The organism is Hymenobacter sp. PAMC 26628, assembly GCF_001562275.1.
Lineage (GTDB): Bacteria > Bacteroidota > Bacteroidia > Cytophagales > Hymenobacteraceae > Hymenobacter.
This window is the reverse complement of the sequence record NZ_CP014304.1, coordinates 3,242,739-3,470,066: the sequence shown is the minus strand read 5'-3', so window position 1 is coordinate 3,470,066 and position 227,328 is coordinate 3,242,739. Positions and strand designations below refer to the sequence as shown.

Sequence of the window (227,328 nt, the reverse complement as noted above, 5' to 3'; positions counted from 1 at the left end):
GGCCCCGGCCGGCCCGGCTCGATGCAGCGGCCCGCGCCTTTTTCATCCAGCGCTTCACGGCGGGCGCCGTGGCGGCAGACGTGCGGGCCGGCATGACGTATTTCTATACCAAGAGCCTGGCCGACAAGCTCATCGCCGCCTACGCGGCCGATACCGTGCACCGCCGCCGCCTGGCTGGCCTCTACGCCCAGGCGCTGCGGCGGCGCGAAGTAGCCACGCCTTTCCGGCTCCGGTTTGATAGCCTGGGGGCGCCGGGGCCCCGGGCGGCGTTTGCCACCGCCCCGGTGCGCGTGGATTTTGCCAAGAAAATGGCCGGCCGGGTGCGCGCCGAATTCGCCGACCCCAACCGGGCCTACCTGGCCCGCATCAAGTGGGTGCTGCTGGGGTCGGTGGGGCTGATTGGCGTGGTGGTATTTTGCTTCGCCTACACCGTGCGCGCCCTGCTCAGCCAGGAGCGGCTGGCGGCCCTGAAGGACGACTTCGTGAACAACATGACCCACGAGCTGAAAACGCCGGTGGCCACCATCGGCGTGGCGGCCGAAGCGCTCGAGCAATTCGCGCTGGGCCCCGAAGCCACGGCCGAGTACCTGGGCATCATCCGGCAGCAGGCCGCCCGCCTGGGGGCCCTGGCCGACAAGATTTTGCAGAGCGTGGTGGCTGAGCACGCCGGCCTGGCCCTGGCCCGCCAGCCCCTCGATTTGGGGGCCCTGCTGGCGCCCGTGCTGCACGAGGCCCAGCCCCGGCTAGCGCAGGTTGATAGCCGCCTGGCCTACGCCGCGCCCGCCGGCCCCGTGCCCATCGTGGGCGACGCCGTGCACCTGACCAACGTGCTGGCCACCCTGCTCGACAACGCCCTGAAGTACGGCCAACCGGGCGGCGAAATTGCCCTCTGGTGCGGCGCGGAAAACGGCCAGGCCGTGCTGCGCATCACCAACGAGGGCCCCGGCATCCCGGCCGAGTACCAGGCGCGGGTGTTCGAGAAGTTCTTCCGCGTGCCCACCGGCAACCGCCACGACGTGCCCGGCTCGGGCCTGGGCCTGCACTACGCCCGCGCCCTGGTGCAGCGCCACGGCGGCACCCTGGCCCTGCACAGCCAGGCCGGGCGCACCACTTTCACCATCCGCCTGCCCCTCGCCGCTCCTTATGATAACGACGCCGCCCTTGCTCCACCTGCTGCTGCTCGAAGATGAACTGCCCCTGGCCCGCATTGTGCGCGAAAGCCTGGAGCGCCAGGGCTTCCGGGTGACGCACGCGGCCGACGGGGCCCTGGGGCTGGCCGCGTTCCGCCGCGAGCCGTTCGACCTGTGCCTCGTGGACATCATGCTGCCGCAGCTCGACGGGCTGGCGTTTGTGGCGGAAATCCGGCGCACCAACCAGCAGGTGCCGGTGCTCTTCCTCACGGCCAAGTCGCAGCCCGCCGACGTGGTGCAGGGCTTCGGGGTGGGCGGCAACGACTACCTGCGCAAGCCCTTCAGCCTCGACGAGCTGGTGGTGCGCCTGCGCGAGCTGCTGCGCCGGGCCCCGGCCGCCGCGCCCGCGCTGCCCGCCGCCGTGCCGCTGGGCCGCTACACGTTCGTGCCCCTGCGCCAGGAGCTGTGGCTCGACGGCCAGCTCAGCGCCACCCTCTCGCACCGCGAAACCGAGCTGCTGGAGCTACTCGCCCGCCACCAGCCCCGCCCGCTCGACCGCAAGGCGGCCCTGCTGCAACTCTGGGGCGACGACTCGTTTTTCCACGCCCGCTCGATGGACGTGTTCATCTCCCGCCTGCGCAAATACCTCCGCCACGACCCCGCCGTGGCCATCCTCAACCTGCGCGGCGTGGGCTACCGCCTGGTGGCGTAGCGCCTGTAGCGTGGACGCTGCGAGTCCGCGCGGTTGAACGGTCGCCCAACGATTATCGGCAGGACAAAGCGAAACGCGCGGACTCGCAGCGTCCACGCTACGGCCACAAAAAAGCCCGGCGCGGGGCCAGGCTTTTCGTCAAAAACACACAAGAAAAAAAGCTTACTTCACCGGCGCCAGCAGCTGGGCCAGCTTGGTTTGCAGCTCCTCGCCGCGCAGGTTGGTGGCCACGATTTTGCCGGCGGGGTCGAGCAGGAAGTTCTGGGGAATGCCCTGCACGCTGTACTGCTGGGCCACGGCGTTCTGCCAGAACTTGAGGTCCGATACTTGGTGCCAGACCAGGCCGTCGGCGGCGATGGCCTTCACCCAGGCGCCCTGGCCGGTTTCCTTGTCCAGCGACACGCCCAGGATGGTGAAGCCCTTGTCTTTGTAGGTGTTGTAGGCCGCCACCACGTTGGGGTTTTCCTGGCGGCAGGGGCCGCACCAGCTGGCCCAAAAGTCAATCAGCACGTACTTGCCGCGTAGCGACGAGAGCGTGAGCGGCTGGCCCTCGGGCGTGTTCTGGGTGAAGTCGGGCGCCAGGGCCCCCACGGCCACCGACTGCAATTTGGTGATTTGAGCGGCGATTTTCTGGCCATCGGGCGTGGCCCGCAGCTTGGGCGAAAGCTTCTGGAACAGCACGTCGTACTCGGCTGGCTTAGGAGCATAGCCCACGGCTTGCTTGATGGCAAACAGGCTGAACCGGTCGTTGGGGTGAGCCACCACAAAGTCGGTGGCTACCTTCTTTTCGGCCTCGGCAAGGGCGTCGAATTTGGCCTCAAGCGCGTCCATGGTAGGCTTGTCCTGCTTGGCGCGGGCGGCCATGTACTCCTTGCCCAAGGCTTTGTCTTGCGCGTTCAACTGCTTGAGCTGGGCATCTAGCTGGTCCTGCAATTTGTTGAGCGGGGTGCCCGTGACGGTAGCCTTGGCAGCCGAGTCGCGGGTGGCCACTTTCACGGTGCCTTGCTCAAGATATAAGATGTTCATATCGCGCGTTTTGTTCAGCCGCGCGCCTTGATGCGCAAACAAGAGGGTGCCCCGCGTGGGGCCCGGTACGGTGCCCTTAAACGTAAACGCGCCGTTCTTCAACACCGTCGAATCCGTCACGATTTTGCCGGCCACAGAGTAGCCGAGGTAGACTTTATCAACCGCTTTGGGGTTGGCGACTTTGCCGGTCAGTACGAAGTTTTCGGCCTGGGCCTGGGCCAGCAGGGGGAGGGCCCCGAGGGCCGCGGCGAAGAGGAGTTTCATGAGGAAAGGAGAATGGTGCGGACGGCTAAGGTAGCGCCCAATAGCGCGTTAGGAAAGTGCCACGTCCAGGGCCCTACTTCTGGGCGGCGGCCCAGGCGTCCATCTTCTTTTCCAGCACGGCCAGCGGCATCGAGCCGTCCTTCAGAATCTCGTCGTGGAAGGCGCTCAGCGAGAACTTGGGGCCCAGCTGCTGCTCGTACCGGGTGCGCAGGGCCCTGATTTTCAGGGCCCCAATCTTGTAGCCCAGCGCCTGGCCGGGGATGGCCATGTAGCGCTCGATGGCCGAGGTGGCGTCCTGGGTGCTCAGGGGCAGGTTGTCGAGCATGTAGGCGATGGCCTGCTCGCGGGTCAGGTTGCGCGAGTGCAGGCCGGTGTCCACCACCAGGCGCACGGCGCGCAGCATCTCGTCGCCCAGGGCCCCGGCGTACTGGTAGGGGTCGGTGTAGAGGCCCAGCTCCTTGCCCAGGCTTTCGCAGTACAGGGCCCAGCCCTCCACGTAGGCGTTCTGGCTGCCAAAGCGCCGGAACTTGGGCAGGGCGGTGTTTTCCTGCTGCAACGAAATCTGGTAGTGGTGCCCGGGAATGGCCTCGTGCAGAAACAGCGACTCCATGCCCGAGGTGGTCGTGAACTGGGTGGCGTCGAGGATGGGCACGTAGAAAATGCCCGGCCGCGAGCCGTCCGGGGCCCCCTGGTTGTACTCGGCCGAGGCCGAGGCAGCACGGAAGGCCTCGGTCTGGCGGATCTCGAACGGCGTTTTGGGCACGTGGCCGAACATCTTGGTCAGGTTTGGCGCCATGCGCTGGTGGATGGCCTCGAAGGCGGCCAAAATCTGGGCCGGCGTTTTGTAGGGCCGGAAGCGCTGGTCGGTCTTCAGGTACTCGAAAAACGCCCGCAAGTCGCCCTTAAAGCCCACGCTGGCCTTCACGCGCTCCATCTCGGCGCGGATGCGCTTCACCTCGCCCAGGCCCACCTGGTAAATTTCGGCCGGCGTCAGCTCGGTCGTCGTCGAGTTGGCCACCAGGTACTTGTACATGGCCGGGCCGCCGGGCAGGGCCCCCAGGCCGCTGGTGGCGCGGGCCTTGGGCAGGTACTCGGTTTGCAGGAAGTCGCCCAATTTTTTGTACGTCGGCACCAGCTCGGTGCTGATGGCCTTCTTATAATCGGCCGTCAGCCGGGCCTTATCGGCCGCCGAGAAGCTGGCGGGAAACTTGTTGATGGGGCTGTAAAACAGGCTCTTGGTGGGGTCGGCCACCACCAGGGCCCGCATCTGGGGCACCATTTGCACTACCAGGGCCCGGGGCAGCACCACGCCGGCCCGTGCGCCGGTGCGGAAGTTGGCCACGGCCGTATCGGCCCACGTGGCAAAGCCCCGCACGCGGCCCAGCCAGTTGTCGTAGTCCTTCACCGTTTTGAACGGCTGAATGCCCTCGCCCGAGCCCATCTGGCCCATCGTCAGGGGCAGGGCGTAGAACTGGTTGAAGGGCATCATCCAGGTATTCAGGCGCAAGCCGGCCAGGTTTTGCTGCAGCTGGTACCGGAAGATGTCGTAGCTCAGCTGGTCGTTGGGCCCCAGCTTGGCCCGGTCGAAGCGCTCCAGCCGCGTGAGGTAGGTTTGGTAAAACGTGCGCAGCGAGTCGCGGTAGGCGCGGGTGCCGTCGTTGGGCAGCTGGTCGTTGAAGCGGTTGTCGCCCTGGCTGGTGGCCGAGAGCGGGTCGAGGCGCGACTGCCGTTCCCAGTACGCGTCGAACAGGGCCCCCAGGGCCTTGGGGTCGGCGGCGGTGGGGGCCCCGGCGGCGGTTTCGGCGGGGCGGTTTTGGTTGCAAGCGGTGGCCAGGGCGGCGGCCAGCCCGGCGAGGAGAAGTTTTTTCATGAACGAACGAAACGAATGCGGCAGCCAAACTACGGCCCCCGCCGGGTACGCCGCGTGAAGAGTGGGGCGGCCACCGCCCGGCCAATTATCTTTGATGCTTTCCCGATCCGTTAGCTTCGTTATGCAAGAAATTATTCCCGCCGGTGCCGTTGCGCTGCCCCGGCTGCCCAAGGCCCCGACCGGCATCGACGGCCTCGACGAAATCACCGAGGGCGGCCTGCCGCTGGGCCGGCCCACGCTGGTCTGCGGCAGCGCCGGCTGCGGCAAAACCCTGCTGGGCATCGAGTTCCTGGTGCGCGGCATCCAGAACTACGGCGAGCCCGGCGTGCTGATGACCTTCGAGGAAACCGCCGAAGAGCTGGCGGCCAACGTGGCCTCGCTGGGCTTTGACTTGGGGGCCCTGCAAGCCGCCAAGCTGCTGCGCGTGGACCACGTGCACGTGGACCGCTCGGAGATGGAGGAAAACGGCGAGTACGACCTCGAAGGCCTGTTCATCCGCCTCGGCTACGCCATTGACGCCATCGGGGCCAAGCGCGTGGTGCTCGACACCATCGAAACGCTGTTTGCGGGCTTCACCAACGAATCGGTGCTGCGCTCGGAAATCCGCCGGCTGTTTCGCTGGCTGAAGGACAAGGGCGTGACCACCGTCATCACCGCCGAGCGCGGCGACGGCACCCTTACCCGGCAAGGATTGGAGGAGTACGTGTCGGACTGCGTGATTTTGCTCGATAACCGGGTGATTGACCAGATTACGACCCGCCGGCTGCGCGTGGTGAAGTACCGCGGCAGCACCCACGGCACCAACGAGTACCCCTACCTCATCACCGAGGACGGCATTTCGGTGCTGCCCGTCACCTCCCTCAAGCTCGAGCACACGGTGTCGAACGAAATCGTGTCGTCGGGTGTGCCCGGCCTCGACGCCATGTTCGAGCGCGGCGGCTGGTACCGGGGCAGCAGCACGCTGCTGACGGGCACGGCCGGCACGGCCAAAACCACGCTGGCCGCCTCCTTCGCGCTGGCCGCCTGCCAGCGCGGCGAGCGGTGCCTGTACTTCGCCTTCGAAGAATCGCCGGCCCAGCTCGTGCGCAACATGCAGTCGGTGGGCATCGACCTGGCGCCCTGCCTCGCCCAGGGTTTGCTGCGCATCGATGCCTCGCGCCCCACCCTCAACGGCCTGGAGCGCCACCTCGTGACGCTGCACCGGCTCGTGAGCGAGTTCCGGCCCAGCACGGTCATCATCGACCCCATCAGCAACCTGATTTCGGTGGGCAGCACGAGCGAGGTGCGCAGCATGCTCACCCGCCTGATCGACTACCTGAAAGTGCACGGCATCTCGGCCCTGTTCACGGCCCTCATCAGCGGGCGCGACGGGCGAATGGAAATGACCGAGGAAGGCGTCTCGTCGCTGGTCGACACCTGGATTTCGGTGCGCGACCTGGAGGGCATCGGCGAGCGCAACCGCGGCCTGAGTATCTTCAAGGCGCGCGGCCTGGCCCACTCCAACCAAGTGCGCGAATTCGAAGTAACCCCGCGCGGCGTGGAGCTGCTCGACGTGGTGGTGGGCCCCACCGGCATCATCACCGGGGCGGGGCGCCTGGCCCAGCGTGCCCAGGCCCTGGCCGCTGCCGAAGCCGAGCGCCACGAGCTGGACCGCAACGGCCGCGAGCTGGAGCGCAAGCGCCGGGTGCTGGAGGCCACCATCGGCAACCTGCGTACCGAATTCGAATCGGTGGAGGAAGCGCTGCGCCGGGCGCGGGCGGCGCAGCAGGAGCTCCCGGCCGAAGACGATAGCGCGACCAACGGCGGAGGGGCCCCGGGGCCCCAACGTTCGGTTTAGCATTCTCGTATAGACGAGGCAATATGGAAACGAGGGAAGATTTGGCGCCGCCCGCCGACAACAAAAAATGGGAGTTGCGCTTGTACGTAGCTGGCCAAACCGCGAAGTCGGCGGCCGCGCTGGCCAACCTGCGCCGCTACTGCGCAGAATACATGGAAGGCAGCTACTCGCTGGAGGTGATTGACCTGCTGCTGCACCCGCAGCTGGCCGAGGGCGACCAGATTCTGGCCATTCCGACGCTGGTGCGCAAGGTGCCCGCGCCGCTGCGCCGCATCATCGGCGACCTCTCAAACGAGGAGCGGGTGCTGGTAGGGCTCGACATCCGCCCGCGGGATTCCCACTAGGCCGTGGAACCAACCGCCGCCCCGCCCGTCGAGTACGCCTTCAACCTGTATGTGACCGGCGCCACGCCGAATTCGACGCGGGCCGTGCGCAACATCAAGGAAATCTGCGAGCGGTACCTGCCCGGCCGCTACGCGCTGCGCATCATCGACTTGTACCAAGATCCCGAACTGGCCCAGCAACAGCAAGTTGTGGCCGCCCCCACGCTGGTGCGGGTGCGCCCGCTGCCCCAGCGGCGGCTCGTGGGCGACCTCTCTAACCGGGCCGCGGTGCTGGCCGCCCTGGGCCTGCCCGCCGCCCCCGCCGCCACATGACGCCGCCGCCCGCCCCGCTCGATGCCGCCGCCCTGGCCCTCGAAAACAAGGAGCTGCACCACCGCCTGCGTGAGGCCGAGGAGCTGATTGCCGCCGTGCGCACCGGCGCCGTGGACGCGCTGGCCATCCAGGGCCCCGAGGGGCCCCGCATCTTCACCCTGCAAAGCGCCGACCAGGGCTACCGCGCCCTCATCGAGCAGATGAACGAGGGGGCTCTGCTGCTCAGCCCCGAGGGCACGGTGCTGTACTGCAACGCGGCGCTGGCCGGGCTATTGGGCCGCGCGCCGGCCGCGCTGCTGGGGCACGCCTTCGATGCCTGCGTGCCGGCCGACTTTCAGGGCTATTGGGCCGGGCTGGTGGCGCGGGGCTGGGCCGGCAAGGCCCGCGGCGAGCTGCCCCTGCGGGGCCCCGCAGGGGCCCTGTGGCCGTGCGCCGTGTCGATGAACGGGCTGGCCTTCGGCGGGGCCCAGGCGCTGGCCGTGCTGGTAACCGACGTGTCGGCGGCGCAGGAAATCGACGGCATCCGGGCCCTGGTGGTGGAGCAGAACGCGCTGATTGATCGGGCCCACGACGAGCTGCTGCGCCAGCAAGCCGCCCGCCGCGCCGTGGAGCAGGTAGCCGCCGAGGTGGGCCGCGTGCTGGAAGGCATTCCCCAAATTGCCTGGACCTCGACCCCCACAGGCCTCAATTCCTACCTCAACCGCCGCTGGTTCGATTTCGCCGGCGAGGGCCCCCAGGCCGAGCCCGGGCCTATCACCGGCCGTATCCACCCCGACGATTTTGTGCCCGCCACGGCGCGCTGGCACCACAGCCTGGTCACCGGCGAGCCCCTCGACGTGGAGTGCCGCATCCGCAACGCGGCCGGCCACTACCGCTGGATGCTGGGCCGGGCCCTGCCCTCGCGCGACGAGGCTGGCCACATCCGGGAGTGGATTGGCACCTTCACCGACATCCACGAGCAGAAGCTGGCCCTGGAGCGCGTGGCCCAGGCCCAGGCCCAGCTGCGCGCCAACAACGAGCAGCTCGTCCGCGCGAACGAGGACCTCGATAACTTCGTGTACACCGCCTCGCACGACCTCAAGGGGCCCATCACCAACATCGAAGGCTTGCTCCAGGCCCTGGTGGCGGAGCTGCCGCCTGCCAGCCGCGACGCCGCTCAGGTGCCGGCCATTCTCGACATGATGCAGGACTCGGTGGACCGCTTCCGACGCACCATCGAGCACCTGACGACCGTGATTGAGGTGCAAAAAGCGGAGCCCCAGGTCCCCGCGCCGGCCGACGTATTGGCCGTTATTGCCGACGTGCGCCTCGACTTGGCCCCCGAGCTCCAGGCCGCCGGCGGCCGCCTCGAAGCGAACATTGCCGATTGCCCGCCGCTGCCCTTCGCCGAGAAGAACCTGCGCAGCGTGGTGTACAACCTGCTCAGCAACGCCATCAAGTACCGGGCCCCCGGCCGGCCGCTGCGCGTGCGCCTGAGCTGCCACACCGCGGGCGAGGAGCTGATTTTGGCTGTGCAGGACAACGGCCTGGGCCTGGACCTGGCCGACGAGCCCCGGCTGTTTGCCATGTTTCAGCGCCTGCACGACCACGTGGAGGGCTCGGGCATTGGCCTGTACATGGTGAAGAAGCTGGTGGAAAACGCCGGCGGCCGCATCGCCGTGCAAAGCCAGGTGGGCGTGGGCTCGACCTTTACCGTGCACTTGCGCCGGTAGACGGAACGACTCCGGGAACGGCGCTGAACTTCGCCGCGCCTGACCAACTTTCGCGCATTGGCCCCGCGCCCCGTTGAAGCAAGTCGGCTGCGCATGCCCCGCGAAGCAGCGGCGTGTTTTACCATGCCGGTTCTGCGGCTCGGCAAAATACGCAGCTGCTAAAACACGGCGATGCGCTTGACTACGGGCCCCCGGGCCGTCCGAATAACGGCGAGGTACAAACCCCGGCCGCTGTTCGCCAAAGAAAAGGTTGCCGTTGGTGAGGCCGCGCTGCCAACGTCTTCGTGGGCCACGAGCCGGCCCAAGGCGTCGTAGATGCTGATTTCCTGCACTAGGAAATCGGCCCGCTGCCAATCCACGGTCACTTGCCCACGCGTGGGGTTGGGGTACACGGCGAGGGCTTCCGCAGGCGTGAGGTCGAGGACTAAAAAGTTGCTTCCGCTGCGGGCCCGCCCGCCGGCCCCGGCCACGGAAACGGGACCGGTGTGCACGCCCCGCGGCACCCGAATCGTGGCCTGCGTGGCGCTGGTGCTGAGCACGGGGGCCGCCACGCCGTTCACGTAAAGGGTGTCCGGCTGGTTGTCGGCGTTGAAATAACGGCCCGTAACGGTTAGCACCGTGCCCACACTGCCCTCCCGGGGCTCGAAACCGGCAATGACCGGGGCGGGGACGAAAATGAAATTCGCCGCGGCCACCGCCTGGCCGCCGGGGGTGTGCACCACGAGCGCGCCGGATTGGGCCGCCGCCGGCACCAGCACCCGCAGCTCGGTGGCCGAGGCCTGCACCACCTGCGCCGGGGCCGCGCCCACCGCCACCACGTTGCGGGCGGCCGTTTCGGCGAAGTTGGTGCCGGTGATGGTCAGCACCGTGCCCGCCCGGCCCTTGCCCGGGGCAAAGCCGGCGATGGCCGGTGGGTACCACACTCGAAACGGCTGCGTGCTTTCGGCCCGGCCGCCCGGGGCTCGGACGCTCACGGGGCCCAGCAGGGCCCCAGCCGGCACTTCAACCGCCAGCTCGGTGGCCGAGGCGCTCCGAACCACGGCGGCCACGCCGTTGAACGCCACCGAGTCCAGGCGATTATCCGGCGAAAACCCGGTGCCGGTGAGCGTAACCGTCGCGCCGGGCACGCCTTCGTTGGGGGCCACTGCCGCTAGGGTAGGCGGCAAAAAAGCGGCGAAATCGGCGCGGCTGCGGGCGGCCCCGTCGGGCGTGGCCACCTGGATTTTTCCGGGCGTGGCCCCCGCCGGCACCCGCACCGTCAGCGCTGTGGCCGTTGCGCTCAGCACGGGCGCGGCTACGCCGTTGAAGGCCACCCGGTTCAGGGCCGGCGTGCCGGCAAACCGCTGGCCCCGTACCGTCACCAGCGTGCCGGCCCGGCCCTCGGCGGGCGCGAAGCCGTCGACGCTGGGCGACGCGGCCACGGCTTCGTAGGCCAGGGGGGGGGCCACTTGGTCGGGGGCGTCGTAGAGCCGGTTCACGGTGGTGTTGGTGCGCACCGGGGCGTTGTAGTCGAAAACGATGTCGGCGTAGTTCTCCACCCGGGCTTGCGGGGCCCGGCCCGGCTTGGGGCAGATGCTGAATTGCACGTACCCCTGGCTGCCCGCCGCATCGCGCGTGCTTGGCGGCAGCGCAAGGCCGCCGAAAGTAACCGTGAGCACGGGCCGCTGCTTGCCCGATACGGTGAGCCGGTACGGGTGCGACGCCGCGCCCAGGCGCAAGGTGCTCAGGTCCAGGTCCGCCGACAGCGTGTCAATGACCGTGACGTAGTAGGCGTCGTCGGTCCCCGTGTTCTGGAAGCGTACCTGGTAGTGCAGGGCCCCTTGGGTGGGCGTGTAGTGCTGGGCGGTGGTGCCGGTGGGGAACACTTGCTTGTAGTTGGGGTCGAACGAGTCGACCACCGGCTGGCAGTCTTCGGCGGTTTCGGGGCCGGTGGCGTCGGGCGGCAGGGCCGTCATGGCGGCGCTCGGGGCCGTGCTGGTGCGCTGGGCCGGCACTTCCACGGTGGCGCTGGTGCGGGCTTGCAGGGGGTGGCCGGCGGGCTGGTCGGCTTCGAGGCGCACCACCGGCCGGGTGGCCGGGATGCGCAGCACCAGGCTGTCGCCCGCGGCCAGCGCGTACCGGTGCGTGAGGGCCAACTGGGCGTCCTGGTACACCCGGAACGTGAGGCTGTCGGTGGTGGGGCCCCGGCCCCGGTTGCGCAGCGCGAAGCGCACCTGGCCGTTGGGCTCCAAGGCGCTGCGGATGTCCATCGAGGCCTTGTTCCACTGCGCCGGCTCGGGGTAAGTATTGGCGGGCGTAATCCATGCTTTGGTGCACAGCGTCAGGCCGCGGATGGCCGTGTTGCCGCACACCACCGAATCCTGGATGGTGATGCGGCCCCGTTGGTAAGGAGCCACGTCGCCGACGGCAAATACGTAGCGGCCCTGAGCGTCGCGGGTGTACGCCGCGTCGGCGTCCACCAGGACCACGTAGGGCGGCAGGGCCACCACTACCTGGGCCCCCCGGGCCGGCGCGAAGCCCGTGTTGGCGTACGCCACGGTGGTCACGCCGCGGGCGCAGCGCCGCCGCCGGTTCGCGCCCACGCTCACGCTCAGGTAGGGCGCGGTGCTCACCGAATTGCCAAAGTCGGGCCCGCGCAGGGTGCTGCCGTAGGAAACAAACGACAGGGGCGGGGCGGCCGGCGTGCAGGCGGGCGCAATGGTGCGGCCCACCTCCTGCGTGGGCAGCACCTGCCGGACGGTGTAGGCCCCGGTGTCCACGGCAATCACGTAGTTGCCGTTTTCGTCCGAAAGCCCGTAGTAGTCGCCGGGCTGCGCCACCACGGCGATGCCGGGCAAGCCTGGCTCCACTGCGTCGCGAACGCAGTTGCCGTCGCGGTCGTCGAACACGGTGCCCGTGAGCAAGTTCTCCCGGTGCACATTATCGGCAGCATAAAAGCGGAGCACGTCGCCGCTCACCGAGATGAGGCGGGTAGCCCGCCGGTTGATAACGCCTTTCAGCGGGAGCAGCGTCTGGCCCCGGCCGCCGGGGTCGAATACCTGCGTGCCCGCGTCCAGGCTATTCACGTACATGTTGCCCGATTCGTCCACGGCCAGGCTCACCGTGCACACCGGTACCGAGGTGTTCATCGTCGTGCGGGCCCCAAACTCGCGCACCAGCTGGCCGCCGGGCGTGAAGCGTTGCACCCGCCGGCCCACGTTGTCGGCCACGTACACGAAGCCGCGGGCATCCACGGCCACGGCTTGCGGCAGCCAAAGCTGGCCCGCCCCGGTGCCCCAGGTGCCGATGGCTGGCAATACCTGGCCTTGCGGCCCGATTCTGCGCACGCAGCCTCCGTAATAGTCGGTTACGTACATGCTGCCGGCCGCGTCCACGGCCAGCCCAATGCCGGACGAAGAATAGGTAATGTTGCCCCCAAAATCGGTGTAGCGGGCCAGAAAGCGCCCATCGGGGCCGAGCTTAAGAATGCTGGATTTGGTGAAGCCTGCAGTCAGCGCGTACAGGTTGCCCGCTTCGTCCAGGGTGAGGGCAAACACGTTGTCACTGGCCGAAAATTGGCCGTCGGCCGAACCGTAGCCGGCGAACTGGGCCAGCAGCTGGTGCGCGGCGTTGTACTTGCACACCTTGCCCAGGCGCTGGTCGAAGTAGTAGTAATTGCCGGCCTCGTCCTGGGCCAGCGGGTAAAACGTGTTGAGGTTGCCCCACTTGTTGAGCACCTGGCCGCTGGGGTCGAACTTGAACAGCTTGCTGTTGCCGTGGTGGTCGCGGTTGGTGGCGTAAAGGTTGCCCGCGGCGTCGAGCGCGAGGGGCGTGTGCGTGCCGTCAAAAAAGTTGTAGGCGCTGCCGGTGTTCACCCGCACCCCGTCTTTGGTAAACTTTTGAATGGACCGGCCGCGAAAAGTGGTGACGTAGAAGTCGCCCGCCGGGCCCACCGCAATGGCGGTGGCTTCGTCGTAATAAACCTGCGCCGCTTCCAGCGGAATGGTCTGCAAGAGCACGCCGGCCGCCGAGAGCTTGGTGACGTTGAAACTGTTGTCGAATACATACACGGAGCCGCCTGCGTCCACGGCCACGTCCATGGGGCGGTTCAACCGGGCGGCCCCAGTGGCGCCGTATTCAAACAGCAGCCGGCCGTTGGTGTCAAACTTTTGCACGCGGTTGTTGCCGGTGTCCGCCACGTACACGTTGCCGGCGGCGTCCACGGCCAGGCTGTTCATCTCCCGGAACTGCCCCGGGCCGCTGCCCGCCGCGCCAATCTGGAGCAGCAGCTTGCCGGTGGGGTCGTATTTGCCAACGCTGCCGTAGGTGTAATTGCAGACGTACAGGTTGCCCGCGCCGTCCACCCCCAGGCCAAAGCCGCCGCTGACGTACTGCTCCAGCGTAATGCTCTGGGCCACCTCGCCGCTGGGGGCCAGCTTGGTAACGCCGCCCCCGTCCAGCAGGTACATGAAACCCGCCCGGTCCACGGCCACGTCTTCGGGAAAAAGGACGGGCGTGCCAATGGTTTTGGTGAGACGGAAAGCAGGCAGCTGGCCAAAACACGCCAGCGTACTGCCCCAGAACACCAATAGGAATAAATATTTATTCATAAGCCAACTAAAATGCTGCCGAAGGAAAAAGAGGGTAATAAGAGGGCCCCGGATAAGTTGCATCTTGGTTATTATTAGATAAGTAACAGGGCTTCACGGCGCTAAGTCTAAGGTATTGAAAGCAACGAAATGCGGTCTGGGTGCGGCCCGCCCAGGGCATCCGCCGGCCCCGGCGCCAGGGGGGCCCCGGGTAGCTGCCCATTGGGCATCCCCAGCGTACAGGCCCAAGGCATGCTGGGGGCAGCGCTTTATCTTAGCAAGAAAAACCCGCTCCGCCCTTGGTTTCCTCGCTTGCCCACCGCCTGCTGGTGCTGCTGCTACTGGCGGCCCCGCTGCTGGCCCCCGCCCAGCGCCGCCCGGCCCCCCGGCCCACGCACCGCGCCACCCGCCCCAAAACCATTGCCCGGGGCCCCAAAGTGCCGGCCGCCGTCGCGCCCGCCTTCACGCAGTACCTGCACTCGCCCTGGGTCGATTCGCTGATGCGGGTGCTCACGCCCGACCAGCGGGCGGCGCAGCTGTTCATGGTGGCCGCCTACTCGAACCGCCAGCGGATTGACGAAGATTCGGTGTCGGCGCTGGTGCAGCAGTACGGCATCGGGGGGCTGATTTTTTTCCAGGGGGGCCCCGTGCGGCAGTCCAAGCTGCTGAACCGCTACCAGGGCCAGGCCCGGGTGCCGCTGCTGGTGGCCCTGGATGGCGAGTGGGGCGTGGGCATGCGGCTGGATAGCATCGAGAAATTCCCGTACCAGATGAGCCTGGGCGCGGTGGCGGGGGCCGACACGGCCCTGCTCTACGGCATGGGCACGGAGGTGGCCCGGCAGTTCCGGCGCCTGGGCATGCACGTCAACTTCGCCCCGGTGGTGGATGTGAACAACAACGCCGCCAACCCCGTCATCGGCTTCCGCAGCTGGGGCGAAAACCCGGCCGCCGTGGCCCGCGCCAGCCGCCAGTACATGCGCGGCATGCAGGACGCGGGCGTGCTGGCCGTGGCCAAGCACTTCCCCGGCCACGGCGACGTGGACGTGGACTCGCACCTGGCCTTGCCCACGGTGCGCGTGGACCGCCGCCGCCTCGATTCGCTGGAGCTGCCGCCCTTCCGTAATTTGATTGCCAACGGCTTGGGCGGCATGATGGTGGCCCACCTCAACGTGCCGGCCCTCGACACCACGGGCACGCCCACCACGCTCTCGCGCCCGGTGATTACCGGGATGCTGCGCGGCCAGTTGGGCTTCAACGGCCTGATTTTTACTGACGCCATGAACATGAAGGGCGTCACGAGCAAGTACCCGCCCGGCGAGGCCGACGTGCGGGCCCTGCAAGCCGGCAACGACATCCTGGAGTTCAGCCGCAACGTGCCGCTGGCCCTGCAAATGGTGCGCGCCGCCGTGGACAGCGGCCGCATTTCGCAGCGGGAAATTGACCAGCACTGCCGCCGCGTGCTGGCCCTCAAGCAATGGTCCGGCCTGAACCACTACCGGCCCATCGACCTCAATAACCTGGTGGCCGACCTCAACCCGCCGCACGCCCGCTACCTCAGCCACCGCCTCACCGAGCTGAGCCTTACGCTGCTGCGCAACCAAAAGAGCCTGCTGCCCCTGCGCCGCCTCGACACGCTGCGGGTGGCCACGCTGGTGCTCGGCGGGGCCCCGCGCGACACCACGGCCTTCCAACGAGCGGTGGCTGACTACGTGCCCACGGCCCACTTCCACGCCACCGCCAACCCCACCCTCGACGAGCTGGTGCGCCTGCGCGCGGCCCTGAAGCCCTACAACCTGGTGCTGGTGAGCCTGCAAGGCCTGGGCCGCCTGCCGGCCACCAACTTCGGCATCACGCCCGAAGACAACCTGCTGCTGCGTGAGCTGGCGGGCCAGCGGCAAACGCTGGTGCTCAGTGTGTTCGGTTCGGCCTACGCCGTGGCCAAGGTGCGCGACCTCGACCGGGCCGCCGCCGTGGTGCTGGCCTACCAGGAAAGCCCCGACGCCCAGAGCTTGGCCGCCCAGCTCATTTTTGGCGGCGTAGGGGCCCAGGGCACGCTGCCCGTCACGGTGGCCAACAACCTGCCGCGCGGCTTCGGCCTGAAAACCGAAGGCGGCCTGCGCCTGCGCTACGCCAACGCCGAAGACGTGGGCCTCGACGGCCGCCTCGAAGCGCGCATCGACAGCCTCGTGGGCCGGGCCCTGGCGGCGCAGGCCGTGCCCGGCTGCCAGGTGGTGGTGGCCCGCAACGGCACCGTGGTGCTGCGCAAAAGCTACGGCAACCAAACCTACGCCGGCGAAATAAATGTGGAGAATGTGGGAAATGAGAGGAATAAATTGATGGGTAAAAACTCATCTCCTACATTTTCACATTCAGGCACATCTCCCACATTAACCACGCCCCGCCCGGTGGCCGACGACGACCTCTACGACCTGGCCTCGCTCACCAAGTTGCTGGCCTCCACGCCGGCGCTGCTGCGGTTGCAGCAAGAAGGTAAGTTTAGTCCCGATAGCACGTTGGGCAACTACTTCCCGTTTCTGCGCGGCACCAATAAGGCGGGCCTGAACATGCGCGAGGTGCTGGCCCACCAGGCCCGCCTCAAGGCCTGGATTCCGTTCTGGAAAGAGCTGACCAACCGCCGGGGCACGCTGCGCCGCCGCTACTTCCGCGCCGATTCGTCGGCCCGGTTCCCGCTGCTGGCGGCCCGGGGCCTGTGGGCCAGCCGCAAGCTGCCGGCGCGCATTAACCAGGAAATTGGGGCCTCGCCGCTCAACGTAAAGCCCGGCTACGTGTATTCCGACCTGTCGTTCATCCTGTACCCGCAGCTGGTGCGGGCGCGGTCGGGGCTGGCGTTTGAGGACTTTTTGCGGCGCGACGTGTACCGGCCGCTGGGGGCCACCACGCTGGGCTTCCGGCCGGCGCGGCGCTTTCCGCTGGCCCGCATCGTGCCCACCGAGTACGACTCCACCTTCCGCCGGCAGCTGCTGCACGGCACCGTCGACGACGAGGGCGCGGCCCTGCTGGGCGGCTTCTCGGGCCACGCCGGCCTGTTCGGCAACGCCAACGACGTGGCCAAGCTCGTGCAGACCTACGCCTGGGGCGGCCAGTACGGCGGCCAGCAGCTCTTCGATAAAAAGATCCTGGCCGACTGGACGAGCTGCCAGTTTTGCCCCGACAACCGCCGGGCCCTGGCCTTCGACCGGCCCGCGGCCAACCCCAGCCTGAACTTCGCCAAAAGCTCGTCGCCGGCGGCTTACGGCCACACTGGCTTCACGGGTACCTCGTTCTACGTCGAGCCCAAGTACGGCCTCGTGGTCGTGTTCCTCTCCAACCGCGTGCACCCCACCCGGCGCAACGGCAAAATCTCGGAAGTGGGCGTGCGCACCGGCCTTATGCAAGTGGCCATCGAGAGCGTGCGGTGAGCTGTCACGCAGGGTTGCGCAGTGTTAAACCGCAGTGTTTCGCGGTGTTGTTCTAAAGGCCGTTCACTACGCGGTGCATATGGTCTTTTAGGCTCACAACATTGAAGTTGATGAGTTGGCCCAGCTTTAAGCCGGATAATTTCAGGTACGTTAGCAGCTGCTTAAAATGTACTTCTTGCAAAGTCTCTACCGACTTTATTTCAACGATTACTTTTCCGGCCACTACTACATCGAGGCGGAAACCCACTTCCATTTGTATACCCGCGTACACCATGGGCAGAGGCACCTGAGTGGTGACCAGCAGGTCACGCTGGCGCAACTCGTAAGCCAATGCTACTTCATACACCGATTCCAACAGCCCGGGGCCCAACTCCGTGTGTAGCTTAAACGCCGCTCGCCGCACCTCAAAAGAAATTTCATTCTCCGTCATTCCCAAATAAACGCCGAAAGAACAACACCGCGAAACACTGCGGTTTAACACTGCGCAACCCTGCGTGAAATTTTTCAGGCGCGTTGCTCGGCTTGGAGCCAGGCTACGGCGTCGGTTTCGGTAATGGTTTGGTTCATGCGGAAGGGCCGGCCGTCGTAGGTGTACGGCTCGGGCACCACATCGTCCTGCATAAATTCTTCGCGCAGGCCGGGCGCCGTGAAGTACACCATGCACACCGGGGGCCCCAGCGTGCGCACCAGCTGGTCGTAGTAAGTGCCCAGCAGCCAGGCAAGCGTGGCCGGTGCGCTGCGGTGCCGCCGCCGGATGTCGAGCAGCCAGTAGCGGGCGTGGTGCAGCTGGGCAGCGGCCAGCAAGTCGTCTGTCCTTGCCGGGCCTCGGCTTCCGTAACGGGCCGCAGCCAGCGGCCCACCAGGATGTCGTTGTGGGGTTGGTAGCTAATTTCCAGAAAATCGGCCGAAGGTTGGGGGAGCTACATTTAGAAAAACGATGGGCTGGGCCCCCCGCTTCAACGAAAGGCCCACAACAAGATTGGCGAAGGGGCACAAACGTGCGGCGCGTGTCTATCTTCCGGGCCTGTTCCCACCCCACCCGCTTTTGCTTATGTTAGGCCTCATGATGCACGCGCCGCTGCGCGTGGCCGCCCTGCTCGAACACGCGGCCAAGTGGCACGCCGACACCGAAATCGTGTCGCGCCTGCCCGAGGGCGGTATTCACCGCTATACCTACGCCGCTGCCGATGCCCGCGCCCGCCGCCTGGCCGGGGCCCTGCAGCGCCTCGGCGTGGGGCCCGGCGACCGGGTGGGCACGCTGGCCTGGAACACCCACCGCCACTTCGAGCTGTACTTCGGCGTGGCCGGCATCGGGGCCGTGTGCCACACCATCAACCCGCGGCTCTTTGCCGAGCAACTGGTCTACATCGTCAACCACGCCCGCGACCGGGTAATTTTCTTTGACTTAACGTTCCTGCCGCTCGCCGAAAAGCTGGCCCCGCACTGCCCGCACGTCGAAGAGTGGGTGCTGCTGGCGGGCCCCGAGCACTTGCCGGCCACCTCCTCGCTGCCCGGCCTGCGCAGCTACGAGGCCCTGTTGGCCCCCGAAACGGCAGACTACGCATGGCCGATGTTCGACGAGAATACGGCCTGTTCGCTGTGCTACACCTCCGGCACCACCGACCAGCCCAAGGGCGTGCTCTACTCGCACCGCTCCACGGTGCTGCACGCGCTGGCCATTTCGCTGCCCGACGCCCTGGGCTGCTCGGCCCTCGACGTGGTGCTGCCCGTGGTGCCCATGTTCCACGTCAACGCCTGGGGCTTCCCCTACATGGCGCCCCTCAACGGGGCCAAGCTGGTGCTGCCGGGCCCCGGCCTGGACGGGGCCAGCCTATTTGAACTGTTTGAAAGCGAGCAAGTCACGTTCTCGGCTGGAGTGCCCACCATCTGGCTGGGGCTGTTGCAGTTCATGCGCCAAAGCGGCCACCGCTTCAGCACCCTGAAGCGCACCGTAGTGGGCGGCTCGGCCTGCCCGCCGGCCCTAATGGAGGCCTTTGAAAATGAGCTGGGCGTAACCATCCGCCACGCCTGGGGCATGACGGAAACCAGCCCGCTCGGTACGGCCGGTGTGCTCAAAGCCAGCCAGTTGGCGCTGCCGCTGGCCGACCAAAAGGCGGTGCTGCAAAAGCAGGGCCGCGTACTGTTCGGGGTGGACATGAAGATTGTGGACGACGCCGGCCGGGCCCTGCCCCACGACGGCGCGGCCTTCGGCGACCTGCTAGTGCGGGGCCCCTGGGTGGTGGGCGACTACTACGGCGAGCTCGACCCCGGCCGCCTCACCGCCGACGGCTGGTTCCGCACCGGCGACGTGGCCACCATCGATGCGGCCGGCTTCATGCAAATCACCGACCGCTCGAAGGACGTCATCAAGTCGGGCGGCGAGTGGATTTCCAGCATCGAGCTCGAAAACCTGGCCGTGGCCCACCCCGCCGTGGCCGAGGCCGCCGTCATCGGCGTGGCCAGCGCCAAGTGGGCCGAGCGGCCGCTGTTGGTAGTGGTGCGCCGCCCGGGCCATGAGGTATCGGCCGAAGAATTACTGGTTTTTTTCAAAGGCAAAGTGGCCCGGTTCTGGGAGCCCGACGCGGTAGAATTTGTGGACCAGCTGCCCCACACCGCCACCGGCAAGCTCCTCAAAACCCAGCTCCGCAAAGACTTTGCGGGCTACGAAGTGGCGTAGAAACTGGCTGGCCTACAGCGTGTCGCAGTAGGCCAGCAGCCGCACCACGTCGGCCTCCCGGCTTAGCTCCAGCCGGTGCTGGCGGGCGTAGGCAGCCAGGGCGGGGGTACGCCCGGGGCCCAGGGCCCCCAGCAGCGGCTCGGCGTCAAGCTTCACGGGCAGGATGCGGTTGTCAGGCGTTTTTACGAAGTACTCAAGTACATCGGCCCGGTTCGGAAAATTCGTGCGCTGGCAGAGCAAGGCCGTGCGCCCGGCGTCGTAGTGCACCTCAAAAAAAGCCGTGCGCAGAGCCGGCTTGGCCACCCGCGCCTGGAGGTAGCGCCGGTACACAACCCGCAGGCTCTGGGCCGAATCGCCTATCGTAAATTCGCGCAGCGTGTCCATGTTCACCACATGCTCGACGGACAGTTCGCCAGCAGTTGTGCGGGTGATGAGCTGGCGGTCCATCAGGTTATACTTCACCCAGGCGTGTCGCGTGGCCCCTGTGTAGGAGCGCAACACGCCTTTTGTCCAATAGGAGAAGAGGTAAGTGGTGCCGCCGCCCAGCATTTTGGCGGGCTGGTTGCCGGCCGGGGTGGCCTTGCCGCTTAGGGGAGGGTTCCGCCCCTGTGCAAGATTTTCACGCTGCCTGGAGTCCGCAACGCCCCGAATGCCGTCGTTCGGGTCTGTAATTCCTTGGGCGTGCGCGCTAACCAGCGGGCTGCTCAACAAGGCTAGTAGCGGGAGGAGTAGGCGCATGTGGAAAGGCGGAAAGTAGTAGCGGTTAGGCAAGACGCAACCCTAACCGCTGTCCTACGGCGCAACGTGAAGTAGTGGCCATCGCACCGCTCAAGTTGGGGCCCCGCACGCAGGCTACCGGCCCAGCTCCTCGGCCCGGTCCCGCGCGGCGCCGGCGCCGGCCATCAGGCCCTCGCGCACCTGGCCCGTGCCGAAGGCGCGCATGGCCGCCTCGGTGGTGCCGCCCTTGGACGAGACCTTGGCAATCCAGTCGGCGCAGCTTAGGCCGGCTTGCGAGTACAGCTCCACGGCGCCGCGGAAGGTCTGGCTCACCAGCAGCTCGGCCTCGGCGGGGGCGAAGCCCATTTGGGCGGCCGCCGCCATCAGCGCGTCCATGCAGTAGTACACGTAGGCCGGGCCGCTGCCCGAAATGGCCGTGCTGGCGTCGATGGCGGCCTCGTTTTCTACGTAAATGGTTTTGCCGGTGGTGCTGAGCAGGTTTTGCACCTGCACCAGCTCGGCGCGGCTCACCTCGTCGGTGCTGGTGAAGGCCGTCATACCCATCCCGATTTGGGCGGGCAGGTTGGGCATGGCCCGGATGATTTTGGGCGTGCCCAGCGCCTCGCGCAGCGTGGCCACCGTCACGCCCGCCATGATGCTGAGCACCACCTGCTCGGGCCGCACCAGCCCAGCCAGCCGCGCAAACAGGGCCCCCGAGTCCTGCGGCTTCACGGCCAGGATGATGATGCCGGCGCCCGGCACGCACTCCTCGGGCGTGCCCCACACCGTGCCGATTTCGTGGGCCGCCAGGGCCCCCACCCGCTCGGGCGAGCGGGCCAGCAGGCGCAGGTCGAGCCGCGAGGTGATGTGGGCGCGCACGAAGCTGCGGGCGTAGGTCAGGCCCATGTTGCCGCCGCCGATGATGAGGATTTTCAAGTTTATAAAAGTAAATTATTGAAGATAAAGCTGTTGGCCCGGCATTTTGGGCGTGGCCTTTTGGATGTCACTCCATTTATGCTGGGCCTGCATCAGGCGTTGCATCTCGGGCATCAGGGCTAAGGTGCGGCGCTGGGCAGCCGCTGCTACCAGGCGGAAGGCTTCGGGCTGTTTGCGAAGCAGCATTTGCCCCGTATCGGAGCGGTAGAAGGCCGCGAGGCGGTGCAGTTCGTCGGCGCTAAAGGTGCTGCCGTAGGCTTGCACCATGTTTTCCTTCACCGCATCCCAACCCACGGACTTCTGGTAAAATTCGCGCATATTGGCCTGCATGTCTGCCTGCTGGGCCTTGCGCTCCGGGGTTTGCAGCTTCGGCGATTGAGCCAGGAGTTGCGCCTGCGCCGCTTCATGCGACCTAAGCATTAGGTCCATCTGGCCGGCTAGCTGCTGCTCAGTTTGCATGGCCGTCAGCAAGTCGAGCGCGGCCATGCGCTGCGCCGCCGGCAGCGGCACCGAAGCCGGGGCGGCAGCGGGCACGGCCGTTGATGTGGTTTGGGCCTGGGCCGCCGCGCCGGCAAAGCCCAGGGCGCCGAATAGGAAGAGGAATTTGCGCATTGCGAGGGAAAGAAGGGGAGGGCGCAAATAACGGTTTCGCCCGGCATTACCCCGCCACGCTGGGGCCCTACACCTTCACAATCACGCCCCGCTTGCGCATCAAGTGCAGGATGCCCCACCAAATAACGACCAGCGTGAGGGCCCCGGCGAGCGAGGCGTTGCGCGGGTCCTGGAACAGCGGCGCGATGCCCCAGCGGTACAGCCACTCGCTGAAGCCCAGTGCGTTGCCCTCGGGCCCCGTGAGCTGGAACAGCCCGAACGTGCGCGAAAGGATGGCCGACAGGAAGAACACCGTGATGGCGTTCACGCCGTAGTCCAGGGCCGGGCCGGTGTAGCGGCGGTAGCCCTGCACGTCGCACAGCCAGTACAGGGCCGCCAGCGTGGCCAGGGCCAGGCCCCCGGCGTACAGCACGTAGGAGCTGGTCCACAGCGCTTTGTTGATGGGAAACCAGCCGTTCCAGACGAGGCCCAGCACGATGGCCGCGCCCGCCGCCACGAACAGCCAGGCCACTTTGGCCGCCGGCTCGGGGCCCGGGCGGCGCAGCCACTGGCCAGCCAGGGCCCCCAGCAGGCCCGTGCCCAGGGCGGGCAGCGTGCCGAGCAGGCCCTCAGGGTCCCAGGTGCGCGACGATTTCCAGAGGTGCGGGACGGTGATGACGAGGCGGTCGAGCCAGGCGCCCAGGTTGGCCTCGGGCTCCAGGCTGGCGGGTCCCACGCCGGGCACGGGCACCACTTGCAGCAGCACCGCGTAGCCCACCAGCAGGGCCCCCAGAATGGCCAGCTGGGCACGCCAGCCGGTGGTCAGAAATACCACGCTGCACCCAAAAAATACCAGCCCCGTGCGCTGCAGCACGCCCAGGATGCGCACCGTCGAAAAATCGAAATGCGGGTAAAGCGACGTGAGCACGCCCAGCCCGAACAGCAGCGCCGCCCGCCGCGCCACCCGCGCCACCAGGGGCCCCCGCGGGTCGCCGCGGCGCTTGGCCCCGTCGAGGGCGTACACCAGGCTCACGCCCACGATAAACAGGAAAAACGGGAAAATGAGGTCCGTGGGCGTGCAGCCGTTCCACTCGGCGTGCTCCAGCGGCGGGTAGATGTGGCCCCAGTCGCCGGGGTTATTCACCAGCGTCATGGCCATCACGGTGAGGCCCCGGAACACGTCGAGGCTGATGAGGCGGCCGGGCTGGGAAGTTTCGACCAGGGGCAGGGCCCCGGTGGTATCGAGGGCGGCTTGGGTGGTGGCGCGCATGGAGGAGGGAAAGGCAGGGTTGGCCCGGGCGGGCGGGTGGACTGGGTAGGTTTGGGAGCTAGTCGAGAGATATCTAGGCGGTCATGCTCACCTGGCGCCCGCGTAGTCGGGGCATCTCTCCCGCAGCAGTAATCAATGGTTAGTAAGCGGTAGAGATACTTCGGCTGCGCGGACGCCAGGTGAGCATGACTGTCTAAATCCAAAAAAATCACTGGTAAAAGGCAAACTATTTCCAGTAAAAACCGGAGAAATATTGAACAATTTCAATTCACCGAAATCACATTCCCCGAATGTTTTGCAATCTTAGCGCTTCCAGTATAAATAAAAACATTTGCGCCGGGGCCCGGCGCGTAATTCTTGCCCGGCATTGCGAGCCCCCGCGGCCGGAAATAGCGCCGCCGGCCCGCGCCGGGAGTCCAATCTTCGCCCTTATTCTTTCATTCCCAACCCTCAAGCTGCTGCTATGAAACGACTTTACTTAGCGGGATTCCTGCTGGCGGCGGAGGCCGCGCTGGCCCCCGGCGCCCGGGCCCAAACCACGGCCCCCGCCGGCCGCACCGTGGCCGGCACGGTGGTGGGCTCCGTGGACCGGCTGCCCATTCCCGGCGTCAACGTGCTCGTGAAGGGCACCAACGTGGGCACCGCCACCAACGCCGACGGCCGCTACTCGCTGCCCAACGTGCCCGAGGGCGCCACGCTGGTGTTCAGCTTCATTGGCTACAAATCGGTGGAGCGGCCGGCCACCGGGGCCACCCTCGACGTGGCCCTCGACGCCGACGCCAAGGGCCTCGACGAGGTGGTGGTGACGGCCTACAACATCAAGCAGGACAAGCGTACGCTGGTGACGGCCGTGCAGGAAGTGACGAGCAAGGACATCATCGACTCGCGCCAAACCAACGTGGTGAACGCCCTGCAAGGCAAGGTGGCCGGCGTGAACATCACCTCCTCGGGCGGGGCCCCGGGCGAGGGCGCGGCCATCGTCATCCGGGGCGGCACCTCGCTGGATGGCGACAACCAGCCGCTGTTCGTGATTGACGGCATGATCATGGACAACAGCTCGTTCCAGGAAAGCACGGCCCCCGGCGGGGGCTCCGCCTTCAACGGGCTGCTGGGCCGCTCGGTGGGGGCCTCGAACCGCGCCGGCGACCTCAACCCCGAGGACATCGCCAGCATGACCGTGCTGAAGGGCCCCGCCGCCGCCGCCCTCTACGGCCTGCGCGCGGCCAACGGCGCGGTGGTGATTACGACCAAGAAAGGCTCGGCCGGCCGTACCACGCTCAACTACCGCACTCAGGTATCGGTGGACCAGGTGAACCGCCTGCCCAAAACGCAGGACCAGTACGGGCAGGGCTCGGCCGGCATTTTTGACGGCACCACCCGGCAGTCGTGGGGGGCCCGCTTCGCGCCCGGCCAGCCGGTGTACGACAACGTGGGCAACTTCTTCCAGAAGAGCACCACCTACCAGAACTTCCTGACCATGTCGGGCGGGTCGGACAAGGCCTCGTTCTTCGCCTCAGCCTCCAACCTGCACCAGAACGGCGTGGTGCCCAGCAGCTCCTACGACAAAACCACGGTGCGCCTCTCGGGCTCGGCCGCCATTTCGCCCAAGCTAAGCGTCACGGGCTCGGCCCAGTACCTGAGCACGGCCAGCCAGCGGCCCTTGCAGGGCCCCGGGCTGTTCGGCTCGTCGGGCGGGTTTTTGCTGAGCTTGCTAAACTGGCCGCGCGGCGACGATACCCGCAACTACCTTAACCCCGACGGCAGCCGCCGCCGCCTGCTAGCCCTGGGCAACGGCACCGACGCCGACGCCGACAACCCGTACTGGACGGTGGCCAAAAACCCCCAGACCGAGGGCACCAACCGCTTCATCGGCAACGTGCAGTTGAGCTTTTCGCCCACCAAGTGGCTCACGCTGAGCCACAACATCGGCACCGATTTCTACACCACCAGCTCGTCGTCGGTGCGGGCGGTGGGCACCTCGCAGGTGGGCAACCAGAACGGCGGCATCGCCCAGACCGTGGACCAGTTCCGGCTGCTGACGGCCACCACGCTGGCCACGCTCTCGCACAATTTCGGCGAGAACATCGGCGGCTCGCTGCTGTTCGGCAACACGATTGAGGAAAACAAGGACCAGGCGGTGGACTACATCGGCCTGATTTTCCAGAACCCCGACTTCACGGGCCTCAACAACACGGTGAACCGGGGCAACCTGCAGCGCGACTCGAAACGCCACCTCATCGGCAACTTCGCCCGCCTGAGCACCACGTTTTTCAACCAGGTGTTCCTGGAAGTACAGGCCCGCTACGACCAGTCGTCCACGCTGCCCCGGCCCAACGAGGGCAAAATCTTCGGCAAGGGCTTCCTCTACGGCTCGGCCGGGCTGGGCTACGAATTCACCAAGGCCCTGGGCCTGGAGCAGAACGACATCCTGAACTACGGCAAAATCCGGGCGTCGGTGGCCGAGGTGGGCAAGGACACGGGGCCCTACCGCGTGCTGTCGAGCCTGACGCAGAATACCTACATCGGCAGCGGCTTCCGCAACGACTTCTACGGCTCCAACCCCAACCTCAAGCCCGAGCGCACCCGCACCTACGAGGTGGGGGCCAACTTCCAGTTCCTCAAAAACCGCCTGGGCCTGGACCTCAACTACTACTATTCGCGCACGACGGACCAGCTCATCGCGCCGCGCGTGAGCCAGGCGTCGGGCTTCATCTTGCAGTACATCAACGGCGGGGTGGTGACGAACAAAGGCCAGGAAATCAGCCTCACCGGCTCGCCCATCCGCAACGCCAACGGCTTCAGCTGGGACCTCATCGCCAACTTCTACCACAACACGAACAACACCGAGTCGCTGCCCGCGCCGCTCACCGTGGTGTACCAGTCCGACACGTTCGTGACCGACGTGCACGAGGGCGGGGCTTTCCCGGGCAAGGCCATTTCGGGCCTGGCCGCCACGGATTTCGTGCGCGTGAACGACCCCACCAGCCCCTACAACGGCCAGGTAATCATCGGGGCCAACGGCCTGCCCACGGCGGGCACGGCCTTCATCTACGCTGGCAACCGGGCCCCGCGCTTCACCACCCAGCTCACCAACACCTTCACTTACAAGGCCCTGAGCTTGACCGGGCTGCTCGACTTCCGGGTGGGCGGCGTGGTGGTGAACGGCAACGACTGGTACCAGACCAACGTGGGCACCTCGGCGCGCACCACCGAGCGCTACAAGAGCGCCGTGTTCGGCGGCGTGCGGGGCACCACCGTGACAAACCCCGACGGCAGCAAAACCACCACCTACGCGCCCAACACCCAGGCTGCCGAGCTGACCCAAGCCTACTACCAGAACGTGCTCGACCGGGTGGGCACGGCCTTCGTGGAGGACGGCTCATGGGCCCGCCTGCGCTACGTGGCCCTGAGCTACGCGCTGCCCAGCCGCTGGCTGGGGGGCACCTCGTCGTTTCTGAAAGGCGTGGACGTGAGCGTGACCGGCCGCAACCTGGTGCTGCTGACCAAGTACAGCGGGGCCGACCCGGAAACGGCGTCGGCCGGGGCCGGGGTGCGCGGCGGCGGCTCGGGCGGCGTGGACTACGGCAACGTGCCCGCCACCCGCGGCGTGGACATGTCGGTGCGCGCAACTTTTTAGGTGGCCGTTCGGCAACAAACAAGTAACTGATAACCGAAATAAAGTATGAAACACTACCTATTGGGGCTGGGCTTGCTGCTGGGGGCCGGGGCCCTCGGCGGGTGCGAGAAATACCTCGACGTGAACAACAACCCCAACAACCCGACCACCTCGACGCCGAACTTCATCCTGCCGGGCATCATTTCCAACGGCATCCAGACGCAGATGTTCACGGCCCTGCGCACGCCCTACATCACGCAGTACGTGGCGAGCCGCACCGCTAATAGCATCGGTATCGACCAGTATTACCTGACCAACGCGCAGAGCACCAACACGTTCAACTACTCGTACTTCCAGTCGGGCGGCAACATCCCGGGCATGGAGGCCACGGCCCAGGCCGAGGGTTCGCCGTACTACGTGGGGGCCGGTGAAATTATGCAGGCCCTGATTCTGGCCCACGCCACCGACATGCTCGGCGACGTGCCCTTCACCGAGGCCTACCAGGGCGGGGCCAATTTCACGCCCAGGTACGACGCCCAGCAGGACGTGTACGCCAGCGTGACCAAGCTGCTCGACGACGGCATCGTGCAGATGAGCAAGGACCCCGGCCAGAACAAGCGCCCGCTCTATAGCACCACGCCCAGCGAAAGCGGCGACATCCTCTACAAAGGCGACCAAACCAAGTGGGTGCGCCTGGCCTACGCCCTGAAGGCCCGCGAGGCCCAGCACCTCACCAAGAAGCAGAGCTACGACCCCAACGCCGTGCTGGCCCTGTGCGACAAGGCGTTTCTAACGTCGGCCGACGACGCGCAGATTCAGTTCGTGCCGGCGGTGTCGCCGGTGGTGAACTCGACCAACATCTTCGGGGTGACGCGGGCCAACTTCGGCACGGCCACGTTCTCGACTAATATCGTCAAGTACCTCAACGGCACCACGTTTCCGGGCGTGGCAGACCCGCGGTTTGGGGTGCTGGTGCCTACGTTCAGCCTGGGCGTGGACCCCGGCGTGGGCACCGGCACCACGGCCAACGTGATACCCGGCACCGCCAACATCACCGATTTCTACGCCAGCTGGTACGCCCGCGACCTGGGCTATTTCGAGGTGATAACCTACCACGAATTGAAGTTCATCGAGGCCGAAGCCGCCTACCGGGCCGGCAACAAAACCCGGGCCCTGGCGGCCCTCAAGGCCGGCATTGCGGCCCACATGCGCAAGGTGGGCGGGGGCGGCACCTTCGCCCCGCCGACCGTCACGTTCCCCATCATTTCCGAAACCCAGATTGCGGCCTACCTGGCCAGCGCCGCCGTGCCCCAAACCGAGGCCGCGCTCACCTCGCTGCGCCCCATCATGGAGCAGAAGTACATTGCGATGTTCCTGAACCCGGACTCGTGGTCGGACCTGCGGCGGCTGGATTTTGACCCGGCCATCTACGTCAACTTTGCCTACCCGGTGGGGGCCAACCCCATACTAGCCGCCAAAACCGACCCCAAGCTGCGCTACCCGCGCCGCCTGCTGCCCGGGGCCACCGAGGTGCTCTACAACCCCGCCGAAATTGCCCGCATCGGCGGCAACGACCCCGATTACGTGACGCGCCCGATGTGGTTCGACATGCCCTGAGGGCCCCCGCCTATTTTCTGGACTTAGCATTTTCCTTCTATGAAACACTTATCAACCCGGGGCCTGGCCCTGGCGCTGCCTTTACTGGCGGCGCTGGCCGGCGGCTGCAAAAAGGAGCTTGACACGTACTACACTGCCGCCGGGGCCCCGGGCTTCGCGTCCATCGCCCTGCCCGGCCTGGGCGTGGCGGCCCGGTACGCGGTGGGCGAAACCATCCCGATTACCCTGGGCTACAACGCCGCCGACCAGCTCCAAAGCGTCCGCGTGTACCAAGTGGTGAACAAGGCCGACTCGGCGACGGTGGGCACGTACCCCGCAATGGCCGGCACCTACAACGCCGCCACCGCCACCACGGTGCAGCCCGTGCCCTACGTGGTGCCGAACGTGGCCAACGGCCTGCCCGTGCGCGTGGACGTGATTTCGACCTTCGCCAACGGCGGCACCCAGCTGCGGCGCTTCACCTACACCGTGGCCCAGGCGGCCACGTTCAAGTTCGGGGCCACGCCGGCCACGTACCGCAACGGCCTGGCCGCCCCGGCGCAGAGCGGGGGCGACGTGGTGGGCTATTCCGTCGTCCTCAACGAAGGGGGCCTGGGGGCCGTGCCCGTGGCCCCGGCCACCGGGCAACTGTTCAAGGCCGTGGACAGCCTCACCACGTTCTACCGCCTCGGCAGCGGGACCCCGGTGCGCGTGGCGGTGATTCGCAACCCTTCGAACGGCGCGGCCAACGCCCGCACCATCGACGTGACCCTCCCGCGCAACGCCGCTGGCCAGGCCATTACTTACTCGTTCGTGGCCTACGCCGCCGTGCAGGCCCTGACCATCACCGCCCCGCCCATTGCCCTCGCCAACCCCACGCCGCTGGCCACGGTGCGCACCGGCCGCCTCAGCGGGGGCCCCAGCGCTACGCCCGACTCACTGGCGTTCAACCTCCGCACGGGGGCCCTCGAACCGGCTACCAACCCACCCACTGCCAAAGACTTGTACGTGAGCGGCGTGAGCGGCAGCGTGTTGCTATCGGCAGCCAACACCACCCGCTACTACAAAGCCACCGCGGCGCAGGTAGCCGCCGGGTTCTATACCAACCCCACGGCCAACAATGCCGGCACCACCTTCTACCTTAATACCGCCGCCACTTCGGCCAACCTCGGGGCCGTGACGGCGGGCGACGTGTTCGCGGTGAAAGTGCGCGGCGCGGAACTGATGCTGCTGCGCATCCTGGCCGTGCGGCCCAGCACGGCCGGTTCCACCGCCCGCGTCAGCTTCGAGTACCGGTCGTTATAAATACGCCCTTGGCAAACGATAAGCGGCCTGCCCAATTATGGGCAGGCCGCTTATCGTTTTTGACCACTTCGATAGTCCCGTGCTTACCTGCCGCCAAACAGGCGGCCGAAGAAACCGCGCTTCTTGGTTTTCGTTTTGACTTTGAACTTATTGCCGGCGGCCTCTGCGTCTTGGTCCAGGGCCCCCAGCTTGGGAAATTTCAAGTTGGACGCGTCGGGTGCGGCGGCGGGCACCACGGCCGGGGCGGGCGCGGCGGCCAGGCCGGGCATCGAGGCCATTACGATTTCGGTGGGCAGCTGGCCGTTGGTGCGCAGGTTCACGGGGCGGCTTTCGTTGTGGAGGCGGTCGACGGCGGTAAGGTAGTAGGCATAGGAGAGGCCCTCCTTGGCCGTGGTGTCGATGAACGTGGCGCCGCGGCCGGCGCCGGCGCGGGGCAGGGCAATGATGTGGCGGGGGTCGTCGGGCGTGGGGTATTCGCCGGGCCCGAAGCGGTAGAGCACGTAGTAGGCGGCCACGTCGCCGTCGGCCGCTGGGGCCCCAGGCTGCCAGCTCAGCGTGGCGATGCGGCCGGCGCGCGTGAGGGCGAAGCCCGCCACCGGGCGCGGCGGCACGGCGTCCAGCCAGGGCATGGTGGGCACCAGGGCGGGGGCCCTAAACAGGTTCAGGCGCAGCGAATCGGTGGTGTGGAGCGGGTTTTCGCGCAGCGACTTGGCCGAGAAGAACACGCTGCCGCTGACTTCGCCGTCGTAGCTGCGGTTCAGGCGCACCTGCCGGGGCAGCTCGCGCGGGTTGCGCCAAGCGGTGTCGGAGCGGGTGCTTTCGAGCATCCGGTAGGTGCCGTGGCCGATGTAGAGGTGGCGCCCGTAGCGGTTGCGCGTCCACCAGTCGAGCAGGGTGCCGTAGGGCACGAGCCGGAAATTGGTGCTCCAGTACAGCTGCGGCACCACGTAGTCGATCCAGCCTTTTTGCAGCCACAGGCGCGTATCGGCGTACAGGGCCGAGTAGCTGGGCTGCCCGGCGCGGGTATCGGAGCCGTCGGGGTGGGCCGATTTATTCATCCACACGCCGAAGGGCGAGATGCCGAACTTCACCCACCGCTTGGCCGTGCGGATGCTGTCGTGCAGGTCCCGGATTAGGACATTGACGTTGTTGCGTCGCCAGTCGTCGAGCCGGGCAATGTCTTGCTCGGGCCGCTGGGCAAACGTGGCTTCGTCGTGAAACACCAGCCCGGGCTCCTGGTACGGGTAGAAATAATCGTCGAAGTGCACCGCGTCGATGTCGTAGCGCTTCACCACGTCCATGATAACGCGGGTGATGTGGGCGCGCACTGCGGGCAGGCCAGGGTTGTAGAGCAGCGTTTTGCCATACCAGATAAACCACTCAGGGTGCGTGCGGTACGGGTGCAGGGCCCCCAGGCGGCGCGTCACGGTATCGAGGCTGGCGCGATACGGGTTGAACCAGGCGTGGAACTCCATGCCGCGCTTGTGGGCCTCGCTGATGAGGTAGGGGAGGGGGTCGGCGTCGCCAACGGGGCCCCGGCCCTGCTGGCCGGTGAGCCACTTGCTCCAGGGCTCCAGCTCCGATTTATAGAGGGCATCCGACGCGGGCCGGATTTGCACAAATACGGCATTCAGGCCCGCCCGCTGGCCGGCGTCGAGCAGGCGGCGGTACTCGGCGCGGTACTGCACCGGGGTTTCGCCGCGGGTAGTGGGCCAGTCGATGTTCTCGACGCTGGCAATCCAGAAGCCGCGCAGCTCGCGCTTGGGCGGCGGAGTGGCCAGCGAATCGGGGCCCTGGGCCCGGGCCCCGAGCCAACCCAACAATAGAAAAACCAACAATACGGGGCGTCGCAGCACTACAGCCATTCCAGCAGAAAAAATGAAAGGCTGCAAATTACGACGCTCCGCGGGCCTTTCCCGAAGGCAGGCCATTCTCCAAGGGCTAGAGGGAAACTCAGCCGAAAGCCAACTGACCCTCATCCTGAACAACGGGAAGCATCGCTGCGGCGGAACCAACCCGATTGAGTTAATTCCGCCGCAGCGATGCTTCCCGTTGTTCAGGATGACCGAAGCGGTTAGCAGCTACTCCCTTGCTCAAGAACCCGTCAGCTCGGTGTCGGTTTTGGGTTGGTCGGGGCCCCCTTCGAGGCCGTTGGTCTGGCTGGCGTCGCCGTAGTCGCCGCGGATGCCCGCGCCGTCGCCCATGTTTTCCTGGGTGCTGCTGGGGATGGCGCCATCTTGGGCCGTGCCGGCTTCGGGGTTGCCGCTGGCGTTTTGGTCCTGGTCGGTGCCTTGGTTAGTGGTGGCCCCCCCGGTGGTGGCGGTATCGGGGCGGGGGTCGGTGGGGTTGTTCTCGGGAGCGGGCATGGGAGGGAAAAGAAAAAGTGAGGCATCAAAAGCCGTACGGCCGGTGGCCGTCCGCCCTAGGCTTACGGCACCGCGCGGTCGCGGTTTGGACGCGGCGCGCGAACTTGGGGCGGCGTTGCTGCGCTGGGGCCCCCGGTGGTCGGCGCGGCGCATCCGTTTCAGTTCTATTGCTTCATCCTAACCTTGTTTCCGTGGCCGCTGCTGCTTCCGATTTCTATTCGCAAAAAACCGACGCCGAACTGCTGTTTTTCGTCCAGAGCCCCGGTCAGTACGCCCCCGAGTTGGTGGCGGGGGCCACGGCTGAGTTGCACCGCCGCGGCGTGGAGCTGCCCGGGGCCCTCACTGCCGGCGATAACGACGCGCCCCGCGCTTGGCTCACGCCCGTGGCCCTGGGTCTGGGCCTGCTGGTGCTGGGCGGCGGCACCTACTGGCTGAAGCAAAACAGCGACGCCGATGCGGCCGCCACCCAGGCCCGCCTCGAAGCCAAGCGGCGCCTGCCCCCGCCTCAGCTCGTAGAGGCCCCCACCCACGCCATCCCCAATTACGACGGGGCCGTGGCCCGCACCATTGCCCAGCAACTGCGCCCGGTGCCCGCCGCCGAGCAGGCCGATGCCCAGCAGATGCGTCAGTTTCGCGAGTTGGCCAAGCGCTTCTGGACCGCCGAAACCCAAACCGAGTACCTCACCGGCCTGGCTGAAACGGGCAAGGCCGGGCCCGAATTTGCTAACCAGGCCCGGCTGGCGCGCGAAACGTGGCAGGCCTGGAACCGCGCTACCATGTATGGCTTCCGCTTCGGCCCCACGCTGCAAGCCCAGGTGAAGCGCATGACGGAAGCCGCCAGCGGCCAGCAGCACATCCTCACCAACCTGCCCGCCCTGCTGCCCGAAAACCGCTTCCGCACCGACAAGGAAATCGTGGCCCGCACCGTGGATGTGCAGGACGCGGTGGGGGGCCTCGTGCCGGTATCGCCGGTGTCGGGCCAGCCCTACAAGCGCGTTGTGCTCAAGGTAATGTAGCCGCTGGCCCGATGGAAGATACCCCCGCCACTCCCGACGCCGGCACTGCCCGCGCCCTGGCCCACTTCGCCGAGCGGCCCGACGCCGAGCTGTTTTACCTGGCCCAAAACGCCGCCCGCTACCCGCCCGCCGTGGGGGCCGCGGCCGTGGCCGAGCTGCAGCGCCGGGCCTTGGTGCCGACGCCCGCCGTGCCCGCTGGGGCCCCGGCTGCCCCGCCAGCGCCCACTGGCTGGGGCCCCACGCTCCGGGGGCTGCTGCCTTCGCGCCGGTTCTGGGCCACGCCGCTGCTGCTCGCGCTCAACCTGTTGGTGTGGGCGGCCATGACGGCCAGCGGCGTGTCGGCCACCGACCCCACCGGCCACGACCTGGCCCGCTGGGGCTCCAATGTGAGCCGCCTCACGCTGCCCAGCCAACCCTGGCGCCTGCTCACGAGCGTATTTGTGCACGGCGGCGCAACCCACTTGCTGCTCAACGCCCTCAGCCTGTGGTTGCTGGGGGTGCTACTGGAAGCGCGGGTGGGCGCGGCCCGCCTGCTGGCCGTGTACCTGGCCAGCGGCGTGGCCGGCAGCTTGGCCACGCTTTGGTACCACCGCGGCGGCATCAATTCGGTGGGGGCCAGCGGGGCCATTTTTGGGCTCTATGGGCTGCTGCTGGCCTTGCTAATTAGCAAAAAGCTTGTGCTCGACAAATTCGACCGCCGGGCCATGCTCGGGCTAGTCTTATATCTAGTGCTTAGCAACTTGATTAGTGGCTTATCGGGCAACATCGACAACGCCGCCCACCTCGGCGGCCTGCTGCTGGGGGCCCTGGTGGCCGGCCCGCTCGCCCTGGTGGGGCTGCGCCCGGCGGCGGAATAAACGGTGGCTTCTTGGGTAGTAACCGGCTACCAGGTTTGCCCGCGGCATACCTGCTTGGGAACCGCCCTAGCCGCCCAAAAGCATTTTTTGCAACCGGGTGCCCGCCTCGGTGGTGAAGTACAGGATATACATGCCGGTGGCCAAGTTGGGCCGCACCTGCTGTGCCGCGCCATTGCGCAGCTCAATGCGCTGCCGGTACATGCGGCGGCCGGTGATGTCCTGTAATTCCAGCACGCCCGATTGGATGGATGACGGCTGGACTTTGATGAAAAAATTGCCGTTGTTGGGCACCGGGTACACGCTCATCACGTACGGCACGGGCACAATTTCTACCGTCTTGATGGGCGAGTACACGGGCGGCCGGTCGCTGCGGAGCTGCTGCAAGCGGTAAAAATTCAAGCCGTTGGCTGGGTTTGGATCCACCGCCGCATAGTTCTGGGGCCCCGGCGCCGCGCCGGGCTGGCGCAGCAACTCTGTGAACACCACGCCGTCCGCCGATCTTTGTACGACGAAGGCGGTGCTGTTTTCCTCGGCCGCGGTGGCCCAACTCAGTTCCACTTGCTGGTTATTGGCCACCGCCTCAAACTGCGTGAGCACTGGCCGGATAGGCCCCTGGGGCTGGGCGTAGAGCACACCGTTGGGCACCAGCTGCTTCGGCATGCCCGGCCCGTCGTACTGCAACACCAAGCCCTGGCTGCCGCCGTGCTCGCCATATAGCACCCGTACGGTGTGCAGTCCGGCCGCCAAGGTGCGGCTGCCCGACGTTTCGCGGAACGGAAACGTATCGCCCTGGTTGGCCGCTACCGGCTGCGGGTCGCCGTCGAGGAACAGATACGCCGCGTCGTCCGAACCCAGGTAAAACGTGTGGGGCCCCGCCGCCGTCACGTATAGCTGCCCCTGGAAGCGCCCGCTGAATTCGTCGGGGTTGCCCGGACTATAATACGTGCCCACCGGCCCCACGCCGAAGTTGTCAGTTTCGGCTTCCGCAAAGTTCAACTGTTCCACCCGGCGGTTGCTGATGTCGGGGCGGTTGGTAGTGAAAAAGCCCAGCGCGTCGTAGAAATAGCCGCGGTAATATTCTGCCGTCAGGCCCGGCGTTCCCACTGGGGGAGTGGCCGGCTGGGCCTGAGCGGCCGCGGCCAGCCAAAACAGGCCAAAACAAAGAAGCCCGGTGCGTCCTCGTCCCCCCCCAGCAGCGCCAAATCCGAGCCGTTTAGCCGTCGCAAACCGCAACATGGGAATAAATATGTGCATATAATTTGGATAGAGCAAAAAGATAAATTTCGCTGTACGTGGAAATGTAATTGGTGCCACCTCGTCAAGGATTAGCACTATTTTCAAAAAAGAATCTTGCGTTGGCCTCGCGCAGGTGCAAAAGGACACCCAAAACGAGCCGCTAAAAGGTTAGCGCACGCTGATATTACGTTGGGATAAGTTAGTTGAAACACGAAATTACAATTTGGCAGGGACACAGGGTAGACTTATTCATTGCTTAAGGTTTACTTAACGTATTCTAAATAATATAGTAAATAGTTAATTATGATTGTTAGTTCAAATGGAAATAATCTTAATTTTTCCCTTTTTAAAACTAGTTATGTCCTTTGCATTTAAACACTTTGATAGGAAATATTTCAATTATAAATATTGAGTTTTAAAGGTAAAATTAGGAGGTTCAAAGAAGGTGCCACATACTTCAAAAAACAGTTAAGCTATGGTAATTTATTTTTGTCTTTTTCTAATGTGTTGTCCGGGCGGCTGATTAACCACGGTGGTTTGCGGCCCGGGCAACCACGCGCGCCGCTTGTGCCGTAGAAGCCTCGCCGAAGCCCCCGCAGGCAAAGACGGTGCCGCCAGGGCCGCTCACAATTCTTCACCGTACGCCCAACTCCCATGCCGCCTTTTGTGCACACCGAAAACCACCTGACCAGCTCAGCCATGCTACAGGACATCGTCATTGGCTTGTCCGATGGCCTGACGGTACCCTTTGCCTTGGCCGCCGGCCTGAGCGGGGCCGTGCAGTCGTCGGGGCTCGTCATTACGGCCGGACTGGCGGAGATTGTGGCCGGCTCCATCGCCATGGGCCTGGGCGGCTACTTGGCCGGCCGCACCGAGGTGGACCATTACGCCGCTGAGGTAGCCCGCGAGCACGAGGAGGTGCGCACCGTGCCCGACGTGGAGCGCCGCGAAGTGCAAGAGCTGCTGGCCAATATGGGCCTGAGCGCCGTCACTGCCGCCAAAGCCACCGACGAGCTGACCCAGGACCCCGAGCAATGGGTCAAATTCATGATGAAGTACGAGTTGGGCCTGGAGGAGCCTGATTCCAAGCAGGCCCCCAAAAGTGCCGCCACCATCGCCGGGGCCTACGCCGTAGGCGGCTTGATTCCGCTTAGCGCCTATTTTTTCACGGCTACGCCCAGCGAGGGGCTGCTCTGGTCGGGCGTCATCACGCTGGTGTGCCTGTTGGTGTTTGGGTACTTCAAGAGTCGCCTCACCGGCCAGGCCCCCGTGGCGGGCGCCATAAAGATGGCCGCCACCGGCGCGGCGGCAGCCGGCGCGGCTTACTTCGTGGCCCACCTCGTGAACAGCGCGGGGCATTAGCGGCACCGGGCAGATTGTCTTCAGAATGCCGGGCTATTCTTGGGCCGCTGTGCGGCTTGTTTTTCGGTCGGGGCCCTATTTTCTATGCATCGTCCGTCGTTGCTGCGTTTTTTGTTACGGCTCCTAGGCCAGCACCGGCAGTTGGGACTGCTGCTGCTGCTCGGCGTGGCGATGCCCTGGGGCATTTTCCTCAAAGCCGCTTCCGAAATACAAGAGGGCGAAGGCTTTCCTGGCGACCGCTCGTTGCTGCGCTGGCTGCACGCCCACGCCACCCCAGCCCTGGACACCGTGAACCTGGCGCTGACCCGCGTGGGCGGCCCCTTGCCCATGGCCGGGCTGGCGGGGCTAATTTTTTGGTATTTGTGGCGCGGCCGGCAGCACCGGCGTGCCTGGTTTTTCGGCGCGTCGCTGGGCGGGGCTATGGCCCTCAACCTAGTGGCCAAAACGGTGCTGGGCCGGGTGCGCCCCGCACTGTGGCTGTCGCTGGCTCCGGAAACGACGCCCAGCTTTCCCAGCGGGCACGCCATGGGCTCGGCGGCGCTGGTGCTGGCCGTGGGCCTGCTGCTGGCCCGCTCGCACTGGCGCTGGCTTGCCTGGACGCTGGGGCCCCTGTTTGCCCTCGGGGTAGGCGTTTCGCGGATGTACTTGGGCGTGCACTACCCCAGCGATGTAGTGGCTGGCTGGGTGGCCTCGGTAGGCTGGGTGTCGGGCGTGTACTTGTTGTTTTCTCCCTACCTGCGCCAACTGGAGCGGGCCTGGGTAACTGTGCGGCAGCGGCGGCCTGTCGCGGGCCAGGCCCGGTAGCCGCGGCCCGCAACTCAATTTTGTGGGCCCCACGTTAGTTAAAACGGAGGCGTTCGTGTTTAACCTTGCGCCGCCAAACGCAGGCCGGCGGCCAGTTCATTGTTTCCCATCCCAATTTTTCCCATGCAAGCCATTCAACTCGATGCCGTGCACCAGCCCGTGGTGCTGCGCAACGTGCCCACGCCCGTGCCCGGCCCTGGCGAAATCCTCGTCAAACTCCACGCCGCCGCCCTTAACCACCGCGACGTCTGGATTCAGCGAGGCCAGTACGCCGGCATTGCGCTGCCCTGCACGTTCGGGGCCGACGGCGCCGGCGAGGTAGCTGCCTGGGGCCCCGGCGTGCCCGCGGGGGCCCCAGGCGTGGGCAGCCGCGTAGTAATTTACCCGGGCCTGCGCTGGGGCAACGAGCAGCGCGCCCAGGCCAAAGATTTTGTGGTGCGCGGCATGCCCGACCCTGGCACGTTTGCCGAATACACCGTGGCCGCGGCCGAGTACGTGCGGCCGCTGCCCGCGCACCTCAGCGCGGCCCAGGGCGCGGCGTTGCCGCTGGCGGGCCTCACGGCCTACCGGGCGGCCTTCTGCCGGGCGCAGGCCCAGCCCGGCGAGCGGGTGCTCGTGACGGGCATTGGCGGGGGCGTAGCCATCGTGGCGGCCCAGCTGTGCGTGGCGCGCGGCTGCGAAGTGTGGGGCACCTCGGGCAGCGACGACAAGCTGGCCCGCCTGCCCGCCCTGGGCCTACGCGGCGGCATCAACTACAACGCCGCCAACTGGGTGAAGGACCTGGTGAAGCAAGCCGGGGGCCCCTTCGACGTCATCATCGACAGCGCCGCCGGGGCCCCATTTGGGGCCCTGCTCGACGCCGCCGCGCCCGGCGGCCGCATCGTATTCTACGGCGGCACGCTGGGCAACATCCCGCAAATTCCCCCGGGTAAGGTGTTCTGGAAGCAGCTCAGCATCCTGGGCTCGTCGATGGGCTCGGCGCAGGATTTCGCTAACCTGCTGGCCTTGGTAGAGGAGAAGCAAATCGTGCCCGTAGTGGACGAAATATTTCCCCTCGCTGAAGCCGAAGCTGCTCTGCGCCGCATGGAAGCCGGCCACCAATTCGGCAAAATCGTGTTGCAAATAGCGTAGCTAAACGTGGGCCTTAACTGAGCTAAGAATTTGTATTTATGGCGCTGATATACAGCGACTATAATTTAGTTTTGGGGTCACTAAACGGGAATGAAAAACCGGTCTTTTTGGTTAATAAGACAACCAGAAACTCTTGCCAAAACCTCCTTGCTGCCGCCATGAAAGCACCTGCCGAATACCTCGCTCCACACGTATTTGAAGCCCGCCGCCCGCGCCGTGACTTACAACCCGTGGTGGCTTACTCCGATGCCCTACAAGCGCTGGAGCAGGCCTTGGCCGACGCCGAAAAATATAAGTACCTGCTCATGCGCGCCCTGCGCCGCCACGCCGACGATACGTCCCCGCGCTCGGCCGCCCCGGCCTTCACCGAGGCTCCCGTGCGGCCCATGTACCCCGCCGCCGACCAGCGCGTGGCCGCTTAGCGCCAACCAACCAGTCAACAAAAAACTGCCGGCTTCCTAGCCGGCGGTTTTTTTATTGTTCTGCCGTCACTCAAAGACGCCAGTGCCTGGGGGCTTCGTTGCGGCGAGCTAGTAGTATATGTCCGGCAGCAAGTACTGCTGCACGTAGTCGCGGATGCCGTCCTCCAGCGACGCGAAAGCGTTGGGATAGCCAATGCTGTGCAGCTTGCGCATGTCGGCCTGGGTGTAGTACTGGTACTTGTCGCGGATGTCCTCCGGCGTGTCGCGGAAGCGAATGTCCACCGGAGCCCCCAGCGCCGTGAACGTATTCAGCGCCAGGTCCATGAACGTGCGAGCCGTGCCGCTGCCCAAATTGTAGAGGCCCGAGTCTTTGCGGTGGTGCAGCAGGAAATAGCATACCTCCACCACATCCTTCACGTACACGAAGTCGCGCATTTGGCCGCCGTCCACGTAGTCGGGGTTGTGCGATTTGAAGAGCGTCATCGAGCCGTTTTGCTGAATCTGCTGGAAGGCGTGGAAAATGACCGACGCCATGCGGCCCTTGTGGTATTCGTTGGGCCCGTACACGTTGAAAAACTTCAGCCCGGCCCAGAAATACGGCTTCTCCGCCTGCGCCACGGCCCAGTTGTCAAAGTCGTTCTTTGAATCGCCGTACGGGTTCAGCGGGCGGTAGAGGGGCAGCAGTGCATCGTCGGCATCGGAGTAGCCCAGGGCCCCATCGCCGTAGGTAGCCGCCGACGAGGCGTACACCAGCGGTAACTGGTACTGGCAGCAGGCCAGCCACATCTGCTTTGAGTAATTCAGGTTCAGCAGGTCGAACACGGCCGGGTCCATCTCGGTGGTATCGGTGCGGGCCCCTAGGTGAAACACGAACTCGACCTGCGCGTGGTGCTCGTCGAGCCACGCAAAAAACTCCTCGCGGTCCACGTACTTGCGCAGTTTTTTGCCTGCGAGGTTGCGCAGCTTTTTCTCCACTGAGAAGTTATCAACGACCACCACGTCGTTGAAATTGGCCGCGTTGAGGCGGGAAACGAGGGCGCTGGCAATAAAGCCCGCCGCACCGGTGACGACTATCATAAGCGAGAAAAGATGGGGCCCCAAAGGTAGGGCCCGCCCGCCTGTGGGGCCCCACCGGGGGGGCGGCGGCGTATATTTGCACCGAAAATACGGGAAGCGGCGGGCCGGCGCGTTTCCCCCGCCCGCCCCATGATTTACGTTAGCCGCCACGAGCATTTCAATGCTGCCCACAAGCTGCACAACCCCAAGTGGAGCGACGAGCGCAACCGCGAGGTTTTTGGGCCCTGTGCCAACGCCAACTGGCACGGCCACAACTACGACCTGGTGGTAACGGTGAAGGGCACGCCCGACCCGGACACCGGTTTCGTGGTCGACCTCAAGGCCTTGTCTGACCTCATCAAAGAACACGTCACCGACCAGGTTGACCACAAAAACCTTAACCTCGACGTGCCGTTCCTGGCCGGCCAAATGGCCAGCACCGAAAATTTGGCCGTGGCTTTTTGGCAAATCCTGGCCCGCGAGTTGCCCGCCATCACGCCCGCCCAGCTCCACTGCGTCAAGCTCTACGAAACGCCTCGCAACTTCGTGGAATACTACGGCAACTGATCAATTATGAATTATGAATTAAAAATTATGAATTGGCAGCGTCAAATCGGTTATAAAATCGGTTGGCCTCAGTTCGAAATTCATAATTCATAATTTTTAATTCATAATTCAAGAATGAAATACTACCTCATTGTCGGCGAACGGTCGGGCGATTTCCACGCCGCCGACCTCATGCGGGCCCTGCGCACGGAAGACGCCGCCGCCGAGTTTCGCTTCTGGGGCGGCGACCTGATGCAGGCCGTCGGCGGCGAGCTGGTGCACCACTACCAGGACCTGTCCATCATGGGCTTTCTGGAGGCGGCCACCAGCGTGCTCAAGTTCCGCGGCTACCTCAAGGAGTGCGAAAAGGACCTGCTGGCCTACAAGCCCGATGTGCTCATCCTGGTTGACTACGCGGGCTTCAACCTGCGGGTGGCCAAGTTTGCCAAAGCCCAGGGCCTCAAAGTGTTCTACTACATCTCGCCCAAGCTCTGGGCCTGGAACGAAGGCCGCGTCGAGCAGGTGAAGGCCCGCGTCGACAAGATGTTTGTCATCCTGCCCTTCGAGGAAGAATTTTACCAGCGTTTCAACTACCCCGTCGATTACGCCGGCAACCCCACGGCCGACGCAGTGGCCGAATTCGTGCCCACGGCCGACTTTTTCACGCGCAATCAGCTTGACGAGGCCCGGCCCATCATCGCCGTGCTGCCGGGCTCGCGCAAGCAGGAAATCGAGGAAATGCTGCACGTGATGCTCGCCATCCTGCCGCCGTTCATGGATTATCAGTTCGTAGTGGCCGGCGTCGACAACCTCGACCGTACCTACTACCAGCACTTTGAGCGCAACGGTATCCGCCTGCTGTTCGACCAAACATTCGACCTGCTGAGCCACGCCACGGCGGCGCTTGTCACCAGTGGCACTGCCACGCTCGAAACGGCCCTATTCGGCGTGCCCCAAATCGTGTGTTACCGCACCAGCGTCCTAAGTTACACCATCGGCAAAATGCTCATCAAGGTGCCCTATATTTCACTGGTAAACCTGATTGCCGGCCGCGCCGTGGTGAAAGAGATGATTCAAAACGATTTCACAGCCCGCAACCTGCTTGATGAGCTCAAAAAGCTTCTCACCGACGACAACTACCGCGCGCAGATTCAAACCGGCTACGCCGAGCTGCGCGCCAAGCTCGGCCAGCAGCAAGCCGCCAAAAAAACCGCCGCCCTAATGGTGAAATACCTGAAAGCGTAAGTTTCGCACCGAGGAAAAACGAGGAAGGGAAGTTTCACAGAGTTGGATAATCTCTGTGAAACTTCCCTTCCTCGTTTTTCCTCGGTGCGAAACCTTGCTACGGGGCCCCTAGGCAGCCCGCATGTGGCGCAGCGGTGATTTTTCGAACTTACTGCGGGCGTAACCCAAGTTGATAATCAACTCGTTAGCACCCACTTCGTCGGGCATTTCAAACATGGCGTCAGTCATAATGCTCTCGCAAATGGAGCGCAGGCCCCGGGCCCCTAGGCGGTACTCGTCGGCCTTGTCCACAATGTATTCCAGGGCCTCTTCGGTAAAATCAAGGTCAATTTTCTCCATGCCGAACAACCGCTTGTACTGCTTCACAAGCGAATTCTTGGGCTCGGTCAGGATCTGGCGAAGCGTGGTTTTGTCCAGCGGGTTGAGGAAGGTGAGCACCGGCAGGCGGCCAATTAGCTCCGGAATCAAGCCAAAAGACTTCATGTCTTGGGCCGACACGTAGCGCAGGAAGTTCTGCGTGTCCACCTGCTCCTCCAAGTTCGTCTTAGCGAAGCCCATTGGCTTGGTATTCAAGCGGCTCTTGATGATGCGGTCAATGCCCGAGAAGGCCCCACCGCAGATAAAGAGGATGTTCTCGGTGTTCACCGAAATCATCTTTTGCTCGGGGTGCTTGCGCCCGCCCTGCGGCGGCACGTTGATGGCCGTGCCTTCAAGCAACTTCAGCAAGGCTTGCTGTACGCCCTCGCCGCTCACGTCGCGCGTGATGCTGGGGTTGTCGCTCTTGCGGGCAATCTTATCGATTTCGTCGATGTAAACGATGCCTCGCTCCGCGGCCTCCAAGTCATAATCGGCCGCTTGCAGCAAGCGGGTGAGGATGCTCTCCACGTCCTCGCCCACGTAGCCGGCTTCCGTTAGCACGGTGGCGTCGGCGATGCAGAAAGGCACTTGCAGGATCTTGGCCAGCATGCGCGCCAGGAAGGTTTTGCCGGTGCCGGTTTCGCCCACCATGATGATGTTGGACTTTTCGATCTGCACTTCGTCTTCCTGCGGCTTCTGCATCAGGCGCTTGTAGTGGTTGTACACGGCCACCGACATTACGCGTTTGGCTTCATCCTGGCCAATTACGTACTGGTCAAGGTGTTCCTTGATGGCGCGGGGTTTGATGAGGTTAAATTTCGGCTGTTTGCCGGCCTCCTGGGCCTTGGCTTCCTCGTCGAGGATATGTTGGGCCTGGCCCACGCATTTTTCGCAGATGTGGGCGTTGATGCCCGAGATCATAACAGCGACTTCGCGCTTGCTGCGGTTGCAAAAAGAACAGGATATTTCGGCCACGGAGAAAGATAGTGCGGTAGGGAGTGATAAGGAGCCCGCTTTTCCAGCAAAACGGACACAAAGGTACAAGGCTTGCGGCCGTCAACGCCAAGCAAGGCCCATTTGGTGCCATGGCAAGCCAATAAGCAGGGCCCCGGATTGGCAAAAGCCAGTGTTTACGCAACGAATAAAACCCAAAGACTGGGCGTAAAAACGGGTAGTTTTACCTGTATCTTAAGTACTTCACGGCTTATACATTTGCGCAGCTTTCCTCGGGTGTGCAGCCCCCGGTCCTCCACTACACTTAGGGAGGAGTAGGGCCCCAGGCTCTGCTACCTTTCCTGTTTTTTCACCACCATGCCACTGTCAGCTAAACACCTGCAATTGGTTTTTATGGCTTCTACCGTCACGTCCGCTTCGGGAGCGGCCTGGATTTTTACTACCACACCGGTACCTCAGCCGCTACCGCCTGGCTCGGTACGCGCGCCGTTGGCCATCCGCCTGGCCGTGGTCGGCCACTGAACGCCGTGCCGCACCTGGAGCCCCAAAAGCTCGCCTTGCGAAACTTTCCTTTTCCACCACCTATCCCAAATAAACCTGCTCGTTGCCAAGCCAATGGCTTCGGCCATCGGCAGCCAATCTATAAGGGCCTCGGAGCCCCAACAAAAAACCCCTGCTGGGTAGCAGGGGTTTTTTTATCTCCGAAACGTGTAGCAAGCCAAGGTAAGTAAGCTGCCACGCTTTCTCCCAATGGGTGGAGGGTTAGCTGGCTTTCTTTTCCAGCACTTCGTCAATCAAGCCGTATTCTTTGGCTTCGTCGGCGCGCATCCAGTAATCACGGTCCGAGTTGTCGTGGATTTCCTGATACGTTTTACCGGTGTGCTGGGCCAAAATGTCATACAGCTCTTTCTTGAGCTTCAGGATTTCGCGGGCCGTAATCTCAATGTCCGACGACTGGCCCTGGGCCCCGCCCGACGGCTGGTGAATCATGACGCGTGCGTGCGGCAGGGCCGAGCGCTTGTTGGCGGCGCCACCGGCGAGCAGCACCGCGCCCATCGAAGCGGCGAGGCCAGTGCAGATCGTGGCCACGTCGGGGTTCACGTACTGCATCGTGTCGTAGATGCCCAGGCCGGCGTACACCGACCCGCCGGGCGAGTTGATGTAAAGCAGGATGTCTTTCTTAGCATCCGCCGACTCCAAAAACAGCATTTGGGCCGTCAGAATGTTGGCCACGTAGTCGTCCACGGCCGTGCCGAGGAATACGATGCGGTCCATGATGAGGCGCGAAAACACGTCGATTTCGGCGAAGCGCGTGGGGCGCTCCTCGATGACCGAGCGGGTCATGCCCGTGGGCATGATCAGGCCGCCACGGGTCTGGCCTTCCACGTGTTGGATGTACTGGTCCACGCCCAGGCCGCTCAGACCCTGGTGCTTCACGGCAAACTTGCGGAATTCTTGTTTATTCAGCATTAGAAGGAAAAATAAAGGGGGTAAGCAGTCGCTGGCCCGGTGGCAAAACAAAAGACGGTTCCGGGGCCCTAATGTTGTAAACAAACGGACAACAAAAAAGCCCTTACCGTTAAAGTAAGGGCTTTTCCGAATCAAGGCCTGCGCAGCTTAGCTGTGCAAGTTCCGGAATTCTTCGGCCGTTACGGGCTTGTCCGTAACAACAACTTTGCCGCGCAGGTTTTCGAGTACTTTCTCTGCCAGAATGGCCTCGTACTCGGCTACGTACTGCTTGCCGTTATCCTGCTTGAGGTAGCTGTCGGCGTAGCCGCGCATCGATTCGCGCATGTCATCAGGCATATTAGGCATGCTGAACTGGCCCATGATTTTGTCGAGCGTGCGGTTCACAATCTCGTCGTTGCTCACTTTCAAGTCGGCCTTTTCCACCACCTTGTTGCGGATCAGGCTCCACTTCAGCTCCTTCTCGTAGTCGCTGTAGTGCTCCTCCACCTGCTCGGCGGTGAGCTTGCCGGCATTGGCACGCACCAGCCACTTTTTGAAGAACTCGGCGGGCAGCTTGATGTCCAGCCCGGTCACCAGCTTCTCCACGATGGCGTTGTTTAGGGCCCCATCGCTCTCGCGGTCGTAGTTCTGCTGCATCGTTTCGCGCACCTTGGCGTCGAACTCCTCCTGGCTCGATACGGCCTCGGGGCCGAATACTTTGTCGAACAGCTCCTGGTTCATCTCCGGGGCGGCTGTGCGGTTAATTTTCTCCACGTTCAGCACGTAGTCGCCGCTGGCGGCTTCTGTCTCGGCCTTGTTCAGGCCCGAGAAGCCAGCAATGGCCGCCGCGTCGTTATCGAACGCGTTCTTCAGGTCAAACGTCAGCACGTCGCCAGCCTTCACGCCGATGAACTGCTCCGCACCATTCTTTACCTTGTTAATTGGTAGCAGCACCGTGCGGCCTTCGCCTTCCTCGTCGGCCTTTTTCAGCTTGCCGAACAAGTAGTCGTTGGCTTCCGAAGCGTCGGGGTTGGTGGTTTCGCCGTACTGGCGGGCAATTTGCTCGTTGGTCTGCTGGATGGTGTCGTCGTCAAGGCTCACCTGGTGGCGCTCCACTTCCACGGTGCCATCGGCGGGCAGCTCCACCTCGGGCAACAGGCCCAGCTCAAACTGGAAAGCAAACTCCTTGGCCGTGTCAAAGTCCACGTCGCTGGCCACCGGCAGGGCCTCGCCCAGCAGGCGCAGGTTTTGCTCCTTTACGTAGCCGTCCACGGCCTTACCCAGGGTTTTGTTGATTTCGTCGGCTAGGATGCCTTTGCCGTACATCTTTTTCACCATGCCCACGGGCACTTTGCCGGGGCGGAAGCCCTTCACCTGGGCCCGCTTGGTGTAGTCCTTGATTTGCGCGTCCACGGTGGCGGCGTAGTCGGCTTCGGTCAGATGCACGGTCAGCAGCCCGGTCAGCTGCTCGTCGTTGCGGTCCAGCGTAATGTTCATTAGCGGCAAAAGAGGGCCCCCGCCGCGCGGGCGCCCATCGGGTTAGTGGTAAAAAGAAACCCCCAACCGCAAAGCTGAGGGCCAGAAAAACGTTGTAAAAAGTGCGGATAGAGGGACTCGAACCCACACGCCTTGCGGCACCAGATCCTAAGTCTGGCACGTCTACCAATTTCGCCATATCCGCGGCAATTCCCCGGGCCAATTGCTTCGGGCCCGCAAAGGTACGGATTGTTCGTTAGGTTCGCAAAATCCAGCCGCTTATCTGCTGGGGCCCCCGGCGCAGGGCCCCAACACTTTTTTCGCCCCGCGCTTGTTATTTTACCACTATGTCCCCCGTCATCGATATCGAAGCCGAGCGCCAGGAAATCCTGCGCCAGTACCGCCGCCTGCTGCGCACTGCCAAGCCTTATCTGCACGGCGACGACGCCAAGCTCATCAAAAAGGCCTTCAACACCAGCCTGGAGGCCCATAAAGACATGCGCCGCAAGTCCGGCGAGCCCTACATCCTGCACCCGCTGGCCGTGGCCCAAATTGCGGTAGAGGAAATCGGGCTCGGCACCACCAGCATCGTGTCGGCCCTGCTGCACGACGTGGTGGAGGACACGGCTTGGGAAATTTCCGACGTCGAGCGCGAATTTGGCCCCAAGGTGGCCCGCATCATCGACGGACTGACCAAGATTTCGGGCGTATTCGACTACGGCACCAGCGAGCAAGCCGAAAACTTCCGCAAAATGCTGCTCACGCTGAGCGAAGACGTGCGCGTCATCCTCATCAAGCTCGCCGACCGCCTGCACAACATGCGCACGCTCGACTCGATGCCGCGCCACAAGCAGCTCAAAATCGCGTCCGAAACACTCTACCTCTATGCCCCGCTGGCTCACCGCCTGGGCCTCTACGTTATCAAAAGCGAGTTGGAGGACCTGTACCTGAAGTACACAGATACGGAGGTATACGCCGACATTAAGGACCGCATTAAGCAGAGCCAAAGCGCCCGCAACCGCTTTATTAAGGAGTTTGTGCACCCAATTGACGAGGAGTTGAAAACCCAGAGCTTCCAGTTTGAAATTAAAGGCCGGCCGAAAAGCGTCTACTCCATCCTTAAAAAGATAAAGAAGCAGAATATTCCCTTCGAGGAAGTGTACGACCTGTTCGCCATCCGCGTGATTCTGGACGTACCGCCGGAGCAGGAAAAGGCGGCCTGCTGGCAGGTGTACAGCATCGTGACGGACTTCTACCAGCCCAACCCCGACCGGCTGCGCGACTGGGTGAGCACACCCAAGGCCAACGGCTACGAAAGCCTGCACACCACCGTAATGTCGCGCTCGGGCCAGTGGGTAGAGGTACAGATCCGCTCGCGCCGCATGGACGACATTGCTGAAAAAGGCTACGCCGCCCACTGGAAATACAAAACCGCCGACCCCACCCACGCCGAATCCAGCCTGGAAACGTGGGTCAATAAGGTGCGTGAGTCGCTGGAAACCAACAACTCCAGCGCGCTGGAATTCATGGACGAGTTCCGCCAGAACCTGTTCATGAAGGAGGTGTACGTGTTTACACCCAAGGGCAAGCTCGTCATCCTGCCCGACAAGGCCACGGCCCTGGACTTTGCCTTCGACATCCACACCCAAATCGGGATGCACTGCCTGGGGGCCAAAGTGAACCAGAAGCTGGAGCCCCTGAGCTACCAGCTGCACAACGGCGACCAAGTGGAAATCCTGACCTCGCACAAGCAGCGCCCCACCGAGGAGTGGCTGACCTACGTTACCACGTCCAAGGCCCGCTCCAAAATCAAGGAATTCCTGCGCGACGATAAGCGCGCCAAGGCCGAGGACGGCAAGTTCATCCTCGAAAAGCGGTTGGAGTTGATTGGCGTGGCTTTCACCCAAGAAAACTTCAATCGGGTGCTCATTTATTTCAACGCGCCCACGGCCCAGGATTTTTACTATCGCTTAGCTGTAGGCCAGCTCGACGGCCGCGAAATCCGCGAATCGCTTTTCACCGAGGTTATCCCCACGCCGCGGCCGCCAGCGCTCCAGCCTAAGTCGTTCGATACGGAGGTGCAAAAAATCCGGGGCGTGCGGCCCGATATGCTGGTGGTGGGCGAGCGCACGGCCAAGTTCAACCACAGCCTGGCCCGCTGCTGCAACCCCATTCCTGGCGACGACGTGTTTGGCTTTGAAACCGACCAGGGCCTAATCATCCACCGCACCAGTTGCCCCCGCGCCGTCGATTTGATGTCGAACTACGGCAACCGCATCGTGCGCGCCAAGTGGACGGAGCAATCGGAGCTGGCCTTCCTGGCCGGCATTCGCCTCAAGGGCTCCGACCGGGTGGGTATCGTGAACGACATTACCCGCATCATTTCCACCAGTCTGAAGGTGAATATGCGCTCCATCACCGTCGATTCGAACGACGGATTTTTTGAAGGCCAGATTATGGTATTCGTCAACGATACTGACCACCTCACCAAGCTCATTCAGCGGCTGAACAAGGTGAACGGCGTGCTACAAGTAGAACGCTTTGACTCCTAAGCCAACTGGTGTGGGGCCCCCCGTACCCATCGTCTGCCACGGTGTTGGCGTGAACGAGCGCACCCAGTGTGCTCACTACCACTCTGATCGTGACCTCATCGCCATCAAATTCAAGTGCTGTAATGCTTTTTATGCCTGCATCCAGTGCCACAATGAAACGGTTGCCCACGCCCCGGTTGTTTGGGGAAAAGCCGAGCGAGCCGTCGAAGCCATTCTCTGCGGCAATTGCCACTACACCCTGAGCATCGCAGAATACTTCGCCTGCGGTAACACGTGCCCCCGGTGCCAAGCCGCCTTCAATCCCGGCTGCGCCAATCATTACGACCTTTACTTTGAAATGTAAAAAGCTAACGTCTGGTTAGGTTTTTACTTTTACCCGTTACGCCCTATCCTGTGAATTCTCCCAAAATATCTTCTCCTACTAGCGCAACAGTTGCTAAGGGCCCCGTCAAAGCGGCAGGGCAGGAGGTGGGCGGCTCTTCCGAAACTGGCTATGCCGCCAAGCACACCCTCAGCGTGGCCTCGCAGGCCCCGCTGAATGTGGACAAGTTAGAGGAAGTCAAAAAAATCTTTACGGCGCACCTCGAAAATAAAGGCTTGCGCAAAACGGCCGAACGCTACGCTATTCTCGAGGAGATTTACGCCCGCTCGGGCCACTTCGACGTCGAGGAACTATATGCCGGCATGAAGGCCCGTAACTTGCAAGTGAGCCGCGCTACGGTGTACAACACCCTGGACCTATTGGTAGAACAGGGCCTCGTCAGCAAGCACCAGTTCGGCCGTAACCTCGCCCAGTACGAGAAGAGTTACGGCTACCGCCAGCACGACCACGTCATCTGCACGGAATGCCATAAAGTGGTGGAATTTTGCGACCCGCGCATCCACGGCATCCAAACGATGGTGGGCGACCTGCTGAACTTCCATATCTTGCACCACTCTTTGAACCTCTACGGCATCTGCGGCGACTGCCGCGCGAAGGCCGCCCGCTCCCAAGAGCCCGCATGACCACCACCAGCACCCTGCGCGACGGTATTCTTTTCGTAAGCCTTGCCGGCGACTTAGTGGGATCTCCTGATACCGCGGCGCTCGTGCAGGCCGCCAACGACCATTTAGGCGCTGACGGAATCAGCTGCGCCGTCGATTTGTCCGAAATTCGCTACATAAATAGTACGGGCATCGGAGTGCTGGTGTCGCTGCTCGCCAAGTTTCGTACCCGCGGCGGCGAGATGGTCCTTATCAATCCTGCCGACCACCCGCGCAAGCTGCTGGCTCTTACTAAACTCAACAACATCTTTGCAGTGGCCCCCACCGAAGCTGCTGCTCGCCAACAACTTCTCACAGCCGCCTCCTCCTAGGCGGCTGTTTTTTTGCCTTAATTTTTTCAATGCCGGCCGGTAACGCACCATGTTAGCGCGGGGTCCGGTCGGCCAAGCTTCCCAAATTTCAAGTAAGATGCCCGTAGATGTATTAGTAGGCCTCCAGTGGGGCGATGAAGGCAAAGGCAAGATCGTGGACGTACTCGCGCCCAGCTACGACGTCGTTGCCCGCTTCCAAGGGGGGCCCAACGCTGGCCACACCCTCACCTTCGACGGCCGTAAGCATGTGCTACGCCAAGTGCCAAGCGGAATTTTTCACCCCCATATCCTCAACGTGGTGGGCAACGGCGTCGTGCTCGACCCCGTTGTGTTCCGCGAAGAACTACAAAAACTCACCGAAAGGGGCGTTGATTGGAGCAAAAACCTTTACATCTCCAAAAAAGCGCAGCTCATCTTGCCCTCGCACCGGGCCCTCGACCGCATCAGCGAAGAAGCGCGCGGCAACACCAAAATCGGTAGCACCCTCAAAGGCATCGGCCCCACATATTCCGATAAAATTGGCCGCGTTGGCCTGCGCGTTGGCCACATCCTGCTGCCCGATTTTCAGGAGCGTTATAAGGAAGCCGTGGCGCACCACGCCAGTATCGCCGCTCCTTATAATAAGGAGTTGGAAATTGAAGCGCTTGAAGATGAATTTTTCTCCGCCGTCGAGTTCCTGCGTACCCTGCAACTCACCGACACCGAATACCTCCTCAACGACCTCCTCACCCAAGGCAAGCGCATTCTGGCCGAAGGTGCCCAAGGTTCGTTGCTAGACATCGACTTTGGTACGTACCCTTACGTCACTTCGTCCAGCACTATTTCAGCTGGCGCTTGTACCGGCCTCGGCATTGCTCCGCGTCACATAGATAAGGTATATGGAATTACCAAAGCTTACTGCACCCGTGTTGGTAGTGGCCCTTTCCCTACCGAATTGGAAGATGCCATAGGGGAGGAGATCCGCCAAGCCGGCCGCGAGTTCGGAGCCGTCACCGGCCGCCCCCGGCGTTGCGGCTGGATTGATCTGCCCGCGTTACGCTACGCCATCATGCTCAACGGGGTCACCGAACTCCACCTCATGAAGGCAGACGTACTCGATGGTTTTGCTGAAATCCAAGCCTGTACCCACTACCGCACTGCCACGGGCGAAGCTACTCCCAAGTTGCCCGATCCCGGCGAACTGAACACCATCACGCCCGAATATCTCACCCTGCCCGGTTGGAACACCGACCTGACGAACATAACGGATGCCGCCCAACTCCCCGAAAACTTACAAGCTTACTTAGCTTTTCTCGAGCGCGAGCTACAAGTACCCATTCGCATCGTCAGCGTTGGCCCGGATAGAGTAAGCACCCTATTTCGGTAGCTAAAAGTCGACATTAGCAGCATGGGGGCCTCATCAGAACCGAGTAGAGGTTGTGATGAGGACCCCATTTTTAGTGTATTCCAGAGCGTAATCTTCTCAACTGCTTTCCTATGCATACGTTATCGCAATGAGTGCAACAAGCTCTTTTAGCGAACCAAGATGACACTCATTCCGAATTTTTCTATCATAACGCCAACCAGTTAGGATGGCACGCGCAATAAATCTTTCATTCACTGCCGTCACAGCAAAAAGCTCTTCTTATCTTTGCAGTCCCAAAACGTCAAACGGACACTGGGGCGTGCAATTGAAATGATAAGAAACCACGGTAGTAGTTCGCTACTTACTTATTAGGTTAGGGATAACAGGACTCGAAATTTATTTTTCGAAGACACCACAAACCCAAAAAATATTGTCTTATCTTTGCACCCCGCTTCAAGAGGAGGCGACAAAAGATGTAGTTTGAGTAATGAAAAAATTCTAATTTTTTTGCTCAAAAATTGGAAAGTTGAAAAAATAGTTTACCTTTGCACTCCCAATTGAAAAGCGGGGGGAGGGGTTGGAATAAAAGGGCTGCGTAGGCGGCCCGCACGGTTGCTTCAACAGGAAGCGGCGTACGTTCTTTGAATGACGGAAATAGACAAATAGTAAGGGAGCCGCCGGGGCAACCCGGCGGCTCAGCCACGAAACGCGTCGAGCGGCCTTGTCCTTGTAACGGGGCGAGGCGAGCACAAGACAGCAGCCTGCTTACGAGTGGGTGAAGGACATTATACAATGGAGAGTTTGATCCTGGCTCAGGATGAACGCTAGCGGCAGGCCTAATACATGCAAGTCGAACGGTGGCAGCAATGCCATAGTGGCGCACGGGTGCGTAACGCGTAGCCAACCTACCCGAATCTGGGGGATAGCCCGCCGAAAGGCGGATTAATACCGCATAAGACTTTGGTCCGGCATCGGGCAGAAGTTAAAGATTTATTGGATTCGGATGGGGCTGCGTGCCATTAGCTAGTTGGGGGGGTAACGGCCCACCAAGGCGACGATGGCTAGGGGAGCTGAGAGGCTGGTCCCCCACACGGGCACTGAGATACGGGCCCGACTCCTACGGGAGGCAGCAGTAGGGAATATTGGGCAATGGAGGAGACTCTGACCCAGCCATGCCGCGTGCCGGATGAAGGCCTTCTGGGTCGTAAACGGCTTTTTTCCGGGAAGAACCGGTCCTGTGCGCAGGGCCCTGACGGTACCGGGAGAATAAGCACCGGCTAACTCCGTGCCAGCAGCCGCGGTAATACGGAGGGTGCGAGCGTTGTCCGGATTTATTGGGTTTAAAGGGTGCGTAGGCGGCCGCGTAAGTCTGGGGTGAAAGCCCGTTGCTCAACAACGGAACTGCCCTGGAAACTGCGCGGCTTGAGTCCAGACGAGGTTGGCGGAATGGGCGGTGTAGCGGTGAAATGCATAGATACCGTCCAGAACCCCGATTGCGAAGGCAGCTGACTAGGCTGGTACTGACGCTGAGGCACGAAAGCGTGGGGAGCGAACAGGATTAGATACCCTGGTAGTCCACGCCGTAAACGATGGATACTCGCTGGTGGCGATAGACGGTCACTGGCTTAGCGAAAGCGTTAAGTATCCCACCTGGGGAGTACGCCCGCAAGGGTGAAACTCAAAGGAATTGACGGGGGCCCGCACAAGTGGTGGAGCATGTGGTTTAATTCGATGATACGCGAGGAACCTTACCTAGGCTAGAATGCGCGTGACCGGTTCGGAGACGAACCTTTCCTTCGGGACACAAAGCAAGGTGCTGCATGGCCGTCGTCAGCTCGTGCCGTGAGGTGTTGGGTTAAGTCCCGCAACGAGCGCAACCCCTACATTTAGTTGCCAGCGGGTCGTGCCGGGGACTCTAGATGGACTGCCTGCGCAAGCAGTGAGGAAGGCGGGGACGACGTCAGGTCATCATGGCCCTTACGCCTAGGGCTACACACGTGCTACAATGGACGGTACAGCGGGTTGCCAACCAGCGATGGTGCGCCAATCCCGAAAAGCCGTTCTCAGTTCGGATCGGAGTCTGCAACTCGACTCCGTGAAGCTGGAATCACTAGTAATCGCGCATCAGCAATGGCGCGGTGAATACGTTCCCGGGCCTTGTACACACCGCCCGTCAAGCCATGGAAGTTTGGTAGACCTGAAGCCGGTGCTCCGCAACGAAGCCGGTTAGGGTAGAACAGGTAACTAGGGCTAAGTCGTAACAAGGTAGCCGTACCGGAAGGTGCGGCTGGATCACCTCCTTTCTGGAGCCGCTTCGCCCCCGACGGGGCCAATCAACCCGTTTCGTAAGCACTTTACCCATTGTCTATTTCCTCATTCAAATAATTTTAAATCGAATTCTATTGTAATCACAATAGAAACTCGGGCTTGTAGCTCAGGTGGTTAGAGCGCTACACTGATAATGTAGAGGTCCCTGGTTCGAGTCCAGGCAGGCCCACTGATTGCAGCGGGATTCTGTTGGAGTCAAACATGGGGGATTAGCTCAGCTGGCTAGAGCACCTGCTTTGCACGCAGGGGGTCAACGGTTCGACTCCGTTATTCTCCACTTTAATATGTCAATTGGGCATATTATTATTTATGAGATGAATGCAATAGGCAATCATCCCACACTATCACTGATTCATTTAGTGGTAATCGTTCTTTGACGTAAGGGGTAACAAAAACGAAGCGCAGCGCGCCGGGTCTTTTCGGAGGCCGGCGGGTTTTCTTAAGGAAACACGTTGCGAAAGCGAAGTAAGCAAGAGCACACGGGGGATGCCTAGGGTCTCAGAGGCGACGAAGGACGCGATAAGCTGCGATAAGCCCGGGGGAGGGGCACATGCCCGGTGATCCCGGGGTTTCCGAATGGGGCAACCCCGCGACTGGAAGAGTCGTGAACTGACCCGCTTGCCGGGCAGTGGCAAACGCAGGGAACTGAAACATCTAAGTACCTGCAGGAAAAGAAAATAACAATGATTCCCCAAGTAGTGGCGAGCGAACGGGGAGGAGCCCAAACCGCGGCGGTTACGGCCGCTGCGGGGTTGTAGGACCACAACATCTGATTAAATCGAGTTAGCTGAACTGCGTGGGAAAGCAGGCCAGAGACGGTGAGAGCCCGGTAAGCGACAATTCTGGTTTACGGTAGTGGGATCCTGAGTAGGGCGGGGCCGGAGAAACCCCGTCTGAAGCGAGCGGCACCATCCGCTAAGGCTACATACTCCTGAGACACCGATAGTGAACTAGTACCGTGAGGGAAAGGTGAAAAGAACCGGGAATACCGGAGTGAAAAGAACCTGAAACCGTGTGCTTACAAGCAGTCAGAGGGCTTTGGTGGCCTGATGGCGTGCCTTTTGCATAATGAGCCTACGAGTTACTCCTCCCCGGCAAGGTTAAGCGCTTTTAGGCGCGGAGCCGCAGCGAAAGCGAGTCTGAACAGGGCGCGTAGTCGGGGGGGTAGACGCGAAACTTGGTGAGCTACCCATGACCAGGATGAAGGTGCGGTAACACGCACTGGAGGTCCGAACCAGTTTCCGTTGAAAAGGATTTGGATGAGTTGTGGGTAGGGGTGAAAGGCCAATCAAACTGAGAAATAGCTCGTACTCCCCGAAATGTATTGAGGTACAGCGTCGGCGCGGAGCGTGCTGGAGGTAGAGCTACCGATAGGACTAGGGGGTGTCAGAGCCTACCGAATCCTGACGAACTCCGAATGCCAGCACGTATCGCCGGCAGTGAGGCCTGGGGTGCTAAGGTCCCCGGCCGAGAGGGAAAGAACCCAGACCAACGGCTAAGGTCCCTAAATCCAGGTTAAGTTGAACAAAGGAGGTCCGATTGCTTTGACAGCCAGGAGGTTGGCTTGGAAGCAGCCATTCCTTTAAAGAGTGCGTAACAGCTCACTGGTCGAGCGATCGGGCGTCGATAATACGCGGGCATCAAACCTGGTACCGAAGCTTTGGATGCAACCTGCAAGATGGTTGCGTGGTAGGGGAGCATTCTTCTTGCGGAGAAGCCGTCTCGTCAGGGGCGGTGGAGCGTGGAGAAACGCATATGTAGGCATGAGTAACGATAATGGGGGTGCGAAACCCCCACGCCGATAGACCAAGGTTTCCAGCTCAACGCTAATCGGAGCTGGGTTAGTCGGGACCTAAGGAAAAGCCGAGGGGCGTATTCGATGGCCAGCTGGTTAATAGTCCAGCACCGATGAATCGAAGTGATGCAGTGACGCAGAAGTGAAAGCACCGCGGGCGGACGGAAGTGCCCGTTGAAGGGCGTAGATATAGGAAGGGTAGTTAAGTACGCCCATCTTGTCGAAACCTGATAGTACCGCACGGCCTTCGGGCCACGCGGATAGCGTGCCTAATCCGACTGCCAAGAAAACCTGCTAAGCGTTTTAATCGATTCATCGCCCGTACCGCAAACCGACACAGGTGGTCAAGGAGAGTATCCTGAGGCGCTCGAGTGAATCACGGCCAAGGAACTCGGCAAAATGGACCTGTAACTTCGGGAGAAGGGTCGCTTCCTCTGGCGCAAGCCAGAGAAGCCGCAGTGAAAAGGCCCAGGCGACTGTTTAACAAAAACACATGGCTATGCCAACGCGCAAGCGGACGTATATGGCCTGACACCTGCCCGGTGCCGGAAGGTTAAGAGGGGAACTTAGTCCGCAAGGGCGAAGGTTTGAATCGAAGCCCCGGTAAACGGCGGCCGTAACTATAACGGTCCTAAGGTAGCGAAATTCCTTGTCGGGTAAGTTCCGACCTGCACGAATGGTGTAACGATCTGGGCGCTGTCTCAGCCGTGAGCTCGGTGAAATTGTAGTCTCGGTGAAGATGCCGAGTACCCGCCACGGGACGGAAAGACCCCGTGCACCTTTACTATAGGTTGCCATTGGTGTTGGGTTCGGCATGTGTAGCATAGGCGGGAGGCGCTGAACCGGGGCCGCTAGGTCTCGGGGAGCCGACGTTGAAATACCGCCCTTGCCGTGCCTGATGCCTAATCCGCCGCGCGGAGACAGTGGCTGCTGGGTAGTTTGACTGGGGTGGTCGCCTCCAAAAGAGTATCGGAGGCTTTCAAAGGTCCGCTCAGTCCGCTTGGTAACCGGACGCAGAGCGCAATAGCAGAAGCGGGCTTGACTGCGAGGCCCACAAGCCGAACAGGGTCGAAAGACGGATATAGTGATCCGGCGGTTCCGCATGGAAGGGCCGTCGCTCAAAGGATAAAAGGTACGCCGGGGATAACAGGCTGATCTCCCCCAAGAGCTCATATCGACGGGGAGGTTTGGCACCTCGATGTCGGCTCGTCACGTCCTGGGGCTGGAGAAGGTCCCAAGGGTTCGGCTGTTCGCCGATTAAAGTGGCACGCGAGCTGGGTTCAGAACGTCGTGAGACAGTTCGGTCCCTATCTGTGGTGGGCGTTGGATATTTGACAGGACCTGTCCTTAGTACGAGAGGACCGGGATGGACCAGCCGCTGGTGCGCCGGTTGTACCGCCAGGTGCAGCGCCGGGTAGCTACGCTGGGAGGAGATAAGCGCTGAAAGCATCTAAGTGCGAAACTCACCTGGAGATGAGATATCCCAATTGGAAGGGCCGTGGGAGACGACCACGTGGATAGGCGGCAGGTGAAAAACCAGAAATGGAACAGCCGAGCCGTACTAATGGCCCGAGGGCTTCGCAGATTTTCGGTGGCGCGCCACGCGTTTCGTTTTTGTCCCCTTGCGTCGAGTTATTGCGGAGTGCGTGCCCGGGCGACCGGGTTTGACAGAACACGCGCACTCCCCGCCAGCAATGGTGGCTTTAGCCCGGGTGTTCACCTCTTCCCATTCCGAACAGAGCCGTTAAGCCCCGGTGCGCCTATGGTACTGCCTTCACCGGTGGGAGAGTCGGTCGCCGCCAACTTTATTTTATTCCCCAACGTTTATTCCCCAACGCCTGCCGCTTTCATCAGCGGCAGGCGTTTTGTGTTTACACACTGCCCAATACAAGGGAAGGTGGGCCGTTGTGCGACGAGCTAAGATGGAATTGACAACAAGCCTCATCGTTTGATATATTTCCTGACAAGAGCAGGGGCCGTAACTTCGGGTATTATCAGGCCATTTCTCTATGCGTTTAGAATATTCGCGATTTTTGCTGGGATTGGGATCGGTGGCAATACCCATTCTGATTCACTTGTTGCACTTGCGTCGACCGCAACGGGTATTGTTTACTAATATTGGGTTTATCCGGGAAGTAGATTTAACCACAACAAGGCAGCGTAAGATACAGCACTTGTTGCTACTGCTTAATAGAATATCATTTTTGGTGTTTTTAGTAGTTGCCTTTTGCCAGCCATTTATTCCAGCCGAAAAACACGAGATTGGGGGAGCGACTGGTGCGATTGATGTAATAGTTGACGCATCCCCCAGTATGCGAAGGACTGCGAAGGGAGAGGATGCCTTGTTTAATACGGCTATCAAGCAAGCTGACGGATTGAGCAAAGTGTACCCTACTTCGCAATTTCGATTGATGAATAGCGGAATTACTGCTGTGTCGCAAGCATTATACAAGGCTAAACTGCTTGTCTTACAACCAAATAGTAAACCGGCTTTAGTGGAGGAAAAGATTAAGTCATTAGAAATTAGCGGCGAAAATAACGACCCGTTATATCTGTTTTCGGATTTTCAGCAGTCCAGCTTCAAACCTGATTTTTTTAAAGGGTTCGGTTCGACGCGCCCGGTGGTGTTAGTGCCTGAGGTAGGAGCTAGGACTGGTAACGTTTTCGTGGATAGCGTTTGGTTTGAAGAGGCATTTCTGCGTGAGCGGACCAACTTAGGGCTGCACATTCGGTTGAAAAATGGAGGCAGCGAAGCGGTAGCTGATTGCCCAGTAAAAGTATTTCTGGGGCCCCAGCAGGTGGCGGCATTTCGCGTAACGGTGAATAGCGGGCAAATGGTGGTTTCGGTGGTGCAGGTGCAACTGCCTAACCAGAGCTTGGTGCGGGGACGGGTGATAGTGGAAGACGCACCAGTCGTGTTTGATAATGCTTACTACTTCACCGTACAAGCTGCGAAAAATATTCGCGTATTGGAAGTGGGAGCGGTGCCGGCTACCCAGAGTGTGTACCGGAACGAGCCACTGTTTGACTATGCTTTTACCCGGCCGGAAAGTATTAATTACGATGCTCTGCGCAAGGCCAATTTGGTATTAATTCAGGCAATACCGACCATAGGCAGTAAGCTACGGGATGCTCTGCACGCATTAGTGGTGGGGGGCGGGAGTGTGGTAATTGTGCCAGCCGGACCAGCAACTAGCCACCCGTCGTACCAGCAATTGTTTCGCGACTTGGGCTTAGGTGCGGTGAAGTGGGAGTTGCCAGGGACGCCGCCGGAACTACGGGAGGTGGCCGTGCCCAGTGCGCAGGAGCCGTTTTTTAGGGATGTGCTGGGGGCCCCCACGCGCGCCGTGGCCATGCCCCGGGCGGCGCCAGTATTGCGCTGGGCCCGTACGGGTGCGGATATTTTGCGGCTGCGCGATGGCGAAAGCTACTTATCCGAATTTGGGAGCGGAACTGGTAAGGTGTACGTCTTTTCGGCGCCGTTGACAACTGCGTATTCTGACTTTGCCGGGCATGTGCTTTTCGTGCCGGTGCTATACAAGCTGGCGATGCGCAGCTTCCGCGACGAACAGCAACCGGCGTACCGTTTGACGCAGGCGACAATCAGCCTAACGGTGCCGACCGTGGCGGGCCCCGGTCAGGGAGCTGACCAAACGCAGTTTCGCTTGGTGCGCGACAGTGCCACTTGGCTGCCCGTGCAACGGATGCAGGGCAACGCATTGCGGCTGGAAGTGCCGGCTAGCCTGGAAGATCCTGGGTTTTACCAAGTGCAACGAGCTGGGCAATCGGTAGCTACGGTGGCATTCAATCTGAGCCCTAAGGAATCGGAGTTAGCATCTTATTCGGCCGAACAACTGCGGGCGATGGTGGGCCCCAGCCAACGCAACATTCGGGTGCTCGACGGCGGAGCGGATGAAGCCGTAGTGGCCCAGTTGCAGGCTGAGCGCAGCGGGCAGCCGCTGTGGCGCTACTTCCTAGCCTTAGCGCTGGCGTGCTTGCTGGCCGAAGCGCTACTGATTCGGTTTGGGAAGCCAAAAGTTGGGGCCCCACGGGCAGCGGTAGCGGCGTAGCCCACTGTAGGGGCAGCACAAAACGGGCCGTGGCCGTATCTTGCCGCCCTACTTTTGACGCATTGCATGACTGATACCCTTACCGGCCCGGCGGCGCTGGCCACCGATGCTTGGAAGCCCGTGCGGCGGTTGGCCCTGCGGTTTGGTGGCGGCGTGGGCTTGGTGTGCGGCCTTTGGATTGTGGGCCTGCACCTAACCGGCAACAACGCCTTTGGCCCCAAGCAGTTGCTGGCTGAGCTACTTGTGCCCTTTGCCGTGCTGGCCAGCCAGTGGGCGCTGCGGCGGCAGCTGCGGCCGGCCAAGTCGGGGCTGGGACGAGCCCTGGGCGTGGGGGGCCTCACGACTGTGGTGGCGGCTGGGCTGTGTGCGGGCAGCGTGTGGGGCCTGGGGCAGGTAGCGGGCGAACCGGCCCTGGCCCGGCATCGCGCGGAAATCGCTGAAATTATGCAGACCCAATTGCCGAACGCAACCAAAAAAAGCGGGCCGCTGCAACTCACGCCCAAGCAGCGTGCCGTTATTGCGGGCATCACGGTGAATGACTTGGCGCTGGCCAACTTTCAAACCGTCCTGCTGCTGGGCTTGGTATTTAGCTTGCCAGGGGGTATTTTCTTTCGCGAATAATTTCTCTTTCTATTCATGGAAACTTCTACTACTGTTCCAGTAACGACTACTGCCACGGGGCTTCGCTACGGCTTACTCACGGGGTTGGTGAGCATCATTTTTACGTTTATCTTACTAGCCACCGGCAAGGAAGGCAACGGCGGCCTGGCCTCGATAGCATTTGTAATCATAATTGCTGGGATTGTATTTGCGCACAGGGCATTCAAAGCCGCCAACGAGGGGTACATGTCGTACGGTCAGGGCCTGGGTATTGGGGTGCTAGTGGGCGGAATAAGTGGCGCACTGTCGGCCGTGTTCAACTACGCTTACCGCACTTTCATCGACCCCGACATGACCGCGCGCGTGATGGACCAAATGCGGGCCAAGTTTGAGGAAGCTGGCACCATGAGCAGTGCGCAAATTGAGCAAGCCATTGGCATGAGCATGAAGTTCTCGACGGGCCCCATTGGGTTGGCCATTGGCATTGTGAGCGGCTTTCTGCTGGGCTTGGTGTTTTCGCTGGTCATCGCCGCCATCACTAAAAATGCTAAACCTGAGTTTGAATAAGCCCCTTGCGTCTTTTCCGGTGGAGCTGTCCATCGTTATACCCCTGCTGAACGAGGCCGAATCGTTGCCGGAACTCACGCGCTGGATTGCGCGGGTGCTGACGGCGCAGGGCCTGAGCTACGAAGTATTGCTGATTGACGACGGTTCGACGGACGACTCGTGGGCGGTGATTGAAGAACTGGCGGCCCGCGATGCGGCTCTGCGCGGTATCCGCTTCAACCGCAACTACGGCAAGTCGGCGGCCCTGAATGTGGGCTTTCAGGCGGTGCGGGGACGCGTGGTGTGCACCATGGACGCCGATTTGCAAGACTCGCCCGAGGAGCTGCCCGAGCTGTACCGCATGATTACGGAGGACAAGTTTGACCTGGTGAGTGGCTGGAAGCAGAAACGCTACGACCCGCTGTCTAAAACGATTCCCACCAAGCTCTTCAACGGCGCCACGCGCTGGATTTCGGGCATCCCGCTGCACGATTTCAACTGCGGCCTGAAGGCCTACGACCAGCGGGTGGTGAAAAGCATTGAGGTGTACGGCGAAATGCACCGCTACATCCCCGTCATCGCCAAATGGAACGGCTTCCGCAAGATTGGCGAGAAGGTGGTGCAGCACCAGGAGCGAAAGTACGGCGTGACCAAATTTGGTCTGGAGCGGTTCGTGTACGGCTTCCTGGACTTGGCCAGCATCACGTTTGTGAGCCGGTTTCGGCGGCGGCCGATGCACTTTTTTGGCACGCTGGGGGCTCTGTCGTTCTTCCTTGGCATGGTGATGACGCTGTGGCTGACGGGCGAAAAAGTGTACCTGTCGCTGCACAACCTGCGGGCGCGCAACGTGACCGACCAGCCGCTGTTCTTCTTGTCGCTCACGGCGGTTATCATCGGCGTGATGCTGTTTCTATCGGGCTTCCTGGCCGAGATGGTGCAACTCAACGGCTCGCACCGCAACGACTACCTGGTGCGCGACACCATCAAATAACCTTCGGTATGCGCGTGGTCATCATCGGGCCGGCCTACCCGCTGCGCGGCGGGCTGGCCACCTACAACGAGCGGCTGGCCCGGGCGTTTCGCGCGGCGGGCGACGAGGTGCGAATCGTCACGTTTTCGCTGCAATACCCGAATTTTTTGTTTCCGGGCCAAACGCAGTTCAGCACCGAGCCGGGGCCCCCGGATTTAGACATTGAGGTGAGCCTGAATTCGGTGAACCCGCTGTCGTGGTGGGCGGTGGGGCGGCGGCTGCGCCGCGAGCGGCCCGATTTGGTAGTGTTTCGGTTCTGGCTGCCGTTTATGGGGCCCTCGCTGGGCACGGTGGCGCGGCTGGCGCGCGGCAACAGGCGCACCCGCGTGGTGGCCATCACCGACAATGTGATTCCGCACGAGAAAAGGCCCGGCGACGGGCCCCTGACGCGCTATTTTCTCAGCGCCTGCGACGGTTTCGTGACCATGAGCCGCGCTGTGCTAGCCGATTTGCAGCGGCTGGGCTTCGGCCGCAAGCCGGCGCTGTACCGGCCGCACCCGCTCTACGACAACTTTGGGGCCCCCAAACCCAAGGCCGCGGCGCTGGCCGCACTGGGCCTGCCAGCCGACGTGGGGTACCTATTGTTTTTTGGATTTATCCGCGCCTACAAAGGGCTCGATATTTTGCTTGAAGCCTGGGCCGACCCGCGCTTGGAGGCCCTGCCGGTGAAGCTAATTATTGCCGGTGAGTTCTACGAAGACGCTGTGCCTTACGAGGCCTTGGTTAATAAATATCAGTTGGAAAGCCGCATGGTGCGCGCCACCGATTTCATTCCCAACGAGCAGGTAGCCAATTATTTCTGCGCGGCCGATATGGTGGTGCAGCCCTACAAGCACGCCACGCAGAGCGGCGTCTCGCAGGTGGCTTACCACTTTGGGCGGCCCATGCTGGTGACTGACGTGGGCGGCCTGGCCGAGCTGATTCCGGACGGCGTGGTGGGCTACGTAGTGCCACCCACCCCCGGGGCCCTGGCCGACGCGCTGGTGGATTTTTACGCGAATAAGCGGGAAGAAGCCTTCGCCGCCGGCGTGCGGCAGGAAGCCCGCAAGTTTTCGTGGGACGTGATGGTGGGGGCCCTAAAGGAAGTGGCCGGATTGTAGCGTGGACTTTGCAAGCCGCGGCTTCGAATGGTTGCCCACCGGTAATCGGTGGGACGAAGCGAGCGTCGCGGACTCACAGAGTCCACGCTACATTACAGCGGTACGCTTTCGCGCACGGCTTGCAGCACTTTTTCGGCGGGTAAGGCTTCCATGCAGCTGGTGCCGAGCTTGCAGGTGCCACGGTAGAAGCACACGCACTGGCGGTTGGGCCCCACGAGCTGACCGCGGCCGTAGAGGTCGAATTCGTGGGGGTTGAAGATGTTGTTCATGAGGATGGTGGGCTTGCGCAGGGCGATGCTGATGTGCATACCCATCGTGACCTGGGTGACAACGCCCTGCATCTGGTTCATCAGGTTGATAAACTGGGGCAGGGGGAAGGTGCCGGGGTAGGCGGCGCCGGTGGCCGCTTGCAGCTCCAGGTTGCGCGGGTGCTCGGCCTCGCCGCCGAGTAGCACGGGGGCGTAGCCGGCGGCTTGCAGGCCGTGGATGAGCCCGATCCACTTCTCGGTGCTCCAGAGGCGGGTGGTCCACCGGTCGCCGCAGCCGGTGTTCAGGCCGATGCGGGGGCCCTGGGCGGCGAGCGGCAGGGCCCCCCAGTCGTAGCCGCGGTCGTCGTGGGCATCGAACACGTACTCTTCGCCCCGGAAATCGAAGCCGCACAGCTCGAAGATTTCCTGCACGTAGGGCTGGGTGTTGGCCAGGCTAAGCTGGTCGAACACGCCAGTGAGAAATTTGTGGTCGGCCAGCGCGTTTACGGGCCAGGGCACGCCGTCGTATTCGCGCAGGGTGTAGCCAAACTTGGCCTCGGCGCGCACATTTAGCAGCAGGGCGCAAGCTTCCTTTTCCTTGTCGAGGTTGATGGCGACGTCGAACCGGCGGGCCTGGAGCTGCAAGGCGCTGGCGTAGTCAAACTTCAGAATCTCGTCGACTTCGCGCTGCGGCAAAATGGCCGGCGTGAGCGTGAGCCAGGTGATGAAGCAGCCCGGGTGCTCGTGCCGCAGCCGCCGCAGCAGCGGTGTGGTCCGAATCACGTCGCCGATGGCCCCGAGCTTGATCAGTAGAATGCGCTTGCCGACGGGGGCGTACACCGGGCAATCGGCGCAGGTGTAGCCGTGCTCTTTGTTGGGGCGGCAGGGCAAGTCGCCGCGAAAGTGGCGGCAATCGGGGCGAACGGGAACGTCGTGGAGGAATTCGGACACGCAGGGGGCAGAAGGGACGAGCGGTAAAAGTAGGGCCCCAGCCAGGGTTTGCGCATCGGCAGCAGGCGCGCGTCAAGGGCGCGGCGCTCCCGGAGTGGCGGGCTAAATCAAATCGAACGCCCGGGCGTACTGGCCCAACTCGAACGCCGACTCGACTTGCAGCTTGCGACGCAAGTTGCGGCGGTGGGTTTCAGTGGTTTGGGGCGAGATGAACAGGTGGCCGGCGCTTTCCTGGGCCGTTTGGCCCAAGGCCACGCCGCGCAGAATCTCGCGCTCGCGGCGGGTGAGGGTGGCAAAGCGGGTGTGGTGGCTGCGCAGGAAGTTGTTCTCCTCGAGCAGCCGCTGCACTTTGCGCGTGACGTGGCTGGCGGGCTCGATGGCGTGGGCCATGGTAATGGTCAGCAGCGGCCGGCCGTCGGTGCCGCGCAGCAGCAGGCGCGTGGCGCTGAGGTACCAGGCAAACGGGGCCCCGGGGCCAGAGCGCACCTGTTGGAAAAATGAAATGCTCTGGTCCAGGTCGTTCTGTTCCAGCAAGGCAAATATCTTCGGTACATAATCCTGGGCTTCCTGCACGTTGAAGTAGTGCGGAAAATAATCGGGGCCCAGGGCACGCAACTCGGCTAGCGTGGTGTGCAGCTCACGCAAGCCGTTGGCCGACATGTACTCTACCGTGGTGGTGCGGGTGTTGTGCACGATGGTTACCCCAGGGTAAATTCCGTCGGTCGCCGCCACCTCGCGGATTTTGGCTTCGATTAAGTCAACGTCGGTCATACTTAGCGGGAGCTAACCTGCCGAGCCCCCAATGACCCAGTGCGTTAGTGCGCGCTAAAATAATGAACTATGAATGAATATTTCATTGCCCCACGTAGGTGGCTGGCGTGAGGGCCCTAAGCTCGGCTTTCACGCCGTCGGCCACGTTCAGCTCGTCTACGAAGCGGGCGATGGTGGCGGCCGAAATGGCCTCGCCGGTGCGTGTGAGCTGTTTGAGGGCGTTGTAGGGGTCGGGGTAGTTCTCGCGGCGCAGGATGGTTTGGATGCCCTCGGCCACCACGGCCCAGTTGGCTTCCAGGTCGCGGGCCAGGGCGGCTTCGTCGAGGGCCAGCTTGCCCAGGCCGCGCAGCAGCGAGTTCAGCGCGATGAGCGTGTGGCCCAGCGGCACGCCCAGGTTGCGCAGCACCGTCGAGTCGGTGAGGTCGCGCTGCAAACGGGAAATCGGCAGCTTGGCCGCGAAGTGCTCCAGCAGGGCGTTGGCCACGCCCAGGTTGCCCTCGGCGTTCTCGAAATCGATGGGGTTCACCTTGTGCGGCATCGCCGACGAGCCCACTTCGCCGGCCTTCACCGTCTGGCGGAAGTAGCCCATGGCGATGTACTGCCACACGTCGCGGCATAGGTCAATTAAGATGGTATTGAGGCGCTTGACACCGTCGCAGAAGGCCGCCAGGTTGTCGTAGGGCTCGATCTGGGTAGTGGGGAAGGTGCGGGTCAGGCCTAGGGTTTCCTCCACAAACTGCCGGGCGAAGCCGTGCCAGTCGGAATCCGGGTAGGCCACGAAGTGGGCGTTGAAGCCGCCCGTGGCCCCGCCGAACTTGGCCGCGTAGGGCACCTGGGCCAGCAGCGCCAGCTGGCCTTCGAGCCGGGCCACGAATACCTCAATTTCCTTGCCCAACCGGGTGGGCGAGGCGGGCTGGCCGTGGGTGCGGGCCAGCATGGGGATGGGGCCCCAGGCAATGGCCAGCGCCGTCAGGCGGCCCGTGACGGCGGCAAACTGGGGCCCCAGCGCGTCGGCCCAGGCCTCTTTGAGGCTGAGCGGGATGGCCGTATTATTAACATCTTGCGAGGTGAGGCCGAAGTGAATGAACTCCAGCGCATTGCCCAGCCCCAGCTTTGTAAACTCGTCGCGTAGGAAGTATTCCACCGCTTTCACGTCGTGGTTCGTCACGGCCTCGTGGGCCTTGATGGCCTGGGCCTGGGCCTCGCCAAACTCGGCGTAGAGCCGGCGCAGGGCCGGAAAAACGGCGGGCGACACGCCGTGCAACTGGGGCAGCGGCAGCTGGGCCAGGGCAATGAAGTACTCCACTTCGACCCGCACGCGGTAGCGCATCAGGGCCAGCTCGGAGAAGTAGGGGGCCAGGGCGGCCGTGGTGCGGTGGTAGCGCCCGTCGAGGGGCGAGAGGGCGGTGAGGGGCGAAAGCATGGCGCAAAAGTAGGGCCCCCGGCCGGCGGGGCCCCCCGGGCGGCGCCCGAACCCGGGCCGGGGCCCCTGCGTTCTTCCTACCTTTGGCCTCGACTACCCGAACCCTTTTTTCTGCTCTGTGCGCATTTCCCCTTCCACCAAACGGATTATTATCGGCGTGGCGGGCGCTTTCGCGGTGCTGCTGCTGCTGGCGTTCGGCCTTTTTCAGTGGAAGCGCCAGCAGCTGCTGGCTTACGCCTTGCGCGAGGTGAAGGCTCGCGTGGAGCGCAAATACCCGGTGACGCTGGCCCTGGGCCCCGCCCAGTTTACCGATTTCAACACGGTCGAAATCAGGGGCATGAGCGTGGTGCCCACTGCTCGCCCCGCCGATACGCTGCTCACCGCCCGCCGCCTGCAAGCCAGCCTGAGCGTACGGTCGCTGTTTGCGGGCCGGCCGGTGTTTTCGGATTTGCAAATCCAGCACGCCCGCCTCACCGCCCACAAAACGGCCACCACCGACAACTTCGGCTTTTTGCTGAACAAGAAAAAACAGCCGGCGGTGGCCCCGCGCGATGCGGCCCAGGGCCGCAACTACGGCCTGCTGCTGAACCAAGTGCTCGAAGCCGGCTTCGGCAACGTGCCCGGCCAAGCCGACTTTCAGGATTTTGTGGTGCGCTACGACGGGCCCCGCCACCAGGCGCTGCTCACCATGCCGCGCCTGAAAATTGAGGACGGCGACATCAGCGGCCGCCTCACGGCCAACGTCGATTCGGTGGTGAACGAGCTGGGCATCAACGGCCACGTCGAGGCCGGCGACTACGCCCTCACGGCGCGCGTGTTTGGCGTGGGCAGCTCGGTGCAGCTGCCCTACGTGCCGCGCCGCTTCGGGGCCCTGGTGAGCTTCGACACGGTGCTGGTGCGCATGACGGGCAAGGACTTTGCCGACGACGACACCGGCGGCAAGCTCACGGTGCGCGGCTCGCTGGCGGCCCGCAACTTCAGCCTCTACCAGCCCCGCCTGGGCGCGGAGGACATCGTGGTGCACCGCGGGCAGCTCGATTTTGTGGCCTCGCTGGGCCGCGCCACCGTGGCCCTGGAGGAAGGCTCGCGCGTGGTGCTCAATCAGTTGGTGTTCCACCCCGAAATTTCGGTGCGCCTCAAGCCCAAGCTGGCCGTGCGCCTGCGCATCGACTCCGACGCGGTCCCCACCAACGCCTTTTTCGCTTCGCTGCCCGAGGGCATGTTCGACGTGGTGGCCGGCACCCAGGGCACGGGCACGCTGGCCTACCACCTGCGCGCCGACGTGGACCTGGCCCAGGTCGACAGCCTGCACCTCAAATCGTCGCTGCAAGCCAGCAAGGATTTCCGCCTCACCCGCTTCGGGGCCGAAGACCTGGGCAAGCTCAACGGCGACTTCGCCTACACCGCTTACAACGACAAGGGCGACTCGCTGCGCACCTTCCCCGTGGGGCCCTCCAACCCTGATTTCACGCGCTACGACGACGTGGCCGGCTACCTCAAGTCGGCCATCATGACGGCCGAAGACCCGCGCTTCCTCACCCACCGCGGCTTCATGGAAAAAGCGTTTGTGAACGCTGCCATCCAAGACATCAAGGAGAAGCGCTTCGCCCGCGGCGGCAGCACGCTCAGCATGCAGCTGGTGAAAAACGTGTTCCTGAACCGCCAAAAAACCGTGGGCCGCAAGGCCGAGGAGATGCTGATTGTGTGGCTCATCGAAAACACGCGCCTCGTGAGCAAGCAGCGCATGTTCGAGGTCTACCTCAACATCATCGAGTGGGGCCCCAGCAAGTACCGCTGGCCCAGCGGCAAGCGCGGCGTGTACGGCGTGAAAGAGGCCGCCCTGTTCTACTACGGCAAGCGCCCGAGCGAGCTGAACCTACCCGAGAGCCTGTACCTGGCCAGCATCATCCCCAAGCCCAAGTACTACCGCTACTCCTTCAACAGCTACGGCAACCTGCGCTCCAGCACGCGCTACTTCTTCAAGCTGATTGCCGACATCATGGTGAACAAGGGCTTGATTTCGGAAAACGACCGCGACAACCTCACCTACGGCGTGAACCTCAACGGCCCGGCCCGCGGCTACATCGTCACGGCCCGCGACACCACCCGCACCGTGTCGCCAGCCGACAGCAGCCAGTTTGAATCCATTAACCTGATTGACCTGCTGAACACCGCCAAGGCCGCCGATGCCACGCCCGCGGCGCCGGCCGCACCCGGCACGCCCCCCGCCGAGGCCCCCAAATAGGGCCCCGGGGTAAAAAAACAAAAAGGTCCGCTCGGCTAATACTGAGCGGACCTTTCCTTTTAGTAGGGCTTTTGGATAAGAAACTTCACAAAGTAGGCGGTCATGCAGAGCGCAGCGAAGCATGACCGCCTACTTTTTCTATTCAAATTGCTTCTAAGCCGCTCTTGTCCGCCGCCAGCTGGGGCCCCACGGGCTTAGGCGCCTTGTGTAGCCAACTGCTGATTTTCATTTGCAGCACGCCGAAAAAGGCTTCCTTCACGATGCCCTTCGACATTTTGGAAGTGCCCTGGGTGCGGTCGGTGAAGATGATGGGCACCTCTTTGATTTTAAACCCGAGCTGGTAGGCGCGCCACTTCATCTCAATCTGGAAGGCGTAGCCCACGAACCGGATGCGGTCGAAATCGATGGCGCGCAGCACCCGCGCCGTGTAGCACTTAAAGCCCGCCGTGGCGTCGCGGATGGGCATACCGGTCACGAAGCGCACGTACCACGAGGCGTAGTACGACATGAGCACGCGCTCCATGGGCCAGTTCACCACGTTGACGCCCTGGATGTAGCGCGAGCCGATGGCCACGTCGTAGCCCTCCGTGGCGCAGGCGTTGTAGAGGCGCACGAGGTCTTTGGGGTTGTGCGAAAAGTCGGCGTCCATCTCGAATACGTAGCCGTAGCCGCGAGCCAGGGCCCACCGAAACCCGTGGATGTAAGCCGTGCCCAGGCCTTGCTTGCCGGGGCGCTCTTCCAGAAACAGGCGGCCCGGAAACTCGGCCTGCAAACCGCGTATAATGGCCGCCGTGCCGTCGGGCGAGCCGTCGTCGATGACCAGCACATCGAACGCCCGCGGCAAGCCCATGACCTTACGCACGATTTGCTCGGCGTTCTCGCGCTCGTTGAAAGTGGGAATCAGGACGAGGCCGTCGTTCATAAAGGGCAAATATAGCGGCCAGGGCAGGGTGGAAAGTAAAGTGCTGCGTCAGGCATTGGCAGCCAAGGTATTGGCCATGGCGCGGGCATGGCGCACCACGTCGGGCACGCCCACGCCGGCCTGCCAGTTGGCCACGGCCACGATGTTGTCGGCTCCTAGTGCTTCTACCGACGCACGGGCTGGCCCAATGGCTGCATCGAACTGCGGAATACTGCGCGGCCAGTAGTAGCGCCCCTGCCAGGTGGGGGCCCCGGCAATGCCGTAGAAACGGGCCAGCTCGGTGTGCACAGCGGCTTTCTGATCAGCCTCGGGCTGCTGGGCGGCGTCCTCGTACTGGGTGCCGCCCACGAAGGTGGTGAACAGCACTTGCCCCGTCGGCACCCGGCCGGGGTAGAGGCTGCTGGTCCAGAGCGAGCCAGCCGCGTAGGCACCCTCCGCCTTGGGGTGCAGGGCCCCGAAGCCCTCCAGCGGGTGCGCTACGGCGGCCCGGGCGTAGGCCGAGTACACCACGGCCATAGGCGGGTAGTGCACCGCCGCCAGCGCCGCCCCGGCCTTGGGGAACAGCCCCGCCAGCAAAGGCGCGGCCGCATAGGCCGGCAGCGCCAGCACGAGGTGCGTGTAAGGCCCCCGCGCCGCGCCATCCGCCTGAAACGAGTAGGTGCCATCGGCGGCCCGCGCCAAAGCCGTGGCGGGGGCCCCGGGGTGGTAGTGGGTGAGGCGGGCGGCCAGCGCATCGGTGAGGGCCTGCACGCCGCCCCGCAGCGTGATGACGCGCCGCCGGCCCACGCCCTTGCCGGCCTTGGCCAGGCCGCGCAGCACCGAGCCGTGCGCCTGCTCCAGCGCCGCCAGCTGCGGAAACGTGTGGCGCAGCAGTAACCGGGCGGGGTCGCCGGCGTAGATGCCAGCCACGAACGGATTCACGGCGTAATCCACGATTTCCGAACCGAAGCGCCGGGTGAAAAACTGGGCCACGGTTTCGTCGGGGTCCGGGGCCCCGGTGGGCTTCAGGAATTCGCGCAGCAGCCGCCACTTGCCTTTCAGGCTGAAAAAACTGCTGCGGAGCAGCGCCGGCGGCGAGCCGGGCAGCTCGCGGTAGCTGCCGCCGCGCAACACGTAGCGGCGCTGGCCCACGGCGGCCGTGTCCTGCACCTGGTCGGTGAGGCCCAGCTCGTCAAACAAATCGGCCAGCTCGGGGCTGAGCTGGAGCGAGTTGGGGCCCGCTTCGAGCAGGTAGCCTTCGGGCGGGTGGAGGCTGAGCAGGTTGCCGCCGGGCCGCGCGTCGGCCTCAAACAAATCGTAGGCGACGCCGGCTTGCTGCAAGTACCAGGCGCAGGTGAGGCCGGCGAGGCCGCCGCCGAGGAGGGCGATTTTCATTCCGCAAAGGTCGGGCCCCGCCCGTAGCTTTGCCCCATGACGGGCCTCCACAAAGCAATTTTCCTCGACCGCGACGGCGTACTGAACAACGAAACCGGCGAATACGTGTGGCAGGCCGCGCAGTTCGTGGTCAGCCCCGGCGTGCCCGGGGCCCTGGCGCGCCTCAAAGCCGCGGGCTACCTTCTTATTGTCGTCACCAACCAGGCCGGCATCGCCAAGGGCCTCTACACCGGGGCCGACGTGCAGGCCCGCCACGCCCAGCTGCAAGCCGCCTGCGGCAACGTGCTGGACGCGCTGTATTTCAGCGACAACCACCCCAGCGTGAGCGAATCCATCTTCCGCAAGCCCGACTCGGGAATGCTGGAAAAAGCCGTGGCCCGCTTTGCCCTCGACCCCGCCCAGTGCTGGATTGTGGGCGACCGGGTGCGCGACATGCAGGCCGGCGCCCGCCTGGGTATCCGCGGCATCCTGGTAGGCCACACCGAAATAGGGGCCCACACGCGGTACGCCGTCGATTTGGCCGCCGCTACCGATATCATTCTGGGCGATGTAGCGCGGACTTTGTAGTCCGCGGCTCTCGTTTCGTCCTGCCGATAATCGTCTGGCTGTAGCGTGGACTCTGCGAGTCCGCGCGGTTGAACGGTCGCTGAACGGTGAACGGCAGGACGAAGCGAAACGCGCGGACTCGCAGAATCCGCGCTACAAACTGAAAAAGGCCAGTCCCCCACGTGGGAACCAGCCTCTCTACTTTTTCAACCCGAAAAATTACTGGCGGGCCGAGGGGGCGGCGGCGCTGGCCATCACGGGCGAGGATACGCGGTTGGCGGCCTTGGTGCTGGTGTAGGCGGGGCACTTGCCGCCGCTGCACGAGCCGAGGCCCAAAGTAGCCGCGCCAGCAGCCAGGAGAATAAGCTTTTTCATAAAATAATGCTAAATGGGTGAATGCTAAGTGGGGGTTGGGCCAAAGATAGTACGCCCATCGCAACAGCCGTACCCCCATCGAACGGAAAAATGCAAATTTTCGTGCAAAGCCCCTTTACGAAGTGTAGCCCAAGATACGCATCATGCTGGCCGCTTCTTGTTTAGGCGCAAAAACGGTGTCGGTGAGCACGCCGTCGGGGCCCCGGTCGAGGATGATGTGCTGGGGCGCGGGGATGAGGCAGTGCTTGATGCCGCCGTAGCCGCTCAGGCTTTCCTGGTAAGCGCCGGTGTGGAAAAATCCAATGTAGAGCGGCTCCGCGTCGGTGGGCTTGCGCTCGGGCAAAAACACCTGGTACAAGTGCTGCTCGGCGTTGTAGTAGTCCTGCGAGTCGCAGGTGAGGCCCCCGAGCTGGATGCGCTGGTACCGCTTCTGCCAGCCGTTGAGGGCCAGCAGGATGAAACGCTGGTTCAGGGCCCAGGTGTCGGGCAGGTTGGTGATGAACGAGCCGTCAATCATGTACCACAGCTCCTTGTCGTTCTGGAGCTTCTCGTCCAGAATCGAGTAAATCATGGCCCCGCTCTCGCCCACCGTGAAGATGCCGAACTCGGTGAAGATGTGGGGCTCGGGTACGCCTTCCTCCCGGCAGATGCGCTGGACGGTGCGCAGGATTTCGGCCACCATGTAGGGGTAGTCGTACTCGGGCTGGATGCTGGTTTGGATGGGCAGGCCCCCGCCGATGTCGATGGTGGTGAGCGTGGGGCAGATTTTGCGCAGCTCGCAGTACTTGTGGATGAAGCGGCTCAGCTCGGACCAGTAATAGGAAGTGTCCTTGATGCCGGTGCTGATGAAGTAGTGCAGCATCGTCAGCTCGAAGCGCGGGTCGTCCTTGAGGCGCTGCTCGTAGAGCGGGATGGCGTCGGCGTAGCGGATGCCCAGGCGCGAGGTGTAGAACTGGAAGCGCGGCTCCTCATCCGAAGCCAGGCGCATCCCGATTTTGCACTGCTCGGTGACGTGCTGCGCGTAGTAGTCTATCTCGTTGGGCGCGTCGAGGATGGGCATGCAGTTCACGAAGCCCTCGTTGATGAGGGCCGTGATTTCGCGCTTGTACTCGTCGGGCTTGAAGCCGTTGCAAATGATGTGGTGCTGCTTGTCGACCTTGCCCTCGGCGTGGAGGTGGCGGATGATGCTGATGTCGAACCACGACGAGGTTTCGAGGTGCACATCGTTTTTCAGGGCCTCTTCTAGCACGAAGCGGAAGTGCGACGACTTGGTGCAGTAGGCGTAGGAGTAGGTGCCCTGGTAGCCGGTGGCGGCGATGCCGTCGGCAAACCACTTCTTGGCCCGCTGAATCTGGGAGCTGATTTTGGGCAGGTAGGTGAGGCGCAGCGGTGTGCCGTACTTCTCGACCAGGGCCATCAGGTCGATGCCGTGGAACTGGAGCTCGTCGTTGTGAACCGTGAAGTCGGCGGTGGGAAAATCGAAGGTTTGGGAAATCAGGTCGTGGTACTTGTCCATCGAGTAGGGGCGGGAGGAAAACGGCGCGGAATGCCGACCTTTGCGGCGGCGGCTCAAAACTACCGCCCGGGGAAAGAAATGTTCCCCGCGCATCGGCAACGATGGAATCAGCGACTTGGCTACGGCGGGGCTTGCCCCGCCGCAAGGCAGCGCCCGCAAGGGGCCCCCGGGGCCCTGGGCGGACCGGTGCGGCCCTTTTGCTTTCTTAAATTACCGATTGATGAAACGCATTAAGTTATTGGAAGTGCACTCCGAGCTGGGCGCCGGCACCCGCGGGGCCGGCATGGGCATCGACGCCCTGCGCGTGGCCTGCCTCAACAAGGGCTCCGACTACTTCCGCCGCTACAACGCCGTGGTGGTGCCCGACCTGAACCACGTGCTGTTCGAGAAAACGCCGTTTCGGTGGGCCAAGCACATCGACGCCATCTACACCGTGCAGAAGGGCATTGCCAGCGCTGTGGAGCAGACGCTGCGCTTCGGCGAGTTTCCGCTGGTGTTGGCCGGCGACCACTCCAGCGCCAACGCCACCATTGCCGGCATCAAGGCCGCGTACCCACACAAAACGCTGGGCGTCATCTGGATTGATGCCCACGCCGACCTGCACTCGCCCTACACCACGCCCAGCGGCAACGTGCACGGCATGCCCCTGGCCGCCGCCCTGGGCCAGGACAACCGCCAGCACCAGCGCAACCAGCCCGACGCCGACACCGAGTTTTTCTGGCGCCGCCTCCAGAACCTGGCCGAGCCGGGCCCCAAGCTGCGCCCCGAGCACCTGGTGTACGTGGTGGTGCGCGACACCGAGGCCCAGGAAGACGCCTTAATAGAGGAGCTGGGCATCAAGTGGATCAAGCTGCCCGAAATCAAGGAGAAGGGCTCCCGCCAGCTGGCCCGCGAGATTTACGAGCACCTGCGCGCCTGCGACATGGTGTACATCTCCTTCGACGTGGACAGCCTCGATTCGAGCTTCAGCATCGGCACCGGCACGCCCGTGGAGGACGGCCTCTACCTTTCCGAAGCCGAAAACCTGTGCCAGGACCTGCTGGAAAACGAACGGGTGGTGTGCTTCGAGATGGTCGAAATCAATCCCACCCTGGACAACGGCAACACCATGGCCAAGAACGCCTTCAACATCCTCGAAAAAGCCACCGAGTCCATTGAACGGCGGCTGAAACTGGAGGACGAGGCGCGGCGGTAAGGAAAATGTGAAAATGAGCGGCAATGCGACGGATGTGAAGATTGACGCTTTAGCCACGCAGGTGCTTAAAAAGCAATTTTCACATCCTCCACATCCCCGTTCATTTTCACATTTTTTCAATATTGGCTGATAAAGGCGTAGGCCCCCAGGGTGTAGGTGGTGGCCGACGAGAAGTGGTTGCCGCCCTGGATGGGGCGCAGCTGCACTTGGGTGGCGCCGCGCTTCTGCATGGCGTCGTAGGCGTCTTGCGAGTTGAAGAAGGGCACGTAGTCGTCGGCGGTGCCGTGGAAGAGGGCCAGCGGGGCCCGGGGCTTCCAGTCGTAGATGTCGTTGTCGGCCACGGCGGCGGTGAGGGCGGCGTCCGAATTAGTCAGCACGGCCTGGCGGAAACCATCGGCGAAGAGCTGGCTTTGCTGGGTGGGCACGTCGGCAGACGGGTTGGCTTGCAACTGGGTGGCGTAGGGCTCCTGGTAGTAGAAGGCGAAGGGCCGGTTCAGGGCGTAGATGCGGTCGTAGGTGCGCAGCACCCACACGTAGGTGCTCAGGAAGCTCAGCGGCTGCTGGGCCCCCAGCACGTAGCGGGCAAAGGCCGACTTGTGGTAGGCCCCGGCGCCGGGCGCGCTGGCCGTGACGGGCAGTTCGGTGGCGTATTTTTCTTCCAGCAGCTTGTGCAGGGCCATCGTGGCGTAGCCGCCCTCGGAGTAGCCGAGCAGGAAGTTTTTCTGGTTGATGGCCACGGCTTGCTGCTGGCAAAACTCGCGGGTGGCGCGCAGCATGTCGGCCGAGGCCGAGGCCAGCGAGGCGGCGTGCTCGTAGGGGTGGGGCAGGGCCTTGGAGGCCCCGTAGCCAATGTAGTCGGGCGCCGACACCACGTAGCCCGTGGAGGCCAGCACCGACACCGCCGACCACACGTCGCTGCCCGTGGCGTAGTAGGAGGGGGCCTGGCCCTCGCCGGCCGGCGTGATGGTGCCGTGCTGGTAGCTGAGCACCGGTAGCTCGCCCGCGCCCACCGGCACCAGCGCCGCCCCGGAGGCGGTAATCTCCTGGCCGTCGGGCGCGTGGGTGCGGTAGGTGAGGCGGTAGGCGCGGATGGGGTAGCGCGCCAGGGCCCCCACCAGCGGCACGGCCTGAACGCGCCCGGCCAGCGTGGCCACGCTGTACTCGCCGATGAGCGTGCTGCCCGTCAGCACGGTAGTGGCGGCGGGCGCCGTGGCGGTGGGCTCGGGCTCGCTGCTTTTGCAGCTGGGCGCAACCACTAGGCCGGCCAGCAGCCACACGAAACCATACTTGGCAACCGGCCGCGCCAGGGCCCCTAAACGAAATATCGACACGATAGGAAAACTGTAAAGAGGATGAAAAGCTATCCTCTTAACACCCAGCAGCGGCGGCTGTGTTCCCAGGCGAGGCACAATAGGGTCCCCGGGGCCCCCAGCCCGCCGCCCCCGCCGCTGAAGAAACGGAAAGCCCCGCCAGTAGCTTGGCGGGGCTTTCCGTTTCTTAATAAACGTAAAAGCACTATTAAAATGACATAAGGAAAAGTTTCCCGTTGTCATCTTTATCATTCAGCTCTAATATGATCTCATTCTTCGACAAATTAAAATCATTTGCGTTGGGTAAATCATCTTGAATAGCAGTAAAAATATACTGTATATTATATTTTAGACACAATCTTTTGATTGTAGCCATAAGTCTAACTTTTAGCCGATTGTCTTCATTACCAAAAGCATCGTCGTGATAGACAAATCTAAAATATGATTGATTAGAATAATTAATAAGAATTGCTAAATCAAAGGCTACGCATAATAATTTGTTGTATGTATAACCTCTTTGTTGAGCTGTATTCTCAATACTGTAAGCAAAATCGATATTATCACTATTATTTTTAGAAATAGAAATAATTGCAGGTACCTGCAAAATGTCATAAATAATCTCGCTAAACGAGCTTCTTATAGAAGAGTATTTAGTATTTGAAAGAGTATTGCTTAATTCAGTCTCAATTTCAAATTTCGTTTCTTTTAATTCGTGTTCCTTCAATGAAGCAATTTCTTTGCTCTTTTCCTCTATAAAGTCAAAAGCAATAAGTTTAGCTTTCAAATACATCAATTCAGATTCTGCTCTTAGCATATCTTGTTGATATAATTTATACTTCTTGAAAATAGAAGTGTCGTGAATTAATTGTGTATAATTACTCTTCTTCTCATTTAGTATTTGAAGTTGGCTTATAATGCTGCTTTGCTCCAGTTCCTTTTCATTTAAGGTCTTTTTTATCTCCTTGTTACGCTCTGTAGTTATTTTCTTATTAAATTCACTCAATTCTTCATAGCTCCTAAAGAATTCAGCTGGGAGTAATAATTTAACTTCATCAAATAGTTCTTTTACCTTGTTGATATCAAAAGAAAAATCCTCACGTATAGACTTGTTTAATTTATTGATATCAAATTCAATTCTATAAAGCTTATTATTAAAAATACTTATTTCAGTTTCGATTTCTTCAACAAGGGTTGAAATAGTTTCTTGATCTTTAATAAAGAAATTAAAATCATCCAAATCATTAGATAATTTATTTACTTCTTGCGCCTTCAGTTGTATCTGCCCAACGATTTTATCCTTATCATTAGAGTTGATATTTAGATCTTTTTCTTTGTCTTTAATAGCTTTTGCTTGTTCCTTTATAGCATCCTCTAATTCATATTTGCGTAAAAGTACGTGTCCTTGGAATCCAAGAAGACTAAACATGAACGGTTTCCAATCCTTGTCTTTGCTACGAGAAAATTTCTTCAACTGAAAAATATTATCGTAATCACCTTGGCTACGTAGACAATAGCTGATTGATTTTCTATAAGGGTACCCAGTCGATTTAGAAAAGTCAAAATCTAAAAAATCATTTAAAAGAGTTTGAGCCTTTTCTATTGGAATTTCTAGATAATCCCAGTTTTCAATTAATGGAAAACCATCTGCTCTGATTTGGTAGCGTTTGAAAAATATTTTAGTCGGAGCGTTAACAGCTCGCTTTATTATTAAAAATTCCCCCGAATTCAATAGTATTTCGAGATAAAATTCATAATCGATAAAAAGTAAACTTTCGCCTCTTTTTGTATTTAATAACCAGTGTGATTTATCTATATTTTTAAGAAGTAAAAAATCAATAAGATCAACAAGTGTGCTCTTTCCTAAGTTATGGGTGTCCCTTTGCTCATGTCTTGCCTTGACATTAGCTAAAATTAAATTGATTTCGCCCCTTTTAAGGTTGAATTCAATATTTTTAAACGGCTTGTTGCAATAGAGCTTGCTGAGTTTCATTTATTTCAAACGCGTCTAAAGTGCCTCCGTAATAGTGAAGCTTTCTAAGTAAATATAAGAAATTTAAAGCATAAGGAAAAGTTTCGCTTATATCGCTTCGTGTTTTGTTAGTGATTCTTTCTTGAAGTTCATTGTATGTTAGGATTTTATTTTTTTTGAGTTCATTAAGTATCATGTAGGCAATATTGACTACTGAACTGTCTAAATCGAGGTATCTATGTGGGAAAATCATTGTTTTCGTCCGATGTGGCAGTTGTAATAAAGATGATGTAAAACCACCCAAATTAATGCTCTGTGTTTTGATAATTCTGATTCATTATCATTAAAAATTTTATCGTATAAAAATCCGAATACTTCTTTGAAATTATTAAAATCATCTCTTCGTATTTCAACTTTATTTCCAAGCTCTGCTGCAAAATTTTCATAAGCAAGTGCATATTGGATATTAATAGGGTCGCCTAAAAAATCGTCAATTTGCGCGAAATACTCTAAAGAGTTTCGACGAATTATCTCGTAATAATATTTATCAAGATTATTAATTTTATTTTTCTCTGCTTTTTCAGCAAAAAGAATGGATTCTCCAGTGGGTATAGTCGGATTTGTGATTTTCTTAATACTTCCAGTAAGTACTACTATCAAATCCTTGATGTCTCTATCATAAAAATCTAGAGGAAGAATAAATTTATCTAATCTAAACTGCTTTAGAATTTCCTTGTGAGATTTGAGATACTCGGTAATAGTTTCAATCCCGATAATAGATATATTTAGTAAACTGGTCTCCTGACGTATATGGTTTCTTATAGACTGTTCCGTTCCACCAGTCAATTTTCTATTGGTAAATAATATATAATTATCTATTTCGTTAGCGTCGATTAGTGTTTTAATTTTTTTAATTTCTTCATTTATAGTACTTGTCTGATTACCGTGAAAGGCATTCTCAGAGCAGCTTGCTTCGATGGCCGTAGTATGTTTGGCTTGAATAACAAATTTCCCTTTCCACAAAGACGACTTTGAAGGAAAATTGTTGGCTGTGCCTTCGAAACGACCATCCTTGCCTCCATCACGTCCTTTAGAGAAGCTGACCACTCCAGTACCCAACACCTCACGGCAAAGAGAATTCACTAGTCTTTCAAAATCGTCTTCCGACAGTAAGTCTAGTCTGTAGTCCATAAGCCCGTAGAAAAGTTGTACACAAAGAAACAGACTTCTTAGGTGTAGCTAATGATTCAGGCCAAAGGAAACTGATATGATTGTTTAAAATATCAGAAAGTCCCGCAAGCAACTACAAGGGCCCTCAGTTGCTCAAGTTTCGCTCGACCAGCGCAGGGGCCCCGGGCCGCTTTGGCTGCGGGTCGCGACGTGGGCGGCCGTTGCGGGCAAGCTGGGGCCCCGGTGGTTTAAAGAGGGGAGGGGGTTACGGCCAGCCCGTACCTTTGCCCCGTGCAACAGCTAGAACAAGACCTCAAAACCGCGCTGCAAACCGCTGCCCGGGCCGTTTTCGGCGTCGAAATCCCCCTCGCCAGCCTCCCCTTGCAGCCCACGCGCAAGGAGTTTGCCGGCAGCTTCACCCTCGTCACGTTTCCGCTCACCAAGGCGCTGGGCCAGGGGCCCGAACCCATCGGCCGCGCCCTGGGCGAGTGGCTGCAAGCCAACGAGCCCCGCGTGAGCGGCTTCAACGTGGTGAAGGGCTTCCTCAACCTCGAAATCGCCGACGCCGAGTGGCTGCGGCTCTTTGCCCAGCTGCAAGCGCAGCCGGCCGGGGCCCCGGTCCCCACCGGAGGGCCCCGGCGCGTGGTGGTCGAGTACTCGTCGCCCAACACCAACAAGCCCTTGCACCTGGGGCACTTGCGCAACAACTTCCTGGGCTACTCGGTGGCCGAAATCCTGAAAGCCACCGGTGCCACCGTCACCAAAGCCAACCTGGTGAACGACCGCGGCATCCACATCTGCAAGTCGATGATTGCCTACCAGCGCTTCGGGCAGGGCGAAACGCCGGCCAGCGCCGGCCTCAAGGGCGACCACCTGGCGGGCAAATACTACGTGCTGTTCGAGAAGCACTACCGCGAGGAAATCCGGCAGCTCGAAGCCGAAGGCGTGACCAACGAAGTGGCCAAAAAGCAGGCCCCCCTGATGGCCGAGGCCCAGCAGATGCTGCAAGCCTGGGAAGCCGGCGACGCGGCCGTGCTGGCCCTCTGGCGCCAGATGAACGGCTGGGTGTACGAGGGCTTCACCGAAACCTACGCCACCATCGGCGTCGATTTCGACAAGTTCTACTACGAGTCGGGCACCTACCTGCTGGGCAAGGAGCGGGTGGAGGAAGGCCTGCAAAAAGGCGTGTTCTTCACCAAAGAGAACGGCTCGGTCTGGGTCGATTTGCAAGCCGAGGGCCTCGACGAGAAGCTGTTGCTGCGCGCCGACGGCACCAGCGTCTACATCACCCAGGACCTGGGCACGGCCGAGCTCAAGTACCAGGACTTCGGCTACGACAGCAGCATCTACGTCATCGCCGACGAGCAGAACTACCACATGCAGGTGCTGCAAGCCACGCTGGCCAAGCTGGGCAAGCCCTACGCCGCGGCCATCCACCACCTCAGCTACGGCATGGTGGACCTGCCCTCGGGCAAGATGAAGTCGCGCGAAGGCACTGTGGTGGACGCCGACGAGCTGGTGCGCGACGTAGTGGCCGCCGCCAAAGCCGCCACCCTCGAAAAAGGCAAAACCGAAGGCCTGTCCGACGCCGAGCTGGAGGAGCTCTACCACCTGCTCGGCCTGGGGGCCCTAAAGTATTACCTGCTGAAGGTGGACCCCAAGAAGCGCATGCTCTTCAACCCCGAAGAATCGGTGAGCCTGGAGGGGCACACAGGGCCCTTCATTCAGTACAGCTACGCCCGCATCGCCGCCATCCGCCGCAAGGCCGCCGAGCTGGGCATTACCGAAACCGCCGACTTCGCGGCCCTGGGGGCCCTGGCGCCCACCGAGCGCGAGCTGGTGCAGGAGCTGGCCCGCTACCCCGCCGTGGTGGCCGACGCCGCCCGCACCCTCTCGCCCGCCGTGGTGGCCCAGTACGCCTACGACCTGGCCAAGGCCTACAACCGCTTCTACGCCGAAGTGTCCATCTTCCAGGAAACCGACACGCTGAAGCGCAGCCTGCGCGTGGCGCTGTCGGCCCGCGTGGGTGCGCAAATCAAAGTGGCCCTGGGCCTGTTGGGCATCCAGGTGCCCGAGCGCATGTAGGTTTTAAAAAAAATGCTAATACTTCTATGGCCTTTTTTCGCATTGAATCAGAAAATCATTTACAGCCTATAGCTGCTACCACTTTTTCCGATTTAGGAATGAAGGAGCGCCAAGATTTGCAGGCTTTATTACGTGATAATCCTAAAACAATTGGAACAGATTTGTTAGTCTTTGCTGAAGAATTCAGTAACTGGCAAGACAGCAGTAGAAGAGTCGATTTACTAGCTCTGGACAGAAATTCCAACCTTGTTGTTATCGAGTTGAAGCGCATAGAAGAAGGAGGTCATATGGAACTGCAGGCCCTCCGCTATGCAGCAATGCTTTCAACTGTAGACTTTCCTCAAGTCAGAGAGGCGTATGAAAAATTATTAGCCAATCCTGCCGTAGCTGCTAAAAGAGGTATTACTGCTCACGATGCTGAGCAACAACTACTCGATTTTTTGGGTGCTGTAACAGCAAGTGAAGTAAACATTTCTAGTACTCCTCGCATCATTTTAATGGCTCCAAGCTTCTCAAAAGAAATGACAACTACTGTTCTATGGCTTAATGAACGAGAAGTTGATATTAGATGCGTATCTGTTCAGCCATATGAAATTGATGGTAAGCGTTTTTTGGAAGTAGAGCAAGTTATCCCTCTGCCATCTTCTGCTGACTACATGGTGCAGAAAAAGGCAAAGGAGGCAAAAGCCGAAAAACAAGCTGTTGACCAAAAACGTCGTTCACGGTCACTGCCGACATTGGTAGAAGCCAAAGTGCTAAATCCGGGTGATGTATTGGAATTGATAAGACTGCCACGAGGCATTTTGAAAGATGTCCCTCAGGATGCACGATATGCGGATTTAATAGATGAAACGCGAGTTAAATGGCATTTCAACGGAAAAGAATACTCCCTTACCTCACTTTGTGCAGCTATCTGTGCACAATTTGCTCCGGAAGTTTTACCTGTAACTTATGCATTTGCAGGACCAGACAACTGGGCTATGGCAGGAGAAAAAATATGGCTTTCTGAATTAGCACGTTCCTTGGAGCTGTCGCCATTGGAATTGCCAAACTTAGGTTGAAATATCAAAGTCCCTTTCGCATAATTTGATAATCAGTATTATGTCAAATCCCTAATTATTGGTCAGATACAAATAATGAAAAGCGTCGCCGTTTACTGCGGTTCCAGTGCTGGAACCAACCCTGCCTTCGTGGCCCAAGCGCAGGCCCTGGGGGCCGCCCTGGTGGCCCAGGGCCTCACGCTGGTGTACGGCGGCGGGCGCGTGGGCCTGATGGGCGCCATCGCCGACGCGGTGCTGGCCGCCGGGGGCCGGGTGATTGGCGTAATTCCGGGTTTTCTGGATGATAAGGAGCTGGCCCACAAGGGCTGCACCGAGCTGCACGTGGTGCGCACCATGCACGAGCGCAAGCTGCTGATGGCTGACCGCGCCGACGCCTTCATCGCCATGCCCGGCGGCTACGGCACCCTGGAGGAGCTGTTCGAAGTCCTCACCTGGGGCCAGCTGGGCCTGCACCAGAAGCCCGTGGGCCTGCTGAACGTAGACGGTTACTACGACCAACTGCTGCTGGCCCTCGACCGCATGCGCGACGATCAGCTGCTGCGCGCCGAAAACCGGGCGCAGTTGTTGCAAGACGCCAGCCCCGCCGGCCTGCTGGCCCAACTGGCCGCCTACCGCCCGGCGCAGGTCGAGAAATGGCTAAATCCGAGCACTACGTAGGCCCGTAAGCACCGGGCTGGAAACCTTGCGGCGGCCGCGCCGGTTCAAGCGGCAGATTTTACCCCAACACCTTCAAAATCATCCCAATGAAAAACTCCCTGTTGCGCCTGCTGGGCCTGGGTACGCTGGCCGTGGCCGGCCTCTCGGCCATGAACTTCGCCACCGCTCCCGTCCCCAAAATGGAAACTGCCGCCGCCCCCACCGTGTACGATTTCACTGTCAAAACCATCGACGGCAAAGAAGTGAAGCTGAGCAAGTACAAAGGCAAGAAAATCCTCATCGTGAACACCGCCTCCAAGTGCGGCTTCACCCCGCAGTACAAGGAGCTGGAAGAGCTGTCGAAGAAGTACGGCAAGGACGTGACCGTGCTCGGCTTCCCGTCCAATAGCTTCAACCAGGAGCTGTCGTCGGATTCGGAAGTGGCCTCGTTCTGCGAGAAGAACTTCGGCGTGACGTTCCCCCTGTTCCAGACCGTGGCCGTGAAGGGCGCCGACGCCACCCCGCTCTACAAGTTCCTGGCCGACAAGACCAAGAACGGCGCCGTGAGCGACGCCCCGAGCTGGAATTTCTGCAAGTACCTGGTCGATGCCCAGGGCCACGTAATGAAATTCTACCCCTCGAAAGTGACACCCCTAAGCCCCGAGCTAGTGGCCGACATCACGGCCAAGTAAGCTTTGCCGCTGGCAGGATGTTAAAGAACGTCATGCTGAGCGCAGCCGAAGCATCTCTCCCGCGCAAGTATTTATTTACTGCTGCGGGAGAGATGCTTCGGCTGCGCTCAGCATGACGTTCTTTTGCTTTTTGCGTCTTCCCATTTCCACATTTCGCACATCTTTTCATTTAAAAAATGTCCCCCTGGATTTCCGCGTTTCGCCCGCGCACCTTGCCTTTGGCCCTGGCCAGCATCCTCACCGGCGGCTTTTTGGCGAAAGCAGCCGGCCTGTTCGACGGCCCGGTGGTGGCCCTGGCGGCCCTCACCACTGTGCTGCTGCAAATCCTCAGCAACCTGGCCAACGACTACGGCGATTCGCAAAACGGGGCCGACAGCGTGCACCGCGAGGGGCCCCAGCGCGCCGTGCAGAGCGGCGCCATCACCCCCGCCCAAATGAAGCGCGGCATGTACGTCTGCGGGGCCCTGGCGCTGGCCAGCGGCTTGCTGCTGCTGTGGGTGGCCTTCGGGCGAACACTGGGCGCGGCGGGCCTGGGCCTGTTTGTGGGCTTCCTGGCGCTGGGCCTAGCCGCCATTTGGGCGGCGGTGAACTACACCGCGGGCAGCCGGCCCTACGGCTACGCGGGCCTGGGCGATATTTCGGTGTTCCTGTTTTTTGGCATCGTGGGCGTGTGCGGCACCTACTTTCTGCAAGCCGGGGCCCTGCCGCTGGCCGTGCTGCTGCCCGCCGCCGCGCTGGGCTGCTTCGCCACGGCGGTGCTGAACGTCAACAACATCCGCGACATCAAGTCCGATGTGCTGGCCGGCAAAATCACGATTCCCGTGCGGCTGGGGCCCCGGCACGCCCGGCGCTACCACTGGCTGCTGGTGCTGTTCGGGCTGGGCTGCGCCACGGTGTTCGTGGCCCTCACCTACCACTCGCCCTGGCAGTGGCTGTTTGTGCTGGCCGCGCCGCTGCTGCTCTTCAACGCCCTGCAAGTGTGGCAGCGCCAGGAGTCGCTGCAAATCGACCCGCTGCTCAAGCAAATGGCCCTGAGCACGCTGGTGTTCACGGTGCTATTCGGGGTGGGGCAGGTGGTGTAGGGTGAAAAAGCAAGCCCTAACCATTGTCCCAACCGAAACAACTAAATTGGTATACTTAAGCCCGAATTAACAGCTGCTATCCGCATGGAAACGACTTTTCACCTCAATGCCAACGATCTGGATGCCAATTTTTTGGAGGCGCTGAAGAAGCTGTTCGTCGGTAAAGATATTGTCATCAGCGTGGCCAACGAGGTTGATGCGACAGAGTATTTATTGAGCGATGCCAACCGCAAGGCCGCGCTGTTTAAGTCGATGCAAGAAGCAGAAAGTGGGCCCCTGATTTCGGTGAACCTGAACGACTACCGGGCGCAGTGAGAAACCTGCAATACACCCACCGCATTCGAACAATTTACTGATTGGGCGACGGTGGATAAAAAGCTGTTCCAACGCTTGGTGCGCTTGCTAGATGAGGTGTGCTGAACACCCTTTGCCGGAATCGGCAAACCGGAGCCGCTGAAAGGTGACTTGGCCGGCTTTTGGTCGCGCCGCTTGAATGATGAGCACCGTCTTGTGTACAAGGTGACGAGTGAAACCATTGTAGTCATTGCCTGCTGTGACCATTACTAACCGCGGCTTTGCACATTGAACAAGGATTTTTATAGCCATGCTTTCCGAAAAAGAAACCATCCGTGCCAGCAAATTGCTGAGCTTGGTTTTGCGCCACGAGCCCGCGCAAATTGGTATTGCGTTGGACGAACAAGGATGGACCGATGTAGCGGTGGGGGGCCCACGGCCAGCCGCTCAGCTTCGAGCAGTTGGAGCACACTGTTGAAACCAGTCCTAAGCAGCGGTTCAAGTTCAACAACGACCGCACTCAGGTTCGCGCCAGCCAGGGCCACTCGGTAGCCGTGGAGCTGTGCTATGTGCCGGCACCGCCACCCGAAATACTTTACCACGGCACGTCGGTTCGTTACCAAGCCATTATCCAAGCCGAAGGACTACGGAAAATGGCCCGCCACCACGTGCATTTAAGTACCGACGTGGCGACGGCCCGCGCCGTGGGCAGCCGGCACGGCCAACCGGTGGTATTTGCCGTGGCGGCTGGCGAGATGCACCGCGCCAGGGCCCTATTTTACCAAGCCGATAACGGAGTTTGGCTGACCGATGAAGTACCGGCGGCTTATTTGCAGGCAACCACTGAGCCGGCCTGAGGCTGTAAGTCTTCGCAGCGCAAGAAAATATTCGCCCCCGCCGCACGTCTGGCAACCAGCCGGGCCCCGCTGGCCCGGTGTGTAAATTCCTTCCCATTATGCCCCAAACCGTTTTCATCACCGGTACTTCCACCGGCATTGGCGCGGCCACCGTGCGCCTGTTTGCCCGGCACGGCTGGCAGGTGGCCGCCACCATGCGCAATCCCGCCGACGCCAAGTTCGGCGACTTGCCCAACGTGCGCGTCTACGCCCTCGACGTGACCGATGCCGCCGCGGCGCCGCGCGCCATCGCGCAGGCCCACGCCGACTTTGGCGGGCTCGACGTGCTCATCAACAACGCGGGCTACGGCTTGGTGGGGCCCTTTGAGGCCGCCACCGACGAGCAGATTCAGCAGCAGTTCGCCACCAATGTGTTCGGGGTATTCGCCGTGACGCGGGCGGCGCTGCCCTTGCTGCGGGCCCAGCAATCGGGCGTTATCGTCAACATCACGTCGGTGGGCGGGCGCACGGCTTTTCCCATGAACTCGCTTTACCACGCCACTAAGTTTGGGCTCGATGGCTTTTCCGAGTCGCTGTGGTACGAGCTGGCCCCGTTTGGCATCCGCGTGAAAGTGGTGGCCCCGGGCGGCGTCGCCACCGATTTTGGGACCCGTTCCCTCCAAATGACCATCGACCCCGCCGATGACCAAGCCCCTTACGTCGGCCAGGTTCGCAACGTGCTGAAAGCCTTTGGCGAGCGCAGAGGCGCGGCTTCCACCGCCGAGCAGATTGCCGACGTCATCTACGCCGCTGCTACCGACGGCACGGCGCAGCTGCGCTACATCGCCGGGGCCGACGCGCAGGGCCTGTTGTCGACCAAAGCGCAAATGCCCGAAGGTGACTTTATGGCGATGATTCAGAAGAGTTTCAGCGGTGAATAGTATGCTGGGGCCCGGCGGGCAGTGGACCTGCCCCGCCGCGTAGGCCCGCAAAAAAGCCCCGCCAAGTGGAGGGGCTTTTTTGCGTTGCGCCCCAATCGGCGCGCTTTGCTGGCGCAACCCGTCCGCTAACGTTTAATCAAATGCTGAACAATTTTCAGGTTGCCGTGGCGGATGACGACTACGTAGGAGCCGCTGGCGAGGGCGTCCAGCGAGAGGGTGTGGACCAGGCCCCCGGCCAGCTCCTCGGACTGCACGGTGCGGCCGGTTATGTCAATTATGCCCACTTGGTAGGTGGCGGCGGGCAGGTTGGTCAGGTCCAGCGTGGCGTACGCATCGGCCGGGTTGGGGTAGAGCGTCACGCTAGGGGCCTGGGCCTGGGCTTGGGCAAACGCGACGGTCCGAACGGGGCTACTGCTGGCTTTGCCGAAGCGGTCGAGCTGCTGCAAGCGGTAGTAGACCGTGCCCGGGTGCTGCCGGCCCACGCCGGCGTCGACGAAGGCGTAGCCGCTGGGCTGGGAGCTGGTACCCGCCCCGGCCACGAAGCCAAGGGGCTCGAAGCGGGCGCCGTCGAAGGAGCGCTCGACTTGGAAGCCAGCGTTGTCTTGCTCCTGGGCCGTGGCCCACTTTAGCTGCGCGTCGGGGCCCGTGGCGTTGGCCGTGAAGCTGGTCAGCACAACCGGCAAGGGGTTCGCACCGATTTGCACCGGCACCACCTGGGTAGTTATGCCGCCGTTGGCATCAACGGTGGTGATGGTAACCGGGTAGGTGCCGGCCATCAGCAGGGTGCGGTCGAGCACGCTGATCTGGCCGGTGACGGGGTTCATCTGGAGGCCCGCGGGCAGCGCGCCGCTGCTCACGCTGCTGGTGCGCAGCCCGTTGTCGGCCACGGCGGCCGCGGCGGTGTAGGTTCCGCCGTTGGCGTCAAACGCGTTGGCAATGATGTCGCCGTTCTGGTACTGGTTGGCAGTGCCGCCTTTCACGGGCGTACCAGTGAACACGGAGGCGTTGTCCTGCCCAATGGCGATGGTGTATATGCCCGGTGCGGAAACCGCACCCTGATTATCGGTGGTGAGGTAGTTGAAGGAGGCGTTGCCGACGAAGGTAGCCGCGGGGGCAAAAGTTAGGTTAGCGACGTCGGCGAGCGAGACCACCTGGTTGGTACCCACGGGCGTACCGTTCAGCGAAAGCACGCCGGCCGCCGCCGCTGGCAAAGACGTGATGGTGAACGACCCTGGGGACCCGTCTGGGTCAAACCCAATCAGCGACGAGATGCTTGTGGCAGCGGCCGTGTTGCCCATCGGGCTTTGCAGGGTGTTCACCCGGGTGTTGGCCAGCGGCACCAGGTTGGCGAGCGTTGTGGCCTGGCTCGAGGTGTTGTTGTTCGCGCCGTTGGCAATTTCCGTGGTGGTGGTGCTCACGGTGCCCACCACCGTGTAGGTAGTAGTGGGAAAGGTGAAGGACACCGAGTTCGTTACCTCGCCCGCGGCGCCCACTACCTGCGTGGCAATGGTCGGAAACGTTACCTTGCCCGAAGCCGGGTCGTACGTACCGCCGCCCGTTACGGCAACCCCGGTCAGGCTGGTTGGCAGCTGCACGGTTTGCACCACGGTGCTGGCCGGCGAGGGGCCGTTGTTGATGGTTACCACCTGGTAGGTGGCCCGGGCCCCGGGCAGCATGGTGGCCGGCCCGCTCACATTCGTGGCCACGTCCACTGCCGGCACAATGGTCACGTTGACGGTCTGCTGGTTGTTGGCCGGTGCCGGGTCGCTGTACGGGCCGTTTACGTAGGCCGTGGCCACCAGCGGGTCGTTGCCGGGGTCGGCCACCACAATGCTGTAGATGTTGCTGGTGCCCGGCGCTTGGCTGGCCACCGGTGGAAAGGTCACCATGCCGCTCGCCGGGTTGTAGCCCAGATACAGGCCGGTGTTGGGATCCCGCCCGTTCGGAATGGCCGTGCCGTCGGGGTTATAAGCCGTGACACTGCTCAGCCCGGCCGGTAGAATTACCCGTTGCCGCATGGCCGAAGCGACGGTACCTACGTTGCTCGCCGTCACCGTTAGCGTAACCGGCTTATTGGCCTGCTGCGAAGCTACACTTGATGTGATGACCGTGGTTAAGTCCACTTGCGTGGCCGTAATGGCACTTACGGGGATGACGATTGTGGCTGCGTTGTTGCCCAGGAGGAAGTCGTTGGTCGTCGTCGATACGTCGGCGACGGCCCCCACCCCGATGATGGGGCGGTCGGGCGTTGGCAAGGAGATGACGTTGGTCACGGTGCCGCTCACGCCCACGGCTTGGTTTGAGATGGTGGGGAAGGTGACGATGCCCGTCGAGGCGTCGTAGGTACCCCCGCCCGACGCCACCACGCCGCTCAGGCCCGTAGCAATGCGCACGCTGGGCACAACGGTAGCGGCCGGTGCCGGGCCGTTGTTCGTAAACGCCACTGAGAAGACGACTAGGTTGCCCACCACCGCTGCGGTGGGCCCATCCACTGCCACGGATACATCCGAGTTCCACTTCACCGCCGTGGCCACCGAAGCCGTGTTGTTGGCCGTGAGGCCGTCAGGGGTCGAGGTAGTAACCACGGCTTGGTTGATGATGGTTTTTGGTGCGCTGCTGTCCGTCGATTTAAACGCGGGCGCGGTGTAGGCATACGTGTAGGTCCTGACCTCGCCCACGCCCAGGCTGGCCACGGCGGGGAACGTAATGAGGCCCGTGGCGGGGTCGTAAACGCCCGCTGGCACCGTCACATCCGCCGGCGCCAAGCCGGCCGGGATGGCCACGGTCTGCACCACATTGGTCGCGGGCACGGGGCCGTTGTTGATCGTGTTGACGAAGAAATTCATCACCTCCGTGGCCGAGGCAGCCGCGGGGCCCACCAGCGTCGTCGCCACGTCGGCCACTTGGGTGAGGTCCACCACGCGGGTAATCCGGTTGTCGGCCGGCACGGGGTCCGAAGTGTCCGAACTCACCGTGGCCGAGGCCACCACCGGGCCCGTAGCCGGCACATTGAAGGTGACCGTATTGACCACCGAGGTGCCGCTCGTTAGGCTGGCCAAGGCCGGAAAAGTAACCACGCCGGTTACCGAGTTGTACGAGCCACTGTTCGACGCCACCACGCCGCTAAGGCCGGTGGGCAGCTGCAGTTGCTGCACCACATTGGTAGCCGCCTGGGGCCCGTTGTTGCCCGTGCCAACGGTGAAAGTTTCCGGGGCGCCCGGTGCCACGTTTCGGGCCGAACTCGATAAGGTGCTGAACAAGTTGGCCAAGTTGGCAGTGGCCGGGGCGACGACCGTAGCGGCCGCGGCCGCGGTGTTATTCGCCGTTGTGCCGCTGGCTTCGGCCGTAGTGGTGGCCACCGCGGCCGAAACCGTGAAATTGGCGGCCGGCGCCACGAAACTGACGGTGTTGACGAGCACGGCCCCGTTGGAAAGCACGGCCGCGGCTGGGAACGTGACGACCCCGCTGGCGGCGTCGTACAGGCCGCCCTTGGAGGCGAACACACCCGCCAGCTGGGCCGGAAGCTGCACGGTTTGCACCACGCCGGCCGCGCCCGAGGGCCCGTTGTTGCTCGTCGTGACGGAGAAAGTAGCCAAGTTGCCTGCCACAACCGAAACGGGGCCCGTGACCCCGGTGGCCACATCGGCCACCGGGGTCACGTCGACGCGGGCAGTGGCGGCGTTGTTGCCGAAGATGCCCGAAGAGACGCCCGAACCAGGGCCCCCCGTCGTGGTGATGCTGGCGTTGATTACCACGGGGCCCACGGCCGGGGCCAGGAACGTGATGGTGGAAGGCGCCGTAGCGCCGGCGGTCAGCGACGGTACCACGGCGTACGTCACCAGGCCCGTTCCGCTGTCGTAAGTCCCTCCGTTGGAAACCGTAACGCCTTGCAGGCCGGCGTTCAACTGAACGAATCGAACGGCGTTGACGGCATCGCCCGGGCCGTTGTTGAGAAAGTTGGCGGTGAAAGAAACCTGCTGGCCCGGTGTGGCGGTGGTGGCCGACAGCGTGATGCCGTTGGTCGCCACGTCGGCGGCGGAATTGTTCGCCACCGCCAGCGTGAACACGTCGGGGGCTACGCCCTTGGTGCCGCTCGCATCCTGGGCCGTGGTCGTGGTAACGGTGCTCACAATTGATTCATTGCCACCCGCATCAGGGGCCGTGTAACTGAATTGGAATATGCTAGCGCCCCGGGTATTAAGCGTGGCCAACGTGCCGAAATCAAGCACGTTGGTGCTGCTGTTGTACGTGCCGCCCTGGTCGGTGACGACCTTCAGCTGGGCTGCCGTTAGGCTCACGCCGCTGGGCAGCTGCACGGTGCGCGTCACGTTGGCCGCGGCCGCTGGCCCGTTGTTGGCAAATGCAACCGAGTACGTGCCCGTGGGGCGCCCGGTGATGGAGCTAGCCAGGCCCGAGACGGCCGAAGTAACGTCGGCAAAGCCCGTGATGGCCGTCGAAGCCGTGCTGGTGTTGTTGCTCGTGACGGGTTCCGCCGAAGCCGTCGCCACCGTGGCGGTGGCCGCCACGGCCGCCGTGCCGGGGGCCGTGTACGTGATGCCAAGCGAATTGCTCGCGCCGGCGGCCAGGGTGGCCAAGGCTGGGTAGGTAATGGTCACGTTGCCGGTGGTCCCGTCGGTGCTGATGCTGGTGCTGCCCGGGGCCGACACGCTGGTTACCGGGTCGTTAGCGCTGCCCGACGACAGCACTACCTGGCGCGTGACGGTGCTGGCGTCCTGGCCGCCGTTGTTGGCGAACGTCGCCGTCAGGTTCACCGACTGGGCGGCCACCGCCGAAGCCGGCGCCGTGAGGGTGGCAACCACGTCCACGCTGCAATTGATGCCCGCCACACTGTTGGCGATGCTGTTGCTGATTCGCGTGTTAGCGATGCCGGGCAGGCCCGCGCTGGCGCCGTATGCGATGTTGCCCGCCGTCAGGCCGTTGGCGCCGCCGGCCACGGCGGCGCCGGCCGGCACGGCGTTGGAGAGGACGATGCCGCCGCCGCCGCCGCCGCCGGGGCCGTGGGCCTGGCCGTTCCCGGTGTTGGTGCCGCCGCTGCCGCCGTTGGCGGCCAGGGTGAGGGTACCTAGGCTGGTCGTGTTGTTAGCCGTGAAGAGGATGGAGCCACCGGCGCCGCCGCCGCCGCTGCCGTCGTTGAGCACCGCATTGCTGGCGCTGCCGCCGTTGGCCAGCACGGAGGCGAAACCACTCACCGAGCCGGTGCGCACCAGCACGATGCCCCCGCCGGCCGCGCCGCTGCTGGCGTAGCCGGCCCCGCCGCCGTCGTTGTTGCTGCTGCCCGCGCCGCCGCCGCCGCCCAGTATCAAGCGGCTGCTGCTGGGCGGGTTGAACGCGCCGCCGGTCTCCCCGCCCACGGCCGCGTTGCCGCTCCAGGAGTTGCCGCCACGGCCGCCGCGCGAGCCGTTGCCGCCGCCGCCACCGCCCGTGTTCTGGTCGTTGGAGGTAGGGTTGGCGTCGGTGCCGCCGCCGCCCCCGTTGCCGGGGCCCCCGCGCCCGGCGCTGCCGCTGCCGTAGCCTTCAAAGCCGGTGTCAAACACGCCCGTGCCGGTGTTCACGTAGCGCGGCGTACCCGCCACGCCTTCACCTTTCATACCGTTGGCGTTGAGCGTGGCCAGGGCCCGGTAGTCGGTGGCGGTGAGGGTGGTCGGCGCGGTTTTGTCGCCGGCCAGCATGCGGCCGGCCCCGCCCCGGAAACCGGCGCCCGACGCGTCGATTTTGAAGCCGTTAAACGCCAGTTTGCCCGCTACATCAAGCACGATTATGCCGCCGCTGTTGCCGTCCCAGGCTGTGGGTACCAGGTTGGCCCCCAGAGTCAGGTTGGCGTACTGCGGAATGCGCACAATTTGGAAGCGCCGCTGGCCTGCACCGCTGGCCGCGGCGTAATCGGCGTTTTGATAGCCATTTTTCAGCCCCGTTGTGAACGTGAGCGTGCCACCAGCGGTCGTAACGCCTCCGTTCGGCGCCACGACCACGTATTCGTATTGGCCTGCCGTGAAATTGCTGTTGTTCAAATTGTTGGTGGCAAAGCCGCCGGGAACCCCGTCGCCGTAAGCGTCGGTGTTGGTCACGTTGATGTCCGCGCCCTGCATTTGAATGACCAACAGCAGGTCGCCGGGGGCAATCGGGGTGAGGGTGGTGCCCGTGGCCGCGGCCACGTTCAACGTCTTAGCACCAGCCAGCACCGTTTGGGCCACCGTGGTAGTGGCCGATGCGGCCACCCCTCCCGAATAGTAAGTGTTGGGGTTGGCGGCCAGGGCCGTGGGCGAACCGTCGCGGCCAGGCGTGGCGCAGGGCCCCGCCGTCCCGGCCGGCCCAATGGGCGAGATGGACACGGCCACCGTCGCCGCCGCGGCCGTACCGTTGTTGTTAGCCGGGGTGGGGTCGGCGGTGTTGCTCGTGTTAGCCGCCGTCACGTTGAACGTGGCCGGCGTTGCCTGCACCACTACGGTGACGGTGTTAACCACTTGGGCCCCGCTGGCCAGTGCCGCCGTGGGGTTGAACGTGACCAGACCGGTGGCCGGGTCGTAGCCGCCGTTGGCAACCGTGACGGTGCTGAACGCCGGCTTGTTGGATAAAAGCAAGGTTTGCACCACATTGGTGGCCGTGGCCGGTCCGTTGTTGGTAGTGGTGGCGCTGTAACTTTTCGACTGCCCCTCCACGCCGGTGGTCGAGCCGTTGACCACCGTCGCCAGGTCGGCCCCCGCCGTTACCGGAATGCTGTAGTTGGCCGTGTTCGAGCTGACGCCGACGTCGTCGGTGGCTTTGTAGGTGAAAGCCGCCGAGCCGCCGAAGGTGCCGTTGGGCACAAACGAGAGTTGATACCCCGGGTTGCCGGGCGTGGCCGTGCCAGGTACCGTGATAACCTGCCCGGCCGTGGCAGCCACGCTGTTGACATAAAGCGTGCCTTGGGCCGGGGTGGGCAGCGAAACGATGGTAAACGAAGTAATCGTCGTATTGCCCGCGACGGCGTCCGGGTCGCTCGCGTTAAGCGAAGCAATCGTGGTCTGGCTGGTAGTGCTGCTCAAAATACCCGGCGAGTTGGTCACGTCGCTGGCGACGGGGGGCCGGTTTTGGGCGGTGGTAAGCGTCGAGGTATTGTTGGTCGAAACCAAGTCGTTGGCGGTCGAAGTGAAAGCCGAAGTTGCCGCCACCGACCCCGTCGCCGGCATGGTGTAGGAGATGGCCTGGGCCACGGAGGCGCCGGAGGCCAGGTTGGCCAGCACGGGCAGCACGAGCAAGCCCGTGCTGGCGGTGTAGGTGCCGCCGGTTACGTTGCTCAGGTTGGCGGGCAGCTGCACGGTAGGCGTTATGCTCGCCACTAGGTCAGGGCCGTTGTTGGTCGTCGCCACGCTCAGCGCCACTGTTTTGGTGGCCTGCGCGCGGGTAGGGCCCGTCAGCACGGTCTGAATGTCCGCCTGGGCGCACCACGACATCTGCGTGATGCCAATGGCCTGAAGGCGGGAGGTGGTGGCATTCACGTAAGGGGCAACGTTTTCATACGTCACCACCAGCTTTTGAATGGGCGTGGGAAAAGTTGCCGTCACGTTAGAAGCCGCGTTGGCGGGGCTGTCGGCATTGCCCGTTACCGCATTGGACTTGAAGGCCGGGGCAGTGCCGGCCGTGGCGGTGCTGCCGCTGCCCACAAACTGGTTGGTGTTGCCGGCCGCCACGTTGGCAGTTGTCAGCGTCAGCGGAGAAGACGAGCCGGCCGCGTAGCCATCAAAGGTCACGCGGTCCGTGTAAGTGCCCGCAGTTGTCGTGTTACGGTCGATGTCCGTTACCGTAATCGAGAAATTGCTAACCGGGCGCGAAAACGTGAACGTAACGGTGGACACGTTGGGCAAGGTGGCGGGGTTGCGGCCCGTGTTGTCCTGCTCCCAGTCCAGCACCTGCGCGTAGAAGGCAGCATCGGTGTCCACAGCAAACAAGTTGGCCGGCCCGGCCGCCGTGGTCGGGGTGTAGCCGCTGGCCGTGTACGTGGTGCCGCTTACTTGTTCGGTCGCCGTTCGCCGGTCGCCCGTTGGAGCGGTGGTGTAGTTTATTCTGCTTACCTGATTACAGGTTTGCGCCCAACTGGTAGCTGGTAGTCCCAGCAGGACCAAAACTGGCAGGAGCGCCCACAAGCGTAAGGTTGTCTTCATGGAATAGGGTAGGCAGAGAGTATAAAATGCGTTGCAGAGAAGAGCTGTTGCACGCTCCGTTCAAAAGTTAAAAGTTGTGCACGAGCGAAGTCCAGCCTGCCCGAGCGCAGGCATAACCTGACAATGGTGGTGATGACTTCAAAAAATATTGTACTTAATAAAGAAAAATTTATTAGCACGTAAGTTCTGTGTGTTCTAAAGAGCTATAAAACTTACGATGAGGACGTAATTCCAGATTTTGAACTTTTCCGTAATGCAATAATAGCGAATAAATTTAATTATAAACAGAATCATGCCGTATAAATTGGATTTTTGCCTATTGAGAGGTAGAATGCAATATTTAAAATACAAATTGATTAGAAATAATTATTGTATTATTTTATAAGAATTATGAAAATATTGAAGGTTTAAAGCCCAGCTTATTCACATCTTTTGATTGTGCTTAGATTATATTGGCTTTAATAATGAAATTGACTAAAAGGAGGAAAGCCTCTATTCAACTGCGGAAAGAGGAATAATGGCCCGGTCGTTTTTAATCGTCGTTGGGGCGGGAAGGCACTGGCTTACTCACTCGGTCAACGCGGCGGTCCAGCGCTCCTAGGAACGAGCCTTTTTAATGGCGAGAAACAGCGTTGTGCAACGCTGCCCCCTTGGCTAGCGGCAACCTTGGCGCCAAAAAAAGCCCCACTGTTTGCTACAGTGGGGCTTTTTAAAACATACGATCAGGTCTCATTCGGCCGCGGGCGGGGCGGGCATGTTCACTGGGCTGCCATCCTCGGGCTTGGGGCCGCGCTTGTGGTTGCGGCCGCCGCGGCTCCGGCGGCGCTCGCCTTCGGGCCGGGGCTCCCGGGCTTCGCCCTCGGCGCGGGGTTCGCGGGGTTCGCCTTCGGGGCGCGGGGCGCGGGGTTCGCGCGGGGGCCGTGCCTCCCCGTCGGGCCGGGGCTCGCGGGGCGGGCGCTGGTAAGGCGCGGTTGCGCCCTGGCCGGCGTCCAGCGCGGCCAGGGCGTTTTTGGCGTTGGCTAGGCGTTCTTGGTGCTTGGGGTCTTTGGGGTCGGGCGCATCGCGGCGGGGCGGGCGGCCGCCGTCGCGGGTCCCATCGCGGGCCCCGTCGCGGCCACCACCCTCGCGGCGCGGGCCGCCCTCGCGGGGGCCCCCGCCAAAGCCGCCGCTGCGGCCCCCGCCGCCACTGCCGCCCCGGGCGGGCCGCCCGCCAATTTTGCCGCCCAGGCCGGCAAAGCGCTTGGGGTCGAACTCGGGCGCGGGGCCCAGGCCCAGCTCCTCGGTGATGCTGCGTTTCTCCAGGTCGCGCTCGATGAGCTTTTCAATCTTCACCACCCGGTCCTGGTCTTGGTCCGAAACGAACGTGATGGCCGTGCCTTTGGTGGCCGCGCGGGCGGTGCGGCCGATGCGGTGCACGTAGTCCTCGGCGGCGCGCGGGATGTCGTAGTTCACCACGTGGCTCAGCGAGTCGATGTCGATGCCGCGGCTGAGCACGTCGGTGGCCACCAGAATCGGGAACTGCTTGTTCTTAAAGGCCCGCATGATTTCCTCGCGTTCCTCCTGGGTGCGGTCGGAGCTGATGCCGCGGGCCTCGATGCCGAGCTTGTTCACGGCCTTCACAATACCGCCCACGGCCGCTTTCTGGCTCGTGAATAGCACCATGCTCTGCACGTCCTGGGTTTTGATGATGTGCTCCAGTACGTAGATTTTCTGGCGGTCGAAGGCCATGTACAGTTGCTGGTCGATGCCGGCGGCGGGCTTGCTCACGGCCAGCCGGATTTCTTCCGGGTTGTGCAGAATCTGCTGCGAGAACTCCCGGATTTTGGTGGGCATCGTGGCCGAGAAGAGCAGCGTCTGCCGCTCTTTGGGCAGCTGGCGCACGATGTTGAAGATGTCGTCCGAGAAGCCCATGTCCATCATCTTGTCGGCCTCGTCCAGCACCAGGTACTTAATCTGGTCAAACTTCACGTAGCCCATTTGCAGGTGCGCGATGAGGCGGCCGGGCGTGGCAATGATGATGTCGGCCCCGCTCGTCAGGGCCCGCTTCTGCTGCTCCCAGCCCTCGCTTTTGCCACCGCCGTAGATGGCGATGCTGCTGGCTTCCACGTAGTAGCCGAAGCCCATCACCTGCTCGTCGATTTGGGTGGCCAGCTCGCGGGTGGGCACCAGGATGAGGGTGGTGGTGTGGCCGTGCTTGGCGTGCGAAATCTTGTCGAGCAGCGGCAGCAGGTAGGCGGCGGTTTTGCCGGTGCCGGTCTGGGCGCAGGCAATCAGGTCTTTGCCTTCCAGTATTTTGGGGATGGCCTGCTCCTGCACGGGCGTGGCCTGCTGGTAGTTCATGGCGTCCACGCCGGCCAGCAGGTCGTCGTGGAGGTTAAATTCGTGAAACGTCAAGGGACAGCTGCGTTAAAATGAATAATTGGGCTGACCTCGTGCTTTCGGCCAGCAAACCGCTTGATTTACGGTAAAGATACGCCCGGGGCCCACGCTGGCGCTGGCGCCCGAAACCCGGGGCCCCGGAGCAGCCCGGGGCCCTAAATTCCCAGTTGTTTACCGCCCCCAAAATGCCGCTCGACCGCTTCTCCGCCCAAGCCGCGGCCTACGCCCGCTTCCGCATCGACTACCCCGCCGCCCTCTACGAGTGGCTGCTGCCGCTGGTGCCCGGCCGCCAGCGCGCCTGGGACTGTGCCGCCGGCAACGGCCAGGTGGCCGCGGTGCTGGCCGCGCACTTCGCCGAAGTAGACGCTACTGACCTTAGCACCAACCAGCTGGCCCAGGCCCCGGCGCGGCCCAACCTCCACTACCAAACGGCCCGCGCCGAGCACACGCCCTTTCCCGACCACGTGTTTGACCTCATCACCGTGGGCCAGGCCGTGCACTGGTTCGACCACGCCGCCTACCACCGCGAGGTGCGCCGCGTGGCCCGGCCGGGCGCCGTGCTGGCCGAGTGGGGCTACAGCCTGGGCCGCATCAGCCCCGCAATCGACCTGCTCGTGGGGCACTTCTACCGCGAGGTGCTGGGGCCCTACTGGGACGAAAACCGCTGGCACGTCGACGATGAGTACGCCCGCATCCCGTTCCCATTTGCCGGCGTGCAGCGGGCGCACTTTACCGAGCAGCGGCAGTGGTCGGCGGCCTGGTACCTCGACTATTTGCGCACGTGGTCGAGCGCACAGAACTACCAAAAGCAGCACGGCACCGACCCCGTGGCGCTGGTAGCCGAGGCGCTGACGCAGGCCTGGGGCCCCGGCGAGCGGGCGGTGGCGTTTCCCGTGTTTGCCCGCGCCGGGCGGGTAGAATAATCGCAGCCAAGCAGCGTTGGCAAGCCATCCAAACCCAGCGGCATGAATGCATTGGTTACCCGGTTGCGGGCGGTATGGCTGTTTTACCGCAGCGTGGCACCGTTCATGGTGGGCATTTCGGCCCTGATTCTGCTGGTGGTGCTGTGGCCCGCCTTGCACGAGGGCTGGGCCAGTGGGTTGGTGCTGAAGTTGTTGCTCGTCAAGCTGGCTATGGGCCCCGCGGCGTGGTACTTGTCTGAGCAGCTGCGGCCCAACCAATACTGGTTCTACTTCAACCTGGGCGCATCGCGCCGATTGCTTTGGGGCGGCCTGGTCGTGCTCGATGGTCTCTTATTTCTGGGCGTGGCGGGGGCCCTGGTGGCCGCTTTCGCATGAGGCCGGCGGGGGCCCTGGGGGCCGGCCCGCACGTGCTGGAGGCCGACGGCATCCGGCTGGCCTTCGGGGCGCGGCAGGTGCTGGCCGACGTGTACCTGCGGGTGCAAACCGGCCAAATTGTGGGCTTACTGGGGCGCAACGGCAGCGGGAAATCGGTGCTGCTGCAAACGGTTTTCGGGGCCCGGGCCGTGCCCGATGCGTCGGTGCGCATGAACGGCCGCCGCGCAGTGCCTGCCTTCGCGCAGCCCGGGCTCATCAACTACCTGCCGCAAACGCCGCTGCTGCCGCCGGGTGTGCCGTGGCGCCAGGCGGCGCGCCTGCTGCGGGTCGACGCGGACCAAGCCACGGCTGGTTTCCCCGAGTTGCGGGCACAACTCCGGCAGGGCCCCGGCGAACTGTCGGGCGGCACGGCGCGCCTGCTGGAGGTGCTGCTCCTGCTGCACGCCGAAACAGCGTTTTCCCTGTTCGACGAGCCGTTTTCCGGCATCATGCCCGTGCACGTCGAGGCACTGGCGCTCGAAATGCAGCGCGCCAAGCAGCGCAAAGGCCTGCTCATCACCGACCACCGCCACGCCGAAGTGCTGCCGCTGTGCGACGTGGTGTACCTGCTGCACGGCGGCCGCTTGCAGAAACTCGGGGCTGACCCCCGGGCCGAATTGCGCGACTATGGCTACCTAGCTACCTGATTTACGGCGGTCGGCGCTGGGGGCCCCGCTGCCCTGCGCCGGGGCCCCAGTGCGGGCCAGCGGGTGGTAGGCAAGCGTAGCCCGTGGGAGGTGGAAATCCACTTTTGCAGCGCCTAGATTGTTTGTATTATTCCGGCGGTAGTAATATAAAATCACCCCTTTAATTGCTTTATTTGCTTATGTAGCTTAAAATATTTTGGTATTGAAGTAAGAATGCGTTATTCTTGTCACTATTAGTTATCCCTTTTTATTCCACACCGCTGCCAAACGCACATTATTCTTATTCCTATGGCTAAGTCGTCCAATAAAATTACCGCCGCGCCCGAGCTCTTCGCGCCCGCTGAAACCCAGCCCGCCACCGATTTAGTGGCCGCGCCCGCCAAAAAACCGGCCAAGGCCCGGGGCCCCAAAACCCCAAAATCTGGTGCGGCTCTGGCCGAAACCCCCGCCGCCTCGGCCGAGGCAGAAGCCGTGCACAGCGGTGCCACGGCCACCGACGACCGACCCACTGCCGAAGCCGGTTCGCCCACCGCGGCCCCGGCCGACCGCCTCGACCAGATTTTCGACGGCCTCAAGCAAAAATCCACCGCTAAGCAAGCCATTTACCGCAATACCCTGGCTGCGTTCGATTGCCTGCGCGCCGTGTCGCAGGAGCTGGTGGTGGAACTGGCCAGCAAGCGCCCGCCGCTTGACGCGAGCGTGGTGCTGGAGTACCGCTCCATCAACGACATGGAATTCCACATCCGATTCTCGGGCGATTTGCTGGTATTCGTCATGCACTCCAACATCGTCACGTTTCCCGACGACTACGGCCCCATGCCCAGTGCCTACGTCAGCGGCGACTTTAGGCGGCGTTTTTTCGGCCACATCATGGCCTACAACTTCATGGCCGACAGCATCAAGTACCAGCGCCTAAACGACCCCGGCTACCTCGTGGGCCGCCTGCTCGTCAACATCGACAACCACTACTTCCTCGAGGGCGTGCAGCAGCTGGAACTGCCCAACAATGATATGTCGGACAACGTGATGACGACCAATGCCATGCGCCTGTTCATCGAAAGTGCCATGATTGCCGCCGTCAACAACGACCTGATTGCCCCGCCGCTCGCCGAGATTCAGAAAATCAACGTCAAGCAAAAGCTAGAGAACCAGCAAGTAAGCCGCGGCAGCAAAGTTGGCTTCAGCTTCTCGCACGAACAGGCTATCTAAACCAGGGATTTATCGGATTGGGCGGATTCGTCGGATTTTGGGGACGATTCGCCAAGCTTAACCGGGGCCCCCGAGGGCGGGCTACTGGCCGCTAGCCAAGAGAAAAGGCCGCTCATCGAGCGGCCTCTTCTCTTGGCTAGAATCAACGCGAATCGTTCCCAAAATTCGACGAATCCGCCCAATCCGATAAATCCGTGGTTCAAGCGCCGTACCCTATTTTCTGGCGGACTTTGGCCAGCACGCCGGCCCCGTAGGCCTGGGCGCGCTGGGCCCCGATGGCCAGCTGCTTGTCAACTTCGGGCAGGTTGTTCATGTAAAAATTGAACCGCTCGCGCTCGGTGGCGAAGCGTTTCAGAATCAGCTCAAACAGGGCCTGCTTGGCGTGGCCGTAGCCGTAGCCGCCAGCTAGGTAGAGGCGGCGCAGCTCGTTGGTTGCCTCGGGAGAGGCGAGGAGGGAATACAGCTTGAACGTGATGTCGGTATCCGGATCTTTGGGGTCGGCAAGGTCCTTGGCGTCGGTGATGATCTTGCGGATAACCTTCTGCAACTCCTTCTCGGGCAAGAAGATGTCGATGATGTTGCCGTAGCTCTTGCTCATCTTGGCCCCGTCGGTGCCCGGGATGGTCATCAGCTCAGCGTCGACGCGCGCTTGGGGCGGCACCAGCGTGTCGCCGTAGCGGCTGTTGAAGGCCTGGGCGATGTCGCGGGCGATTTCCAGGTGCTGCACCTGGTCCTTGCCCACGGGCACGATTTCGGCGTCGTAAAGCAGGATGTCGGCTGCCATCAGCACCGGGTAGGTGAAAAGGCCGGCGTTCACGTCGGAAAGCTTGTCGCTCTTGTCTTTGAAGCTGTGCGCATTGGCCAGCATCGGGTAGGGCGCGAAGCACGACAGGTACCAGGTCAGCTCGGTCACCTGCGGCACGTCGGACTGCCGGTAGAACAGGTTTTTCTCAGTATCGAAGCCGCAGGCGAGCCAGGCGGCGGCCACGGCGTAGGTGTTTTGGCGCAGCACTTCGGGGTCGCGCACGGTGGTGAGCGAGTGCAAATCGGCGATGAAGTACAGCGACTCGTTGGCTGGGTTTTTCGACAGCTCGATGGCCGGGAGGATGGCCCCGAGCAGGTTGCCCAGGTGCGGGCGGCCGGTGCTCTGGATGCCGGTGAGGATGCGGGACATGGGGGAATTAATTAATCGCGAAAAGGATCTTCTATGGGCCGCTCTTTCTCCTTTTTTATTTTATGTTCCATTGCTTCAGTTAATGGAAATGGTTGGCCAGAGTTAAGAGCGTGAAAAAAAGCCGGGATATTATTGTCCCTGAGCTGGTTATTATCTATTAGCTCGGTTAAATCGGGTCGATTAATTGCATAAGGTCTGAGGGCGTCGCGTAGCTTTTCTCCCCGGTTGGTCCACGCGTAACCGGGAAGGGCAATAGCATCCGTCCAGTCCGCCGCTTTTATGATGTAAATTTTAACTTCACTCGATCCCACCGCGCCATTGCTGCCGCCAGTAGTAATTATGTATGTGTATTCCATCAGATTAACCTGGCCGCTATCAAGTTGCTCGACGAACGCCTGTTCCACCGTTCTGCCAAAAGGCCCGGGAGTTGTTCTGAACCCGCCAGCGGTGACGTATTTCTGCGCACCCAAGCGGAAGGAGGTGACCTCTTGTGGGGCCAACTTGGTTTTTTTGCCGTCCGCATCTTCCACCAACAATTGGTCGTTGCCCCGCAGCTTAAGCAAGCCTTGGTAATGCACATCGGGGCTGTTGACCAACCGGTAAGAGCCAGGCTCGAAAGAATTAAAAAATTGGGCCCACAATACCTGTGGCAGCAATAATCCGACGAGTATAAATAGCAAGCGCATGGTACGAAGAAATAAAATGGTTAAGGGTATAGAAATAATTAGGGTTTGAGGCGCACGCCCTGGTTGTAGGCGCGCACCAAATCGGGCAACTGCGCGCGGGTAATTTGGTTGCTCACCAACTGCCGCTGCAAAATGGGGTCGGCGGGGAACAGGCCGGCCACGAGTGGGCTCAGAGCCTGCTGGGCGTTCAGGCCGGGGGCGTGCTTGGGGCAGTAGATGAAGAAGTTGTTGGTGCCCTTTTTGCGCAGCACGGCCAGCGTAATGTGGGCCTTCAGGGGCCCCATTGGGGCTACGTAGTAGTAATGGTACAACTCCACGGGGCCGTCGGCCACCAAGGTTTCCAGCAGCACCGGGTCGGAGAATTGCGCGTCGAAGCCTGCGCGCAGCTTAAACCCGTCTTGTCGTGCAAAGGAGTGGCCGTCAACGCTGAATGCTGCTACTTGGGCCAAGCGGAAGCTCCGTTCCTGGCCGTTGCGGAGGCCGGCCATGGCGCCGGGCCTGTTGTCTTCGGCCAGCACCAGCTTGAGGTCGGCGTCGCCCTGGGCCCCGGTAGCCAGTTTGTAGTGGCCGGGCGCAAACGCAAACTGGGCCCGGGCGTAGCCCGGCAACAGCAAGGAGCTGGCAAAAATAGCGGCGATGGGTAAGTAGTTGGGGTTGTAGAATAAACGGAACATAAAATGATAAATAAAGGAGGAATAATTACACGCTGTCGTCGGTAACGGCTTCGTACTGCAATTCTAAGGTATCGGCGGGCCCCAAGTAGCGGTCGATGAAATAATGAGCTATATAAAGGACCGGCGTGAGCAGGATGGCGGCCGCGAATTTGTACCAATAATTGAAGTTAGCCACGCTGACGACTTGCGTCAGGCTCCAGTTGCCGAAGACATAAAAGGCCACGTACAGCACCACGAAGCTGTCCACGAGCTGCGAAACGAGGGTGGAGCCGGTCGCTCGCAGCCACACGTAGCGCCCGCCCGTGGCCCGGCGGATGGCCTGGAAAATGCTGGCGTCCAGCAGCTGCCCGATGATGAAAGCCACGATGGAGCCGATGATGATACCCAGGCCCTGCCGGAAAATGCTCTGGTAGGCAAAGTCGATGTTGAAGGGCCGGCCCCGGGGGTCGGCCTTGTTCACATCAAGCCAAAAATCGGCCGGGGGGAGCTTGGTGGTGAGGTAGATGACCCCGAAGGCGAATAGGATGAGGCCCATGGTGAGGTAGCTCACGCGCAGCACGCCTTCCTTGCCAAAGTACTCGTTGATGATGTCGGTGGTGACGAACACGACGGGCCAGATGAGCACGCCGGCTGTAAGGTCGCCGGGCAAAAAGCCCGTGAGCTTGGCCACCGAAAAGATTTTAACGCCGATGATTTCGGCCAGCAGCGCGTTCACCAGGAAAATGCTGCTGAGCACCAGGTACAGCTGCTGCTTTTTGTGGGCGAAGGACGAAATACGGGGCCCCATCTACACGCTTACCATCAGGCCCTCGGTGGCCAGCTCGGCGGTGGGAAACACGGCCTGGGCTTCGCGCAGCAGTGGCTCCAGGGCCTTGTAGCGGCTCGAAAAATGGCCGATGAGCAGGCGGCCCACGCCCGCGTCGCGGGCCAGCTGGGCGGCTTGGCGGGCGGTGCTGTGGTGGGTTTGGGCGGCGCGCACGTGCATGTCTTCCAGAAAGGTGGCCTCGTGGTAGAGCACGTTGGCCCCGCGCACCAGGTCGGCCAGGGCAGGGGTGTAGAGCGTGTCGGAGCAGAAAGCGTAGCGGCGCGGCGCCGGGGCGGGGGCCGACACGTCGGCGTGGCGCACGCCGGGCCGGTCGGCGTCGGCGGGCAGGTCGTGGCCCTGGGCCAACTGGCCGAGTTGGGCGGCGCTGAGGCCAGCGGGCAGGCGTTCCTTCAGCAAGCGGGGGCGGCGCGGCTGCTCGGCAAACAGGTAGCCGGCGCAGGGGATGCGGTGGCGCATGGGCAGCGACGACACGGTGATGTGGGCGTCCTCGTACACCACGGCGTGGGCCTCGGTGTCCACGGCCACAAACTCCATGGCGAAGGCCAGCTTCGTGCCCGACACCCGCATCTGAGTGGTCAGCACCTCGTCGAGGCCGGGCGGGCCCACGATAATCAGCGACCGGGTGCGGCCCTGCAAGTGCAGCGAGCCCAGCAGTCCAAACAGCCCAAAGTAGTGGTCGCCGTGCAGGTGTGAAATGAACACGGCCCGCAACTGATTCAGGCGGCTGCGGTACTCAAGCAGGCGCCACTGGGTGCCCTCGCCGCAATCGACGAGGTAGTGCGCGCCGCCCACGGTGAGGGCCTGGGCCGTGGGGTGGCGGCCCAGCGTCGGGGTGGCCGACGCCGAGCCCAAGATTCGCAGTTCGAAAGTCAAGATCAGTTGTTGGTTGTCAGGCGCTGGTGCCCGCTGGTGGCCGGAGCTGAAAAAAATAGTGGTTGCCAATTATCAGCCCTAGAGCCGACAACTGACAACCAATAACTGACAGCTAAATTTACTCCTTGTCCGTCAAATCGCGCTCAATGGCGTGCAGAAACACGCGGTCGATGCCCTCTTCCACCGTGGGCAGGATGTGCAATACCGACTCCAGCTTGCTGATCGTGATGAGCTTGAGCACGTGGTCTTGCAGGCCGGTGAGCACCAGTAGGCCGCCCGTGGAGTTGCACAACCGGTTGGCGATGAGGATGGAGCTCAGGCCCGACGAATCGGTGTACTTGACGTTGGACAGGTCGAGGATCAGGTTGTTAATGCCTTCTGCGTTGAGCTTGACGAACTCCGATTTGAGGTCCGGGGCAACGGTCGTGTCCAGCTTTTTCTCGTCAATGGTGATGACGGTATAGCTGTCTTTTTTATCGATGGCGTACTTCATGCGGAGGAGCAGAGAAAAAGGATTAGAAGAGACGAAGGTAGAAAAAAAACTGCGATGCTGGCGACGTCCCGCCGCTCCTACCGGGCCACTGGCCCGCCAAACGCCAGCGTAGCCCAAGTGCTGAGCCAGTCGGCGCGCGCGCGCAGCGCTGGAGGCGCCTCAGCTGCGTCGACGGTAGCCACCAAATAAGGCCCCGGCCCGGACAGGCGTAACAACAAACGTCCGTTTTGGTTGGCGTGAGTAGTAAAATGTTTGGTGGGTAAGCCCATCGGCTGCGTTTCCCACACTTGCACCAGGGCCCCGCGCACCGGTTGCCCGGCCCGCAGCACCCGCACGGTGAGGGCCGCGCCGGGGGCCAGGCGGTAGGGATTTTGCTCGGGCACCAGCTCCAGGGGCAGGCCCAGCACGCGGCGGTAGGCCGTGTCGGCGGCCGGGGCCCCCGCTTGCACCAAGGCCTTGGCGCAGCGGCGGTAGGTTTCGCGGCCAGGTTGGGCCTGCTGGCCGCGCTCCTGGCGGCGGCGCAGGGGCAGCTCCAAGCCTTCTGCGCGCAGGTAGGCGGTGAACTGATCGGCGGGCAACTCGGTAAACGCCAAGTTGCTGCGCAGCACCACCAGGTGCGTGCCGGACCGGCCAAACGCCACGGCGGTGCGAAACGTGTCGGCCGGGGCCCCGCCGGGGGCGGGCGCCAGGTCGGTAGAATCGGCCGGGGCGGGGCCATAGCGGGCAAAGGCCAAAATCTTGCCGGCCCCGTTGCCCCAAGGGGCCCCGCGGAAATTTTCGCCCACCAACGGCCGCACGTTCACCGTTTCGCCCGGCGCGAGGCGGAAGCGGGCGGGCTGGAGCCAGAACTCGTGCGCCAGGCCGGCGCTGGCCAGCGCCAGCAGCGGGGCCAGCAAGCAGTATTTAATGGAAGCCAACGCCGGGGCCCTATTGCCGCTCCAGGGCCAGGGCGTAGGCCCGGTCGTAGTACACGCGCAGGTTTTTCCAATCGAACAAATCGGCGTGGCTTTCCACGTTGTTGCGTTGCTGAATGCGTTCGCGGCGCGTGAGCAGCACAAACTGCCACATCATCTCGGTCAACTCCTCGGCCGATTCGTCGAACGAGCGCTCCTGGCGGTGCACCACAAAAATGCCCTTTTGCTCGGGGTCGGGCACGTTTTGCAGGGCGTAGTCGCCGAAGCCCGAAAGGTCGCTCGTGACGGCGGGCACGCCGCGGGCCACGCACTCGAGCGGCGTGTAGCCCCAGGGCTCGTAGTAGCTCGGGAACACGCCCAGGTGGCAGCCCCGCACAAACTGGCCGTACTCCATGCCCAGCAGGGGCGAGGCGGGCGACACGAAATCGGGGTGGTACACCATCTTCACCCGGTCGTATTTGTGGTTGAGCAGGTTGGACCGGCGCAGGTAGTTCAGGATGTCGTCGTCGTGGTCATTCACCAGGTTGTGGGTGATGACGGGAGGCAGGGCGTTGGTTTTCCAGCTTTGCAGCTGGCGGCGGTAGCGTAGGCGCCAGTAGTCGTCCACCATGGTGCTGAGCTCGGGCAGCTTGTGGTCCTGGCTGGCGGCGGCGGCGTAGAAAAGCCGCTCGCCCACTTGGTGCTCAATGGCTTTGCAGGTTTCGTGTACTTCATCGAGCATAGCGCGGCGCTCTAGCACCTGCGGGTTGATGCTGGTAAAGGGTCGTTTCGTGATGAAAAACATCACCACCTGCGTTTCGAGGCCGCTTTGCTGGAGGCGGTAGTTGAGGCGGGCCAGGGCTTCGAGCGTCAAATCAAAGCCCTTGTTGTGGTACTCGTAGCGGCCCGAGGTGAAGAAATACAGCGTCTTGTCCAGGTCGAAGGCGTACGACTGGAAGAAGTGGGCCATTACGAATTCATGAATTTTAGCTTTGTACTGCTGGTGCAGGTTCTGGAACTCGTGGCCGGCCACGAAGCGCTCGATGTTCAGGCCGTTGGGCAGCACCGCGTCCGGAATCCGGTCGAGCAAATAGATGCACTCGCGTACCGTCAGCTCGCTCACCGTGGTAAAGACGTGGCTGCCGTGGGCAGCGGCGCGTTCCATGGTCACGGCCGGCTCAATGTTGAAGTGGCGGCTCTCGGCCAGCCAGTCCACGCGCATCAGGTGGTCGTAGAAGTCGGGGTCGTTCATGGCCAGGTAGCGGCCGAGCAGCGTGGCGTGCGTCGTGAACACGAGGTGGGCCGGCGTGCCGTCGCGCCGCAGGTCAGGAATGGCCACGCCCGTCATCCATTCGTGGAAGTGCACCAGCAGGCGCTGCTCGCCCTTGAGGGCCGCCACGGTTTGGATAAACAGCTTCGCGAGGGCCCCGAAGGCCACCACCTGGTGCAGCAAGTCGTCGTTGTCGGGCATCGGAATGCCGTGGCGCTCCCATAAGTCGCGCTTGATCTGGCCCAGCCGCTCGTAGGCCTGAAACGGGTTGATGAGCACCACCCGGGGGCGGCCCGTCACGAGCCAGGTGCCGAGGCAGATGTCGTAGCCCTCGGCCCGCAGCTGGCGCACGGCCACGGCGTAGGGGTCGTCCATCAGGTCGAGGTGGTGGTCTTCGTAATTCTCGAACTCGCCCTGCGCCATGTGGGCGAAGTAGGGCCCCAGCAGGCAGTACCGCTCGCCCCACGCCGGCACGGTGGCTGGCACCTTGGAGCGGATAACGGTGTAGATGCCGCCGACCTGGTTGCAAACCTCCCAGGCCACTTCAATCAGCAGGGCGTCGGGAAACATAAGGTTGGAAGCAGGGGCGGGGGCGGGAATAAGGCTCGTGGGCATGGGTGGGTGGGAAGGGCCAGGAAAACAGCAGCGGCGAAAGGTAAGCCGGGCCGTGAACACTAGCCACGCCCGCCGCCACTTTTTTTGGTACGGCCCACCGGGGCCCTACGGCTGGTTTTGGGCCCGAATCAACTGGAAAAAACCTTCGCGGTAGGTTTCGCCCAGCGGAATGGCCGCGTCGCCGATGTACACCGTGTGGCCGTCCACGAGCCGGATTTTATCCAGCGCCACCACGTAGGATTTGTGCACCCGCAAAAACGCCGGCTGCGGCAGCTGCTGGGCCAGGTCCTTCAGCGTTTGGTAGGTGACGACGCGCTGGCCCGGCACCACAATGGACACGTAGTTCTTCAGCGCCTCCACGTACAGGATATCGGCGTAGTTGAGCCGCAGGAACTTGTTCTTGCTCTCGCCCTTCACAAATAAATAATCGGCCGCTGGGGGCCCCACCGCCGCCGGCGGGGCAAGGGTCGGTGCCGGCACGGCCGCCGGTGGGGCCCCTGCCTGGGCCTTCTGCACGGCACGCAGGAAGCGGTCGAAGGCCACGGGCTTGAGCAGGTAGTCCACCACGTCGTGCTCGTAGCCTTCCAGCGCGTACTCGGGGTAGGCGGTGGTGAGGACGACCCGGCACTGCCGGCCGCAGATTTTCAGGAACTGCAAGCCCGTCAGCTCGGGCATCTGGATGTCGAGAAACACTAAATCGACGCGGCCCTCCTGCACCCATTGCAGGGCTTCGAGCGGGCTGGTGGTGGTGCCTACCAGCACCAGCGTCGGCACTTTCTGGATGTAGGCGGCCAGCAGCCGGGTGGCGGCGGGCTCGTCGTCGACGGCGATGCAGCGGAGCATATTTAGTTGTTCGTTATTGGTTGTCAGTTGTTAGTGCGTATTTATTGGTTGTCTGCAAAGGCCGTCATGCCGAGCGCAGCCGAGGCATCTCTACTGCGCCACTAATCCAATCGATTGATTTACTGCTGCACGCGAGATGCCTCGGCTGCGCTCGGCATGACGGCCTTTTCTGACAACTAATAACGAACAACTAAGAAGGCCCCAAATCTAGCTCCAGACGGGTGTAGTGCTCGGTGCCGTCGTTGCGGACTTCCAGCGTGTGGCGGCCGGGGTAGAGCAGGGCCAGGCGGCGGCGCAGGTTGGCCAGGCCAATGCCGGTGGTGGCGTCGCGCGGGTGGGGCCCCACGCGGTTGCGCACCTCGAAGCACAGGCGGCCGGGCGCGGGCAGGGCCAGGCAAATGTCCACGGGCTGGTCGGGGCGGTGGAGGACGCCGTGCTTGAGGGCGTTTTCGACGAACGGGATGAGCAGGAGCGCCGCCACCCGCTGCCCGCCCACGGCCGCCGGCTGCCGGAAATTCACGAAAAACTGGTCCTCGAAGCGCAGGCGGTGCAGGGCCAGGTAGTTTTCCAGGTAGGCCACTTCCTTGTGCAGCTCCACGCGGCCGTCGGGGCCCTCGTGCAGCATGTAGCGCATGAGGTCGGAGAGGCGCAGCACGGCGCCGGCCAGCGGCTCCGACACGGCGTAGGCTTCGGCGTAGAGGTAGTTGAGGGTGTTGTAGAGGAAGTGCGGGTTGATTTGGGTTTTGAGGAAGGCCAGCTCGGCCTGGGTTTTTTCCTGCGTCAGGAGCTGGGTGGCTTGGTCTTTTTCGCGCCGGAATACTTCCTCAATTTTCCAGGCCAGGGCCGCCAGGCCCACCAGGGCCGGGGTGTAAAACAGGTCGTCGATGGCGAAGTTGCGCAGCGGCGAGCCCGGCGCGTAGTTGTGGAAGCCAAAGAGCACCGGCAGCAGCACTTCTTCCAACAAGTAGCGCACGCCGCCGAACACCAGCGGCGTAGCCAATAGCCCCAGCAGCAGCTGGGGGCCCCGGCCCGGCCGCCAGTAGCGCGGGTAGATGAACAGGAAGCAGTAATAAAACAGCGCCAGTTGGCTGAGCCACATCGTGACGGCCAGCAGCAGCCGCTCGCGCAGGTGGGGCGTGGGGTTGAGGAGAAACCCGGCTTCCTCGTGGGCCAGTAACAAAGACCAGCCCAGGGCGTGGTAAAGAGCAATCCGGCGGCGGTTCATGGCCTAAAAGTAGCCGGGCGGGGCCCCGGGGCCCACAATATTATCCCAACGCCCGCCCCGCCCGCCCCAACCCCGCCGAACGGCGGACGACCCGCCCGCCGGGGCCCCTAGCGGCGTTGGCGGCTGGTTTGCGGGGGGTGGGATAATAAACTTTTGCGCGGCCAGGCGCCCCGGCACCTTTGCCCCGTCGTCGTCACCAACCCCCTTTCACCGCACCGCCATGACCACCTTCCGCCCGTTTGCCCGCCTCCTGTTGTCGCTTGCCCTGTTGGGGGCCCCGGTTATTGCCACCGCCCAAACCAAGCCCGCGGCCCCCGCCAAAATCAAGGTCTACCTGGTGGGCACGTTCCACTTCAACGACTCCGAAGCCGACGTGCACAAGGGCACCAAAACCGACATGCGCACCCCCCAAATGCAGCGCGAGCTGGATGAGCTGGTGGGCAAGCTCCAGAAAACGCGGGCCGATAAGGTGTTCATCGAGTTCAAGTTGAACGACCAGCCGTTTGTGGACAGTACCTACGCCCTGTACCGCCAGGGCCAGCTCAAAGTCGGCAACAACGAGGTGTACCAGCTTGCCTACCGCCTGGCCAAGAAGCTGACCCGCCCCCGCGTATACTGCGCCGACGCCGACGGCGGCGTGTTCGACTACGAGGCCGCCCAGGCCTACGCCAAACAGCACGGCCAGGAGCAAATCCTGGAAGGTGAGTTTGTCAGCGTGCCCCAAGACAGCGCCGGCCGGCTTATAGCGGCCCGGGTAGGGGCCCGGCAGAGCCCCATCAAGTTGCTCCTGACTCCTGGCGGTACGCTGCTGGAACGCTTCATTCAGCAAAATACCTGCGCTGCCGAGTTGGCCCAGATGGACGCTTACTTACTGGATTTGGCCCGCGTCGGGGGTGGTGCCAACTACGCGGGGGCCGACCTGGCGGGCGAGTTTTTCAAGCGCAACGTGCGCATCTACACCAACTTGCTGCGCCAGGTGGACGTGCAGCACGACAAGGCCATTGTGCTGGTGATCGGGCAGGGACACGTGGCGTTTCTGAAAGCCATTCTGAAGTACAACTCTCTGTTTGAGGTGGCCGATGTGGTGCCGCTGTTGCGAGCCAAGTAGGGCCCCGGGGGCCCTATTTGCGGCCCGGTGGTAATTTGCGGGCCCGTTTCTCGTTGCCGCTGTTTGGGTGGCCGCGGGGAACGGGCTCACTTATATTACCTCCCCTCATGGCCGCCGATACCACCAACGTCCTCACCCTCGAACACGAAATAATGCCCGCGCTGGCCCAGCGCCGCAGCCCCCGCGCCTACGCCGACCAGCCCGTGCCGGCCGAAGCTTTGCAGCAAGTTTTTGCCGCTGCCTCGTCGGCCTCGTCGTGCTTTGGCGAGCAGCCGTGGCGCTTTTTGGTGGGCACCCGCGCCGGTTCGGCCGAGGCCTACGATAAAATCCTGGCCAGTCTGGCCGAGTTCAACCAGCCCTGGGCCAAAGCTGCCCCGGTGCTGGTGGTGAGCATCGCCAAAACGACGTTCTCGCACGACAGCAACCCCAACGCCTGGGCCACGCACGACGTGGGCCAGGCCGTGGCCACGCTCGCCATCCAGGGCGCTGAGTTGGGCCTGCAAATCCACCAAATGGCGGGCTTCTCGGCCGATAAGGTGCGCACCTCGTTCGGCGTGCCGGAGGGCTACGCGCCGGTGGCCGTGTTCACCCTCGGCTACCCCGGCGACCCCGCCGGCCTGCCCGACGCCCTGCGCGAGCGCGAAATGGCTCCCCGCGTGCGCAAGCCGCTGGCCGAGTTCGTGTTCGAAGGCGGCTGGCCCCAGCCCGAAGGCGAGCGCTACGACCAGGCCCCGGTGTAAGGGTTTCGATTAATGATTTTCTAGTTGGCAATTAATCATAAGCAGCGCGCCAAAAAGGCCGTCATGCTGAGCGCAGCGGAGCGGAGTCGAAGCATGACGGCCTTTTTGGCGCATTGTCAATTGTTCACTGCCATCCCTTGGGGCCCTAATGCAACGCCCGCTGCTTGATGATGCCGCCCTGCGCGTCGTCGACGCGGTACTGCACGATGAAGGCGCGGGGGTCGATGTCCTTCACCTGGGCGCGGAGGCCGGGCAGCTCCAGGCGCGTGACGACCGTGAACACGATGTCGCGCTCGTGGCCCATTTCGCCGCGCTTGCCGTAGCCGGCCTTGCCCTGGTACATGGTCACGCCGCGGCCCAGCTTCTCGGTAATGGCCTTGCGGATTTCGTCGCTGTGCTCCGACACGATGGTGACGCCCGTGTACTGCTCGATGCCGTTGAGCACGAACTCCAGCACCCGCGCTGCGGCGAAGTACGTGAGCATGGAGTAAAGCGCCGCCTCGGTGCCGAGCACGGCCACGGCCACGCCGAAAATGACGAGGTTAAGTAATAGGATCAAGTCGCTGACCTTGAGCAGGCTCACGTGGCGGCTCACGAGTAGGGCAGCAATTTCGGTGCCGTCGAGCACGGCCCCGCCGCGCATGGCCAGCCCAATGCCCGCCCCAATGAACACGCCCCCGAACACGGCCGTGAGCAGCAGGTCGTGCGTGACGTCGGGCACCGGCACCACCGCTAGGGCCAGCGCCAGGCCCCCAATGCCGATGGCGCTGCGTAAGGCGAATTTTTTGCCCAGCTGGTTCAGCCCCAGCGCAATGAAGGGCAGGTTGAACACCAGAATCAGCACCGACAGGGGCAGGTGCAGCACGGCGGCCAGCAGCATGGAAATACCGGTCACACCGCCGTCGATGAAGTGGCTCGACAGCAGGAAGCCTTTCAGGCCAAAGGCCGCCGAGGCCACGCCGGCCACGATGAAGGCCGCGTTTTTGAGTTCCGAGTTGGGGGTGTTGACGGTGGCCGCGGTGCCGGTGAGGGGCAGGGCGGCCGCGGCCTCAGGGGTAGGGGCTTCGTCCATAAGCGGGGTAAAAAAAGAAACCCCAGCTTCCTGGGGTTTCGGGTAAAGCTAAGACCTAATGTACTTCACCCAACGCCAGGCGCAACGGGCGGACGCCAGGTTGCGCCTGGCCGTCTATTGGGATGGGCTCAAGCCATTGGTGGTGGGCGCTGGGGCCCTATTGAGCCAGCACCACCACGCCGTAGGGCGCCAGCGCCACGCTGCCGTGCCAGTTCATGTCGTCGTATTCGCCGGCTTCGGCCATGGTGCCGAGGCAGCCGAAGTCGCCAAATGCGCCGTCGTAGCCCTGCCAGTCCGAGTTGAAGCGGCACGGCCAGTCGCCACCGGCGGGCAGGCCGATGCGGTAGGCCTCGTGGGTTTTATCAGCGAAGTTGGCGATGACCACCACCGTGTCGCCGGGGCCCCCGTCGCCGTCGGCCCAGCGGGCGAAGGCAATGACTTTCTCCTCGTTGTTGATGTGCAGGATGCGGGTGTGCTGGCCGCCCAGGCCGCGGGTATTGCCGTCGAGGTTGCGGCGCAGCCGAATCAGGTCGCGGTACAGCTGCACGAGGCCCTTGAACTCCTCGGCGCGGCCCCATTGCAAAGGTTCGTTGTCGTTGAACGAGCCGTCGGCCAGAAACTCCTGGCCCTGGAACAGCATGGGCAGGCCCGGGGCCGTGAGCACGAGGGCGGCCCCCAGCACAGCGCGCTTCTTGGGGAACCACGAATCGGCGGCGCCGGGCATGATTTCCTCCGGGATGCGGCTCTTGCCGTTGGCCACTTCGTCGTGGCTTTCGGTGTAAATCACGCGGTGGAAGGCGTCGCCGTTGTAGGCCTGGGTGAGGGCCCCGGCCACGGCGTGCATGTCGCGGTCGGCGTCGTGGGCCGCCGTGATGGCCGCGTGCACGGGGTACACGAAGGCCGAGTCCCACTGCGAGTCGAAGCCCTGGCCGCCCTCGGCCACGGGCGCCGTGATGCCGTCGTTGCCGCGCATGTCCTCGGCAATGGTGATTTTCCAGGGCATGGTCTGGTCGATTTCGTCGTTAATCCAGCTCATCAGGCTCCAGCCCTCGGGCAGGTCGGCCCCGGGGTTCTCCTCGCCTTCCACGTTGCGGATGAAGGCAATGGCGTCGGCCCGCAGGCCGTCTACGCGGTAGTCCTCCAGCCACATCAGGGCGTTGTCGCGGATGTACTGGCGCACCTCGGGGCGGCCGTAGTCGGGGCGGTTCTCGCCCCAGGGCGTCTTGGCCCGCCAGTCGTTGTAGAAGTAGATGCCGCCGCCGTCGTTCTCGCTCCAGCCGTCGAACTGCCACAGGTCGAGGTCGCCGGGCCCGAAGTGGTTGTACACCACGTCGAGCACCACGGCGATGCCGTGCTGGTGGGCCGCCTTCACCATCTCCTTGAAGGCCAGGGGCCCGCCGTAGTCGCTTTCGAGCGCAAACGGGTTGGATGGGTTGTAGCCCCACGAGCGCGAGCCCGGAAATTCCGTCGCCGGCAGCAGCTCGATGCAGTTGATGCCCAGGTCGCGCAGGTAGGGCAGCTTGTCCACCACGCCCATGAACGTGCCCACCTTGTCGGCGTCGGGGGCGTTGAAGGTGCCCACGTGCAGCTCGTAAATCACGAGGTCGTTCCAGGCCGGCATCTGGAAGTGGTCGTCGCCCCAGTCGAAGCTGGGGTCAAACACCACCGAGTTGCCAGCCGAATTGGTCACCTCGCGGGCATAGGGGTCGTTGCGGCGGAAGGTCTGGTCGCCGTTGGTGATTTCAAACTTGTACTCGGCGCCAGGCAGGGCCCCGGCCACGTCGGTGGCCCAGTAGCCATCGGCTTCGTGCTGGAGGGCGTTGGCCTTGCCTTTCCAGCCGTTGAAGGTGCCGACCACGGCCACGGCGTCGGCGTGGGGGGCCCAAACCCGGAAGGTGGTGCCGCCGTCGTAGGGCACGGCGCCCATGCCGCCGTGCGTGCCGGGGGCGGGTGCTGCGGTGGCGGATTTGGCGGTGGCGGAAGCGGTTTTTTTGCCGGGTTTAGCCGAGCGGTTGAGCGGAACAGTTGCGGACATATGGAAGAAACCAAGAGCCCCGCGGCGCGGCCGAAAAAGCGGCCGGTAGCGGGCGGGGCCTTGCCTATACGAGTTTTTCCGCTTTTAGTCTAACTCTACCATCGCATTGGCCTATTGGCCCTGGCCCACACCCACTTGGGCCGCCGGATGCTTAGCAAGCGCCACGAATTTGCCAGTGGCGTGAGCAATTTGGGGCCCTGGGCTGTTTATGGCCCGTTCACCATTTGCGACTTGCCCGGCATGCCCCGTCCCAAACCCCTCATCCACGGCCTCTACGGCTGGACGCCGGCCTACGGCTTCCGCTACGTGCACCCCGCCAACCGCCGCGCCTTTGAGGTGCTGGAGCCGGTGGGCAAGCTCTTCGAAAAAGTCAGCGAAGACGAAGAAAACGAGTGGCTCACGCTGCGCTACGACGAGCAGCAGTTCCTGGTGCGGCCCGAGCTGTTCCAGGAAATCCAACGCAAGCCGCCCTTCAGCTTCGGCGACGAGGTGGAGGAAATCACGCCCGCCCCCGGCCAGTACCGCCGCTTTGGCCTGGTATCGGATGTGTACTGGAACGAGGCCACCGACCAGGCCACCTACCAAATTGTGGAGCGCAAGCGCAAGCTCCCCCGCGTGTACCAAGCCGACGAGTTAAGGTTGGGGTAAGAGCTAGGCGACAAGCTTTTTAAAAGGAGAACTGTCATCCTGAACGCAGTGAAGGATGACAGTTCCTAATGTTAACCCGTAAATCGGAGTTTTCGCTACTCTACCAGCACGCCGATGTAGTAGTTGAACGTGTCCACTTCCACGTTTTCCAGGGTGGCGCCGGGCAGGGCCAGGGGCCCCCATTTGGTGGTGGGCGTGAGGAAGCGGTACTCGCCGCCCTTGGTGCGCACGCGCACCGGCAGGTCGAAGCCCGGCACGCTGGCCTGCCAGCGGCACATGGGCGGCTGGGTTTTGCTGAAGCGCACCTCCAGGATGGGCAAGGTGCGGTACTGCAGGTACTGGGCGAAGATTTTTGATAGGTCGCGGCCCGATTCTTTGCTGAGGTAGGCGATGACCTGGTCGCCGGTTACGGTTTGGTGGTAGAAGGTTTTGCCGAGGCCGCGCAGCAGCTGGCGCCATTTCTCATCGTCGTTCACTACGATGCGCACCATGTTCAGCAGGGTGGCGCCCTTGGCGTACATGTCGCCCGAGCCCTCCTTGTTCACGCCGTAGGGCCCCACCACGGGCACGTCGTTCTGGATGTTCTGGCGCTCGCCGTGCATGTACTGCAGGCCCGCGGGCTTGCCGAACTGGCTCTCCACAAACAGGGCCTCCGAGTAGTTGGTGAAGCCCTCGTGCACCCACATATCGGCAATGTCCTCGGTGGTGATGTTGTTGCCAAACCACTCGTGGCCGCTTTCGTGTACGATGATGAAGTCCCACTTCTCGCCCCAGCCCGTGCCTGAGAGGTCGCGCCCCAGGTAGCCGTTCTGGTACTTGTTGCCGTAGGCCACGGCGCTCTGGTGCTCCATGCCCAGGTGCGGGGCATCCACCAGCTTGTAGCCGTCTTCGTAAAATGGGTAGGGGCCAAACCAGTGCTCCATCGATTTGAGCATCGGCTTCACGTTGGCCGCGAAATGGGTTTTGGCCTTGGCCAGGTTCTCGGGCAGCACCCAGTAGTCGAGCGTCAGGGGCCCCTTTTCGCCGGCGTACACATCGCTGAAATGCGCGTAGTGGCCCACGTTTAAGGCCACGTCGTAGTTGTTAATCGGGTTGCGCACGGCCCAGTCGAAGCGCGTGCAGCCGTCTTTAAGGTCCGTCACGCGGCGCAGGCGGCCGTTCGACACGTCCTGCAAGCCCGTGGGCACGCTGATGCTGATGAGCATCGAGTCCACCTCGTCGGCCTGCTGGTCTTTGGTGGGCCACCAGATGCTGGCGCCCACGCCCTGGCAGGCGCTGGCCACCCACGGGGCCCCCTGCGAATCTTTAGCGAACACCAGGCCGCCGTCCCAGGGCGCTCTTTTGGCGACGGTGGGCTGGCCGCTGTACTGCACCGTGAACTCGTCCTGGGCCCCCTTCTTAATGGCCTGCGGGAAGGTGACGAACACCGCATTGGCCTCGCGCGCAAACGGCACCGACTGCCCGTGGTACAGCACCTTGTCCACCGCCAGGTTGGCAAACAGGTCGAACTGCAAACGCGTGAAATCCTGGGTGGCCGCGAAGCGGAACAGGTTGCTGCCGCTGACGGACCGCTGGGCCGGGTCGAGGCGCACGTCGAGGTGGTAGTACTTGATGTCGTAGCAGGTGCGCGCCGCCGGCTGGCCGCCGCGCAGCGTATCGGCCCGCGTGAAGGCCAGCTTGGGCTGCATCAGCTGGGCGGTGGCCAGGAGGTGCGCGGGGCCCCACAGGGCGGCCAGCAGAAGGGCTTTTTTTAGGAGCATGGAGGAGAAAGTGCTTTTTGGTGCTCAAAGAACGTCACGGATAGCACGTCATGCCGAACGTCATGCAGAGCGCAGCGAAGCATCTTCCCCGCGTCACTACTCTTGATTACCAACGCTAGAAAGATGCTTCGCTGCGCTCTGCATGACGTTCTTTGGAAGCGCGGCGGTCGTCCTGCCGATTACTGTTCAGTAACCGTTCTACGCGCGGACTCGCAGCGTCCACGCTACTCATACCCCCAAATAAATGGCCGCCACCACGCCCAGGGCCCCCAGCGCCAGCAGGGCCAAATACCGGGGCCCCGCGAAGCGCAGCCACTCGTCGAAGCCCACGCCGCAGGCGGCGAGCATGGCCATCAGGGCCCCGTTGGTGGGCGTTATTAGTTCGCAGAGGCCGGCGGCGTACTGGAAGGCCAGCACCACCACCTGGCGCGAGAGGCCGATGAGGTCGGCCAGGGGCACGAGCAGCGGCATGGTGAGCGTGGCCTGGCCGCTGACGCTGGGCACGGGCAGGTGCAGGGCGGTTTGCACGCCCATCATGCCCAGGGCGGCGGCCGCCACGGGCAGGTGGGCCAGCGGCGTGGCCAGGGCCTGCACCAGCGTGTCTACGACGTGGCCCTGCTCCAGCACCACGAAAATGGCCCGCGCAAACCCCACCAGCATCGCCGAAAAGGCCATGTCGCGGAAGCCCGCCACGAAGCCGTCGGCGGTGCCGCTCAGGCCCAGCCCGCCCAGCAGCCCCGCCCCGATGCCCAGGGCCAGGAACAGCGCCGACATCTGGTCGAAGTCCCAGCTCAGCTGCACCACGCCGTAGGCAAACAGCGCAAACACGCCGAACATGAGCAGCAGCACCAGCCCGTGGCGGCCCGCGCCGGGGCCCTGCTCGGCGGCTACGGCGGCGGCGGCGGCATCGGCGGCGCTGGGCACCACGCGGTAGCGGGCGGCGTGGCGCATGGTAGTGGCCGTCCACAGCACCAGGGCGGGCACCAGCAGCGCCACCCGGTAGGCGCCGCCCGAGAGCGGCGGCAGCTGCGCCAGCTTCTGGGCCACGCCCACCTGGAAGGGGTTGAGGGGGCTGAACGCGGCCCCCACCGCCGCCGCCCCCGTGCTGATGGCCACCGCCGTGAGGGCCGGGTAGCCGAGCCGCCGCATCAGCAGCACCAGCACCGGCACGAGGGCGATGATTTCTTCGCCCATGTTTTCCAGGGCCCCCATGGTGGCGAAAAACGCAGCCAGCAGCGGCAGCACCAGCACCTCGCGGCCCCGGGCGCGGGCCAGCAGCCAATCCACGCCGTAGCGCAGGGCCCCCGTGCGGTCCACCACCGTAAAGGCGCCGCCCGATAGGAAAATCAGGAACACCACGGCCCCGGCGTCGAGCAGGCCGCGGGGCACGTCCACCAGCATTTGCAGGGCCCCCACGGGCGTGGCCGGCACCGGGTGGTAGCTGCCCGGCACGACGACCTGCCGCTGGGTAGCCCCGTCGAGGCGGCGCACAAACTCGCCGGCCGGCAGCCAGTGGCTCAGCGCCGCGGCCAGCACAATAAAGCCCATCAGCAGCACGAGCGGGTGGGGAAAGCGGAAACGCGTCATGCCCGCAAAGGTGGGGTCTCGGGGGCTAGAAGACCGTTCGCATAACCTTCCGGAACGCTATTCAATAGCCCGTTATTCCCCAATACGCTATTTAATAGCTCGTCATATTGAGATTTAAATAGGCCGTCATGCTGAGCGCAGCCGAAGCATCTCTACTGCGTCACTAACCTTGATTACTGCTGCGGGAGAGATGCTTCGGCTCCACTTCGTTGCGCTCAGCATGACGGGTTAGGGGAACTGACCTTCCTTGCCGCGCGCCTACTGCACCACCAGCGGCTGCACGGCGCGCCAGCCGCCGGCCTGCACCTGCACTTGGTATAAGCCTGGGGCCAGGCCGTCCAGTGCTACCTCGGCGCTGGTGCCGGCGGTCGGCAGCGGCACCGCCCACGTGCGCAGTACGCGGCCCCGGGCATCGAGCAGCGCCAGTGTGGCTTGCGCGGCCCCGGGCACGGCGGGCACCTGCACCGTGGCGCGGGCCCGGGCCGGGTTGGGGTAGGCGGCCATGCCGGCCCGCGGGGCCGGGGCGCTGGTGGCCAGCGCGGTGCCGTCGGCCAGGGCGGCGAGGTAAGCGGTGGCGGCGCTATTGGGGTTGGCCAAGGCCAGGGGCCCGAAGCCGGCCGTGGGGCTGGCAAAGTCGCCGGCCACGTACACGCCAGTGCTGGCCAGGGCCACGGCGGTGGCGTAGTCGTAGCCCGGCCCGCCGGCCCGCGTGGCCCAGGCGAAGGCGCCGCTGGGGCCCGCATCGGTCAGCTTGGCCACGTACAGGTCGATGAGGCCGGCGGTGGTGAACGTGGTGCCGCCGAAGGTGGCCGCGGCGTTGCCCAGCACGTTGCCCGCAAAGCTGCCGGCCACGTACACGTCGGCCCCGCGCACGGCCAGGGCGTTGGCGTAGTCGTCGCCGGGGCCCCCGGCGCGGCGCGCCCAGGCAAAGGCCCCGCTGGGCTCGGCATCGGTCAGCTTGGCTATAAACACGTCGTAGTACAGGTTGTCGGTGGTGGTGTTGGCCAGCACGGTGCCCCCGAAGCTGGCCGTGGGGCCCTGGAATTCGCCGGCCACGTACACGCTGGCGCCGCTCACCGCCAGGGCGTTGGCGCGGTCGTCGCCCGCCCCGCCCGCCCGCTGGGCCCAGGTGAAGGCGGCACTGGGGCCCGCGTCGGTCAGCTTAGCCACGAACACGTCGTGGCTGCCGTTGGGGTTGGCGTTGGCCAGCGCGGCGGGGCCGAACGCGGCGGTGGCACTGGCGAAGCGGCCGGCTACGTACACGCTCGCGCCGCGCACGGCCAGGGCCGTGGCCACGTCGTCGCCGGGGCCCCCGGCGCGCTGGGCCCAGCGGAAAGCCGCGCCGGGGCCCCCAGCCACCAGCGCGGCCACAAACGCATCGGCCCCGCTGCTGCCGGCGCGGGCCAGGGCGGTGCCGCCGAAGGCGGCGGTAGCGCTGCCGAAGCCGCCGGCCACGTACACCAGCGGGCCCGCGGCGGCCAGGGCCGTGGCGTAATCATCGGCGGGGCCCCCGGCCGGCTGGGCCCAGGCAAAGGCCCCCGTGTCGGCCGCCAGCTCGGCTACGAACACGTCGCGGGTGGCGCCGCTGGGGTCGGCGTTGGCCAGGGTGAGGGGGCCAAAGGTGGCCGTGGGGCCCCCGAAGCTGCCGGCCGCGTACACGTGGGAGCCGCTGACGGCCAGGGCTGTGGCCGCGTCGTTGCCGGGGCCCCCGGCGCGCCGGGCCCAGAGGAACGCGCCGGTGGCCGGGCTCCACTTGGCCACGAAGGCGTCGCGCAGGCCGTCGGCGCTGGCGTTGGTGAGGGCGAAGGGCCCGAAGCTGACCGTGCCGGCGAAGTTGCCGGCCAGGTACACGTTGCCCGCGTCGTCGGTGGCCGTGGCGCTGACGGACGAATAATCGCCGGTGGCCGAGCCGCCCGCCACCGCCGCCCGCCAGGCGGGGGCCTGCGCCCGGGCCCCGCCCGCCACCAGCGCCAGCCCCAGCACCCCGCGCAGAAAAGCTAAAAACCGCATGTTCTCAACTATAAAGATTTGTTTCTGAATTAGAAAGGCCATAAAAAACGTCATGCTCGTCTGGCGTCCGCGCTGCCGAAGCCTGACGGCCTGACAACTGGCAACAAACAACTGCCATTCTGGTGCTCACCACCTCGCAGCGCCGTGGCCGGGGCCCCAAGTCCCTGCGCGCCGCCGCCGGGGCCCCGCCCAACGTTGATGAGCACGGCCACCTTACCCAGCAGCTGGGTTTGCGGCCCGCCGCGCCCGGCTCTTGTAGCGGGCGCTGGCTAGTCTTTAGTTGGCTTTAGGTATCTTTGTGGGCCGCATCGTGGCCATCGGCGCCATCGAGGTGCTGGGCCTGGCTGCTGGTGCTGCTGGCCCTGGCCGGCAGTGGAATGTTCTTCTACGCCAGCGTGTTGTTGATTTGGGAGTGGCGGGTGATGCTGCGCGACGTGGGGTCGGAAACGGACTATTTGGTGCAGCACAACCCCCTGGCGTAGCCCACATTCGGGGCCCGGTTATTGTACTTCCCGGGGAACTCCTACTGGTTAATCGGGCCAGAATTTCGTTTTTGTTGTGAATGCCGCGCCCACGGCTTTTTGGGTACATTGCTGCTGCGGTGCGCGAAAAAGCATGCGCCCCGCCTGTTATCAGTTAATTAGTGATTGTTATGAGAATTGTCCCTTCGAACCACATTCAGGTCTCGGTCCCCGACGACTGCCAACTCCACGAGCTGGATATCTGGTCCTCCTGCTACGCCGCCATCGAAGCCGGCACCAAGCCCTTCGACGTGCGCCTGAACGACCGCAATTTCCAGGCCGGTGACGCCCTGCTGCTGCGCGAGTTCGACCCCGAAACCGGGGTCCACAGCGGGCGCATTGCCCTGCGCTGGGCCAGCCACGTGCTCCAAGGCGGGGCCTTCGGCATCGAGGAAGGCTGGTGCGTGCTGGGCCTGGCCGAGCACCCGCCGCTGCCCGCCGGCATCAGCGACACGCGCCTCTGGTAGGCGCCTGGTAAGCCGAGCCGCTGGCGCCCCCACGCCACCGGCTCGTTTTCTGGCCCCGCGCTTTGCAATCGTTACCGATTGCGGGCCGCGGGGTTTTTTTGTGGGCCGGGGGCGCGGGCGGCGCGGTTAGGAATCGGCTCCTAAAAAGCTGTGGAGGTGGTCAGACAGGCTGGTCCAGCAGCCAGCTCACGGCCGCGCCTTCGTCGGCAAACACGCGGGCTTGGTAGGGGCGCTCGGGGGCCAGGGCGTGGGCCACGGGCGAGGCCACGGCCGCATCGGCGTGCATTTGCTCGATGCGGGCCGGCGAGCTGAACACGGCCAGTCGCAGCGTGCACGGGGCCAGCCGGGCCGCGGCCTCGGGAAAAAACTCGTCGGCGAGCCAGTTGGTTTCCACGACGTCGAGGGGGCCACCGCGGCGGGCGTCGAGCAGCCAGTGGGCGCAGCCGTGCTGCTGGGCCTGGCCCAAGAGGTCTAGGTAAGAGGCCTGGGCTTCGGCTAAGGTATTTTCGCGCAGCCAGCGCAGGAATAAGATGCGGAGGTCGGGCCGGTGGTGAATGTTGTAGGGAGCCAAGGCGACGGACGCTGAGGAGCAACAAAATTGAACGCAGACCTGGTAACAGGTACGAAACCGCCAGGGTTTTGCGCGGCCGGGCCCCGGCACAGCAAAGGGCGGCAAAAGCCAGGCCGGCCGCGGGCCCAAGCGGCGGCAACCCGCGCCGCTGCCCGACCTTTGCCGTGCCGCTGCCTTTTCTTGCCCGCATGACCTTCGCCGATTTCAAAGCCCTGCACCAGCGCCACCAAACCGAGCACCTGGCCCGCCACGGCCACCGCCTGGCCGAGCGCCAGGAGGACAGCTTCGACCTGACGCTGTTCGCCGTGGCCGATTTCTACGCCGAAACCTGGCGCAGCCGCGGCGAAGACGCGGTGCTCTTCATCCACGTGTTCCAGAAGCCCGCCGGCCTGGGCGAGTACCTGGCCCGGGTGCAACTGCCGCGGGGCTTGTAAGGTCATTGCGGGGCCCCGGCGGCCGTTTTCTGCCGACCTTGCCTGGCATGAAAGCGCGCTGGCTGCCCCTGCTGTTTGCCCTAGAGCCTGTTATGAACTTGCGGCGTGTCGGGCGAGCATGAGGCAGGCGAAGACGACGAAATGGAGTTGCTGCAAGCTGACGCTCAGCCGCTCGTAGTCGCGGCCCAGCCGCCGAAAGCGACTGAGCCAGGCGAAGCTGCGCTCAACGACCCAGCGCTTGGGTAAAAGCACAAAGCCGGTTTGGCCTTCGGGCTTCTTAACCACTTGCAGGTCAATATCGTGCACGGCTGCGGCATACTCAGCATCCTCGCCTGTGTAGCCTTGGTCGACAAAGCTTACGGTCACAGTCTGGCCCGTGATTTCCTGCACCTGGCGGCACAACTCGCCGACCTGCGCCCGCTCCTGCTCATTGGCCGGGGTGATGACCACACTCAGTAGCTGGCCCAGCGTATCGACGGCGATATGCGCCTTGCTGCCCTTGCGCCGCTTGGCCCCGTCCCAGCCCGCCCGGTGCCCGCTCTCAGGCGTGCTTTGCAACGTGCGCCCGTCAAGCACCACGACCGAGGGTGTGGCCGCCCGGCCGAGTAGCAGCCGCTGCAACTCGTTCAAATCATGCACGATAGACTCGAACACGCGGGCATCTCGCCAGCGCGTCCACTGCTGATACACCGTAGCCCAGGGCGGCAGGTCGCCGGGCAGGTAGCGCCACGGGCAGCCCGTGTGGGCCAGGTAGCGCAAGGCGTTGAATACGTCGCGCAAGGGGTAGTCGCGTTGCGGCGCGTCCTCGCTCATCAGGCACAGGTATGGGGCCACGAAGGTCCATTCGTCGTCTTTTACATCGCTGGGGTAAGCCATACCCCTAATTTCGTCATAAGTTCATAACAGGCTCTAGTCAAATTTATTTCGGGCTACTTGCTGCTCAGCCCGTTGTACGAGCTGCAGCGCGACGAGTACCTGTACCTGGCCCACGGCCGGCACCCGGCCTGGGGCTACCTCGAAGTGCCACCCCTGACGGCCGCCCAGGCCTGGCTGACCAACGCGGCGGGCGGCGGCTTTTGGGCCGTGAAGTTCTGGCCGTTTCTGTGGGGCGCGGCCACCGTGTACCTGGTGGTGCGGCTGGCGCAGCGGCTGGGCGGCGGCTGGTTTGCCGGGCCCCTGGCCGGCACCTGCTACCTGGGCACGGCCTTCGCCCGGCTCAATTTGCTGTTCCAGCCCAACTCGTTTGAGGTATTCGGGTTCGTATGCTGCCTCTACTGCCTGGCGCGCTACCTGCACACGGCGCGGCCCGGGGCCCTGTACGGGCTGGGCGTGGGCCTGGGGCTGGGCCTGCTGAACAAGTACACGACGCTGTTTTTTGGGGCGGCGCTGGTGGGCGCCCTGCTGCTCACGCCCGCCCGCCGGCTGTTGCTGAACCGCCACTGGTGGGGCGCGCTGGGGCTGGCGCTGCTGCTGTGGGGCCCCAACCTGGCCTGGCAGCTGGCCCACGGCCTGCCGGTGCGCCACCACATGCAGCTGCTGCAAGCCAGCCAACTGGTGCACGTCGAGGCCGGCACGTTCTGGAAAATGCAGCTGCTTATGTGTTTAGGCGCTATATGGGTGTGGGCGCCGGGGCTGGGGGCCCTGCTGTGGGCGCGCGCGTTTCGGCCGTACCGGGCGCTGGGCTGGGTGCCGGTGCTGGGCGTGGGCCTGCTGGCGGCCCTGCACGGCAAAGACTACTACGCCCTGGGCTACTACCCGGTGCTGTTCAGCTTCGGGGCAGTGTGGTGGGCGCAGCGGCTGCAAAATTCCCGCTGGAAAGCCGTGCTGCGCCCGGTGCTGGTGGCCCTGCCGCTGGTGCTGCTGGCGCCCATTTTCCCGTTCATCTACCCCGTGGCGGGGCCCGCCGAGATGCTGGCCCTGCGCCCGCGCTACATCGGCCGGGGCTTCTACCGCTGGGAGGACGGCCGCGACCACGCCCTGCCCCAGGACTACGCCGACATGCTGGGCTGGCGCGAGCTGGCCGACAAAACCTGGGCCACCTACCGGGCCCTGCCCGATTCGGTGCGCGCCCACACCCTCATCAAGTGCGCCAACTACGGCCAGGCCAGCGCCATCAACTACTACAACCGCCACCGCCCCATGCCCCCGGCCCAGAGCACCAATGGAAGCTTCCTGTTCTGGTGGCCCGCCCCGCAGGCGTACCGCGCCGCTATCATCATCGACGACGAATTCCACCCCGAGCTCGCGCCGCACTTCGCCGCCTACCGCCGCGCTGGCGCCGTCACTAATCCCTACGCCCGCGAGCACGGCACGCTCATCATCGTGGGCCGGGGCCCCGACGCGGCCGTGCAAGCCCTGGTGCGCCGCGAGCAGCAAGCCGAGCTAGCCGCCTGGGAAGGCCAGTAGCGCCGCCTCAGCCGACGAAGGCGAACTCGGCCCGCAGCTCCCAGGGCCCCCCGCGGTAGGCCCACAGCTTCAGGCCGGTGCCGGTGGCGGCGAAGGGCTGGAAGTCGGCCTGCAAGTTGGCCAGCAGCTGCCGGGCCACGGCGGGGTCTACCTTGTTTGCACCGTGACGTGGGGCTGGAGCTTCTGCTGGTCCTGGGGCGTGAGGCGCGGAGCCCAGGCCGTTTGCAAGCGGCGGTGCAGGGCGCGCAGCGCAGCATTTTCCAGGTTGAAGGCCACCCCCCGGCCCAACGAGCGCAGGCTGGCCACCTGCACCGGTAGGGGCCCCAGCGTCCGGCAGGCATCTGCCAATTCAGCTTTCAGCCGCGCCTCGTCCTCCCCGGCAAGTGGTGAAACAGCGTGACGTGCGCGGCCAGGTAGTTGATTTTGGCCGGGAAGTGCTGGCGGCGCAGCTCGTCGAAATAGGCCTGCGAATCAGTGTCGAGGGCCAGGGTTAGGATGAGCGGGGCGGGGGAGGCGAAGGACATGAGCGGAGATAATTCTCGGGGAAGTAAAGGTGAAGGTGGCTACTGAAGGAAGGCGATTGTGCGACGATTAAAAGGCGGTCATATGACAACCAAAAGGCCGTCGTAAAGCAATCGGAAAGCCGTCATGCTGAGCGCAGCCGAAGCATCTCTACCGCGGCAGTAAACCATGATGTAGTGAGCGGTAGAGATGCTTCGGCTGCGCTCAGCATGACGGCTTGATTTATTTATTTTTCAGGCAAAATATTATTTAAAATACTGATTAATAGAGATAAATATTGAGGGCTGGTGGGCCCCTGAGGGACCTATTGCACGGTCCCGGGTGTTTAACAATCAATGCAGACTGACCTCTTTTTGCCCGTTCTCAACGCTCCAATGCCCGTGGCCGCGCCGGTGCTCGCCGACGTTTCCGCCGATGCCGCAGCCCCTCGTACGCACGGTGCCAAGCTGTGGCTGCCCAAGCGCGTGCTCTTCACCCCCGACGCTTTGCAGGAGGACTACGGCCAGCAAATTCTGGCCCGCGCCACGGCCCTGAACCTCGACATCGAGCTGCTGAAAAGCAACCGCCTCACCGGCCTGCGCGGCGACGACGAGCGCGCCACCTACCGCACCGCCAAAACCACGCTGGCCGTCGTGAACGCCCCCGCCGGGGCCCTGCGCCTGCAGCCTACCCCGCCCTCGGCCGACTTCCAGCTCAACCTGGCCGAGGGCTGCCCCGCCCACTGCCAGTACTGCTACCTGGCCGGCAGCCTCAGCGGGCCGCCCGTGGTGCGCGCCTTCGCCAACCTGCCCAAGCTGCTGGCCAACACCCAGGTATACGAGCGCCCGGGCCGCCCCGTGAGCTTCGAGGCCAGCTGCTACACCGACGTGCTGGGCATCGAGCACCTCACCGGGGCCCTGGCCGAAACCGTGCGCTACTTCGCCGGCCGCGAGGGCGGCCGCCTGCGCTTCGTGAGCAAGTACGACCACGTGGAAAGCCTCTTGGGCCTGCCCCACCGCGGCCACACCCGCGCCCGCGCTTCGCTCAACGCCGAGCCCCTGGCCCGGCAGCTGGAGGGCGGCACGGCCAGCATCGAGGCGCGCATCCAGGCCCTGCGCAAGCTGGCGCTGCCGGTGGCGCAGGGCGGTGGGGGCTACCCGGTGGGCGTGCTGCTGGCCCCCATCATGCCCCTGCCCGACTGGCAGCAGCACTACGGCGAGCTGCTCGACCGCGTGCGGGCGGCCTTCGATTTCGACTGCGACCTCACCGTGGAGTTCGTCACGCACCGCTTCACGCCCGGCTCCAAGGAGGTGCTGCTCGGCTGGTACCCCAACACCAGCCTCGACCTGAGCGAAACCGACCGCGCCGTGAAGCGCAACAAGTTCGGGGGCCTCAAGTACGTGTACGACATGCCCACCATGAAGGAGCTAAAAACCTGGTTCTACGCCGAGTGGCAGCGCCGCTTCCCCCACGCGCCCATCCAGTACTGGACGTAGGGGCTCCGCGCCGGGGCCCTAGCAGCCGCAGCGGAAATCCGGGTAGTCGGCGTAGCCCGGCGCGGGCGTGTCGTCGAGCCGGATGATGCGGTCGAGGCGCACTTCCTCGCCCGAGGCCAGCTGGGCGTACTCGGCGTGGTCGTGGGTGACGAACGTTTTAATGGCCACGGACTCCTGGCACAGCTGCCGCAAGTCGTTGAAGTACTGCAAGTACACGGGCTGCTGGCGGGTGGCGGCAGCTTCCAGCACGTCGTAGAAGCCGCAGGCAATGGGTTGGTAATCGGTCGGCACGGCGGATACAGGTTTGGGTGGAGTGCGTAGTTTACGCTCGCAATCAGCACCGCGTTAATCAATCAGGCACTGCATCGCGTGCCGCGGCTATTGCGCTGGTATCTTAGGGCAACAAAAATCAGTTTTTACACATGGCCCCCATCCTTATCGAACCCCTGAGCGAGCAAGCCTACGAGCTGCTGCGGCAACTGGAAGCGCTGCACATTCTGCGGGTAGTGCCCGCGGATGAAACGCCCGCGCCGGCCCAGCGCAAATGGGCCGGTAGCTTGCCTGCCACTTCGGCCAAGGCTTGGGATCAGCACTTACAGGAAATCCGGGGCGAATGGGAGCGGAATACTTAGCCGACACCAATGCGGTCATCGATTTAGTGCTGGGCCGCTTGCCGTTGGTTAGCGCCGAATGGCTAGACCAGCGGCTCGACCAGCAGTTGGTAGCGCTGTCAGTAATCACGCGCATCGAACTGCTGACGAAAATCGAGCCCGCTACCGAGTACGCTTTCATGCAGTCTTTCGTGCAAAGCGTGGAAGTATTTCCCCTCGACGAGCCCGTGGTGCAGCAAACCATCCGGTTGCGCCAGCAGCACCGCATCAAGCTGCCCGACGCCATTATTGCGGCCACGGCGCTAGTGCACGGGCTACCGTTGCTGACCCGGAATGCGGCGGATTTTCAAAAGATAACTGGCCTGGTGGTGGTTGATCCGCACGACCCGGCCCAATTGCCGGCCCGCTAGCGGCTGCGGATATGAAACTTCTACCCGCGCTGGTCCTGGCGCTGCTCACGGCCTGCCAGCCTAGCCGGCCGCTGGCTATTCGGCACGGTGCTGCGTACCAAGTTGGGGCCCTGGCCGCCGTTCGCCTCGATAGCTTGGCGCTGTTCGACAGCGCCCGCCAGCGGGTGGTGCCGGTGGCGCTGTACTTGCCCGGCGGCTCGGGCCCCAAAGCTAGGCTGAAGGCTGCCATCCTCAGCCACGGCTACGGCGGGAAGAACACGGCGTATTCGTTCATCGCCCGCAACTTGGTGGCGCACGGCTACTTCGTGGCCAGCATCCAGCACGAGCTGCCCACCGACGCGCCCATCCCCACCGTGGGGCCCCCGCAGGTGGTGCGCCGCCCCAATTGGGAGCGCGGGGTGCAAAACATCCTGTTTGTGCGGCAGGAGTTGCAGAAAAAATACCCCCGCGTCGACTTCGGCCAGCTGCTGCTGGTGGGCCACTCCAACGGCGGCGACGTGGCCATGCTCTTCGCCCGGGAGCACCCGGCGCTGGTGCGGCGCATCATCTCGCTCGACAACCGCCGCATGCCGTTTCCCCGCGCCCGCCGGCCCCGGGTGCTGTCGCTGCGCTCGAGCGACCAGGTGGCCGACAGCGGCGTAGTGCCCTCACCGGCCGAGCAGCGGCGCTTCGGCTGCACGGTGGTGCGGCTGCCCGCCACGCTTCACAACGACATGTGGGACGGCGCCACGCCCGCCCAGCAGCAGGAAATGAACGCGGTAATCACCCAATTTTTAGCGCAGTAGCCTGGGAACCTGCGGGTTGACTGGGGCCCCGCGAGTCGGTTTTGATGGCTAAACCCCCGGGGCCAGTCCTGCGTTTCGGGCTTCCACCCAAACGCGCTTTATTTGATGAAATTCTCCTCCTCCTCGGTGCTTGCCGGCGGCTTGCTGCTGGCCGGGGCCCCGGCGGCCGTGGCCCAGCAGGCGCCGTCGCCGTACCATACCCGCTTCGCCGTCGATGCGCCCATTACGCTGGGCCTGGGGGCCGTCAGCGGCTTCGGCCTCTACCGGGTGCAGCAAAAAACTGGCCTGACCGAAGCCGAGCTGGCCGCACTCCGCAAAGACGACGTGCCCCGCATCGACCGGTTTTCGGCCGGCTACTACAGCGACCGGGCCCAGACCACCAGCGACTTCCTCTGCTACGGCTCGCTGCTGGTGGCGCCCGGCCTGCTGGCCCTGAACCCCGCCGCCCGCGGCCGCTACGGGCAAGTGGCGGCGCTGTACGTGGAAACGCTGCTCGCCACGGACGCCATTTTTACGACCTCCGTGGGCAACGTGGCGCGCAACCGGCCCTACCTCTACGGCCCCGAGGGCGGCGGCGACCGCACGGGCAAAATCGCTACCAACTCGTTTTTCTCCGGCCACACGGCCCACGCCGCCACGGCCACGTTCTTCGCCGCCAAGGTGTTCCACGATTTCAACCCCGGCTCGCGGGCCCAGCCCTACGTGTGGGGCGCGGCGGCGGCCCTGCCGGTGGTCGTGGCCTACTATCGCATCGAGGCGGGCAAACACTTTCTGACCGACAACCTGTTGGGCTACGCCGTGGGCGCCACCGTGGGCGTGGTGGTGCCGCAGCTGCACAAAAAAGCCAGCGCCGCGGGCGTGTCGCTGGCCCCCATCCAGGGCCTGAACGTGAACGGCTACGCCTACTCGGGCCTGCTGCTGCGCAAGCAGCTATAGTGTAAAATATTAGGGCCCCAGTGCGACGCTGGGGGCCCGGCAGCTCGCGGCTGGTGCCCATCTTTGCGCCGCGCATTGCCTTGCGCGCCCCGCCTTATTCTTCGCCATGTCCATCCCCATCTACCAGGTCGATGCCTTTGCCCGCCGCGCATTTGCCGGCAACCCCGCCGCCGTGTGCCCGCTCGACGCGTGGCTGCCCGACGCGCTGATGCAGCAGATTGCCGCCGAAAACAACCTGGCCGAAACTGCCTTCTTCGTTCCTTTAGAAGGCCAGGAAGCCGACTTCCACCTGCGCTGGTTCACACCCACCTTCGAGATTGACCTGTGCGGGCACGCCACCCTGGCCACGGCCCACGTGCTGTGGAATGAGCGCGGCTTCGCCAAAGACGAAATCGTGTTCCAGAGCCAGAGCGGCCCGCTGCGCGTGCGCCGCGAGGCCGACGGCCGCCGCACGCTCGACTTCCCCAGCCGGCCGCCCCGGCCACTGGCCCCCGACGAGGTGCCGGCCGTGCTCACGCAGTCGCTGGGCCCCGGCGCGGCCGTGCCGCGGGCCGTGCTGGCTTCGCGCGATTTGGTGGTTGAGTTTGCCACCGCCGCCGAGGTGCTGGCCCTGCAACCCGACTTCGGGGCCCTGGTGGCGCTGGGCTACATCGGGCTGATTGCCACCGCGCCCGGCACCGGCGGCGTCGATTTTGTATCGCGCTTTTTCGCCCCTGAGGTAGGCGTGCCCGAAGACCCCGTGACCGGTTCGGCCCACAGCACGCTCATCCCGTTCTGGGCGGCCAAGCTGGGCAAAACCGAGCTGTTTGCCCGCCAGGAATCGGCCCGCGGCGGCGAGCTGTGGTGCCGCCTGCGCGGCGACCGGGTGGACATCGGCGGCTACGCCGTGACGTACTTGGTGGGGGCCCTGCACAACTTGCCGGGCTTGTAGCGTGGACGCTGCGAGTCTGCGCGTTTCGCTTCGTCCTGCTGGTGGTAATGAGGAGTTTTTAAGTCAATAAACGGTCATGCTCAACCGTGCGAATTCGCCGCAGCCGCTACACCGCTTTCTTAGCGGCGCGGGGGGTGGCTTTTTTGGTGGTGGCGGCGTTGAGGCGGTCGGGGTTTTCGGCCAGGAACTTGCCCCAGCTTTTGCCGCCGGCGGCGGTGGCGTTGTTGCCTTTTTGGTAGTGGTGGCACAGAGCCACGGCCAGGGCGTCGGTGGCGTCGAGCAGCTTGGGGGCCTCGGCGAGGGGCGGCAGGGCCAGGGTTTGGCGCAGCATGTGGGCCACGTGCTCCTTGGTGGCGCTGCCCGAGCCCGTCACGGACTGCTTCACCTTGGTGGGCGCGTACTCCACGTAGGGAATCTGGCGGGAGAGGCAGGCGGCGATGGCCACGCCCTGGGCCCGGCCCAGCTTGAGCATACTTTGCACGTTCACCCCAAAAAACGGTGCCTCGATGGCCAACTCGTCGGGCAGAAACTCGTCGATGAGCTCAATCATGCGGTCGAAAATCCGCTTTAATTTTACCGCATGGTTCGTCCCGAGGGCTTTCATGTTAACGACGTCGTAGCGGAGCACCGTGACGTGCTGCCCGCGCACCTCGATGACGGCGTAGCCCATGATCTGGGTGCCGGGGTCGACGCCCATGATGACCTTGGGCAGCAAATCGGCCGGCGGGGCGGGGCGGGGGCGGACGAAGGGGGGCAAGACGGGCGCGGGGAAAAGAATGCGGAGGCCGAGCCTCCTTTACAAAGTTACGCCGCCGCCGCGGGGCCCCACGGCCCGGCTGCTCCCGCCGCTTCAACTGCCCCTGCCGCCGCTCCTGCGCCGCCTGTCCCGGCCGGCGTCCTGGGAGGCCACAGTCCGGCCTGTGCCGCCGTCGCCGCCCCGGGGCCCCAAAACTCGCCCCGCGCCCCCGCCAAGTGGGGCCCCTGGATTGCGCTGGGCAAGGTGGGCGTGACGCTGCTCACGCTGGGCCTGCTGTACAATTCCGTGTTTGCGGCCCCCGACACGGCCGCCGCCTGGCGCGCCCTGCTGGCCACGGCCCTGGGCGGCGCGGGCCGCGGGCCGGTGCTGGGGGCCCTGGCCCTGGTGCCCGTCAACTGGGGCCTGGAGGCCTGGAAGTGGCACCGCCTGGCCCGGCACCTCGAGCCCGTCACGTTCGGGCGCAGCCTGCGGGGCGTGCTGGTGGGCCTCACGCTGGGCTTCGCCACCCCCAACCGCGTGGGCGACTACGCCGGCCGCATCCTGGCGCTGAAAAGCCGCCGCGTGCGGGCCCTGGGGGCCGTATTTCTGGGGCGCTACTGCCAGCTGGTGGCCACCGTGGTGGCTGGCGTGGCGGGCCTGCTGTACTTCTTGCTGACGTTTTACTTGGCGGGCTTTCCGGCGGCGAAGCTGGGGGTAATCATCACGGCCCTAGTTGTTTGTGGGCTGGTGCTGGTGCCGCTCTACCGCTCGCGGCTGCTGGTGGCGGCGCTGGGCCTGTGGCGGCCGCTGCGGCGGTTCCGGCCGGCGCTGGCCGTGATGCCCACCTACCCGGCCCGGGCCCTGCACGCGGTGCTGGTCCTTTCGGGGCTGCGCTACGCCGTGTTCTGCGCGCAGTTTCTGCTGCTGCTGCGGGCCTACGGGGTGGGGGCGGGGCGGGGGCCCGGGCTGGCGGCGGTGGCGGGCACGTTCCTGCTGAAATCGTTGGTGCCCTCGCTGAACGCGCTGGCCGACGTGGGCGTGCGCGAGCTCTCGGCCACCCACTTGTTTGGCCTGCTGGGGCAGCCGGCGTTGCCGGTGCTCTCGGCCAGCCTCAGCCTGTGGGTCATCAACATTGCCCTGCCCAGCGCCGCCGGCCTGCTGCTGGTGCCGGGCCTGCGCGTGTGGCGCAGCCGCAGCGCGTGAGGGCGGCCGTGGTGGGGCCCCTGCTGCTGGCCATGCCCGCGCTCTATGCCGGCGTAATGGTTTGGCTGCGCGGCGGTTGGCAGCGCAGCCGCGCCGCCGCCGAAGCCGCGCAAGTGGCTGCCGAAGCAGGAACTGGGGGCCCTGCCGAAACAACCGCGGGGGCCCTTGCTGAAATAACTGCCGGGGCCTCCGACAAGACGGGAACCGGGGCCCCCGACGCCCCCGCCGCTGGGGCCCCCGCAGTTACCAGGCTTCCCGGCAAAGCGAACGCCGAAGCTCCCGCCAGCCCGGCCGAAACCGCAGCCGCTCCGCTGCTCTTCTCCGTCCTCATCGCCGCCCGCGACGAAGCCGCCGCGCTGCCCCAGCTGCTGGCCGACCTCGCCGCCCAAACCCTGCCCGCCGCCCGCTTCGAGGTGCTCATCGCCGACGACCACTCCACCGACGGCACCGGGGCCCTGGTGCGGGCCGCCGCCGCGGGCCTGCCGTTCCGGCTGCAATTGGTTGAGCTGACGCCCGCCCAAACCGGCAAGAAAGCCGCCCTGGCCGCCGCCCTGGCGCTGGCCGGGGCCCCCTGGCTCGTGTGCACCGACGCCGATTGCCGCCTGGGCCCCGGCTGGCTCGCCGCCTACGCCCGTTTGTTGGCCGCCGATGCCACGCCCGATTTCATCAGCGGCCCGGTGCTGCTCACGGGGCCCGACACGTGGTTTCAGCGGCTGCTGGGGCTGGAGTTTGCGGGCCTGGTGGGGGTGGGCGGCGCGTGCATCGGGCGCGGGGCCCCCACCATGTGCAACGGCGCCAACCTGGCCTACCGCCGCGCTGCCTTCGACGCCGTCAATGGGTACGCTGCCCACGCCCACCTGGCCAGCGGCGACGACGAGTTCTTGATGCACCAGCTGCACGCCGCCCGCCCCGGCAGCGTGCGCTTCCTGGCCGATGCCGCCGCCGTGGTGCGCACCGCCGCGCCCGCCACCCTGGGGGCCCTGCTGCGGCAGCGCGTGCGCTGGGCCAGCAAGTGGCGCCACTACCAAAGCCCCGCCTCGCGCCGCCTGGCCCCGCTGGTGCTGGGGGCCAACGTGGCCCTGGCCGCCGGCGCGGCAGGGGCCCTGGCCTGGCCCGCGCTGGGGCCCTGGGTGTGCGCCGCCTGGCTGCTCAAGCTGGGCGCCGACGGGTGGCTGCTGGCCCTGGTGCTGCGGTTTCTGGGGCCCCGGCGGTGGCTGTGGGGCCTGCTGCCGCTCCAGCTGCTCTACGCGCCCTACGCGCTAGCCGTGGGCGCCGCCGGCTGGCGCGGCGGGTATAAGTGGAAGGGTAGGGCGGTGCGGTGAGATTTATTTAATGGTTTTATTAGTTATCAATTTCGATCTGATTGATATGCCCCATCTCTTATTAGCGATAGATAAGTTGTTTATAAGATTTTGTTTATTTAAAATGCTAATTTCAACGAAATTAGTGTCGTCAATGGCGGATAGGTCACCCTCAAAATTTTCTTGTAAAACTTTGCCATTTAGAATATAGATAATATCATTTTCTAAACCTGGTTGAGGTACAATATTGAAGTATTTTCTAGATTTTGATTTGAAAAAACGCCAATATCTCTTCCTTGCAAATTCTTTGGTTTCAATATAAATTAGCCCGTTTACGCCTTCGCCTCCTAGAATATCGGTTGCTGATTTATCCTTATAAACCGTTAGAATTGCTATTTGTGACGGTTCATATTTTGCTAATTCTGCTTTCATTATTTTGATACTATCGACAAAATATATGGGGTCACTTGTCAGAATAGATGAAATATATTTTTCGTCTTCTTTAGACGTTTTGTAACAAGACATTACCAGATCTATTCCTTCTATATGCTTGTCTAAATAATAATTTTCATCAATAGGAAATTGAGGAGTTTTTTTCGTATCAATCTTTACATAAAATGATACAGTATCGTTAGAGAATTGCCAATAGCCTGAACAGCCTCTTGAATACCAATTTTTTTTGAGCAGTGGATACAACTGAAATACATTTTTCAGTAATAGATATGCTAACGATTGATTAGCAGCATGTTGATTACATTTGTATTTTCCATCAATCTGTTATGGCTTCCAGCATCTACCACAACGCCCGCACTGAGCGTCAGTACAAAGCAGCCACTGGCTTATCAATAGCTGAGTTTGAGGCATTGTATGAGTTTTTCCAGCAGCTCTACCGTCCTAAAGCTGTGCTAATTCAAGGACCTACTCAGCCAATTTTGACGGATAAAAAGGAAGCACTCTTTTTTATTTTGCATTACTACAAAGCGTATCCAACGTTGCAGAATTTAGGCATGTATTTCGGCATATCAGACGCCGCAGCTAGTCAGTATTTAGAATTGCTCAAACCTTGTTTAAAAACAGCTTTACGCCAACAGCACGTATTAGCAAAACGTCTTTTTACGGGACAGACAAGCTTTGAACAAGTTTTTGCTGGAGTAGAAGATTTATTTATAGATGTAACGGAGGTGCCGATTGAACGCTCTGCTAAGCAAGAGGTTCAGCGAAAGCAGTATAGTGGTAAAAAAAACAGCATACGTTAAAATGGCTGCTAATCTGTGACCGGTTTCGGCGCATTCTCTTCGTTAGTAAAATGTATGAGGGGCACACACATGATTTTACAATATTCAAGGAGATTTTTGCCGGATTTGATTTCTCTTTGTTTCGGGTGCATGTTGATTCTGGCTTTTATGGTTTAGAGCAGTACGTTAATCCACACTTTATTTTTAAGCCGATTAAAGCGTCTAAAACGAAGCCACTCACTTCTCAACAACGACAAATAAACACGCTTTTAGCCAGTGGACGGGTGCGCGTAGAACATGCCATTGCCAAAATAAAAGCTTTTTTTAGTTTACGAATTGAAAATCGCTTAAAGGACAAACGGAAGCTGGATGACGCGATGGCTATTTGTGCCGGATTAGCTAATTTCAAAACGAAGTTAGCTATAGCCTGATTATCAGACGTTAGTATATCTAATAAATCTTTGGCGATTATATGTTTGCCATCAGGCAATTCCCCTTCAAATTCTTTTGTTAACCGTATTTTGCCTATATATTCTGAATTTTGGTCTTTTTGAAAAATTAGTCCTTTATAATTTTTTGAATAAAATCCTTTACCCGCAACGTATCTAGAATCCTGTCCAAGGCACCCTTTCGGAGTGTCCATTTCTTCAATGTCGACTTCATTGAAGTCATTACTTAATTTTTGTAAATCACTCATTTTTGATTCACGTAGATTAATTCCCATTACGCCAAATTTCTTCGGCAGGTTAGGGCGCATTGTTTGTGCCTTCGTGTTAATAATTATGAGAAAAGTTAATGCGGTTAAAAAATATTTATAATTCATTGATTTTTTACGGTCTGTATTTTGTGAAACGGAGTATTGCGTAAATCTACTGAGTAGATAGCCTAATTCACGTCAATATAATGCTTCGTGTCGACGGTAGCCATAAATGTGGGACGTTCACTATCGAAAGCCATTTACAGAATTACCTTTGCCCACCTGCCTTCCCGCTGCTTCCTACCTCCCGTGACCGACCCTGAATACGACCTGCTTGACGAGCTTTACTTCGTCACCCCGTTCCGCACGCTGCTGGAGAAAACCGGCCTGCCCGTGGCCGAGCTGCGCGAGCAACTGCGCAGCCTGCTCGAGCAGGGCCTCATCCGCAGCTACTGGCCCGACCCCGACACCGAGCTGGCCTACGAGCCCACCTCCTACGGGGCCATTGCCACCGACGCCAGCTACCTGGCCTCTAAGGAAGGCCTGCTGCGCCACAACACCCGCTAGCCGTGGCGCCGCCCGTGCTGCCCGCTCCGCCGCCCGCGCCGGCCGCCCGCCCGCCGGGCTACTACGTGCGCCAGCGCCTGTGGCAGAACCGGCCCGCCGTGTTCGGCCTGGTGTTCATTGCGTTGTGCGCGTTAGTGTCGGTGCTGGGCTACTGGATTCTGCCCGACAACTCGCCCGACGCCAGCCACGGCTTCGTGGCGCTGCAAAAGCAGGGCCCCGGCCTCCGGGTGGAGTTCCTGCGCCGGCCGCTGCCCGATTCGGTGCTGGCCGGCCGCCCTTCCGACAATATTTTCCGCACCTGGTGGCGCGGCCGCGAGCCCGCCTACGAGGAAGTGCCCATCGCCGCCTACCAAGCGTTGGGCCCCGATTCGGCCCTGGTGCGGCCCTGGGCCGAGCCCGGCACCGCGCCGGGGCCCCCGCAGCGCGTGGCCGCCGGGCCCCGCGTGGCCCGCACCCACTGGCTGGGCACCGATAAAGCCGGCCGCGACGAGCTGAGCCGCCTGCTGCTGGGCACGCGCATTTCGCTGGGCATCGGGCTGGTGGCGGTGCTCATTTCAATGGCGCTGGGCATGGCCGTGGGGGCCCTGGCCGGCTACTTCGGCGGCTGGATCGACAGCGTATTGCTCGGGCTGATGACCGTGGTGTGGAGCATTCCGGGCATCATGCTGGTCATCGCCATTTCGCTGGTGCTCGATAGCAAAGGCGTGTGGGTCAGCTTCGTAGCTGTGGGCCTGACGATGTGGGTGGACGTGGCCCGCGTGGTGCGCGGGCAGCTGCTGAGCCTGCGCTCGGCCACCTTCGTGGAGGCCGGGCGGGTGCTGGGGCTGCCCACGTCGCGCCTCATTGCCCGGCACCTGCTGCCCAACCTGCGGGGGCCCCTGCTGGTGCTGGCCACCAGCAACTTCGCCGCCGCCATCCTGCTCGAAGCCGGCCTGAGCTTCCTCGGGCTGGGGGTGCAGCCGCCGGCCCCCAGCTGGGGCCTGATGGTGAAGGAAGGCTACGACCTGCTGGGCACCCAGGCTGGCCTCTGGCTCACGGTGCTGCCGGGCGCGGCCATCTCGCTGCTGGTTTTAAGCTTTAATTTACTGGGCAATGGCCTGCGCGACGCCTACGACCCCAAAACGGCGGTGCGCTGAGGCCCTGTTTTCCGCTTATGCCCAACGCTACCCCCGATAAACGCCTGTTTTTGAAGGAGCGCGAACTCACCGCGCTGCTCGAAATCACCCAGGCCATTACCCAAGACGCGACCAGCGAGGCCGCGCTCTACAAAATCTTTCAGTTCACGCTCATCGGCCAGCTCGGGGTGCGGCGCCTGGCCTTGTACGTGCTCACCGATGGCGTTTTTCGGGAGCAAGTGGCGTTTCCGGCGGTGATGGGGCCCCTGCCCGAAGCGGTGTGCGCCCAGTGCCACGCCGCGCCCTGCCCCGTGGCGGCCCTCGGCCTGGGGCCCGCCTGGAACGGCTTCGAAACCGTGATTCCGGTGCGCCTCGCCGACCAAGTGTTGGCTTACGTGTTCATCGGCACGGCCCAGGCCGACTACGCGGGCCAGGAGGCCGTCAAGTTCCTCGAAACGCTGGCCAACATCCTGCTCGGGGCCGTCGAGAACCGCCGCCTCACCCGCCAGCGGGTGGCCGCGGCGGCCCTGCGCCGCGAAATCGAGATTGCCCAGGACGTGCAGCGCCTGCTCTTTCCCACGCACCTGCCCAACAACGCGGCCGTGGCCGTGGCCCGCACCTACGTGCCGCACACCGAAATCGGGGGCGACTACTTCGACGTGGTGGAAATCGACGCCGACCGCCTGCTGCTCTGCATCGCCGACGTGAGCGGCAAGGGCGTGGCGGCGGCCCTGCTCATGTCGAACTTCCAGGCCGGGCTGCGCACGCTGCTGCGCCAGGGCGCCGACCTGGCCGTTATCGCCCACGAGCTGAACCACTTAATTTTTCGCAACGCGGGGGGCGAGAAGTTCATCACCGCGTTTCTGGGCATCTACGATTGCCGCACCCGGCACCTGCACTTCATCAACGCCGGCCACAACGACCCCATTTTGCTGCCCGACCAGGGCCCCCCACAACTCCTCAAAACGGGCTCCGTCATGCTCGGCATCATCGAGGAGCTGCCCGGGCTGGAGGTGGGCGAAGTGCAGGTGCCGCCCCGCTCGCTGCTCTTCAACTACACCGACGGCCTCACGGAAGTGTTTGACGCCGAGGGCAATGAGTTCGGCGAGGAAGGCGTGCTGCGCGTCATCGCCCAGAACCGCTACCTGCCCCTGCCGCGCCTGCACGAAACCCTGCTGCGCGAAATTCGCGCCTTCGGCGGCGGCACCGACCAGTTCGCCGACGACGTGACGATTCTCAGCTGCCGGATGAAATAAAGGCAGTAGGCTTATGAAAATTGAAGACCTAATCGCTGAAATCAACGACGTCCTTGTAGCAGCTTTCGGGCAGCTGGACGAGTGGCTTGGCGTGCCCGAAGAAGTGCGCCGCGCCCGGCCCGCCAGCGGCGGGTGGACCATCGACGAAATTCTGGAGCACGTCGCCCTGACGAACCACTACCTGCTGATCCTGATCGAGAAAGGCGCGGCCAAGGCGCTCAAAAACCTGAACGACTTGGACTTGCGTGCTGAACTGGCCGGCTACCAATTCAACCGGGCGCAGCTTGACCAAATAGGCTTGCATCGGTCGTTCCCGTGGGTGCGGCCCGAACACATGGAGCCGAACGGTGCGCGCAGTGCGATGGAGGTGAGGCAGCTACTGCACGAACAGCTGGCGCAATGCCAAGCGGTACTTGGCCGGCTGCCCAATGGCGAAGGTGCATTGCATCGCACCACGATGACGGTAAACTATTTGGGAAAAATCGACGTGTACCAGTTCGTCTATTTTCTGGCCAAGCACGCCGAACGCCACCTCACCCAAATGGAGAAAGCGGCGGCTGAGCTCCGAACGCCAGGAAATTAGCCAAGTTCTTCTCTCGCTAATCTCCGCGTCATCCCGCGCCTAGCAGAGACAGGGGCCCGGCCCGGGTGCGTAGCTTTGCCCGGCGCGGGCGCGGTGCCCGCGCCGCCCTAACGCATACCCCGCATCAAACGGTTTTTCGGCAACATCAGCCTCGTCGTTTTGCTCAACCTGGCCATCAAGCCCGGTTGGATTGTGGTCGAAAACCTGGTGCAGGACCGCCTGGGCCACTCGGCTTTCGGGCTGGTGGCCGCCCTCTCGGCGCTGGCCGTGGCCGTGGCCGCCCTCGCCGACCTGGGCCTGACGCCCTACGTGGTGCAGCGCTTGGCCGCCGCGCCCGATTTTCTGGCCCAGGAGTTTCCGGTGCTGCTGCCCCTGCGCGGGGGGCTGGGCCTGGCCGCCCTGGTGGCGCTGCTGCCCGTGGGCTGGGTGCTGGGCTACCGGGGCCCCCAGCTGGGGCTGCTGGCGGGGGTGTCGGCGGCGCTGCTGCTCACGCAGTACGGGCAGTTTTTGCGGGGCCCCGTGCAAGCCCGCCAGCGCTTCAACACCGACGCCGTGCTCTCGGTGCTCGAAAAAGCCTTGCTGCTGGCCGTCCTCCTGGCCCTGCTGCCGGGCGGCCTCACGCTGGGCGGCTACGTGGGGGCCCGGCTGGGGGCGGCGGCCTTCACGGCGGCGCTGCTATACGGGGTGATGACGCGCCTGTTTGGGCGCGTGCGCTACCGCTGGGAGGGGCCCCGGGCGCGCCAGGCCCTGCGCGCCAGCCTGCCGTTTGCCCTGATGACGTTGCTCTACGGCGTGAACGAGCGCGTGGACATGGTGATGCTCGAGCGCCTGCACTCGCCTGCCGAGGCCGGCTACTACGCCGGTGCCTACCGCTGGGCCGACGCCGTGATGATGTATGCCTGGACGGTGCTGCCGCTGTTTTTTGCCAAATTTGCCAGCACCCCGCACGACGCCGAGGCCCAGCGCAAGCTGCTCTGGTTTGGGCAGCGGGTGGTGGCCGCGCCGCTGCTGTTCGCGGTGGCGTTCGGGCTGTTTCGGGGCGAGGTGCTGTTCTGGCAGTTCCACCACAGCCGCCCCGAAGAGCTGGAAAAGATGGCGCTCTGCCTGCGCATTTTGTTTCTCAACGTGCTGGTGCACGCCTTATTTGCCATCTACAGCACCCTGCTCACCAGCACTGCCCACGAGCGCGCCGTGAGCCGCGCCGTGGCCGCCAGCCTCGCCCTGAACGTGGGGCTGAACCTGGTGCTGCTGCCCCGCTTCGGGGCCGTGGCCGCGGCCTGCAACACGCTGGTCTGCGCCGCGGCCGTGTCGGGGGCCTACCTCGTGCTGGTGGCGCGGCGCACCGGCGTGGCCCTGCCCGGGGCCCTGCTGGCGCGCCTGCTGCTGGCCTTCGGGCTGCTGTGCGGGGCGTGGTGGGCCGCGCGCACTGGCCGGGCGCTGCCCTGGTGGCTGGAGGCGGGCCTGATGGGGGCCCTGTTCGGCCCCATCTTGCTGGCCACGGGCGTGGTGCGGCTGGCCGAAATCAGGGCCCTGCTGCCCAAGAAGCCGTAGTGTAAGCGTGCCCTCTGCCAGTGGCCGGTGCACTGTGGCGCGGACTTTGGAGTCCGCGGCCCTCGCTTTGTCCTGCCGGTACTACTCGACTGCTACTGGTCGCAGCAAGAGCAGCCCGTTACATATCTTCGTGGACCTTGATAATCAAGGTTGCTGACGAAAACAGAAAGCAAAAACTAACGGTCAAATCAAGTGATTAATGAAACTGATTGACAAACTTGCTTGGATAGAAATAAAAGCCAACCGCATTCTTTTGACGAAAAGCTACGGAAAGGACAAATACTTAGGACTTACGCAAAGCGTGTAATTTGAGTAAAAAAGGCATGAAAGTCACCGCTCAGCTTTACGGCCAGTTTTTGTTCAGCAGCCAGGTGAACTATACGGGCACCTATTTAGCGGAGCATTTAGCTGGTTTGCAGCACGATAACGTGCCGTATTTTCTCAAAACCACGCGCTTCACACCGCGCCAGCTTTGGCAACAGGTGCGACCTGAGTTTGTGGGCAGTGCGCGGGGCTATGTCCTCTTTGATGATACGGTGCTCGATAAGCGCCACCGCCAGCGTATCGAATTGGTGCGACGCCAGTATTCCGGTAACGCCCACGGCCTTATTAAAGGCATTGGCCTGGTGAACTGTGTGTATGTCAATCCGGAAACCAACCAATGCTGGCTGCTTGACTATCGCCTCTTCGCCCCCGAAGCCGATGGCAAAAGCAAGCTCGACCACGTGGCCGACAGGCTGGACCAACTCGCCAGCCGCCACATTCCGTACCGCACCGTGTTGATGGACCGCTGGTACGCCACCACGGCCCTGTTCAAGCAGCTCACCGAGGCGAACAAGTTCTTTTATTGTCCGCTCAAAAGCAACCGATTGGTGGACGACTCCGGCGGGCAGCAGCCCTACCAGCCCGTGGCCCTGCTCACCTGGTCAGCGGCCGACGTAGCGCAGGGCAAGCTACTGAAAGTGAAGGGTATGCCCAAAGACGCCAACCTGAAGCTCTTCCGCGTACTGGTGTCTACCCACCGGACGGACTACCTCGTGACCAACGCGTTAGCACAAGAGGACACGCAGGCTGCCGAACAAGAAAGCAACGTGCGCTGGCTCATCGAGCAGTTTCACCGTGAAGCCAAACAACTTACGGGTTTGCAGGCCTGTCAGTGCCGGTTGGCGCGCAGCCAGCGCAACCACATCGCCCTGGCCCTACGCACCTGGACGTGTCTCAAACGCCTGGCTTGCCAAGCCAAAACCACCGCTTATCACCTCAAACAGCGCCTGTTGGACGACTACATGCGCCGCGAACTCGCCCAACCTACCTTGCGCTTTGCGTAAGTCCTAATACTATATTCCGGGTGGTAAAAGGGAGCTGGGTGAAACGGACGAACAAGCACTGATCCGAGAAATTTACGAAGAGCTGAGCGTAACCATCGACAAAAGCACTTTGAGTTTTATAGGAATTTTTGAGGCTCAGGCTCACGGACAACCAGAAGGGGTTTTGGTAAAGATGACTTGTTATTCAGGGGGTTATAATGGAATACTAAAGGCAAATTCTGAAATAGAAGCCATTAAATGGTTTGGCTATTCTGATAAAGACCAAGTTGTGGGAGTTGATAAACTGATTTTTGACTACCTAAAACAAAACAAATCACTGCATTAAATAATAAAAAATGGCAATGATATACGAGTGTACACCAAGTTGGAATACTTAGCGTGAGTACGTATTAACACTGATTTTGTGTTGAGTTGTGCTATTTGGGTGGTATAGCCGCGTCTGTATGCTTATAGCGTGCGTAGGTTGCTGCCCAAGCCGAAGGCGCACCGCCTTATCTTTGTGGCCCATTTTATTCGATGTGTAGCCCCGCCACCGTTAACGAACATTTGTATGTCAGAGCAACCAGCAACGACGCAACCCGCAGCAACGGTCGATTTCCACGTTGTGCAATCACACGATTTCAAAACATCGTACGCCAGTGGCATTTATTCGAGCGTTACACCTGGCGGGCTTATTAACCTGAGTTTTTATGTTGACCGTCTGCCGCTACCTGACTTGATGACTTTTTTTGTTGAAAACAATACATTAGGGCCCGAAAAGGCTAGAAGTGCAAGAAACGGTATTGTGCGTGAAGTACAGCAAGGCGTATTGTTGGATATGCAAACTGTGAAAAACGTAATAAACTCATTACAGACGATGATGACCGCTTTCGAAGCAAGCAACCAACATGAAAGCGCTAACAACTAATACATTCATTCCTATGCAACTGGCTCCTGAACTCAACTATTTTGTGTCCACCGCGCGCGTTGTCGATAAGTCTGCCGATACAGGCACCATTTATTTTGCTGTTGCCGGAAAAGGTACTCTGTCTACTTCCAGTAATGACTTAGTGGTGTTCATGACTATACCTGGCGTGTACACTAATAGCTCAAATGCAAGCTATCCAATAGCCAAAGGTTTCCCTGGGGAGCAACCAATTGATGCTAGCGAACGTGTCGCTGACAACTTAAGTGTGGCTTTAGCAAATCCAAAAGCAATGGGATTTACGCAGAGTGCCACCGCACTGGAAGCAGCTACCATTTTCAGCAGTTTCAACATCAACAACATCCTTGTGCAATACACGGATGACGATAGCGTGATGTTCGAATTTTTGCAAGCAGGTACTTATTTCTTGCTTGAGGTATTTGGCGACGGAGACATTGCATATTTGCGTAGGCAAGGCCGCGAAGAGCCTGTGGCGTACGATATTCGTCGGGAGGATTTGTATACCACGATTGAATCAATGTATGCGGCCATCGTAGGAAGCAATGTGCAGCAATAATACCGTTCCGAGTTATTTGCATCAGAACGGGCGGCCCGTTGTTCCCGATTTTGAGCCAACCGAATTACTGTTTCGGCGCTATCCCAAGGAACCTTTGGTGTTACCCGGAACTTCTCAAATAAGCTCATCTACGATCTGCTTGCGGGAAGATTCCTATAACCGGGAATTGTTTTCTCAGGCGCCAACAGATGTACTTTACGACGAAAGACAGGAAAACAATACGCATTATTACGCCGATTGGGGAATTGTTGCTTTTCAGCACGCGCAACTAGAAAAGGTTTATACGCCTTCTGACCCCAAAGATTCCCGCCAATTTCGGGCTAGCGTTGTGCACGCTCCGAATGAGTGCATGTACCCCCACTGCCAACAAGAAGTAACGGAAGGAGGGCGCATAGTAGAACCGCCTAAATCCATCAAGCTCAAGATGCGCAATTACATGGGCGATGTCTGCAAAGCGGTCAAAAACGCTCCCTTGTAATTTTCCTTTAAAAGGCTCCGCACTGCGGGGCCTTTCTTATTTGGTGGCTTTTGATTTTTTTGTTGCCGGGGCTTCTTCGCTAGGCTCTTCGCTGTCCTTCTTAGGCGGCGGTACATTGAGCAATGCTTTTAAGGATGTGTCGAAGGGAGTTGATGGATTAAGCTTGGGTTTTGCAGAATTACCGGTTTCAAGTGTGAATTCCAATTGGCCGGCCCGTCGTTGTTTTAAGCGCTCAAATTGGGCCCTAAACCCGTCCATTGTGTCGGAAATACCCATCAGGGCAACAACCGAGCTTATTTGATTTTGTAAACCAGGGTGCCCAATATCTTCTATAAAGCTTTGGTGAAATTTGGCCTTGTATTGCCCTGCTTCATTTTTCGGTGTTTTCTCCTTCAGGGTCTTCAGTACGTCTTTAGGAAGTTGTTCGTAAATAAACTGATTGGTCCAAAGGCCAATGATGCTGGGCCGCCGCCGCGTAATTTCACTTATCGAAAAGTCCCACCCATTTAGCCTAAATAGTTCTTTGTAGTATACGTTCGGGAAACGACGTTGCCACGGCAACAACGCCTCATTGATGTAAGCCTTGAGTATTTTTTGCAGTTCGTCGCGTTCACGGTCATACTGGTAACCAGTGGCTTCATCGATAAGGGCAATAATGCCGATGTTAGACAAGCCGACGAGCAATATTTCGCTTGCCCTCGCTAATGGGAGTTGACGTTCGAAAAGAATGCCCCCGGCCCGTGCGTCAAGGTAAACTTTGCACAACTGTGGCAAAATGAGGGCGTTATATCCCTCAATTGGCTTCCCATCTTTGCCTTCGTAAGTGATTGGCACAAGCAATTCCTCAAGCTCTGGGCTTATGAGCGGCTGGACATTCTTGGCGTCAATGAAGCTGGGCCTGTTGGGCACACGCAAAGCAGCTTCCGCTTCAGATCGCCCCCGTATTCTGCGGCCAAACGCCTGAAAAATTGCCCGGCTTTTTATTACCCTGCTGCCATCCTCTAGCACGGCAACCGTGAGCTCAATATCGCCCACTTGCAATTTGCCTTCATAGGTAGAACGAAGGAGTTTCTGTTTCATGCTGGGCGAGGATTAAAAGGGTTATAATCAAATACTTTTGCAAGAAAACAAGCAATTAAGCCTGTTCCTGGGCGCAGGCTACGCAATCAAGGTTGCATAAGTAAGGCGTCCAGCAATATTGCCGAGAATCAAATTGAAGCGGTCGGCCGTAGCCGAACGGCGCGTATTCCAACGAAGCGAAAACTCGGTTACGTAGGCTTGCAAGTGCTCAAAGCTGACGTGGTGGTAGATGCCGTCCACCATGCGCTTAAAGTGGCTCCAAAAGCCTTCTAAGCCGTTGGTGTGCGCTTTGTCGTCCACGTACTGCTTGGCGCTGTGGCGGACAATCTGGTGGTTGTACACAGCGGCAATCGGCCCGTAAGCTTGGTATTCGTCGGTGTGCATCGTCGCGCCCGCTTCCACCGTCTCGTTGATGATGGTTACAAGCGTCGCGCTCGTTACATCTTCCACCATTTGGGCGATTACGTGCCCGTCGCGCTGCAACACGCCCACCACGGCCTTTTTGGTCTTGAGGCTGCGGCCTTGCGTGTTCGGCGTTTTCTTGCTAGCGTGTTTGTTGCTCTCCTTGCCGCCCACGTAGGTTTCGTCCACCTCCACGGTGCCGTCCATCGTTGCCTGAAAGTTGGGGTGGGCGAAGGCGTAACGCAAGCGGTGCAACAGAAACCACGCGCTTTTCTGCGTTACGTCAATGTCGCGGGCCAACTGGTGCGAGGAAATGCCCTTTTTGTGGCTAGAGAAGATATAGAGGGCCATGAACCACTTTTGCAGCGGTATCTTGGTATCTTCAAACACGGTGCCCACCTTGACGTTGAAGTACTTGCCAGTGTTCTTGCACTTGTATTTGTGCCCCGCGCACTTGTACACCTTGGAAGTGGCGTCAAACGGTGAAACGGGGATGCCGTTCCACCGCAGCGCTTCCAAATGCAGCAAGCAAGCCTCCTCGTCGGGGAAGGCTTTTACCAAATCGAGCAGGCTTTTGAAAGTAGGGAGCATAGCACCAGTGCGTTTGTCTAGTGTAAATAGACGCTCAAAATTTCAATAAGTTGTATTTGGTGTACAAATGTATATCATTGCCTAAAAAATTACAGATTCTTTTCATTGAATAACGGACCACGGGCAACCGATAATGAGCCCCCGACACCTGCCAACTAAACCCCCGGCGGCCTACTTTTGCCCCACTTATGGCCCGTCCGCATCCCTACGCTTTTGCCCACGTGCTCGTGCCCCAGCTGGCCGGCCGCCGCCCCGCCGCCGTGCGCCGCGAGCTGGCCGACCCCGCCCTGGCCCGTGAACTGCTGCTTTACATGTGGGAAAAGGCCGCCGAGGGCCTCCCGCCCGCCGAGCACGTATCGTCGCGCGGCCTGCGCCTGACCTGGCACGAGGTGGCCGGCCGCGCCGTGGCCCTGCTGCACCTGCCCGCCCCGCAGGCCAGCACCGAAGCCCATTTTGGGGCCCTGGTGTACGAAAACGACGAGGAAGACTACCCCGACGACGAGGAGGCCGACGACGACGACGACGACAGCCCCGGGGCCCCCGGCGCGCCCCCCGAAGCCCTCGACGCGCCGCGCCCCCGCTACTTCCTGCTCGAAGCCACCCTGGGCCGCAGCTCCGACGAGGCCGGCACGCCCACCGCAGTGGGCGAGTGGCGCGGCGAGCACTACCGCCAGCTCGGCCGGGGCCCCGCCGCCGGCCGGCCCGACACGGCCCCCAATTTCCTCAAGGCCCTGGCCCAGGTGCTGGGCCCGCTGCCCGGCGCCGGCGTGCCCTACATGCGCATCGCCCGCTGATGCTGGGCCCGCTGATGAGCTGGCTGGAAGGGGCCCTGCTCACGCGCCCGCCCCGGCTGCTGCACCGCCTGCTGCCGGGGGTCGAGTGGCACGGCCCCGCCGCGGGCCCCAGCGGCCGCCCGTGCCTCTACCTCACCTTCGACGACGGCCCCATTCCCGAGGAAACCCCTTGGGTGCTGGCGCAGTTGGCGGAGCACGGCGCCAAGGCTACGTTCTTTTGCGTGGGCGACAACCTGGCCCGCCACCCCGAAATTGCCCGTGCCGCCCTGGCCGCCGGCCACCGCCTGGGCAACCACACCCAGCACCACCGCAGCGCCTGGCAAATTTCCCGCGCCGAGTACCTGGCCGGGGTGGCCCAGTGCCAGCAGGCCCTGCACGACTTAGCGGCTGGCGTGCTTCCTGCCAGCCTCTCACCTCCGCCTGCCCTTGGCCAACCGCCAGCAGCTCCGCAAGGGCCGCTGTTCCGCCCGCCCTACGGCCGCCTCACGTGGCCGCTGCTGCGGGCGCTGCGGCCCGGGTTTCGGGTGGTGCAGTGGTCGGTGCTCACCCGCGACTACGACCCCCGGCTGGCCCCCGCCGAGTGCCTGCACCTGACGCTGGCCGCCGCCCGCCCCGGCGACATCCTCGTGTTTCACGACAGCCGCAAGGCCAGCGCCCGCCTCCGCTACGTGCTGCCGCGGGTACTGACGTACTTTGCCCGGCGCGGCTACGAATTCGCAGCGCTGTAGCGCGGCGGCCGGCGCACCTTTCCAGCCTGGTTCGATGACGACTTTTTTGCTGCTGTACTGCGCGCTGTGGCTGCTGGTGCTGGCCGGCTCGGCGGGGGCCCTGGCCACCCGGCGCGGGGCCCCCGCCGCGGGGGCGCTGCCCGCACCGCTGCCCCGCGTCAGCGTTTTGCTGGCCGCCCGCAACGAAGCTGGGGCCCTGCCGCGCTGCCTGGCCAGCCTGCGCGCCCTGCGCTACCCGCCCGAGCTGCTGGAAATCCTGCTCGGCGACGACGGCAGCACCGACGGTACCGCCGCCGTGGCCGAAGCCGCTATGCGGGGCTTTGAAGGGCATTTTGAAATCGTGCCCATCACCGACGCCCTGGGCACGGCCCGCGGCAAGGCCAACGTGCTGGCCCACCTGGCCCGCCGCGCCACCACCGCGTATTTCTTCGTCACCGACGCCGACATCCACCTCCCTGTCACCTGGATAACCGCGCTGCTGGCCCACGCCGCGCCCGGGGTGGGCACCGTCACGGGCATCACCGCCGTGCAGGGGCCCCGGCTGTTCGACCGCCTCCAGGGCCTCGACTGGCTGCTCTCGCTGGGCCTCATCCAGGTGGTGAGCGCCGGCGGCCGGCCCGTCACGGCCATGGGCAACAACATGCTCGTGACGCGCGCCGCCTACCAGGCCACCGGCGGCTACGAGGCCCTGCCCTTCTCCGTCACCGAAGACTACGCCCTGTTCCGGGCCGTGCTGGCGCAGGGCTACGGCTTCCGCCACGTGTTCAGCGCCGAAGCCCGGGCCGATTCGTTGCCCATGCCCACCTGGCGGGCCCTGCTGCGGCAGCGCCACCGCTGGCTGCGCGGGGTGCAGGCCCTGCCGCTGCGCCTGCGCCTGGAGCTGCTGGTGTACAGCAGCTTCTGGCCGGCGCTGGGCGCCCTTGTCTGGGCGGGAGCCCCGGGCCTGGCGCTGGCGCTGTGGGGCGGGCGCGTGGCGGTGCAGGGGGCCCTGGCGGCCGTGTGCTACCACCGCGCCGGCCTGCGCCTGCGCCCCTGGCTGCTGCCGCTCTTCGAAGGCTACACGCTGGCCCTCACCCTGGGCATGGCGTACGTGCGCCTGTTCGGCGGGGCCGTGGTGTGGAAGGGGCGGCGCTACGAGTGATTAGGGCCCCGGCGGGGGCGGCTGGGGCCCTAATCAGGCCTGATAAGCAACTATTTTTCCGTGTTGTATTTGCGCAAAAGGGCCCGCGTTTGCCGGCCCGATTCTTTCAAATCTGCGTCTTTCCAGGGGCCCGTGGAGCTGGCCGATTTCTGGAGCATCGAGCAGGTTTCGTCCTTGTCCGATACCGACCAGGTGATCCAGCTCAGGCACTTGGCTTCCATCCAATCGATGTAGGCCTGCCAGGCCGCGGGGTTCAGGGGCCCGTCGCCGGAGGCCTCCATGCCCGCCGATTCGGAGATGAACACCGGCAGGCCGCTGGCCAGGGCTGCGTCGGTGCGGTCGCGCAACTCCTTGCCGTGCGTGGCGGCGTAGAAGTGCATGGTGTACATCAGGTTTTTGGGGCCCCGGATGGGGTCGGCGGCGGGCAGGTTGATGTCCTGGTCCCAGTGCGGGCAGCCCACGAGGATAACGTTATCAGGGTCGTTGGCGCGGATGACTTTGATGATTTCCTCGGCGTAAGCCTTCACCTCGGGCCAGCTTTCCTGATCGGGCTCGTTGAACAGCTCGTAGATGACGTTGGGTGTTTTCGCGTACGGTTTCGACACCTCGCCGAAGAATTGCTTGGCCTCGGCGAGGTTGATGTTGTGGCTGTGCCAGTCGATGATGACGTAAATACCGGCCTTGATGGCGCCGTCCACCACGGCCTTCACCTTGGCCTTTGAGAAGGCTGGGTCTTTTTTGTAGCACTGCTCGCCCACCTCAATGCCCATGGCCGCCCGCACCACGTTGCAGTGGAAATCCTGGGCCAGCCACTCCACCGCCTTTTCGTTGTAGAAGCGCGGCCACAAGCTGTGCCACCCGAAGCTCACGCCCCGCCGCGCAATTTTTTCGCCCTTCCGGTCCACCAACTGGGTGCCCACTACTTTGAGCCCGCCGTGGCGGCCGACGAAGTTAGCGGCCCGCGCAGTTGGGGTAGCGAGTAGTCTATTGTTTGTCAGTTAGTTTGGAGTAGCGCGCCGGGCGGGCGGCTGGGCGGCGGCTGGCAGCAGCAGGGCGGCGGTAGCCACCAGAGACATCATTTTGCGGGGGTTGAACATGGCAATGGCAAGCGCTTTCGTTAGCTAAAGCAGCCAATTTAGGGCCCCGGCGTGGGGAGGGCGCCCGTTTGAAATCTGCGTGCGCCCCAGTGCCCAGCAATTGCTCGAAATGTACCAATACGCCCAGCGGGGGTTATTTCCTATGGTTTGGGGCAGGCCGGGCAGTAGTTCGAACTACACGGTGCGCGCAACTGCTCTTGCCTGGTTATGGGCTGGGCCTTTGATTGATGCGCTATATACCCACTGCTCAAGGCCGGGGCTTGGGCGCCAGTACCAGCTCAATGTCCAGCAAATCGGTGGCTTCGGTGGGGCGCACAATAGGCTGGGGGTTGATGCGGATTTTCTTGGGGTCGAATTTGCCTTCCTGGGCCAGGAGGCGGTTGGTTTCGACGAGCTTGGCACGGCTGAATTCGTCGCCGCTGCGCAGGGGTAACTGCTTCAGCAGCGACGCTTTGGCCGAAGCGTCGAGGTTGCCGGTGATGAAGACGCGGCGGAGTTGGGCCTTCCGGCCTTCCGCGACGGTGAAGGCCAGGTCCACGGTGCCGTCGGCTTGGCGCGTGGCCACGGGCATTACCTGGAAGAACAGGTAGCCGTGGTCCATATATAGGGAGGAAACGTCGGTGCCAGCCGGGTCGTAGGCCAGCCGTTTTTCTACGGCCAGCGAGTCGTAGGCGTCGCCGGGCTTGAACCCCAACACCTCGTTCAGCCGGGCCGTGGGCACCGCCGCGTTGCCCCGCCAGGTGATGCGGCCGATGCGCGGGGCCCCCGGCGCGGCGGCTAGGGTGCGGGCGTTGGGGGCCCCGGGGGCGGGGGCGCTGGGGGCCGGTGCGGCCCAGGCCGTGGCGGCCCACGCGAAAGCTGCCACGGGCAGCACGAAGAGAAAACGGAGCTTTTGCATGGGCGTAGCGGGGGTTTGGGTGAGCATTCGGATGCGGAGAAAAACCTGTTTGTGGGCAAAGGCGTGCACCAAAGCGAAGGGCGGCTGCTGGGCCGCGAGCTTGATGAGCAGCTCGCCGTAGGGCACGCGGCCGGCCGGGGCGCGCGCCACCGCCGCATCGGCCAGGTACTCGTGCACCGCCTTGAGCTGCCGGCCGAAGTAGGGCACCACGCCGTGGAACCAGAACACCACGCCCAGGGCCTCCACCAGCAGTAAATCGAGGGTGTGCCGCTGCCGCACGTGCACCTGCTCGTGGCGCAGCAGCTGGTCGCGCTCGGCGGCGCTCAGCGCCTCGTGCAGGGGCGACAAAAACACGTAGCGGCCGAAGGAAAACGCCGGCAGGCCGGGCGCGGGCAGGTGCACCACCGTGCAGCCCGCCAGCTGGGTACGCGGGTGCTGCCGGGCCAGCCGCCGCAGGGCCCCCAGGTTGCGCACCGCCGCCGCCAGCCGCCGCAGGGCCCCCAGGCCGTATGCGGCCGCCAGGGCCAGTAGTGCCAGGGCAGCCCAGTCGGGCCCTGGCACCCCAGCCGTTGCCCCGGTGGCGGCCGCCGCGGCCGGGGCCCCCAGCGGCCAGTGCAGCGCAAAAGGCAGCGCCCCCGCCGGGGCCCCCGCGGCGCGGGGCAGCAGCGCCGCCAGGCCCGGCCGCGCCGCCAGCGGCAGCAGCACCCCAGCCGCCAGGGCCCCCAGCAAGTAGGCGCGGTTCCAGGCGAAGGCGGGGAGGCGGGCCAGCAGCAGGCGGTAGGCCAGGGCAAACACGGCCAGGCAGAAGCTGGCCCCAGCCAGGTACCACAGGCCGTTAGCGAGCATCACCGGCGGGTTTTTCAGAGTCGTGGAGCAGGTCGAGCAGCTGCTGCTTTTCGCGCTGGCTCAGGGTTTCCTCCACCATGAACGAGACCAGGGCCGTGGGCGAATCGTCGAAATACTGGCTGAGCATGCGCTTGAAGCTGGCCGTGCGGTACTCCATTTTGCTCACCAGCGGGAAGTATTCGTAGGTTTTGCCGTAGGCTTTGAAGCCCGCGTAGCCCTTGCGTTCCAGAATGCGCACCACCGACGATACCGTATTGTAGGGCGGCTTGGGCTCGTCGGGCAGGTGCTCGATGACGTCCTTCACGAACGCCTTCTTCAACTTCCACAGCACCTGCATGATGCGCTCCTCGGTTTTGGTGAGTTCTTCCATACCCAAATGTATAACGGTATTTTAAGTTTAACAACTTATTATTACGTTATAAAACGTATTCGTGCGTTTGTTACGATTTGGGAACGCCTCGGAAAATATCCTCTGCATTAGTTATGAACGCGGTACCCAAGATTTAGCGGCTGCAAACTGGCCGTGCGGCCTCTGGGGCCCCGGCGGCCGGTTTGGCCCGCCTGCCCCGGGGCCCCGACCTTTGCCCGCGCTATGCACCTCACCGATTCGCACGCCCACCTCTACTCCGAGCAATTCGGCCCCGACCGCCTCGCCGCCCTGCGCCGCGCCCAGGACGCGGGCGTGGGCACCATTGTGATGCCCAACATCGACCACAGCAGCATCGACGGCATGCTGGCCCTGGAGGCCGAGGCCCCCGAAACCTGCTTCGCCATGATGGGCCTGCACCCGTGCTCCGTGACGCGCAACTTCGAGGCGCAGCTCTACGAGGTGGAGGAGTGGCTGGGCCGCCGCCCCTTCGCCGCCGTGGGCGAGGCTGGGCTCGACCTGTACTGGGACAAAACCCTCCTCGCCGAGCAGCAGGAGGCCCTGAAAATCCAGCTCAGCCTGGCTAAAAAGCATGGCCTGCCGATTGTGCTGCACACCCGCGAGGCCTTCGCCGAAACCGCGGCCCTGGTGGAAGCCGCCCAGGACGGGACCCTGCGCGGGGTGTTTCACTGCTTCTCGGGCACGCCCGCCGAGGCGGCGCAGGCCATCGGGCTGGGCTTTAAGCTGGGCATCGGCGGGGTGGCCACCTTCAAAAACGGCGGGGCCGACAAGGTCCTGCCCGGCATCGGCCTGGAGCACCTGCTGCTCGAAACCGACTGCCCCTACCTGGCCCCCGTGCCCTACCGCGGCAAGCGCAACGAGCCCGCCTACCTGCCCCTGGTGCTGCACCGCGTGGCCGCCCTGCTGGGCCAAACGCCTGAAGCCGTGGCCGAAGCCACCACGCGCAACGCCGCTGCGCTGTTCAATTTGTAGCAGTAGCGCTACAAATGCACGGTACTCGGCAGAACGAAGCGCGCCTGCCCCACTACGAAAAGCGGGCAGCCCCCGGGTGGGAGCCGCCCGCGGCGGTACTTAGCACAGGAAAAATTTAGGCGGCCTGAGACGTTTTGGCCCGGCGCTCCAGCTGTTGGAACAGGCCGTCGATGCGTTCGGCTTGGTTGTTTACGCGGTCGAGGCCGGCACGGGCTTCCTCGATTTGGCCGCGCTTGTACTGGGCGGCCAGGTCGCGGCCGGTGCTCAGCATTTGCTGGAGCACTTGCTCGATTTCGCGCACCTCTGGGTGGGCCCCGTACTTGGGCCGCACCACCGCGTCGAGCCACTGCCCGAGGGGGTTGAGGGGGCGGGCAAACAGCGCCTCGTCGGCCTCGCGCACCCCGTAGAGCACCGAGCGCAAGCGCGATTTAAACAGCACCTGCTTAATCCTGGCTTGCTGAAAATCCAGGTTAGTTAATTCCATGAGGGGGGAGCAGGGCAGAGTGGATGAACAAAGTTAGTGCCGGCGGCGCCTGCAAACAGCGAACCAAAGCGGGAAATGGGGCCCCGGCTACGCATTTTTTTCGAGGGCCTTGCGGGCCAAAATCAAGTCGGTGGCTTTGAACGCAAACACGGCGATACCGTCGCGTTCCCCAGCTCCGAAGATTGGCTGGTAGGTGAAAGTGAAGTAGCCGGTGCGGGCCGGAGCCACCGCTGTGGCGGGCACAGGCACGGTCGGGGCGGTTGGTCCACACCGTCACCAGCAGGCTTTCGGGGATGAAACGCGTGCGGCGGTTCGACTCGTCGAAGGCGCGCTGGATTTCGGCGGCGTGCAGGGCAGGGCGGTGCAGCGCGGTCACGTTCTGGGTGCGCTGGCGGATGTACTCGAGTTGGCCGTCGTCGGCTAAAATCGGGTAGTGCGTGGCTTGCCAATACGACTCCCCAAAGCCGTCGCCCTGCGCGGCGGGCCGCTTCAGGTCGTAGCGGATGAGGGGCATAACGTCGGGCCGCAAGGTGTGGCGGACGTTCTCGGGCGACTGAAAAATCTTGCCGCCCTTGTTCTGGTCCACCGACGGGTAGGTGTCGAACAGCGCGCGGCCCACGGCCTCGGTGCGCGGCTTCAGGCCCACCGCCACGTGCCCGTCGGTGTTGTCGGCGATGGTGGCGTCGGGCCGCATCAGCAAAAAGTTATCAGGCAGCTTGCGGAACAAAGCTGGATAATCAACAGGCGAATCGGAAACGAGCATACACAACAACTAATAAAAATAATGCTAATTTAAACCGACTTAAGAACCTTTATAGCACATAGTTTTATTAAAATTATAAAAAAGCCTAGGGGATTAGGCATTGCCGGCCTGCAGGTTTTCCAGGGCTAAGCGGGCGGCCACCAATTCGGTCACGTCGTAGGAAAACGAGGTGACGCCGGCCACCCGGCCGTCCTCAAAAAACGGCTGGTAGGTGTAGTCCACGTAGCCATCGGCGGCGGGCTGGGTGTCGGTAGCGTCCAGGTGCACGTGCACCGCCCGGGCCGAAAACGGCTGGCCCGTGCGGTACACCTCGGCCAGGGTGACCAGGAAGCTTTGGGCCATGAACTCGGGGAAGACCTCGGCCACGGTGCGGCCGATGAGGTCGGGTTTGCCGGCCCCGGCCAGAAACACGCGGTTGGCAAATTCGTAGCGGTACTCGGTGCCGCGCACCACCGAAATGGCCACGGGCGCTTCCATGAACACCTGGAACAGGGTTTCGCGCTGCTGGCGCACCTGCTCGGCGGTGGCGTAGGCCTGGTCGGCCAGGGCGGCCTGGGTTTCGTTGGTTTCGAGCAGCTCGGCCACCATCAGCTTCTGCTGGTGGATGTCGGCGTTGGCGCCCACCCACATGTGCACCTCGCCGCTGGGGCCCCGGCGGGGCACGCCCGTGGCCTGGAACCAGCGGTACTCGCCGTCGTGGCGGCGCACCCGGTACTCGGCCTGGTAGGTGGTGCCGGCGGCCAGGGCCTGCTGCCACAGCGCCACGGTGCGGGGCAGGTCGTCGGGGTGCACGTCTTGGGCCCAGCCGCTGCCGATGGTGTCGGCCAGGGCCCGGCCGGTATAGGCAAGCCAGCGCGCGTTGAACGAGTCCGTGACGCCAGCGGGCGTGGCGGTCCAGACCAGCAGCGGCACGCTTTCGAGGATGAAGCGGGCGCGGGTCGTGGCTTCGTCGAGGGCGCGCTGGGTTTCGGCGGCCAGGGCCGCGGCGTGGGTGGCCGCCGTCACGTCGGTGGCCCGCTGGAGGATGTGCAGCAGGGCCCCGTCGGGGCCCAGGATGGGGTAGTGCGTCACCTGCCAGTACAGCTCCTCGGTGCCGCCGCCCTGCTCGGCGGGCACCGCCAAATCGTAGCGCAGCAGGGGCATGGTGTCGGGCTGCAAGGTTTGGCGCACGCGGTCCTGCGACTCATGCAGGGTGCGCTGGCTCTCGGGGGCCGAGGGGTAGGCGTCGAAAATGTTGCGGCCCACCACGCGCGCACGCGGTTGCAGCGAAGCCTGCTGGTGGATGTCGGAATTGTCGCGCACGGTGCCGTCGGGGGCCAGCAGCAGGTACGAGTCGGGCAGGTGGTGGAACAGGTATTGGTAGTCGGCGGCCAGGTCGGTAGCAGTGGGCATAGTGGCGGGTATAAAAGAGTTGCTGCTGAATAAAAAAATCGCACAAAAAGAACGTCATGCAGCGCGCAGCGAAGCATCTTTTCTGCGCCAGCAATTAGGATTAGTTACGCGGCAAAGATGCTTCGCCTTTACTTGATGCGCTGCATGACGTGCTGTTTTTTTCTAATTCAGGAGCAGTTCTAAACGATAAAAGGGGGCGAAATGCCCGCTACGCAAAATTGGCGCGGCGGGTTGGGGGCCCCGCGCCCACGCTTCGTCCGGCGCATTCGCCGCTTCGGAAACGGGCATTTTCGGGGCCCCCGCCGGCCGGGCACTTTTGGGCCACCAATCCGCCCATGCCCCTGGCCCCATGAAACACCTGCTCCTCGCCGCCGCCCTGCTGCTGGCCCCTGCCGCCCGGGCCCAAACGTCCGCATTGCCCATTCCTTCACCCACGCATTCACTGAGCGGCACCGTGCGCGACGCCGCCGGCCAGCCCCTGCCCGGCGCCAACGTGTTCCTGAAAACCACCTTCGACGGGGCCAGCACCGACTCGCTCGGGCGCTTCCGCTTCAGCACCGGGCACGCCGCCGGGGCCCTGCCGCTGGTGGTGCGGCTCATCGGCTTCGAGCCAGTGGAGCTGACCGTGGTGCTGGGCCGGGGCCCCGTGGCGGTGCCGGCTATTACGCTGAAAGCCAGCCGCGCCCAGCTCGGCGACGTGGTGGTGACGGCCGGGGCCTTCGAGGCCAGCGACGCCAAGCGCGGCACCGCCCTCACGGCCCTCGACGTGCTGACCACCGCCGGGGCCCTGGGCGACATCACCGGGGCCCTGAACGCGCTGCCCGGCACCACGCGGGTGGGGGAGGAGGGGAAGCTGTTCGTGCGCGGCGGGGCGGCCTCCGAAACCAAGCAGTACCTCGACGGCCTGCCCGTGCAAAGCCCCTACGCCGGGGCCGTGCCCAACCTGCCGGCCCGCGGCCGGTTTTCGCCCCTGCTCTTCAAAGGCCTGGTGTTCAGCACCGGCGGCTACTCGGCCGAGTACGGCCAGGCCCTGAGCGCGGTGGTGGCCCTGAACAGCACCGACCTGGCCCCCGAAACCCAAACCGGCGTGTCGCTGATGAGCGTGGGCGGCGGCCTCTCGCACGTGCACCGCTGGGCGCGCACCTCCCTGGCCGTGGCCGCCGACTACACCAACCTGGGGCCCTACTTCCGGCTGGTGCCCCAAAGCCAGGCGCGGGCCTTCGAAACCCGCGGCGGCTCGGCCCGGCTGGTGCAGCAGGTGGGGCGCTACGGGCTGCTGAAAATCTACGGCACCTACGCCTGGCAAACCGTGGCCGCCCTGCAGCCCGACCCCGCCCCCGAATACGCCGCCTTGGGCCGCGCCGTGGCCCTGCGCAACGCCAATGAGTACCTCACTGCCACCTTCCGGGGCCCCCTGCACCGGGGCTGGAGCCTGAACACGGGCCTGGCCCTGACGCGCGACGACAACGACGTGCGCCCCGGGGCCCTGGCCGTGCGCGACGTGGAACAGTCGGCCGTGGCCCGCCTCGTGCTCACCAACGACTCGGCCAGCACCTGGTTCAACCTGAAACTGGGCGCCGAGGGCCTGGCCCAGCGCTACCGCCAAACCTACCGGCCCGACACCGCCGCCGGAGCCCCCGGGGCCTTACGCACCGGCTTCGACGAGCAGCGCGTGGCTGCCTTCGCCGAGAGCGAGCTGGTGCTGAGCCACCGCCTGGCCGGCCGCGCCGGGGCCCGCGCCGAGTACTCGGCCCTGCTCGGGCAGTGGAACGCCGCCCCGCGCCTGGCCCTGGCCTACCGCCTGGGGCCCCACGGCCAGCTGACGGCCGCCGCCGGCTACTTCTACCAAACGCCCACCAACGACCTCCTCCGCTTCACGCACGACTTGGGCTTTGAGCGCGCCCAGCACCTGCAGCTCAGCTACGAGCGCAGCGCCGCCGGCCGCACGCTGCGGGGCGAAGTGTACCAGAAAAGCTACGCCCAGCTGGTGACCTACGACCCGGCCAACTTCTCCGCCGCCAGTGCCTACCGCAACGGCGGCCAGGGCTACGCCCGGGGCTTCGACGGGTTCTGGCGCGACCGCCGCAGCGTGCCCCGCCTCGACTACTGGGTGAGCTACGGCTACCTCGCCACCGTGCGCCAGTACCGCGCCGACCCCGTGCCGGCCGTGCCCACCTTCGCCGCCCGCCACGCCCTGAGCGTAGTGGCCAAATACTGGGTGCCGAAGCTCCACACGCAGTTCGGGGCCACTGCCGCTTACAACAGCCCCCGCGCCTACTACGACCCCAACCAGCCCGGCTACAACCAGGCCCGCACCCCCAGCTACCAGGACTTGAGCCTGAGCGCCAGCTACCTCACCCACCTGCTGGGCCAGTACACCATCGTGAACGTGGCCGCCAGCAACGTGCTGGGCCGCGCCAACACCTACGGCTACCGCTACGCCGCCGCCCCCGCCGCCAGCGGCCAGTACCAGGGCGTGGCCCTCGCCCCCTCAGCCCCGCGCACGCTGTTCGTAGGCGTGTTCATCTCCATTAACAAAAAGACCCCTGGGAATACCGAGGTGGCCCCGGATTGATGCAGATGGGTTTCATATTTTGAATAAACAGCGCTTACTTTTGGGCTGTTCGCTTCAAAAACCCAGCTTATGTTAATCAGTTTCAGTGTGCGAAACTTCCGCACATTCCGTGAGCGGGTGGAGTGGAGCCTAGTAGCATCGCCCGATAAAACCCGCGAGGAAGATAACGTCGTGGATTTGCCAGCCTTTGGGCTACGGCTATTAAAAAGTGCGGTGGTATATGGAGCCAACGCTAGTGGTAAAAGTAAGCTAGTGGACGTACTAGAATATATGCGCTGGTTTGTGCGAAGCTCGTCTAAAAATGGACAGGCTGGAGAATCAACTCAAGTAGAGCCATTCAAATTAAATCCGGATTCGGTACAAGATACTTCTGAGTTTGAAATTCAATTCGTGCATCAAAATGCTCTTTACCGGTACGGTTTTGAAGTAACATCTGCAAAAGTTAGAGCAGAATGGCTTTTTACACGCACTGAGAAGGGTATACGAAATAAACCAGAGATAGAATTATTCTATCGAACTGAACAGGAAATTACGCATCATCCGCGACGATTTGGAGGTATCGTGGGCGAATTAGTAAAAAACGCTGCTGTACGCGAAAATGCTCTGTTGCTATCAGTAGCAGCACAATTCAATCAACCACGAGCTACAGCCATCTTGGAATGGTTCAACCAACTCGTTGTTCTTTCTGGGCGCGATGAGGCTTGGGAAGGCGCATTAACATTCATATTATTACGCTATCCTGATAGGAAGCAGCACATCCTAGATTTCTTGAGAGATGCTGACTTAGATATTGATCATGTTCAGGAAGAGGAACAAGATCTTCCCATTCAGCGAAATACGAAACCAACCGAAAGTGCAGAAAATTTAAGAAACTGGTCGATACAACAACACGCCAACGCAAAAACCCTGCACCGAGCTTACAACGATGCCCGTGAGCCCGCCGAACCTGTGGAGTTTTCTTTGCAGTTAGATGAATCTGCTGGAACGCAAAAAATGTTAGTCCTTGCTGGTCCAGTACTTTCTGCCATTGATCAAGGCCACGTATTGGTAGTAGATGAAATGGACGCACGGCTACATCCCAACCTAATATCGAAAATTGTCCAGCTTTTCAATTCTAAAACCACAAATCCAAACAACGCCCAACTGCTATTCAATACGCACGATACCAATCTGCTAGCTTCGGGTAATTTCCGCCGCGACCAAATCTGGTTCACGGAGAAAAACCGTTATGGCGAAGCCACGCTCTATTCGTTGGCCGACTTCAAAACTGACGTTGTAAAAAAAGATGACGATTTTGAAGCTAATTATGTGCGCGGCAAGTATGGGGCCGTGCCCTACTTGGGCAATTTTAATGCCCTGCCCAAATCGGATGTTGCTTCCGAAGCTGAGCCGGCCCAATGAGCACCAAGCAGCAGCGTGAAGCAGAGGCGCGCGAGGTACACCGGGCCAAGGTTCAAGCTGATAAAGCGCGCCGCCAACAGGCCCCATTGCTGCGGCGGGCCGCTCCTACACGGGAGGAAAACCCAGTGCTGCTCATCTTGCGCCAAGGCACCGTTACAGAGGTAGAATACTTCGAGCATTTCGAACTGGCTACGGCCGATATAAAGGCGGTGGGGCAGGCCTATGACCCTGAAAAGCTGGTGCAATACGCCTTGGAATTGCGCCAGGAAGCTGAACGAAATAAACAGCCCTACCAGCAGGTATGGTGCGTGTTTGACAAGGACGACACAGAGCCAGGCCCTTTCCACGCAGCTATCCAGAGGGCCAGGGATAATGGCGTAGAAGTAGCATATTCGAATCAGGCCTTTGAATTTTGGTTTCTGCTGCATTTTACCGATCATCAAGGCAATAACCTGTCTCGCATTGCTTGTGGCAAACAAGTCCAGAAACTCATAACAACAGCTGATCCTCGCGTTAGCTACAACCCTGGTAAAGGCAAACACGTGAGCCGGCAATTGTTCGATTTGTTGGAAGCCGATGACCCGGCCGCCCGTCCCGGCCACCTCTCGCGCCGTGCAGTGGCCGTACGCCGCGCCCGCGCCATTGCCAGTCGGTGGGCCGAAGAAGGCACCGAGCCAGCTTATCAGGAGTCAACGACACAAGTTTATCAGCTAGTTGAGGTATTGCAGCAGCATTTTCTCGCCCGGTAGATACAAGTTTGCTGGTGCACATCCGCTTTCAAGCTGATTAGCAACTGGCATCATGCTACTTCCAAAGGCCGCTCCGTACCGGGGCGGCCTTTTTCATGGCCCGCCCACCAGCCGCCAAACGCCGGGGCCCAATTCCGCCGGTTCGTCCGCTCCAAACGACGCTTCGGGAACAACCGTTTGGGGGCCCCGGGCCGGGCGGCCACTTTTGAATCATCAACGCCCCCAACCTCCTTTTCACCCCAACCCCCCGCCATGAAAAAGTCGCTGTTCACCCTCGTTCTCGCCGCTCTTGCCCTCGCCGCCACCGCCCAACCCAAAGCCGGGGCCCCCGCCAAACCCGCCGCTACGGCCGCCGCGCCTGCGGGCTACGCCGAATCGATGGGCCAGGCCATTGCCGAGCTCACGAGCACCGGCGACCCGGCCGTGCTGCAAGCTGGGGCGGCCAAGATGGAGCGCGCCGCCGCCGCCGCCCCCACCGACTGGCTGCCCCGCTACTACCAGGCCTACGCCTTGGTCATCAGTACGTTTGGGAGCCAGGACAACGCCACGGCCAAAGACAATACCCTCGACCAGGCCGAGAAGGCCCTGGGCCAGGCCCACCAGCTGAAGGGCGACGAATCGGAGCTGCTCGCCCTGCAAGCCTACGTGTACCAGGCCCGGCTGATGGTGTCGCCCATGGAGCGCGGCCAGCAGTACTCGGAGCTGGCCGACGCCGCCGTGGCCCAGGCCAAGGCCCTGAACCCCGCCAACCCCCGCCCGTACCTGATTGCCGCCAACAGCCTGTACCACATGCCGTCGGAGTACGGCGGGGGCGCCGCCGCGGCCCGCCCGATGTTCGAAACCGCCCAGGCCAAGTTTGCAGCATTCAAGCCCGCCACCGCCCTGGCGCCCACCTGGGGCCAGCGCCAGGTACTGGCCCGCCTGAAAGAGTACGGCGCGCCCGCCCAGGCTAGCAAGTAACGGCGGGGCCCCCAGGGGCCCCCGCCCGTTCCCTTTGCATCACCCGCCGCTATTTTTATGGCCCACTCCCTCGTTGCCCCGCCCGCCGTGCCTTCGCCCCTGCCGCCCGCCTTGCCCCCGCCTTTTGCCCTGGCCGACCGGACCCGCGCCCCGCGGGCTGCGGCGAAAGGGGCCTTGCCCAAGGGCAGCTCGCAGCTGCAGACGTTCTGGCGGCAGCTGGGCTGGATTGCCCTCGGCAACGTCCTGGTGGCGCTGCTCTACGCGCCGCCGCCCTGGCGCGATTTCACGGGCTACGCCATCTCGCTGGCCTACTCGTTCAGCTACTGCACGGGGCTGTGGCTGGCCAACGGCTACACCGTGGACCTGCTCAACATCCGGGTGGGTTGGGAAACGAACCCCATCCGCCGGCTGCTGCTCACAGTAGGGGCCTCGTTTCTGGCGTCGCTGCTGGTCATCGTGGCCGTGAGCGAGGGGTTTTCGGTGCTGCTGTGGCACCGCCCGCTGGGCTACACCTTGCGGCACGGCTTCTTGGCGCAGTTGGCTTTTCCGCTGCTGGCAACGGTGGTCATCTCCTTGTTTTTGCACTCGCGCTCGTTCCTGCTGGCCTGGCGCGAGGCCACCGTGCGGGCCGAGCGGCTGGAGAAAGAGTCGGCCGTGGCCCGGCTCGACAGCCTGCGCCGGCAGGTCGATCCGCACTTTCTCTTCAACTCGCTCAACGCCCTCACCAGCTTAGTAGAAGAGCACAACCCAGCCCGCGCCGTGCGCTTCATCCGGCAGCTCAGCAGCGTGTACCGCTACGTGCTCGACAGCCAAAGCCAGGAGCTGGTGCCGCTGGCCGAGGAGCTGGCCTTCGCCGAGGCCTACGTGTTCCTACAGAAAACCCGCCTCGACGAGGCCCTGCAAGTGGAGCTAGCCGTGCCGCCCGCTGGGGCCCTATCCGGCCTGTATTTGCCGCCGCTGGCCTTGCAGCTGCTGCTCGAAAACGCCCTCAAGCACAACACCGCCTACCAGGCCGACCCCCTGCGCCTGCGCGTGGCCGTGGACGCGGCCGCCGCCACCCTCACTGTGCGCAACGCCCTGCGCCCCCGCCGCCTGGCCCCCGGCGAGGCCTCGGGCCGGGGCCTCGAAAACCTGCGCGCCCGCTACGCCTTCCTCACCGACCGGCCCGTGGCGGCGGGCCCCGTGGGCGAGGAGTTCGTTGTAACCTTGCCGCTCTTAAAGCTGTGAGAAAGTGGAGTATTGGGGAAGCTTATTGACCGTCAACCCATTTGCTAAACCGCTTCATTTTCACCTTCGCACATTTCCACATTTCCCTAATTCATGCTCCGCGCTTTACTCGTTGAGGACGAGCCGCTGGCCGCCCGCCGCCTGGCCGCGCTGCTCCATAAACTGCCCGAGCCGTTCGAGATTCTGGGGCCCGCCGAGTCGGTGGCGCAGGCCGTGGCCCTGCTGCAAGCCGGCCCCGCGCCCGACGTGCTCTTCCTCGACATTCACCTGGCCGACGGCCTCAGCTTCGAGCTCTTCGAGCAGGTGGCCGTGACGTGCCCCGTCATCTTCACCACCGCCTACGACCAGTACGCCCTGCGCGCCTTCAAGGTAAACAGCGTGGACTACCTGCTCAAGCCCATCGACGAGGAAGAGCTGCGCGGCGCCGTGGCCAAGCTGCGCCAGCGCCTGGCCCCGCCCGCCGCCGGGGCCCCCGCGCCCGCCGCCGCGCCACTGCTCGACGCCGCCGCCCTGGCCCAGTTGGTGCAGCAGCTGCGCCAGCCCGCGCCCGCGGCCAGTTACAAAACGCAGTTCGTGGTGCGGGTGGGCGAGCACCTCAAGGTGGTGCCCATCGAACAAGTAGCATACTTTTTCAGCCTCGAAAAAGCCACCTTCCTCCAAACCGCCGAGGGCCGCAAGTACGTGGTGGACTACACAATGGAGCAGCTCGAAGCCCTGCTCGACCCGGGCCAGTTCTTCCGCCTCAACCGCGCCTACCTGGCCCAGCAGGCCGCCATCCACGACATCATCCACTACACCAACTCGCGCCTGCAAACCGTGCTAAAACCCGCCGCCCCCGACGCCCAGGTGCTGGTGAGCCGCGAAAAAGTAAACCTGTTCAAAAGCTGGCTGGATAGGTAGCATCGTTGGGGCCCCCGCTTGAAAATAGGGACTATGGCTAGTATCGCAGCCGGCGCAGCTCCAGGGCAAAACCTGGCAGCACAGGCTCGCCGCTCAGCAGCTGGTCGAAGCCCTGGATGGTACGCACGGGCTGGCCGGGCACAAAGATGAACACCGTTTCGCTGGCCGGGGCCAGCAGCCAGCCCAGCCGGGCCCCTGCTCCGAGCCAGTGCTCCATTTTGCGCATCGTGTCGGTGAGGCGGTCGGAGGGCGAGAGCAGCTCGGCCACAAAATCGGGGCAGAGGCGGGCGAAGCCGCGCCGGTCGTCGGCCGCCAGCGCGTCCCAGCGCGCCTGGGCCACCCAGCTGGCGTCGGGCGACAGCATGGCCCCGGTGGAAAGGGTGAAGCCAGCCGACGAATCGAAGGTTTTTCCCAGCTTATGCTGGCGGTTCCAGATGACCAGGTCAGAAATCAATTCGCTGTTAAAAGAACCGGTTTCAGAGCTGGCGGGGGGCCTAATAGTGATTTGGTGGGTCGCGTCGCGCTCAATGCGCAAGTCACGGTGGTCCTGGCAGAACTCGTAAAACTCCGCGTCCGTGAGGCGGTCCAGTACCGGGGTTTTAAGCTTGATGACGTCCATAAAAACCGGGGCGAGTGAAGGGACAAGGTACGTAGGAAATGGGCCCCGGGCTCAGCCCTCAAGCCAGCTTTTGATGGCCCCGGCGCGCTCCTTGCTCACCACAATTTCGTCGGTGGGGGCGGGGTGCAGGGCCACCAGCAGCTTGCCGCCGAAGTGGGGCACCAGCCGGCGCACGGCCGGCAGCTGGGCAATGAGCTGGCGGTTGAGCCGGCAAAACTGGGCCGGGTCGAGCAGCATTTCGAGCTGCTCCAGCGTGTAGTCCACCACGAAGCGGCGGCCGTCGTGGGTGGCCAGCGTGGTGGTGTCGTGGCGGCTTTGGCACCAAGCCACGTCGGCGGTGGGCAGGGGCAGCAGGGTTTCGCCCTGGCGCACCAGAAACCGCGTTTTGTGGGGCCGCTGGGGGCGGGGCAGGGCGTCGAGCAGGCGCTCGATGTTGAAAGACGCCGGGGCCCCGGCCGCCGCCTCGGCAGGCCCCGCGGGCAGCTTGGCCAAGGCGGCCTGCAGCTCGGCTAGCTTCAGGGGTTTTAAGAGGTAATCGATGCCGTTGGCGCGGAAGGCTTGCAGGGCGTACTGGTCGTAGGCGGTGGTGAAAATGACCGGGCTGCGCACCAGGGTTTGGGCAAACACGTCGAGGCTGAGGCCGTCGGCCAGCTGGATGTCGCTGAGGATGAGGCCGGGCGCGGGGTGGGCCCCCAGCCAGGCCAGGGCCCCGGCCACGGTGTCGAGCACGGCCAGCACCTGGGCCCCGGGCGCGGCCTGGGCCAGCAGCCGCTGGAGGCGCTCGGCGGCAGGGTACTCGTCTTCGAGGATGAGAACGGTCAAGGGGTAGGGTAGGAGCGTATGGGGGTAGAAGGATAGGCGGGTAAGCTGGAACAAACGTTTAGGAAAACCTCGTGCCACCTACCTTCATTCCTCCAGCAGCGGCAGCGTCACGGCAAAAGTGCCGCCTTCCTGCGCAACTTCCACCGGCTGCGGGGCCCCCAGCAGGGCGTAGCGGCGGCGCACGTTGGCCAGGCCCAGGCCGGTGCCGGGGGCCAGGCCGGCGGGGCGGGGCTGCCAGGTGTTTTCCACGCGCAGGGCCCCGGCGGCGGCGTCTGCTACCAGGCGCAGGTGCAGCGGGCGGGCCTGCGAGGCCTCGTTGTGCTTCAGGGCGTTTTCTACCAGCAGCTGCACGCTGAGCGGGGCCACGCGGCGGGCCAGGGCCCCGGGCGGCACGTCGTAGCGCACCCGCACGTTTTCCCGGAACCGCACTTTTTGCAGCGCCACGTAGGTGCGCACGAAGGCCAGCTCCTCGGCCAGCGGCACGGTGGGGCGGTCGTGGCTCAGCAGCACGTAGCGGTACACGTCGGCCAGGCCCTCCAGGTACTGTTGGGCGGGGGCGTTGGCGGGCTCGATGAGGGCGGCCAGGGTGTTGAGGGAATTGAAGAGAAAGTGCGGGTCGAGCTGCTGGGCCAGGGCGTCGAGCTGGGCCTGGGTTTGGGCCTGGGCCAGCTGGTCGGCGCGGTGCTGGTTTTCCTGCCATTGCTGAAACGAGTGGCGGCTTTCGTAAATGAGCTGCCCCACCAGCGTGGGTACCAAGTTGATGGCTGCGATGAGCAGCAGCGCCTGCGGCGAGGCGTTGACGCCCGCTCCCGCCCGGGCCAGGCCCAGCGTAATGGCCACTGTGGCCACGCTGGTGTAGGCCGCGCTGCCCAATCCCAGGTACCAGAGCCGCCGGCGCGTTTGGGCCACGTGCGGGTAGCGCCGTTGCAGCTGCCGCCAAATTTCGCGGTTGCCCAGGCCCAGCACCAGCGTGTACAGCAGCGAGCAGCCCCAGGTAATGCCGAAGTGCGCAGCCGACTGAAAGGCCCACTTGCCGCTGCCCAGCGCCATTACCAGGCTGATGAGCACGAACCCGCCCAGCACCAGGCGGCGGTCGCGGAGGGGCAAGGCGAGTGCGGGGGCCGGCCCCGCCGCCGGCACGGGCCGAGCGGGGCGGGGCGGCCGGCTGCGGTAGTAGGTGTGCGCCATGAAGGCCAGCGCCACCGCTGTGCCCAGCACCGACGGCAAAAACTGGCTGTAGGGCTGGTAGCCCGCCAGCACTGTGCCCGTGAAGGCCGACAGCAGCGCCGTGTACGTGCTCACCATCTTCCAAATGTGCTCGTAGCGCCAGGCCCCGCGCAGCCACTGCGGCCGCCACGCGGGGCGCGCCAGGTCGTAGGCCGTGGTGGCCAGCAGCACCCCCAGCGTGCTGTACATCACCACCGGCGACCACACCAGCCGGATGTGCGGCAGCCACGCCAGAAACGCCAGGCCCCCCAGGCCGAAGGCCCCCGCCACCAGCCCGTCGTGCCAGGCCGGCCCGCTGGCCTGGATGCGCAGCACCCGGTAGCCCGAATAGGCTTGGTACACGCTCAGCAGCACAATCACGGTGAGAAACGGCCGGAAGTTGAACACGGCCAGCCCCAGCACCGCCGACGCCAGCACCACGGCCGACAGCCCCAGAAACCAGCGCCCCAGCCGCCGGTGCCGCGCCCCACCCTTGGCCGCCAGCAGGGGCCCCAGCCCCACCAGCAGCGCCAGGGTGCCGAAGAAAATGTGCACGCCAATGTTGGCTTGGTGCAGGGTGTGCATGGGAAAGCCAGGGCTGGGGTGGGGGATGGGCGGCGTGCCTAATTTAGGAAGAACGCTGAGCCGGTAGCAGTTGTCTTCCCGAACGGGCCGCTATTCAGGCAGCACACGGCCGCGGGCTTAGCGGCGCACGGGCAGCGCCGCCGCAAAGGTGCGTACCGCCCGCTGGGCCGCCGCGGGCTGCTCCACCAGCGTGTTGTGCCGGCCGGGCACCACCACTACCTGCTGGCGCGGAAACCGAAACGAGCGGTAGTGCCGGGGCCCCGCGGTGTAGTCGTCGTGCCCGGCCAGCACCAGCACGGGCATGGCCAGGGCCGCCGTGGCGGGCGCGTAGTCCTGCCCGTACTCCGGAAAGTTAAACACGTGGGCCGCAAAATCTTGGTTGCTGGGCACCTGGCGCGCCACGCGGCCGGCGCGGGCCGCCGTGGTGTCGGCGGCGTATTGCAGCTGGTACATGATTTTTTGTTGGCCCAGGGCCTGCATCACCAGGCCCAGTTGCTGGGGCAGGGGCGCGCCCGCCGGCAGCTGGGGGCGGGCCGCAGCGGGCAGCAGGCTGTCGCCGTAGTGCACCATGCTGGCCAGCGAGGCCGAGGGGTTCAGCACGGCGTTGGCCAGGATGAGGGCCTGCACCCGGGCCGGGTAGCGCTGGGCGTAGGCCGTGGCGATGACGCCCCCGAAGGAGTGCGCCAGCAGCACCCACTGCCGCAGGCCCAGGCGCTGGCGCAGCTCCTCCAGGTCCTGCACCTGGCGGTCGAGGCGGTAGTTGTGGCCGGGGGCGCTGGCCGAGCGGCCGCTGCCGCGCTGGTCGAGGTAAATCATTTGCAGCGAGCTTTCCAGGGCCCGGCCGGCCAGCTGCTCGAAGGCGTAGCTGCCCGCGCCCGGCCCGCCGTGCACAAACACGCAGGGCACGCCCCGGCCCGCCACTTTCACGAACAGCCGCACCGAATCGGAGGTGCGGAAGGCCAGCTCGCCGGTGGGCAGCGCCGGGGCCCCCGCGCTTTTAGGGCGGGCTTTTTGCGCCGCCGCCGGCAAATCAACGAACCCCATCAACCCGATGACGAGGGTAAAAATCCGAACGAAAGTGCGCAGGTGAAAGCGGTGCATTGAGCAGGAAGGAGTGAGTAATTGCTTGGTCAAGAACAGGATGGTACGGGTTGCGCGCCGCGGCCTCAGTGCCCGGACCACAGCGGGCGGCCCGCCAGGGCCCCCAGCAGCAGCGCGCCCACGGCCGCCGCGTACAGCGCCGTGCCCAGCCAGGTGCCGGCCACCGCCCGGCGCGGGGCCCAGCGGCTCAGGGCCCAGCCCAGCAGCGGCAGCGCCTGCAAGGCGTGCAGGCCCAGGAAGTGGGCCGCGCGCAAGTCGCCGGCCACGGTGCTCCAGCCCAGGCCGGGCAGGCCGGGGCCGCCGTCGGGGGCCCCCACGGTGTGCTGCTGGGCGTGAATCATGAAGCCGCCCAGCGCCGAGCCCACCAGAAACACCAGCAGCCCCAGCCGCAGGCCCCACACGTAGCCCGCCGGGCCGTGCGGCCGGTGGCGCCAGGCCAGGTACAGGGCCCAGGCGGTCAGGGCGGTGTTCAGGGCAATAAAAATCGCCATCAGCCCGAACAGCAGGCCGTTGAAGGCGCTGCTCTGGTTGTAGTGCGAGGAAACCCCGCGCCCGGCCTGCCCGAAAACGATGACGATTTCGACCACCATGCTCAGGGCCACGCCGCCGCTGAGGCGGCGCACCGCCCGCTGGGCCGCAGCGGGCAGGTCGGCCAGCAGCCAGCCCAGCGTCCAGAGGTAGGCCGTGCCCGAGAGAGCAAACTTGAGCGGTTTCACCCAGACCAGGGCCCCCGTCACGAGGCGGTGGTCGAGGGGCAGCAGCACCAGGGCCGCCGCTGCCAGCCCCGCGTGCAGCCAGCCGGCCCCCGACAGCGCCGGGTTGGCGCGGTGCAGGATGCGCAGGGCCCCGGCCGCTGCGGGCGGGGCAGGAGTGGTAGTGGAGCGAACGGCGAAGGGCAGCAGCGTTTCCATAAGCAGCGGTTAGTTGGTTGATAAAGAAGTGTTTTTGGCCTTTCGGGCCCACAGCCCGCGCAGCCCGCAGTACAGCAGCAGCCCCACCGGCCCGAACAAAAACGTGAGGACCAGCGCCGGCACCACCAGCGCGTGCGGCAGGCCGCGGCGCTGGGCGTCGCGCACTTCCCAGGCCCCCGTCCACAGGTCGAAGCAGAGGTAGTGCACCCAGCCCGCCAGCAGCGCCCACGGGTCGCGGAACAAGGCCGCCACCTGCGCCAGCGACCCGAAGCCGCCCGCCCCGCCGTGGGGCCCCAGGTAGTGCGCCGCGAGCAGTGCCGCGTAGGATGCGGCCAGCCCCAGCGGCAGGGCCCCATTGAGCACCAGCGCCTTGGTGAAGCGGCTGCGCGGGGCCAGCACCAGCAGGGCCCACCCGAGCAGGGCGGCGGGGTTGGCCAGCGAAAACAGAAAATCAGGCGTGGGCATGGGCGGCGTTTGGGGCGGTGAGTGGGCCAAAAGTAGAAGTTGGCCCCACCGGCCGCCAGCCCATTCGGGGCGAAACGCCCCCGCGCCCGGGCCAAGCCGCCGCGGGGCGGGGCGAAGCGGCGGCAGTTGCCACCGCCAGCGGCGAATCCTTTTTGGCGCACGAATTGCTTGGGGCCCGGCCCCACGCGCCCAGCTTTCTAAACCAAAGCGCCCGCTGCGGGTTAACCCCCTCTTGCTTATTAAACGCAACGGCTACGGCCGGGCTTGCGTACCCGCCGCGTGAAGTTGATGGATTACCTGTTTATTACTTACCGCCAGGCCGTTGGGCCCGGGGTAAGGCGGGCGTTGTTGGCGTTGTGGCTGGGGGGGCTGCTGCCGCTGGGGGCCCATGCTCAGCTGCCCGGGCTGGGCCACAGCCAGCTCCGCGCGGCCTCCGATACGGTGCGGCGGCGGGCGGTGGCGCGGCTGGCCAAGCCCCGGGTGGTGGCGTTTTTCGACGCGCGCTACTCCATCATCAACAGCCACTTCGTCACCATCAACGGCCTGAAGCTGGGCCTGGAGTGGAAAAACCGCCTGCGCACCGGCGCGGCCGTGTACTTCCTCAGCAGCCGCATTCCCACGCGCCGCGAGCGGCCCGACAACGTGGACGACGACGCCCGCGCCGACCTGCGCTTCCGCTACCTGGCCCTCTACGGTGAGTACGTGCTCATCGAAAACCGCCGCTGGGAGCTGAGCGTGCCCCTGCAAGCGGGCCTCGGCAACGCCTACGTGGAGTACGTGTCGCCCGATGGCACAACCCAGGAAACGCCCCACGACTTCATGGGCGTCATTGAGCCCAGCGTGAACGCCCAAATGCGCATTTTCCGCTGGGTAGGGCTGGGGGCGGGGGCCGGCTGGCGGGCCCCGGTGTTTGTGAACCGCACGGTGCGCAAGGAGCTTAGCGGCCCCATTTTTTTTCTGCGGGGCAAGCTCTTCCTCAACGACTTGGTGGCCGTGGTGCGGGGCCGCGAGCGGTTATTTTCGCAAAAGGGGCTGCGCAGCGAATAATAGTGCAGCTGGGCTATTGCGGCGCGGGCGGCGGCGGCTTATGTTTGCCACCGTCTCCACAATAAATGGTACTTGTATGCGTTTCGGTTGGATTTCTGCGTTTGTGCCCGACGCCCGCGGCGTCCGCTGGATTTTTGGTTTGCTGTTGCTGCCGGCCGTGTGGCTGGCCAAGGGCGGCAGCGCCCCGGGGGCCCCGCCGGCGCCGGTAGCCACCGTGGCCCCGGCCGCCGCACCCGTGGCTCCGGCCCCGTTGGAGGCCCACCGGGCCCCGGGGGCCCCGCGCGCGGCCCGCTAGCCGCTACTTGCCCGCCGCGTAAGTAAAGCCCACCGACAGGTTGGTGTTCACGGGCGCGCGGCCTTCCACGTTGATGCTCTCGAGCGAGTAGGCGTAGGTAATGGCCAGGGCCAGGTGGTGCGAGAGGCGCACGGCCAGGGCCCCGTGCCGTTCACGCGGTAGTCGCCGTTGAGGTTGCCCACCGCCGGCTGGTAGTACACCAGGGCCGTGGGCGTGGCCGCGCCCCGCGTGTACTGGCCCTTGGCGCGCAGCGAGTGGCGTAGCACCTGGCGGTGCAAATCGGTGTAGTACTGGGTTTCTTCGCGCAGCAGGAAATAGCTCACGTTCACCTTGTTGCTTAGCGTGTCTTTGTACAGCTGGTAGCCCACGCCCAGGCCCCCACCACGCGGTAGTCGATGGCCCGCAGGTTGCTGTACTCCACTTGGCCCAGGGTGTAAAACTTGTAGCGGCCCTGCTGGTAAGTGGGCGTGGTGAGCAGCAAAAACTCGCGCTCGCGCTGCAAGCCGTCTTGCTTGCCGTAGCTGAAGCTAAGGGCCGCCGGTGCCAGCCAGTGCCCGCCCTTGAACGAGAGGTTGACCGTGTGGCTGGTGCTGAGGAACGTGCGCGCGACGGTGCCCGTGGTGTAAAGGCCCGTGAGCGAGGCCGTGTAGTGCACGCCCTTGCCCTTCACGTTGTAGGTTTCAAACTCGGCGGCCGGCAGGCCGGCGGCGCCGCCAGCGGCCGGGGCCACGGCGGGTGTGGCGGTGGTATCGGCTCTGGGTATGGTACGGGTCGAGTCGGCCACGCTTTGGGCATGGGCCGTAGGGCGGCTCGCAAGTAGCAGCAGCGCCAGCAGCCCGGGGCCCCAAAACTTCAAATACGGCCTCTTCATCCAATCAAATCCGGGGTGTCCAGGCTGCGCAGCGTAGCCGCCCGGTCGAGCTTGCCGGAGGCCGTGGTGTGAAATTCGGGCACGAACACGAGGTGCCGCGGCTGCTCGTATTTGCCTAGGCGGGCGGCCAGCAGCGCCCGCAGCTGGGCCGCGGCGGTCGCGTCCAGGGCGGGGCCCTCCACGTAGGCCGCCACGGCTTGGCCGAGGCGCTCGTCGGGCCGGCCGGCCACGAAGCAGCGGCGCGGGGCCCCAATTTCGGCCAGGGCCACGTCGAGCACCAATTCCACCTTCTCGGCCGGCACCTTCACGCCGCCCGAGTTGATAACGAAATCGGCCCGGCCCAGCCACTCAAACGAATGGTTGCCGGCGTCCAACGCCACCAGGTCGTTGGTGACGACGAGCTGGTCGTCGGTCACGTCGCCGCGCAGCGTGAGGCAGCCGCGCGCGTCCTGCCCGGCCGCAATGCCCGGCAGCACCCGGAAGGCGGTGATGGCCTGGGCCCCGTTCAGCCGGCGCAGGGCCACGTGCGAGCAGGTTTCGGTCATGCCGTAGGTGAGCAGCACCGGCACCGTGAGCTGGGCCTGGACGGCGGCGAGCAGCGCCGCGTCCACCGGGGCCCCGCCCACCAAAATGGTTTTCATGCGGTTGAGGCACGCGGCGTGGCCGGCGGCCAGCACGGCCCGTAGCTGCAGGGGCACGAAGGCGGCAAAGTCGAATGCGGCGTCGGCCGGCACCAGGGCCAGCGGGTCGGCCTGGGGTTCCACCACGGTCAGGTGCATTTGCCGCTCCAGGCCGCGCACCAGCATCATCAGCCCGCCGATGTACTCGCAGTTGAGGCAGACCAGCGCCCGGTCGCCGGGCCCCAGGTCGAAGAAGTCGCCGGTGCGCCGGGCCGAGGCTTCCAGCTGCCGCCGCCGCAGCGGCACGGGCGCCGGCGCGCCCGTGCTGCCCGACGTGGTGAGGGTGAACTCCTGCGAGCCGTTCAGCCACTCGCGCACGCGCTCCAGCACGCGGGCCTCGTAGCCGTTGAGGCCGGCGGGCACCGCGGCGGGGTACTGCTGCACGTCGGCGTACGCAAATTCGCGGCCGTTGAGCAGCAGGGAGGCGGGTAGGGAAAGGGTTGCCATTCGGCAAAACTAGCGCTAGAGGCAGAAAAACCTCGTATGGGCCGCTCGTCCGGCGTTTTACCGGGTACACTGTTGCTTATTTCAACGAATAGCTATCCAGTTCCCAAAGCCCATTTCCTATCACTCCACCCAAGCTAAATTCCGCCTGATTTAGCTTGGTGATGCCAATACCTGGTGTGACCCAAATGCGGTTATTGGTCCGGGAATTCGTAACGTATCCCCGGGTTTTGGACAGTTCGTAGGTGTTGGCGAAAGTTCCAGCCGGTACCGCCAGGGTAGACTGCCCCAACACCTTGGTGGTGTCGCCGTAAAAAGCACTGGTGAACCAGCGGTTCCCCGTTTGCAATGGCAAAACGTAACGCATCCGCTCATACGGCATCGGTTCGGTGCAAACCCAGCAAGGCTTATTGTAAACCTTCACAATTCCACCGTTGGAAACAACGTAGCTGGTGTCGTTGAACGACTGAATCTTGCTGACCCAAATGTTGGCTTTCTGGCCATCAGGAAGGGTGCCTTGGCCAATCACATCGACGTCGATGTAATCTGTTGGCAGTCCGCTTATCGTGTATTTGTACCGCCAATGATTTCCCACCGCGTTCGGGAAATCTGTATTGCCGGAACTGCTGGTGCCTGGGTCTTCTTTTTTGCACGAAGCAACGGCAAATACTAAAGCAACGGGTAGCCAAAAGTATTTTTTCATGGTCGCCAGCGCTCAAGTATTACGTAGGTTCGATATGCCTCCCGCGTAATTAGAGAATGATGCCAATCGTTTTAGTTGCATGGGCCTACGATCAAATTTTGGGCCCTAGCGGACCAGCCAGCGCTGGTACGTTTTGACCGACGGCACCGTCAGACGCCCCAAAACTAGCAGCAGGCCGCCGCAAATGGCCAGGTCCGTGGCCTGCTGCGTGACGACGTAGGAGGCCAGCAGGGGCAGGCCCAGCAGGCCCAATAGGCTGTCGCGCAGCAACATCCGCGCCTGGTAAATGCGCAGGTTTTCGGCGTAGGGCCGCCGCAAGTTGGGCCGCAGGCTGCGCGATACCGCGTAGAGCAGGGCCCCCACCACCGGCACCAGGGCCCCCAGCAGCAGCAAGGCCGGCCACGTGGCCAGCCGCGGGTTGGCGGCGGCGCCCACCGCCATGCGGGGGCCGGCGGCCAGCACCGCGCCACCCATCAGCAGGGATTGGGCGCCGTAGTGCAGCCAGTGCCGCCGCCGGATGCGCCCGAGGGCCTCGTGAAATTCAGCGTCCGTCATGCGGCAAAAAAGAGGGCCCCGGGGCCGGTCAAGTAAACGCGCAGCGGGGGAGGCCCGCGCACCCGCACGCCAAAGGCGCTGAGCAAGTTGCCAACAACGGCCGGAACAATTCGGCTTGCCTTTGTCGAAAAAAATCGCTACTATTACCTGCCTCCTACCTAACCCTTACGGCCATGACTCTCCATTCGCAGCTATCCGCACCCCCGGCACCCGTTGTTGAAAGCGTCGCCCGTCCCACCCGCACGCCTGCCGAGCAGGCCGCTAAAGCTGCCAAAAAGGAGCGCAAGCACGCACGGCTGCGCTGGTTTTTCTCCTGGTGCTGGGGTTGCCAGTCCATGGGCGGCAGCTTTTGATGATCTTGATTGATAATTGGTTATACGCAAAAAGCCCCGCCAAACTGGCTTGTCCTTACCCAAATCTTTTTCCGACTTCCCCGAGGTAATGCAAAGGCCCTTTTTTGCTGGATGACCCCGCTTGAAAAGCGGCAAACCGGATAGGCAACCGCGCAAAAACGCCCTTCCAGCCACATGGCCGGAAGGGCGTTTGAGTTTTGGGTAAGGACAAGCCAAACTGGCGGGGCTTTTTGGTGCAGTGCCGCGCCGCGGCTACGGGAATTTTGGGAACTTCGAGAAGTCGGGCTGGCGCTTTTCGAGGAAGGCGTTTTTGCCTTCCTTGGCCTCTTCGCTTAGGTAGTAGAGCAGCGTGGCGTTGCCGGCCAGCTCCTGGATGCCGGCCTGCCCGTCGAGCTCGGCGTTGAAGCTGGATTTTAGCATCCGCAGCGCCAAGGGGCTCTTTTGCAGAATTTTATGGCACCAGGATATGGTGGTTTCCTCCAGCTTGTCGAGCGGCACCACCTTGTTCACCAGGCCCATGTCGAGGGCCTCCTGGGCGTCGTACTGGTCGCAGAGGAACCAGATTTCACGGGCTTTTTTCTGGCCCACCACACGCGCCAGGTAGCTCGCCCCGAAGCCGCCGTCGAACGAGCCCACGTTGGGGCCCGTCTGGCCGAAGCGGGCGTTGTCGGCGGCAATGCTCAGGTCGCACACCACGTGCAGCACGTGGCCCCCGCCGATGGCCCATCCCGCCACCATGGCAATCACCGGCTTCGGAATGGAGCGAATCATCTTTTGCAGGTCCAGCACGTTGAGGCGGGGCACGGCGTTTTCGCCCACGTAGCCGCCGTGGCCGCGCACGCTCTGGTCGCCGCCCGAGCAGAACGCTTTGCCGCCCTCACCAGTGAGGATAATCACGCCGAGGTCGGTGCGGTTGCGGCAAATGTCCATCGCCTCAATCATCTCGTCCACCGTGAGCGGCGTGAAGGCGTTGTGCACCTGCGGCCGGTTGATGCTGATTTTGGCAATGCCCCCGTGCTGGGAGAACAGGATTTCTTTGAACTCCTTAATCGGAGTCCACTCGATTTTTTCAGACATTGATTGTATTGAAAAAGCCGTCATGCTGAGCGTAGCCGAAGCATCTCTACTGCTTCGTTGCGCTGATTGGATTACTCGCGCGGTAGAGATGCTTCGGCTGCGCTCAGCATGACCGTTGGTTAAAAATTAAGAAAAAGCAGCTTTGACCGCTTCCCGGTATTCTTCAAAAAAGGCGGCGTTGGTTCTGCTATCGGTGAAAACTTCCAGCACCGCCGCCCCGGTTTCGGCCGCAAAGAAAACCGGCAGCGCGGCATCTAGTTCATCAAAGGAGGCCACCGGGAAATAGCGCAGCTGAAAATCGCGGCACAGGTTCTCCGCCGTCAGGGCTTGGTGGGTTTCAAAAAACTCTTCCAGTTCCGGCTGCTGCCGGGGCCCCTCAATCATGCGGAAAATGCCGCCGCCGTGGTTGTTGAACACCACCACCCGCAAATTGGGCGTGGGGTAGTTGTGCCAGAAGGCGTTGCGGTCGTAGAAAAACGCCACGTCGCCGGTCAGCAGTACCACCGGCCGCGTGGGCTGTGCCAGGGCCCCGCCCACGGCGGTGCTGTTGCAGCCGTCGATGCCGCTGGTGCCGCGGTTGGCGAACACCTCAATTTGCTTATCCGCCGGCAGGCCCAGGATGTTGGCGTAGCGCACGGCCATGCTATTGGCCAGGTGCAGGGCGGTGCCGTCGCCCAGGGCCCCAAGTACTTGCTGGAAGATTGAAAATTCGTTGAATACTTCTATAAGCTCTTGAAAACGACCCCGCTTGCTTTCGAAGAAATTATTTAGTGCCGTTTCCCCGCGTTGTTCTGCTGAGCTCCAGCTTAGGTTGTATTGGGTTGCGGAAAGATTGGAAGTTGAACCCTCCGCAGGGCCGTAGTCCTTGGTTTCGAACGAGGCCAGCTGCTGAAAAAATGCGGCTGGTTGCACCCGCACAATGCGCGTGAGGCTGCGAAACGTGTCGGCCACGGGCCCCGTGGCTTGCAGGTGCCAGTGCTGCGCGGGGGCCGCGTCGCGCAGAAATAGCTTCAAGCTCTTCGAAATCAGCGACTGGCCGAAGGTGATGAGCAGGTCGGGTTGCAGCGCGGCCTTTTGCTCTTTGGGCAGGCCGGCTAGGAAAATGTCCTGCCGGTGCACGGCGAACACGTCGCGCAGGTTGGCGATGACGTCGGCCACCACCGGCACTCGCCGCACTGCGGCAAAATCGTAGAGCGCCACCGTCAGGCCGGGCCCCCCGGCTTGTTGGCCGGCCACCACCAGCACGCGGCCGGCGGCGCGCAGCCGCTGGCGCAGGTCCAGAATTTCGGCCGGGAGCAGCACGGCGTTGGCGTGGTCCTCCCGAATAATCTTCACGTCCTGCTCGTACACCACCTCTTCGCCCGCTTTCGGGTAAAACGGCTCGCGCAGCGGAATATTCACCTGCACCGGGCCGGCGGGGCCCGCCTGGGCGAGGTTAATGGCCTCGTTAATGATGCGTTCGGCGTGCCACTTGGCGTCGGGGTGCGTAGTGTCGGCCGGGAAATCGAAGGCGGCTTTGGCATGGGCCCCGTAGAGGTTGTGCTGGCGGATGGTCTGGCCGTCGAGTTGGTCAATCCACTCCGGGGGCCGGTCGGCGGTGAGAATCAGCAGCGGAATTTGCTGGAAAAAGGCCTCCGCCACGGCGGGCGCGTAGTTGAGGCCGGCCGTGCCGCTGGTGCACACCAGCACCACCGGCCGCCGCGTGGCCTGCGCCAGGCCCAGGCCGATGAATGCCGCCGCCCGCTCGTCGGGCACCACGCGCAGCTTGCCGCGGTAGGCCGGGTGCCGCGCAAAGGCCAGCGTGAGCGGTGCTGAGCGCGAGCCCGGCGACAGAATAACGTCGGTGATGCCGTGCCGGGCGCAGATTTCGGCGATGTTGAAAACGGCTTGGTTGTTCATTTATCGGTTAGCAGTTGACATTTAACAGAAGAAACAAGAGGGTCATGCTGAGCTTGCCGAAGCATCTCTCCCGCTCACTAAATAATTTGATTACTGCTGCGGGAGAGATGCTTCGGCAAGCTCAGCATGACCGCTCTGTGATGGGTGCTAATTGATAAATGTTAAATGAGCACCGTGGCTACGGTTTGCAATTTCATCTCAGTTTCCTGCCACTCGCGTTCCGGGTCCGAGTCCGCCGTCAGGCCGGTGCCGGCGTAGAGGATGGCCTCGTGGGCGCGCACTTGCAGGCAGCGCAGGTTCACGAAGAGGCGGGCCACGCCGGGCGCGGCCACGTTCACGGGGCCCAAAAAGCCGCTGTAGTAGGCACGGTCGTAGCCCTCGTGCTGGCGCAAAAACGCCAGCGCGGCCAGCTTGGGCATGCCGCCCACGGCCGAGGTGGGGTGCAGCAGGCGCAGCATGTCGGTGCCCAGGTTGGGGAAGGGCACGGCGTTCAGGTCCACCTCGAAGTCGGTGCGCAGGTGCAGCAGCTGGCCCGCCACCACGGTGCGGGGCCCCGTTTCCTGGTATTCGCGCAGGCGCAACTGCTTGAAGCAGTTCACGATGTAGCGCGCCACCAGCGCCTGCTCCTCAATTTCCTTCTGCCGCCAAATGGCTGTTCGGGGCGAGGCGGCCTCCGTCACGGGCTGGGTGGCGGCCAGCGCCACGGTGCGGAAGCGGCCGTCGGCCGTGACCTCAGCCAGCACCTCAGGCGTGGCCCCCAGCCAGGTGCCCGCGCCCGGCACGCTCACCAGCGACACGAACGCCTGCGGGTACTTCGCGCTGAGCTTGTCGAACGCCGCGAGCGGGTCGAACCCGGCCGGCAGCGGCCGCCGCGCCGCCCGCGAGCTAACCACCTTCAGCACGGCTTTTTCCTTAATGGCCGCTACGCCGCGGCTCACCAACTGCATATACTCGGCCTCGGTGGCGGCGGCTGGGGCGGGCTGCGGGCTGTGGTGCCAAGCCAGCTCGGCCGGCGTGGGCAATGCCAGCCACGCCGCGATGTTGGGCAGCAGCGCGCGAGCGGCGGGCGCCACGAGGAGGGCGTCGGGCCGGGCGGCGTCGAAGCGCACATCAGCGGGCAGGAAAAAGGCTGGGTTGTGGTCGGAGTCGCGGAAAGGAAAGAACGCGAAGCCCGCCGGGGCCCCCGCGTCGAGGGCGGGCGGCAGGCCGGTGTAGGCGGCTTCGAGCGAGCGGCTCACCAGTAGCTGCGGCCGGCCGGCGCCGGGCTCGCGCCACACGGCCAGCGGGCGGCCCGTGCGCAGGGCCCCCGCCACGAGGTGGCGCAGCCGGGCCAGGGCCCCCAGGCCCGCCGCGGCGGGCGGCCACGGCAGCACGCGCGGTTCGGGGAGCGGTATGGAAGGGTTAATCAAAACAGAAAGAGCGAGGCGTTTATGGCCGACTGCGGGCCATAATGCTGACAACCGACAACGAACAACTGACAACTAAAAACCTAGCGGGGCAGGTCAATCACGGCCATCGTGATGCGGCTGATGCAGACCAGGGCCCCCGTTTCTTCGTGGGTGATGCGGATTTCCCACACCTGCGTGCTGCGGCCCACGTGCACCGGCGTGGCCCGGCCGCGCACCCAGCCGTCGCGCACGCCCTTGAGGTGGTTGGCGTTGATTTCCAGGCCCACGCAGGCTTGCTTGGTGGGGTCGACGCGGCTGGCGGCCCCTACGCTGCCCAGCGTTTCGGCCAGCGCCACCGAGGCCCCGCCGTGCAGCAGGCCCAGGGGCTGGTGGGTGCGGCCGTCGACGGGCATGCGGCCCTCAATGTAGTCGTTGGTAAGGGCAGTTAGCTCGATGCCGAGGGCGTCGGCCAGGGTGGGGCGGGTGGCCGTCCAGGCCTTTACTTCGTCGAGGGTCATTTTAACGGGTAGTTTCTCGTAGACAATGGTTAGGCTGTTCATTGTGCTTGGCAACTGCCAACGAACAACTAATAACTTGAAACAGGAACCCGTACTTTGGGCCATTGTTCCGCAAAACTACCCCGAAACGTGAGGCCCCGGACCATCTTCCTGCTGCGCCACGGCCAGACCGATTTTAACGTGCAAAACATTGTGCAGGGCAGCGGCATCGATTCTGACCTCAACGACGCGGGCCGCCGCCAGGCCGCGCAGTTTTTTGCCGCCTACGGCCACGTGCCGTTTGATAAAGTGTACACCTCGGCGCTGCGCCGCACCCGGCAGTCGGTGCAAGGCTTCCTCGACCTGGGCCTGCCGCACGAGGCGCACACGGCCCTGAACGAGATTAGCTGGGGCCGCCGCGAGGGCAGCCGCATCACCGTGGCCGAGGATGCCGAGTACCGCGCCACGCTAACCGCCTGGGCCGCTGGCGACGCCAGCGCCCGCCTCGAAGGCGGCGAGAGCCCCGCCGAAGTGGCCGCCCGCCAGCGCCCGTTCATCGAGCTTCTGAAGGCCCGCGCCGACGAAGAAACCGTGCTCGTGTGCCTGCACGGCCGGGCCCTGCGCGTGCTGCTCTGCCAGCTGCTGCACTACCCCCTCAGCTGCATGGATGGTTTCGAGCACAGCAACTTGTGTTTGTACAAGCTCGAGTATACGGGCACGGTGTTCACGGTGAAAAATTTTCTTGACACCGCCCATTTGCAAAGCTGAGCGCAGCGGCCGGTGGCGGGTGGGCCCCGGCCGGTTGGTGCGCCCAACTTTTCGGGCTAATTTTGGCCCAATCAACCCAAGCGCGACAACCCGATGGCCGAAATCATAAAAATGCCTAAAATGAGCGACACGATGACCGAAGGTGTCATCGCGGCCTGGCTCAAAAAAGTGGGCGACAACGTTAAGTCCGGCGATATCCTGGCCGAAGTCGAAACCGACAAGGCCACCATGGAGCTGGAAAACTACGACGACGGCACCTTACTCTACATCGGTCCGAAAGAAGGTGAAGCCGTGGCCGTAGACGGTATTTTGGCCATTGTGGGCAAGCCGGGTGAGGATTTTTCAGCACTGCTAAACGGCGGCGGGGCCCCCACCGCCCCCAAGGCCGAGGCCCCCAAGCCTGCCCCGGCCCCCGCTGCCGAGGCTCCCAAACCTGCGGCTCCCGTGGCTCCGGCCGCGCCCGCCAACGGCAAGAAAGCCACCGTGGTGCTCATGCCCAAGATGAGCGACACGATGACCGAAGGCACTATTGCTGCCTGGCTGAAAAAGGTGGGTGATAAGGTGAAAGCCGGCGACATCCTGGCCGAAGTCGAGACCGACAAAGCCACCATGGAGCTGGAAAACTACGAGGACGGCACCCTGCTCTACACGGGTCCCAAGGCTGGCGAAGCCGTGGCCGTGGATGGCATTCTGGCCATCATCGGCGAGGAAGGCGCCGACATCCAGTCGCTGCTGGGCGGCCAGAGCGGCGGCGCTGCCCCGGCCCCCGCTGGGGCCCCAGCGCCGGCTGCCGCAGCCGAAGAGCCCGCTGCGCCCACCGGCCGCATCCTGGCCTCGCCGCTGGCCAAGAGCATCGCCAAAGAAAAAGGCATCAACCTGGCCCAGGTGAAGGGCAGCGGCGACAATGGCCGCATTGTGCAGCGCGACGTGGAAGCCTTCACGCCCAGCCAGGCTGCTGCACCGACCACCGCGCCCGCTACGGCTCCCAACGAATACATTGCCGCCGCCGTGCCCGTGGCCGCGCCCGCTGCGCCCGTCCCGAAAGCCGCGCCGGCCCCCGCCGCGGCCGAAGGCACCTACACCGATACACCGGTGTCGCAGATGCGCAAGGTGATTGCCAAGCGCCTGTCGGAAAGCTTGTTCACGGCCCCGCATTTCTATCTCACGATGGAAATCCTGATGGACAAGGCCATGGAGGTGCGCACCCAGCTCAACACGCTTTCGCCGGTGAAGCTGAGCTTCAACGACCTGGTGCTCAAGGCGTCGGCCGTGGCCCTGCGTCAGCACCCGGTGGTCAACTCGTCGTGGCTCGGCGACAAGATTCGCCAGAACAAGGTCATCAACATTGGTGTGGCCGTGGCCGTGGACGAAGGGCTACTGGTGCCCGTCATCCGCAACGCCGACGGCAAGGGCCTCTCGCAGATTGCGACCGAAGTGAAGGAGCTAGCCGGCAAAGCCAAGAGTAAGAAGCTCCAGCCCGCCGAGTGGGAAGGTAGCACCTTCACCATCAGCAACCTGGGCATGTTCGGCATCGACGAGTTCACGGCCATCATCAACCCGCCGGATGCCTGCATCCTGGCCGTGGGCGGCATCAAGCAAACCGCTGTGGTGAAGGATGGCCAGCTGGCCATCGGCAACCTCATGAAGGTGACGCTGAGCTGTGACCACCGCGTGGTGGACGGCGCCACCGGCGCGGCTTTCCTGCAAACGCTAAAGGCGTTGCTGGAAGACCCCATGCGGATGCTGATTTGACCCTTGACCGCCGTACAAGCTGCGTGATTTCTAAGAATGACTCAAAGAATCAGCCCCCACCGGGCTGATTCTTTGTTTTTAAGGCCATTAGGGCCCCAATGGACGTGGTGGTATGGGAAAGAGCCTATATTTACGGGCCATCATACAATTCTTCGTATTATGAATAAAAAGCTACTAATTGTACCGTTCGTTTTGGCCAGCAGCGCCGCCTGGGCGCAGAGCCGCACCTTGTCGGGCCAGGTCCTGGACGCGGCAGGAGCCCCGGTCATTGGGGCCACGGTGGTGGAAAAAGGCACCAACAACGGCATCAGCACCGATGCCACGGGCCGCTTTGTGCTGCGCGCGCGCACGGCCCAGCCGCGGCTGCAAATCAGCGCCCTGGGCTACACCAGCCAGGAAGTGGGCACCGAGGGCCCCGTGGCGGTGCGCCTGGCCACCAGCAGCACCGCTCTCGAAGGCGTGCAGGTGGTGGGCACGCGCAGCCTCAACCGCTCGGTGACGGACTCGCCCTCGCCGGTCGACATCATCGACGTGCGGCAGGTGACGGCCAAAACTGGCCAGCTCGACGTGAACCAGCTGCTGCAATTCGTGGCCCCGTCCTTCAACTCGAACCGCCAGACCGGGGCCGACGGCGCCGACCACGTGGACCCTGCCAGCCTGCGCGGCCTGGGCCCCGACCAAACCCTGGTGCTGGTGAACGGCAAGCGCTGGCACCAGTCGGCGCTCGTGAACCTGTTCGGCTCGCGCGGCCGCGGCAACACGGGCACCGACCTGAACACGATTCCGGCCGCCAGCATCGAGCGCATCGAGATTTTGCGCGACGGGGCCTCGGCCCAGTACGGCTCCGACGCCATTGCGGGCGTCATCAACATCGTGCTGAAAACCAGCACCAAGGAGCTGACGGCTAACGCCAACTACGGGGCCTACACCGCCAAGTACCGCTTCGACGATAAGACCTTCGACGGCGGCAACTTCAATGCCAACGCCAATTACGGCGTGGCCGTGGGCCAGGGCGGCTTTGTGAACGCCACCGTTGACTATAACCAGCGCGAGCATACCCAGCGCGCCAATGTGCCGGCCCCCGACGGCATCCAGCGCCGCGAGTACGGCGACCCGAAGGCGACCAACACCTCTGTGTACCTCAACAGCAAGCTGCCTCTGAGCGAGAAAGTGTACGCCTACGTGTTCGGCGGCTTCAACGTGCGCAAGGGCGACGCTTACGCTTACACCCGCTTCCCGACCATCGGCACCGACAGCCTGGGCAACGACATTCCGAATCCGCGCAGCAACGCCACGCTCTACCCCAACGGCTTCGACCCCATCATCACGAGCAGCATTTTCGACGGGCACGGGGTAGCCGGCGTGCGCGGCGCTTTCGGCGGCTGGGACGTGGATTTGAGCAACGGCTTCGGCTCGAATAACTTCCACTATGGGGTGCGCAACACCTTGAACGCCACACTGGGGGCCCAGTCGCCGACGACCTTCGACGCGGGCGGCTTTCAACTCCAGCAGAACGTGGTGGACCTTAACATGAGCCGCAACTACAAAACCGTGTTGCAGGGCCTAAACCTGGCCTTTGGTAGCGAGTACCGCCGCGAGTGGTACCAGATTTTCGCAGGCGAAGAAGGCTCGTACCGCAACTACGCCCCAGCATCGAACCGGCCAGGTGGGTCCCAGGGCTTCCCCGGCTTCCAGCCGCGCAATGAGCTGAAGGCCAGCCGCAGCAACATCGGCGTGTACGCCGATGCTGAGCTGGACGTGACCAAGGCCCTGCTGGTGGAAGGCGCGGTGCGCTTCGAGAACTACAGCGACTTTGGCAGCAACTTCACCGGCAAGCTGGCCACGCGCCTCAAGCTGAGCGACGCCTTCTCACTGCGCGGCACGCTGAGCACGGGCTTCCGGGCCCCGTCGCTGGCCCAGATTAACTTCAATACTGTATTTACCAATGTAGTAGGCGGAAAAGCGATTGACGTACTCATCGACCGTAACAGCGGCCCCGTGACGCGGGCCGTGGGCATTCCGCCGCTCACGCGCGAGTTGTCGCGCTCGGCCAGCGTGGGCTTTACGGGCCGCGCTGGTTCCATTCTAACCTTCACTGTGGACGGCTATTACATTCACATTCAAGACCGTATCGTGCTCACCGGGGCCTTTGGGAACGACGACAACATAATCGGGCCCACCCTCACGGCCCTGAACGTGGGCCAGGCCCAGTTCTTCGCCAACGCGGCCTCCACCAGCACGTTCGGCCTCGACGCCGTGGTGGCCAACACCCTGGGCGTGGGCAGCGGCCGCCTCACCACCACGCTGGCCGCCAACTTCAACCGCCTCAACGTCACGAGTGTGCAAGCCACGCCGCTGCTGGCCGGCAAGGAAGATATTTTCTTCGGGCCCCGCGAGCAGGCGTTTGTGAAAGCCTCGGCGCCGCCCTACAAAATCAACCTCACCTTCGACTACAGCCTCGGCCGCTTCGGGGCCCTGGTGCGGTTCGTGGAGTTTGGCGGCGTGTCGCTCATCGACTACAACGGCAACCTGAACCGCTACGACCCGCGCCTGACCACCGACGTGGCCCTCAGCTATGCCCTCACCAACCAGCTGCGCCTCTCAGTGGGCAGTTCGAACCTGTTCAATAAGTACCCCAACTTCTTCAACCCCCAGGCCACCGAAACCGGCGGCGCCTGGGACCCTGTGCAAATGGGCTCGAACGGCCGCTTCCTTTTTGCCAAGCTCCAGGCCCGGTTCTAGGCCAGGAGCGGGCGTTCATCCCCGCGCAGGTGCAGAACCCCGCCGATATTTTTGGGCGTTATCCGCTAAAATGCAATGAGTCCCGCTAAGCTTTCAAAGCCTGGCGGGACTCATTGCATTTTAGCGGATAATACCGCAAGGCTGTTTTGTGGTAGTTTTTACTTATTGAACAGCTTTCGGAGTTGGCCGGCAGCCGCTTCTACTGCGCGGACGCCAGCCGAGTAAGTCTGTTTCACTGACTGGAATAACTGCTGGAGCTGTGGCGCTTTGCGACGCTCACTCTTGCCATATGGTGGGGCCCTAATCTATTTGCTGTTGCCGCTCCATGCGTCACAACATTCGGGAGATTTCCCTCAATTTGCATTGTGTTCTTAACTTTTTGTTCTTTGCCACGTTTTCTCATGTGAAATTAATAGTAGGGTAGCCGGTTAGCGGTTGGCCAACATTCAGTGCACCTCTTCGGACTGCTCATAATGAAAGCTCCTGTTCTAGCCGAATTGCCTGTTGGCAAATGGAATTTGCCGCAACTGGCTGAAGGTGTGGCCATCCCCCGCGTTATTCACCAAACGTTTATGTCTAAGAAGCTGCCGCCTGAGCTTCAGGAAAACGTTGATAGCATCAAGAGGCTAAACCCTGGCTGGACGCACATTATTTACGACGACGACGACATAACAAAGTTTGTCGGCGAGAACTACGGGCCCCATATCCTTCATTGTTTTGAACGAATAAACCCGCGGTACGGCGTGGCCCGGGCAGATTTGTTCCGCTACTTGCTGATGTACAAATGCGGCGGCGTCTACCTGGATATTAAGAGCACGTGCATTTGCCCATTCGAGCAAATGCTGCGGCCAGACGACCGGTACATTTTATCCCATTGGAGAAACAAGCCCGGTGAGCAGCACGAGGGATTCGGCACTTCGGAAGAGGTAACAGACATTGCCGGCGGCGAGTACCAGCAGTGGCACATCGTTGCGGCCCCCGGCCACCCTTTCCTGAAAGCAGTAATCGAAACCGTCCTCCAAAACATTGACCAGTACCGCCCGTGGTTGCACGGCACGGGGGCCATTGGGGTGCTGAGGCTAACCGGCCCGCTCGCCTACACCACCGCCATTCAGCCATTGCTCCCGGTGGTACCGCACCGGAAAGTCGCCAATGAGACGGTGGTGGGCCTCAAATATTCGGTTTATCAGCATACCTCGCACCGGGCGGCCTACAAAACAAATTATTCCTCATTGACAGAATCCGTTGTGCTTTTGAGAAGCAGGGAAAAACTGCCGGCCCACTTGTACAGTTTTGCCAAGAAAAGCAAGCGCCTACTCACCAAACTGAACGGTCTCTTTAGTGCGGAGAAGTAGCCGATGTAGTGTTTGGCGATGTGGAATGCTTGTTAGTAACGCCCGCTTCTGGCCCAGCGGGGACCAAGCGTTGTATTTTTGCCCCATGCTCCCAAAAATTCGCTCCACGACCGTGCTCGGCGTGCGCCACAACGGCCAGATTGCCCTCGGGGCCGACGGCCAAGCCACTATGGACAAGCACGTGGCCAAAAACAACGTGCGCAAAGTGCGCCAGCTCAACGACGGCAAGGTGGTCACCGGATTTGCCGGCTCCACGGCCGATGCCTTCATGCTGCTCGACCGCTTCGAGGAGAAGCTGGCCGCCTACGGCAACAACCTCAAGCGCGCCGCCATCGAGCTGGCCAAAGACTGGCGCAAAGACCAGTACCTCCGTAAGTTAGAGGCCATGATGGTGGTCTGCGACAAGGACGAGCTGCTCATTATCAGCGGCACCGGCGACGTGCTGGAGCCCGACATGGACGTGGCCGCCATCGGCAGCGGCGCCATGTACGCGCAGGCCGCCGCCCTGGCCCTGAAGAAGCACGCCCCGCACCTGACAGCCCGCCAGATGGTGGAAGACGCCCTGCACATCGCGGCCGACATCTGCATCTACACCAACCACAATTTGATAATTGCGGAGCCGGCGTAATCCCTTTTCCTGTCATGCTGACGTAGAAAGCATCTTATCACGGTTGCTTCCGTTAGTTCTTCTTTTCCCCTGAGCAGCGCGGACGTGATAAGGTCCTTCGCAGGCTCAGGATGACATTACATCCCCACCATGCACATCACCAACTTCCTCAAGCACCACTACCGCCACTTCAACGCCGCGGCGCTCATCGACGCGGGCGAGGGCTATAACAAGCACCTCGCCGAGGGCGGCAAAATGATGATTACCCTGGCCGGGGCCATGAGCACCGCCGAAATGGGAATTCAGCTGGCCGAGCTGATTCGGCAGGACAAAGTGCAGATTATCAGCTGCACGGGCGCCAACCTGGAGGAGGATATCTTCAACCTAGTTGCCCACGACTTCTACGAGCGGGTGCCCAACTACCGCGACCTGACGCCCGCCGACGAGCACGAACTGCTGAAGCGCCACATGAACCGTGTGACCGACACCTGCATCCCCGAAGAGGAGGCCATGCGCCGCTTGGAGCACGTGGTGCTTAAGTTCTGGGAGAAGGCCGACCAGGAGGGCAAGGCGTACTTCCCGCACGAGTTTTTCTACCAGATTCTGCTGAGCGGCGAGCTGGAGCAATACTACCAGATTGACCCTAAGGATTCGTGGATGCTGGCCGCGGCCGAAAAAAACCTGCCCATTATTTGCCCCGGCTGGGAAGACTCGACGCTCGGCAACATCTACGCCGGCCACGTCATCACCGGCGATATCAAAAACGTGCACACCATGCGCACGGGCATCCAGTACATGATTTACCTGGCCGACTGGTACACCAAAACCGCTACCGAGGCGAGCAAAATCGGCTTCTTCCAGATTGGCGGCGGCATTGCCGGCGACTTCCCCATCTGCGTGGTGCCCATGCTGCACCAGGACTTGCAGCGCCATGAGGTGCCGCTGTGGGGCTATTTCTGCCAGATTTCGGACTCGACTACCAGCTACGGCAGCTACTCGGGCGCCGTGCCCAACGAGAAAATCACCTGGGGCAAGCTGGGTGAGAAAACCCCCAAGTTCATCATCGAAAGCGACGCTACCATCGTAGCCCCGCTGATATTTGCGATTGTGCTGGGGCAATAATGGCCGCTCGCACAAGCTTTTTAAAGCCCGCCGCTGAAATTCAGCAGCGGGCTTTTTTGCGATGAATAGGGGCCCAACTTTACTATTTGGTGAACTTACTTGCCTAAAAGAGAGCAGGCGCGGCGCGTTTTCGGCTGCGCGCATTCACGCGCCGCGGCGAGTAGTCGCGGCTAGTTGGCGCAGCCGGCGGCCGCGCAACTTGCTTGCGGGAGTTGGCAGTCCCAGTGCAGGCGGCGGTCAACCACTGCCGCACGAGGGTCGGGCTGGGGCCCTTCGGGGCGGCGGCCGTTCATCTTTTGCTGGTAGATAAACGCTTCTTCTTCCTGCTGGAAATAGTAGGAGTCGCTGAGGGCAAGGCGGCCAAATAGGTAAAGCATGACGGGCGGGGTGGGGTGAAACGGAACGGCAAGTGCATAGACGGGACACCGTCCGACTTACTCTAGTTGCAACCCAAAAAATTGCACTCGACCAACACGCACTCTTTCGCTGCGAAACCCGGCGCCACGACTACCAGTGGCCAGGTTGGGTTTGCCGCGCCCGTTGGCCTTCTTCTCTCGCCTGGGCAAAGTTGCGCCCGCGCCGGGGCCCCAGTCTGAGTAAAAAGGGCCTCATCAAAGCGGAGTATCGCCCAAAAGCTCGTCGGTGAAATGCGCCTGGTGTGGGGGCTGGGCAAACTTTTCGGCGTTGTAGGCCCCCGAGGCGCCGCGCGGGATGGAAAGGGACTGCCACGCATCGCCGGCCACCAGGCGGGCCAGGAATACCATTTGGCCCACGTGGTAGGGATAGTGCGCCAGCTGGCGGTTGATGGCCTCGGCCACGGTGTGGCCCTGGTGGCGGATGTACACGAGCCGGTCCAGGTCGGCCGTCGTCAGTCCGTCCAGGGCCCCAAACAGGCACTGCCAGCCGGCTTCCCATTTTTCGAGCACTGCGGCGCGGGTGCGCAGGTCGTTATCAAACTCGGCCTCGCGGTGGCGCCAGGGCTTTTCGCCGTCGCTGGTTAGGAAATCCGTCCAGCGCGACAACATGTTGCCCCACAAGTGCTTCACAATGGCTGCCAGGCTGTTGCTGGCCGCGTTGGGTTGCCAGTTGAGTTGGTCGTCGGGCACCTGGGCCAGGGTTTGCTCGCCCAGCAGTTTGTAGTAGGCGAACTGTTTTTTGGTGCTAGCGAGGAAGTCGGCGGTCATGGCGGTAAGGAGTACGGCGCGAGTTTACGCTGCCCGCGCGCAAAACCCTGGGGCTTAGGGCCCCCGCTAGCGCCACACGGCGGCCACCGTGGTATCGGCGAAGCTGAGGCGGGCGGGGGTGGTGGTCAGGTCGAGGGTGCCGGTAGTGTGGCGGTTGCGCACGGTGATGCGCAGGCGGTACACCTGGGCCGGCAAATCCTGGAGGCTGATGGCACTGCGGGCGGGCCCCGTGTCGGCGGTCATGCCGTTGTGCAGCACGCCGCAGTAACGCAGGCTCAGCACGTCGTCTTGCCGGGTGAGCGAGGCGATGAGGTGGTCGCTACCGCTGGTATTGAACACGTTGTCTTTGCTGACCAGAAATGTTTCGACCGTGCCCGGCAGCTGCACGGCTTGCTGCTGGGTGCGCAGCAGCACCTGGTAGCCGCTGGGCCCCGGCGTGCCGCAGTCTTCTTCCGTTACCAGTTCCGAACCCTCGCCGGGCGCCAGGCTCGGGTCGTCGCTTTTGCGGCAGCTGAATAGGGCGAGGGAAGCGGCAAAAAGCAGGGGCAAGCGCATACGGACGAGCAGAAAAAGGGGGAGTGGCTAGATGACCCCCGCGCGGCCGAAAAGGTTGCACGGCCATGCGCCGCCGGGGCCCCATGTATCATCGCCCAGTGCCTCGAAGCCTCGCGCGGGATGAACATGTAGCGCCGGGCTGGAACAAATGCAAAACGCCTTCCAATCCGCGCAAATCGGAAGGCGTTCTTGTGCGTTAGGTGTGGTTAGTACGACATGATTTTAAAGAAGCTTAGCACACACTTCGTAGAAATCCTCCTGTATAAGACGCACTGCTTCATCCATGTCAAGGGTAAAGTAATGGTATTCTTCGACTGAATCCGCCGCGTCTTTATCCACAAGTGTTTTACCGAGCGAGTCTTCGTCGAGTTTATCTAAATCCCAAAAGCTATCAGGCAAATTATCAATGTCAATCGGTTGGCGTTCAATATCTACGTGCCTCCAAAGGCGGGCATCACTTGCCTCAGTGTCGCCGTCAAAACTTAACCAATAAGTAAATAATGGTTGCCGCAGCCTCACTATTTTGAGAGCACCTATCGACCGTTCTTCTAAACCATCGGCCACAGCATCGCCTTCTGTTTCCTCAAGAAAGCTTAAAGAAGAATTAAAAAACTGTTCTTGTTCGGTTAGGATGTAATGAGCCGGCACTAAAACTTTTTTATAAACATGTTCTAGTAGCAATTCTAAACTGGATTTAGAAGTTAGATCAAGTTCGGAGATATCCGTGAGCAATTTGTTAGCAAATAGGTCACTTAAGCGCTGTTCAAAATTTTCCATAAATGAGGGTTGATTAATACTTGGAATAGAATAGTTTTTATGCAGTGACTAAAACCGGAACAGCGGCCGGTACGGGTTCCAGAGGCCCCACGGAATCATGAGGAGCACCAGCGCCAGGGCGACGCCGTAGTAGATGAAGGCCGTTTTGTGCTTGGCAGTGTCGTTGAGGCGCTTTTTGGAAAGTGTGCGGCCGATTTGGGCGATGATGACGGCCAGCACCATGATGGCCACGTGCTCCATGCCGAAGAAGCGCACCACTGGGTCCTTCATGGCGCCGGCTACTTTCATGGCTTTGAGGCCGTAGGGGCTGAGGCCGAAGTACAGGCCCAGGCCCACGATGAGCTGCAACAGCATGAAGCCCACGAAGCTGGCTCCAAAGGCGTTGTCGCCCTTGCCAAACGGACGGCGGCCCGACATGCCCACGTAGGCGCGGTACACGGCCACGAGGCCGGCCCCGAGCACGAAATAGCGGAGGTAGGAGTGCAGATAGAGCAGAACTTGGTACATGGTGTTGAGAAGAAGCGTAAGTGATGGGTACTACAACAAAAGTAGGCGCAAGTTGGGGCCCTAGCGGCCCTTGCCGCGCTTCACCAGGTAGGCATACAGCACTTTTTCGAACGGCTCGCGCACGTCCACGGGCACAAAATCAATCTTGAGCTGGCCGCAGCGCAGGGCCAAATCCTGCTCGAAAGTGGCCATCGCCGCTTGGTACTGGGCCCGGATTTGGGAGGGCTGGAGCTTGATTTCCTGGCCCGTTTCTACGTCCTCGAAGATGTAGGGCCGCTCGGCGAAATCGAAGTTGGCCTCCGTGCTGCGGTCGAGCACGTGGAAGAGCAGCACCTCGTGGTGCTGGTGGCGCAGGTGCTGGAGAGCGGCCAGCGCGGCGGCCTGCCCGGCCGCGTCGCGCCCCAGCATATCGCTGAAGAGGATGACGAGCGAGCGTTTGGGGATCTGCTGGGCGATGGTGTGGATGACGCCGGCCACGTCGGTGCCGCGCCGGGGCCCCACTGGCGCGGCGGGCCGCTCGAGCAGGCGCTGCAAGGCCAGCAGCACGGCGTGGCGGTGGGTGGTGGTGGAGCGCACCGGCGTTTGTAGCTCTACCCGGTCGGCGAAGGTGACGAGGCCCACTGCGTCGCGCTGCCGGGTGAGCAGTGTGGCCAGCGCTGCCGCCGCTACCACACTGAAGGTCAGCTTGGCGTGGTCGGGGGCGGGGTAGTACATGCTCGGGCTCACGTCGATGAGCAGGTGGGCGCGCAGGTTGGTTTCCTCTTCGTAGCGCTTCACAAAGAGCTTGTCGGTGCGGGCAAATACCTTCCAGTCGATGTGCCGGGTGCTCTCGCCGGGGTTGTAGAGCCGGTGCTCCGAAAACTCGACCGAAAAGCCGTGGTACGGCGACTGGTGCAGGCCGGTGATGAAGCCGTCGACGAGCTGGCGGGCCAGGAATTCCAGGTTTTCGAACGAGCGGACGGCGGCGAGGTCGGGGGCGGGCATGGGCGGGGGAAAGGGGCGGCGGGGCCCCGGGGGCCCTGTTCAAAGATACCACATAGGGGCCCCGGGCGCTTTTTACTTCGGCTCATCCTACCTACATTCGAATTCACATCAATCGATTGCTCTATTCATCAACTTTACCCACCCAACGCCTGTGGACGACCGCCCCGACCAGGAAGAGATTTATTCCCAACGCATTAAGGCTGGCAAGCGCACGTATTTCTTCGACGTGAAAGCTACCCGCGGCCAGGACTACTACCTGACCATCACCGAAAGCAAGCGCCGCCAAAACAGCGACGACTCGGTTTCCTACGAGAAACACAAGATTTTCTTGTATAAAGAAGATTTTTTGAAATTCGTGGACGCCCTGCAAGACGCCGTGGACTACGTGCGTGAGGAACTGCTGACCCCCGAGGAAGTGGCCGAGCTGGACCGCCCCCGCGAGTACGACGAGCGCGACCGCCGCGAGGGCCCCAGTCCCGTGGCTGAGCGCCCCGCCTTCGATGCCAACCGCAGCGACGACAGCTACTAGGGCCCCGGCAACGTATTTGACTACGCAACGGCGCGAATGGACTCCGGTTCATTCGCGCCGTTTGGCTGTAGCGCGGACTTTGTAGTTCGCGCGGTTGAACGGTCGCTAAACGGTCTGTAGCGCGGACTTTGTAGTCCGCGGCTCTGAACGGTCGCTAAACGATTATCGGCGGGACGAAGCGAGGGCTGCGGACTACAAAGTCTGCACTACAGTTTATTGGTGGGACTAAGCGAAACGCGCGGACTCGCAGAGTCCACGCTACGGCACGTCGTACCTTTGCGGCCGAATTGCGCTAATTCATAATTTATAATTCATAATTTTTAATTCAGAGAAATGGGCCTCCGCTGCGGTATCGTGGGCTTGCCGAACGTCGGCAAATCCACCCTGTTCAATGCGTTATCCAACGCCAAAGCCGAATCGGCCAACTACCCGTTCTGCACCATCGAGCCCAACGTGGGCGTGATTACCGTGCCCGACGAGCGCCTGCAAATCCTGGAGGCGCTGGTAAACCCCAAGCGCGTGCTGCCCACCATCATCGAGTTCGTCGACATCGCCGGCCTCGTGAAGGGCGCCAGCAAGGGCGAGGGCCTGGGCAATAAATTCCTGGCCAACATCCGCGAGGTGGACGCCATCATCCACGTGGTGCGCTGCTTCGACGACCCCAACATCGTGCACGTGGCCGGCGGCGTGGACCCGGTGTTCGACAAAGACGTGATTGACACGGAGCTGCAAATCAAGGATTTGGAGAGCATCGACAAGAAGCTGGTGAAGTCGGAGCGCAGCGCCAAGGCCGGCGACGCCGTGGCCAAGAAGGAAGTGGCGGGCCTGCAAAAGTTCAAAACGGCCCTCGAAGCCGGCCAGAATGCCCGCGCCGTGGCCGCCACCGCCGACGACCTGGAGGCCGTGGCCGACTTGCAGCTGCTTACCATCAAGCCCGTGATTTACGTGGCCAACGTGGACGAGGCCAGCATCGCCACCGACGGCAACCACCACGTGGCCGCCCTGCGCGCGCACGTGCAAACCGAAGGGGCCCAAGTGGTGCTCGTGTCGGCCGCCATCGAGTCGCAGATTGCCGACATGGAAGACCCCGAGGAAAAAGAAATGTTCCTGGGCGAGTACGGTCTCACCGAGTCGGGCCTGAACAAGCTCATCCGGGCCAGCTATGAGCTGCTGAACCTCATCACTTACTTCACCGCCGGCGTGCAGGAAGTGCGCGCCTGGACCATCCACCGCGGCGACAAGGCCCCGGCGGCGGCCGGCGTCATCCACTCCGATTTCGAGAAGGGCTTCATCCGCGCCGAAGTCATCAAGCTGCCGGATTACCAAGAGTATAAGACCGAGGTAAAAATAAAGGAAGCCGGCCGCATGGCCGTCGAAGGCAAGGACTACGTGGTGCAGGACGGCGACATCATGCACTTCCGCTTCAACGTCTGAGGACGCCCGGACTGGATTTTACAGATAAAAAATAGCAAAAGGCCCGGCGTGCAAACGCCGGGCCTTTTGCTTGGAAGCGAGTGCACCAGCCCGGAGGTGGGGCCCCGGCACCAAGAGCATTATGGAAAAATAAAACTGAAGCACCGCCGGGACCACGCAGTTGGGACCCTGGCGCGCGCAATGTTATGTTTTGGGTGTTATGCAAGTGTTATGAAAATACCAATATCGTGTTGTCTTATCTTTGTGAAAATTGTCTGAAGACAGGCTTTGGATAACTAATAGCAGTACTATGAAACAACGGTTACTTCTTCTATTACTGGGCTTCGTGCTGCTGGCCGGCGGCTACCGGGCGGCGGCGCAGGGGGTTACCACCTCCGCCATCAAGGGCCTGGTGCTGGACGCCAAGGGCCAGCCGCTGCCGGGGGCCACGGTGGTGGCCACGCACCTGCCCTCGGGCACGATTTACGGCAACGCCACGCGCGACAACGGGCAGTTTGACCTGCTGAACCTGCGCATCGGGGGGCCCTACGAGGTGAAGGTGTCGTTCGTGGGCTACGAAACGTTCGTGCAAAGCAACATCCAGCTGGTGCTGGGCAAGACGTTTGAAACGCGCGTGACGCTAAGCGAAGGCAGCGGCCAGAAGCTCGACGAAGTGGTGGTGAAGGCCAACCGCGACGGCCAGATCAACCCCGACCGCACCGGGGCGGCCACCAACATCAGCTCGATGGCCATCCGCTCGCTGCCCACCATCAGCCGCTCGCAGGAAGACTTCACGCGCCTCACGCCCCAGGCCAGCGGCCAGAGCTTTGGCGGGCGCAACACGCTGTACAACAACTTCTCGCTCGACGGCTCCATCTTCAACAACTCGTTTGGGCTGGACTCGCCCACGCCCGGCGGGCAGACGAACTCGCAGCCGGTGAGTCTCGACGCCATCGAGCAAATCCAGGTGAGCCTGGCGCCCTACGACGTGCGCCAGGGCGGCTTTACCGGGGCCGGCGTAAACGCCGTGACCAAGAGCGGCACCAACAGCTTCCGCGGCACGGCCTACACCTACTTCCGCAACGAGAACCTGATCGGCCGCAAGGTGCAGGGCGCCACCATCGACAACCCCAGCCTGAAGTTCAACCAGACCGGCTTTGCCCTCGGGGGCCCCATTGTGAAGAACAAGCTGTTCTTTTTCACCAACGCCGAGTTCACGCGCCAAACCGACCCGGGCCAGACGTTCCGGCCCGCGGCCAGCACCGCCGAGGCCCAGGCGGCCACCAGCGGCCAGCTCAACGGCGTGAGCCGGGTGCTGCAGTCGGATTTGCAAGCCATCCGCGACCGGCTAATGTCGACCTACGGCTACGACCCGGGCTCGTTCCAGGGCTTCACCTACCGCACGTACTCGAACAAGTTTTTAGCTAAGATTGACTGGAACATCAACCCGTCGAACACCTTCTCCATCCGCTACAACTACCTCAAAAGCTACCGCCAGCAGGGGCCCCACCCGATTGCCATCGCGCCGTCGTCGCGCGTGCCGGGTGTGAATACCTTGCAGTTTGAGAACTCGGGCTACACCGTCGACAACAACCTGAACTCGGTAGTGGCCGAGCTGAACAGCACGTTTGGCAACGGGCGCTTCAGCAACAAGGCGCAGGCCGGCTACTCGGCGTTCCGCGACTTCCGCGAGCTGCCCAGCCCCACGTTCTTCCCAATGATCGACATCACGCAGGGCGGCACCACCTACACCAGCGTGGGCACGGAGCAGTTTTCGGCCAACAACCTGCTGAACCAGGACATCCTCCAGCTGACCGACAACCTGAGCTACTTCGCCGGCAAGCACATTCTCACGCTGGGGGCCAACTACGAGCACTTCGCCTTCACCAACGGCTTCAACCTCCAGCGCTACGGCTACCAGCGCCTGGAGCTGACCGACTTTTTTCGCCTCACGCAGCGCGGCCAGCCCGGTTTCCTCGACCTGAACGCCCAGGCTGCCGCCGGCGCCGGGGCCCCCGTGAAGCAGGTGGACGTGACCGTGGCCCAGCTCGGCGTGTACGTGCAGGACGAGTTCCAGGCCAGCCCGGCCTTGAAGCTGACGCTGGGCGTGCGCGCCGACGTGCCCATCTACAGCACTACGGTGGCCCCGAACGCGCAGATTTCGGCCGCTACCTTCAATAGCCCCGACGGCCAGCCGACGAAGGTGGACGTGTCGCAGCTGCCGAAGTCGACGCCGCTGTTTTCGCCCCGCCTGGGCTTCAACTTCACGCCGCAGGGCGCCGGGGCCCAAACCCAGCTGCGCGGCGGCACGGGCATTTTCACCGGTCGCATCCCGTTCGTGTGGATTTCCAACCAAGCCTCGAATGCGCAGTTCGACAACTTCTACACGTTTCAAATCAACAGCACGGGCCGCGACTTCAAGTTCCCGCAAGTGTGGCGCACCAACTTGGCCGTAGACCACGAGCTGCCCGGCGGCCTGGTGGCCACGGTGGAGGCCATTTACACGAAGGACATCAACGCGGTGGTGCACCGCAACTACAACTTCGTGACGCCCACGCAGACGCTGAGCGGCGCCGGCGGCGGCGATAAGCGCCAGATTTACCCCGCCGCGGGGCCCCGTCTCAACTCCTTTAACGGCCCCAACGGCCAGTTCACGTTCCTCGACGCGGGCGTGATTGGGCTCGAAAATACCAATAAAGGCTACCAGTACTCCATCACGGGGCAGCTGCGCAAGGAGTTCGCCAACGGTTTCTACGCCACGGCGGCCTACACCTACGCCCAGGCCAAGGACGTGACCTCGAACCCCGGCGAAATTGCCGGCGACGCTTTCCAGCGCCTGCCGGTGGTGGGCAACCCCAACCAGCCTGCGCTGGCCTACAGCGACTTCGGCCTGCAGCACCGCATCATCGCCGCCGCCAGCCGCCGCTTTAGCTACGCCAACAACAAGCTGGGCACCACGGTGGGCTTCTTCTTCGAGGCCGGCCAGGGCAACCGCTTCAGCTACACCTACGCCGGCGACCTGAACCGCGACGGCATCGACGGCAACGACCTGATTTTTGTGCCCGCCAGCCGCGCCCAAATCAACCTGGTGGGCTACACCAACGCCGCCGGCCAGGTGGTGTCGGCCGACCAGCAGTACCAGCAGCTCGACGCCTACATCAACCAGGACCCCTACCTGCGCCAGCACCGCGGCGACTACACCGTGCGCAACGGGGCCCTCAGTCCGTGGTATACCCAACTGGACGCCAAGCTGATGCAGGACTTCGCCGTGACGACCGGCAGCGGCAAGAAAAACACCTTGCAGCTCAGCCTCGACATCCTCAACCTAGGTAACCTGCTGAACGCCAACTGGGGCAACCGCCAGCTCGTGGGCAACAACCGCCTCATCGAGGCCGCTTACCCCACCGCCGCCACCGACGCGCCGGCCTATACCTTCCGCGGCGGTACCCAAACCTACTTCATCGATTCGAGCCTGGCCAGCCGCTGGCGCGCCCAAGTGGGCGTGCGCTACATCTTCGACTAGGGCCCTAGCGCGGTAGCAACGAACCGTAAAAACGGTCATGCTGAGCGCAGCCGAAGCATCTCTCCCGCTTACTAACCAGCCGATTGGATTACTACCGCAGTAGAGATGCTTCGGCTGCGCTCAGCATGACCGTTTTTACGGTTCGTTGTTCTGGAACAAAAAAAGAGGGCCTCTGGGGGCCCTCTTTTTTTGTTCAGCGCCCACCTTACTCCGCGCCCGGGGTGCGGGTGCCGGCGTAGTAGTACAGCTCGGCCAGCGATTTTTCGTAGCCGGCCTGCATGCTGGCCAATTTCAGGCGGAGGTCGATGAGCTTGGTTTCGCGGCTGTTGATGAGGAACACGGTGCTTTCGCCGAGGTTAAACTTGGCCAGCTCGGCGCGCAGCAGGAGGCGCTGGTTTTCGATGGCAAGGGCCTGGATGGCGAGCTGGCGCTCGTAGGCCTTGAGCGTGTTGTAGCTGGCATCGACCCGGTTGAGGATGATGCGCCGGCTCTGCTGCTGCTCCAAGATGTTTTCCTGCACCTGGATGCGGGTGTACTGGAGTTTGCCGCGCTCCTGGCGCAGGAAGAGCGGGAAGGCAAAATCGACGCCCACCTTGTAGTTGTTCCAGCCAAAACCGTAGGTGTCCGGCAACTCGTTGCGGTAAAAATCGCCCTGGCTCAGCAGCGTGCCGCTGGCGTTGATCTTGGGCTTGAGCATTTCGCGCCGGTAGCGCTCCTCGATGCCGAGCTGGCGGATTTTGGCGTCCAGCTTGCGCAGCGTGGGGTGTTGGGTGGCGGCCAGGTCGCTGAGGCGGCGCAGGTCGGTGGTGTCGACGGCGGCCAGGCGCACGGCCTGCGGTACGGCCCGGGTGGGTAGTTCCACGGGCTGGGCGTCGCGGTTCCAGAGGTGGTTAGAAAGCACGAGGCGGGCGTTTTGCAGCTCCACGCCCAATTGCTCGGCCTGCACGAGGCGGTCCTGGGCGGTAATGCGCGCCTCCACCGAGTCGATGGGGGCCTGGTCGCCCACGTCCACCCGGCGGCGCACGGCTTGGAAGCGGCCCTCGGCTAGCGCCACGCCTTCCTGAATGAGCGCGGTTTGCTGGTAGGCATAATACCAGTTCCAGTAGTCCTTGGCCGCTTGTAGCCACACTTCGTTGATTTGCTTCACGCGGTCGGCCTCGGCCGCGGCCACGAGGATGCGGGCCTGGCGCAACGTGCTACGGCGCGCGTCGATGAGCAGGCCCTGGCCCAGCGGCACCGATAGGCCGATGCCCGCCAGCCCGGCCCCGGGCGTGCGGTGCTCGGGGTTGACGTAGGGGCCCACGTAGCGGTCGTAGCCGGCTTTTAGGTCGACGCCGCCCGGCCACAGGGGGACCTTCAGCTCGTTGGCCCAGTTGTTATAGTAGTCGGTGCCGCCGAACACCTTGCGGTCGAAACCCGCGCCCAGCTTTGGGTCGAAGCCGCCGCGGGCCTGCTGCACCTGGGCCTGGGCCTCGGCGCTGAGCAGCACCGCCTGCTTGACGATGGGGTGGTTGGCGAACACGAGCTCGGCCAAATCTTGCAGCGAGAACACGCGGGCGGTGTCGGCCGCCGTGCCGCGGCCGGGCACGGCTGGGGCCCCGCCCAGCAGTAGCGGCGCGGCCGGGGCCCCGGCCGTGCCCGGGGCGGCCAGCTTGCCCGGGGCGGCCGGGGTGGCTAAGCCGGAGGCCAGGCGGCGTGGCCCGAGCTGCCCGGGCGCCAGCTGGCCCGGGGCCCCCTGGCCCGCCGGCGTCAGGCCCTGCGCCCGCAGGCCCGGGGGCCCCAGCGCCAGCAGCAGGGCCCCGACCGTTAGGGCCCCCAGCGCCGCGGCTAGTTTTCGAAATATCCTCACGACTTGCCGCCCTCCCCTTTGCCACCGCCGGCCTTGATGGGCGACCCGTCGGGCGCGGTGGTCAGGGTGGGGGGGAAGCCGTTGAGCTGCCGCCAGATTTCGTACCACACGGGCACCGAATCCAGAATCACCCAGCCGTACACGCCCGAGCCCAGGCGCAGCTGCAAGGGCCAGGGCTGGTCGCCGGCTTGGGTTTGCACGGGGCGCACCAGCAGCCGGTAGCGGCCGTTGGTGCTGCTCACCACGTCAATCACCGATACGGTGCCGCCGAACGTGCCCACCGCCACCGACGGCCAGCCCGAGAACTGAATGGCTGGCCAGCCGTCGAATTGCAGCCGCACCTGCCGGCCCCGCTGGATGAGCGGCACGTCCATGGCGCGCACGTACATTTCAGCGGCCAGCACCGGGGACTCGGGCTGGAGCGTGGCGATGGACTCGCCTTCCTTGATGGTTTCGCCGATGCCCGCCTTGAGGGTGCGCACCAAGTAGCCGGTTTGCGGGGCCCGCACAATGTAGAGGCCACGGCGCACGGCCACGTTGCTTATTTTGTTGCGCAGCGCCGCCACCTCGCCCTCCGAGCTGGCGCGGCTCGACACGGCCGAGCTGCGGTCTGACTCGGTTTTGGCTAGGTTTTCCTGGTACTTGGCCTGGATTTCGGCCAGCGCGATGCCGCTGTTGTCCAGGGCCTGCCGGCTGCTGCCCAGCTTGTTGCGCTGCGATATGGCCTTGGCCAGGTCGTTCTGCAGGTTCAGGCGGCGGGCCTCGATGTCCGTTAGCGAAAACAGGCCGTTCTGGTAGCCGACCTCGTAGCGCGCCAGCCGGTCCTGGGCAATGCGGTAGGCGTTGTTGACGGCCACCAGGTCGGCGCTGTCCATCGATACCGTGTTGCGGGCCTGCTGCACGCGGTTGCGGGCGGCGGCCAGGCCTACGGTCAGGCTCGTGCGCAGGGCCACCAACTGGCGGCCGGCGGCCGCGATGCGGGCCCCGTTGGCGGCCACGTTGCCGCGCTTGGCGGCCAGCTGCTCGCCCAGGCGCTCGGGCAGGTCGGGGTCGAAGTACTCGTCCTTGATTTCGGAGAGCGTGAGCAGCGTATCGCCGCGCTGCACAAGCTGGCCCTCGCGCACGGCCCAGTGCTCGATGCGGCCCGCAATGGCGTTTTGCACCGTCTGGGGCCGGTCTTGGGGCATGAGGGCCGTGAGGGTGCCGCTGCCTTCGATGGTTTGCCGCCAAGGCAAAAACAGGATGATGAAGAACACCAGGACCGCCGCCAGGACGACGTGGCCCAGCCGGCGCCCGCCCGCAGGGTCGAGCAGCTCGGGGCGGGCCCGGCGGGGCGCTTCCTGCCACACCTCCCGGTCCACGTTTTGGTTGGATAGGTTAAGCATGGGCGGGGTGGTTGTCGGCGAGGGGCAAATCCGTGACGGCGGCCAGCTTCTCCACGCCGGTCAGGCTGTCGAAGATGGTGCTCACCCCGGTCATCAGCTTTTCAATCGCGCCGCTGATTTGCACAATCAGCACTTCGGCGGCCACAAACTGGCCCAGCGTCATCTGGCGCGACACCACGAACAGCGTGCCCGCCACCAGCAGGCCCCCCGTGAGCAGGGCCCGCAGCGCCACGGCGTAGGTAAAGTACCGCTTCAGCACCCGAAAGTGGCCGTTGCGGGCCTTCAGGTACTCGGCCGTCAGCGCATCGGTGCGGGCCAGGGCCTGCTGCCGCTGCCCCTCGCTGTGGCGGTAGGCGGGCAGGTCGGCGGCCACCTGCTCCAGCAGGGCCACTACCTCGTACTTATAGGCCGATTCTTCGATGCTGGTGCTCAGGGCCCGCCGGTAGTTCACGGCGTAGATGAGCACCAGCAGCAGAATGGTGAGCAGGCCAAACGCAATGAACACCGGGTGGTAAAACGCCAGCACAATGACGCCAAACAGCACCTGAAACGCCGCAAACATCAGGTCAATCAGCAGCTTGGTCAGGCTTTTCTGAATGGTCAGGACTTCGAAAAAACGGTTCACCAGCTCCGGCGGGTTGGTGCCCTCCAGGGCTTCGGGCTTGATGCGCGGCAGGCGCCAGGCAAACTCGATGGCGGCCTTGGCAAACAGGCGCTGCTCGATGGCCTCCACCAGCGTCATCTGCCCGATGAGCAGAATGCCGCCCAGCACCACGCCCAAAAACACGACGCCGATGAGGATGTAGGTCGACGAAAACACGGCCCCCGTCGACACCAGGTTGAACACCGCCTGCGTGCCCAGCGGCAGCGTCAGGCTGATGAGGCCCGTGACGATGGCGTAGAAAATGATGTAGTTGATTGTCTTCCGCTCCGTGTCCAGCATGCGCGCAAAGCGCTGCCAGGTAGTGGGCGGGGGAAGATTAGCAGAATGAGAAGCCATGCAGAAAAAGGAGCCAGCGGGTAGTTTATCAGGCCACAAATTTCAGGATCAGCGTAATGGCTTGGTATTAATTAGGGGTTAAATTAGCATTAATTCAAAATTAAAAAAGGTAAATTAATAACTTGATAATCAAATTATTAATTTACCTTTTTTAATTTTGAACCCGAGCGTTGTAGCTGCCCTGGCGCGGGCACTGGGCAAACACAACGGCTTGCCCAGTGCCGCACAGCGTGGCCGACTTTGGGGCCCCGGCGGCAGCGCTTTTGGGGCCCCGAAAGTTATCTGCCTACCACTTTGTAGAGCATGCCCTTGGTCAGCCGGTCGGTGGTTTTCATGCCGTTGAGGATGGCCAGCTCTTCGTAGCGGCCGCTGGCGATGCCGTTGGCGGCCAGGGCGGCGGCGAGCGTAGTGGTGCCGGTGGCGGTCTTGATGCGGATTTTTTCGGGCTGGCGGTTCAGCTTGCTGGCCTCGGTGAGGCGGCTGAAGCCCTTCGCTGCGGCGTCGAACTGCGGCGCGTAGGTGCCGAACGAGGCGGCCGCGGCGAGGCCGATGAAGGCGTAGATGGACTTGCCGTCCTGGAGGAGGTAGGAGCGGACGTGGGCCGGCGTGCTCTGCTGCTGGCTTTGCTGGTCTTGGGCAGCCTGGTCGCCTTCTACCACGGCGGCGGGAAAGCCGTTGATGGTGGTTTTTTCGGCCTGGGCCCCGGACAGGCCGATTTGCTTCACCAGGGCCTGGGCGGCTTCGTCGAGCGTGCCGCTGCCCGCGCCCAGGAATACCAGCAGGGCCTTGCCATTGGGCTCGGCCATTTTAAACTGGTCGGGCGTGTTTTGCGACTTCCAGCCGCTGGGCACGGGGAAGCGGAACTTCAGGTCGGGGTGGTAAAACACGTTATTTTCCACGAAGCCCTGGCGCGGGTCTTCACCGAAGGTCAGGCCTTCAAGCTGGCGCAGGTACTGGTCGCGGTTCACCAGGAAGGCGCTGCGGCCGGTGGCCTGCTTGGCCTGGGCGGCGAGGCCTTTCACGCGGGTGTAGCGGTCGGCCGAGTTGGGGTGGGTACTGAGGAAAGTGGGGACGCCACCGCCGCCACTCTGCTCTTCAGTGCGTTGCAGGGTCTGAAAGAAATCAGCCATGTAGCTGGCATCATAGCCAATTTTGGTCGAGTACTTCACGCCTAAGCCGTCAGCTTCGTTTTCATCGCCACGGCTGTACTTCAGCATCCACAACCCAACCCCCTGCTGCACAACTCCCCCAATGGATTGCATGACCTGGGGAGCCGCAAGCTGGCCCAGCAGCATGCCGATGCCGGCAATGGTATTGTTGCGCTGCTGCTTTTTGCCGTGCTGCGCGGTGATGTGGCCCAGCTCGTGGCCCAGCACCCCCGAAAATTGGGCTTCATTGTTAAAGTAAGCCATGATGCCGCGCGTGAAGTAGACGTGGCCATCGGGAGTGGCGAAGGCGTTGATGATCGGCGAGTCGACTACCGTAAAGCCATAGTCGCCGGGGCGGTCCGAAATGGCCGTCATCTGCTTGCCACGGGCCGTGATGAGGCTTTGCAGCTTGGCATCGTTGTAAAGACCAAACTGGGCGATGACGGCCGGGTCGGGCTTGGCGCCTTGCAGCGGGCGGGCGGCGGGTGCGGCGGGCAAGCCCGGGGTGGAGGGGGCAGCGCTGGCGAGCGGCAGGAGTACGGCCAGGGCCCCGGCGCGGAGATACGTAAGGTTCATATAAGGAGGTAAAACGAATAGCATTAGCGCGGCCGTAGCAGCATTTCCTCCCCAACGTGCCAAAGTAGTGCCAAGGTTGCGCCGCCTTCATTGAGTCTACACCCGGCGGGGGCGGCGCGGGGCGTAAATTTGCGGCGTTCCGCCTTTTTGCCCTGCCCATGACGCCCTTCCGTTCCTTACCCGCCTGCCTCCCAGCCGCGCTGCTGCTCATTGCCTGCGGCCGCCAGCCCCAGGCCGCCAGCCCCAGCCGCTTCGCCGCTGCGCCGCCCACCATCGACGGCCAAACCACCGACTGGGGCCCCGACTCGCTGCACTACGACGCCGAGAGCAAGCTCCAGTACGCGGTGCTCAACGACCAGCGGGCGGTGTACGTGCGCCTGAAAGTGTCGGACCCCATGACGCAGGGGCGGCTGCTGAGCCAGGGCTTTACGGTGTGGCTCGACAGCACGGGGCAAAACCAGCAGCAGTTTGGCGTGCGCTACACGCTGCACCCCGAGCCCGTGGCCAAGCCCGCCCTCGACGCCAACGGCCAACCCGTGGCTGCCGCCCCCATGACCCTCAAGGACCGCCGCGCCCGCCTGGCCCAGGCCCTGGCCGACGTGCACGACATGGAGCTGCTCAACTACAAGGGCAATAAGGAACCCACCTACACCGACACCCAATCGCCGCTCGGCGTGAAGCTTGGCCTGGCCCTCGATGCGCAAGACAACATCGTGTACGAGCTGGCCGTGCCCATGCGCCTACTCTACCGCAAGGTGCCCAGCCTGGCCAGTGGCCAGCGCGCCAAGGTGGGCGTCACGGTGCTCAGCAACCGCATGGCCATGCCCAAAGGCAGCGGTGCCGACGACAACGGCTACGGCGTGGGCGGCAGCAACAGCGGCATGGGCGGCGGCATGGGCGGGCGCGGCGGCATGGGCGGCTACGGCGGCCGGGGCATGCGCGGCGGCTACATGGGGCCCCAGCCCCTTACGCTCAAGGTCAGCGCCCAGCTCAGCGGGCAGTAGGCTGGGAAGATGAAGAAGAAAGCCCGCTAAAGACTGAAGAGTACAATTGAACGGTCATGCAGCGCACAGCGCAGCATCTTTCCCGCAGCAGTAACCATGATTACTGGCGCAGAAAAGATGCTGCGCTGCGCGCTGCATGACCGTTTTATAGTTTTCTGCTCCCCCTGGGGCCCCCGCTACGGCCGGGCGTTAGCATCCACGGCCTGGTAGCCGATGAGCAGGTCGGTGCGGGTGCCGGGCGGGCGGTAGTACACCAGTATATCGTACTGGTTTTCGGTCTCGTAGTGGCTGCCCTCGAAGTAGGTTTCGTCGGCCGTGCCATCGGGGCGGGCCACGGCGTAGCTGTAGTTGTAGTAGCCCTGCTTCAGCAGCACGTGGCCGGTGTACACGTGGGCGGCCTCGTCGTAGGTGAGGCGGTAAGCGTCCTTCAACTGCCAGTCGGTGAGGGCCCCCAGCACGTACACGGGGCCCGGGGCGGGCTGGTCGGCGCGGAGCTGGAAGGTCACGTCGGCGTAGTCGGCGTTGGTGGCGCCGTTGCCGTACTCGCGGCTCTCGAACACGCGGCGGCCGTTGGCGTCGATGTACTGGAAATAGCCCAGGCCGGCGCGGGTGGTTTCGGGCACCAGGGCCACGGCCGTGGGGCGGGCGCGCAGGTCGAGGTGCAGCACGTTCTGGCCCACGGTTTGGATGGAGCGGGTGTCGAAGTAGCGGTACTCGCTCAGGCCCGGAAACGTGTTTTCGTAGTTGAAGTACTGGTAGTCGAGCCGGCGCTCGGCGTCGCGCACAAAGGTGGGGCGCAGGCCGTAGCGGGCGTTGTCCCAGCGGAAGTTTTGGCGCAGCACCACCTGCACCTCGGCGGCAGGGTTCACCAGCTCCACGCCCCCGTAGCTGATGCCGAAGTTGAGCTGCTGGAGCGTGAAGCGCTGGTCGCCGCCCGGCGCCAGGCCCAGCTGCAGGGCCACGGACACCTGGTTTTCGTACACCAGCAGCCGGCGCGAGAGCAGCGGGGCCCCCGCCCCGTCCTGCACCACCCACAGGTAGTTGCCGCTCACCTTCAGGGCTGGGGCCCGCAGCGCGTAGTGAAAAAACGGCACCTTCCCACCGATGCCAATCTTGTAATCAGTAATCAAAAATTCGTTGATGTCGGTCAAAAACTGGTTGTCAATCAGCGTCGAAGGCTGCCAGTTGGCGTCGCAGTACACCAGCCGGGCCAAAAGGCGCGGGGCCTGGTCGCCCAGCACGTCAAACTCCAGCGCCAGGGCCTGGCTCTGGCCCAGCGGCACCACCGGGGGCTGGAAAATGGCCGTGTTGGTGCCCGTGGCCACGTAGCACTGCACGCTCTGCACGAAGTCCGAGTAGGTGGCGTCGGCGTAGCGCAGGGCGGGGGCCGCCGCCGGGGCCCCCGCGCGGGCGCGGTTCACGGTGGTGGGGGCCGTGGAGGTGGAAGTAATGGGCGTGCCCAGCGGCACGCAGGCCGCGGCGAGGAGCAGGAATGGGTAGAACAAGAAGCGCATGGGGCGAAAGTTACGCCTTCGCCACTTGGCCGGGGCCCCAATTCCGGCCTCGTGAAACTTGGGCGCAGTGGCAAAGTAGCAAGATCATCAGTGTTGCTGTTTGTTTAATATATTTACTATTACTAATATATATTCTTCGCTTGCTGCCCGCTATTTGCTGGTTGCGGCCGGTTTACTCAACCCGCACTTGGTGCCAAATACCGCATTTTATGGAAACGCAACTGGAAGACATCCGGCAGCAGCAGCGCGAGTCGTGGAATAAATTCTCGGCCGGTTGGAAGAAGTGGGACGACCTCATGATGGAATTCATGAAGCCGGTAGGGGACGCAATTATCGAGCGGCTGCACCTCCGCAACGACGACCACGTGCTGGACGTGGCCTCGGGCACCGGGGAGCCGGGCCTGGCCATCGCGGCGCAGCTGAAGGGCGGCAAGGTGGTCAGCGTCGACATCGCCGAGCGCATGCTGGCAGTGGCCAGCGAAACCGCCGCCCGGCGCGGCCTCCACAACTTTGAAACCGCACTGGCCGATGCGGGCGAGCTGCCGTTTGCCGACGCTACGTTCGACGCCATCAGCTGCCGCTTTGGGTTCATGTTTTTTCCCGACATGCAGCGCGCCGCCCACGAGATGGTGCGGGTGCTGAAGCCCGGCGGCCGCGTAGCCACAGCGGTCTGGAACGGCCCCGACAAGAACTTCTGGGTCACCGCCGTCATGGGCGTCGTCAACCAAAACATGCAGCTGCCACCACCGCCGCCCGGGGCCCCGGGCATGTTTCGGTGCGCCCAAAGCGGCCTCGTAGCGGACTTGTTCCGGCAGGCCGGCCTGAAAAATGTTTCCGAAATCGAAGTGAACAGCCAGCTGAACAGCGGTACTGCCGAGGTTTATTGGACCGTGATGACGGAAGTAGCCGCCCCGTTCGCGGCCGCGCTCAGCAAAGCCGACGCCGCCATGCGCGACAAAATCAAACGCGAAGTTTTGGCCTTGGTCAAGCAGAAGTACCCTGCCGGTAACGTGGCAATTGCGTCGAGCGCGCTGGTGATTTGCGGCGAGAAATAGGGACCCGGCTCCAAAGCTGGTTGCCGAGCACGTCGAACTCCAAGGCCAGGGCCTGGCTCTGGCCCAGCGGCACCACCGGCGGCTGGAACACGGCCGTGTTGGCGCCATGCTCTGCACGAAGTCCGAGTAGGTGGCGTCGGCGTAGCGCCGCGGCCGGGGCCCCCGCGCGGGCGCGGTTCACGGTGGTGGGGGCCGTGGAGGTGGAGGTGATGGGCGTGCCCAGCGGCACGCAGGCTGCGGCGAGGAGCAGGAATGGGTAGGGGCGAAAGCACGTTCGGCTATATAATGCTGGTCATTAAAGCGTTGTCCGGCTACCACGGCCCAAGGAGCGCAGGCGCAGCAGCCTAATTTGCATCTCTTCCGTGCCAGCCCGCTATCGACAAACGCTACCGATATTCGCACCGTTCGGGGCTGGCCCGGGCACAGGGGCCCAAAGCCACCGAATGCCCGCCCCACGGACCCACCTTCTCCGCCTTGAAAAGCGTGGAACCAACATTTCTTAATTCCTCTTCACCATCGCAAATTTTCCAGCCGTTAGCAACGGTTTAGAAAACATTACCATCATGAATAACAACATTCTCGGTTTTGGTTTATTCGTTTCGCTGGCAGTCAGCTCGTGTTCTGCTAAACTGGTTTCAATAGCTGATAAAACGGACGAACAAATAAAAACCACTTACAAAGTGACTAAGGATGTATCCTATGGTGCTGACAAAGAGCAAGCCATGGACATTTATATGTCAGCTAATGCAAATGAGCTGAAAAATAAAAACTATACTATCGTTTTCCTGCACGGTGGCGGATATTATATAAGCGACAAGTCCAGAGAGGAACGATACATCCAACCCTATTTAAAAAAGGGGTTGAACGTGGTCAATATGAATTACCGCCTGAAGCGGGGAATTCCAATTGCAACGGAAGATTTGACCAATGCCTTAAATTTTTTAAAGGCTAACCGCACTACTTACCAGCTCAATTTAGACCGGGTAATACTTACGGGGTTTTCTGCTGGGGCCCACATTGCCAGCATGGTGGCGGTTACAGCAAATGATCCGGCATACCCCGATAAGTTAGCCGACGGAATCAAGATTGCTGGCGTTATAAACTTTTCGGGCCCCGTCGATGGATTAGACGTTGTGGAAAAGGTTTTTACGAGCAATGAGGTGCCCGTAATGAAGGAGATTGGAATTGCGCTCTTCCCCTCCGCCGATTACGCTTCCAAGGAAACTGTCACCAAGTACGAGCCGATAACCTATTTCGATAAAAACGACCCGCCATTTTTCGTGTGGCACGGCGGCAAGGACGACCAGGTTCCGGCCAGTACGTTCGAAAAATTTGTTGATTTACTAAATCAGGATAAAAGCAAAAACGTGGTACTCTTTCTGCCTGAAGGTCTTCATAGCCCTAGCAAAAGCGAATTAAACGACGCTTACAAAGGAATATTTAGTTTTTTGGATAAGCAATAGAATAAATGTCGTCAATTAATGTCTACGACGGCGTGACAGGCACCATTCCCTACACGTTGTCTGGGCCGATGCGAATAGCAGCACCAAGGTCAATACCGACGCCAAGCTGCTGACGCCCCAAACTAACGTGACGGTCAATAACAATACGTTGGTGGCCAATGGGTACCGCTGCGGCTACGCTGAGCCAGGCCGGGGTATCCTGGTCGACCGCTTTGCTGCGGGTCAGTTCTACAACAACTTGCTGGTGAACAACTATTATGGCATCAGCGGCCAGGCCGATACCAAGAACATCAGCTACGGTAACAACTTCTTCTGCACGGCCAACGACTCGACCCGCAAGTACTTCAACTCGGCCGGCTCCTTCGGTAAGGCATAAATTACCAACATCATCTCGACTTCCAAAACGAGTAATGATCCCCTGTTTGTGAAGCTGGACAGTGACGTGAACTCGGCCACCACCACCAACGACTTTTACCTACAAGCCGGCTCCCCGGCCAAAGGCAGGGGCAACCCGACGTACAACAACATCAGTGCTTATACCAGCGACGGCAAAGGCATCAAACACTAGAGCCTGTTATGAACTTATGACGAAATTAGGGGTATGGCTTACCCCAGCGATGTAAAAGACGACGAATGGACCTTCGTGGCCCCATACCTGTGCCTGATGAGCGAGGACGCGCCGCAACGCGACTACCCCTTGCGCGACGTATTCAACGCCTTGCGCTACCTGGCCCACACGGGCTGCCCGTGGCGCTACCTGCCCGGCGACCTGCCGCCCTGGGCTACGGTGTATCAGCAGTGGACGCGCTGGCGAGATGCCCGCGTGTTCGAGTCTATCGTGCATGATTTGAACGAGTTGCAGCGGCTGCTACTCGGCCGGGCGGCCACACCCTCGGTCGTGGTGCTTGACGGGCGCACGTTGCAAAGCACGCCTGAGAGCGGGCACCGGGCGGGCTGGGACGGGGCCAAGCGGCGCAAGGGCAGCAAGGCGCATATCGCCGTCGATACGCTGGGCCAGCTACTGAGTGTGGTCATCACCCCGGCCAATGAGCAGGAGCGGGCGCAGGTCGGCGAGTTGTGCCGCCAGGTGCAGGAAATCACGGGCCAGACTGTGACCGTAAGCTTTGTCGACCAAGGCTACACAGGCGAGGATGCTGAGTATGCCGCAGCCGTGCACGATATTGACCTGCAAGTGGTTAAGAAGCCCGAAGGCCAAACCGGCTTTGTGCTTTTACCCAAGCGCTGGGTCGTTGAGCGCAGCTTCGCCTGGCTCAGTCGCTTTCGGCGGCTGGGCCGCGACTACGAGCGGCTGAGCGTCAGCTTGCAGCAACTCCATTTCGTCGTCTTCGCCTGCCTCATGCTCGCCCGACACGCCGCAAGTTCATAACAGGCTCTAGACTACCGGTCACCTCATTCTTTTTCAAAGGCCTGTGCACCGCGTGGGCCTTCTTTACAGCGGGTGCAGTGCTTTTCTCCAGCTTCCCCACAGAATTACGCCCCACCTTGGGGCTTCCAATTGCCAATCCAGCTCAACCCATGAAAAACTTGTTGCTCGTTGCACCCCTGGTGTTCACTTTGGGGAGCGGCGTGGCCCTGGCCCAAAAGGCCCCGGCCGCCGCCCCCTACCGCCTGCTTCATACGATTACCGTGGGCGGCGAAGGCGGCTGGGACTACCTTAACGTAGACCCCGCCGGCGAGCGCCTCTACCTCTCGCACGGCACCCAGGTGGAGGTCGTGGACCTGAAGACGCGCCAAGTCATGGGCACCATCCCGAACACACCGGGCGTGCACGGCATCGACGTGGTGCCCAGCGCCAACCGGGGCTACATCACCTGCGGCCGCAACAACACCTGCGTCGCGTTTGACCTGGCCACGCTCAAGCCCATCGGCGCGCCCATCCCCACCGGTCCCAAGCCCGACGCGCTGCTCTACGATGCTTTCTCGAAGCGCATCTTCCTGTTTAGCAACGAGGGCGGCAAGAGCACGGTGCTCAACGCGGCCACCGGCGCCGTGGAGGGCACCGCCGAGCTGGCGGGCGACATCGAGGCCCCGGCCACCGACGGCAAGGGCCACATCTTCGCCAACGTGGAGGACAAGAGCGAGGTCGTCGAGTTCGACGCCAAAACCCTGGCCGTGCGCCTACGCCACAAGCTGGCCCCCGGCGAAGCGCCCACCGGCCTGGGCTACGACCCCAAGGCCAACCGCCTCTTCAGCGCCTGCCACAACGAGAAGCTGGTGGTGACCGACAGCAAAACCGGTAAGCAAATCGCCGTGCTGCCCATCGGCGCCGGCGTCGATGGGGCCGTGTTTGACCCCAGCACCAATAACGTGGTAACTTCCAATGGGGGCTCGGGCACGTTCACGGTCATCCACCAGGACTCGCCCACCAAGTATACCGTGGTGGCCAACATGCCCACCGCCAAAGGCGCCCGCACCATCGCCATCGACCCCAAGTCGCACCACATTTTCACCTGCACCGCCGACTACGGCCCTGCCCCTGCGGCCACGACCGAGAACCCGCGCCCACGCCCCAGCATCGTACCCGGTACCTTTCGGGTGCTGGAGTTTGGGCAGTAGCAATAGCGGTACCACGCAACAAGCCAGCCCGTCAGCGCGAAGCGCTGACGGGCTGGCTTGTTTTCAACGTTCGGGTGTGGCTTACTTCTTAGGAATGGATAGGTCGGAACTGTGCCGTTTCCGAGCCGGCAACGAAGCGATATCTTCCATGACCCGAATTTAACTTAAACAGCTTTTTAGTGAGCCAGCCGTCAGCGTTGGGTTCTTTTAGTGTGCGGCGGTCGAGCGAAAGCGGACTCTTTGAGAACTGAGGTGGTTTAGCTAGGCCGGATAGCGTTGGGCTGTGGTTTGAAGGTGGATTTCGGAGCGTTTGTGGGCCAGGTAGCCAAGGGTAGAATCGCGACGCTGGGCATTGTAATGGGCTACGTGGTGGCTGATTTCGCGCTTGGCTTCTTCCAGACTGAGAAAACAACCACCATCGAGCAGTTCGGCTTTGAAGCAGCGCCAAAACGATTCTGTGCGGGGTGTAATACCTTGCAGGGGCACTGCAAAACAAGTCGCCAAGTGCGCCTCCGGCCCGCGCGCGAATACCCGGCTACAGCAAAACCTCCGAAAAAATACCCAATATCCGTCCGGCTTTGGCGACGTTTTTTTAAAGGGAATACCAACCATTAATTAGTTGCTTATGAAGCTTTCCTTACCGTTTACCATCACGTTTATTAGCCTGCTGCTGACGCTGCTCGCGCCGGCGGCCCACGCGCAGTCCGGCCCGAAAGCCAGGCAACGGGCCGCCAGCGCCCCGACTGCCGTCTATGACTCTGTGCTCTACAACGGGCTGCGGTGGCGCTCCATTGGGCCGTACCGGGGCGGGCGCGCCGGCACCGTGACGGGGGTGCCCGGCAACCCCAACCTCTACTACATGGGCTCGGCGGGGAGCGGGGTGTGGCGCACCACCGACGGCGGCGGCACCTGGGCCAACATCACCGATAAGTATTTCGGCGGCTCGATTGGCGCGGTGGCGGTCAGCGAGTCAGACCCCAACGTGATTTACGCGGGCGAGGGCGAGCAGACCGTGCGGGGCAATGTGTCGTCGGGCTTCGGGGTGTGGAAGTCGCAGGATGCGGGCAAAACGTGGCGCAACATGGGGCTTGCTGACTCGCGCCACATTGGCCGCATTCGCATTCACCCCAAAAGTCCAGATATCGTGTACGTGGCGGCCATGGGCAACCTGTACGTGCCCAGCGAGATGCGCGGCGTGTACCGCAGCAAAGACGGCGGCCAGCACTGGGAGCGGGTGCTGTTTGCCAACGCCGATGCCGGCGCCGTAGACCTGATACTGGACCCTTCGAACCCGCGCATCCTGTATGCCAGCACCTGGAACGTGCGGCGCACGCCCTACAGCTTCTCGTCGGGCGGGCCGGGCTCGGGCCTCTGGAAAAGCACGGATGGGGGCGATACCTGGACCGATATCTCGCGGGCTGAGGGCTTGCCCGCGGGTACGCTGGGCATCATCGGCGTGGCCGTTTCCCCGGTGAATTCGCAGCGCGTGTGGGCGCTGATGGAGGCGGAAAAAGGCGGCCTCTTCCGCTCCGAGGATGGCGGCCTGCATTGGACCAAGCTCACCGACGACCGCAACCTGCGCCAGCGCGCCTGGTACTACACCCGCATTTACGCCGACCCCAAAGATGCCGATGTGCTGTATGTGATGAACGTGTCGTATCACAAAAGCAAGGACGGTGGGCGCACCTTCACGGCCAGCAACGCGCCGCACGGCGACCACCACGACCTTTGGATTGCTCCTGACAACCCCAGCCGCCTGGCTATTGCCGACGACGGCGGTGCCCAAATCAGCACCGATGGTGGCCTGAACTGGACGACGTACGGCAACCAGCCCACTGGCCAGTTCTACCGCGTGGTGACCGACAACCACTTTCCCTACCGCATCTACGGGGCGCAGCAGGACAACTCTGCGGTGCGCATTGCGCACCGTTCGGGCGACAGCACCATCGGCGAGCGGGATTGGGCAAGTACGGCGGGCGGCGAAAGTGCCCACATAGCCGTGGACCCGCTCAACCCCGACATCGTGTACGGCGGCAGCTACGACGGCTTTCTATCACGCATCAACCACGCCACCGAGCAGGAGCGGATGGTGAACGTGTGGCCCGACAACCCGATGGGCCACGGCGCCGAGGGCATGAAATACCGTTTTCAGTGGAATTTCCCGCTGCTGTTTTCCCCCAACGACCCCAAGCGCCTGTACGCGGGCTCCAACCACCTGCACGTGACCACCAACGAAGGTCAGTCGTGGGAAGTCATCAGCCCCGACCTGACGCGCAACGACCCGAAAACGCTGGGCCCCTCGGGCGGGCCAATTACCAAGGACAACACGGCGGTGGAGTACTACGGGACCATCTTCGCCATTGCCGAGTCGCCGGCCGAGGCGGGCGTCATCTGGACGGGCTCGGATGACGGGCTGATTCACGTGACCCGCGACAATGGCAAAACCTGGACGAAGGTGATGCCCAAAGGCCTGCCCGAATGGATTCAGGTTAACAGCATCGACGCGCACCCTACCCGCAAGGGCACGGCCTACGTGGCGGCCACCATGTACAAGTCCGGCGATTTTCGGCCCTACCTCTACAAAACTGCCGATTACGGCAAAACGTGGACGAAAATCACCGCGGGCATCCCGGATACGCACTTTACCCGCGTGGTGCGCGCCGACCCCAAGCGCCCCGGCCTGCTCTATGCCGGCACCGAGTACGGCATGTACATCTCCTTCAACGACGGGGCGCTGTGGCAGCCCTTCCAACTCAACCTACCCCCGGTGTCCATCACCGACCTTACGATCAAAAACGACAACCTGATTGCCGCCACCCAGGGCCGGGGCTTCTGGCTGCTCGACGACATCACGCCCCTGCACCAGCTAAGCGCAACGGTGGCAGCCAGCAAGTACCACCTCTACACGCCCACGCCGAGCTATAAGATGGCGGGCAGCAGCACGCCCGACCTCCCCAAAACCGCTGGCCAGAACCACCCGCCTGGCGTGATGCTGTACTATTACCTGGCGCAGAAGCTGGACTCTACCAGCACGGTGAAGCTGGAGATTCTGGATTCCGGCGGCAAGCTCATTCGCAGCTTTGCCAATACCGACAAGGACTTGCGAGATAAGAACTTGACCAAGGAAGAAAAGGCTAAGGCCAAAAAAGAGCTGGTGCCCACCAGAAAGGGCGTCAATCGCTTTGATTGGGACCTGAGCTACCCCGACGCCAGCCGCTTTGAGGGAATCATTCTGTGGGGCGGCGGCACCCAGGGGCCCAAGGCCCTGCCCGGCACCTACCGGGCGCGCCTGACCGTGAACCAGGAAACCCCGCAGGAAACGGCCTTCGTGGTGCTGCCCGACCCGCGCGCCAAGGCCACGCCGCAGGACCTGCAGGCCCAGTTTGATTTCCTGCAGGAGGTGCAGCAGAAGCTCACCCAAACCCACGATGCCATCCGCGACATCCGCACCATCCGCGGGCAAATCAAGACCATTACCGCACCCCTCAAAGGCCAGGCGAATGCCCAGGGCGTGATAGAATCGGCCGGGACTATTGACAAGAAGCTGACCGAGGTAGAAGAGGCGCTCTACCAAACCAAAAACAAGAGCGACCAGGACCCGCTGAACTTCCCCATTCAGCTGAACAACAAGCTGGCCAACCTGGCCAGCCAGGTGAGCGTCGGCGACTTCCGGCCAACCGAGCAGGCAGTGGCCTTCAAAAAAGAAGTGCTGGAGCAGATAGACCGGCAGCTCAGCGAGTTCAGACTGCTAAAGGAGCAGGATATCCCCGCACTCAACAAGCTTATTCGCGATAAGCAGGTGGATGCCATTACGCTGCCCAAGCCCGCCCCGCCAATGTCACCAAGCAGTATCTAAAACTTCGTTTCCCTTGAAGAAGCCCAGGCCTACTCTCAGGCCTGGGCTTTTTTGGTTTGGCCAGCCAGGCGCTTGGTATTGGCTACCTGGTAGCGTACGCGGTACCAGGTGGCCACCAGCAGCAATAGCGCACAGCCCTCGCTGAGCACCTTCTCCGCGTCGAAGAAATCCACGGGCCGGTCTTTCAACAGCGGGTCCATTACCACGCCGTGTACCACAAAAAGGAGCGCCGTGCCGTAGGAGAGCAGGTGCAGGTTCTTCCAGGCTCGAAAGCTCATGCGCTTTCGGACGGCTTTTTGGGAGGTTAGCACGACCAGCAACAGGGCATAAAAGGCCACGGCACCCGCTGCTGCAAAGAGTGGCTGGTGCGGCGCCCGTACCGGAAACAAGACATCGAATAGGGTGAATTTGGAAGTTTTGTCGGCCACCAGTAACAAGGGATGAACAAAGGCCAGCACCAGGGCCCCATAGGCCGTCCAGTTGTGCACGTCGAATAGAGAAATTCGCTGGACTACTGCGGGCAGCTTTTTCCAGTACCACGCCTTTCGGTAGGCCGTACTCAGCAGCATGCCGAGCAAGAAGTTAAGGGTAAGCGCTACGGCCGCGACCAAGCCGGCGGCTGATGACACATCCAGCAAGGAGACGTTCATAGGAATAAATTTTGGTAAGAACCGAAAACTACACCAGTAAAGGGGGTAGCGCGCAGTTTCCCCGAACTACCACACGGACTCAGTTGGATGCCACCCTATTAGTTCAGTGAGGCGGTCTAAGTCAAGCGGATAGTTAATAGGCCTGTTCCTAGAGCGGTTCCCAAGTCATTGTACATGATATCCGCAATGGTCAAACCAATTTTTGGCATCCTGTTGACTTATCCACTCGGTTGCCGCTTGGATGGTGGCTTCTAATGCCTCGCGGGTGCGAGCCTGGGCCGTGCGCAGCCAGGTTTTGAGTTTGCTGAAGGCGAGTTCGATGGGATTAAAATCGGGCGAATAGGGCGGCAGATACAGCAGGCGGGCACCCCGTGCGGCGACGATTTCGGCCAACCCGGCCACTTTGTGGGCGGGCAGGTTGTCGAGCACGACCACGTCGGCCGGCACCAGGGTGGGGCCGAGCACGTGGTGAAGATAGGCCGCGAACACGTCGCCGTTGACGGCTCCGCTCACGGCTCCGCTCACCGTCATGGCCGCTTGCAACCCGTTCGGGGTCAGGGCGGCGACCAACGTCACGTTCGGCCCGCCATGCAGCGGCACCCCTTGCCCAACGCGCTGCCCGCCTGCGGCGCGGGCGTAGCGGCGGCAATAGGTGAGATTGGTACTGGTCTCGTCCACAAACTTAAAACACGTAAAATCTTCTTCCTGCACCGCTTCGACAAAAGCCCCGCGCAAGGCCCTCACCCGTTCGGTGTCGCGCTCGGCGGCGTGGAGGCTCTTTTTTTTCGCCGCCAATCCAGCGCTTGCACGGCCCGCCCCAGCGCGGATTGGCTCATGGCCGGCCCGCCGACCGCCGCCAGCCAGACCCGCAGCTCGTCTAAGGTGGCATCCGGGGTTTGGCGCAAGCAGGCCCTTAGTTGGGCCAAGGCCGGACCATCCAGGCGCGGAGCTGGCCCCCGGCCCGGCGGCAATGCTGCCGCGCTGCCATGCGTACGGTGGCGGCGCAAGAGCTTTGCCACAAAGGAGAGCGAAACGCGAAACTGGCCGGCCACCGCCGCTTGCTTTCCCCCAGCCTGGCAGGCTGCCACGACGCGCTCGCGTAAATCAAGCGAATATGCTTTCATGACCGAAACTAAACCAAAACGTGTACAATAACTTGGGAACCGCTCTAAATAGCCTTTTTCTTTTTGGTCAGATGCCAATTCCAGATGCCACAAGCCAAGACCACCACCCGGTCGTTGCAGGCCAGGGACTTGTTGCGGTAGGCCTGCGTGACGCAGCCCAAGCGTTTGGCCCCGCTGATGGCGTGTTCCACCTTGACGCGGCGGCGCGCGTGGGCGCGGTTGTCAGCGCGTTGGGTACCGGTCAACGCCGCAGCCGGTGCCTTTTTGCTGCGCCGGGGCTTGCGGTGGGGCAAACTCTGCGCGGCCACGTCGTAGTCGCGGACCAGGCCCAGGTAGCCCAGATCGGCCAGCCAGGTGAACAGATCCACCAGGCCCGGGTTGAGGTCCAGCTCGTTTTTGAGCAGTTGGTAGTCGTGGGTGGCCCCGCAGGTAGTCGGCCCCAGGGAATGAATGTAGCGGGCCGGGTCAGCGATGAGCGTGTTTTTACGCGAGGGCCTTTTTTTTACCAGAGTAGTCAGCCGGCCGGTCCACGGCGGCCTGCGCCCGGCGGTAGGGGCGTTCGGTGGCGTCGCGCAGCAGGACGGGCACGTCGGCAAATACCGCCTGCATCTGGGCCAGCGAGTCGATGGCCCGCGCCGGTAGCACACCCAGCGCCCGCAAGGTGCGCTCGAGGGCCTTGGCCAGGCGATGGGCGCGTACGCACGCTTTGGAGCGCGACAAGCCAAAAGTGGCCCCGAGCACGTCGAAGGCGGGGTAGGTTTTCAGGTAAAACAGCAGAAACAATAATTTCTGCTCCGGGCTGATCAGCAGACCTTTGCGACCACCACCAGCCCGGCGTTGGCGGGGCTGCTCCACCGAAAAGCGCGCATCGGCTTCGGCTTGGCAGCCCGCCGCGAACGGCTCGGCCAAGGCGCAAAAAGTGGCCAAATCCAGTCCCGTCAGCGCCCGCATTTGCCGGTCATCCGTAATGGTATTCACATCGAGCATCCCCAAAAATACTATTTGGGAACAAGTCTAAAAACTGAGGTGGTCGGGTAGAAATGGACACGGGGAAGGTAACTGAGGTGGTCTTAGTTGAGCAGGAGAGAATTAGGTGATATTGGCAAGTTGGTGTTGGTGAAAGAGATAAGGCTTTAAATAGTCGATGCTGGAGTGGCGGTGTACGCTGAGGTGGTCTAGTTGAGCAGGAGAGAATTAGGTGATATTGGCAAGTTTCTGTTGGTGAAAGAGATAAGGCTTTAAATAGCCGATGCTGGAGTGGCGGCGCTTGTGATTGTAGTAGTCAAAATAGCCGGCCACGCTGGCTTGCGCATCGGCCAGGTCCGTGAAAACAGGCCAGTCGCGAAGTTCAAGCAGTTCCGTTTTGAGGCGGGACCAGAGGCTCTCAGCTTGCGCATTGTCGTAACACTCGCTGCGGCGGCTGTGCGAGCGCTGGGCTTTGGCGTTGCGCAGCAGCGTTTTATAAGTGTTGCCCACGTACTGCCCACCCCGGTCAGAGTGGACAATCAGGCCGGGGGCGGGCCGTTGCGCGAGCAGTGCTCGCTGCAAAGCGGTGGTCACCAGGGCTTCGGGCATGTCAGCCCGCACCTGCCAGCCCACGACCTGCTTGGTGCACACGTCCTGAAAGGCGCAGCAGTACACCCACTGCCCGTTAGCCAGGGGCAGGTAAGTGATGTCGCTGACCCACACCTGGTTGGCCTGGGTGGGCTTGGGCTGGTCAAGCAGCAGGTTGGGGGCGCAGCGCTTGCCGTGGGTCGAATCCGTCGTGCGTGGCGTGAAGCCCTTGGGCTGCAAAGCCTTGCGGCCATGGCGCCGCATTGCCGTGCGTAGGGCCTGTCGCCCCACACGGTGGCCTGACTCGCGCAGTTAGACTTGTAGCCGGCGGGTGCCGTAGCGCCGCTGGTGGTCATCAAACACGTCGCGCATCGCCGTTTCCCAGGCGGGCTCCGCCTTCACTATGGCACGCTGGCACCAGGCGTAGTAGCGGCTGGGCACGACGTGCAAGACCTGGCAAAGCAGCTGCACGGGATAGTAAAGTCGTTGCTGGTCAATAAACTGCAACTGGCTCACGGGGTTGGGGGATGCGAGAAGATAGCAATGGCTTTTTTTAAAATCTCCAGTTCCTGCGCGAGCCGTTTGTTGGCTTGCCGCAGGGCCCGCACCTCGGCGGCCTCCGCTGGGTCGGCGGGTAAGGGCTGCTGGGCCGCTTTCTGCCACTGATACAGTAGCTTGGCGTTGAGGTTCAGGGCGCGGGCGGCGGCAAGAGTTGAGCGGCTTTCGCTGGCCAGGCGCAGGGCTTCGGCCCGAAAGGCCGCATCATAGCGCGGTCGTTTGGAGGAGGCTTTTTCCATGGGTTCGGGAAATTAGCACTCAATTCTCTCCTATTTCACTCGACCACCTCAGCCTTCTTCAACCGACTCCCTAAGTTTGGGCAAGACCTCGCGTCCCTACTTACCCGCAAATTTCATATTCTCGACGCGCAATCCTCTTCGCGACGAGTATAACACCGTCTAGGCGGTTGGTGGCTGGGCAGGCTGCATACTGAGATTATTGTGGCAATTAAGGCTTATGTTTGCTAAACAAAAGCCGCAATTTATTTTGGTTAAGTTCGACACCCTTTCCATCATCATCCCGGTCTATAACGAAGCCCGCACTATCCATCAAATTTTGGATTTGTTACGTGAGTTGAAATTGTTAAATGGGATTACCAAGGAGATAATTCTAGTTAACGACTGTTCAACGGATGCCTCGGCTGACACGATTCGAGCTTACGCGAGCCGCTACCCCGAACTGAATCTGCGCCTGCTTGAGCACGTCGTCAACCAAGGCAAGGGGGCTGCACTACACACTGGCATTCGGGAGGCCACCGGCGACTACGTCATCATCCAAGACGCCGATTTGGAATATGACCCTGAGGAATATAACCTGCTGATAAAACCTATTCTCAAAGGCTTTGCTGATGTAGTATTTGGCTCGCGCTTCATGGGTGGCAAACCGCACCGCATCCTGTTTTTCTGGCACAGCATAGGCAACCAGATTCTTACGCTCCTGTCCAATATGTCCACGGACCTCAACCTAACGGATATGGAGACGTGTTATAAGCTCTTCCGCCGTGACCTCATTCAGGGCCTAAAGCTGGAGGAAAATCGCTTCGGCTTCGAACCCGAAGTCACGGCAAAAATAGCTCGCGTAAAAGACATACGCATTTACGAAGTCGGCATTAGCTACTATGGCCGTACCTATGCTGAGGGGAAGAAAATCGGCTGGCGCGATGGCTTCCGGGCCATTTATTGTATTTTAAAATACGGCATTTTTGGCGCGTAATTAGCATCGACTGTTTCTAGTTGTGACTGGCATGTTGGTCTAAGCCTTGGCTTGGGCAGAAGCACGGCGCCGGTGGCCGCTTGGTGCTACAAGCTTTATGCGCATTTTGGCCTTCATTGACCTCGCTACAACCGTCCTATAGCTGCGCGACGGTTAATACTTTCTAGTCAGGAGCAGGAAGGATAAAAACAAGAACTAGCTATTTTTTGAAATTTTTTATCCTGTAATAGGCAGTTCTCGATTAATCCTTACAGTGCAATACTAATTTTTCCTTCTTTTTCGGTTGCAAAATATGGGTAGGGGAGGCAACTACCATAAAATAGCTAAACAACATGCTTGGGTATAGTTGGAGCAGAAGCCGATTTAAGGACGTATCCAGGTGCCAAGTCAAGTCAACTGGCGTAACGATGTACACAAAAAAATAACCAAGTAGGGTGATTGCAATAACTAGTGAATTAGCTATTGTACTCTTTTCTTGTACGCTGTATGTGCCAAACATTAGGGCGTAAGTAATTAGCAGAATGGCTGGGCTCTCTATCCATCCGCCAAAACTCAGGCCGGTGAGTATAAAACGACGGATGACGAGGTAATACCTGCTAGGAGAGGCCAGTTTATGAAATGTAGAGAGATTCTGGCCGCTTACTAAATCGTTTGCAGGCGTAAAATGCACCTTAAAATAAAGTAACACGAGTAATATCGGGGCCAACCCCATGACAAAATAGCCAATTGATTTGCTGCCCATCTTCCAGTCCCCCTTATAAGCTATTACCAAACGGCTTAAAACAGCCGCTATAACAAATAATAACCCTTCATTCTTGGTCCAAGCAGCAAGTCCGCCCATGATGCCTGCCAACATATAGAGAAATTTACTTCTTTCCTTAGCTTGTTCCGCAAAAGTCAGTAGTATAATTACGGATAAATAGAAAAAGGCGAGAGGCACATCGGCATATTGTGAAGCAGCATGGTCAATAAAAAAAGGAGTACTTAGTAAAGCTAGGCCAGCCAAGTATCCTTGTATTTTATCTCTCAACATTGTTAACGAAGCAGTTAATAGCCCCACGATTGCCAATGCAAATAACCCCGCCACGCAAATAGGAACATATACCGTTTCGTGCTGCAAGTAAAGCCAAGTTCGTGATACGAAACTGGGCAATAACAAAGGATAGTCCAGATGTGAATAATTAAGTATGGCAGAAAAGATTTTTGGCCAATCATTCATGCTGCGATAAAGGAATCGTGCTTTCAGGTTCCAGATAGCCCAAGCATCCCAGTCGCCATTTGGTTTAGCTAGAGCACTCAAAATAAAACTTAACAGTGCGTTGCCTAAAGAGAATATAAAAAGGAAAGAAGCAATTATAAGCACCGGTAGCTTAACCGGGTCGCCTACTCCGGGCGCATCGGGTTTGTCAGCGGTAAGCGATAGGGGGAGGGGCGGTTTTTTTAGTAAATAAGAAAATATAATAGCACTGATTAAAAACACAAGTTCAACAGCCATTACCGCCCAAAGAGAATGGCTGATAGGCAGTAACAAAAAGTACAGCAAAGAGCAGATGCCCATACCTAAGCCCATACCCAGACTGCATTTTAAGATACCAGCCCCTACTCCTTGTGATTTGAAGCAGGCATTGGAAATGTTAAAACCAATGAGAAAAGGCGGAAGAAATGCTAGTATAAATCTAAATGTCATTTTCTTTTTATTAGTAGAAAGCCATTTTTAAAATCTTTTAACACAATCCAATCATTTCGTTCGGCATACAGAGGGTTATCGTGATGCTGTAGTGTGCCGGAAATCGGAAAATTTGCCAATACAGTATCCGGAAGCGGCTTCTCTTGCAACAGGTGGGGAGCCATTGCATACTGTGAAATAAGGACGGTACCCTGAGATAATAACATGCCCTTATCCTGGATGTATCCTATTGTGCTATTAGGAGGTAGTAGATATTTGACACTTGTCAATTTTTTTTCATTTATAGAGATAAAGTCTTGTTGCTCGATAGACGAAGAACTACTAAAGAAAGTTATTTTGGTGCGATTAAGTATCCGCAATTGCTGTAAAGCAATGCAGAAAAGCATCAAGCATATAAATAGGTGCAGCCTCTTGCTAGAATTTAGTTGCATAATGAATGATGTCAAAAAAATCAGGCAGATATTTATATTATTTTTGGATAGGCTAAATATACACCTTTGTGAAAATAATAAACAATAATACAAAAAAATTAAATAGTACGCCATTAGCCAGCACCATCAGAGCCACGTAGAGTAGGATGCAGTCCCAAATACTAGGTTGAGAAGCGCCTGGTTGATAGTGTTGGCCGTTTCCTGCAAGTCATTAGTCTTGCCGGCAAAGTCGGTGCGCACGTGGTGCCAGATATAGGGATCCGGGAAGCTGGCAGAGTTAGGCGAGGCGTAGAAACGCTTTTGAACTAGTAGGTCAAATCTAGCCGGTTGTCGGGTACAACCGTTTGAGTTTGATGCGGGCCTTCTCGGTTGTAAACTGCCAGTTGGTGGGTGCCCCCAGTTGGTTGCGCGCTAGTTGCCAAGCGTAGCAGTGCGCTTCCAGCGTCGGCCGGTCGGGCACGCGCTGCGGCAGGCCGTGGGTGAGCAGGGCGGCAAACTCGATTTCAGCCATGTTGAGCCACGAGCCATGCTTGGGGGTGAACACAAATTCCACGCGCTGCAACAGGGCGTGCGCCCGTACCGGGTCAAAAATCTCGTAAAAAGCGGCGGGCTGGTGCGCCGACAAATTGTCGAGCACCAGCGTCACGCGCGTCGCTTGGGCGTAGTCCTCCTCCAGCAGGCGGGCTACCGCCCGGGCAAACGTGAGTCGGTCATGGCGGTCTTCGACCTGCACCCGGCGGCGACCGGCCAGCGGCTCGTGCAGCATATACACCTGGGCCACGCCCTGGCGGTGGTACTCGCAGTCGTAGCGGGTGCTGCCATCGGGCAGCGGGAGTGGCACGCGGCTTTCGCGTAGTAATTGCTTGGGCGACTCATCCAGGCACACGACTGGCTGGGCTGGGTCGTACGGGCGTTGGTAGACGTCAAGCACCCGTTCCATGGCGCAGACGAAGGCCGCGTTCTGAGCGGGTGGAATCACCCACATCTGTCGCTTCCAGGGCTGTAACGCATTTTTTTTAGTACCCGCCCCACCATCGCCGGGCTGGCCTCGGGCAGCACCTGCAGCGTGACCAGGTGAGCGGCCAACAAGCGCAATGTCCAGTGGGCGTACCCTTCGGGCGGGGTGGAGCAGGCCGCCGCGGCCAGGTGCGCCTCCACCTCCCCGGTGTACTTACTGGCCGGCCACTGCTGGCGGGGCTGCCCCAGCAGGGCGGCCTCCACGCCCGCCTCGCAGGCGCGTTGGCGCAGGCGCTCCAGGGTGCGCGTACTCACGCCGTAGGCTTGGCTAGTCTGGGTGTCGCTCCAGTTCAAGCCGTTTGTAGCTACGGCCAACAGGCACTGAGCCCGCACAAGCCGGGCGCTGGCCACGCGCCGCTGCTGCACGAGTTCCGTTAGCGAGGCCTGTTCTTCGGCCCTCAGCGCTAAGACATAATACTTCGCCATTTGTCAGGTCATTTTACCCGACAAGATACTAGATTTATCCTACTAGTGCTGTGTCAAACGAATTAGGCAACAAAGTAAGGAGCTTGGAGTTGGGGGCCCATGGCTCGACCAATCACTCCCTTTGCCCTACCGGCGGCTGACCAAGCCGCCCTCGAAAACTTTACGCGCATGGGCCGGCGGCCCGTGCGGGCGGTGCGCCGGGCGCAGGTCCTGCTGGCCCTGGCCACCGGTATCGGCCAGCAGGCGGCCGGTCAGGCCGTTGGCCGCAGCCGCCAGGCCGTCAGCCAGGTGCGCCGCCGCTACGAAGCCGCGGGCTGGCAAGCTGCCCTGGCCGAGGCCCCGCGTAGCGGCGGGCCGCCGCACGCCGCCGTGACGGCGCTGGCCTGCACGCCGGCCCCGGTGGACCACCGCCGCTGGGCCCTGCGCTTGCTGGCCGACAAGGCGGTGGAATTGGCGCTGGTCGGGGCCATTTCGCACGAAACGGTGCGCCAAGTGCTCAAAAAAACGAGTTGCGGCCTCACCGCCAGCAGCACGGGTGCCGGGGGGCAGTGAACGCCGCATTCGTGGCCCGGACGGAGGACGTGTTGGCGGTGTACGAGCGGCCCCACGACCCGCGCTTTCCCGTCGCCTGCTTCGATGAGCGCCCCTGCGTGTTGCACGGCCAGCCGGTCGAGCCGCGGCCGCCGGTGCCCGCTCAACCGGCTGCGGGCGCACAACCGGCCAAGGCCGGGCGGCCCCGGCGCGAAAGCAGCCCCTACGTGCGGCAGGGCACGGCCTGCCTGCTGGCCGCTTTTGAGCCGGGTACGGGCCAGCGCCTGGTCGAGGTGTCGGCCCGCCGTACCGGGGCCGACTACTGCCGCTTCGTGCAGGCCCTGGCGGCGGCCGACCCACAGGCTGAAAAAATCGTGCGGGTGCAGGATAACCTCAATACCCCTGCCGACGCCGTCTTTTATCAGCACCTGCCCGCAGCGGAAGCCCGCGTACTGGCCGCGCGTTTCGAGGGGCATTACACGCCCCAAAACGCCTCCTGGCTCCATATGGTCGAACTCGAACGCTCCGCCATTGCCCGCCATTGCCTGCACCAGCGCATCCCCACCCTGGCAGAACTCACGGCCCACGTCACCGCCTGCGTGACCCAGCGCAACGCCGCCCGCGCCACCGTCCACTGGCAGTTTACCCTCGAAAAGGCCCGCACCAACCTCGGCCGACACTACCAGAAAATTAGGGCAACTAACTACCCTGACTAAGCACTAGTAGTTGAAAAATAATTATTTTTCATTTCTTATCGAAACTGGGCGCTACCCAAAAAAAGCCTCTCTCAAAGCAATTTGCTTTGAGAGAGGCTTTTTGATTTTAATAACTACCCAGAATTACATTTCCGCCAGCATTTCCCAGCGGTCGTTCAGGCGGCCCAATTCCTTTTTTACCTGCTCAAATTTCACCGTGGCGTCTTTGAGCTGCGCGGCGTTTTGGTAGATTTTGGGGTCGGCTAGCTCCTTTTCGTAGCCGGCTAATTCTTTTTCCAGGGTGTCGATTTTGGCTTCTACTTCGGCCAATTCTTTCAGCGCCTTTTTCTGGTCGGGTGAGGCAGTTTTAGCAGGGGCGGTTTCGGCTTTTTTCTCTTCCTTGGGCACCGGCTTGGGGGCGCTGGGGCTGGGCAGGCCGGCTTTTTTGGCGGCTTTCTCGCGGTCTTCCTGCCACTGCTCGTACTCGGCGTAGGTGCCGGGGTACTCCTTCAGTTGGAAATCCTCGATGTACCAGATTTTGGTGGCCACGTTCTCCACAAAGAACCGGTCGTGGCTGATGACGATGAACGTGCCCTGGTACTGCTCCAGGGCCTGAATCAGAATGTTCACCGACACCATGTCGAGGTGGTTGGTCGGTTCGTCGAGCAGCAGGAAGTTGGCTTCCGAAATCAGGGTTTTAGCCAGGGCCACGCGGCTTTTCTCGCCGCCGCTCAGCACCTTGATTTTCTTGAACACTTCTTCGCCCGTGAACAGGAACGAGCCCAACACCGAGCGCAGCTCCATGTCGTTGCGCTTCGAGCCGGCCTCGCTCATCTCCTGCAAAATCTCGTTGTCGAGCGTCAGGCTTTCGAGCTGGTGCTGGGCGTAGAACGACATGATGACGTTGTGGCCCAGCTGGTGCTTGCCGGCGGTGGGGGCCTCGGTGCCGGCCACCAGGCGCATGAGCGTCGACTTGCCCTTGCCGTTGGCGCCGATGAGCGCAATTTTATCGCCCCGCTCGATGTGCACGTTCGTGTCGCGGAAAATCAGCTTCTCGTCGTACTTCTTCGTCACGTGCTCCATGCGCAGGATGTGCCGGCCGGGCTCCACCTTGAACTGGAACTTGATGTTGACCTTGGCCGCGTCCTGGGCCACGTCTTCGATGCGCTCCAATTTGTCGAGCGCCTTCACGCGGCTTTGGGCCTGCTTGGCCTTGCTGGCCTTGGCCTTGAAGCGCTCGATGAAGCGCTCGGCGGCCCGAATTTGCGACTGCTGGTTCTCAAAAGCGCCCTTCTGGATGAGGTTGCGTTCCTCTTTCTCTTCCAGGTAATACGAGTAGTTGCCGGCGTAGGGCACCAGCTTGCCGCCAGTTACTTCCACCGTGGTGTTGGTGGTGCGGTCGAGGAATTCGCGGTCGTGGCTCACGATGATGACGGCGCCCTCGTAGTCGGCCAGGTAGTTTTCAATCCACTTGATGCTGGGCAGGTCCAAGTGGTTGGTGGGTTCGTCGAGCAGCAGCAGGGAGGGTTGCTGGAGCAGGATTTTGGCCAGCATCACGCGCATGCGCCAGCCGCCCGAAAACGACTTCAGCGGCTTTTGCAGCTCCTCGGTGCTGAAGCCCAGGCCCTCCAGAATCTCCTCGGCGCGGGCTTGCATGGTGTAGCCGCCCAGGGCCTCAAACCGCTCCTGCAAGTTGGCCAGCTTCTCCACCAGGTCGTCGGTGTAGTCGGTTTCGAACTTCACCAAAATTGCCTCAATCTCGTCCTGCAAGCGCAGCGCCTCCTCGAAGGCCTGCATGGCCACGTGCAGGATGCTCTCGTGGGTGTCGTAGCTCAGCAGGTCCTGGTTGAGGAAGCCCAGGCTCACTTCCTTGCTCATCGAGATGCTGCCGCCGTCGGCCTTGTACTCGCCCACCAGCAGCCGCAGCAGCGTGGACTTACCCGTGCCGTTGAGGCCGATGAGGCCGATTTTGTCTTTGGGCTTGATGTGCAGGCTGGCGTGGTCGTACAGGGCACGGGAGCCAAAGTGAAAGTCGAGGTCGGAAATGGAAATCATCGGGTGCGGCGTATTGAAGGGCAAAGGTACGGCGCGCAACGCCCGGCCGGTGCCGCGCCGGGGCCCCGGCGGCACAACCGCGCCCCGCGCCGGGGCGTATGGCAACGCAACCATTGTTGCATTCATCCCCCATTCATGCCCGCTCGCCCGTCCCTTTTTGCTCCGTTTAGGGCCCCGGCCCGCCGCCTGGCCCCGCTGGCCGGCCTGCTGGCCCTGGCCGCCTGCTCCAAAAACGACATTCCAATTGCCCAGCCCGAGGCCCCCGAAACGGTGGTTTTCACCAAGGCCGGCCTTTACCCCGAAGGCATGCAGTACGACGCCGCCGGCAGCCGCTTTCTGGTCAGTTCGCAAACCGCGGGCACTGTGGGGGCCGTGACGGATAACGGCACCTACACCGAATTCGCCACCGACGCCGCCCTGGTGTCGAGCATCGGCCTGAACCTGGACGCCGGCCGCAACCGCGTGCTGGTGGCCGTGTCGGACCCCGGCTACAACACCGCCCGCAGCACCGCGGCCACGCTGCGCAAGCTGGCGCGCCTGGCCATCTTCAACCGCGACAACGGCCAGCTGGTGCGCGCCGTGGACCTGGGGGCCCTGCTGCCCGGCCTCAACCACTTCGCCAACGACATTGCCGTGGACGCCCAGGGCAACGCCTACGTGACCGACAGCTTCGCGCCCGTCATCTATAAGGTAGACCTGCAGGGCAACGCCACGGTGCTGCTGAACAATGCGCAGTTCGCGGCCCCGGCCGGCACGTTTGGCCTCAACGGCATTGTGTACCACCCCGACGGCTACTTGCTGGTGGCCAAGTCCGACGTGGGGGCCCTATTCA

General features: G+C 62.6%; 207 protein-coding genes, 3 tRNA genes and 3 rRNA genes (2 of these 213 running past the window's edge). 112 read left to right on the top strand and 101 right to left on the bottom strand.

The window, feature by feature from the left end:
• Positions 1 to 1,190, top strand: partial view of a sensor histidine kinase gene (locus AXW84_RS15155; RefSeq protein WP_068234924.1) — the 3' portion only. It extends 352 nt beyond the left edge of the window; only the last 1,190 of its 1,542 coding nucleotides appear in the window; its start codon lies off the left edge, out of view; its stop codon occupies positions 1,188 to 1,190.
• Entirely contained in the window at positions 1,144 to 1,842 is a 699-nt protein-coding gene (locus AXW84_RS15150) for a response regulator transcription factor (RefSeq protein WP_068234921.1), read from the top strand. Before AXW84_RS15155 ends, AXW84_RS15150 begins: the two co-directional genes overlap by 47 nt.
• Positions 1,843 to 2,004: 162 nt before the next feature.
• On the opposite strand, the gene AXW84_RS15145 is transcribed toward AXW84_RS15150, so the two are convergent.
• Together AXW84_RS15145 and AXW84_RS15140 are read right to left on the bottom strand one after the other, a co-directional pair.
• A complete protein-coding gene (locus AXW84_RS15145; protein ID WP_068234919.1) occupies positions 2,005 to 3,132 on the bottom strand; it encodes a TlpA disulfide reductase family protein in 1,128 nt (375 codons plus the stop codon).
• A 73-nt stretch (positions 3,133 to 3,205) separates the two neighbouring features.
• The gene (locus AXW84_RS15140; RefSeq protein ID WP_068234916.1) at positions 3,206 to 5,002 is read right to left on the bottom strand and encodes a DUF885 domain-containing protein; all 1,797 of its coding nucleotides are present in this window, start codon (positions 5,000 to 5,002) and stop codon (positions 3,206 to 3,208) included.
• 121 nt (positions 5,003 to 5,123) lie between these two features.
• Between AXW84_RS15140 and kaiC the strand changes: the two genes are divergently transcribed.
• Genes kaiC through AXW84_RS15120 form a run of 4 tightly spaced genes read left to right on the top strand, consistent with a single transcriptional unit; the run spans position 5,124 to position 9,207 of the window.
• The gene (kaiC, locus tag AXW84_RS15135; RefSeq protein WP_068234914.1) at positions 5,124 to 6,839 is read left to right on the top strand and encodes a circadian clock protein KaiC; all 1,716 of its coding nucleotides are present in this window, start codon (positions 5,124 to 5,126) and stop codon (positions 6,837 to 6,839) included.
• 23 nt (positions 6,840 to 6,862) lie between these two features.
• Positions 6,863 to 7,183 (top strand): circadian clock KaiB family protein, encoded by a 321-nt coding sequence (locus AXW84_RS15130; RefSeq protein ID WP_068234911.1) that lies wholly within the window; start codon positions 6,863 to 6,865, stop codon positions 7,181 to 7,183.
• Positions 7,184 to 7,186: 3 nt separating this feature from the next.
• Positions 7,187 to 7,495 carry a circadian clock KaiB family protein gene (locus tag AXW84_RS15125; RefSeq protein WP_068234909.1) on the top strand — a complete coding sequence of 103 codons (309 nt, stop codon included), beginning with the start codon at positions 7,187 to 7,189 and terminating at the stop codon, positions 7,493 to 7,495.
• Positions 7,492 to 9,207, top strand: a complete 1,716-nt coding sequence (locus tag AXW84_RS15120) for an ATP-binding protein (RefSeq protein WP_068234907.1) — start codon at positions 7,492 to 7,494, stop codon at positions 9,205 to 9,207. The genes AXW84_RS15125 and AXW84_RS15120 overlap by 4 nt, the downstream gene beginning before the upstream one ends.
• 158 nt (positions 9,208 to 9,365) lie before the next feature.
• On the opposite strand, the gene AXW84_RS15115 is transcribed toward AXW84_RS15120, so the two are convergent.
• Positions 9,366 to 13,796 carry a DUF7619 domain-containing protein gene (locus tag AXW84_RS15115; protein WP_068234904.1) on the bottom strand — a complete coding sequence of 1,477 codons (4,431 nt, stop codon included), beginning with the start codon at positions 13,794 to 13,796 and terminating at the stop codon, positions 9,366 to 9,368.
• Positions 13,797 to 14,074: 278 nt separating this feature from the next.
• On the opposite strand from AXW84_RS15115, the gene AXW84_RS15110 reads away from it, so the two are divergent.
• On the top strand, positions 14,075 to 17,194 hold the full coding sequence (locus tag AXW84_RS15110) for a glycoside hydrolase family 3 N-terminal domain-containing protein (protein ID WP_068234902.1): 3,120 nt from the start codon (positions 14,075 to 14,077) through the stop codon (positions 17,192 to 17,194).
• 52 nt (positions 17,195 to 17,246) lie between these two features.
• On the opposite strand, the gene AXW84_RS15105 is transcribed toward AXW84_RS15110, so the two are convergent.
• Together AXW84_RS15105 and AXW84_RS15100 are read right to left on the bottom strand one after the other, a co-directional pair.
• Positions 17,247 to 17,624 carry a GxxExxY protein gene (locus AXW84_RS15105; RefSeq protein ID WP_068234900.1) on the bottom strand — a complete coding sequence of 126 codons (378 nt, stop codon included), beginning with the start codon at positions 17,622 to 17,624 and terminating at the stop codon, positions 17,247 to 17,249.
• Between the two features lie 74 nt (positions 17,625 to 17,698).
• On the bottom strand, positions 17,699 to 17,998 hold the full coding sequence (locus tag AXW84_RS15100; RefSeq protein ID WP_068234898.1) for a hypothetical protein: 300 nt from the start codon (positions 17,996 to 17,998) through the stop codon (positions 17,699 to 17,701).
• A 247-nt stretch (positions 17,999 to 18,245) separates the two neighbouring features.
• Between AXW84_RS15100 and AXW84_RS15095 the strand changes: the two genes are divergently transcribed.
• Positions 18,246 to 19,871, top strand: coding sequence for a 3-(methylthio)propionyl-CoA ligase (locus AXW84_RS15095; protein WP_204248381.1), 1,626 nt, complete (start codon positions 18,246 to 18,248; stop codon positions 19,869 to 19,871).
• A gap of 12 nt (positions 19,872 to 19,883) precedes the next feature.
• Here AXW84_RS15095 and AXW84_RS15090 read toward each other — a convergent pair whose 3' ends face one another.
• The 4 genes from AXW84_RS15090 to AXW84_RS15075 form a co-directional block, all read right to left on the bottom strand.
• The gene (locus AXW84_RS15090) at positions 19,884 to 20,609 is read right to left on the bottom strand and encodes a hypothetical protein (protein ID WP_068234897.1); all 726 of its coding nucleotides are present in this window, start codon (positions 20,607 to 20,609) and stop codon (positions 19,884 to 19,886) included.
• 114 nt (positions 20,610 to 20,723) lie between these two features.
• The gene (gene proC, locus AXW84_RS15085; RefSeq protein ID WP_068234894.1) at positions 20,724 to 21,524 is read right to left on the bottom strand and encodes a pyrroline-5-carboxylate reductase; all 801 of its coding nucleotides are present in this window, start codon (positions 21,522 to 21,524) and stop codon (positions 20,724 to 20,726) included.
• A gap of 15 nt (positions 21,525 to 21,539) precedes the next feature.
• Positions 21,540 to 22,136 (bottom strand): DUF2059 domain-containing protein, encoded by a 597-nt coding sequence (locus AXW84_RS15080; RefSeq protein WP_068234892.1) that lies wholly within the window; start codon positions 22,134 to 22,136, stop codon positions 21,540 to 21,542.
• Between the two features lie 67 nt (positions 22,137 to 22,203).
• Positions 22,204 to 23,385, bottom strand: coding sequence for an acyltransferase family protein (locus AXW84_RS15075; protein ID WP_068234890.1), 1,182 nt, complete (start codon positions 23,383 to 23,385; stop codon positions 22,204 to 22,206).
• 463 nt (positions 23,386 to 23,848) lie between these two features.
• Here AXW84_RS15075 and AXW84_RS15070 point away from each other — a divergent pair, with 463 nt between their 5' ends.
• From AXW84_RS15070 to AXW84_RS15060, 3 genes are read left to right on the top strand one after another with little or no spacing between them, the layout of a single operon-like run.
• Positions 23,849 to 27,022 (top strand): SusC/RagA family TonB-linked outer membrane protein, encoded by a 3,174-nt coding sequence (locus AXW84_RS15070; RefSeq protein WP_068234888.1) that lies wholly within the window; start codon positions 23,849 to 23,851, stop codon positions 27,020 to 27,022.
• Between the two features lie 45 nt (positions 27,023 to 27,067).
• Positions 27,068 to 28,618 (top strand): SusD/RagB family nutrient-binding outer membrane lipoprotein, encoded by a 1,551-nt coding sequence (locus AXW84_RS15065; RefSeq protein WP_068234885.1) that lies wholly within the window; start codon positions 27,068 to 27,070, stop codon positions 28,616 to 28,618.
• Between the two features lie 39 nt (positions 28,619 to 28,657).
• Positions 28,658 to 29,902, top strand: coding sequence for a hypothetical protein (locus tag AXW84_RS15060; RefSeq protein WP_068234883.1), 1,245 nt, complete (start codon positions 28,658 to 28,660; stop codon positions 29,900 to 29,902).
• A gap of 83 nt (positions 29,903 to 29,985) precedes the next feature.
• On the opposite strand, the gene AXW84_RS15055 is transcribed toward AXW84_RS15060, so the two are convergent.
• Positions 29,986 to 31,767, bottom strand: a complete 1,782-nt coding sequence (locus AXW84_RS15055; RefSeq protein ID WP_068234881.1) for a glycoside hydrolase family 10 protein — start codon at positions 31,765 to 31,767, stop codon at positions 29,986 to 29,988.
• Positions 31,768 to 31,995: 228 nt separating this feature from the next.
• On the bottom strand, positions 31,996 to 32,268 hold the full coding sequence (locus AXW84_RS15050; RefSeq protein WP_068234879.1) for a hypothetical protein: 273 nt from the start codon (positions 32,266 to 32,268) through the stop codon (positions 31,996 to 31,998).
• 191 nt (positions 32,269 to 32,459) lie between these two features.
• Between AXW84_RS15050 and AXW84_RS15045 the strand changes: the two genes are divergently transcribed.
• On the top strand, positions 32,460 to 33,284 hold the full coding sequence (locus AXW84_RS15045; RefSeq protein ID WP_068234876.1) for a hypothetical protein: 825 nt from the start codon (positions 32,460 to 32,462) through the stop codon (positions 33,282 to 33,284).
• Between the two features lie 11 nt (positions 33,285 to 33,295).
• Entirely contained in the window at positions 33,296 to 34,141 is an 846-nt protein-coding gene (locus AXW84_RS15040) for a rhomboid family intramembrane serine protease (protein WP_068234874.1), read from the top strand.
• Positions 34,142 to 34,207: 66 nt separating this feature from the next.
• On the opposite strand, the gene AXW84_RS15035 is transcribed toward AXW84_RS15040, so the two are convergent.
• Positions 34,208 to 35,245, bottom strand: coding sequence for a PA14 domain-containing protein (locus tag AXW84_RS15035; protein ID WP_068234872.1), 1,038 nt, complete (start codon positions 35,243 to 35,245; stop codon positions 34,208 to 34,210).
• Between the two features lie 786 nt (positions 35,246 to 36,031).
• Between AXW84_RS15035 and AXW84_RS15030 the strand changes: the two genes are divergently transcribed.
• The 4 genes from AXW84_RS15030 to AXW84_RS15015 all read left to right on the top strand — a co-directional run bounded on the left by AXW84_RS15030 (position 36,032) and on the right by AXW84_RS15015 (position 39,096).
• Complete coding sequence (locus AXW84_RS15030) at positions 36,032 to 36,739, top strand: VIT1/CCC1 transporter family protein (RefSeq protein WP_068234870.1); 708 nt, start codon at positions 36,032 to 36,034, stop codon at positions 36,737 to 36,739.
• A 111-nt stretch (positions 36,740 to 36,850) separates the two neighbouring features.
• The gene (locus tag AXW84_RS15025; RefSeq protein ID WP_157887052.1) at positions 36,851 to 37,543 is read left to right on the top strand and encodes a phosphatase PAP2 family protein; all 693 of its coding nucleotides are present in this window, start codon (positions 36,851 to 36,853) and stop codon (positions 37,541 to 37,543) included.
• A gap of 123 nt (positions 37,544 to 37,666) precedes the next feature.
• Positions 37,667 to 38,674 (top strand): zinc-binding dehydrogenase, encoded by a 1,008-nt coding sequence (locus AXW84_RS15020; RefSeq protein WP_068234866.1) that lies wholly within the window; start codon positions 37,667 to 37,669, stop codon positions 38,672 to 38,674.
• Positions 38,675 to 38,832: 158 nt separating this feature from the next.
• Complete coding sequence (locus AXW84_RS15015) at positions 38,833 to 39,096, top strand: hypothetical protein (protein ID WP_068234863.1); 264 nt, start codon at positions 38,833 to 38,835, stop codon at positions 39,094 to 39,096.
• A 108-nt stretch (positions 39,097 to 39,204) separates the two neighbouring features.
• On the opposite strand, the gene rfaD is transcribed toward AXW84_RS15015, so the two are convergent.
• A complete protein-coding gene (rfaD, locus tag AXW84_RS15010) occupies positions 39,205 to 40,173 on the bottom strand; it encodes an ADP-glyceromanno-heptose 6-epimerase (RefSeq protein WP_068234861.1) in 969 nt (322 codons plus the stop codon).
• A 129-nt stretch (positions 40,174 to 40,302) separates the two neighbouring features.
• On the opposite strand from rfaD, the gene AXW84_RS15005 reads away from it, so the two are divergent.
• Both AXW84_RS15005 and lpxB read left to right on the top strand, forming a co-directional pair.
• Positions 40,303 to 40,719 carry a 6-pyruvoyl trahydropterin synthase family protein gene (locus AXW84_RS15005; protein ID WP_068234856.1) on the top strand — a complete coding sequence of 139 codons (417 nt, stop codon included), beginning with the start codon at positions 40,303 to 40,305 and terminating at the stop codon, positions 40,717 to 40,719.
• 114 nt (positions 40,720 to 40,833) lie between these two features.
• Entirely contained in the window at positions 40,834 to 41,943 is a 1,110-nt protein-coding gene (gene lpxB, locus AXW84_RS15000; RefSeq protein ID WP_068234854.1) for a lipid-A-disaccharide synthase, read from the top strand.
• Between the two features lie 108 nt (positions 41,944 to 42,051).
• Here lpxB and clpX read toward each other — a convergent pair whose 3' ends face one another.
• The 4 genes from clpX to AXW84_RS14980 all read right to left on the bottom strand — a co-directional run bounded on the left by clpX (position 42,052) and on the right by AXW84_RS14980 (position 46,384).
• The gene (gene clpX / locus AXW84_RS14995; protein WP_068234852.1) at positions 42,052 to 43,275 is read right to left on the bottom strand and encodes an ATP-dependent Clp protease ATP-binding subunit ClpX; all 1,224 of its coding nucleotides are present in this window, start codon (positions 43,273 to 43,275) and stop codon (positions 42,052 to 42,054) included.
• A 741-nt stretch (positions 43,276 to 44,016) separates the two neighbouring features.
• Positions 44,017 to 44,724: a ClpP family protease gene (locus AXW84_RS14990; protein ID WP_068234850.1), complete on the bottom strand. Its 708-nt coding sequence runs from the start codon at positions 44,722 to 44,724 to the stop codon at positions 44,017 to 44,019.
• Positions 44,725 to 44,871: 147 nt separating this feature from the next.
• Positions 44,872 to 46,200, bottom strand: a complete 1,329-nt coding sequence (tig, locus tag AXW84_RS14985; protein ID WP_068234848.1) for a trigger factor — start codon at positions 46,198 to 46,200, stop codon at positions 44,872 to 44,874.
• Positions 46,201 to 46,302: 102 nt separating this feature from the next.
• Positions 46,303 to 46,384 (bottom strand) — tRNA-Leu (locus AXW84_RS14980).
• Positions 46,385 to 46,526: 142 nt separating this feature from the next.
• On the opposite strand from AXW84_RS14980, the gene AXW84_RS14975 reads away from it, so the two are divergent.
• From AXW84_RS14975 to AXW84_RS14910, 15 genes are all read left to right on the top strand, one after another.
• Positions 46,527 to 48,731 carry a RelA/SpoT family protein gene (locus AXW84_RS14975; RefSeq protein WP_068234842.1) on the top strand — a complete coding sequence of 735 codons (2,205 nt, stop codon included), beginning with the start codon at positions 46,527 to 46,529 and terminating at the stop codon, positions 48,729 to 48,731.
• Positions 48,732 to 48,780: 49 nt separating this feature from the next.
• Complete coding sequence (locus AXW84_RS23425) at positions 48,781 to 49,074, top strand: CHY zinc finger protein (RefSeq protein ID WP_204248380.1); 294 nt, start codon at positions 48,781 to 48,783, stop codon at positions 49,072 to 49,074.
• Between the two features lie 191 nt (positions 49,075 to 49,265).
• Positions 49,266 to 49,736, top strand: a complete 471-nt coding sequence (locus tag AXW84_RS14970; protein WP_068239497.1) for a Fur family transcriptional regulator — start codon at positions 49,266 to 49,268, stop codon at positions 49,734 to 49,736.
• The gene (locus AXW84_RS14965) at positions 49,733 to 50,086 is read left to right on the top strand and encodes an STAS domain-containing protein (protein ID WP_068234841.1); all 354 of its coding nucleotides are present in this window, start codon (positions 49,733 to 49,735) and stop codon (positions 50,084 to 50,086) included. Before AXW84_RS14970 ends, AXW84_RS14965 begins: the two co-directional genes overlap by 4 nt.
• 97 nt (positions 50,087 to 50,183) lie before the next feature.
• Positions 50,184 to 51,452: an adenylosuccinate synthase gene (locus AXW84_RS14960; RefSeq protein ID WP_068234839.1), complete on the top strand. Its 1,269-nt coding sequence runs from the start codon at positions 50,184 to 50,186 to the stop codon at positions 51,450 to 51,452.
• 768 nt (positions 51,453 to 52,220) lie between these two features.
• Positions 52,221 to 53,734: ribosomal RNA gene (locus AXW84_RS14955) — 16S ribosomal RNA — on the top strand.
• Between the two features lie 120 nt (positions 53,735 to 53,854).
• Positions 53,855 to 53,928: transfer RNA gene (locus AXW84_RS14950), tRNA-Ile, on the top strand.
• Between the two features lie 34 nt (positions 53,929 to 53,962).
• Positions 53,963 to 54,036 (top strand) — tRNA-Ala (locus tag AXW84_RS14945).
• Positions 54,037 to 54,218: 182 nt separating this feature from the next.
• Positions 54,219 to 57,139, top strand: a 23S ribosomal RNA gene (locus AXW84_RS14940).
• 108 nt (positions 57,140 to 57,247) lie between these two features.
• Positions 57,248 to 57,359, top strand: a 5S ribosomal RNA gene (rrf, locus tag AXW84_RS14935).
• The 16S, 23S and 5S rRNA genes sit together here with 2 tRNA genes alongside, the layout of an rRNA operon.
• Before the next feature lie 204 nt (positions 57,360 to 57,563).
• Positions 57,564 to 59,624 (top strand): BatA domain-containing protein, encoded by a 2,061-nt coding sequence (locus AXW84_RS14930; RefSeq protein ID WP_071891377.1) that lies wholly within the window; start codon positions 57,564 to 57,566, stop codon positions 59,622 to 59,624.
• 66 nt (positions 59,625 to 59,690) lie between these two features.
• Positions 59,691 to 60,245 (top strand): DUF4199 domain-containing protein, encoded by a 555-nt coding sequence (locus tag AXW84_RS14925; protein ID WP_068234833.1) that lies wholly within the window; start codon positions 59,691 to 59,693, stop codon positions 60,243 to 60,245.
• A gap of 15 nt (positions 60,246 to 60,260) precedes the next feature.
• Complete coding sequence (locus AXW84_RS14920; RefSeq protein ID WP_071891374.1) at positions 60,261 to 60,791, top strand: DUF4199 domain-containing protein; 531 nt, start codon at positions 60,261 to 60,263, stop codon at positions 60,789 to 60,791.
• Complete coding sequence (locus AXW84_RS14915) at positions 60,784 to 61,761, top strand: glycosyltransferase family 2 protein (RefSeq protein WP_236943136.1); 978 nt, start codon at positions 60,784 to 60,786, stop codon at positions 61,759 to 61,761. The genes AXW84_RS14920 and AXW84_RS14915 overlap by 8 nt, the downstream gene beginning before the upstream one ends.
• Positions 61,762 to 61,769: 8 nt before the next feature.
• A complete protein-coding gene (locus AXW84_RS14910) occupies positions 61,770 to 62,900 on the top strand; it encodes a glycosyltransferase (protein WP_068234826.1) in 1,131 nt (376 codons plus the stop codon).
• 92 nt (positions 62,901 to 62,992) lie between these two features.
• Here AXW84_RS14910 and AXW84_RS14905 read toward each other — a convergent pair whose 3' ends face one another.
• From AXW84_RS14905 to purB, 3 genes are all read right to left on the bottom strand, one after another.
• Positions 62,993 to 64,099 (bottom strand): glycosyltransferase family 9 protein, encoded by a 1,107-nt coding sequence (locus AXW84_RS14905; RefSeq protein ID WP_068234822.1) that lies wholly within the window; start codon positions 64,097 to 64,099, stop codon positions 62,993 to 62,995.
• 102 nt (positions 64,100 to 64,201) lie between these two features.
• Complete coding sequence (locus AXW84_RS14900) at positions 64,202 to 64,870, bottom strand: helix-turn-helix transcriptional regulator (protein ID WP_068234820.1); 669 nt, start codon at positions 64,868 to 64,870, stop codon at positions 64,202 to 64,204.
• An 82-nt stretch (positions 64,871 to 64,952) separates the two neighbouring features.
• Positions 64,953 to 66,293 carry an adenylosuccinate lyase gene (gene purB, locus AXW84_RS14895; protein WP_068234818.1) on the bottom strand — a complete coding sequence of 447 codons (1,341 nt, stop codon included), beginning with the start codon at positions 66,291 to 66,293 and terminating at the stop codon, positions 64,953 to 64,955.
• A gap of 118 nt (positions 66,294 to 66,411) precedes the next feature.
• Between purB and AXW84_RS14890 the strand changes: the two genes are divergently transcribed.
• Complete coding sequence (locus tag AXW84_RS14890) at positions 66,412 to 68,538, top strand: transglycosylase domain-containing protein (protein WP_068234816.1); 2,127 nt, start codon at positions 66,412 to 66,414, stop codon at positions 68,536 to 68,538.
• Positions 68,539 to 68,680: 142 nt separating this feature from the next.
• Here AXW84_RS14890 and AXW84_RS14885 read toward each other — a convergent pair whose 3' ends face one another.
• Both AXW84_RS14885 and hemG read right to left on the bottom strand, forming a co-directional pair.
• Complete coding sequence (locus tag AXW84_RS14885; RefSeq protein WP_068234813.1) at positions 68,681 to 69,460, bottom strand: polyprenol monophosphomannose synthase; 780 nt, start codon at positions 69,458 to 69,460, stop codon at positions 68,681 to 68,683.
• Positions 69,461 to 69,508: 48 nt separating this feature from the next.
• Positions 69,509 to 70,834, bottom strand: a complete 1,326-nt coding sequence (gene hemG / locus AXW84_RS14880) for a protoporphyrinogen oxidase (RefSeq protein WP_068234810.1) — start codon at positions 70,832 to 70,834, stop codon at positions 69,509 to 69,511.
• A gap of 36 nt (positions 70,835 to 70,870) precedes the next feature.
• Between hemG and AXW84_RS14875 the strand changes: the two genes are divergently transcribed.
• The gene (locus tag AXW84_RS14875; RefSeq protein WP_068234804.1) at positions 70,871 to 71,401 is read left to right on the top strand and encodes a D-glycero-alpha-D-manno-heptose-1,7-bisphosphate 7-phosphatase; all 531 of its coding nucleotides are present in this window, start codon (positions 70,871 to 70,873) and stop codon (positions 71,399 to 71,401) included.
• Positions 71,402 to 71,599: 198 nt separating this feature from the next.
• Here AXW84_RS14875 and AXW84_RS25065 read toward each other — a convergent pair whose 3' ends face one another.
• Positions 71,600 to 71,755 (bottom strand): hypothetical protein, encoded by a 156-nt coding sequence (locus tag AXW84_RS25065; RefSeq protein ID WP_157887051.1) that lies wholly within the window; start codon positions 71,753 to 71,755, stop codon positions 71,600 to 71,602.
• Positions 71,756 to 71,870: 115 nt separating this feature from the next.
• On the bottom strand, positions 71,871 to 73,271 hold the full coding sequence (locus AXW84_RS14870) for an arginine decarboxylase (RefSeq protein ID WP_068234802.1): 1,401 nt from the start codon (positions 73,269 to 73,271) through the stop codon (positions 71,871 to 71,873).
• 220 nt (positions 73,272 to 73,491) lie between these two features.
• Here AXW84_RS14870 and AXW84_RS14865 point away from each other — a divergent pair, with 220 nt between their 5' ends.
• Positions 73,492 to 74,466, top strand: coding sequence for an arginase (locus AXW84_RS14865; RefSeq protein WP_082773916.1), 975 nt, complete (start codon positions 73,492 to 73,494; stop codon positions 74,464 to 74,466).
• A 116-nt stretch (positions 74,467 to 74,582) separates the two neighbouring features.
• On the opposite strand, the gene AXW84_RS14860 is transcribed toward AXW84_RS14865, so the two are convergent.
• From AXW84_RS14860 to AXW84_RS23420, 4 genes are all read right to left on the bottom strand, one after another.
• The gene (locus AXW84_RS14860; protein WP_236943135.1) at positions 74,583 to 75,797 is read right to left on the bottom strand and encodes an alpha/beta hydrolase family protein; all 1,215 of its coding nucleotides are present in this window, start codon (positions 75,795 to 75,797) and stop codon (positions 74,583 to 74,585) included.
• Positions 75,798 to 75,984: 187 nt separating this feature from the next.
• Positions 75,985 to 77,766, bottom strand: a complete 1,782-nt coding sequence (locus AXW84_RS14855; protein WP_082773914.1) for a DUF2326 domain-containing protein — start codon at positions 77,764 to 77,766, stop codon at positions 75,985 to 75,987.
• Positions 77,729 to 77,941, bottom strand: a complete 213-nt coding sequence (locus tag AXW84_RS26565; RefSeq protein WP_442905519.1) for a hypothetical protein — start codon at positions 77,939 to 77,941, stop codon at positions 77,729 to 77,731. Before AXW84_RS26565 ends, AXW84_RS14855 begins: the two co-directional genes overlap by 38 nt.
• A 53-nt stretch (positions 77,942 to 77,994) precedes the next feature.
• Complete coding sequence (locus AXW84_RS23420) at positions 77,995 to 78,936, bottom strand: ABC-three component system protein (RefSeq protein WP_071891372.1); 942 nt, start codon at positions 78,934 to 78,936, stop codon at positions 77,995 to 77,997.
• Between the two features lie 270 nt (positions 78,937 to 79,206).
• Here AXW84_RS23420 and argS point away from each other — a divergent pair, with 270 nt between their 5' ends.
• From argS to AXW84_RS14820, 10 genes are all read left to right on the top strand, one after another.
• Complete coding sequence (gene argS, locus AXW84_RS14850) at positions 79,207 to 81,000, top strand: arginine--tRNA ligase (protein WP_068234791.1); 1,794 nt, start codon at positions 79,207 to 79,209, stop codon at positions 80,998 to 81,000.
• A gap of 26 nt (positions 81,001 to 81,026) precedes the next feature.
• Positions 81,027 to 82,061, top strand: coding sequence for a hypothetical protein (locus tag AXW84_RS25060; protein WP_157887050.1), 1,035 nt, complete (start codon positions 81,027 to 81,029; stop codon positions 82,059 to 82,061).
• A 75-nt stretch (positions 82,062 to 82,136) separates the two neighbouring features.
• Entirely contained in the window at positions 82,137 to 82,718 is a 582-nt protein-coding gene (locus tag AXW84_RS14845) for a TIGR00730 family Rossman fold protein (protein ID WP_068234787.1), read from the top strand.
• Positions 82,719 to 82,804: 86 nt separating this feature from the next.
• Positions 82,805 to 83,389 (top strand): glutathione peroxidase, encoded by a 585-nt coding sequence (locus AXW84_RS14840; protein ID WP_068234785.1) that lies wholly within the window; start codon positions 82,805 to 82,807, stop codon positions 83,387 to 83,389.
• A 176-nt stretch (positions 83,390 to 83,565) separates the two neighbouring features.
• The gene (locus tag AXW84_RS14835) at positions 83,566 to 84,471 is read left to right on the top strand and encodes a 1,4-dihydroxy-2-naphthoate polyprenyltransferase (protein WP_068234775.1); all 906 of its coding nucleotides are present in this window, start codon (positions 83,566 to 83,568) and stop codon (positions 84,469 to 84,471) included.
• 84 nt (positions 84,472 to 84,555) lie between these two features.
• A complete protein-coding gene (locus AXW84_RS14830) occupies positions 84,556 to 84,786 on the top strand; it encodes a hypothetical protein (RefSeq protein WP_068234772.1) in 231 nt (76 codons plus the stop codon).
• Between the two features lie 150 nt (positions 84,787 to 84,936).
• The gene (locus tag AXW84_RS26425; protein ID WP_335339470.1) at positions 84,937 to 85,038 is read left to right on the top strand and encodes a type II toxin-antitoxin system YoeB family toxin; all 102 of its coding nucleotides are present in this window, start codon (positions 84,937 to 84,939) and stop codon (positions 85,036 to 85,038) included.
• A gap of 37 nt (positions 85,039 to 85,075) precedes the next feature.
• Entirely contained in the window at positions 85,076 to 85,243 is a 168-nt protein-coding gene (locus AXW84_RS26560) for an RNA 2'-phosphotransferase (RefSeq protein ID WP_250636925.1), read from the top strand.
• Positions 85,227 to 85,622: an RNA 2'-phosphotransferase gene (locus AXW84_RS14825; protein ID WP_250636924.1), complete on the top strand. Its 396-nt coding sequence runs from the start codon at positions 85,227 to 85,229 to the stop codon at positions 85,620 to 85,622. The genes AXW84_RS26560 and AXW84_RS14825 overlap by 17 nt, the downstream gene beginning before the upstream one ends.
• Before the next feature lie 98 nt (positions 85,623 to 85,720).
• Positions 85,721 to 86,542, top strand: a complete 822-nt coding sequence (locus AXW84_RS14820; RefSeq protein ID WP_068234769.1) for an SDR family oxidoreductase — start codon at positions 85,721 to 85,723, stop codon at positions 86,540 to 86,542.
• A 125-nt stretch (positions 86,543 to 86,667) separates the two neighbouring features.
• Here the strand turns inward: AXW84_RS14820 and AXW84_RS26315 are convergent, their stop codons facing one another.
• Entirely contained in the window at positions 86,668 to 94,701 is an 8,034-nt protein-coding gene (locus tag AXW84_RS26315; protein WP_157887049.1) for a T9SS type A sorting domain-containing protein, read from the bottom strand.
• A gap of 729 nt (positions 94,702 to 95,430) precedes the next feature.
• The gene (locus tag AXW84_RS14810; protein WP_442905518.1) at positions 95,431 to 97,095 is read right to left on the bottom strand and encodes a DEAD/DEAH box helicase; all 1,665 of its coding nucleotides are present in this window, start codon (positions 97,093 to 97,095) and stop codon (positions 95,431 to 95,433) included.
• A 170-nt stretch (positions 97,096 to 97,265) separates the two neighbouring features.
• On the opposite strand from AXW84_RS14810, the gene AXW84_RS14805 reads away from it, so the two are divergent.
• The 4 genes from AXW84_RS14805 (at position 97,266) to AXW84_RS14790 (ending at position 100,273) form a co-directional block, all read left to right on the top strand.
• Positions 97,266 to 98,003: a class I SAM-dependent methyltransferase gene (locus AXW84_RS14805; RefSeq protein ID WP_068239488.1), complete on the top strand. Its 738-nt coding sequence runs from the start codon at positions 97,266 to 97,268 to the stop codon at positions 98,001 to 98,003.
• 42 nt (positions 98,004 to 98,045) lie between these two features.
• Positions 98,046 to 98,378 carry a hypothetical protein gene (locus tag AXW84_RS14800; RefSeq protein WP_157887048.1) on the top strand — a complete coding sequence of 111 codons (333 nt, stop codon included), beginning with the start codon at positions 98,046 to 98,048 and terminating at the stop codon, positions 98,376 to 98,378.
• A complete protein-coding gene (locus AXW84_RS14795) occupies positions 98,375 to 99,064 on the top strand; it encodes an ATP-binding cassette domain-containing protein (protein WP_068234758.1) in 690 nt (229 codons plus the stop codon). The genes AXW84_RS14800 and AXW84_RS14795 overlap by 4 nt, the downstream gene beginning before the upstream one ends.
• A gap of 288 nt (positions 99,065 to 99,352) precedes the next feature.
• Positions 99,353 to 100,273 (top strand): hypothetical protein, encoded by a 921-nt coding sequence (locus tag AXW84_RS14790; protein ID WP_236943134.1) that lies wholly within the window; start codon positions 99,353 to 99,355, stop codon positions 100,271 to 100,273.
• Between the two features lie 199 nt (positions 100,274 to 100,472).
• Here AXW84_RS14790 and trpS read toward each other — a convergent pair whose 3' ends face one another.
• From trpS to AXW84_RS14740, 10 genes are all read right to left on the bottom strand, one after another.
• Positions 100,473 to 101,447, bottom strand: coding sequence for a tryptophan--tRNA ligase (trpS, locus tag AXW84_RS14785; protein WP_068234755.1), 975 nt, complete (start codon positions 101,445 to 101,447; stop codon positions 100,473 to 100,475).
• Positions 101,448 to 101,458: 11 nt separating this feature from the next.
• A complete protein-coding gene (locus tag AXW84_RS14780) occupies positions 101,459 to 102,133 on the bottom strand; it encodes a hypothetical protein (RefSeq protein ID WP_068234751.1) in 675 nt (224 codons plus the stop codon).
• Positions 102,134 to 102,171: 38 nt separating this feature from the next.
• Positions 102,172 to 102,807, bottom strand: a complete 636-nt coding sequence (locus AXW84_RS14775) for a hypothetical protein (protein ID WP_068234746.1) — start codon at positions 102,805 to 102,807, stop codon at positions 102,172 to 102,174.
• Between the two features lie 25 nt (positions 102,808 to 102,832).
• Entirely contained in the window at positions 102,833 to 103,594 is a 762-nt protein-coding gene (locus AXW84_RS14770) for a queuosine precursor transporter (RefSeq protein ID WP_068234743.1), read from the bottom strand.
• Positions 103,595 to 104,506: a ribonuclease Z gene (locus AXW84_RS14765; RefSeq protein ID WP_068239482.1), complete on the bottom strand. Its 912-nt coding sequence runs from the start codon at positions 104,504 to 104,506 to the stop codon at positions 103,595 to 103,597. It abuts the gene before it with no gap.
• Between the two features lie 118 nt (positions 104,507 to 104,624).
• Positions 104,625 to 104,999, bottom strand: coding sequence for an STAS domain-containing protein (locus AXW84_RS14760; RefSeq protein ID WP_068234739.1), 375 nt, complete (start codon positions 104,997 to 104,999; stop codon positions 104,625 to 104,627).
• A 77-nt stretch (positions 105,000 to 105,076) separates the two neighbouring features.
• Positions 105,077 to 105,916 (bottom strand): DUF4198 domain-containing protein, encoded by an 840-nt coding sequence (locus AXW84_RS14755; RefSeq protein WP_157887047.1) that lies wholly within the window; start codon positions 105,914 to 105,916, stop codon positions 105,077 to 105,079.
• Positions 105,917 to 105,926: 10 nt separating this feature from the next.
• A complete protein-coding gene (locus AXW84_RS14750) occupies positions 105,927 to 107,732 on the bottom strand; it encodes a glycosyltransferase (protein ID WP_068234733.1) in 1,806 nt (601 codons plus the stop codon).
• Between the two features lie 150 nt (positions 107,733 to 107,882).
• Positions 107,883 to 108,620, bottom strand: coding sequence for a LytR/AlgR family response regulator transcription factor (locus AXW84_RS14745; protein ID WP_068234730.1), 738 nt, complete (start codon positions 108,618 to 108,620; stop codon positions 107,883 to 107,885).
• A 190-nt stretch (positions 108,621 to 108,810) separates the two neighbouring features.
• Positions 108,811 to 109,845 carry a sensor histidine kinase gene (locus AXW84_RS14740; RefSeq protein ID WP_068234727.1) on the bottom strand — a complete coding sequence of 345 codons (1,035 nt, stop codon included), beginning with the start codon at positions 109,843 to 109,845 and terminating at the stop codon, positions 108,811 to 108,813.
• A 220-nt stretch (positions 109,846 to 110,065) separates the two neighbouring features.
• Between AXW84_RS14740 and AXW84_RS14735 the strand changes: the two genes are divergently transcribed.
• Entirely contained in the window at positions 110,066 to 110,953 is an 888-nt protein-coding gene (locus AXW84_RS14735) for a DUF5694 domain-containing protein (protein ID WP_068234722.1), read from the top strand.
• Positions 110,954 to 111,060: 107 nt separating this feature from the next.
• Entirely contained in the window at positions 111,061 to 111,693 is a 633-nt protein-coding gene (locus tag AXW84_RS14730; RefSeq protein ID WP_068234720.1) for a nitroreductase family protein, read from the top strand.
• 145 nt (positions 111,694 to 111,838) lie between these two features.
• On the opposite strand, the gene AXW84_RS14725 is transcribed toward AXW84_RS14730, so the two are convergent.
• Both AXW84_RS14725 and AXW84_RS14720 read right to left on the bottom strand, forming a co-directional pair.
• Positions 111,839 to 112,765, bottom strand: a complete 927-nt coding sequence (locus tag AXW84_RS14725) for a YitT family protein (protein WP_082773911.1) — start codon at positions 112,763 to 112,765, stop codon at positions 111,839 to 111,841.
• A gap of 157 nt (positions 112,766 to 112,922) precedes the next feature.
• Positions 112,923 to 114,800, bottom strand: coding sequence for an alpha-amylase family glycosyl hydrolase (locus AXW84_RS14720; protein WP_236943133.1), 1,878 nt, complete (start codon positions 114,798 to 114,800; stop codon positions 112,923 to 112,925).
• Between the two features lie 240 nt (positions 114,801 to 115,040).
• On the opposite strand from AXW84_RS14720, the gene AXW84_RS14715 reads away from it, so the two are divergent.
• Positions 115,041 to 115,448: a DUF6960 family protein gene (locus tag AXW84_RS14715; RefSeq protein WP_157887046.1), complete on the top strand. Its 408-nt coding sequence runs from the start codon at positions 115,041 to 115,043 to the stop codon at positions 115,446 to 115,448.
• A gap of 95 nt (positions 115,449 to 115,543) precedes the next feature.
• Here AXW84_RS14715 and AXW84_RS14710 read toward each other — a convergent pair whose 3' ends face one another.
• The 3 genes from AXW84_RS14710 to AXW84_RS14700 all read right to left on the bottom strand — a co-directional run bounded on the left by AXW84_RS14710 (position 115,544) and on the right by AXW84_RS14700 (position 120,805).
• Entirely contained in the window at positions 115,544 to 117,208 is a 1,665-nt protein-coding gene (locus tag AXW84_RS14710; protein ID WP_068234714.1) for a M1 family metallopeptidase, read from the bottom strand.
• Positions 117,209 to 117,436: 228 nt separating this feature from the next.
• Positions 117,437 to 118,795 carry a YfcC family protein gene (locus AXW84_RS14705; RefSeq protein WP_068234710.1) on the bottom strand — a complete coding sequence of 453 codons (1,359 nt, stop codon included), beginning with the start codon at positions 118,793 to 118,795 and terminating at the stop codon, positions 117,437 to 117,439.
• A gap of 258 nt (positions 118,796 to 119,053) precedes the next feature.
• The gene (locus AXW84_RS14700) at positions 119,054 to 120,805 is read right to left on the bottom strand and encodes a T9SS type A sorting domain-containing protein (protein WP_157887045.1); all 1,752 of its coding nucleotides are present in this window, start codon (positions 120,803 to 120,805) and stop codon (positions 119,054 to 119,056) included.
• 122 nt (positions 120,806 to 120,927) lie between these two features.
• On the opposite strand from AXW84_RS14700, the gene AXW84_RS25055 reads away from it, so the two are divergent.
• The 3 genes from AXW84_RS25055 to AXW84_RS14690 all read left to right on the top strand — a co-directional run bounded on the left by AXW84_RS25055 (position 120,928) and on the right by AXW84_RS14690 (position 121,793).
• The gene (locus tag AXW84_RS25055) at positions 120,928 to 121,095 is read left to right on the top strand and encodes a hypothetical protein (protein ID WP_157887044.1); all 168 of its coding nucleotides are present in this window, start codon (positions 120,928 to 120,930) and stop codon (positions 121,093 to 121,095) included.
• Between the two features lie 6 nt (positions 121,096 to 121,101).
• A complete protein-coding gene (locus AXW84_RS14695; protein WP_068234701.1) occupies positions 121,102 to 121,287 on the top strand; it encodes a hypothetical protein in 186 nt (61 codons plus the stop codon).
• A gap of 170 nt (positions 121,288 to 121,457) precedes the next feature.
• On the top strand, positions 121,458 to 121,793 hold the full coding sequence (locus AXW84_RS14690) for an ASCH/PUA domain-containing protein (RefSeq protein WP_068234699.1): 336 nt from the start codon (positions 121,458 to 121,460) through the stop codon (positions 121,791 to 121,793).
• Positions 121,794 to 121,953: 160 nt separating this feature from the next.
• Here the strand turns inward: AXW84_RS14690 and AXW84_RS14685 are convergent, their stop codons facing one another.
• On the bottom strand, positions 121,954 to 122,364 hold the full coding sequence (locus AXW84_RS14685; protein WP_068234696.1) for a hypothetical protein: 411 nt from the start codon (positions 122,362 to 122,364) through the stop codon (positions 121,954 to 121,956).
• Between the two features lie 188 nt (positions 122,365 to 122,552).
• On the opposite strand from AXW84_RS14685, the gene AXW84_RS14680 reads away from it, so the two are divergent.
• Positions 122,553 to 122,798, top strand: a complete 246-nt coding sequence (locus AXW84_RS14680) for a hypothetical protein (RefSeq protein ID WP_068234693.1) — start codon at positions 122,553 to 122,555, stop codon at positions 122,796 to 122,798.
• Between the two features lie 90 nt (positions 122,799 to 122,888).
• Here AXW84_RS14680 and AXW84_RS14675 read toward each other — a convergent pair whose 3' ends face one another.
• Positions 122,889 to 123,674 (bottom strand): IS5 family transposase, encoded by a 786-nt coding sequence (locus tag AXW84_RS14675; RefSeq protein WP_068234489.1) that lies wholly within the window; start codon positions 123,672 to 123,674, stop codon positions 122,889 to 122,891.
• A gap of 57 nt (positions 123,675 to 123,731) precedes the next feature.
• Between AXW84_RS14675 and AXW84_RS25390 the strand changes: the two genes are divergently transcribed.
• Positions 123,732 to 125,204 carry a glycosyltransferase family 39 protein gene (locus AXW84_RS25390; RefSeq protein ID WP_068234690.1) on the top strand — a complete coding sequence of 491 codons (1,473 nt, stop codon included), beginning with the start codon at positions 123,732 to 123,734 and terminating at the stop codon, positions 125,202 to 125,204.
• A 7-nt stretch (positions 125,205 to 125,211) separates the two neighbouring features.
• Here AXW84_RS25390 and AXW84_RS26260 read toward each other — a convergent pair whose 3' ends face one another.
• Genes AXW84_RS26260 through AXW84_RS25550 form a run of 3 tightly spaced genes read right to left on the bottom strand, consistent with a single transcriptional unit; the run spans position 125,212 to position 125,728 of the window.
• Complete coding sequence (locus AXW84_RS26260; RefSeq protein WP_257722066.1) at positions 125,212 to 125,343, bottom strand: hypothetical protein; 132 nt, start codon at positions 125,341 to 125,343, stop codon at positions 125,212 to 125,214.
• A gap of 8 nt (positions 125,344 to 125,351) precedes the next feature.
• Positions 125,352 to 125,552 carry a 2'-5' RNA ligase family protein gene (locus AXW84_RS25555; RefSeq protein WP_204248379.1) on the bottom strand — a complete coding sequence of 67 codons (201 nt, stop codon included), beginning with the start codon at positions 125,550 to 125,552 and terminating at the stop codon, positions 125,352 to 125,354.
• An 8-nt stretch (positions 125,553 to 125,560) separates the two neighbouring features.
• Positions 125,561 to 125,728, bottom strand: coding sequence for a hypothetical protein (locus AXW84_RS25550; RefSeq protein ID WP_204248378.1), 168 nt, complete (start codon positions 125,726 to 125,728; stop codon positions 125,561 to 125,563).
• 333 nt (positions 125,729 to 126,061) lie between these two features.
• On the opposite strand from AXW84_RS25550, the gene AXW84_RS14660 reads away from it, so the two are divergent.
• Entirely contained in the window at positions 126,062 to 127,201 is a 1,140-nt protein-coding gene (locus tag AXW84_RS14660; RefSeq protein WP_236943132.1) for a spore photoproduct lyase family protein, read from the top strand.
• A gap of 18 nt (positions 127,202 to 127,219) precedes the next feature.
• Here the strand turns inward: AXW84_RS14660 and AXW84_RS14655 are convergent, their stop codons facing one another.
• Positions 127,220 to 127,492, bottom strand: coding sequence for a hypothetical protein (locus tag AXW84_RS14655; protein ID WP_068234687.1), 273 nt, complete (start codon positions 127,490 to 127,492; stop codon positions 127,220 to 127,222).
• Positions 127,493 to 127,623: 131 nt separating this feature from the next.
• Between AXW84_RS14655 and AXW84_RS14650 the strand changes: the two genes are divergently transcribed.
• The 5 genes from AXW84_RS14650 to AXW84_RS14630 all read left to right on the top strand — a co-directional run bounded on the left by AXW84_RS14650 (position 127,624) and on the right by AXW84_RS14630 (position 130,874).
• Positions 127,624 to 127,833, top strand: a complete 210-nt coding sequence (locus AXW84_RS14650) for a hypothetical protein (protein WP_068234684.1) — start codon at positions 127,624 to 127,626, stop codon at positions 127,831 to 127,833.
• Positions 127,815 to 128,222 carry a type II toxin-antitoxin system VapC family toxin gene (locus AXW84_RS14645; protein ID WP_068234681.1) on the top strand — a complete coding sequence of 136 codons (408 nt, stop codon included), beginning with the start codon at positions 127,815 to 127,817 and terminating at the stop codon, positions 128,220 to 128,222. The genes AXW84_RS14650 and AXW84_RS14645 overlap by 19 nt, the downstream gene beginning before the upstream one ends.
• Before the next feature lie 11 nt (positions 128,223 to 128,233).
• Positions 128,234 to 129,007 (top strand): serine aminopeptidase domain-containing protein, encoded by a 774-nt coding sequence (locus tag AXW84_RS14640; protein ID WP_068234678.1) that lies wholly within the window; start codon positions 128,234 to 128,236, stop codon positions 129,005 to 129,007.
• Between the two features lie 105 nt (positions 129,008 to 129,112).
• A complete protein-coding gene (locus tag AXW84_RS14635; protein ID WP_068234676.1) occupies positions 129,113 to 129,943 on the top strand; it encodes a phosphatase PAP2 family protein in 831 nt (276 codons plus the stop codon).
• 106 nt (positions 129,944 to 130,049) lie between these two features.
• Positions 130,050 to 130,874 (top strand): PhzF family phenazine biosynthesis protein, encoded by an 825-nt coding sequence (locus AXW84_RS14630; protein ID WP_068234673.1) that lies wholly within the window; start codon positions 130,050 to 130,052, stop codon positions 130,872 to 130,874.
• 106 nt (positions 130,875 to 130,980) lie between these two features.
• Here AXW84_RS14630 and ruvC read toward each other — a convergent pair whose 3' ends face one another.
• The gene (ruvC, locus tag AXW84_RS14625) at positions 130,981 to 131,544 is read right to left on the bottom strand and encodes a crossover junction endodeoxyribonuclease RuvC (RefSeq protein ID WP_236943349.1); all 564 of its coding nucleotides are present in this window, start codon (positions 131,542 to 131,544) and stop codon (positions 130,981 to 130,983) included.
• Between the two features lie 336 nt (positions 131,545 to 131,880).
• Between ruvC and AXW84_RS14620 the strand changes: the two genes are divergently transcribed.
• Both AXW84_RS14620 and AXW84_RS14615 read left to right on the top strand, forming a co-directional pair.
• Positions 131,881 to 132,813, top strand: coding sequence for a lysylphosphatidylglycerol synthase domain-containing protein (locus AXW84_RS14620; RefSeq protein WP_162268270.1), 933 nt, complete (start codon positions 131,881 to 131,883; stop codon positions 132,811 to 132,813).
• Positions 132,792 to 134,135, top strand: a complete 1,344-nt coding sequence (locus AXW84_RS14615) for a glycosyltransferase (protein ID WP_068234667.1) — start codon at positions 132,792 to 132,794, stop codon at positions 134,133 to 134,135. The genes AXW84_RS14620 and AXW84_RS14615 overlap by 22 nt, the downstream gene beginning before the upstream one ends.
• Positions 134,136 to 134,138: 3 nt before the next feature.
• Here AXW84_RS14615 and AXW84_RS25045 read toward each other — a convergent pair whose 3' ends face one another.
• Positions 134,139 to 134,810 carry a hypothetical protein gene (locus AXW84_RS25045; protein WP_157887043.1) on the bottom strand — a complete coding sequence of 224 codons (672 nt, stop codon included), beginning with the start codon at positions 134,808 to 134,810 and terminating at the stop codon, positions 134,139 to 134,141.
• 83 nt (positions 134,811 to 134,893) lie between these two features.
• On the opposite strand from AXW84_RS25045, the gene AXW84_RS14610 reads away from it, so the two are divergent.
• The 12 genes from AXW84_RS14610 to AXW84_RS25030 all read left to right on the top strand — a co-directional run bounded on the left by AXW84_RS14610 (position 134,894) and on the right by AXW84_RS25030 (position 144,405).
• Entirely contained in the window at positions 134,894 to 135,370 is a 477-nt protein-coding gene (locus tag AXW84_RS14610) for a transposase family protein (RefSeq protein WP_068234664.1), read from the top strand.
• A gap of 5 nt (positions 135,371 to 135,375) precedes the next feature.
• Complete coding sequence (locus AXW84_RS26555; RefSeq protein ID WP_082773909.1) at positions 135,376 to 135,780, top strand: transposase family protein; 405 nt, start codon at positions 135,376 to 135,378, stop codon at positions 135,778 to 135,780.
• A gap of 575 nt (positions 135,781 to 136,355) precedes the next feature.
• Complete coding sequence (locus AXW84_RS14605) at positions 136,356 to 136,613, top strand: hypothetical protein (protein WP_068234661.1); 258 nt, start codon at positions 136,356 to 136,358, stop codon at positions 136,611 to 136,613.
• Positions 136,614 to 136,615: 2 nt separating this feature from the next.
• Positions 136,616 to 137,749: an ABC transporter permease gene (locus tag AXW84_RS14600; protein WP_068234658.1), complete on the top strand. Its 1,134-nt coding sequence runs from the start codon at positions 136,616 to 136,618 to the stop codon at positions 137,747 to 137,749.
• Between the two features lie 17 nt (positions 137,750 to 137,766).
• Complete coding sequence (locus AXW84_RS14595; protein ID WP_068234656.1) at positions 137,767 to 138,984, top strand: PP2C family protein-serine/threonine phosphatase; 1,218 nt, start codon at positions 137,767 to 137,769, stop codon at positions 138,982 to 138,984.
• Positions 138,985 to 138,997: 13 nt separating this feature from the next.
• Positions 138,998 to 139,567, top strand: a complete 570-nt coding sequence (locus AXW84_RS14590) for a DinB family protein (RefSeq protein ID WP_068234653.1) — start codon at positions 138,998 to 139,000, stop codon at positions 139,565 to 139,567.
• Between the two features lie 159 nt (positions 139,568 to 139,726).
• Positions 139,727 to 141,118, top strand: coding sequence for a lipopolysaccharide biosynthesis protein (locus AXW84_RS14585; protein WP_068234650.1), 1,392 nt, complete (start codon positions 139,727 to 139,729; stop codon positions 141,116 to 141,118).
• 323 nt (positions 141,119 to 141,441) lie between these two features.
• Entirely contained in the window at positions 141,442 to 142,446 is a 1,005-nt protein-coding gene (locus tag AXW84_RS14580) for an IS701 family transposase (RefSeq protein ID WP_068234647.1), read from the top strand.
• Positions 142,447 to 142,459: 13 nt separating this feature from the next.
• A complete protein-coding gene (locus tag AXW84_RS23405) occupies positions 142,460 to 142,771 on the top strand; it encodes an NUDIX hydrolase (RefSeq protein ID WP_082773908.1) in 312 nt (103 codons plus the stop codon).
• Positions 142,772 to 142,996: 225 nt separating this feature from the next.
• The gene (locus AXW84_RS25040; protein WP_157887042.1) at positions 142,997 to 143,353 is read left to right on the top strand and encodes a hypothetical protein; all 357 of its coding nucleotides are present in this window, start codon (positions 142,997 to 142,999) and stop codon (positions 143,351 to 143,353) included.
• 13 nt (positions 143,354 to 143,366) lie between these two features.
• The gene (locus tag AXW84_RS25035; RefSeq protein WP_157887041.1) at positions 143,367 to 143,927 is read left to right on the top strand and encodes a hypothetical protein; all 561 of its coding nucleotides are present in this window, start codon (positions 143,367 to 143,369) and stop codon (positions 143,925 to 143,927) included.
• A 139-nt stretch (positions 143,928 to 144,066) separates the two neighbouring features.
• Positions 144,067 to 144,405, top strand: coding sequence for a hypothetical protein (locus tag AXW84_RS25030; RefSeq protein WP_157887040.1), 339 nt, complete (start codon positions 144,067 to 144,069; stop codon positions 144,403 to 144,405).
• A gap of 36 nt (positions 144,406 to 144,441) precedes the next feature.
• Here the strand turns inward: AXW84_RS25030 and AXW84_RS14570 are convergent, their stop codons facing one another.
• Complete coding sequence (locus tag AXW84_RS14570; RefSeq protein ID WP_071891364.1) at positions 144,442 to 145,485, bottom strand: P63C domain-containing protein; 1,044 nt, start codon at positions 145,483 to 145,485, stop codon at positions 144,442 to 144,444.
• A 78-nt stretch (positions 145,486 to 145,563) separates the two neighbouring features.
• On the bottom strand, positions 145,564 to 146,478 hold the full coding sequence (locus AXW84_RS14565; RefSeq protein WP_068234641.1) for an IS1595 family transposase: 915 nt from the start codon (positions 146,476 to 146,478) through the stop codon (positions 145,564 to 145,566).
• A gap of 188 nt (positions 146,479 to 146,666) precedes the next feature.
• Between AXW84_RS14565 and AXW84_RS14560 the strand changes: the two genes are divergently transcribed.
• From AXW84_RS14560 to AXW84_RS14550, 3 genes are read left to right on the top strand one after another with little or no spacing between them, the layout of a single operon-like run.
• Positions 146,667 to 147,272, top strand: coding sequence for a hypothetical protein (locus AXW84_RS14560; protein ID WP_068234638.1), 606 nt, complete (start codon positions 146,667 to 146,669; stop codon positions 147,270 to 147,272).
• On the top strand, positions 147,272 to 148,000 hold the full coding sequence (locus tag AXW84_RS14555; RefSeq protein WP_236943130.1) for a polysaccharide deacetylase family protein: 729 nt from the start codon (positions 147,272 to 147,274) through the stop codon (positions 147,998 to 148,000). The genes AXW84_RS14560 and AXW84_RS14555 overlap by 1 nt, the downstream gene beginning before the upstream one ends.
• 34 nt (positions 148,001 to 148,034) lie before the next feature.
• Positions 148,035 to 149,141, top strand: coding sequence for a glycosyltransferase (locus tag AXW84_RS14550; protein ID WP_068234635.1), 1,107 nt, complete (start codon positions 148,035 to 148,037; stop codon positions 149,139 to 149,141).
• A gap of 50 nt (positions 149,142 to 149,191) precedes the next feature.
• On the opposite strand, the gene AXW84_RS14545 is transcribed toward AXW84_RS14550, so the two are convergent.
• The 3 genes from AXW84_RS14545 to AXW84_RS14535 all read right to left on the bottom strand — a co-directional run bounded on the left by AXW84_RS14545 (position 149,192) and on the right by AXW84_RS14535 (position 152,352).
• Positions 149,192 to 150,061, bottom strand: coding sequence for a glycoside hydrolase family 5 protein (locus AXW84_RS14545; RefSeq protein WP_236943129.1), 870 nt, complete (start codon positions 150,059 to 150,061; stop codon positions 149,192 to 149,194).
• Positions 150,062 to 150,485: 424 nt separating this feature from the next.
• Positions 150,486 to 151,982, bottom strand: a complete 1,497-nt coding sequence (locus tag AXW84_RS14540) for a POTRA domain-containing protein (protein ID WP_068234630.1) — start codon at positions 151,980 to 151,982, stop codon at positions 150,486 to 150,488.
• Positions 151,972 to 152,352 (bottom strand): BlaI/MecI/CopY family transcriptional regulator, encoded by a 381-nt coding sequence (locus AXW84_RS14535; RefSeq protein ID WP_068234627.1) that lies wholly within the window; start codon positions 152,350 to 152,352, stop codon positions 151,972 to 151,974. Before AXW84_RS14535 ends, AXW84_RS14540 begins: the two co-directional genes overlap by 11 nt.
• Before the next feature lie 222 nt (positions 152,353 to 152,574).
• Between AXW84_RS14535 and AXW84_RS14530 the strand changes: the two genes are divergently transcribed.
• Complete coding sequence (locus AXW84_RS14530; RefSeq protein WP_068234623.1) at positions 152,575 to 153,342, top strand: TatD family hydrolase; 768 nt, start codon at positions 152,575 to 152,577, stop codon at positions 153,340 to 153,342.
• A 115-nt stretch (positions 153,343 to 153,457) separates the two neighbouring features.
• Here the strand turns inward: AXW84_RS14530 and AXW84_RS14525 are convergent, their stop codons facing one another.
• The 3 genes from AXW84_RS14525 to AXW84_RS14515 form a co-directional block, all read right to left on the bottom strand.
• Complete coding sequence (locus AXW84_RS14525) at positions 153,458 to 153,826, bottom strand: hypothetical protein (protein WP_157887038.1); 369 nt, start codon at positions 153,824 to 153,826, stop codon at positions 153,458 to 153,460.
• The gene (locus AXW84_RS14520; RefSeq protein ID WP_157887037.1) at positions 153,813 to 154,589 is read right to left on the bottom strand and encodes a hypothetical protein; all 777 of its coding nucleotides are present in this window, start codon (positions 154,587 to 154,589) and stop codon (positions 153,813 to 153,815) included. The genes AXW84_RS14525 and AXW84_RS14520 overlap by 14 nt, the downstream gene beginning before the upstream one ends.
• A 93-nt stretch (positions 154,590 to 154,682) precedes the next feature.
• Complete coding sequence (locus tag AXW84_RS14515) at positions 154,683 to 155,981, bottom strand: PAS domain-containing protein (protein WP_068234614.1); 1,299 nt, start codon at positions 155,979 to 155,981, stop codon at positions 154,683 to 154,685.
• Positions 155,982 to 156,330: 349 nt separating this feature from the next.
• On the opposite strand from AXW84_RS14515, the gene AXW84_RS14510 reads away from it, so the two are divergent.
• The 6 genes from AXW84_RS14510 (at position 156,331) to AXW84_RS14485 (ending at position 163,793) form a co-directional block, all read left to right on the top strand.
• Complete coding sequence (locus AXW84_RS14510) at positions 156,331 to 158,556, top strand: TonB-dependent receptor (RefSeq protein ID WP_068234608.1); 2,226 nt, start codon at positions 156,331 to 156,333, stop codon at positions 158,554 to 158,556.
• A gap of 69 nt (positions 158,557 to 158,625) precedes the next feature.
• Positions 158,626 to 159,957: an AAA family ATPase gene (locus tag AXW84_RS23400; protein WP_071891361.1), complete on the top strand. Its 1,332-nt coding sequence runs from the start codon at positions 158,626 to 158,628 to the stop codon at positions 159,955 to 159,957.
• Positions 159,954 to 160,706 carry an RloB family protein gene (locus tag AXW84_RS14500; RefSeq protein WP_068234602.1) on the top strand — a complete coding sequence of 251 codons (753 nt, stop codon included), beginning with the start codon at positions 159,954 to 159,956 and terminating at the stop codon, positions 160,704 to 160,706. Before AXW84_RS23400 ends, AXW84_RS14500 begins: the two co-directional genes overlap by 4 nt.
• Before the next feature lie 252 nt (positions 160,707 to 160,958).
• Complete coding sequence (locus AXW84_RS14495; RefSeq protein WP_068234600.1) at positions 160,959 to 161,666, top strand: hypothetical protein; 708 nt, start codon at positions 160,959 to 160,961, stop codon at positions 161,664 to 161,666.
• A 57-nt stretch (positions 161,667 to 161,723) separates the two neighbouring features.
• Positions 161,724 to 162,893: a sensor histidine kinase gene (locus AXW84_RS14490; protein ID WP_068234594.1), complete on the top strand. Its 1,170-nt coding sequence runs from the start codon at positions 161,724 to 161,726 to the stop codon at positions 162,891 to 162,893.
• 93 nt (positions 162,894 to 162,986) lie between these two features.
• Positions 162,987 to 163,793: a LytR/AlgR family response regulator transcription factor gene (locus AXW84_RS14485; protein ID WP_068234591.1), complete on the top strand. Its 807-nt coding sequence runs from the start codon at positions 162,987 to 162,989 to the stop codon at positions 163,791 to 163,793.
• Between the two features lie 37 nt (positions 163,794 to 163,830).
• Here AXW84_RS14485 and AXW84_RS14480 read toward each other — a convergent pair whose 3' ends face one another.
• The 6 genes from AXW84_RS14480 to AXW84_RS14455 form a co-directional block, all read right to left on the bottom strand.
• Positions 163,831 to 164,412, bottom strand: a complete 582-nt coding sequence (locus AXW84_RS14480) for a Uma2 family endonuclease (protein WP_068234584.1) — start codon at positions 164,410 to 164,412, stop codon at positions 163,831 to 163,833.
• A gap of 51 nt (positions 164,413 to 164,463) precedes the next feature.
• Complete coding sequence (locus AXW84_RS14475) at positions 164,464 to 165,234, bottom strand: LytR/AlgR family response regulator transcription factor (RefSeq protein ID WP_068234581.1); 771 nt, start codon at positions 165,232 to 165,234, stop codon at positions 164,464 to 164,466.
• Positions 165,235 to 165,318: 84 nt separating this feature from the next.
• The gene (locus tag AXW84_RS24050; protein WP_068234578.1) at positions 165,319 to 167,025 is read right to left on the bottom strand and encodes a histidine kinase; all 1,707 of its coding nucleotides are present in this window, start codon (positions 167,023 to 167,025) and stop codon (positions 165,319 to 165,321) included.
• A gap of 117 nt (positions 167,026 to 167,142) precedes the next feature.
• Positions 167,143 to 168,126 carry an alpha/beta fold hydrolase gene (locus tag AXW84_RS14465; protein WP_068234575.1) on the bottom strand — a complete coding sequence of 328 codons (984 nt, stop codon included), beginning with the start codon at positions 168,124 to 168,126 and terminating at the stop codon, positions 167,143 to 167,145.
• A gap of 65 nt (positions 168,127 to 168,191) precedes the next feature.
• The gene (locus AXW84_RS14460) at positions 168,192 to 169,037 is read right to left on the bottom strand and encodes a hypothetical protein (RefSeq protein WP_068234572.1); all 846 of its coding nucleotides are present in this window, start codon (positions 169,035 to 169,037) and stop codon (positions 168,192 to 168,194) included.
• 9 nt (positions 169,038 to 169,046) lie between these two features.
• Complete coding sequence (locus tag AXW84_RS14455) at positions 169,047 to 169,502, bottom strand: ABA4-like family protein (RefSeq protein ID WP_068234569.1); 456 nt, start codon at positions 169,500 to 169,502, stop codon at positions 169,047 to 169,049.
• Positions 169,503 to 169,790: 288 nt separating this feature from the next.
• On the opposite strand from AXW84_RS14455, the gene AXW84_RS14450 reads away from it, so the two are divergent.
• Entirely contained in the window at positions 169,791 to 170,549 is a 759-nt protein-coding gene (locus AXW84_RS14450; RefSeq protein ID WP_157887036.1) for a hypothetical protein, read from the top strand.
• A 76-nt stretch (positions 170,550 to 170,625) separates the two neighbouring features.
• Positions 170,626 to 170,844, top strand: a complete 219-nt coding sequence (locus AXW84_RS14445) for a hypothetical protein (protein ID WP_068234563.1) — start codon at positions 170,626 to 170,628, stop codon at positions 170,842 to 170,844.
• 47 nt (positions 170,845 to 170,891) lie between these two features.
• Here the strand turns inward: AXW84_RS14445 and AXW84_RS14440 are convergent, their stop codons facing one another.
• The 9 genes from AXW84_RS14440 to AXW84_RS14400 all read right to left on the bottom strand — a co-directional run bounded on the left by AXW84_RS14440 (position 170,892) and on the right by AXW84_RS14400 (position 179,374).
• Positions 170,892 to 171,212 (bottom strand): hypothetical protein, encoded by a 321-nt coding sequence (locus AXW84_RS14440; protein WP_068234560.1) that lies wholly within the window; start codon positions 171,210 to 171,212, stop codon positions 170,892 to 170,894.
• Entirely contained in the window at positions 171,182 to 171,715 is a 534-nt protein-coding gene (locus AXW84_RS14435) for a hypothetical protein (protein ID WP_157887035.1), read from the bottom strand. The genes AXW84_RS14440 and AXW84_RS14435 overlap by 31 nt, the downstream gene beginning before the upstream one ends.
• Positions 171,712 to 172,842 (bottom strand): AMP-binding protein, encoded by a 1,131-nt coding sequence (locus tag AXW84_RS14430; protein WP_082773907.1) that lies wholly within the window; start codon positions 172,840 to 172,842, stop codon positions 171,712 to 171,714. The genes AXW84_RS14435 and AXW84_RS14430 overlap by 4 nt, the downstream gene beginning before the upstream one ends.
• Before the next feature lie 76 nt (positions 172,843 to 172,918).
• Positions 172,919 to 173,542, bottom strand: coding sequence for a hypothetical protein (locus AXW84_RS14425; protein ID WP_157887034.1), 624 nt, complete (start codon positions 173,540 to 173,542; stop codon positions 172,919 to 172,921).
• Positions 173,543 to 173,647: 105 nt separating this feature from the next.
• Complete coding sequence (locus AXW84_RS14420; protein ID WP_068234555.1) at positions 173,648 to 174,097, bottom strand: hypothetical protein; 450 nt, start codon at positions 174,095 to 174,097, stop codon at positions 173,648 to 173,650.
• 605 nt (positions 174,098 to 174,702) lie between these two features.
• Positions 174,703 to 175,527, bottom strand: coding sequence for a 1,4-dihydroxy-2-naphthoyl-CoA synthase (gene menB / locus AXW84_RS14415; protein ID WP_068234552.1), 825 nt, complete (start codon positions 175,525 to 175,527; stop codon positions 174,703 to 174,705).
• 126 nt (positions 175,528 to 175,653) lie between these two features.
• Positions 175,654 to 177,426 carry a 2-succinyl-5-enolpyruvyl-6-hydroxy-3-cyclohexene-1-carboxylic-acid synthase gene (menD, locus tag AXW84_RS14410; RefSeq protein WP_068234550.1) on the bottom strand — a complete coding sequence of 591 codons (1,773 nt, stop codon included), beginning with the start codon at positions 177,424 to 177,426 and terminating at the stop codon, positions 175,654 to 175,656.
• Positions 177,427 to 177,587: 161 nt separating this feature from the next.
• Entirely contained in the window at positions 177,588 to 178,835 is a 1,248-nt protein-coding gene (locus AXW84_RS14405) for a chorismate-binding protein (protein ID WP_236943128.1), read from the bottom strand.
• Positions 178,836 to 178,915: 80 nt separating this feature from the next.
• Positions 178,916 to 179,374, bottom strand: a complete 459-nt coding sequence (locus tag AXW84_RS14400; protein ID WP_442905514.1) for a hotdog fold thioesterase — start codon at positions 179,372 to 179,374, stop codon at positions 178,916 to 178,918.
• Between the two features lie 87 nt (positions 179,375 to 179,461).
• Between AXW84_RS14400 and AXW84_RS14395 the strand changes: the two genes are divergently transcribed.
• From AXW84_RS14395 to AXW84_RS14370, 6 genes are all read left to right on the top strand, one after another.
• Positions 179,462 to 180,079, top strand: coding sequence for a histidine phosphatase family protein (locus tag AXW84_RS14395; protein WP_068234548.1), 618 nt, complete (start codon positions 179,462 to 179,464; stop codon positions 180,077 to 180,079).
• Between the two features lie 93 nt (positions 180,080 to 180,172).
• Positions 180,173 to 181,831 carry a pyruvate dehydrogenase complex dihydrolipoamide acetyltransferase gene (locus AXW84_RS14390; protein ID WP_068234543.1) on the top strand — a complete coding sequence of 553 codons (1,659 nt, stop codon included), beginning with the start codon at positions 180,173 to 180,175 and terminating at the stop codon, positions 181,829 to 181,831.
• Between the two features lie 159 nt (positions 181,832 to 181,990).
• The gene (locus AXW84_RS14385; RefSeq protein ID WP_068234540.1) at positions 181,991 to 184,573 is read left to right on the top strand and encodes a TonB-dependent receptor; all 2,583 of its coding nucleotides are present in this window, start codon (positions 181,991 to 181,993) and stop codon (positions 184,571 to 184,573) included.
• 473 nt (positions 184,574 to 185,046) lie between these two features.
• The gene (locus AXW84_RS14380) at positions 185,047 to 185,928 is read left to right on the top strand and encodes a glycosyltransferase family 32 protein (RefSeq protein WP_082774127.1); all 882 of its coding nucleotides are present in this window, start codon (positions 185,047 to 185,049) and stop codon (positions 185,926 to 185,928) included.
• An 85-nt stretch (positions 185,929 to 186,013) separates the two neighbouring features.
• On the top strand, positions 186,014 to 186,556 hold the full coding sequence (gene hslV, locus AXW84_RS14375; protein ID WP_068234536.1) for an ATP-dependent protease subunit HslV: 543 nt from the start codon (positions 186,014 to 186,016) through the stop codon (positions 186,554 to 186,556).
• A gap of 129 nt (positions 186,557 to 186,685) precedes the next feature.
• Positions 186,686 to 187,657 (top strand): deoxyhypusine synthase family protein, encoded by a 972-nt coding sequence (locus AXW84_RS14370; RefSeq protein WP_068234535.1) that lies wholly within the window; start codon positions 186,686 to 186,688, stop codon positions 187,655 to 187,657.
• Between the two features lie 170 nt (positions 187,658 to 187,827).
• On the opposite strand, the gene AXW84_RS14365 is transcribed toward AXW84_RS14370, so the two are convergent.
• The 6 genes from AXW84_RS14365 to AXW84_RS14340 all read right to left on the bottom strand — a co-directional run bounded on the left by AXW84_RS14365 (position 187,828) and on the right by AXW84_RS14340 (position 191,664).
• A complete protein-coding gene (locus tag AXW84_RS14365; RefSeq protein ID WP_068234533.1) occupies positions 187,828 to 188,034 on the bottom strand; it encodes a hypothetical protein in 207 nt (68 codons plus the stop codon).
• 234 nt (positions 188,035 to 188,268) lie between these two features.
• The gene (locus AXW84_RS14360; protein WP_068234531.1) at positions 188,269 to 188,841 is read right to left on the bottom strand and encodes a DUF1572 family protein; all 573 of its coding nucleotides are present in this window, start codon (positions 188,839 to 188,841) and stop codon (positions 188,269 to 188,271) included.
• A 66-nt stretch (positions 188,842 to 188,907) separates the two neighbouring features.
• Complete coding sequence (locus AXW84_RS14355) at positions 188,908 to 189,396, bottom strand: hypothetical protein (RefSeq protein ID WP_068234529.1); 489 nt, start codon at positions 189,394 to 189,396, stop codon at positions 188,908 to 188,910.
• Positions 189,397 to 189,618: 222 nt separating this feature from the next.
• Positions 189,619 to 190,173, bottom strand: a complete 555-nt coding sequence (locus tag AXW84_RS14350) for a hypothetical protein (protein WP_068234525.1) — start codon at positions 190,171 to 190,173, stop codon at positions 189,619 to 189,621.
• Between the two features lie 48 nt (positions 190,174 to 190,221).
• Positions 190,222 to 190,680 (bottom strand): hypothetical protein, encoded by a 459-nt coding sequence (locus AXW84_RS14345; protein WP_068234523.1) that lies wholly within the window; start codon positions 190,678 to 190,680, stop codon positions 190,222 to 190,224.
• A 60-nt stretch (positions 190,681 to 190,740) separates the two neighbouring features.
• Positions 190,741 to 191,664 (bottom strand): DUF58 domain-containing protein, encoded by a 924-nt coding sequence (locus tag AXW84_RS14340; RefSeq protein ID WP_068234520.1) that lies wholly within the window; start codon positions 191,662 to 191,664, stop codon positions 190,741 to 190,743.
• 151 nt (positions 191,665 to 191,815) lie between these two features.
• Here AXW84_RS14340 and AXW84_RS14335 point away from each other — a divergent pair, with 151 nt between their 5' ends.
• The 3 genes from AXW84_RS14335 to AXW84_RS14325 all read left to right on the top strand — a co-directional run bounded on the left by AXW84_RS14335 (position 191,816) and on the right by AXW84_RS14325 (position 197,129).
• Complete coding sequence (locus AXW84_RS14335; protein WP_068234517.1) at positions 191,816 to 192,193, top strand: DUF3276 family protein; 378 nt, start codon at positions 191,816 to 191,818, stop codon at positions 192,191 to 192,193.
• 333 nt (positions 192,194 to 192,526) lie between these two features.
• On the top strand, positions 192,527 to 193,627 hold the full coding sequence (gene ychF / locus AXW84_RS14330) for a redox-regulated ATPase YchF (protein WP_068234514.1): 1,101 nt from the start codon (positions 192,527 to 192,529) through the stop codon (positions 193,625 to 193,627).
• A 289-nt stretch (positions 193,628 to 193,916) separates the two neighbouring features.
• Positions 193,917 to 197,129, top strand: a complete 3,213-nt coding sequence (locus AXW84_RS14325) for a TonB-dependent receptor (RefSeq protein ID WP_071891357.1) — start codon at positions 193,917 to 193,919, stop codon at positions 197,127 to 197,129.
• Positions 197,130 to 197,334: 205 nt separating this feature from the next.
• Here the strand turns inward: AXW84_RS14325 and AXW84_RS14320 are convergent, their stop codons facing one another.
• The 4 genes from AXW84_RS14320 to AXW84_RS14305 all read right to left on the bottom strand — a co-directional run bounded on the left by AXW84_RS14320 (position 197,335) and on the right by AXW84_RS14305 (position 203,087).
• Positions 197,335 to 198,978, bottom strand: a complete 1,644-nt coding sequence (locus tag AXW84_RS14320; protein WP_236943127.1) for a TolC family protein — start codon at positions 198,976 to 198,978, stop codon at positions 197,335 to 197,337.
• Positions 198,975 to 200,363, bottom strand: coding sequence for an HlyD family secretion protein (locus tag AXW84_RS14315; protein ID WP_068234508.1), 1,389 nt, complete (start codon positions 200,361 to 200,363; stop codon positions 198,975 to 198,977). Before AXW84_RS14315 ends, AXW84_RS14320 begins: the two co-directional genes overlap by 4 nt.
• Positions 200,356 to 201,363, bottom strand: coding sequence for an ABC transporter transmembrane domain-containing protein (locus tag AXW84_RS14310; protein WP_068234505.1), 1,008 nt, complete (start codon positions 201,361 to 201,363; stop codon positions 200,356 to 200,358). The genes AXW84_RS14315 and AXW84_RS14310 overlap by 8 nt, the downstream gene beginning before the upstream one ends.
• A gap of 278 nt (positions 201,364 to 201,641) precedes the next feature.
• Entirely contained in the window at positions 201,642 to 203,087 is a 1,446-nt protein-coding gene (locus AXW84_RS14305) for a M48 family metalloprotease (RefSeq protein WP_236943126.1), read from the bottom strand.
• A gap of 158 nt (positions 203,088 to 203,245) precedes the next feature.
• On the opposite strand from AXW84_RS14305, the gene AXW84_RS25545 reads away from it, so the two are divergent.
• Positions 203,246 to 204,091, top strand: a complete 846-nt coding sequence (locus AXW84_RS25545; RefSeq protein ID WP_068234502.1) for a hypothetical protein — start codon at positions 203,246 to 203,248, stop codon at positions 204,089 to 204,091.
• A gap of 176 nt (positions 204,092 to 204,267) precedes the next feature.
• Here the strand turns inward: AXW84_RS25545 and AXW84_RS14295 are convergent, their stop codons facing one another.
• Positions 204,268 to 205,605: a type IX secretion system plug protein gene (locus tag AXW84_RS14295; protein ID WP_068234499.1), complete on the bottom strand. Its 1,338-nt coding sequence runs from the start codon at positions 205,603 to 205,605 to the stop codon at positions 204,268 to 204,270.
• A 209-nt stretch (positions 205,606 to 205,814) separates the two neighbouring features.
• Between AXW84_RS14295 and AXW84_RS14290 the strand changes: the two genes are divergently transcribed.
• Positions 205,815 to 206,660 carry a class I SAM-dependent methyltransferase gene (locus AXW84_RS14290; protein WP_068234496.1) on the top strand — a complete coding sequence of 282 codons (846 nt, stop codon included), beginning with the start codon at positions 205,815 to 205,817 and terminating at the stop codon, positions 206,658 to 206,660.
• Here the strand turns inward: AXW84_RS14290 and AXW84_RS25020 are convergent.
• A complete protein-coding gene (locus AXW84_RS25020) occupies positions 206,590 to 206,889 on the bottom strand; it encodes a hypothetical protein (RefSeq protein WP_157887033.1) in 300 nt (99 codons plus the stop codon). The two genes, AXW84_RS14290 and AXW84_RS25020, sit on opposite strands and share 71 nt — an antisense overlap.
• A gap of 334 nt (positions 206,890 to 207,223) precedes the next feature.
• Here AXW84_RS25020 and AXW84_RS14285 point away from each other — a divergent pair, with 334 nt between their 5' ends.
• The 5 genes from AXW84_RS14285 to AXW84_RS14270 all read left to right on the top strand — a co-directional run bounded on the left by AXW84_RS14285 (position 207,224) and on the right by AXW84_RS14270 (position 210,700).
• Positions 207,224 to 208,123: an alpha/beta hydrolase fold domain-containing protein gene (locus AXW84_RS14285; RefSeq protein WP_068234494.1), complete on the top strand. Its 900-nt coding sequence runs from the start codon at positions 207,224 to 207,226 to the stop codon at positions 208,121 to 208,123.
• A gap of 127 nt (positions 208,124 to 208,250) precedes the next feature.
• Positions 208,251 to 208,499 carry a hypothetical protein gene (locus AXW84_RS14280; protein WP_068234492.1) on the top strand — a complete coding sequence of 83 codons (249 nt, stop codon included), beginning with the start codon at positions 208,251 to 208,253 and terminating at the stop codon, positions 208,497 to 208,499.
• Positions 208,500 to 208,547: 48 nt separating this feature from the next.
• A complete protein-coding gene (locus AXW84_RS25015) occupies positions 208,548 to 208,691 on the top strand; it encodes a hypothetical protein (RefSeq protein WP_157887032.1) in 144 nt (47 codons plus the stop codon).
• Positions 208,692 to 208,724: 33 nt separating this feature from the next.
• Complete coding sequence (locus AXW84_RS14275; RefSeq protein WP_068234489.1) at positions 208,725 to 209,510, top strand: IS5 family transposase; 786 nt, start codon at positions 208,725 to 208,727, stop codon at positions 209,508 to 209,510.
• Between the two features lie 149 nt (positions 209,511 to 209,659).
• Complete coding sequence (locus tag AXW84_RS14270; protein ID WP_068234487.1) at positions 209,660 to 210,700, top strand: YncE family protein; 1,041 nt, start codon at positions 209,660 to 209,662, stop codon at positions 210,698 to 210,700.
• Positions 210,701 to 210,961: 261 nt separating this feature from the next.
• Here the strand turns inward: AXW84_RS14270 and AXW84_RS26550 are convergent, their stop codons facing one another.
• Positions 210,962 to 211,312, bottom strand: coding sequence for an integrase core domain-containing protein (locus AXW84_RS26550; protein ID WP_082773906.1), 351 nt, complete (start codon positions 211,310 to 211,312; stop codon positions 210,962 to 210,964).
• Positions 211,313 to 211,325: 13 nt separating this feature from the next.
• On the opposite strand from AXW84_RS26550, the gene AXW84_RS14260 reads away from it, so the two are divergent.
• A complete protein-coding gene (locus AXW84_RS14260) occupies positions 211,326 to 214,556 on the top strand; it encodes a WD40/YVTN/BNR-like repeat-containing protein (protein ID WP_068234481.1) in 3,231 nt (1,076 codons plus the stop codon).
• 35 nt (positions 214,557 to 214,591) lie between these two features.
• On the opposite strand, the gene AXW84_RS14255 is transcribed toward AXW84_RS14260, so the two are convergent.
• From AXW84_RS14255 to AXW84_RS14225, 7 genes are all read right to left on the bottom strand, one after another.
• Positions 214,592 to 215,206 carry a ferric reductase-like transmembrane domain-containing protein gene (locus AXW84_RS14255; protein ID WP_068234478.1) on the bottom strand — a complete coding sequence of 205 codons (615 nt, stop codon included), beginning with the start codon at positions 215,204 to 215,206 and terminating at the stop codon, positions 214,592 to 214,594.
• 165 nt (positions 215,207 to 215,371) lie between these two features.
• Positions 215,372 to 216,001: an IS630 family transposase gene (locus tag AXW84_RS14250; protein WP_068234474.1), complete on the bottom strand. Its 630-nt coding sequence runs from the start codon at positions 215,999 to 216,001 to the stop codon at positions 215,372 to 215,374.
• A gap of 373 nt (positions 216,002 to 216,374) precedes the next feature.
• Positions 216,375 to 216,926, bottom strand: coding sequence for a transposase family protein (locus tag AXW84_RS23385; RefSeq protein WP_157887031.1), 552 nt, complete (start codon positions 216,924 to 216,926; stop codon positions 216,375 to 216,377).
• On the bottom strand, positions 216,814 to 217,308 hold the full coding sequence (locus AXW84_RS14240) for a transposase family protein (RefSeq protein WP_157887030.1): 495 nt from the start codon (positions 217,306 to 217,308) through the stop codon (positions 216,814 to 216,816). The genes AXW84_RS23385 and AXW84_RS14240 overlap by 113 nt, the downstream gene beginning before the upstream one ends.
• Before the next feature lie 216 nt (positions 217,309 to 217,524).
• Positions 217,525 to 218,148: an IS3 family transposase gene (locus AXW84_RS14235; protein WP_068234464.1), complete on the bottom strand. Its 624-nt coding sequence runs from the start codon at positions 218,146 to 218,148 to the stop codon at positions 217,525 to 217,527.
• Positions 218,149 to 218,196: 48 nt separating this feature from the next.
• Entirely contained in the window at positions 218,197 to 218,400 is a 204-nt protein-coding gene (locus AXW84_RS24040; RefSeq protein ID WP_068234461.1) for a hypothetical protein, read from the bottom strand.
• On the bottom strand, positions 218,397 to 218,681 hold the full coding sequence (locus tag AXW84_RS14225) for a transposase (RefSeq protein WP_068234459.1): 285 nt from the start codon (positions 218,679 to 218,681) through the stop codon (positions 218,397 to 218,399). Before AXW84_RS14225 ends, AXW84_RS24040 begins: the two co-directional genes overlap by 4 nt.
• A 217-nt stretch (positions 218,682 to 218,898) precedes the next feature.
• Here AXW84_RS14225 and AXW84_RS14220 point away from each other — a divergent pair, with 217 nt between their 5' ends.
• Positions 218,899 to 219,654: a glycosyltransferase family 2 protein gene (locus AXW84_RS14220; protein WP_068234454.1), complete on the top strand. Its 756-nt coding sequence runs from the start codon at positions 218,899 to 218,901 to the stop codon at positions 219,652 to 219,654.
• Between the two features lie 241 nt (positions 219,655 to 219,895).
• On the opposite strand, the gene AXW84_RS24035 is transcribed toward AXW84_RS14220, so the two are convergent.
• From AXW84_RS24035 to AXW84_RS14205, 4 genes are all read right to left on the bottom strand, one after another.
• Positions 219,896 to 221,341, bottom strand: coding sequence for a glycosyltransferase family 39 protein (locus AXW84_RS24035; RefSeq protein WP_082773905.1), 1,446 nt, complete (start codon positions 221,339 to 221,341; stop codon positions 219,896 to 219,898).
• Complete coding sequence (locus AXW84_RS25010; RefSeq protein ID WP_157887028.1) at positions 221,338 to 221,727, bottom strand: hypothetical protein; 390 nt, start codon at positions 221,725 to 221,727, stop codon at positions 221,338 to 221,340. The genes AXW84_RS24035 and AXW84_RS25010 overlap by 4 nt, the downstream gene beginning before the upstream one ends.
• 364 nt (positions 221,728 to 222,091) lie before the next feature.
• Positions 222,092 to 222,757 carry an IS630 family transposase gene (locus AXW84_RS14210; RefSeq protein WP_082773621.1) on the bottom strand — a complete coding sequence of 222 codons (666 nt, stop codon included), beginning with the start codon at positions 222,755 to 222,757 and terminating at the stop codon, positions 222,092 to 222,094.
• The gene (locus tag AXW84_RS14205) at positions 222,748 to 223,215 is read right to left on the bottom strand and encodes a helix-turn-helix domain-containing protein (protein ID WP_068227630.1); all 468 of its coding nucleotides are present in this window, start codon (positions 223,213 to 223,215) and stop codon (positions 222,748 to 222,750) included. The genes AXW84_RS14210 and AXW84_RS14205 overlap by 10 nt, the downstream gene beginning before the upstream one ends.
• 99 nt (positions 223,216 to 223,314) lie before the next feature.
• Here AXW84_RS14205 and AXW84_RS14200 point away from each other — a divergent pair, with 99 nt between their 5' ends.
• On the top strand, positions 223,315 to 223,767 hold the full coding sequence (locus AXW84_RS14200; RefSeq protein WP_082773904.1) for a helix-turn-helix domain-containing protein: 453 nt from the start codon (positions 223,315 to 223,317) through the stop codon (positions 223,765 to 223,767).
• Entirely contained in the window at positions 223,764 to 224,462 is a 699-nt protein-coding gene (locus tag AXW84_RS14195; protein WP_071891348.1) for a transposase, read from the top strand. The genes AXW84_RS14200 and AXW84_RS14195 overlap by 4 nt, the downstream gene beginning before the upstream one ends.
• A gap of 123 nt (positions 224,463 to 224,585) precedes the next feature.
• Here the strand turns inward: AXW84_RS14195 and AXW84_RS14190 are convergent, their stop codons facing one another.
• Entirely contained in the window at positions 224,586 to 226,496 is a 1,911-nt protein-coding gene (locus tag AXW84_RS14190; protein WP_068234439.1) for an ABC-F family ATP-binding cassette domain-containing protein, read from the bottom strand.
• A gap of 135 nt (positions 226,497 to 226,631) precedes the next feature.
• Here AXW84_RS14190 and AXW84_RS14185 point away from each other — a divergent pair, with 135 nt between their 5' ends.
• Positions 226,632 to 227,328 carry the 5' portion of an SMP-30/gluconolactonase/LRE family protein gene (locus AXW84_RS14185; RefSeq protein ID WP_068234436.1) on the top strand. The gene runs 329 nt beyond the window's last position, so only the first 697 of its 1,026 coding nucleotides appear in the window; it begins with the start codon at positions 226,632 to 226,634; its stop codon lies off the right edge, out of view.

Coding starts and splice junctions, on each gene's coding strand:
- AXW84_RS15150 (WP_068234921.1), top strand. CDS start 1,144: ATGATAACGACGCCGCCCTTGCTCCACCTGCTGCTGCTCGAAGATGAA.
- AXW84_RS15145 (WP_068234919.1), bottom strand. CDS start 3,132: ATGAAACTCCTCTTCGCCGCGGCCCTCGGGGCCCTCCCCCTGCTGGCC.
- AXW84_RS15140 (WP_068234916.1), bottom strand. CDS start 5,002: ATGAAAAAACTTCTCCTCGCCGGGCTGGCCGCCGCCCTGGCCACCGCT.
- kaiC (WP_068234914.1), top strand. CDS start 5,124: ATGCAAGAAATTATTCCCGCCGGTGCCGTTGCGCTGCCCCGGCTGCCC.
- AXW84_RS15130 (WP_068234911.1), top strand. CDS start 6,863: ATGGAAACGAGGGAAGATTTGGCGCCGCCCGCCGACAACAAAAAATGG.
- AXW84_RS15120 (WP_068234907.1), top strand. CDS start 7,492: ATGACGCCGCCGCCCGCCCCGCTCGATGCCGCCGCCCTGGCCCTCGAA.
- AXW84_RS15115 (WP_068234904.1), bottom strand. CDS start 13,796: ATGAATAAATATTTATTCCTATTGGTGTTCTGGGGCAGTACGCTGGCG.
- AXW84_RS15105 (WP_068234900.1), bottom strand. CDS start 17,624: ATGACGGAGAATGAAATTTCTTTTGAGGTGCGGCGAGCGGCGTTTAAG.
- AXW84_RS15095 (WP_204248381.1), top strand. CDS start 18,246: ATGTTAGGCCTCATGATGCACGCGCCGCTGCGCGTGGCCGCCCTGCTC.
- AXW84_RS15090 (WP_068234897.1), bottom strand. CDS start 20,609: ATGCGCCTACTCCTCCCGCTACTAGCCTTGTTGAGCAGCCCGCTGGTT.
- AXW84_RS15080 (WP_068234892.1), bottom strand. CDS start 22,136: ATGCGCAAATTCCTCTTCCTATTCGGCGCCCTGGGCTTTGCCGGCGCG.
- AXW84_RS15075 (WP_068234890.1), bottom strand. CDS start 23,385: ATGCGCGCCACCACCCAAGCCGCCCTCGATACCACCGGGGCCCTGCCC.
- AXW84_RS15070 (WP_068234888.1), top strand. CDS start 23,849: ATGAAACGACTTTACTTAGCGGGATTCCTGCTGGCGGCGGAGGCCGCG.
- AXW84_RS15065 (WP_068234885.1), top strand. CDS start 27,068: ATGAAACACTACCTATTGGGGCTGGGCTTGCTGCTGGGGGCCGGGGCC.
- AXW84_RS15060 (WP_068234883.1), top strand. CDS start 28,658: ATGAAACACTTATCAACCCGGGGCCTGGCCCTGGCGCTGCCTTTACTG.
- AXW84_RS15055 (WP_068234881.1), bottom strand. CDS start 31,767: ATGGCTGTAGTGCTGCGACGCCCCGTATTGTTGGTTTTTCTATTGTTG.
- AXW84_RS15050 (WP_068234879.1), bottom strand. CDS start 32,268: ATGCCCGCTCCCGAGAACAACCCCACCGACCCCCGCCCCGATACCGCC.
- AXW84_RS15040 (WP_068234874.1), top strand. CDS start 33,296: ATGGAAGATACCCCCGCCACTCCCGACGCCGGCACTGCCCGCGCCCTG.
- AXW84_RS15030 (WP_068234870.1), top strand. CDS start 36,032: ATGCCGCCTTTTGTGCACACCGAAAACCACCTGACCAGCTCAGCCATG.
- AXW84_RS15020 (WP_068234866.1), top strand. CDS start 37,667: ATGCAAGCCATTCAACTCGATGCCGTGCACCAGCCCGTGGTGCTGCGC.
- AXW84_RS15015 (WP_068234863.1), top strand. CDS start 38,833: ATGAAAGCACCTGCCGAATACCTCGCTCCACACGTATTTGAAGCCCGC.
- rfaD (WP_068234861.1), bottom strand. CDS start 40,173: ATGATAGTCGTCACCGGTGCGGCGGGCTTTATTGCCAGCGCCCTCGTT.
- AXW84_RS15005 (WP_068234856.1), top strand. CDS start 40,303: ATGATTTACGTTAGCCGCCACGAGCATTTCAATGCTGCCCACAAGCTG.
- lpxB (WP_068234854.1), top strand. CDS start 40,834: ATGAAATACTACCTCATTGTCGGCGAACGGTCGGGCGATTTCCACGCC.
- AXW84_RS14990 (WP_068234850.1), bottom strand. CDS start 44,724: ATGCTGAATAAACAAGAATTCCGCAAGTTTGCCGTGAAGCACCAGGGT.
- tig (WP_068234848.1), bottom strand. CDS start 46,200: ATGAACATTACGCTGGACCGCAACGACGAGCAGCTGACCGGGCTGCTG.
- AXW84_RS14975 (WP_068234842.1), top strand. CDS start 46,527: ATGTCCCCCGTCATCGATATCGAAGCCGAGCGCCAGGAAATCCTGCGC.
- AXW84_RS14965 (WP_068234841.1), top strand. CDS start 49,733: ATGACCACCACCAGCACCCTGCGCGACGGTATTCTTTTCGTAAGCCTT.
- AXW84_RS14960 (WP_068234839.1), top strand. CDS start 50,184: ATGCCCGTAGATGTATTAGTAGGCCTCCAGTGGGGCGATGAAGGCAAA.
- AXW84_RS14930 (WP_071891377.1), top strand. CDS start 57,564: ATGCGTTTAGAATATTCGCGATTTTTGCTGGGATTGGGATCGGTGGCA.
- AXW84_RS14925 (WP_068234833.1), top strand. CDS start 59,691: ATGACTGATACCCTTACCGGCCCGGCGGCGCTGGCCACCGATGCTTGG.
- AXW84_RS14920 (WP_071891374.1), top strand. CDS start 60,261: ATGGAAACTTCTACTACTGTTCCAGTAACGACTACTGCCACGGGGCTT.
- AXW84_RS14910 (WP_068234826.1), top strand. CDS start 61,770: ATGCGCGTGGTCATCATCGGGCCGGCCTACCCGCTGCGCGGCGGGCTG.
- AXW84_RS14900 (WP_068234820.1), bottom strand. CDS start 64,870: ATGACCGACGTTGACTTAATCGAAGCCAAAATCCGCGAGGTGGCGGCG.
- purB (WP_068234818.1), bottom strand. CDS start 66,293: ATGCTTTCGCCCCTCACCGCCCTCTCGCCCCTCGACGGGCGCTACCAC.
- AXW84_RS14885 (WP_068234813.1), bottom strand. CDS start 69,460: ATGAACGACGGCCTCGTCCTGATTCCCACTTTCAACGAGCGCGAGAAC.
- hemG (WP_068234810.1), bottom strand. CDS start 70,834: ATGAAAATCGCCCTCCTCGGCGGCGGCCTCGCCGGCCTCACCTGCGCC.
- AXW84_RS14875 (WP_068234804.1), top strand. CDS start 70,871: ATGACGGGCCTCCACAAAGCAATTTTCCTCGACCGCGACGGCGTACTG.
- AXW84_RS25065 (WP_157887051.1), bottom strand. CDS start 71,755: ATGAAAAAGCTTATTCTCCTGGCTGCTGGCGCGGCTACTTTGGGCCTC.
- AXW84_RS14870 (WP_068234802.1), bottom strand. CDS start 73,271: ATGGACAAGTACCACGACCTGATTTCCCAAACCTTCGATTTTCCCACC.
- AXW84_RS14865 (WP_082773916.1), top strand. CDS start 73,492: ATGAAACGCATTAAGTTATTGGAAGTGCACTCCGAGCTGGGCGCCGGC.
- AXW84_RS14855 (WP_082773914.1), bottom strand. CDS start 77,766: ATGAAACTCAGCAAGCTCTATTGCAACAAGCCGTTTAAAAATATTGAA.
- AXW84_RS26565 (WP_442905519.1), bottom strand. CDS start 77,941: ATGATACTTAATGAACTCAAAAAAAATAAAATCCTAACATACAATGAA.
- AXW84_RS23420 (WP_071891372.1), bottom strand. CDS start 78,936: ATGGACTACAGACTAGACTTACTGTCGGAAGACGATTTTGAAAGACTA.
- AXW84_RS25060 (WP_157887050.1), top strand. CDS start 81,027: ATGGCCTTTTTTCGCATTGAATCAGAAAATCATTTACAGCCTATAGCT.
- AXW84_RS14845 (WP_068234787.1), top strand. CDS start 82,137: ATGAAAAGCGTCGCCGTTTACTGCGGTTCCAGTGCTGGAACCAACCCT.
- AXW84_RS14840 (WP_068234785.1), top strand. CDS start 82,805: ATGAAAAACTCCCTGTTGCGCCTGCTGGGCCTGGGTACGCTGGCCGTG.
- AXW84_RS14835 (WP_068234775.1), top strand. CDS start 83,566: ATGTCCCCCTGGATTTCCGCGTTTCGCCCGCGCACCTTGCCTTTGGCC.
- AXW84_RS14830 (WP_068234772.1), top strand. CDS start 84,556: ATGGAAACGACTTTTCACCTCAATGCCAACGATCTGGATGCCAATTTT.
- AXW84_RS26560 (WP_250636925.1), top strand. CDS start 85,076: ATGCTTTCCGAAAAAGAAACCATCCGTGCCAGCAAATTGCTGAGCTTG.
- AXW84_RS14820 (WP_068234769.1), top strand. CDS start 85,721: ATGCCCCAAACCGTTTTCATCACCGGTACTTCCACCGGCATTGGCGCG.
- AXW84_RS26315 (WP_157887049.1), bottom strand. CDS start 94,701: ATGAAGACAACCTTACGCTTGTGGGCGCTCCTGCCAGTTTTGGTCCTG.
- AXW84_RS14805 (WP_068239488.1), top strand. CDS start 97,266: ATGCCGCTCGACCGCTTCTCCGCCCAAGCCGCGGCCTACGCCCGCTTC.
- AXW84_RS14800 (WP_157887048.1), top strand. CDS start 98,046: ATGAATGCATTGGTTACCCGGTTGCGGGCGGTATGGCTGTTTTACCGC.
- AXW84_RS14795 (WP_068234758.1), top strand. CDS start 98,375: ATGAGGCCGGCGGGGGCCCTGGGGGCCGGCCCGCACGTGCTGGAGGCC.
- AXW84_RS14790 (WP_236943134.1), top strand. CDS start 99,353: ATGGCTAAGTCGTCCAATAAAATTACCGCCGCGCCCGAGCTCTTCGCG.
- trpS (WP_068234755.1), bottom strand. CDS start 101,447: ATGTCCCGCATCCTCACCGGCATCCAGAGCACCGGCCGCCCGCACCTG.
- AXW84_RS14780 (WP_068234751.1), bottom strand. CDS start 102,133: ATGCGCTTGCTATTTATACTCGTCGGATTATTGCTGCCACAGGTATTG.
- AXW84_RS14775 (WP_068234746.1), bottom strand. CDS start 102,807: ATGTTCCGTTTATTCTACAACCCCAACTACTTACCCATCGCCGCTATT.
- AXW84_RS14770 (WP_068234743.1), bottom strand. CDS start 103,594: ATGGGGCCCCGTATTTCGTCCTTCGCCCACAAAAAGCAGCAGCTGTAC.
- AXW84_RS14760 (WP_068234739.1), bottom strand. CDS start 104,999: ATGAAGTACGCCATCGATAAAAAAGACAGCTATACCGTCATCACCATT.
- AXW84_RS14750 (WP_068234733.1), bottom strand. CDS start 107,732: ATGTTTCCCGACGCCCTGCTGATTGAAGTGGCCTGGGAGGTTTGCAAC.
- AXW84_RS14745 (WP_068234730.1), bottom strand. CDS start 108,620: ATGCTCCGCTGCATCGCCGTCGACGACGAGCCCGCCGCCACCCGGCTG.
- AXW84_RS14740 (WP_068234727.1), bottom strand. CDS start 109,845: ATGAACCGCCGCCGGATTGCTCTTTACCACGCCCTGGGCTGGTCTTTG.
- AXW84_RS14735 (WP_068234722.1), top strand. CDS start 110,066: ATGACCACCTTCCGCCCGTTTGCCCGCCTCCTGTTGTCGCTTGCCCTG.
- AXW84_RS14730 (WP_068234720.1), top strand. CDS start 111,061: ATGGCCGCCGATACCACCAACGTCCTCACCCTCGAACACGAAATAATG.
- AXW84_RS14725 (WP_082773911.1), bottom strand. CDS start 112,765: ATGGACGAAGCCCCTACCCCTGAGGCCGCGGCCGCCCTGCCCCTCACC.
- AXW84_RS14720 (WP_236943133.1), bottom strand. CDS start 114,800: ATGTCCGCAACTGTTCCGCTCAACCGCTCGGCTAAACCCGGCAAAAAA.
- AXW84_RS14715 (WP_157887046.1), top strand. CDS start 115,041: ATGCCCCGTCCCAAACCCCTCATCCACGGCCTCTACGGCTGGACGCCG.
- AXW84_RS14710 (WP_068234714.1), bottom strand. CDS start 117,208: ATGCTCCTAAAAAAAGCCCTTCTGCTGGCCGCCCTGTGGGGCCCCGCG.
- AXW84_RS14705 (WP_068234710.1), bottom strand. CDS start 118,795: ATGACGCGTTTCCGCTTTCCCCACCCGCTCGTGCTGCTGATGGGCTTT.
- AXW84_RS14700 (WP_157887045.1), bottom strand. CDS start 120,805: ATGCGGTTTTTAGCTTTTCTGCGCGGGGTGCTGGGGCTGGCGCTGGTG.
- AXW84_RS14690 (WP_068234699.1), top strand. CDS start 121,458: ATGAGAATTGTCCCTTCGAACCACATTCAGGTCTCGGTCCCCGACGAC.
- AXW84_RS14680 (WP_068234693.1), top strand. CDS start 122,553: ATGACCTTCGCCGATTTCAAAGCCCTGCACCAGCGCCACCAAACCGAG.
- AXW84_RS14675 (WP_068234489.1), bottom strand. CDS start 123,674: ATGGCTTACCCCAGCGATGTAAAAGACGACGAATGGACCTTCGTGGCC.
- AXW84_RS25550 (WP_204248378.1), bottom strand. CDS start 125,728: ATGTCCTTCGCCTCCCCCGCCCCGCTCATCCTAACCCTGGCCCTCGAC.
- AXW84_RS14660 (WP_236943132.1), top strand. CDS start 126,062: ATGCAGACTGACCTCTTTTTGCCCGTTCTCAACGCTCCAATGCCCGTG.
- AXW84_RS14650 (WP_068234684.1), top strand. CDS start 127,624: ATGGCCCCCATCCTTATCGAACCCCTGAGCGAGCAAGCCTACGAGCTG.
- AXW84_RS14645 (WP_068234681.1), top strand. CDS start 127,815: ATGGGAGCGGAATACTTAGCCGACACCAATGCGGTCATCGATTTAGTG.
- AXW84_RS14640 (WP_068234678.1), top strand. CDS start 128,234: ATGAAACTTCTACCCGCGCTGGTCCTGGCGCTGCTCACGGCCTGCCAG.
- AXW84_RS14635 (WP_068234676.1), top strand. CDS start 129,113: ATGAAATTCTCCTCCTCCTCGGTGCTTGCCGGCGGCTTGCTGCTGGCC.
- AXW84_RS14630 (WP_068234673.1), top strand. CDS start 130,050: ATGTCCATCCCCATCTACCAGGTCGATGCCTTTGCCCGCCGCGCATTT.
- ruvC (WP_236943349.1), bottom strand. CDS start 131,544: ATGGGCTACGCCGTCATCGAGGTGCGCGGGCAGCACGTCACGGTGCTC.
- AXW84_RS14610 (WP_068234664.1), top strand. CDS start 134,894: ATGGCTTCCAGCATCTACCACAACGCCCGCACTGAGCGTCAGTACAAA.
- AXW84_RS14595 (WP_068234656.1), top strand. CDS start 137,767: ATGCCCAACGCTACCCCCGATAAACGCCTGTTTTTGAAGGAGCGCGAA.
- AXW84_RS14590 (WP_068234653.1), top strand. CDS start 138,998: ATGAAAATTGAAGACCTAATCGCTGAAATCAACGACGTCCTTGTAGCA.
- AXW84_RS14580 (WP_068234647.1), top strand. CDS start 141,442: ATGAAAGTCACCGCTCAGCTTTACGGCCAGTTTTTGTTCAGCAGCCAG.
- AXW84_RS25040 (WP_157887042.1), top strand. CDS start 142,997: ATGTCAGAGCAACCAGCAACGACGCAACCCGCAGCAACGGTCGATTTC.
- AXW84_RS25035 (WP_157887041.1), top strand. CDS start 143,367: ATGCAACTGGCTCCTGAACTCAACTATTTTGTGTCCACCGCGCGCGTT.
- AXW84_RS14570 (WP_071891364.1), bottom strand. CDS start 145,485: ATGAAACAGAAACTCCTTCGTTCTACCTATGAAGGCAAATTGCAAGTG.
- AXW84_RS14565 (WP_068234641.1), bottom strand. CDS start 146,478: ATGCTCCCTACTTTCAAAAGCCTGCTCGATTTGGTAAAAGCCTTCCCC.
- AXW84_RS14560 (WP_068234638.1), top strand. CDS start 146,667: ATGGCCCGTCCGCATCCCTACGCTTTTGCCCACGTGCTCGTGCCCCAG.
- AXW84_RS14555 (WP_236943130.1), top strand. CDS start 147,272: ATGCTGGGCCCGCTGATGAGCTGGCTGGAAGGGGCCCTGCTCACGCGC.
- AXW84_RS14550 (WP_068234635.1), top strand. CDS start 148,035: ATGACGACTTTTTTGCTGCTGTACTGCGCGCTGTGGCTGCTGGTGCTG.
- AXW84_RS14540 (WP_068234630.1), bottom strand. CDS start 151,982: ATGCTCGCTAACGGCCTGTGGTACCTGGCTGGGGCCAGCTTCTGCCTG.
- AXW84_RS14535 (WP_068234627.1), bottom strand. CDS start 152,352: ATGGAAGAACTCACCAAAACCGAGGAGCGCATCATGCAGGTGCTGTGG.
- AXW84_RS14530 (WP_068234623.1), top strand. CDS start 152,575: ATGCACCTCACCGATTCGCACGCCCACCTCTACTCCGAGCAATTCGGC.
- AXW84_RS14525 (WP_157887038.1), bottom strand. CDS start 153,826: ATGGAATTAACTAACCTGGATTTTCAGCAAGCCAGGATTAAGCAGGTG.
- AXW84_RS14520 (WP_157887037.1), bottom strand. CDS start 154,589: ATGCTCGTTTCCGATTCGCCTGTTGATTATCCAGCTTTGTTCCGCAAG.
- AXW84_RS14515 (WP_068234614.1), bottom strand. CDS start 155,981: ATGCCCACTGCTACCGACCTGGCCGCCGACTACCAATACCTGTTCCAC.
- AXW84_RS14510 (WP_068234608.1), top strand. CDS start 156,331: ATGAAACACCTGCTCCTCGCCGCCGCCCTGCTGCTGGCCCCTGCCGCC.
- AXW84_RS23400 (WP_071891361.1), top strand. CDS start 158,626: ATGTTAATCAGTTTCAGTGTGCGAAACTTCCGCACATTCCGTGAGCGG.
- AXW84_RS14500 (WP_068234602.1), top strand. CDS start 159,954: ATGAGCACCAAGCAGCAGCGTGAAGCAGAGGCGCGCGAGGTACACCGG.
- AXW84_RS14495 (WP_068234600.1), top strand. CDS start 160,959: ATGAAAAAGTCGCTGTTCACCCTCGTTCTCGCCGCTCTTGCCCTCGCC.
- AXW84_RS14490 (WP_068234594.1), top strand. CDS start 161,724: ATGGCCCACTCCCTCGTTGCCCCGCCCGCCGTGCCTTCGCCCCTGCCG.
- AXW84_RS14485 (WP_068234591.1), top strand. CDS start 162,987: ATGCTCCGCGCTTTACTCGTTGAGGACGAGCCGCTGGCCGCCCGCCGC.
- AXW84_RS14480 (WP_068234584.1), bottom strand. CDS start 164,412: ATGGACGTCATCAAGCTTAAAACCCCGGTACTGGACCGCCTCACGGAC.
- AXW84_RS24050 (WP_068234578.1), bottom strand. CDS start 167,025: ATGCACACCCTGCACCAAGCCAACATTGGCGTGCACATTTTCTTCGGC.
- AXW84_RS14465 (WP_068234575.1), bottom strand. CDS start 168,126: ATGCACCGCTTTCACCTGCGCACTTTCGTTCGGATTTTTACCCTCGTC.
- AXW84_RS14460 (WP_068234572.1), bottom strand. CDS start 169,037: ATGGAAACGCTGCTGCCCTTCGCCGTTCGCTCCACTACCACTCCTGCC.
- AXW84_RS14455 (WP_068234569.1), bottom strand. CDS start 169,502: ATGCCCACGCCTGATTTTCTGTTTTCGCTGGCCAACCCCGCCGCCCTG.
- AXW84_RS14450 (WP_157887036.1), top strand. CDS start 169,791: ATGGATTACCTGTTTATTACTTACCGCCAGGCCGTTGGGCCCGGGGTA.
- AXW84_RS14445 (WP_068234563.1), top strand. CDS start 170,626: ATGCGTTTCGGTTGGATTTCTGCGTTTGTGCCCGACGCCCGCGGCGTC.
- AXW84_RS14435 (WP_157887035.1), bottom strand. CDS start 171,715: ATGAAGAGGCCGTATTTGAAGTTTTGGGGCCCCGGGCTGCTGGCGCTG.
- AXW84_RS14430 (WP_082773907.1), bottom strand. CDS start 172,842: ATGGCAACCCTTTCCCTACCCGCCTCCCTGCTGCTCAACGGCCGCGAA.
- AXW84_RS14425 (WP_157887034.1), bottom strand. CDS start 173,542: ATGAAAAAATACTTTTGGCTACCCGTTGCTTTAGTATTTGCCGTTGCT.
- AXW84_RS14420 (WP_068234555.1), bottom strand. CDS start 174,097: ATGACGGACGCTGAATTTCACGAGGCCCTCGGGCGCATCCGGCGGCGG.
- menB (WP_068234552.1), bottom strand. CDS start 175,527: ATGTCTGAAAAAATCGAGTGGACTCCGATTAAGGAGTTCAAAGAAATC.
- menD (WP_068234550.1), bottom strand. CDS start 177,426: ATGAACAACCAAGCCGTTTTCAACATCGCCGAAATCTGCGCCCGGCAC.
- AXW84_RS14400 (WP_442905514.1), bottom strand. CDS start 179,374: ATGAACAGCCTAACCATTGTCTACGAGAAACTACCCGTTAAAATGACC.
- AXW84_RS14390 (WP_068234543.1), top strand. CDS start 180,173: ATGGCCGAAATCATAAAAATGCCTAAAATGAGCGACACGATGACCGAA.
- AXW84_RS14385 (WP_068234540.1), top strand. CDS start 181,991: ATGAATAAAAAGCTACTAATTGTACCGTTCGTTTTGGCCAGCAGCGCC.
- AXW84_RS14380 (WP_082774127.1), top strand. CDS start 185,047: ATGAAAGCTCCTGTTCTAGCCGAATTGCCTGTTGGCAAATGGAATTTG.
- hslV (WP_068234536.1), top strand. CDS start 186,014: ATGCTCCCAAAAATTCGCTCCACGACCGTGCTCGGCGTGCGCCACAAC.
- AXW84_RS14370 (WP_068234535.1), top strand. CDS start 186,686: ATGCACATCACCAACTTCCTCAAGCACCACTACCGCCACTTCAACGCC.
- AXW84_RS14365 (WP_068234533.1), bottom strand. CDS start 188,034: ATGCTTTACCTATTTGGCCGCCTTGCCCTCAGCGACTCCTACTATTTC.
- AXW84_RS14360 (WP_068234531.1), bottom strand. CDS start 188,841: ATGACCGCCGACTTCCTCGCTAGCACCAAAAAACAGTTCGCCTACTAC.
- AXW84_RS14355 (WP_068234529.1), bottom strand. CDS start 189,396: ATGCGCTTGCCCCTGCTTTTTGCCGCTTCCCTCGCCCTATTCAGCTGC.
- AXW84_RS14350 (WP_068234525.1), bottom strand. CDS start 190,173: ATGGAAAATTTTGAACAGCGCTTAAGTGACCTATTTGCTAACAAATTG.
- AXW84_RS14345 (WP_068234523.1), bottom strand. CDS start 190,680: ATGTACCAAGTTCTGCTCTATCTGCACTCCTACCTCCGCTATTTCGTG.
- AXW84_RS14340 (WP_068234520.1), bottom strand. CDS start 191,664: ATGCCCGCCCCCGACCTCGCCGCCGTCCGCTCGTTCGAAAACCTGGAA.
- ychF (WP_068234514.1), top strand. CDS start 192,527: ATGGGCCTCCGCTGCGGTATCGTGGGCTTGCCGAACGTCGGCAAATCC.
- AXW84_RS14325 (WP_071891357.1), top strand. CDS start 193,917: ATGAAACAACGGTTACTTCTTCTATTACTGGGCTTCGTGCTGCTGGCC.
- AXW84_RS14315 (WP_068234508.1), bottom strand. CDS start 200,363: ATGCTTAACCTATCCAACCAAAACGTGGACCGGGAGGTGTGGCAGGAA.
- AXW84_RS14310 (WP_068234505.1), bottom strand. CDS start 201,363: ATGGCTTCTCATTCTGCTAATCTTCCCCCGCCCACTACCTGGCAGCGC.
- AXW84_RS14305 (WP_236943126.1), bottom strand. CDS start 203,087: ATGAACCTTACGTATCTCCGCGCCGGGGCCCTGGCCGTACTCCTGCCG.
- AXW84_RS25545 (WP_068234502.1), top strand. CDS start 203,246: ATGACGCCCTTCCGTTCCTTACCCGCCTGCCTCCCAGCCGCGCTGCTG.
- AXW84_RS14295 (WP_068234499.1), bottom strand. CDS start 205,605: ATGCGCTTCTTGTTCTACCCATTCCTGCTCCTCGCCGCGGCCTGCGTG.
- AXW84_RS14290 (WP_068234496.1), top strand. CDS start 205,815: ATGGAAACGCAACTGGAAGACATCCGGCAGCAGCAGCGCGAGTCGTGG.
- AXW84_RS14285 (WP_068234494.1), top strand. CDS start 207,224: ATGAATAACAACATTCTCGGTTTTGGTTTATTCGTTTCGCTGGCAGTC.
- AXW84_RS14275 (WP_068234489.1), top strand. CDS start 208,725: ATGGCTTACCCCAGCGATGTAAAAGACGACGAATGGACCTTCGTGGCC.
- AXW84_RS14270 (WP_068234487.1), top strand. CDS start 209,660: ATGAAAAACTTGTTGCTCGTTGCACCCCTGGTGTTCACTTTGGGGAGC.
- AXW84_RS26550 (WP_082773906.1), bottom strand. CDS start 211,312: ATGGTTGGTATTCCCTTTAAAAAAACGTCGCCAAAGCCGGACGGATAT.
- AXW84_RS14260 (WP_068234481.1), top strand. CDS start 211,326: ATGAAGCTTTCCTTACCGTTTACCATCACGTTTATTAGCCTGCTGCTG.
- AXW84_RS14255 (WP_068234478.1), bottom strand. CDS start 215,206: ATGAACGTCTCCTTGCTGGATGTGTCATCAGCCGCCGGCTTGGTCGCG.
- AXW84_RS14235 (WP_068234464.1), bottom strand. CDS start 218,148: ATGCGGCGCCATGGCCGCAAGGCTTTGCAGCCCAAGGGCTTCACGCCA.
- AXW84_RS14225 (WP_068234459.1), bottom strand. CDS start 218,681: ATGGAAAAAGCCTCCTCCAAACGACCGCGCTATGATGCGGCCTTTCGG.
- AXW84_RS14220 (WP_068234454.1), top strand. CDS start 218,899: ATGTTTGCTAAACAAAAGCCGCAATTTATTTTGGTTAAGTTCGACACC.
- AXW84_RS24035 (WP_082773905.1), bottom strand. CDS start 221,341: ATGACATTTAGATTTATACTAGCATTTCTTCCGCCTTTTCTCATTGGT.
- AXW84_RS25010 (WP_157887028.1), bottom strand. CDS start 221,727: ATGCTTTTCTGCATTGCTTTACAGCAATTGCGGATACTTAATCGCACC.
- AXW84_RS14210 (WP_082773621.1), bottom strand. CDS start 222,757: ATGTGGGTGATTCCACCCGCTCAGAACGCGGCCTTCGTCTGCGCCATG.
- AXW84_RS14205 (WP_068227630.1), bottom strand. CDS start 223,215: ATGGCGAAGTATTATGTCTTAGCGCTGAGGGCCGAAGAACAGGCCTCG.
- AXW84_RS14200 (WP_082773904.1), top strand. CDS start 223,315: ATGGCTCGACCAATCACTCCCTTTGCCCTACCGGCGGCTGACCAAGCC.
- AXW84_RS14190 (WP_068234439.1), bottom strand. CDS start 226,496: ATGATTTCCATTTCCGACCTCGACTTTCACTTTGGCTCCCGTGCCCTG.